The sequence below is a fragment of the Proteiniphilum sp. LBM24028 genome (assembly GCF_056629195.1).
Map to the genome: position 1 here is coordinate 3,633,305 of NZ_CM152817.1, position 230,686 is coordinate 3,863,990.

Consider the following 230,686-nt stretch of genomic DNA (forward strand, 5'->3'; position numbering starts at 1 on the left):
TTTTGGACTGATTCCAAACTGGGCATCTGTCGTCCAGTTCCCCTCTGCGATCTGATGGCGGACTGCGGAGATAAAAACATTGCCGTTGAACCGGTTGCCTACCCCTTCCAGCTTTATCATGGTACCCGGTTTCACAGCCGGAAGGCCCTGGAATTTTAGTCTTCCCCTTGTTTTTGCCATCTGGTTAAACAGAGCTTTGGAGTCTGCCCATAGTTGCAACGAGGCGTTGTTGGAGCTCCCGTTTTTCAATGCCAGGTTTTCTAAACCAATTACCTGCGCCAAGTCGCCGGGCGTAATATTTCCGTTCAGTGAAACACCCGGATCGTTGGCTTCGGCTTCCAGCAATTCCTGTCCGGAAGCATTCCATGCGTAGGTAGTCACCTTTGAATACTGATGCCGTGCATCTATTTCGGCGTCGAAGTCGAGCATGGTGGCACCGTAAGTCACCGTTTCCACGGGCTGCTGTCCTGTATCCGGTTTTTTCACTAGAATCTTTCCGTCGTCTACCACGCAGATCATACCGTTTGCCTGTGCCCGTGTTATACAGAAATCCCAGTCGGACACATTGTACTGTACCAGTTCTTTGTGTGTCACATTTATTGGCTCAATATCCTTCTCCAGTCCGTAATTACTGATAATTTCCTCCATCATTTCACTGTCGGAACTTTCATAAAAGTATCTGCTTTTTCTGCCTGCAGTGAGTTTTACAGCCTTGTCTTTACATGTTACGATCAAAAAAGACCTGTCTGACCGGATCTTCAGTTTGTGGCCCATCACGATTCCTTTAAAGATGGTCTCTTCATCGGAATGGTAACCTGCCTTGATTTCGATCTCTTTACCCGGCACAAACAGATCCTGGTTACTTATGACAAAGTCCCGTGACGCCGGGTCTCCGTCGCGTAAGAGGATGCTGGCGCAGGAGATCCGATTGATTTCCTTTTCCACATCCACACTGAGTACATGAAATGATCGCGGCAACGTTTCACCTGAAACCAGAACCTCGAAAGTGATCAGGTCGGCCGATTGCGATGTATGGATGACTCGTTCGGGCATAATCAGGATGTTTTTTCGATGGGTGGAAAATAGATTACCTGGCCCACGCTTAATTTTCGAAAGTTTGTAATGCGGTTCACTCTGGCTACCTCAAGGTAATATTTCGAGTCGCCATAGATGCGGAAGGTCATAAGTGGCAGTGTGTCACCTTCTTTCACCTCCCTGATGTGGGTGAGATCTGGAGAACTGTTATTTTCCTTTGCCACGCGGAGATTGTCTTCCACAAAACCTTTAAATTTGGTGCGCGCCGTGGCACGGAGTGGTGTTCCGTTGGGCTTGAACAGCTTGAAGGTAATCTCCATTTCCGACAGTGTTCCTTTGAAAAGCAGTGTACCCCATGAAATAATCAGGTAATTTGGTTTGTGTTTCTCACCGTTGTACTCGAAAATCACCCTTTTAAACTGTTCAATATCGTCAATAATCCCGTTGCCTTCATCGCGGAACACATTGTCATCGGCCGTTCCGGGTTTGCCATAGTCGACGATAACACCGGTACGGTCAAAAACAAATTCCAGTTCCAGGTTTGCGGGTGGTGCCTTGTTGAAGCGTGGTGCTGCTGCACTCGTCCCCGGTGCCTGATCCTCGTTTTGTTCAATTTTGTAGTTGAACTTGTATTGTTCAGGATTCAGTAACGTTTTAAATTCTCCATCGGCCACTTTCTCCGTGAACTTTTCGTCTTTATATGCTTTGATACGTAGTTTTATAAGTTCTCCGGTCATGTCATCTTTCCTCTTTTTTTGCAAGGATCTCCATCACCTGTTCTACACAGGCTGCAATGATCTGATCCTTCTCATTTTGTGTTGTCTCCCCTGCGACACCTGCGGCAGGAGTACTTTCATCCACATTGATACGAATGTGCAGTTCCTTTATCTCTATCGGCATGTTATTTCACATTGAAATAGTGATATGTCAGTTCTATGGTTTCTATGGCTATCTTACTCTCTTCTGCGTTGAAATCGGTCATGTTCCATTTCACAGGCCAGGCATGTACCACATTCCAGGTTGCCAGGGGCTGGTGCTCTTCGTTGAGCAGACTGATGGTCAGGTCGGCAGGACGGATATCGAAATTTTCCACCGCGTCCCTGCACCATTTTATCAACTCCGAATCTACGAGTAATCCCCGTTTTAGCACCAGGTTCGGGTATTTCGTCCGCACCGGGAGTTTGTGCTTAAACCTGTTTTCACCCCCTTCGGCAATCTCTTCCGTGTCCATGTCGACTGTCAGGCCTGAAACGGACTGGAATTGAAATTCACCCTTGATATGTGCAATTTCAACCTTAAAATGAAATCCCAGGGGAGGATAATAGTTGGCCATGTTTACTCATTTTGAATGCTGAGCCCTTCATGTACCAACTCCATTGATTCGATGGCCACTTCGTTTCCGTCAGCCTTCAAATCAGTAGATTGAACTTTGGTAGGCCAGGCATTTTTCACTTTCCAGGTGACCACCGGTTCATGCTCTTCATTGAGCAGGCTGATAGTGATGTCTCTTCGCTCTATCGTATTCAGCTGTACGGTGTTCCACCAGTTGAAATACTCATTGTCACTTTTAAATGTTCCACGTTTGAGGGTGATGTTGCTATATTTTTGCATACCGGGCATTTTCAGTTTTGAATATTCACGGCTTGCACCGTCGCGGTATTCCACCACTTCAGATTCTACATCCAGTCCTGAAACTTCGGTAAAACCTATTTTTGTACCGCCCCATTCTACCTGGAAATGGAACTTAACCAAAGGATACGTTGTTGCCATAATGTATTTGTTTTATTTTTTTAATCATCTGATTGTTTATGATTCCTGCATTTTGTGGGAGAATTTAAGGATGATAAATTCAGCCGGCCGGACAACGGCCATTCCTATTTCCACATGCATGTAGCCGTTCAGGATATCCTGGGCGGTCATTGTCTGTCCCAGCCCAACCCGCACATAAAATGCATGTTCCTGTTTGGCGCCGGCTAACGCGCCGGCTCTCCACTGCAGGACCAGGAAATTTTCGATCATTGCACGCACCTTGACCCAGGTATTGGCATCATTGGGTTCAAAAACAAACTGCGCCGTTGCTTTTTTTACTGACTCTTCCACCATATTGAAGAAACGACGGACCGGGATATATCTCCATTCATTGTCGTTACCTGCAAGGGTGCGGGCACCCCAGACCAGTGTCCCTTTTCCGGTAAAGGAGCGAATGGCATTCACCGATTTTCCGGCCTCCGTATCTATATTCATGCTTTCCTGATCTTCATGTGTTACGTGTACTGCCGGACCTTTTACGGCGGTAATACTCACATTGGCGGGAGCTTTCCATACCCCGCGGTTTTCATCCGTCATGGCATAAATACCCACGACAGCTCCGCTTGGCGGCAACACGACACCGTGGGCCCTGATGGCATCGACAATACCCCTGTAAACACCATCCACTTCGCGCAACGTCTCCGTGCGATTTACCCTCGAAGCAGCCAGCTCGTTGTAAAAATCGGCAATCAGTTTTTTCAGCTTATTGTTTAATGCAGTAAAATAAGGAGCAGCATTGACTGCTGTGGCAGTTGCCGTGAATATATTGTTCCGGCCGGTTGTGGGTGTCATGAATGTCAGCGGGCTGAAATCGACGTTAAAATCATCAGAGATCAGTGGACTATCCCATCCTGGCGAGGGTGCATCACTGTTTGCCGCCTGACTGAAATGGTTGTAATCATACAACATGGTCAGAAGACCGTGGAGATTGGTATTTTCAGCCACAAATTTTGCATGGATGCCGGCAGCCGAATTCTTATCGCTGACGTCGCTGTCCGTCAATGTGAGATGAAAGAAAGTTTTGAAGAAGGCATACATGCCGTTGGCAAAAGTAGCCAATGCAGCCCGGTTATTTATTGTTCCCGGTATAGGAGCTGTCAGAGCCGATCGTGCAGCAATATCGTTACTGATCTTTTCAATACTTCCTATCAGGCTGCTGTTAAAGAACGCTTTGATATCTGCAACGGCAGTACCCTCTTTTGTATAGGTGCCCCCGGTGACAGTCCCATAATCAACAATGAAGGGCAATGTGGTCCGGATCCATGGATAGTAGGCGGCACCGTATTTCAGGAAGTTCATTCCTGTATTGTTCCGGAAATCAGTCACGGGATCGTTCGTGGGCGTGATCTCCGTGTCGCCTGCCACTATGTCGAGCACGGCAAAACGATCCTGCAGTTTGTTACATTGGGCCAGCATGGCCGCATGTACTTCTCCGGCTTCGGCTGCCGATAAATGCACTACCTCGGGGATCACGAGGAGGGTAGGCAGATCTTCCTTCTCGAGCGAGGTCAGGCCATTGAGCAGTTCCTGTTTGTCTATGTCAGAGGCCACGGTATTGTGATTCCCTACAGAAACAATAAAACAGTCGCCTCCGCCATTGGCATAAAACATCCTCACCGAATCATAAAGCAGGTTCACGCCGTTCACCCTGGCTTTTTTTACCGTGTCGTCGGAATTAAGTTCAATTTCGACCGTTGTTGGTTGTGGGGCGCCACCGAAGAAAAACTCGTACTCGGGCAGCGAACCAATTCTGATTGGTTTGATGATTCCCTCCGTATGATAATCCACGCCTTCCACTACTGCCTTATCAGTGTAACCGACAAAGGCGGGGATGGCTGTCTCTACTTGCGCTACAGAAGGTGGAAACTTGGATATTTCCTCAATGTAGACACCGGGTGTTTTGTAAGCTGTTGCCATAATTTATTGAATTTTAATGTTACATATAGATTTCTGAAAATATTTTTGTGGTTGACGGTTCCGGTTTAATTAACGAAGCGTTCGGATTGGGTAATTCAGCTTTATTTAATTTCAATGAAATGAAACCGTACCTGGTAAGCGGATGTACTTTTTTTGTTATCAGGATTTTAGCATTTCCGTTCTCCCTGATTACATCATCTACCGGTTTTACGGATTGGGCTGTATTGAAAATGTATCGCCAGAAAGTACTGCGGTTCCTGAATGTAAGTTCAAATGTTTTTGAGGAAACGGTAATTTTCCCCTGTGCGTCGGTAATATGAAGGTTTATTTTATCGCCTTTCATGAAGATGCGGATGATACCAAAACAGTTGCTCTTACCCCTGGATCCCGTATTTTTTATTTCATTCTTTATTCCCTCCTCCGAAAGAATAAATTTTTCATCTACAGGATGATTCATGTCTGATTTATCCAGCATGGGGAAGCTATCCGGTTCCGTAGCAGGCTTTCGGTTCGATAAATAAAACAATTTCCCCGCCTCTTCAAGAGCAAGCTCGGTATAGTTATAAAAGAAAGGGTCTTTTATCAGAATAAGAAAGGTGAGAAATAAGTTATCGTCCAGCGAAATAAAAGGACTGTTGTTTCCTTCGGGCTTGATTTTCGACCATACTGCAAATCCCTTGTGGCTCATCTTCATGAGCAGGCCGTGACCATTTAACTTGGTTATGGTATCGTCAGAGGGAATAATATCAAATATCGACCTGAAATCATATGCCTTCAGCTGGCGTGACTGTTCCGCTTCGTTCATGGAGTCATATTTTACCACCCCTTTGTCAAGAAAGAAGTGATGGAGGATATTTATCCCGAACAGCTCCTTATATTGTATTGAAAAGGTCATAATGCTCAATAATAATTGTTCAGAGTACCTCCGATATGTGTAATGAATTCCGATTCTGAGAGTTTCTTGTCACGCTCGATCTGAATAAGCTGTACTTTATAAATTACAGAAGGCATCTGGCGTCCTCCCAAAGTGCCCCATATATTGTTTAGTTCTTCAAAAGAAGGTGAATAGATTTCAAGAATAAACCGAAAGTCGTCCAGAATTTCAAATGCCACATTATCTCTGTTATATACTGTATTTGAAGAGGTAAATACTTTTTTCCCCTGAAAGAACTCAATTACTTTTGAAATGCTGATGAGTGAAGTATCATAGTTTTTGAAGTTTGCGGCAATCAATAAATACAAATTGAGATGAACAGGTGGATTTCGGTATTCTGTCTTATTCTCGTTGACTTTTACATGTGGACTGTTCTTTAATGTTGACTCCTCCTCCAACCTCAGCAGTGTAATAATCAGTTTCTCGGTCAGGCTGGACTCGTCAACCTTCCCGCTTTCCCAAAGCGAGATATTTTGAAGTTCTGTTGTCCTGCTCAGGCCAATATCCTTGAAATAGCTGTCGAGCTGTTCTTTTATTATGTGCATTGATTCGTACAGCATAGGCGCATTTTTATGGACGAAGATAAAAATTGCATGTAAAAAGTGTTAGGATTATTCTTGCATCTATTTGTTCAAATATTGCATTAACATTTTTCCGATTTGTACTATTCTTGCATTTCGATATCCTATTTCATTGACTAAAAGCGAATAAAAAAATAAAAAGATTACACAAAATATTTATCTTTGCGTACTATGAAAATGACAGATTTCCGGATTATCCTTGCCTCAAACTCACCACGACGCAGAGAATTGCTTTCGGGTATCGATGTGAAATATGAGGTGCGCACGTTGCCCGATATAGATGAATCCTTTCCCGCATCACTGCCTCATGAGGAGGTAGCCGAGTTTCTTGCTTGTAAAAAAGCGGAGGCCTATCTGCCTGCACTCAAAGAGGATGAACTGCTGATTACGGCAGACACTATTGTTGTATTGGATGGGATGATTCTAGGTAAGCCACATAATAAGCCTGAAGCTATAGATATGTTGCGTAACCTTGCCGGAAAGCGGCATCGGGTAATTACCGGTGTTTGTCTGACCACATCGCACAGGCAACAGCGGTTTTCTGACGTCGCTTACGTCACCTTCAGCACGTTGAGCAATGAAGAGATCAGCTATTACGTATCCCGCTACGATCCCATGGATAAGGCTGGTGCCTATGGCGTGCAGGAATGGATAGGCTACGTGGCGGTGGAGAAGATAGAGGGTTCTTACTTTAACGTGATGGGACTGCCTATTCAAAAGGTTTATCAAGCGTTGAAACAGTTTTGAGATCAGAATAAATCATTTATCTTTGCGTCTTCGCTACTCATGTTTAAAATTTGAACAATTAAAATCCCGTTTATCATATGCTTACAGTAGAGAAAATAGGTGGCACCTCAATGTCCCAGTTTCAGGAAGTCTTAAATAATATCATCATCGGAGATCGAAAAGGCGACGAGTTGTATAACCGCATCTTTGTGGTTTCGGCCTATAACAATGTGACCAACTGGCTACTGGAGCATAAGAAAACGGGTGAGCCGGGGATATACAATAAGTTTCTTAATGGAGAGGATTACAGCAGTGCGCTGGATTCCTTCTGTCAACGGCTGCTACTGATCAATGACGGCTTTGCTGATTACGGCCTGGATCTGAAAGAGGCACGAGACTTTATCCGGTTCCGGGTAGATCAGGCCAAGACGGTACTTTATAGTCTCGGCAAAGTCCTGGCTTCGGGTTACGTGAACCGCACCGACATCCATCTCGCTGCACGTGAGATACTGGCTTCCATCGGCGAGGCGCACTCGGGCTGGAATTCAACCAATATATTGAATAACAATGGAGTGAATGCCCGTTTTGTAGATCTGTGCGGATTTAATGACAACGAGCCGCTTACCATTGATGAACGGATCCACAAGGAATTTGAAGGAATCGATTACAGTAAGGTGCTCTGTATTGCCACCGGTTATACCAAGGGTACGGAAGGAATTATGCGGGCCTTTGACCGGGGATATAGCGAGGTTACCTTCAGCAAGATTGCGGTGGAAGTGAAAGCCGCGGAGGCAGTCATTCACAAGGAATATCACCTGTCGAGTGCCGACCCGAAAATCGTGGGAGTGGAGAACAGTGTTCCCGTGGGACATACCAATTATATCATTGCCGATCAGTTGGCCGATATCGGCATGGAGGCGATACACCCCAAGGCTGCCAAACCCTTGGAGCTTGCCGGTATCGATATTCGTATCAAAAATACGTTCGAACCTGCACATCCCGGAACCCTGATATCACGTGATTATATCTCACCGGAAGCGCGTGTGGAGATTGTCTCCGGATCACGGAAGGTGATTGCCATTGAGGTGCATGACCCCATGATGGTGGGTGAAGTGGGCTTCGACGGGCGCATTATGCAGTATTTCGTGAAGTATGGTGTGAGCTATATTCTTAAATCCACCAACGCTAACTCCATCACCATGGTGGTCTGGGATAACGAGAAAAGTAACGAGTTGATCAAGGTGCTGAACGAAGTGTTTTATCAGGTGACCGCCGAGCCAATGGCCATTGTCTGTGTCATGGGTACGAACATTGCGCTCCCCGGGTTTCTCTATAAGGCGGCACAGGCGCTTTTTGAGAAAAACATCAACATTGCAAGCTTTGCCCAATCGCTGATGCAGGTAAACATGCAGTTTGTAATTAAGCGTGAGAACTATGAAGATGCGGTCATCGCGCTGAATGAGAAGCTTTGCCGGATAAGCTGATGCCTTATCGGCTGCTTGATGTTTGAGTCTCAATCCTCCTCTTCCTCATATTCCTGATAAAGGAAATCATTATAGGGAAAACGGGTGATGTGAATCTCTTTTACCCTGTCGTAAAGAAGTTGTTTCAGGGTATCTATATTTTCTTTCTCTCTGGCAGAAATGAAAATGGTCTCTTTGTTGTTCAAATTGTTCAGCCAGGTCTGCCTGAGCTCCTCCAGCGTGTAATTTTCCCGCCTTCTGGGGGTGAGGTCATCCGTATCTTTTACTACATGTGTAAAGGCATCAATTTTATTAAAAACAATGATAACCGGCTTCTCTGTGTTGTCGATTTCATAAAGGGTTTTTTCCACCACCTCTATCTGTTCCCTGAATGCAGGATGGGAGATATCCACCACATGCAGGAGGATGTCCGCTTCGCGTACCTCGTCGAGGGTCGATTTGAAGGATTCAATAAGGTGCGTGGGCAGCTTTCTGATGAAACCCACTGTATCGGTCAGCAGGAACGGGAGGTTTTGAATGGTCATTTTGCGTACCGTGGTGTCGAGGGTCGCGAACAGTTTGTTTTCCGCAAATACGTCGCTTTTGCTGAGGAGGGTCATCAGGGTAGATTTACCTACGTTGGTGTATCCCACCAAGGCCACACGCACCAGCTTTCCGCGGTTCTTGCGTTGTACGGTTTTCTGTTTGTCGATATCTTTTAACTCCTGCTTCAGGCGGGAAATCTTATCGAGTATGATTCTGCGGTCTGTCTCCAGCTGCGTTTCGCCCGGCCCTCGCATGATGGTTCCACCGCCACCGCGTTGCCGCTCAAGGTGTGTCCACATCCGAGTGAGCCTGGGAAGCAGGTACTGGTATTGCGCCAGCTCCACCTGTGCCTTGGCATGGGCTGTTTGTGCACGCATGGCGAAAATATCGAGAATCAGGCTGGTGCGGTCCATGATTCTTATATTGAGTTCCTTTTCAATGTTGCGCAGTTGTTTTGCCGACAGCTCATCATCGAAAATAACCACACCGGCTTCGTTTTCCTCCTCCTTTACATAAGCCTCAATCTCTTCCAGCTTTCCCTTACCCACAAAGGTGACCGGGTTGGGTATGTCGAGGCGCTGTATAAAACGTTTTCCGGGTACAAGACCCGCAGTCTCGGCCAGAAATGCCAGTTCGTCGAGGTACTCGTTTACCTTTTCCTCGTTCTGGTCAGGGGTTATTAAACCGACCAGAACGGCGGTTTCATTTTTTATTTCGTTGGTAATAAAATCTTTCATTTTTCTGAAATTTAGAGACAAGATACAACATGCAATGGATAGGATTCAGAGGTCTTAGAGCCAGAAACCGAATCCGGCCATAAAAACAATCTGGGAATAATCTTTGATGAACTGGTATTTCAACTCGAAATTTGCCCGTATCCGGTAGCTTATGTCGTGTTGATAACCGAGGCCAAGGTTGATACCCGGACGATGTTTTACCCACTCCTCCCCGGCCGGTTCACCTGTTTCCCCTACGCTATACTTCCAGTTGGAATAATGAATCCCTGCTAACGGATAAAGCGAGGCAGTCACTGATACCGGGATCACATAGTGAGCATCTGCTTCAGCCATCCACATACCTGTGTCCCTGAATTTGGGGAAGTAAGTGAAAGAGGGTACAAACCGCACATTGTTCGTATGGTAATAATGCAGATGCATTCCCACCCCCGGACGGTTGATTTCAGCCCCATATCCGGCATGAATGCCCATGCCGAAGGTTCCTTCAAACTGTGCGGACACTTTTGAAAGTGATATCATTCCGAAGACTACACACACAAGAAACATTTTTTTCATAAGTGATCGCATTTTAAACAAATTCAGATTATCATTCCGCTACCCAGGCAGAGATGGCTCTCCTTGTCGTATACGACACCGAACTGACCGGCAGCAATACCCTGTATGGGTTCATAAGAGCGAATGCGATACATGTCCCCGATTCTGGATATTTTACCTTTGGTGAATTCGGGCGTATGACGGATCTTGAAAGTGATCTCCTTTTCATCGTCAAATTCACCCCAGAGGTCCTTTGTTATGAAATCGAATCCCTGCAGGTCGATGACTTCGCCATATTGATGTTTTGTATCGTATCCCCTGGAAACGTAAACAATGTTACGGTTCACATCCTTTTTGATCACAAACCAGGGACCACCGCTCAGACCCAGTCCCTTGCGCTGGCCAATGGTATGAAACCAGAATCCCTGATGTTTCCCCAGTATATTTCCTGTCTCCAGTTCAACGATCAATCCTTCCTTCTTTCCAAGATAGCGTTCAATAAAATCGTTGTAATTTACCTTGCCCAGGAAGCATATTCCCTGGCTGTCTTTGCGCTGTGCTGACGGCAGTTTCTCCCGGGATGCGATGGAGCGTACTTCCGATTTTAGCAGGTTCCCAATGGGGAACATCAACTTTGAGGCCTGCAAATAACTGATCTGTCCCAGAAAGTAGGTCTGATCCTTCACCTTGTCTTTTGCAGTGGAAAGCCAGGTAAGACCGTCCAGGGCGGTGGTGGTGGCATAATGCCCCGTGGCAATTTTATCGAACTCGTGACCCCACTTCTGTTCAAAGACGCCAAATTTAATCAGTTTGTTGCACATCATATCGGGATTGGGAGTCAATCCACGTTTCACCGACTCAATGGTATATTTTACCACGCTGTTCCAATACTCTTCATGTAGGGAGACAACCTCGAAGCGACAGCCATATTTTTTGGCAATATAAGTCACGATCTCGATATCTTCCTCCGAAGGACAGTCGATGTAGCCATCCTTGTCCTCCATACCTATCTTGATATAGTAAATTACCGGATCATGACCCATCTCTTTTAGCTGGTGTACCACTACCGAGCTGTCCACTCCCCCGGAAACCAATGCTGCGATCTCCATTTTTCCGTTGATTTTAAGACGCAAAGTTACAAATAAGATTTGAAAATGTCCGTGCCTGAACTGCAATGGCTAAAATTGATTATTTATGAATTAAATTCCGGAAATCAGAAAAAATAATGTTACCTTTACAACTTCGGAGTGGTGTATGGATAAGCCACTACCGGGATTCCGCACGCTCTTCCCGTATCCCGGAGAGTTGTTGCCTATCCCGAAGCTGATTCGGGATCTTAGAGAGAAAAGAAAAAAAACGATATAAATGACTTACAGATGGAATTATTCAACCCTATCAACCGACCAAAAAATTATCAAAGATGAATTAGCGAAAGAATTAAACTTACATCCCGTCCTTGTTGAGCTGCTCGTGAACAAAGGTATGGAGACAGCCGAGGAAGCGACACGGTTTCTCTATCCCAGACTTGAAGATTTGCATGATCCTTTTCTCTTACCCGACATGGATAAGGCCATTCGACGGATTGAGAAGGCGCTGGGCAATAAAGAACGAATCCTTGTTTACGGGGATTACGATGTGGATGGTACTACAGCGGTAGCGTTGGTGTATAAATTCTTTCGGGGGATTACCAATAATATTGATTATTATATTCCTGACCGGTATGATGAAGGGTATGGCATTTCGTTTCAGGGAATCGATTATGCTGTGAATACGGGCGTGAAGCTCATAGTCTCTCTCGATTGTGGCATCAAAGCGGTAAGTAAGGTCGCTTATGCCAAAGATAAAGGCATTGATTTCATCATTTGTGACCATCATATGCCAGATGACAGGCTGCCCGATGCTGTGGCAGTTGTAGATGCAAAAAGAACCGATTCGGTATACCCTTACGAGGAACTTTCCGGTTGCGGTGTTGGCTTCAAGCTGGTGCAGGCTTTCTCCCTGCGTAATGATTATCCCTTTTCTGACATTGAGCCGCTTCTCGATCTGGTGGCGGTAAGTATTGCTTCCGATATCGTTCCCCTCACTGGGGAAAACCGTATCATGACCTATTACGGCTTGAAGCAGCTTAATTCAAATCCCAGCTTCGGCTTACGGGGTATTATTGAGATTTGCGGACTACACAGAAAGCAGATTACAGTCAACGACATTGTCTTTAAGATTGGACCCCGCATCAATGCCTCGGGCAGGATGATGAATGGAAAAGAGGCTGTAGACCTTATGTTGGCAAATGACATGACAACAGCACGGGAGAAAAGCAAGAATATAGACAAGTACAACGAAGATCGCCGCGAGCTGGATAAAAAAATCACCGAGGAAGCGGTTGAATATATCGATAACCATGTAGACATAAAACATCAGAAGAGTATAGTTCTCTATGATAAAACATGGCATAAAGGTATTGTGGGTATTGTGGCCTCGCGTCTTACGGAAAAGTATTACCGTCCGGCAGTAGTACTCACCAAATCAAATAGTATGATCTCGGGTTCGGCGAGGTCGGTGCCCGGTTTTGATGTGTATAAGGCCATTGAGTCGTGCCGCGACATTCTGGAGAATTTTGGTGGCCATACTTATGCCGCGGGATTGACATTGCGCGAGGAGCACCTCAATGAGTTTGTCGACCGTTTTAATACGATCTCTTTCGACGGTATAGAGCCGGGAATGATGCTCCCTCAGATTACTGTCGATGCAGAGATTACACTTTCGCAAATCACGCCTTCTTTCATCGAAGGGCTTGCATTGTTTAATCCCTTTGGCCCCGAAAATGAGAATCCTGTTTTTCTGACCAAAGATGTCTATGATACTGGTGGCAGCAAGCTTGTGGGCAAGGGATTCCGGCATATCAAGCTTGAGATGACAGACCGGACCACGGATGAACCTATGCCCGGCATAGCCTTTAGTCAGCACGATTTCTATCAGCGGATCAAGTCGGGTCTGCCGGTAGACATCTGTTATACCATTGAGGAGAATACTCACGGTAGCAAATCGTTTACCCAGTTGATGGTCAAGGATATAAGGGGGTAGCCAAAACACTTGCCTATGCAAACGGAGTTGTTTCACCAGATACTGCACGACTATTGGGGTTATTCCTCTTTCCGGCCGTTGCAGGAACAAATCATCCAATCGGTCTGGGAAGGAAGGGACACCTTGGGCCTGATGCCAACGGGTGGGGGCAAGTCGCTCACTTTCCAGGTTCCGGTTATGGGTATGAAGGGGATTTGCCTGGTGGTGACACCGCTTATTTCGCTGATGAAAGATCAGGTGGACAATCTTCGGGAGAAGGGAATAAAAGCAGCAGCAGTCTACTCCGGCATGTCGCGCGAAGAGATCATCACCACACTTGAGAATTGTATCTTCGGTGACTATAAGTTTTTGTACGTCTCTCCTGAGCGCCTCTCCTCCGATATATTTATCAGCAAGTTGCAGGCCATGGAGGTGTGTCTGCTTGTGGTAGACGAATCCCACTGCATTTCTCAATGGGGTTATGATTTTCGTCCCTCCTATCTGAAGATTTCCGGAATACGTCGCCTTCTGGAAGGTGTTCCCCTGCTTGCACTTACCGCCACAGCCACACGGGAGGTTGTGGATGATATCCAGGAAAAGCTGCTCTTCAAAGAGAAAAATGTTTTCCGTAAAAGCTTTGCAAGACATAATCTTTCTTATGTGGTTCGAAAAGCCGACAACAAGCTGGGTGAGCTTATTCATATCCTTCAAACCGTGCCGGGTACCTCCATTGTTTATGTACGTAACAGAAAACAAACCAGGGAGATTGCCATCTCACTCAAAAAGGCAGGGATTACAGCCGACTTTTTTCACGCAGGCCTGTCTCACGAGGAGAAGATTTATAAGCAGAATGCCTGGAAGCTCAACGATTGTCGTGTGATTGTGGCGACCAATGCCTTTGGGATGGGTATCGATAAGCCCGATGTACGGACAGTCATTCATATGGATCTGCCCAATTCGCCTGAAGAGTATTTCCAGGAAGCCGGACGTGCCGGACGTGACGGTGAACGTTCCTACACGATCATTCTCTATACTGCTTCCGACAGTGGAAAACTGAAGAAAAGGATCACTGATTCCTTCCCGGATCGGGACTTTATCCTGCGTGTATATGAGGCACTGGGGAATTACTACCAGGTGGCTGTAGGATCGGGATATAATGATGTCTACGATTTCAGTCTCCACGAGTTTTGTGTTCCTTTCAAGCTTCCTTTCCTTCAAACACACCATGCATTGAAGATACTGGAGCTGGCAGGGTACATTGAATATACAGAGGAGATTGACCTGCGGTCCAGAATAAGGTTCCTGATTTACCGCGATGAAATGTATTCCCTCCGTCTCGATAAGGATGCAGATGAGCTGCTACATACTATTTTAAGAAATTATACCGGTGTTTTCTCCGATGATGTTTACATTGACGAGTCAATGCTCGCCACGAGGACGGGAAGGAGTAGGAAAGAGGTCACGGAGACGCTTGTTGCACTGTCCCGCATGCATTATATTCGTTATATCCCGCAAAAGAAAACACCTTTTATCGTGTTTACCACTTCACGCGAGGAAACACAATTTGTCTCCATCTCCCGTGCAGTATATGAGGAACGAAAAAAACGCTTTGAAAAACGGATTTATTCCATGATCGGTTACGTGGAGGAGGAAGCGGTGTGCCGCAGCAGGATGTTGCTGATTTATTTTGGTGAGAAGAACCCGGAAGACTGTGGCATATGTGATGTCTGTCTGAAGAAGAATGAGACAGGCTTGTCGAATTATGAATTTAAGCGGATCAGGGAGCAGGCCGAAGCGTTATTATCCGATGGACAGGTACGCAGAATAAACGACCTTGTAGATTCGATCAAAAATGAAAATGCCGAAAAAGTGATCCGTGTTATTCGTTTCCTGATTGATACGGAAGAGTTGATTCTGGAAGATGATCGGGTGTCGGCAAAAAAAAGCTATTAAGCTGAAGTATGCCTAATAGCGGAGTGAAAATACTTTATTTGGTGACCCCGACAGGATTCAAACCTGTAACCTTCTGATCCGTAGTCAGATGCTCTATTCAGTTAAGCTACGGGGCCTCTTTTTACGGGTGCAAAGATACGATATTTTTGTAAATTCACAATAACTAGCCCAAGATTTTCTTTCGAATAAGGCGTGTAAATTTTCATTTTCCCCAAAAGAAAATCACTTCAAATTCTTTGTTAATAAACTGAATTATTGTAACTTTGCAGTCCGATTATTAGTTTTTATCAATTAAAAGTTTGATTTATAGCTTTTTATTTGCCTTTATGTCCCTTAGCAAGACAAAAAAGAGGAAGCCAGTAAATCTTCTTTGCAATTATTTACTAATTAAACAACAACAAAAGTGGATACACTAAGTTATAAAACCATTTCTGTAAATAAAGAAACGGCTAAAAAAGAGTGGGTTGAGATTGATGCCACGGGTCAGCCCCTGGGACGCCTCTGTTCAAAAGTAGCCAAACTGCTGAGAGGGAAGTATAAGGCGAGCTTTACCCCGCATGTGGACTGTGGCGATAATGTGATCATCCTGAATGCCGATAAGGTGAAACTCTCGGGCAACAAGTGGACCGATCGTATTTATTATCGTTATTCGGGTTATCCCGGAGGTCAGCGTGAGTTCACACCTGCCGAACTGATGCGCAAGGGACCGGACAGGCTTTTCAGAAAAGTTGTGAAGGGTATGTTGCCCAAGAACAAACTGGGAGATGCCATCCTGACCAACATGTTTGTCTATGCCGGAACAGAACATCCGCACCAGGCACAGAAACCCAAAAAACTTGATATTAATACGCTAAAATAATAAAGATGGAAGCAGTAAATGCAATAGGAAGACGCAAAGCAGCTGTAGCCCGTGTATTTGTTACCGAAGGAACAGGCAGGATCGTCATCAACAAACGCGAACTGGAAAACTATTTCCCTTCTTCTATTCTTCAGTTCATTGTAAAACAGCCGTTGAACAAGCTCAATGTATCGGATAAGTATGATATCCGTATCAACCTCGACGGTGGCGGTTACAAGGGACAATCGGAGGCAGCCAGACTGGGCATAGCACGTGCTTTGGTGAAGATTAATCCCGAAGACAAGGCGGCGCTGAGAGCCGAAGGTTTCATGACCCGTGACCCACGTGTGGTGGAACGTAAGAAACCGGGACAACCCAAAGCAAGAAAGAGATTCCAATTCTCTAAACGTTAATTTATTGGATCGATCATCCGGCACAAGCGGTGTATTTATTGACGCAAAGGTTGCCGGATAAACAGATAAAGCGGCTTGCCGGCCGCTCCGTTTAGTATCTAAATCGTAAGGACATTATCGGAAAACCGGTTGACGTATAATCACATAATTTACCTTACGGTTCGGTTCAGAAAAAGAAAGTAAACGAATTAATCAACAAACAAAACATGGCAAAATTAGAATTTGACCAACTTCTTGAAACCGGAGCTCACTTCGGGCACTTAAAGAGAAAATGGAATCCTGCGATGGCTCCCTATATTTTCATGGAGCGCAACGGTATTCACATTATTGATTTGTATAAAACCATCGCCAAGACGGAAGAGGCTGCGGCAGCACTCAAGCAAATAGCCAAAGCAGGGAAAAAGATCCTTTTCGTGGCTACCAAGAAACAGGCGAAGCCTGTAATCGAAGAAAAATCACAGAGTATCAATATGCCCTACGTGATTGAACGCTGGCCGGGCGGTATGCTCACCAACTTCCCCACAATCCGCAAGGCGGTGAAAAAGATGGGTAACATTGATAAGATGATCAAGGACGGTACCTTTGATACCTTGTCGAAACGCGAAAAACTGCAGATTACCCGTCAGCGCGCAAAGCTGGAAAAAACATTGGGCTCCATACAGGATCTTACCCGCCTTCCATCGGCGATCTTTGTTGTGGACGTGATGAAGGAACAGATTGCCGTGAAAGAAGCCGAAAAACTGGGTATCCCTGTTTTTGGTATAGTTGACACCAACTCAGATCCTTCTAATATTGATTTCGTGATTCCTGCCAATGACGATGCAGCAAAGGCCGTGGACATGATCCTCGGATACATCTGCGAAGCGATCAAAGAGGGCCTTGATGAACGGAAAGTAGAAAAGGCCGATGCAGCTGCTGCGGAAGAGCAGGATGAAGATGCACCACAGCGCAGGGAACGCAAGTCGAAATCGGCAAGAAAAGAGCGTGTAAAGAAAGAAGACACGGAAGCTATGAAAGCTGCTGTTGTGAGCAAATACACGAAGGATGAAGAGGTTGACGAATAAGTAAAAACATTAACAGAGAAAAAGATAATATGGCAGTTACAATGGCAGAAATCCAGCATTTGCGCAAAATGACCGGTGCGGGAATGATGGATTGCAAGAATGCACTTAACGAAGCGAACGGTGATTTCGACAAGGCTATGGAGATTATCCGTAAAAAGGGACAGGCAGTAGCAGCTAAACGGGAGGACCGTGAAGCGTCGGAGGGATGTGTGTTGGCTGCAACAGCGGGAGATTTCGCAGCGGTGGTTGCATTGCAGTGCGAAACAGACTTCGTGGCAAAGAATGAAGAATTTATCGCACTCACCCAGCAGATTCTCGATGCCGCCATCTCGCACAAACCCGGAACACTTGAACAATTACTCGCTTTGGAGTTACCCAACGGCACTGTTTCGCAGTTGATCACAGACAAGATTGGTGCTACGGGAGAAAAAATGCAGTTGGGCTTTTACGAACATCTCACGGCACCTTACGTTACATCGTACATTCATATGGGAAACAAACTGGCTACCATTGCCGGTTTCAATAAGGCAAACGTGGATGAGCATGTGGCAAAGGACGTAGCCATGCAGGTGGCAGCAATGAATCCTATTGCCGTGACACCTGAAAGTATTCCCGCCGATGTGAAAGAGAAAGAGCTGGAAATAGCACGCGAAAAAGCCCGTGAGGCCGGTAAACCTGAAAACCTGCTCGACAGAATTGCCGAAGGTGCCTTGCAGAAGTTCTATAAGGAATCTACGCTGCTTCAACAAGAGTACGTGAAGGATCCGAAAAAAACGATTGAACAGTTTTTGAAAGAAAACGATAAGGAACTTACGGTAACCTCCTTTAAGAGGGTATCGTTGAATGTGTAATTGATCCGTTTATGACTTAGGAACGCTCCCGGGTAAGCCTGTGGGGCGTTTTTATTTCGAGGCCCCTCCTTCTTCTATTGCCCATGTGAGTACATAATCGGGATGGACCTCGTAATGCAGTCTGAATGACCGTCTCTTATTGGTTTTGGTTTCCCTGGCCCTGATCAGCCCCTCTTTACAGGGAGTAAACGGATATATATGAAGGTGTTGTTTAAAATCGATTCCCTGCTCATTGATTAGTTTGAACAGTGTTTCCTTGGCTGACCAGTGAAGTAGCTGGTGCACAATTTTTTGTGCCGGATCGATATATTCATCCTCTGAGATAAATTTTCCGGCAATCTTGACAACCCGCTCGGAACGTGTCTCTACATCTATACCCACAGCGGAGGTCTCATGCAGAAGAATGGCTGCATACTCTTTTGTATGAGAAATGCTTATTTTGATCTTTCCCTCGGACAGATAAGGGCTTCCATCTTTCCGGTTCAGAATGATCTGCTCGCTTCCCAAAAGATCCAGCAACATCACACGGGTAGAAAGCCATTCCACGGAGCGCCTTTCTGAACGAACATCCTTCAGGTATGTGTCGGCCTCGGAGCGCAAATGCTTCGGAAAGAGCTGCAGCAACTCTTCCCGTGTTTCCACCATCTTCCAGATACCCAGAAGTCCTCCATCTCCGGTATGTTCTTTTCTGATCAGCATGAGAGAGATTAATCTTTTGGAGGGATGTATCGCACTTTAGTAATCCTTTTTTTGCTCATCTCCTCCGCCTGAAAAACGTGCCTTTTGTAAGTGAAACTCTCCTTTCGTTTCGGAAAGTCACCTTTTAACTCCAGAAGCAGGCCGGCGAGAGTGTCAATCTCATCCTGCATCGGTTCGAAATCCTTTTCGGGCAGGCCGGTGATTTTGATAAATTCGTCCAGCGGGGTTTTTCCCTCGAAGATGTAGGAGCCATCTGCAGCCATTGTATAAAAAGGGAGTTCTTCGTCATACTCGTCGCTTATGTCGCCTACAATTTCTTCAAGAATATCTTCCATTGTTACCAGGCCCGATGTTCCTCCGTATTCATCCACAACGATGGCCATATGGTTCTTATCGGCACGGAACTCTTCCAGCAGATCATCTATTCGTTTTGTGCCGGGGACAAAATAGGCTGGACGTATCAGCGTCTGCCATTTAAAACTCTCTGTTTTACCCAGATGAGGAAGTAAGTCTTTCACATATAAAATTCCCTTGATGTTGTCGGGATTCTCCTCATAGACAGGAATCCTTGAAAAGCCGGCTTCGACGATGAACTTAATTACCTCGGTAAACGATGTATGTGAATCAACGGCCACCATGTCGCTCCTCGATATAAATATGTCATCTACAATCTTGTCTTTAAAACGAATAATTCCTTCCAGCATCTCCTTCTCCTGTCCGTGTGCAATCTCATTTGAGGTGATTTCGAGTGCCTTGGAAAGATCGTCTACCGAAATTTCGTGCTTGCGTTGTGATATGGAACGGTTAAAGCTGGTCATACTATGAACGAGCAAAGATGAGAAAGGGCTTGTAATTCCATGAATAATCGTAATCAGCGGTGCATTGCACATGGCAAACCTTAAAGGATTATAGGAGGCAGCAAGTTTTGGAAGTATGTCTACAAACAATAAAATGATGCTTACGGGGATAATAATTTCCAGCAATAACGAGTCTGCCGGATTTCCGGAAAACCATGGGAGCCTGTTCAGCAGGTAAAGGATAAGAACAGCAATGGTTACATTCAGGAAATTGTAGGCTATGATCAACGATGCCGAAAGTTTTTCAGGTTTATTAAGCAAGCGGGAAATATAAACTCTGGCAGGTTTCTCCGAAGAGTGCATCTGCTCAGTGAAATTTTTATCAACTGAAAAGAAAGCGATTTCAGATCCTGAGATAATAGCGTTGATAATTACAAGCAGTAGGGTTAGTGCGGTTAAAAGATAATCGGAAGCCACCGGTGAAAAACCGGGAATCAAAAAAGCCAGTAGCGGTAAAGGGTCAGGATCCAAGTGTCAGCTTATTAGTGAAACAAAGAGAGAGAATGTTTTAACGCTTCACTCACAATGAAATGGTAAAACATTCCCTCACAAAAATACAATCTTTTATTTAAAATGGCAAATCATCTACTTCCGAAATCTCATTCGGTTCACCCGGTATTTCCGCAGTGCTTGAAAAATCATGTCTGTTTCCGCCATTTTCGCCTTCCAGGCCACCCTGTTTACGACTCAATAACTCAATATTGTCCGCAACTACTTCCGTGACGTACCTCTTTACGCCGTTCTGATCATCGTATGAACGCGAACGAATTTTACCTTCCACATAGAGCAATGTTCCCTTTTTCACAAATTTCTCAGCAATTTGTGCCAGTCCCCTCCAACAAACAATGTTGTGCCACTCCGTTCTCTCAGGTACCTGTGTGCCGCCCGAGGTGGTGTAACCTCTTTCACTGGTTGCAAGCGAGAAATTCGCTTTCGCAACATCATTGTCGAAATACTTCATTTCCGGGTCTTTTCCTACATTCCCGATCAGAATAACTTTGTTCACTGACATAACTTAAGAATTTTTTGGGTTAAGAATAGTTTTACGCCATGAAAACAAAATTAAGTATTATTTTGATATTGACAAACTAAAATCATCAAATTATTTCCAAATACTTATCTGTGAGCCTGGATACCGGATAGTCGGCCAGATCATCTTTGTTGATGCGGATGAGCTCCTGTGGCGGATTAAAAGCGGATCCTTCTGCAATCTCTATCCTGTAAAATGTGGAGTGAATACTCTGATGGGTAAGTTGATGTTTAATTGTGAGGCGATGTTCGGCATATAGTTTCATATTTTCCGGAAAGAGCCGTAGGAAATCATCCTTTTGGGAAAGCTGAAAAAAATCTACCGCTTCCGGTGTCTCTATCAACGGGAACTCATACAGGCTTTTCCAGATATCGTCACCATTTCTTTTCTGAATAAAGGTTTTGTTCCCCTGAAGGATGTGGAAATAATAAAAGTAACGCTTTCTTACGGTCGGCTTACGACGGATAACCGGATATTCGGACACTCTTTTTTCTTCATAGGCTCGGCAATTTTCCTGTAGGGGACAATCGGCGCATTTTGGCTGTACCGGTGTGCAGACCAGAGAACCAAAATCCATAATTGCCTGATTATAATTCCCCGAATGTCGGGGAGGTAAGAGGTGATGGGCAATTTCAGAAATAATTCTTTTTCCTTCGGCAGTGTCAATAGGCGTTTCCACTGTAAATAAACGGGCAATTACTCTGTTCACATTGCCGTCGACCACCGCGTAAGGAGCCTGAAAGGCTATGGATGAAATGGCTGCAGCCGTGTATTTACCTACTCCTTTCAGCGAAAGGATATTGGAATAATCAGAAGGGAATATGCCGTTATATCGACTCATAATCTGTCGCGCTGCCGCGTGCAGATTCCTGGCACGCGTGTAGTAGCCAAGACCCTGCCAAAGCTTGAGAACCTCCTCCTCTTCGGCACTGGCCAATGACTGTACATCGGGGAAACGATCAATGAAGCGCAGATAATAATCCCATCCCTGTACGATTCGCGTCTGCTGCAGAATTACTTCAGACAACCAGATATGATAAGGATTGGTGGTCCTCCGCCAGGGTAAATCGCGTTTGTTTACATTATACCAATTCAGTAACCGCGTAGTGATGTCCGATTGATTCCTTGTTTGTTCCATTCCTTTATTTGACTTGCAAAACTAATCAAAAAAAGTATTTTTGAAGAAAATAATGGAAAAACAGAAAATTTACCCGTAATTATTTTTTGGGGTAAAAAAAAAGCTATATATTTGCAATCCAAAATTTTACTAATTAACACACGCGATTATTATTAATATTTAAAATATAAATAAAATGACTAAGGCAGACATTGTAAATGAGATTGCAAAGAACACTGGTGTGGATAAAGCGTCAGTATTGGCAACAGTAGAATCTTTTATGGACGTTGTGAAAGATTCATTGGCAAATAACGAAAACGTATATTTAAGAGGTTTCGGTAGCTTCATCGTGAAAAAAAGAGCACAGAAAACTGCCCGCAACATCTCCAAAAACACCACTATCATCATTCCCGAACATAATATACCTGCTTTTAAGCCGGCCAAGACCTTTGTTGCTCAGGTAAAAGAAACGAAATAATTTAATTGATAAGGAGATACTAAAATGCCAAGCGGAAAAAAAAGAAAAAGGCATAAAATGTCTGTTCACAAACGTAAAAAAAGACTGAGAAAAAACAGGCACAAAAAGAAGAAGTAAGCCCGTAGCACTTTTTTTACAAACCATATACAGGAACAAACTTAAAAAAAACCTTTCGGGAGTTAAGTTTGTTCTTTGTGTATAAAACAGGGAATGGTTCTGGCGTGAACCTCCTTTCTGTTGTGAGACAGAAGCCCGGATTTATTATTTAAACATTAAAAAAAGAACAATTGTGACAAGCGAACTTGTGGTAGATGTTCAATCCAAAGAAATAACCATAGCAGTCCTCGAAGACAAAAAACTGGTAGAACTGCAGCAGGAGAGCCAAGATGGCTCATTTGCGGTTGGTAACATCTACATGGGCAAAGTTAAAAAACTGATGCCCGCCCTCAACGCTGCATTTGTGAACGTGGGACACAAAAAGGACGCTTTTCTTCACTATTTGGATTTAGGGGTTGAATTTAACTCGATTCTGCATTTTCAGAAACTTGTTGAAGACAAGAAAAAGATTCCGCAGCTTCAGAAGATGAAGCTGCAACCCGATATCGACAAGGAGGGTTCTATTTCGGATATCTTAAAAGTTGGTCAGGAGATTTTGGTGCAAATAGCCAAAGAGCCTATATCGACTAAAGGTCCGAGACTGACAGCCGAAATTTCATTTGCCGGACGGTTTATGGTGTTGATTCCATTCATTGATCGGGTGTCGGTATCGCAAAAAATCAAATCGCGCGAAGAGCGCGCCCGGCTCAGGCAGCTCATCCAAAGTATTAAACCAAAGAATTTTGGTGTCATTATACGCACCAATGCTGAAGGTAAAAGGGTGGCTGACCTCGATGCAGAATTAAAAGTACTGGTCAGAAGATGGGAAGATAATATCGGAAAGATACAGAAAACCAAAGCTCCCTCACTCATTTTCGAGGAGACGGGACGTACGGTAGCTCTCTTACGCGATATCTTTAATCCTTCTTTCGAACAGATACACGTCAATGACAAAGACGTGTCGAAGCAAATTGCCGAATATGTGAGCATTATTGCGCCGGATAGGAAAAATATTGTAAGGGATTATACCGGTACATTGCCTATCTTAGATAATTTCGGCATTACAAAACAGGTAAAATCGCTCTTTGGAAAAACTGTTACATTCAAGAATGGTGCTTATCTCATCATTGAACATACCGAGGCGTTGCATGTAATTGATGTGAACAGCGGGAACCGCAACAAATCGAAACTGGGTCAGGAAGAGAGTGCCTATGAGGTGAATGTGGCTGCTGCCGAGGAAATTGCACGTCAGCTTCGTTTGCGCGATATGGGTGGTATCATTGTCATTGACTTCATAGATATGGGCAAGGCGGAGCATCGGAACAAGCTCCTCTCCAGAATGCAGGAGTTGATGGCACACGACAGAGCCAAGCATAACATTTTGCCATTGAGTAAGTTTGGAATCATGCAGATTACGCGTCAGCGTGTCCGCCCCGAAATGGAAGTTACCACAAGCGAGGTTTGCCCCACCTGCTTTGGTAAAGGAAAAATTAAATCGTCGATACTTTTTACAGACACACTCGAAGGAAAGATCGATTATTTAGCAAACAGACTTAAAGTGAAGAAATTCCGTCTGCACATACATCCTTATGTTGCGGCGTACGTTCAGAAAGGTTGGTTTTCGTTGAAGTATAAATGGAAGAAGAAGTACAACGTGGGAATGCAAATTATACCGGATCAGAAACTCGGGTTCCTGCAGTACATTTTTTATGATCATGAGGGAAACGAAATAGACCTGAAAGAAGAAATTGAAATGAAATAAATTCCACCTGGCGTGGAAGAATGAAAGTAAAGAACCGGTGTTCCGAAGGAGTGCCGGTTTTTTTATTTAAAGCGGATCCACATCATAATAGAGCATTGCATGTTTAAAATCGGGATCAAGGCGAAGATTCATTTCTGCTTTTTTCAACGTATCCCGTATCTGCTGTGTGGAAAGTCCGTTTTCCAACTTCAGCAGAATTTCCCGGATATAAAAGAGCTGGATACGTCCCACAACGGGTTTGTTGGGACCCAGCACACGTTCGTGGAGCGATTTTCTTAACAGCTCTGCAAGATGCGAAGCGGCTTTGTCTGCTTTGCCTGGATCCTTGTGTTTGCAAACAACACGGATTAGTCTGTAGAACGGTGGATAGTGAAATAACTTTCGTTCAGTAAGCTGGGCATGAAAAAAGCCCGCATAGTTGTTTCCGGTTACGAAGGAGTAAATCGGGTTCCCAGGATCAGCACTCTGAATGACCACTGTTCCTGCTGTCTGTTTTCTTCCTGCCCTCCCCGCGGCCTGCGTCATTAGTTGAAAACCATGTTCGTGGGCACGAAAATCGGGATGGTTTAACAATGAGTCTGCCGAGATAATGCCCACCACCTTCACATGTTCAAAGTCGAGCCCTTTCGAAAGCATCTGCGTTCCCACCAATATTTGAATCTTTCGCTGTTGAAAATCATGAATGATCTGTCCGAAACGATCTTTTCCACGGGTGGAATCCTGATCCATCCTGGCCACCTTGCTATCCGGGAATAGCCGTAAAACTTCCTCCTCCAGTTGTTCTGTACCCTGTCCTATCGGCTCCAGGCTCATCTGCTGGCATGATGGACATTTTTCCGGCACACGATATGTGCTGTTGCAATAATGGCATACCAGTCTGTTTACCTTTTTATGATAGGTAAGCGATACATCACAGCGTTTGCATTTGGGTGTCCATTCGCACTGGCTGCAGGCAATTATGGGTGCATATCCACGCCGGTTCCGGAAGAGTATAACCTGCTTGTTTTCCTTCAAGGACTGCTCAATCAATTCTATAAGCACGGGGGAAAGCAGTGATTTCATCTTTTTTCTGCGACGTAACTCCCGTGTATTTTCAATTTGTATATCCGGCATTGTTACACCGTTAAATCGTTCTGTCAGCGTAACCAGCCCATATTTACCTGTCAGTGCATTATAATAGGATTCTATCGAGGGTGTAGCTGAGCCGAGCACAGTTTTGGCTCCAAAGAAATGAGCAAGCATCACTGCTGTGTCGCGCGCATGATAACGGGGTGAGGGATCTTGTTGTTTATAGCTACTTTCATGTTCCTCATCCACGATCACAAGTCCGAGTCGCTGAAAAGGAAGAAAGAGTGATGAACGTACACCAACAATAACCTCATAAGGTTGGGCCGACAACATCTTTTGCCATATTTCTGCACGCTCGTTGTGATTGATACGGGAGTGGTAAATACCTAACCGGTTGCCGAAGACAGCCTGAAGCCGTTTTGTAAGTTGTGTGGTGAGAGCTATTTCCGGCAACAAAAAGAGTACTTGTTTTCCCTCCGCCAGCAATTGGGCAATGAGATGTACGTAAATCTCCGTTTTTCCCCCCGAAGTAACACCATGCAGCAGACAGGTCGATTTTTGCAAGAAGCAATTATTTATACCAATATATGCATCTTGTTGATGTCCGCTCAACGGGTACGGTTCACGGACAGGCATTTTATCACTATCGAGGCGACTTGTTTCTATACATATGTCGGTAAGAATCTTTTTTTTCAGCAACCCGCTCAGCGTTGACGCTGAAAAATTGCTGAAACCGCAAAGTTCTTTTTTACTGATACGTTCCGTTTTGTTTGCAGTAAGAAAATGTTTTATCTCCTCCAAAAGAGCCTGCTGCTTTTTTGCTCTCCTCAACAGATTATCAGAATATTCCTTCTCTTTCTCCGGATTTATCTGTATAAAAGTCTCTGTTCTTGGAGTATATGTTTGCAACAGGTCACGTGGTTTCATTGAGGAGGGCAAAGCCGCCTTATATACGTCCCCAAGGGGGGATAAGTAATAAAAAGAGATCCACTCCCACAACCTCAATTGTTGTTCGTTCACCACAGGATGGGAATCGATAAGAGAATGGATCTCCTTTATATCCAGATTATCGGGTGGTTCCCGGTGTATTTTCAGGACAATGGCAGTGTAATGTTTCCGGCTTCCGAAAGGGACAATTACCCTATATCCGATACCGATCTCCGGCTGCAATGCTGCCGGTATGGCGTAAGTATACAAATCGGAAAAAGGAAGCGGAAGAATTACATCGGCATACATGCATTAAAAATAGATTGTTCCGGTGAGATTCCAGGTTTCCGACTTTCCATTAAGCGGGTCTCTCCAGTCTGGTTGGTCAACCGAATAATTATCCGTAAGCTGTACCCTGTAGTTGACACCCACCTGAATAAACCGGAGTACTTCAAAGCCTACGCCCACGTTGACACCCGCCTGAAAATCCCTGGCTTTGACATCGGCACTTATGTCCGGAATACTAATCTCATCTCCGGAAATCAGATATCCGGCATAAGGACCAGCGGCAGCATATAGCCTGAGGGGGAGCGCGCCTACCCCGAATTTTAATTTGGCATTTACCGGGAGGGTCAGATAGCGGTTAGATACATCTTTCTCTCCTTCGCCTCCGGTAAGTCGGGAAACCGTCATGCGGTTGTCGTTATACAATAGTGAGGCTTCGATGCCTAAGTCGGCCACGCCAAGAGGTAATAACATGGCTTCAATGGATGGTCCAATGCTGTATGAAGTCATATTCTCCACCTTGAGTGCATCGCTGCTAAAACTTGGATTGTTCAAACCCACATCTGCCTTTATACCGAACCTGATCTGGGAAAAGGCCGGTACACTGAACATGGTCAGCAATAACAGGACCACGCCATTTCTGATAATTGTCTTAGTTTTCATACGATTGCTTTTTTTGTATCGCAAATCTCTCTTTGCGATACAAGATAAACAAAACAGAGCAGAAATAAGTTGTCAAATGAATATTAAAATCCATATAAGAAAAGCGTCCCTGCTCTTTGCAAAGAGAGGTAACGCTTTCTCAGTACATATTTGTGATATCTCAGTCCTTGAACTTTGCTTTCAAAAATTCCCGGTTCAGGCGTGCGATATTGCTGATGGAAATGTTTTTTGGACATTCTACCTCGCAGGCACCGGTATTTGTACAGTTTCCAAAGCCTAGTTCATCCATCTTGGCGACCATCGATTTGGCACGTCGGGCAGCTTCCACACGTCCCTGTGGCAATAAGGCGAACTGGCTCACCTTGGCCGACACGAAAAGCATAGCCGACCCGTTCTTGCAGGCTGCCACACAGGCACCGCAACCGATACACGCTGCTGCGTCCATCGCCATCTCGGCGTCATCGCGCGGAATGGGTATGGCATTTGCGTCGGGTACGCCGCCGGTATTGACCGAGATATATCCGCCCGCCTGTATTATCTTGTCGAAAGCCGACCTGTCGACCATCAGATCCTTGATGATCGGAAATCCGGCAGAACGCCACGGCTCCACGGTAATGGTATCACCCTCGTTGAAGCGGCGCATATGCAGCTGACAGGTGGTGATGCCGGTATCGGGACCATGGGGGTGTCCGTTGATGTAGAGGCTGCACATGCCGCAGATGCCTTCACGACAGTCGTGATCGAACACCACAGGCTCTTTTCCTTCGTTGATAAGTTTTTCATTGAGGATATCGAGCATTTCCAGAAAAGAACTTCCTTGAGAGATGTTTTCCAAAGGGTAAGTCTCAAAATATCCCTTATCTTTGGGTCCGTTCTGACGCCAGACTTTTACTTTTATATTGATATCTTTATCCATGATTGGTTGTTTTTTGAGTCGTTTAAAAAACCTTACGATTTGTAATTTCTCTGCTGACGTACAATAAATTCGTAATCAAGTGGTTCTTTGTACATTACAGGAGGATTCTGCTCACCCTGATATTCCCAGCAGGAGACGTATGAAAACTGGTCGTCGTGGCGTAAGGCTTCCCCTTCGGGTGTCTGGTGTTCGAGGCGGAAATGGCCACCGCAGGATTCCTCGCGGTCGAGTGCATCGTGGGCCATCAGTTCCCCTATTTCAATGAAGTCGGCAAGCCGCAGAGCTTTCTCGAGTTCCACATTGAGCGTTTCTTTATTTCCAGGAATGCGGAGGTTGGTCCAGAAATCCTCTTTGACCTGTTTCAGCTTTTCAATCGCCTTTTTCAATCCTTCTGCATCACGTCCCATACCAACAAAATCCCACATTACATGACCCAGTTCCTTGTGAATATGATCTACGGAGTGTTTTCCGTTGATGCCCATCAGTCGGTCGAGACGGTCGTTAATCTCTTTCTCAGCCTGATCAAATTCGGGCCTGTCGGTTTTAAAGCGAGGTACATTAATCTGGTCGGCCAGGTAATTTTGTATGGTGTATGGCAATACGAAGTATCCGTCTGCCAGTCCCTGCATGAGTGCCGATGCGCCCAGGCGGTTTGCTCCGTGATCGGAGAAATTGGCTTCGCCAATGGCAAACAGGCCGGGGATGGTGGTCATCAACTCATAGTCGACCCAGATACCGCCCATGGTGTAGTGAATGGCGGGATAAATCATCATGGGTGTTTCGTAAGGATTGTCGTCCACGATCTTTTCATACATCTGGAAAAGGTTTCCGTATCGAGCTTCCACCACACTCCTGCCCAGACGCTGAATGGCCTCGGCAAAGTCGAGATATACTGCAAGACCGGTTGTACCCACGCCATAACCGGAGTCGCAGCGCTCTTTAGCTGCACGTGAAGCCACATCACGAGGAACGAGGTTCCCGAAGGCCGGGTAGCGGCGCTCCAGATAGTAATCGCGATCTTCCTCTTTCAAGTCGGTGGGCTTCAGCTTCCCTTCCCGAATGGCCTGTGCATCTTCAAGCTTTTTGGGAACCCAGATACGACCGTCGTTACGCAACGACTCAGACATAAGGGTGAGCTTCGACTGAAACTCACCGTGTACCGGAATGCAGGTGGGGTGAATCTGTGCCATGCAGGGATTGGCAAAATAGGCACCCTTCTTGTAGCACTGCCATGCTGCAGAACCGTTGGAGGTCATGGCGTTGGTCGACAGGAAAAAGGTATTTCCGTATCCTCCCGTACCTATCACCACGGCATGTGCGCTAAAACGCTCCAGTTTGCCTGTAACCAGGTTTCGCGCAATGATACCTCTGGCACGACCTTCGATGATGACCAGATCTACCATTTCGTATCGGGTGTAGAGCTTTACCTGTTTCTTATGAATGGCACGGCTCAACGCGGAGTAAGCACCAAGCAGCAACTGCTGTCCCGTCTGTCCGCGGGCATAGAAGGTGCGTGATACCTGGGCACCGCCAAAGGAGCGGTTGTCAAGCAGGCCGCCGTACTCACGGGCAAAGGGAACTCCCTGTGCCACACACTGGTCGATGATGCTGTTCGAAACCTCTGCCAGGCGGTACACGTTGGCTTCGCGGGCGCGATAATCACCTCCCTTGATGGTATCATAGAAAAGACGATAGACCGAGTCGCCGTCGTTTGGATAGTTTTTGGCCGCATTGATACCCCCCTGTGCGGCGATGGAGTGTGCACGACGCGGTGAGTCCTGGATACAAAAGTTCAGCACATTAAATCCCATTTCTCCCAGCGATGCGGCTGCGGATGCGCCGGCCAGTCCCGTACCGACTACGATGATGTCGAGGCGGCGCTTATTTGCGGGGTTGACCAGTTTCTGGTGATTCTTATAATTCGCCCATTTTTCAGCCAAAGGGCCCTGTGGTATTTTTGAATTAATCTTGTTCATAATATTATAATTCTTGCGTTATCCTAATAAATTGGAAAATCCGAAGTGCATGGCCAACGCCACAATGATGAATCCCAGACAGATGGCCGTGGAAATAACATTTCCCAGTATTTTCAGACGTTTCATCCAGATCGTATTATTCCATCCCACTGTGTGGAGTGCACTCCAGAATCCGTGTGTCAGATGAAACCACAGGGCTACGAAAGAGGCAATGTAAACAATCACAACCCAGACTTGTGAAAATATCTCCTCAACCAGTATTGCACTGTCATGGCGGGCACCATCGATCATGAAGAGTTCCTTGAACTGCATCTGGTACCAAAACTGGTAGAGGTGCAAGATAAGGAAGATAAAAATGAAAAGTCCCAATACAAACATATTCTGTGAAGACCAGGTTGTTGGGGTTTTGCTGGATGAGGCATACCTGTCCTTGCCGCGTGCTTTTCTGTTTTGCAGCGTGAGCACAATGGCATACAGGATATGAGCTACAAAGCCCAATGCGATTACGCCCGTTCCCGCGATAGCCCACCAGTTGGCTCCCAGTACCTCATTGGCAAGGAAATCGTAGGTTTCGAAACTGAATACAAGTACCAGATTCATGGATACATGAAACAACAGGAACAGGATCAGGAAGAGACCGGAAATACTTTGTACGAACTTCCGTCCGATAGATGATTTGATTAACCAACTCATAAAGTTCTTTTTTAAATTATTTTGAAGATTTTATTTTGATGATTCTATTTTTAGAAAGCCTGCCTGAGCGTATTCGGATTTTTGCTTTCAGACAACAAAAATAGTATTTTTCAGCATCATATAAAAGAACTATTTACGGAAAAATTTCTTTAATTGGCTTTTTTAGAATCAGTATTGATTTCTGGCAGCTTCGCCACCAAAAAGGATTCTCATTTTGCTGATAATTTATTATCTTTGCGAATCCTTTTTCAGGAAGCTCAATACATTTCAACAGAGATTATGGACATTGTTTTAAGTGGTATTCGTTCAACCGGTAAGCTACATTTAGGGAACTATTATGGTGCATTGCGTAACTTTATACGGATGCAGGAAGAAAACAGGTGTTTCTTTTTTATTGCCGATATTCATTCACTCACAACGCATCCCGACCCGAAACATTTACACGAGAATGTAAAAAATGTACTGGTTGATTATCTGGCTGCAGGTATCGACCCGGAGAAATCGGTGATTTATGTCCAAAGCGACCTGCATGAGACCGCAGAGCTCTATCTTTATTTGAATATGCATGCCTATATGGGCGAACTTGCCAAGACAACCTCCTTCAAGGAAAAAGCCCGCAAGCAGCCTGAAAATGTCAATGCCGGCCTGCTGACATACCCTACACTAATGGCGGCAGATATACTCATTCACAATGCTGATAAGGTACCCGTAGGAAAGGACCAGGAACAGCATCTGGAAATGACGCGCAAGTTTGCACGCCGCTTTAATAACTTCTATGGGGTGGAGTACTTTAAAGAACCTGTGGCTTACAATTTTGGTGAGGAACTGGTTAAAATTCCAGGTCTGGATGGCAGTGGAAAAATGGGTAAATCGGAAGGAAATGCTATTTATCTGAGTGACAGTCCGAAAGATATAGAGAAAAAAGTAAAAAAGGCGCTTACCGACGCCGGACCTACCGCTCCTAATTCTCCCAAGCCCGATTATATTGAGAATCTCTTCACCCTTCTTCGTACTGTTTCAGCTCCTGATGTAGTGCAGCATTTCAATGATCAGTGGAACAGCTGCGAAATACGTTATGGCGATCTCAAGAAGCAATTGGCCGAGGATATCATAAAAGTTACATTGCCTATCCGTGAACGGGTGCTCGAAATTGAAAAAGACGATGCTTATTTGCGGAAGGTGACGTCCGACGGAGTTGAAAGAGCCCGCGAAAATGCTCGGAAAACAATTACTGACGTAAGGGAAATAGTAGGTTTCAGGAAGTTTTAATCATGTGATGCACCCTGTACCTTAGCAAATCACTCCACGCTAAGAAAAAGTAATTTGTCGGGCAGACAAATTTCGGTGTTATTATACACTGTGGTCTAAGCGCAGTCGTATTATGTCGTATTTATTCTCTTAGGTTAGGAGGTAGAAATGGATGAAAAATTAACACAATTCCGCAAACTAATTAAAGAGCAGTCCTGGAATATTCTCCAGGAGAAACTGCTGTCACTGGACAATCCTTCGATTGCTTTCCTCATTGAACATAGCAGAGAGTTCGACTCTGCCGTCCTTTTCAGGTTTTTACCGCGTGAAAAGGCTAAAGACGTGTTTCAGGAGCTCTCGTCCATAAAGCAGGGAGAGATTATTTCTGATTTAGCCAATAATGCGAAAAAAGTGGCAGATCTGATGAATGATATGGATCCTGATGACCGGACTGCTTTTTTTGAGGAACTTCCCGGTCAGGTAGCTCAGCGCTTCATGCAGATGCTGAGTCCTGAGAATAGGAGTATTGCTATACAACTTCTTGGCTACCCGGAGGATAGTATTGGTCGCCTCATGACTCCAAAGTACGTGGCAGTCAAATCCTTCTTCACAGTTGAAGAGACTTTGCAGCATGTCCGCAAGTTTGGAAGAGATGCGGAGACGTTAGATGTAATATACGTGGTGGATTATGAATGGAAGCTTATTGATGATATTCTTATCCGTGATGTATTGATCTCCGGCTCTGATGTGCGGATTGAAAATCTGATCGGTGAGAAATGTTTATCATTAAGTGCCTATGATGATCAGGAAAAGGCGATCAGGATTTTTAAAGATTATAACAGAACCGCTCTTCCCGTGATCGATACGGGCGGAACCCTGTTGGGTATTGTAACTATTGACGATATCTTTGATGTTGCCGAAGAGGAAGAAACAGAAGATTTTCATAAGTTTGGTGCCGTTGAAGACGCGAAAATCAACCCACTTCATGCTTCGGTGTCTTTCCTGTACAAGAAGCGCATTGTATGGCTTATGGCCCTTGTTTTCGTAAATATTTTTTCGGGAGCAGCTATTTCACGCTTTGAACATCTTATTGAGTCTGTTGTGGCGCTGGTTTTCTTTCTGCCGTTGTTAATTGACAGTGCGGGAAATGCCGGATCCCAATCAGCTACACTCATAATCAGGGCTCTTGCCGTAGGTGACGTGCAGCGAAGAGATTGGGTGAGGTTATTGGGTAAGGAATTTGTCGTTGCCTTGGTTCTCGGGGTAAGTATGGCGGCCGGTGTATCGCTGGTGGCAAGCTGGCGCTCTCCTGATATCGTTCCGGTTGTTGCCCTTACCATGGTCTTGGCTGTAGTTGTGGGAAGTATGGTCGGAATGCTTCTTCCTTTTGTGTTTACTCGCTTTAAGCTGGACCCTGCTACAGCGAGTGCTCCCTTGATTACATCGATTGCCGATATATCAGGCGTGCTTATCTATTTTTCTATAGCTAAATGGTATTTGGGTCTCTGAATTGTTGTTTTTATCCCGCAATTGTTCAGGAAAATCTATTAACACCCGTATGGTCAGGCAATAAATACGTCTGTTTTGCGTATTCGTCATTTTATTCGTATATGTAAAGCCGCCGGAGGAAGCATTTTTTCGTTGCTACTAAGATGTTTACTGCAATTTTTAGAGAAAATACTGCGTTATTGAAGTAAGGTGACCGGTTGAATCATTTTTATCGATCATCAATGGTAAACTTTTATTGGTAGTGTTTGTTTACCTTAGCTGGATATTTACTTGCTATGGCATTATCCGGACAAGTTTAGTTTTTTGTCTGTTTTGATAAATAACCAATGGCCGGCAATGTTTTTTCAAGCTAGCTTGAAAATATGGTTGTTCAATCATTATTTTATCTTTAAGCAAGATTTACTTCAATTTGATATTTCGATTTTACAACAATAATTCACACAAAACAAGATAAAGAAAGCCGTTATCTTATGCTTACATTTAAAACTATTGAATTAAAAGACAGAGAAACAATTAATTCGTATCTCGAAAAACAAAATTACAGGGCCTCGGACCTCTGTTTCACCAACTTATTTGCCTGGGGGAAAAAGTTTGATACGCAGTTTGCTGTGAAAGATGGCTGGCTGTTTATTCGCTTTAAAGACAATAACGGCCGTAATTCTTACCTGAAGCCTATCGGTGCCGGCGATGTGAAAGAAAGTATCGCGAGCATCATGGACGATCATAGCCAGTTTGACACCCTTTTTCAGATCAGAGGGCTCACACAGGAGATGATTGAGGAGATTGAGGAGTCAATGCCCGGTGTGTTCGAATATAAGCTTAACAGGAGTGTGTCGGATTATATCTACACAACAGAAAAGCTGATCCATCTCAAAGGGAAGAAGCTGCAGAGCAAAAGGAATCACATCAATCGTTTTAAAAGAGAGAACGAGTGGAAATATAAATCGTTGACCGGCAATCCCCAATTGGTAAGTGAATGCAAAAGCATGCTCGACAAGTGGATGCAGTTAAATAGCGAAGAGAAAGACCCTTCTCTTGTCTTTGATGATTACGCGACTACGCAGATGCTCGAAAATTTTGAATACCTGAATTTACGAGGAGGACTTATCTGTGTGAACAACGAAATAGCCGCTTTTACCATTGGCGAGCCTCTTACGCGGGATACGGTAGTGGTTCATGTGGAGAAAGCATTTACAACCATTCATGGGGCATACAATATGATCAATCAGCAATTTGTTGAAAATGAAGCATCCGGATTTGTTTATGTGAATCGGGAAGAAGATATGGGAATAGACAATTTGCGTCAGGCCAAGCTCTCTTATCAGCCAGATATTATCTTGGAGAAATATAACGCGAGAGTTAAAAGCTGAGCTTGCTTTGACGACTGAGTTTTTACAACGTAAATTTGATTGCACATGATTCAATTTGCCGACGATACAACTAGACAGCTGGTATGGGACATGTGGAAGACTGTTTTCGGCGATCCGGATGACTATATGGAAATTTACTTTCGTCATAAATACCGGAACGATCAGACTCTCCTGTATATGGAAGGAAATAAAGCAGTCGCTTCCCTGCAGATGCTGCCCTATCAGTTCACTTTCTGCGGCACGGAGATCCCCGTGATCTACCTTTCGGGGGTGTGTACCCTGCCCGAATACAGAGGAAAAGGGTATAGCAGGCAATTGCTGATGAAAAGTTTTGACATCGCTGCCAGTAGGGACATACCGCTTATTCTGCTTGTACCACAAGAAGAATGGTTGTTGAAATTCTACGATAAACAAGGTTTTATACAGACATTTGATCCAGGGACAGAGGCGTTGCCTTCCCTGAATGATTTGCTGCAAAGGCATTCGGAAAATCTGTATACTGCATACAGGGAGTTTGACTCTTTATTCCGGTATAAAGACATGACTGTGCAAAAGTCGTTTGATGACTTTCGTGCCATGGTTGAAGAGGCAGCACTTTTCGGATTTCCGCCCAAAAAAAACCTGATGGGTATGGCACGCGTGATAGATTTACAGAGGCTGCTCTCGCTATTCGCCGATCAGTACCCGCAAACATCATTTTCAGTATCCGTTCAAGATGAACTGCTTAAGATCAATAGCTCTTCTTTTACTATAAACAGAGGAAAGGTAGAGAGAAACGGCCCACCCGCTGAAACTCTCTTTCATTTCAATATCCGAAAATTGACGCAATTGCTTTTCGGATACTACACTTCCGGAAGTGAAGAACCGCTTCGCACTGTTTTCCCTGAAAAAGGCCCTTCTATGGGGTTTATGCTGGAGTGATTTTTATTTATTTTTCAAAAAGGTGAAATTATAGTTGTATCTTTGCGGGTCAATGAAAATTTTATGAATAATCATCCGTCTGACACACAAGATATTCATGAGAAAGCTCTTGTATTTCGCCTTGTTAATAACGATGAAGAGGCTTTCAGTGAATTATATGCCAGCTACAAGGACCGGTTGATCTATTTTGCGATGAGATTTGTTAAATCAAGGGAATTTGCTGAAGATATTTTCCAGGATGTGTTTTCGGTTATTTGGCAATCCCGTCACTTTATTAATCCGGAGTATTCTTTTTCATCTTATGTTTATACCATGGTAAAAAACAGGGTATTGAACATGTTGAGAGGAATAGAAAGCGAGAAGAGAGTAATGCAGGCAATTCTTTCGCAAGCTATCGACTACAATGACGACACAAGCCGGAACGTTCTGTATAATGAATTAAATGAAATTATTGAAAAAGCCATAAACCGTCTTACGCCACGACAAAAAGAGATATTCCGGATGAGTAGAGAAGAGCATATGTCGCACCGTGAGATAGCCCAGAAATTGAACCTTTCCAACTATACCGTGCAGGAACATATTACGCAGGCTCTAAAATCAATAAGAAGCTTTTTGGCGAAATATCCCGGAAGCATGGCCGATCTGTTATTGATCCTGATTTGTTTAAAAATCTAAAATTAAGTTAACTCCACCCCTGTCTCACTCGCCTCAAGTGTAATATCATATACGAGAATACATTTTAAGCATTCTTTTGGTTCATGAAAGAAAAAAAAGATAAAACCGGGGCGATCCCTCGTTTTTTGAATGGAACTTATACCGTAAACGAGGCTTACGTCTTTTTGGAGGAGAGTAATGATCCCGTCAATAAAGATATTATTGAAGAGGCTGCATTTAGCGTCTGGAGGGAATCGCAGTTCCTCGAAAAAACCGAAGAATCGCTGAAAAAGGAATACAGAGAAGAAGCATACGCGCTTTTAAAAAAAATTGGAAAAAAGAAAAGAAAGTCCCTAAAGCCTTTGCTTGCAGCTGCAGGAAGCATTGCAGCCGCAATAGCAGTCATCTTTTCCCTGTTTCGCTTATATGAGGATGTTTCCCGCCAGGATATTTATTATGAATGCATTGAAACTACTTATGGGGAAAGGAAAGATATTACTTTACCGGATGGGTCAATGGTTATCCTCAATTCTTGTTCCCGGTTGCGTTATCCTACAAAATTCACACAGCAGACTCGTGAAGTGAGGCTTCAGGGAGAGGCTTTTTTCGATGTTGCCAAGGATCCCGACCGGCAGTTTGTGGTAAGTGCCGGGCAGTTTTGTGTGAAAGTCTTGGGTACGGCATTCAATATCAAGTCATACGATATGGATGAAATTACGTCCGTTAAGGTTGATAGAGGTAAGGTTCAGATTGAAATGCCGGAGGCAACCATGAGACTCTCTGCACAGGAACGGGTTGAGGTGAATTCCCTTAGGGGTACGATAAAAAAACATCAGGATCTATACGAGACCGCAGGCTGGAGAAAAGGGTGCCTCTATTTTGACGCTACTCCTATTCAGGACGTAGCCAGAGAGCTGGAGAGAGAGTACAACTGCTCTATTGTCTTCCAGGAGGGGCAGGAGTTTGACAACCTTATTTCAGGAGAGCACGACAATCAGAGTCTTGAGTCCGTTTTGCAGTCACTTGAGTATATTTCAGGAATAAAATACAAGAAAAACAACCGTCATATACTTTTATATAAATAACTTACCAAAAAACAGATGCCTATGAATAAAACCTCAACTGCTTAATTATTTCTTATTTTATTAAAAAAGAGCAACCCTGTTCAGGGCTGCTCGGGATGATACTACAAAACAACCCTACTGTTTGCATCTTACGGTTGTTTGTGGTAAATCAGTTTAACAATCTCACTAAAATCATTAAACTTTACAAAGTTATGAATAATCTGACAGCTGTGAACAAAAATATTAAAAACATTATTCTGTTTTTTTCTTTTCTCTGTCTGAACCTTTTGTTGGTAACTCCTTCCTACGGTCAGAACGTTAAGGAAAAAAACATCACATTTTATGTTAAAAACGGGCAGTTGGTTGATGTCCTCAACAAAATCAGCCGGCAAACAAGTTTTAAATTTTTCTATGACCAGAGCACCTTACGCAAAGTTCCGCCTGTGACTATTGATGTAAAGGATGCCGGTATACAGGAGTTGCTGGATGTTATTACCGAACAAACAAAACTCTACTTTTACCGGACAGATAATACAATATCCATAAGCAGAACCCCACCGGTAATACAAAAGGCAATTACAGGCAATCAGAGTCAACAGGAGAAAGTAGTTACGGGAAAAATCACCGATGAAGCCGGTGATCCGGTTATTGGTGCCAACATTATTGAAAAAGATGTCGTAAGTAACGGAACAGTTACTGATATAGACGGCAATTTTTCGTTGAAGGTAAAATCAAATGCAACGATAACCATTTCTTACATAGGTTATGTGGAACAGGAGATACGAGTGGGGGGCAGAAGTTTTTTCAGTATTGTACTGAAAGAAGATACCAGAACCCTGGATGAGCTCGTAGTTGTCGGGTATGGGACACAGAAAAAACTCAATCTTACAGGTGCCGTCGCATCTGTTTCGGGCGATGTGCTGAGTGATAGGCCTATAGGCAATATTGCGCAGGGGTTGCAAGGGGTGATTCCCAATCTTAATATCACCTTTGCCAGCGGACAGCCATCGGCAGGTGCCGGGATCAATATCAGGGGCAACACATCATTAAACGGCGGGTCGGCCCTTGTGTTGATCGATGGCGTAGAGGGCGACCTCTCCCTGATTAACCCGCAGGACGTAGAGAATGTTTCCGTTTTGAAAGATGCCTCGTCAGCTGCTATCTATGGTGCCCGTGCCGCATTTGGTGTGATGCTGGTAACCACTAAGCAGGGACGTGAAAACCAGAAAATAAAGATCAATTATAATAATAACCTGGCATGGAGCACTCCGGCACGTTTGCCTGAGATGCCGAGAGCCGATGTATGGGCGAGAGCATGGAATGATGCATACGACAGTGAGTCGCCGGGCGACTATTATTTCAACGACCGTTTCCTGGCGGCACTGGATGCACACATTGCCGATCCTGAAAACAATCCCGCCATTCTTGTTGATACCGAAGGCATTCAAAGCCCTAACCATACACCCAACAACCCCGGGTGGGCCTATGTGGGTAATACGGATTGGATTCATGAGTTTTATAAGGATGCCGCATTTATGCAGCAGCATAATCTGAGCATTGCGGGTGGGTCGGACAAATCAAGCTATTACCTTTCGGGCGGTTTTAAAGATCAGGGAGGGATCTTTCGTTATGGGAATGATGACTATAAACGTTACAACCTCTCTTTTACCTTCGATACAAAGATGACCGACTGGCTTGACCTCGGTTTTTCAACCAAATACAATTATACGAATAATGACGAGCCGTATAAGGCCGGCTCATCTGCCGAGACCTGGTATTATGAAGTATATAGGATGTTTCCTACACTGTCGGTCTTTTTGCCCAATGGCGATTTTGCAGGAATGTCGCTGAGCCGCGGTAACTTCAATGTGATCGGTCATATGGCTGAGGCAGGACGTAGTATTAGTACCGGGAATGACATGTGGTATACCGGACGTTTCGACCTGCATCCATTCAAAGGCCTCTCTATTAAAGGAAACTATACCTTGAATAAATATTTCGGAAGAAGCAAAATACATCGTAAGACGGTTTACCAGACCATGCCCGAAGGGGTGGCTCCGGTTGAGAGCCAGACACCTAATTTTGTGTCTAACGGTAATACCGAAAATAATTATCAGACATTCAACGTGTGGGCAGAATATAACTGGGATATAGACAAACTTCACAATTTCAAGGCGATGGGTGGATATAATCAGGAAGGAAAAGATTACAAGGGATTGTCATTCAGAATGTCAGACCTATTCGATAATGAAACTCCTATTTCCGATCTGGCCATAAACTATGTCAGCAATAACGAAACCGATACGCGATGGAGGGTACAGGGTCTATTCTATCGGTTAAATTACGATTTCAAATCAAAATACCTTCTGGAATTGAACGGTCGTTATGACGGATCTTCAAAATTTCCTTCCGGCAAGCGCCATGTGTTCGTACCTTCTGCATCTGCCGGCTGGAGAATATCGGAAGAGAGTTTTTTCACTCCCCTACGCGGTGTGATAGATAACCTGAAACTCAGGGCATCTGTAGGGGTTCTGGGTAACCAGGCTATCAGTTCCTACTTCTCTTACATAGCATCTCTTACTGGTGGAGCCATGAGTAATTATATGATGAATGGCGAACCTCTCACCTATCTGTCGGCTCCCTCGTTGCCAAACAATGTTACATGGGAGAAAGTAATCAGCAGTGATGTCGGAATAGATCTGGCCTTGTTTGATAATCGCCTCTCCGGATCCTTCGATTATTATATCCGGGATACGAAAGATATGATACGCTCTGTGACACTTCCAGCTGTATTGGGTACCGGTGGAGGGCAGGAAAATCTTGCCGATATGCGAACCAAAGGATGGGAACTTGAAGTTTCCTGGAGGGATAAGATCAGCAATGTCCTGGGTAGCCCCTTGACCTATTCTTTATCGGCAGGTCTTTCTGATTATCAGGCTAAAATTACCAAATTTGATAACCCTACCGGTTCTTTGTCAATGTATTACAAGGGTTGGAAAATGGGAGACTATTGGGGATATGTTACTGATGGGTTTATAAGGGATGAGCATGAGGCTGCCCGCATGAATTATATACAAAGTTATATTTACCATACATGGAAGCCTGGAGATATCCGTTATAAGGATGTTAACAACGACGGAGTGATCAATATCGGTAAAAACACGTTGGATGATTCGGGTGATCTGGTGATTATTGGAAACAATACACCCAGATACCGCTATAATGCACAGCTGGATATCAATTGGAAAGGAATTGGCCTGTGGGTGATGTTCGACGGAGTAGGAAAACGTGATGTGTGGACCAGCAGCGACCAGTTCTGGGGATTCCCGCGCGGTATCTACAACGGAAATATTTTCCAGTACCATATCGATAATACCTGGAGCCCGGAAAATCCGGATGCATACTATCCAAGAAAGTCGTTAAACAACAGGAATATACAGCGACAATCGAAATATTTATTGAATGCAGCCTATTTAAGATTGAAAGGCCTGACCTTCAGTTATAATCTTCCGAAGAAATACGTATCCAGTTTATTTATAGAGCAATTGAGAATTTATGTGAGCGGAAATAATTTGTGGGAAAAAACACATATGCCTCCGTTTATGACTCCCGATATAACGGAGAGCCTGAGCGATGGAGGGTCCAATTCAGGAAAAGAGTATGCTTTTATGCGAAATTTTTCTCTTGGAGCAAACATTACATTTTGACGATAACATAATTTAAGACACAAAAGTGATGAAAAAATATATATATTTATTGACCTATATAACAATGATAAGCTGCAACTACCTGGATGTGGAACCTGGGGACACTATTACCGATACCCGGTTCTGGGCTACGGCCAACGGGGTTGCACTGGAACAGTATTGTCATACCTATTATCCAAGCCTGGTAATCGGACATGGGAACCCCAATTCGTGGGACGGCAGCCCCCTGATTACCGCCGATCTGCAATCCGATAACCTCTTAAGTGGAGGTGCGAATCAGATTGCATTCGGTAAAAATGTGAAAAACCATACCGATGGGGCATGGAGTTGGGGCGTTATACGCGGATGTAATGCATTTCTGGAGAATTACATGCGTAGCCCGGCATCGGCGAATGATAAAAGACATTATGCGGGAGAGATCTATTTCTTCAAAGCTTGGGATTACTTCAATAAAATGAAACGTTTTGGCGATCTGCCCTGGTATGACAAGGTGCTGGATAAAAACGATCCGGACCTTTACAAGAAAAGGGATTCACGCGTGCTCATAACAGACTCCATACTGATGTGCCTGGACAGGGCAATAGAGTACCTGCCCAAGCAGACCGATGTGTGCAAGGTGAGTAAAAATGCTGCTTTATTACTGAAAGCAAGAGTCTGTCTGTATGAAGGGACCTGGAGGCGTTACCGCGATATGGAGGGCGATGAAGAACTGTTAAAGAAGGCATACGATACCGCGGGTGAATTGATGAAGACCGAATATGGACATAATCTATATACTGGTAACGGCACGGAGATGAGCTATTTCAACCTCTTTATACAGGATCATTATCAGGGAAATCCTGAAATCATATTATCTCGTGAGTATGATCCCGCAATAAATATGGGACATCAGATCTCCAGGCAATATCCGATGAGTAATTACGGTATGAGTAGGGATTGTTTTGAAGAATATTTGTGTTCCAGAACAGGGAAACCGATATCTGTCTGCGGATGTCACAATCCCCACATGGGATATCTGTCGGAGATGATGGATCGTGATAGACGTCTCGTACAGACTATCTGCGTGCCTGATCCGAACAGTCCTCATGCACAGTATCTGTACAGGAAGGACGGAGGTCTTATGAAAGGAGGAGCTCCCAATATCTTCAATCTTTTTGACGGAACCAATGAACGGCCGTTTTACGGAACATCCGTTACAGGATATTGTATTAGCAAGTTCTATAAAGCTTCGGAATGGGAAGGTACCGAGGCTTTCAAAGGAACCACCGATGCACCGGTAATGCGTTATGCCGAGGTGTTGCTCATAAGAGCCGAAGCAGGGGCTGAACTGGGACTGGACCCGGAACTGGATAAAACGATCAATGCCTTGAGGCGGCGTGTAGGGTTCTCCTTCGACCTGACTGCCAACCCTGTTGAGGATCCTGACCTGGCCAGTAAATATCCCGATATAAAAGGAGCCGACAAAAATCTTATTCGCGAGATCAGGCGGGAACGTCGTATCGAACTGTTTGCCGAGGGCTATCGATGGGATGACCTTTGTCGCTGGAGAGCAGGAGTGAACCTGTTGAACCGTGAGCGGAGAGGAGCGATTATGGATTCCAAATTCTATTCAGCAAAAGAGATCAATATGATCAGGGAGAAAATAGGATTCGATGAGGATGGATTTATTACGCCTTATGCCATAAGGGTTACATATAAACCCTCTTTCACGGAAAAAAACTATCTGTTCAATATTCCCATTGAAGAGACTTCACTTAATCCTAATCTGTTACCCGATAATCCGGGATGGTAAAACAATAAAAAATTGAAACATGATACGAATAAATGATTTAAAATCGAATAAAAAATATATTACCCTCTGGTACGTTGTATGTATGCTGTTTCTCAGCTGCTCTTCTTCATCTGATGAGGTGATGGTGTCCGGCTTGCACAAAGGGGCGAAAACCCCGTTGATGCAATCGGTTGCCGATTATATGGATAAGATCCAGGTGGTGGAAAAAGATTCGTCCTATCAGCTTACGGAGGGATTAACAATTACAGAGGTGAATTTCAGGTACTTGACCCGGCCTACCCGGATGTTTGTTGCCGAGATCGATTTAGATAAAAATCTTTCGGTTGTGACCTGTACGCCTAACAATGAAAATATTCAAGATCAGCCTCAGGTCATGCCGGAACAAATGATTTGGGCAGAAAAAGCGGGGAAAGACATATGCGTAGGTGTGAACGGCGATTTTGCCGGTAAATATACCGACAAAAATAAATTTTTCACCATGAATATTTTTGTGAAGGACGGGCAGATACTGAAAGAGACCTATTATCCCGGGTATGAAGGCTTGTTTGTCGTTTTGAAGAATGGTGAAAGCAAAATAATTCACCCCAAGGACTTTGAGGGGATAAAAGACGATGTGCTGGAGGCCATGGGCGGATACCATTCGTTGGTAAGAGACGGAGAGGAAAATAAAGAGATGCCTGTGGATGATATTACCATGCAGTTTGGGCCCCGTACTTTTGTCGGGTTATCGAAAGATAACAAAAAATGTTTTCTGTTTGTGATAGACGGGCGTCAGGAAGGTTATTCTTCCGGGATGCGGCTGGAAGATGTCGCCACTTTATGTAAAGGCGCCGGATGCTACAATGCAATCAACCTGGATGGCGGAGGATCCAGTACTTTTGTCATCAAAGATAGAACAGGCAGTTTTAATGTATTGAACAAACCGTCCGACGGTCAATTGCGGCCGGTTATCAACGGATTAGTAGTTATAAAAAAATGAATAAATCATGAAAATATATAATTCCATATATCGAACTCTATGGGGAGTAATTGCATTTGCCTGTGTGTTGACGGCTTGTGACGATTCGTACGAAGTCCGCAGGGTAGAACCTAAAATAGATGTGCAGGAGTCCGTAACAAGCAGTCCGCAGACAATGCGTATGGTTGTGCCGTTAACCTCTTCATATCCTTGGTTTGCCGAGGCTTCCGGCGACTGGATTAATCTGACTAGATACAGAGGACAAGCATTGAAAGCCGATTCCATTGTCTTTTCGTGCGAGGAGAACCAAAGTATGGACGATCGTGAAGGCTGGATTGAAGTAAGGCTGATGGATCAGCTCAGTCAAAGAATAAAGGTAGTGCAAAAAGGGCGGGGGTCTCTTATCACGCTGCCTCAGAGCCTGGTCTATTTTAACCGGCAGGGCGGAGAGGTGATCATCGAAGTGGTCACTCATCAGGAATGGCAGCCGGAAGCGGCATCCAGGGACGGATTTACCTTTACCAAGGTTGATAACGGACATTTAAAGATTACTGCTTCTCCAAACGCTTCAGGGAAGGATCAAACAACAGAAATAAAGTTGTTTGACAAAGACAGGACAACTGATGCCACCTTGTCGATTATTCAAAAACCGGTTGATAAAATCTTGTTTATCCCTCTGGAAAAGGAGAAAAAAGATATTGTTATCAAGAAGGAGAGTTTTGCGATTGACATTCCGGTGACGTTGAATGTGGATTACGAGTGTGTTTCTTCCGGTTCGTGGATTGAGATAAAAGCTGATCAACAGCTGCAAGGCCATAACGTACAAAATGTAGTGGTTTCGGTAGATATTGCGAACAATCAGACAGGAGTGGAACGGGATGGATTTGTGGTGATAAAGAACAAAGGCAGCGTTGTTGAGGCATCCGACACCCTTTTCATCGCCCAGAGAGGAAAAAATCAGATAATTTACGTTAAGCCCGGCGGTAACAGCGACGGGACATCCTGGGAACAAGCCTTCGGCTCAATACACGATGCTATGGGGGCAGCTTCCAATAACGGAGATATGGAAATCTGGGTTGCCAGTGGGAATTATCAGTTTTCTTCTACGCTTACATGGAAAGCAGTGAATGTATACGGGGGCTTTTCGGGAACGGAGACAAAACTTAAAGAGCGGAACCTGAAAAATAAACCCGTATTCAAAGGGGGCAATTTTAATTTCATGAATGCCTGGAATAACAATGGCGATATCTGCTGGATGGACGGCATTGTTTTTGCCGATTGCGACAATTATGCCAACACAGGGGTGGGGTGTTTTGAAATCTACAAGAATCACGGATTCCGTAATTGTGAATTTCGCGACATCCGTCACGGTAAGGCTATCGGCTATTTCGAAGCATGCAAGATGATGAATTGCCTGTTCTATAACCTTCATTCTCAGAATTATTTAATAAGGGCAAACAATTCTCAATTATACAATGTTACCATTGCAAATAGCTTATCCGACGGATGGAATTCCAATTATTTCCATGGAGGCACCAAATTGTATAACACGCTTATCTGGAATATTAAAATAACGGGAGGATCTCGTACGCGAGCAGTAGTATGTGGAGGAGATATTCCGGCTGTTAATTGTGCCATCATGAACGGTCTAACAGAAAAAGGACTCGTTTGCAGCAGTTGTATTGAACTGTCAGCTGATAATAGTGCACCCGGTGGTCCTCATTTTACCAATCCTACGGACAATACACCGGACTTTTCACTCGCGGCCGGCTCGATATGTATTGATGCAGGTGACTCCGGATATCCGGGTATATCCGTCGATATTGTGGGAAACACCCGTATCATTGGTTCATCCGTTGATATAGGAGCCTATGAGTATATGGTAAAATAGTTTGAATGGATAGACAGTAAATCGAAAATCTGAAATAGCAGGGAAAAACCTCTCTGCTATTTCTTTAAAATTGAAAAAATGAACAGAAAATTAATTTCCTGCCATTTTATTTTCATGTTGATTGGCATCGTTATCATGAGTTGCGGATGCAGCTGCAGCAAAGAGGCCGTTATAACGAATAAACCGGAAAAAAAATTTACATTACCGGAAAAAGCTATTGTGGTCACCAATCAGGCGAATGCCTCTATTGTGATAGCAGATATGGTTACGCAGAAGATTGTATGGGAGTGGAACCCACTGTCGGGAAAGATACCGCAGGAAAGGAGATCATGGTTTAGCAACCCCAGCGAGGTGAAGCCGGTATATGATAACAGCTGTATATTGATGACGGCATCAGGCGGCGCGGTGGCACTGATCCGCATAGCCGACAAGAAAGTTTTGTTCTACGGACATGCCGGCGTTAATCCGCACTCGGCGGAACTGCTTCCCGACGGGAATATTGTTACCGCCTCTTCCACCGACGGGATTCTGGCTACATTCCGTACCGATACCCTGAAAGGATACGGCGAGATGGTCGCCAAATATGAGCTTCCGGCCGCTCACAATCTGTTTTGGGATAAGAAACGGGGCAAGCTTTATTCGGCGACACATGTGATGAATATTTACGATTACAACGGACAGAAAGACAAACCGCTTCTCAAGAATCAAATGAAGGTCGAAGTAGCTTCGAGCGATGAACCTCTTCGCTCTTCACACGATCTGTTTCCCGTAAACGGTGAGGAAGATATGTTGTGGCTTACGACCAACGAAAGGGTTTGGAAATATGATCAGAAAAGCAATAGAATCCAATCGGCATATCGTTTTCCGGCGGTAAAAAGTATTTCCGATTCCCGTTTCGGAACAATCATGCTGTGTCCCGACGAAGAGTGGTGGGCAGATCATTTGGTGGACGAAAACGGAAATGTTGTATTTAGGGCTTATGGGTTTAAAATTTATAAAGCTCGTTGGATCGTTAAATAAATATATGTGCAGAAGGGATAGTTATTGCCGATTTAACATGATAGCCGGCTAAAATATACCATCTTTAACACTTTGAAATGATTTTAAAACTAATTTTTATGATTCGATTTTACCCTCTTGTATTCTTACTTTTGATAGTGGGTTGTTCGCAACCTGCCCAAACTTTTAAAACATGTCAGACCTATGACGAAGCTGATCTTCCCGTGACAATCAGCTCTAACTGGGAAGCACTGGCTAAAGGTTTGCAGGTGTCTGTAGGAAGCATCGATACACGCTACCTGAAACATGAAATACCGGAAATAACCCCACATAAACAATGGCAAGGCGTTGCATGGAGGGGAGAACGTGTCTCGGCTCAGATGATTGTTTGGAGTAAGGATAGCGTTTCCCGGGTTGAATGCCTGTTTAGCGATTTTAAAACATCCGACGGGAAAATTATTTCTGCAGATGCCGCAAACATTAATTTTGTACGCTATGTAATTACAGATGAGTTTGCAGAAGGGTGCGGGCACCGAAAGCCTGAAGATTTCGCTTCATCGCTCAGTGCCGATGTTCTTGATAACGTATCCTGTTTCAACCTATCTCCCAACACAACACGCCCCGTATGGATAACGATAGATGTTCCCGCTGATGCGGAGCCCGGTATTTACATATCTACGCTACAGGTTTTTGCCGGAGGAAAAAAGAGAGATAAAATCTCATTCCAGCTTGAAGTGCTTCCTCAGATCCTGCCCCCAGGAACAGAATGGGCTTTCCATTTGGACCTGTGGCAGAATCCCTATGCGGTGGCCCGTGTTGCAGGCGTGGAGCCTTGGTCGCGAGGACACTGGGATGCTCTTCGGCCTGTAATGAAGATGCTGGCCGATGCAGGTCAGAAAGTTATTACCGCTACGTTGAACAAACGACCATGGAACGGACAAACCGAGGATGCGTTCGACAGCATGATTGGCTGGACAAAAAAACCGGACGGCTCATGGGCGTTCGATTATACCTTTTTCGACAATTGGGTTCAATTCATGATGGACTTGGGTATAAAAAAGCAAATCAATTGCTATACCATGGTCCCGTGGGGAAATACATTCTACTACTTCGATGAAAGTGAAGGGAAAGAGGTGAAGATTACTGCTGCACCGGGAACGAAAGAGTACGCAGGTTTGTGGAAACCTTTTTTGGCAGACTTTGTGAAACACCTCGATCAAAAAGGGTGGCGCGAAATTACCCGTATTGCCATGGACGAGCGCAATCCTGTAGAAATGAAAGCGATGCTGAAGTTGCTGGAAGAAGTAGCACCCGGAATGGGGGTGGCATTGGCCGACAACCACAAAAGCTACAAAGAATATCCCGACCAGCTGACCGATTTGTGTGTAGCACACGGAGCGGAGGTTGATCCGGAAGACCGTATATACCGGGCAGAGAAGGGTTATGTCACTACCTGGTATGTCTGTTGTTCAGATGTATTTCCAAATGTGTTCACCTTCTCCGATCCCGCAGAAGGAGCTTTTATTGGCTGGTACACCATGGCTGCCGGTTTCGATGGATTCCTGCGTTGGGCATATAACAGCTGGGTAAAAGAGCCGCTTATCGACTCGCGTTTTCGCACCTGGCCCGCCGGAGATACTTATGTAGTTTATCCCTATGGACGCAGCTCCATTCGTTTTGAACGGCTTCGTGAAGGTATTCAGGATGCCGAGAAAATTCGCATTCTGCGGGAAAACCTGCAGAACGAGCCTGGGAAGTTAAAACAACTGGAAGAAATATTAAGACGTTTTAATATCATAGAAAGGCCGGAAGATCTGAACAACCTGATGAGGGATGGCAAGGAGCTTCTGGAAAATTTATCACGGTGATAGACATAATATACAGTTGAGCCACTCTCATCCAGAGGGTGGCTCAACTGTATATTGGGCTACAACCACTTTTTCTTTTTGAAAAAGTAGAGAATGAACAGCGACGAGAGCACCATGAAGAGGATGGCTGCCGGATAACCCCACTTTTTGTCCAGCTCAGGCATGATGGTGAAGTTCATTCCGTAAATACTCGCAATAAGGGTGGGGGGCATGAAGATGACCGAGACGATGGTGAAGATTTTGATGATCTTGTTCTGCTCGATATTAACATAACCCAGGAAAGTGTCTTGCAGATAATCAAGCCTGTCAAAACTGAACTTGATATGCTCCACTAGTGAATTGATGTCTTTGATGATGATGGAAAGCTTGGGTTGCAGTTCCGTGGGAATAAATTCACTACGTAACATACTCGATACCACGCGCTGTTTGTCGATGATGTTTTCGCGTAGCATCATGGTTTTCTCCTGCAGGTTCTTGATCTCCGACAATAGTTCCTCATCGGCTTCCTGCAGGGTGAGGGTATTACTTAACTGGGTAATTTTCTGCGTCATGTTTTCAATCATGTCCGCATCAAACTCTACTCGTGTTTCCAACAGTGCCACAAGTACATGTGCCCCCGTAGGATAGTTTTTAGGATTGGCTGATATTTTTTTTACCGTCTCATGAAACGATATCAGCTCTTCGCCACGGACTGTGACCAATATGTTGTTTTTCAGGATAAACGATACCGGATCGGTCTCGAAATTCGATAAAAGGAAGTTCGAGTTAACCACAAGGGTGTCGTTGGTCTCGATATAGCGTGAAGACATCTCAATCTCAATCATCTCCTCTTCTTCCTGTATATATATCTTCAGGAAGTCCTCCAGTTCGTTTTCCACCTCTTCGTCCACGTCGTTGAGGTCGATCCATAGAAAATTCTGTATGGGGTTAGATTTCAGGAAATCGAGGCTGCGGCTTAATCTGACGATACCGTCTTTATGATAAAATAATTTAATTTCCGCCATGATCTCTTTTTTTTGAATCGTGAATAATCAGTCATTTTTTTCTTTCGGGGGAGTCTGTCTGACCAGCGGTTCCAGCAAGTTGGTAAGCTGTTCGAACTGCTTTATTGACAGTTGCTCAGGTCTTTTCGTGAGCATAGGGTCGTCGGGCATGGGGCTCTCATCCGATAGCAGTGATTTGATGGAGTTGCGCAGCATCTTTCGTCGCTGATTGAAGCTCGTCTTGACTACGGTTTTGAATAATTTTTCATCGCAGCCAAGCTGCTTTCGCTTGTTACGCGTAAGCCGCACCACCGCCGATTTGACTTTGGGCGGAGGGATAAACGCCTGTTCATTCACCGTAAACAAGTACTCCACTTCATACCATGCCTGTAGCAATACAGTCAGTATTCCGTAGGATTTACTGCCGGGTGAGGCAACCATGCGTTCCGCAACCTCCTTTTGGATCATTCCCGAGCAACAGGGGATTTGTTCCCTGTAATCGATTACTTTAAAAAAAATCTGTGAGGAAATATTGTAAGGATAATTACCAATTACACAGAATTCGCCGCCGTAGTATGCGGAGAGATCCATCCGGAGAAAATCCTTTTGAAGAATTCTCTCCTGCAGTGCGGGAAAATGTGTCTGCAGGTAGGCCACAGACTCGTGATCTATTTCTACCACGGTAAGATCCCTCTCTCTCTTCAGCAGGAATTGCGTGAGCATACCGGTACCCGGCCCCACCTCCAGAACAGGAAGTAAGGGGAAATCGTCGAGCGTAGCCGCGATGCGGTCTGCAATCACCTCATCCCTGAGAAAATGCTGCCCGAGGTTTTTTTTTGCTCTTACCGGAATCATTGCAATATGGCGTTTATTCCTTATCTTTACGGCCACAAAGGTAACATTTTATTATATATATTAATTCAAACATCATCTAAAAACAAGTTGCCATTATTGATTTATAAGTGTTTGAACGGCTTTGTGTAATAGAGGTGATTCAGATTGTACAAAAATAAACAGCTGTGTGGTGAAAATAAATACAGAATCCGTGAAGAGTGTACTGAAGACAGTACTTTCATTGCTGCTGGGATTGTTGATTATATGGGCGATGTACCGTAATACCGATATGGGTGAGTTGTGGGTGATTGTACAATCTGCCAACTTTGGCATTATCGCCGCATCCCTGATTTTCGGTCTTCTAGGTAACGCACTCAGAGGATTGCGATGGGAGCTTTTTGTGAAATCGCTCGGTTATCATCCCCCCCGCGCGAGCATTGTATTTGCCACACTGGGTAATTATGCTGTCAACTTTGTGCTTCCGCGTGCCGGTGATATCTGGCGATGCGGGGTGGTCAGCAAATATGATAAAATACCTTTTGGAAAAACATTAGAAACCTTTCTTGTTGATAAGGTTGTTGATGTGTTGGCGGGATTACTTGTAGTCTTTGTAAGTGTAGCTCTTTACATCGACTTTTTTATATCCTATTTTCAAAATAATCCCAAGTTGGCAGAGAAGATGTCTGGAATTTTTTCTTCCATTTGGATCTATGTTTCCTTTGGTACATTGCTGCTGGGAGTGGTGTTATTACTGACTGTTTTCAGGGAGAGACCCTTTATGCTGAAAATTAAAAATCTTCTTTATACGGTGAAGTATGACCTGAAACTGATATGGAAGATGAAGGATAAGTGGCATATAATTATTTACACAATTCTGGTTTGGTTCTTTTTTTATTTGTATTTTTACATTTGCTTTTTCGCATTCGACTTTACCAAAGATCTTGGGCCTCTGGCAGGACTGATTGTATTTGCGATGACCAACATTGGTATTTCCGTGCCTGTACAGGGTGGGATTGGCCCATGGCATTTTGTGGTCATCTCTTCGCTACTGATACTGGGGGTAGCTGAAAATCAGGCGCTTGCTTTTGCCGGGGCAGTATTTACCATTCAGTCGGCCTGGCAAATACTTTACGGACTTTTCGGTGTAATTGCCATGCCTTATGTCAAAAGAGGGAATAGGGTAACAGATACGAATAAATCATTTAATTAGAATAATATGGCTACAGCAGAAATACTTGGTTTAAAACCCGAAAGTGTGTGGAGACATTTTTTTTCCCTCACTCAAATTCCCCGTCCCACAGCACAGATGGATCAGGTGACCCGTTTCGTGTTAGATTTTGGCAAATCACTTAATCTGGAAACAAGACAGGATAAAGCGGGCAATGTGCTGATCAGAAAACCAGCTACGAAAGGATATGAATCAGCCAGGACAGTAATATTGCAGTCTCATCTCGATATGGTTCCGCAAAAAAATGCTGAGGTGGAACATGATTTTGCGAAAGATCCTATTGAAACATTTGTCGATGGGGAGTGGGTAAAGGCGCATGCTACCACACTTGGGGCAGATAATGGCATTGGATGTGCCATGATGATGGCTGTCCTTGAAGACACTTCGCTACAACACGCCACCATTGAAGCTCTTTTTACCGTGGATGAAGAAGTGGGTATGGATGGAGCCAACGGACTTGAAGGGAGCATGCTCGGAGGCTCGCTGATGCTGAATCTGGATACTGAGGAAGAAGGAGAATTATGTATTGGTTGTGCGGGGGGGAGAGATGTGAATATTTCCTTCCGCTTTCAGGCCGACAGGAATATAGACCACGGTGATATTGCTTTTAAAATCAGCCTGAAGGGATTAAAAGGCGGTCATTCCGGGGTGCAGATTCACTTGGGGCGTGCCAATGCAAACAAGCTGATGAATCGCTTTCTGAAAGATGTGGTAAGAAACTATGAAGCCCGTATTGCAGGCATTCAGGGAGGAACGCTCCGGAATGCAATTCCACGTGAATCGTTTGTCGTGCTTACCATCCCCGAGCAGCTTGCCGATGATTTGATCGATCTCGTAGCGGAGTATGAAGCACTGTTCCGTGAAGATTTTGCCGGTATCGAAGATGGTATTTCCTTTAAGGCGGAACGAACCGATATTCCGGAAACAATCCTTCCCGAAGAAATTCAGGACGATCTGATTAATGCCGTGGAAGGGTGTCCCAACGGCGTGATTAGTTATCTTGCCGATTTTCCGGGGGTAGTGGAAAGTTCTCTGAACCTTGCCATGATACAAACATCCGAAGAGAGTATTGAAGTGAAGCTACTTGTACGCAGTTCCTCGGAGAGTCGCAAAGAATGGGTCTGCTCTTCGGTAGAAAGTCTTTTTCTGCTGGCCGGTGCAAGGGTGGAATTCGATGGGGATTACCCCGGCTGGCAACCCAACGCCGGTTCCGAACTGTTGCATCTGATGGAGAGAATTTATCTGGAGAAATATGATCAGCGCCCCAGGGTGATGGTTATCCATGCCGGTCTGGAGTGCGGTATTATCCAGTCGAACGTGTCTCAGAAACTCGATATTGTCTCTTTTGGACCCACTATTACCGGTGCACACTCACCCGATGAGGCTGTAAAGATTGACAGCGTGGGAAAATCCTATGAATATCTTCTGACTATTCTGGAGAAACTGAACTGATGCCTATGGACAATACACTGATCGTTTTCGCGTCGGATCACGGAACTGTAGATAAATGTGCCCGTGAATTGTTCAGGCTGATAGACGGTAAAGTGGACATCTGCAATCTGAGCGAGCGGGAAATGGTACCTGACCTCACCAAATATGATTCCGTCATAGTGGGCGGTTCTATTCATTCCGGGAAAATACAGGAGGAGATATCCCGGTTTTGTGAGAGACATCTGGATGAGCTTGCAGTCAAAAGGCTCGGGCTTTTTATTAACTGCCTCCTTACAGGTGAGATGGCACGTAAGCAACTCGAAGATGCCTTTCCGGAGAAATTAAGACTTCGCGCCATTGTCCTTGATTGTTTTGGAGGTGAAGCTAATGAGTTGAAAATGACTGTTTGGGAGCGAATTGTGACTACGCAGATGATCGAGAAAGATGATCTGATGGTAGAGCTCTCAAAAGAGAAAATTCAGCGCTTTGCCAGATTAATGTCTGAAGCAGACAATATTCCCCAATAAGAGGAAAAAATGAATCGAAAAATAAAAAAACAGTTTCTTCTTCCGGCTGCATTGTTAATATACCTCGGTATCATGGCTTATGTCAGTTACCCCCGCTATAAGGAATCCGGCAACTGGAGTGAATATTTTACTGTGACAGGTATCAGTGTCCTGCTGGTGGTGCTGTTGTTTTTTTTACTCAGGAGAAAGCAACAGATAAGAGATAGGTTTGCCAGGAAGGACTAGACCTGAGGGAATAACATCTTTTTTATGCGAAGCTTATTCATACTTATCTTATTTTTCTTCTCAATACATTCTTTCGGGCATTCATCTTTACAATCGCTCAATTACAGGTTCCGTGTCTATCTGAAAGACAAGGGGATCACAACATATACTCTTGACCAGCCTGAACGGTTTCTTTCTCTTAAGGCAATAGAAAGGAGAAAGGACCAGAATGTAGCAGTCGACGAAACCGACCTTCCTATTTCGCGGGATTATTTCAAGTTATTAGAGAAGGCCGGAGGGAAGGTGGTCTCCCACAGCAAGTGGTTCCGTACTATAACAGTGCAGGTTGCTGACAGCCTGTTGATAAATGGGGTGCTGTCTCTTCCTTTTGTGGATACGGTAAAATACGTATGGCGGGGAAACGAATGGAGAAGCAGCTCCCAGCTGCGCCCCCGGCTGGAGAAAAGTGATAATTTGCAAACAGTCCTTTCGACTCATCCCTTCGGACTTACGCTTGATCAGTTTGCCATGCATAACGCCGATAAGCTTCTGGTTGCCGGATTTCAGGGCAAGGGTATTGACGTGGGTGTAATCGACGCCGGATTTACCAATTTCGATGTGATTCCCTGGTTCGAAACGGTGGACCTGCAGGGATTTATGAATTTCGTGCCTGAGGGCGACCTGTTTGCGACGAGTGATCATGGTACCAAGGTGTTGTCGACCATGGCCGTAAACCAGCCGGGACTGATGATGGGATCGGCACCCGAAGCTGCATACTGGTTGTTGCGTTCCGAAGATGTACGTAGTGAATTTCCGGTGGAGGAAGATTACTGGGTGCGGGCCATTGAATATGCCGACAGCCTGGGACTGGATCTTATCAATACTTCGCTGGGTTACAACCGGTTCGACGACAATCATCTCAACTATAATTTTTCTGATCTTAACGGTGAGGTATCCTTTATGTCGCGTGCAGCAGACATGGCTTTTAATAAGGGGATGTTGATTGTAGTCAGCGCAGGAAATGAAGGAAATAAGCCCTGGCGGAAAACCACCCCCCCAGGTGATGCCAAAAATGTGCTGGCTATTGGTGCGGTGGGAACAGACAGCCTCATAGCCTCATTCAGTTCGCGCGGACTGATGGAGGACGGTCGTATTAAGCCGGATCTGGTTTCAGTAGGAAAAGGCACTGTTACCATTGGGCAGGAGGGGCTGATTGGATACACAAACGGAACGTCACTTTCATCCCCTTTTCTGGCAGGGCTGATGGCTTCGCTCTGGTCGGTGAACCCCAAATTGCATCGGGAAGAGCTAATTGACATTATCAAAAGATCATCAGACAGGTATTCGATGCCCGATTCTATATATGGAAACGGAATTCCCGATTTTCAAAAGGCTTATGGCGAGGTCCTCGCCATGCTGCATGTGGAACAGGGTCCCGTTGCAGAGCAATTTTTCTCTGTCTCCAGGCCTTCAAAAAACCATTTCCTAATCACTTTAAATCAACCCGATTTCTCCTTCGATACGTACGAAATGCGGTTGCTCGACGAGTCAGGTCAGTTGATCTCTATCCACACTTTTGAAAAAGAAATACTGCAAATCTCTGTTCCCCACTCATCCAGAGAAACCGGCAAATTTATCCATCTTCTTTTTAAATCTCCCTACCAGCAAAAAGTATTGCGTTTTTTGCTGTGATTCTCTTCTTCTTTAAAAACCTTTTACTGATCATGAAATCTACGCGGAATCCTCTTCGCTGCCATTTTACCCGCCTGAAAGGTTGAAATATCGTTGAAGTTTTGTTATTTTTGTTTACAATTACAGGGGACCATGTCTGAAAAATCGTTATCATTGACCGAACTCAATTACCGGGTGCGCGATGCCATTCGCGATCATCTGCCTGAGACATACTGGTTGCGGGCCGAGACCAGTGACGTGCGTCCCAACAGAAACGGACATTGTTATCTTGAGTTTATCGAGAAAGATCCCGCCGGGCAGTCCATTGTTGCGAAAGCCAGAGGTGTGATCTGGTCGGGTGTCTTTCAGATGCTCTCTGCCTATTTTGAGAAGGAGACCGGGCAGCCGTTCACATCGGGGCTCAATGTACTTGTACGGGTATCGGTTGACTTTCATGAGCTGTATGGTTACTCCCTCACTGTGGCCGATATTGATCCTTCGTTCACCCTCGGTGGGATAGCCCGCCAGCGGCAGCTTGTACTGAAGCAACTGGAGGAGGAAGGTGTACTCACCCTCAATAAGGAACTCACGCTGCCCGAACCGTCAAACCGCATTGCCGTAATCTCTTCGCCTACTGCTGCGGGATATGAGGACTTTCGCGATCAGTTGCTGAAGAATAAGCCCGGTCTGGTTTTTTACACCAGACTGTTTCCGGCAGTCATGCAGGGCGAGCGGAGCGAAGCATCGATCATTGCAGCGCTTGAGAAGATCTTCCATTACAGGGATCTGTTCGATGCTGTGGCAATCATTCGTGGAGGAGGGGCCACATCCGATCTGAGTTGCTTTGATTCTTATGGCGTAGCAGTCCATGTGGCCCAGTTTCCTCTGCCGGTGGTGAGTGGAATTGGACATGAACGCGATATCACCGTGCTCGACATGGTGGCGCACACCCGTGCCAAGACCCCTACTGCCGTAGCTGAGTTTTTCATAAATGATACCTGGAAAACCTTCTCTGATCTCATCGCTTTACAGGATAGAGTAGTGTCGGCGAGTGAGACTATCGCAATGAAAGAAGAAAATCTTTTGTTTTCATTGTCCAAAGAGGTGATACATCAATCGATGCGTTTACTACAAAAGGAGACGGCAGGGATGCAGCAGATTATGGAAACAATGCGGCATGCTTTGAAACGGCATCTGTTGCAGCAATACCATTTAATGGAAAACAGAGAGCAGTTTGTACGGATGATCTCTCCCGGAAATGTGCTCCGGCGGGGATATACACTTACTCTGAAGGATGGAAAAATTATCACCTCGCTACAGGATCTGGGTGTAGATGATATCATTGAGACCCGCTTCAGGGATGGCACCTCATTTTCCAGGGTTACTGGCTTACACTCGTCAGATAATCCGCCTGAGAAAAAACAAGCCTGAATTTTAGCTTATCAAATGAAATGAATGAAAGATGGAAAAATTAACTTATAATTCGGCAAAAAAAGAGTTGGAAGCCATTGTATTGGCCATTGAGTCAGGAGAAATGGATGTGGATCTCCTTACCGACAAGGTGAAGCGTGCTTCGCAACTCATCGCTTTTTGTAAAGAGAAGCTGACCAGGACGGAGAAAGAACTTCAGAAAATTCTGGACGACATCGTATGAGCTCCGCAAGAAAAGAAAGTACGATCATTGTGGCAGGCGGTAAAGGACTGCGTGCCGGTGGTGATCTGCCGAAACAGTTTCGGCTGATAGGCGAAATGCCCATGCTAATGCATACAATACTGGCTTTTCACCGTTACAATCCGCAAATGAAAATCGTGTTGGTGTTACCGGATGGATTCCAGTCGCTATGGAACGAATTATGCAGGCTTCATGATTTCAATGTATCACATAAGGTGGTTATGGGCGGTGAGACCCGGTTTCACTCCGTAAAAAACGGGCTGGTGGAGATCGCAGAGGAGGAGATTGTGGGTGTGCATGATGCGGCCCGCCCTTTTGTTGGTACTGATCTGATTGCACGGTGTTTTAATACTTCAGAACGGCATGATTGCGGAGTGATTCCGGTGGTGGAAGAAGTAAACAGTGTACGTCTGCTCACAGAGAACGGCAGTCGGATAATTGACAGGCAGCTGTTGAGGGTGATTCAAACCCCACAGGTATTTCCGGCAAGACAATTAAAGAAGGCTTATGAAGCTGTTTTCGATCCTGTCTTTACCGACGATGCTTCCGTAGTGGAAAAGAGCGGAATGCACATTCTTATGATCAAGGGGGAGGAGAGTAACATTAAGATTACCACCCCCTTTGATTGGATCATAGCCGAGACGTTGTGGCAAAATTATATCAAAACGACAAAATGATGGCCATTGTTCCCATTAATCTAATCAAAAAGTTCGTTTTTAGCAAAATAATTCTTCCAAATTGTCATAATATAATAGATTTTTATTACTTTTGCAATAATTATAAAGTGAGTATTTCATGGAGAAAATTGACAAACTGGACAGACAGATTCTGGAGATTATTTCACAAAATGCCCGTATTCCATTCAGGGACGTGGCAGAACAGTGTGGGGTTTCACGTGCCGCTATTCATCAACGTGTACAGCGGATGATCGAAAATGATGTGATCACCGGTTCCGGCTACCATGTGAACCCGAAAGTACTGGGTTATGCATCAAGCGCTTATATTGGTGTGAAACTTGAGAAAGGCTCCATGTATAAAAATGTAATTCCTGAGTTCGATAAAATTCCGGAAGTTACGGAGTGTCATTTCACCACCGGCCCTTATACGTTGTTGATCAAACTTTTTGCGCGTGACAACGAGCATCTGATGGACCTGCTCAATAATCGTATTCAGGAGATACCCGGGGTGGTAGCTACTGAGACTATGATTTCGTTAAGTCAGAGTGTAAAGCGTGAAATACCAATTGTGAAGGATAGTACTGTTAAATAAAAAAAGGCTGGGTACCAGCCTTTTTTGTCGGGATGAGGTGACTCGAACACCCGACCTCCACGTCCCGAACGTGGCGCGCTAGCCAACTGTGCTACATCCCGATCAAATTTGTGGCTGCAAAGATAATAAATTTTCCCTACAATTCGAAAAGCACACTTTTTTTTCTGTCTTTAAAAAGAACAAGTATTGGTGCTTACATGTAAAGCAGATACTCCGGATATCCTGCACTGTTTGTCAGATCTGCTCAAACCGGGCAGTGAAAAAACGCAATTGTCCCGGTTCATATACAAGTTGTCCGGGTTTGATGGCTATTTGCGAAAGTATGTTTTCGGCACCCCGTCCCTGGTGGGTTGGTACAACATACTTAAAGCCATAATACTCCCTTATGGTTTCCTCGAGATGCTGAAAATTCCTGCTTCCGGCATATGCCTCGTCTCCCTGCATGATGGCTACCCATTGTTTGTCGCTCATGGCATTGGTCCCGCTGTCTGTCAACAGGTCAATGTAAACATCTTCCGAGGGAATAAGAAAAGTGTTGTAACCGGCTTCTTTTATTACTTTTTCACGCTCCTCACGCGAAATCATCTTTACCGTTTCAACCGCCTTGATGCGGAATGGTTCGGCAGTGTACTCCATAAGATTCATAAATCGCTTTTTAGTGTGGAAGATTATATTTTAAATATATAACAAAAGGTGAATAAACAGCCTGTTTAATCCTTGATTTGGAGATGGAGGTTGACATATTGAGCTTGTTTTATTTCTTTCTGGTAGTTTTATGAAGAGATGACTTTTTGTTGCAGGGTTGTGTATGCCTGAAATGAGCCCTCATTTCGGGATGAAGCTGTCTGTAACGATCGAAAAGCGTCATTTTTTCAAAATAAAAAATAGTGAGGTGTGGATACTTAATAAAAAAATATTTACATTTGCAGGATATTTCTGCGGCAATAGCTCAGTCGGTAGAGCATTAGCTTCCCAAGCTGAGGGTCGCGAGTTCGAGTCTCGTTTGCCGCTCCAAAGAAGCCCTTCAGGGTTTCAGGAGAGCATTCAAAGAACGCTTTCATCAATACTTAAACGTCCTAAAATTAGTGTTTTAGGACGTTTTTTAGTGTACCGTGCATGGAAATTATCTTGTCCTTAACCGGAACACCTGTGAATTGAAAAGTGTTGATTGTTCAAAATGAATATTCCATGAGTGCGTGACTTTTTCTACTTTATGTCAAAATGTTATCTATATATCGTCATGATATGCAATATTTTTTGTTCTTTTGTAAGAGAAAAGCTTCAAAATAACAGTTGAAATGATCCGCGATTTAAATGAACTGACAGAGCGTGCCAGGAGAGGACTGAAGTGTATCGTGGCGGTTGCTGCGGCGGAAGACCGGCATGTGCTGGAAGCACTGCAGAGCGCTGTCCGGCAGAAGATTGTGCATCCTCTACTGGTGGGCAGTAAATCTGAGATTGAAAATATTGCGCAGTCCATCGGTTTTGATCTGGAAGGGATTGAGATTGTGGATCATGATGGCGATGGGGCAGCCTCCGCGCGGATCGCTGTCTCCAAGATACGTCGGAGGGAGGCCGATATCCTGATGAAGGGTCGCGTGGCGACGGGAGATCTGTTGAAGGCGATACTCGACCGGGAGGAAGGGTTGCGTACGGAGCATCTGTTGAGTCATGTGGCATTCTTTCAGTCACCCTACTATCATAAAGTGCTATGTGTAACCGATGCGGCCATGAACATCGCTCCTGTTCTGGAAGAAAAAGTCCAGATCATCCACAATGCGGTGAATGCATGTCATCGCCTGGGTATTGAAAGGCCCAAAGTGGCCGTGGCCGCAGCTGTGGAGAAAGTAAACCCGAAAATGGAGTCTACCGTGCATGCTGCCCGGCTGAAGGAGCTGAATCAGGAAGGGCAAATAAAAGGATGTATCGTGGAGGGACCTTTTGCGGTTGACATTGCCGTAAATAGGGAGGCTGCGCGGAACAAAGGTATTGTGAGCGAAGTGGCCGGCGACTGCGACATCATCCTGGCACCCGATATCGAGGCAGGAAACATGTTCTATAAAGCACTCAATTTCCTGGGAGGAGCGGTAGTCGCTGCGGTGCTGATGGGTGCAACCGTACCCGTTGTGCTTACCTCCCGCTCGGACGATGAACGGAGTAAACTTTATTCCATCGCCCTGGCAGTCTGTCTCAGATAGCATATGCTAATATTTCTTCGCCGGAAGATATTTATAGTAATCAAAGAATAAAAATATATGGGAACAGATACACGCATTCTGGTCATTAATCCTGGCTCCACATCGACGAAAATCGCCATTTATCAGCAGGAGAAGGTAATCTTCCTGAAAACTATCAAGCATGTACCCGAAGTGCTACACAAGTTTGAGAAGATTACTGATCAGTATGAATACCGGAAAAACATTATCTATGAGGAAATGAAAAGTGCCGACGTCCCTCTGGAGACCATCGACGCGGTGATTGGCCGGGGCGGACTGGTGAAGCCCATCAAATCGGGTGTTTACCGGGTAAATGAAGCGATGCGGAAAGATCTTCTGGAATGCAAGCGGGGTGAACACGCCAGCAACCTGGGAGCATTGATCGCACACGACATTGCAAAGATGCTCCCCTCTGCCGAAGCCTTTATTGCCGATCCGGTGGTGGTGGATGAATTACAGCCGCTGGCAAGATATTCCGGACATCCGCTCTTTGAGAGAAGATCCATCTTTCATGCCTTGAATCAAAAGGCAATCGCCCGCTCTCACGCCAAATCCATCATGAAAAAATACGAGGATCTCAATCTTATTGTGGTACACCTGGGTGGTGGAATCACTGTGGGCGCTCATCAAAAAGGAAAGGTAATTGATGTAAATCAGGGTCTGGATGGCGATGGACCCTTTTCTCCGGAGCGTTCCGGGTCACTGCCTGTGGGGCAGTTGTTGAAAGTCGCTTTTAGTGGCCTCTACAGCTACGAGAAGATGTCGGAGATGATTGTCGGCAAAGGAGGAATGATGGCTTATCTGGGTACCAGCGATGCTTATGTGGCTGAACGGGAGGCGAAGGAAGGCGATGAGAAATATCTGCGGGTGATGGAGGCAATGGCTTATCAGGTAGCAAAGGAGATAGGAGCGATGGCAACCGTGCTCAAAGGTATGGTAGATGGTATTCTGATTACCGGTGGCATAGCCAACAGTAAGTGGTTTTGCAACATGGTCATCGAAAGAGTCTATCGCATTGCACCGGTTTACGTGTATCCCGGCCAGGACGAAATGGGTGCCCTGGCCGAGAATGCACTTCTCGCTCTCAATGGTGAGATCGAGATCAAAGAATATAAATAGATGTACTTTTTTAATCCCTGGCACGATCTTGCATTGTCGAACTTCGCGGCCAGCTACACCCCCCCCGCTTCAGCCGTGAAAATGGCGGACGATATGGCTCTGTTGCCTGTATGGTATGGCAATGGAGAGGCGGTAATTGCGGAGGGGGAGGCGAACCGGTCGTTTTTGGATGCCTTGAAGAGTGTGCTTCCCGTTACAGCTGAAATGATTTCCTCTCAGGAGATTGTTTTGCGTCGGAAGGAGAGAATCATTCCCTGGGGATGGAGTCCGATGCTGAGGAGAAAAATGGCCTCCCTGGGTGCCGGTGAACATCAGTTGCCTTCAATGGAGGAACTCGAACGGCTAAAGGAGTATACGAATCGTAAAAACGCGGTGCGCTTGTTGCGGGAACTGAAAAAGGAAGAAAAAAGCTTTTGTGGGGAATCATACTATTTTATCCGGCTTGAAGAACTTCTTGAATTTTTACAATCGGTGCCGGGTGATAAAATATTGAAGATGCCGGTATCCGGTAGTGGTAAAGGATTAATATGGATACTGGGTAATATTACCGACAAGCAGACCGACTGGTGCCGAAGGGTAATCCGTGAGCAGGGAGGTGTTGTTGCAGAACCAGTATTGCGCAAAGTGCAAGACTTTGCCATGGAGTTTTATGTGCAGGAGGGAAAGACACAATTTGCAGGTTACTCACTGTTCCATTCCGCCGCTTCGGGTGCTTATGCCGGAAATGAGCTGCTTTCCGACAGTAAGATAGTGGAAAGACTGTCGGGATATATTAGGACAGACTTGCTACATGGATTGCGCGAATCACTCAAACAAAAACTCAGCCTTTTTTTCCCTTTTTATACCGGTTACGCAGGTGTGGACATGATGGCGTGTGAAACGGAAGAGGGGTACATGATTCAACCTTGTGTGGAGATCAACCTACGGATGAATATGGGTGTGGTGGCACGAATATTCCACGAAAGATACATGGAACGCGGTGCAGAGGGCAAATTTAAGGTGAATTATTTTAAAAATCAGGGCGATGCCCAGTCATTTCACAAAAAAATGCAGCGCGAGTCTCCACTTAAAGTAGCATACGGAAAAATACTTTCCGGCTACCAGCCGTTGACCCCCGTTACATCGGATACCCGTTACATGGCCTATGTCCAAATCTGCTGATCCGGAATAATTATCCCATTCACCGGAGACTTCTTACTTCTGTTCAGAAAGTTTCTCGATCAACTCTGTCGTTGCTGTCTCGGAATAAATACCATAGGCATTTACCAGTAGCCCTTTCATATTATTTTGTGATGAGGAAATAGCATAGAGGATGCTTTCGTTGTCGAGATCCGACATCTCCTGAAATCGGTAAATCTCGTCGATCTGAAACTCATCAGGATGAAGCCGGATCATACTTTCAGCACATACGATGCAGTCACTCTCTATGTTAAAGTTCGTGGTATATCCTCTTTTAGCCAGATCGTTGATCGCTTCAGACAATGTTGTATAGGTTCTCATACTTCCTGTTTTAATTGTATCCTTACAACTATTAAACAGCAGGCACCCTGTCTGGTTCATTTATTTTTTTCATCTCTTCGGCGAAATATCTATAGAAGAGCGGAATGGTTCGGATGCCATTGAAGAACTGTTCCAGAGGGAAATTCTCATTTGGTGAATGAATGGCATCTGATCCCAGTCCGAATCCCATCAACACAGACTTGATTCCCAGTACTTCCTCGAAGGTGGCAATGATTGGAATACTGCCACCTGAGCGTACGGGCACGGGCTCCTTACCATATACCTCTTTATAGGCTTTTTCGGCCGCTCTGTAGGCGGGAAAATCGATGGGGCACACATAGGAGGGGCCGCCATGGAGGTATTCCACCTTCACTTTTACCGATTTTGGGGCAATGGATTCAAAATACCTTACAAAGAGTTTCTCTATTTTTTTGTGATCTTGGTTTGGAACCAGTCGAGTACTGATCTTTGCATAAGCTTTCGAAGGAAGCACCGTTTTGGCTCCCTCACCGGTATAGCCGCCCCAGATGCCACACACGTCGAAAGAGGGTCTGATGCCTGTCCGTTCATTGGTTGTATAGCCTTTTTCTCCCGATACCTCCTCAATGTGAAGTGATTGTTTGTATGCTTCCAGAGAGAAGGGTGCTCGGGCCATCAACTCCCGCTCCTTTTTGGATACCTCCACCACGTCGTCGTAGAAACCGGGTATCAGGATCTTTCCATCCTCGCCCATCGTTTGTGCGATCATCTTCGAAAGCATATTAATGGGATTGGCTACCGCCCCGCCGAACAAACCGGAGTGTAGGTCGACATTCGGCCCTGTCACCTCCACCTGCCAGTATGCCAGACCACGCAGTCCGGTAGTGATGGAAGGCACGTCTGGTGCGATCATCGAGGTGTCCGATACCAGGATAATGTCAGCTTTCAGCATCTCTTTGTACTTCTTACAGAACTCAGGCAGGCTGGGAGAGCCTATTTCCTCTTCTCCCTCTATCAGAAATTTTACGTTACATTTCAACTGCCCCGATTGAACAAGGTACTCAAATGCTTTGGCATGCATGAACGATTGCCCTTTGTCGTCATCCGCACCCCGGGCCCATATTCTTCCATCTTTCACTACAGGCTCAAAGGGGTCTGTATTCCAGAGTTCAAAGGGATCTGCCGGCATCACATCCATGTGGGCGTATACCATCACGGTGGGTGCTTCGGGATTGACAATTTTCTCACCATAGATTACCGGGTTTCCAGCAGTTTCCAACAACTCAGCCTTGTCAGCGCCGGCTGCCAGCAGAATCTCTTTCCACTTCTCTGCGGCACGGTACATATCCGGTTTGTGTACAGGGAGCGATGAGACGGATGGGATACGGATCAGTTCGAAAAGTTCCTCCAGGAAACGTTTTTTGTGGGTCTCTATATAATTGTTTATTTCGTTCATATTGATATTCTTGTAATTTACAATTAGGACAAACTTACAAAAAAATAACTTAAAAATTGAATTCAGAATCCTCAGTCTACTCCTTTTACATTCATTGTAAGGGTATAAACCGAGGTACGGGCAGTGATGAACAGCGTCTTTTTCTCTTTACCCCCGAAACAGATGTTCGACGGGCTCTCGGGTAGCTCAATCTCATGGATTAACTCACCTTTGGGAGAGTAGACCCACACTTTCCCCATGGTCAGGTAGATGTTTCCCCGTTCGTCTATCGTCATGCCATCTGATCCTTTCGGGGCAAAAAAAGTTTTGTTTGTAAGTGATCCATCGGCCTCAATATCATATTTCCAGATTTTCCGGTCATTGATATCTGCCACATACAATACTTTTCCATCGGGAGTGCCTATCAGCCCGTTTGGTTGGACATAGTCATCTACTACGCGTGTAATCTCTTTTTTTGGAGAAAGATAGTATACACCCCTTTTATCCTGCAGTTCGGTATGCCCCTCCTCCCAGTAGTTCCTGTGATAATAGGGATCAGTAAAATAAATTCCTCCATTGGGAGCAATCCATAGGTCGTTGGGACCATTCAGATGGTTGCCTTCATATTTCTCAAATAGTGTATGTGCTTTCTTATCCTTATCAAAATACACTATCCGGTTGTTTAAGTCGGCACAGGCAAAAAGCTTATCTTTGTGATCAAAATACATTCCATTGGATCTGCCTGTCCCTTCCAGCCAGAGAGAAATACCTTCATTTTCATCCCACCGGTAAATACGGTCGTTGGGCTGGTCGGTAAAATAAACAATCCCCTTTGAGTCTACTGCGGGTCCTTCGGTGAAGGAAAAACCGGAACCTGCTTTCTCTATCTCGGCATTTTCAGCGATGATGCTTTTCTGTTTCTCTGAAACATTTTGTTCCGCGATACCTACTTCAATAATATTCTTTGCTTCCGGTCCGGAAACAGTCTGGATGGTACTCCCGGATTTTCCTGACAACGTAAGAAACGTAAAAAAAAATGATATGAATAGTAGCTGTTTCATCATGATGTTTTATCTGTTTGTAATGAATAAATATACTGAATTTATCAGATAACCGGTCTCTTGTATCCCTTTCTGTAGGGCCTTGCCTGAAGTTGTTCCGCTTCCGGGTTATTAATAATATGATTACCATTACTATCCCAGTTCAGTTTGCTTCCAGTTTCATAAGCTATCATTGCCAGTTGTACCGACGCAGTGGATTGATAACCGTCTTCCGGAGAACAACTTATAAGGGTCCTGTTTCCTGTTTTTACAGCTTTAATAAACTCTGCCACATGCTTTTCCTGCATATCGGGTGTGGGCCTTTCAATAATCTCCTGCTTTTTGTCGCGTCCTGCAGGTATCAACACAAGCCTGGTATCTGAAGAAAAGAGAGTCCCTTTTTCTCCATAGAATATTACTCCGTTATTGAATTGAGGATCCAGGTCTCCCGTTCCCCAGAGGCGATGCTGCCAGATAACAGGGATATCATCGAACAACAGTTTCGCAATAAGCGTGTCGGGAGTTGTAACTCTTTCTTTCAGTAAAAAGATTCCTCCTGATGCTTCAATCATATCAGGCATGGCAAAATCCATTGTCTTTCTAATTATATCGATATTATGGATTCCCCAGTCCACCAGATGTCCATTTCCATACTCCTTCTCCAATCTCCATGCCCGATGGCCTATGGAAGGCCGATACGGGAGTTTGGGCGCCGGCCCGCACCATGCATCCCAATCGAGTGAAGCGGGAGGGGCCTGGACCTTTGTATCCACTTTGCCAGGGTTAAAATGTATCTGGGCCGCAACTTGAAGCACATTGCCAATCTTACCCCCATCAATTATTTCCCTGGCCTTTCTGAAAGCCTGATTTTGTCTTCTCTGAAATCCTATCTGTACAATGTTTCCAGCCTTTTGTGCAGCTCTGACCATGGCTTTTCCTTCGTCCAGGTCATAGGCAAGTGGTTTTTCACAGTATATGGGCAACCCTTTTTCACATGCTGCTATAAACTGAAGCGCATGCCAGTGGGGGGGCGTGGCAATCATGACTGCATCGAGATTTGCAAAACCGATCAATTCCCTGTAATCCTGAAATCCTTTTGGGTAGCTGCCTTGTAAGGATTTCAATTCATTTATACTTTCGGAAAGATGTGCTGAATCAACATCCGCCACGGCGGCTATCTCCACACCTCCGGCCTGAAGTGCCGCCTTCGCAATGACCATACCATACCATCCACAGCCAATAAGACCAATTTTTAATATGCTATCCTTGGCCCGGACTGGAGCAGCTAACCCTTTTGCATTTAACTTTGATACGCTGATACCCGATACTGCAGCAACTGTAGCAATAGATGTGTTTTTGATAAATTTTCTTCTGTTCATACAAGATATTGTCAAATTTTAATTAGAATTTCAGATATTTGATATTTTGATTTCCAGATTTTGCTTCATAATAATACACCATAATGTTTTAACGTATTTAAATATTGAATTGTTTTGATTATTGATAATTCAAGTGATATGTTTTGTTTTTTTTAATGAACACACTATATTTGAGCCCATATTGGAACACATGAAAATTGAAAATATAATAATTAGTATAATATAAAAGATGAAAAAGTTACTTTTTTTTATCATTACCTTTTTTATTTTTGGATTGATTGCCTGTAACAAAGAGAAGAAAGTTATGAATAGTGCTGAGTTTATTTCCGAAACATATACCAGGAGCGTGATCTCACAATTAAAAGATTCACTCGGCGAGGATAATGCCTTCCGCATTGAGCGCGGAGTAAAGCAGGTGGCTTCTCTCTGGCAGGAACAGGACGGTACGGAAGATGATTTTGTACGGTTCTGCACCACCTCATTCGTGGCCGACACGGCAGAACTTTCCTCTCTCTATGCCACACTGGAGCGCAGTTTCGAGATGATCAACGGTTATTATCACAAGATGGATGCGGAGCTGAAAGCACCGTTGCAGCTTGTGGGTCCGGATATCACGCCGGTAGATATGCTGTTTGGCAGTTACAATGCCTCCGCACATCTCACCGATGATCTGTATGACAACAAGATAGCATTTCTTACGATACTCAACTTCCCCTTTTACTCACTTGAGGAGAAGACCGATCGAGGTGGACAGTGGAACCGTAAGGAGTGGGCTTATGCCCGGATGGGAGACCGTTTCATCTCGCGTGTGCCGGCGGCGATACAGCAGGATATCTCGCGTACGGTGACCAAAGCTGATGCTTATATTTCCGATTACAACATCTTTATGGGTACACTACGCAACGGACAGGGTGAACAACTATTTCCTGACGGCATGAAGTTGATCTCCCACTGGGGCCTGCGCGATGAACTGAAGTCGAACTACGCTGATCGGGAGCGGGGTCTGGAGAAGCAGAGAATGATCTATAAAGTAATGCAGCGCATCGTGGATCAGTCCATACCTCTTGAGGTAATCAACCGGGACAGCCATACCTGGGATCCGGAAAATAACGTGCTGATGGAGGGGGGTAAAACAGTCAATGCCACACCGGAGGAGACACAGCGCTACGAGGTGTTCCTGAAGAATTTTCAGGCGATGCGTATGCTCGATGCATACTCTCCCCATTATCCCACACAACTCATCCGCGCATTCGATGGTACCATGGAGGTGACACAGAAAGAGGTGGAGGAGCTTTTCAAGGAGTTACTCTCCTCCTCGCAGGTAAAGAAGGTGGCTGCCTTTATCTCCTCCCGGCTGGGACGTGAACTGGAGCCGTTTGATATCTGGTACAACGGTTTTCGTGCCGGTGGAGGAATACCCGAAGAGGAGCTGACTGCCATCACCTCCAAAAAATATCCTGATGCACAGACGTTGGAGCATGATCTTTCCAACATCCTGATAAAGCTGGGATGGAACCCGGAGAAGGCAAAGGAGATTACTGCCCTGATCACGGTCGATAATTCCCGTGGGGCCGGCCACGCCTGGGGGGCAGAGATGCGCAACGACGTGGCACGACTGCGTACCCGCATTGGCGAAGGAGGCCTGGATTACAAAGGCTATAATATTGCAGTACACGAGTTTGGTCATAATGTGGAGCAGACCATCACCATGAACGATGTTGATTATTATATGCTGAACGGCGTGCCCAACACAGCCTTCACCGAGGCGGTGGCATTTCTATTCCAGAAGCGGGATCTGGAGCTGTTGGGGCTGAAAAACCCCAATCCCGAAGATGCGTATTATCTGGCACTGGACAACTTTTGGTCGAGCTACGAGATCATGGGAGTCTCCCTGGTCGACATCCAGGTGTGGGAGTGGCTCTATGCCAATCCGGACGCTACACCGGCTCAGCTGAAGGAGACAGTGATCCGTATTGCGAAAGAGATTTGGAACAGCTACTATGCCGATGTGCTGGGTGGCCCGGATGAGATGCTACTGGGTATCTATTCGCATATGATCGATTATCCGCTTTACCTGCCCAACTACCCCATGGGCCACCTGATTGCTTTCCAGATTGAACAGCAGGTGAGAGGCAAAAATATGGCGGAGGAAATTGACCGGCTGTTTACACAAGGACGTATCATTCCTCAACTCTGGATGAAAGGGGGGGTGGGATCACCCATCTCAGTAGACCCACTGCTAAGCGCTACCAACGAAGCATTGGAGGCATTGGCCAAATAACTAATTTTACAGATTCTTTTCCATAGTTGAGAGAAATATTGTAATTTTGCATGCTGATCAGGAAAGATGCCGGAGTGGTCGATCGGGGCGGTCTCGAAAACCGTTGTACTCTCACGGGTACCAAGGGTTCGAATCCCTTTCTTTCCGCTGAAATTGTAGCTTAAATCTGATAAAAACAGATTAATTATTTTTTAATAGAGGTTAATCTTTTAAATTATTTATTTATCTTTGTAGATATTTTTGAAATGCGATTCTATACTGGAACGGGTATAAGGGTAACCTGAGGATTGGATATCAGATTTATATTAAACAAATTCCTGTTCCGTTAATATATTCTGTTATATACTGAATTAACATAATTGGTTTTGGTTTATTCAATTTTATTTGGGTTAAATTAATATTCTCAATCAGAAAAATTATATCTGTTCTAATCTGAAGAATAATGAATCGCACAATCAAAATTGCTGTTTTAATAGAAAGCGATTTTTACGAAAATGAAATTTTCTATTATAAGTACCGTTTTGCAGAAGAAAAATATGAACTGCATCTTTTGAGTAGGCTCTGGGGACAAGAGAGGCTCACCTTCTATGGACACGAATACAGGGTGCCTATGGAATGTAATGAGAGCTTCGAGGACATGAGCGAGGAGGAGCTCTTGAGTTACGATGCGATCATCATTCCCTCCGGCATGGTTGCCGACCGGTTGCGTTATACCGAAGATATTCACAAGCTACCCCCAGCTGTAGAATTTATCAAACGTGCTTTTGAAAAAAAGGAAATCATCAAAGGGATCATCTGCCATGGTTTGTGGTTGATGGCCCCTGCCACTGAGCTTGTTAAGGGAAGAAGACTTGTTTGCCATAACAACCTGCTGGGTGATGCAAAGGCTTACGGCGCTGTCTATGTGGATGAGAATGTGGTGGTCGACGATGATCTGATTACTGCCCGTTCAGGCGACTGCGCCCATTTGTTTGCGAAAGCAATCATAGAGAAGATTAACCGGGAATAATTATGCTACCATGAAAAATTTTAAACCAACGGGCTGTCTTGTTTTCCTTTCTCTTCTTTTATTTCTCAACTGCACCCACACACGACAAACTGAAGAAGCATCCCTTTTTGAAGTACCCGAAATGACCGGGATTCCTCCCGGCACATTTACCATGGGACAGATACTGGGTGACTTTCGGCTTGGTTTTCCCATGCATGCCGTTATCATCCCGAATGGTTTTAAATTGGGTACCTATGAAGTAAGCAACGCGCAATTTTGCCAAATGTTAAACTATGCATTGCTTCAGGGGGAACTGAGCGGTGACTACAAACAGAATGTCAACGTGAAAAACAGTCACGGCGATTCGCAGGTATTGCTGAATCTGGAAGCCGACTACAAAGGGAATCTGAATCCCATCCGGTTTGAAAAATCCCGCTTTGTGGTATCTGCTGAAGAAGCAAACCTGCCGGTTGTATATGTAACCTGGTACGGCGCGGCGTTCTACTGTAACATGCTTAGCCGCAGTGAAGAACTCGAAGAGACATACGATCTGAACAGCTGGAACAGCAATTTTGGGAAGGGGTACCGTCTTCCCACCGAGGCTGAATGGGAATATGCAGCCCGATACCCGGACGGGCGTACCTTTCCCTGGGGTGACGATTTTGAAAATATGGACCGGTATGCCAATTTTGGATTAAACCGGGAAAAGCTTATAGATATTGCCGCCTTTGAAGAAGGAAAAAGCTACCTGGGGCTGTACAACCTGATTGGCAATGCCGAGGAGTGGGTCAATGATTTTTATGCTACATATCCCACCGATACCCTTACCAGCCCCACTGGCCCTCAGGAGGGTGTCTATAAACAAAAAAGGGGTGGCAGCTGGTACAGGCACGACAACAATATGCCATTCAGTGCCTACCGTTACAATACCAATTATCAGTATACCTGTTACTTCGACATAGGTTTTCGTATTTGCCTGAATATGCAATCAATTGAAAAATAGTTCAATAAAATATAAACAAACAATTTAATCCATGGAACCATTTCGTTACGTGAAGGATGTGGAAAAGAAAGAGCTGTTTAAAGGCGTGTGGGGTCAGTACCTGGGCAGTGGTCAAAATATGAATGTGATGCACTGGAATTTTGCAGACAATGTCATACTGCCTGAACATTCTCACGAATCGGAACAGTTTGGTTATGTGATAAAAGGGGCATTCAAAGCTACCATAGCCGGTGTTACCCGGTTGCTTGAGGCGGGCGACTACTATTTTATCCCGCCCAACGCAACCCACTCATTTACATCGGTAGGCGACACTGAAGCCATTGATGTTTTCAGTCCCGTGAAACCCATTTGACATCTTCTCAAAATCAATTTAAAATTCAATATGATGAAAAAAAATGTATTGGTACTGGCCAGCAACTATGCTTTCTGGGCCGAAGAGCTTCAGGCTCCCTGGGATGCACTGAAAAACGCAGGGCACAATGTAACCCTTGCTACCTATTTAGGTAAGAAACCCCTGCCCATTGCGATGAGCATGGATCCCGATTTCGTGGACGGATATCAAAACATCAAGGTGAATACCCCAGAGACAGTTGCCCGTACGCAGGAACTGCTGAGTAATGGCGAGCTGGATAATCCGAAGAAAATAAGCGAGGTAAACATGGCGGATTATGATGCCTTGGTAATGACCGGCGGACCGGGTACCCCACTTGATATTTGCAACAACCCGGCGGTACATCGCATGATTCTGCATTGCGTAAAGAACAACAAACTGGTCGGTGCCATCTGTTACTCGGTGGGAGCTTTGGCTTTTACCCGTGATCCTGAAAACAATTATAAGAGCGTGATCTATGGAAAGAAAGTGACAGCACATCCCCGTAAATGGGACTTTGTGGATTTTGATTTAACCTACGACCTGGTGGGCGCTACTCCCAACAACAAGGGGACCGACCTGATGACACCCGGTTTCCTGATCCCGTTGCAGGATATCGTGGAGGATGCGGTGGGCCCTGACGGCAAGGTGCTTGCCGACGACATGGCTACACCGGAGAATCCCTGTGTAGCAGTGGACTGGCCCTTTGTAACCGGGCTCTCCGTGGAGTCGTCGGCCGAATATGGGAGACAGTTGGTGAAAGCACTTGAAAAAAATTAAAATAGTTTGTATGAATGTTGGAGATCTTATTGTAGATTATCTCGAGACAATTGGTGTGGACACGGTCTTTGGAGGCTCCGGCCAGTCAGACTCTGCCTTCTTGTTCGCACTGAGCAGAACAGAAAAAATTAAAACCGTCATCCCGCGTCATGAACAGGCTGCCTCATTCATGGCCTGCGGTTATGCCATGTACTCCGACAAGCTTGGAGTATGTTTTTGTACAGCCGGCCCGGGAGCAGTGAATCTGCTCTCGGGAATGGCTGTTGCCTATTCCGATTCACTCCCCCTGCTATCCCTGCCGGCATATACCCCCCGTGAGATGCGCGGTAAAGGTGATCTGGGCGATACGTCGGGATTGAATCGTACTCCCGATGGACAGGCGCTCTTCTCGGCTGTTACCAAGAAATCGTTTATCCTGGAGGATCCTTCTCAGGCCTGCGACATGCTCGAAGAAGCGATAAACCTTGCTTTCGAAGGTCGCCCCGGTCCGGTAAATGTCCATATAGACTATAGCATTTACGAAGAGGAGGTGCCCAACTACCGGCCCCTTAATTTTCTTGTCAGACCGGTTTTGGCCGCACAGGAAGATCTTGATAAAGCTGCCGGCGTGTTGACAGAAGCGATCAACAACGGAAAAAAGGTGATGGCCCTTGTCGGGTATGGCACCATCAGAAGTCATGCCGAAGGAGACCTGCTACAGCTGTTGGAATCATTCCAAATACCTTTCTGCACCACGATGGATGCCAAGGGAGCCCTACCCGAAACGCACCCGCTCTGTCTGGGTACTTTCGGCACATCGGGTGATCCCGATGCGAAAGAGTTTTTCAAGAAAGCCGATGTCGTGCTCGCCATCGGAAACTCGTTTGCCAAATGGAATACATGGCGCTTTAAGGATGTGCTGTTTGACAACAAGAAACTGATTCACATCAATATCGATTCCAATGAAATTGGCAAGGTCTACAGAGCTGATTATCCTGTTTTATCGGACGCAAAACCGGCAATTGTTGGCTTGCATGCGAAAATGACCACTATGGGAGCCGGAAAACTGCCTCCTGAAACAGGGAGTGATCAATTCCGCAACGTGAAGCTGGAGCAGCGCAGTGACAAGATTCATCCCGCGATGCTTGTACGGGAAATATCGCGGTTGTCACCCGAAAAAAGCATCATCCTCGGAGATGCCGGCGGACATATGCTCTGGTTGCATGCTTACCTCACCCTTGACAAGGGCAGGAACTATCAGAATCCTGGTAGCTTCGGACCGATGGCTGCCAACGTGAATGCTTCAATCGGGGTGAAGTATGCCAATCCCGACAGGCCAGTGATTGTGGCTTGTGGTGATGGTGATTACCAGATGGCTGGATTTGAACTGATGACCGCCGTACAGGAGAATGTGCCGGTGATCTGGATTATTTTCAATAATTCGGAATTCAACATCATCAAATACTTCCAGCTGAGATCGAAAGATAAAGAGGTGTTCAACCACTTCATGAATCCCGATTATGTGAAATACGCGGAAGCTTGCGGAGCACAAGGATTCAGGGTCACGGAGATCGATCAGTTTGAAGCTGCTTTCACCAATGCCCTGAGCCTTGGTAAACCGGCGCTGATCGATGTCATTGTTGATCCGGATATTTATCCTCCCTTTGCCGCTTTCGACGATTAAAAAACAAAAAACGGTGAGCAATGAACAGAGCGAATCTTTCATTTTGGTTAAATCAAATTACAGGTACCCTCACTTTCATGATCGGTGTTGTAGCCTGTTATTTTGGTGCCCTCCAGCAAATGCCATGGCTTGGAATGGCTGTGGTGCTGCTGATTATATTGATCGACCTGCTTCAGGACAAGAAACGCATCAGGAATAAAATAAAACTGGTGGTTGTTGTTGCGCTTGCCGCTGCTGTAATGGAAACCTTGCTGATCGTGAGCTCAGTCTATTCCGTGACTCCCTCTTCGCGGCTGCTCGGCTTGCAGTCTGTCCTGCCAGTATGGATACTGGCCCTATGGGTCAATTTCAGTGTCCGGATCATTTCCTACCTCGTCTTTACCCGGGGAAAACATTTCGTCAACGCACTGCTGGGGATCGTCTTTGCGGTATTGATATTCAGATCGGCCGAGCGCTTCGGGCTTGTGGCTCTCACATATGGAGTTTATAGCCTGGCCATTATTGCGGTAGCCTGGGGTGTTTTTGTTCCGTTCATTTATATGTATGCAAACAGATTATTTCCGGATCCAAGAAAAAAATAACAATCTACATGGATATTAATTTTACTTTTTCCGACACCATCGCCGGTTATGTGACAGATTTCAATCTGAGCGAACGCACCTTTTCTCTGAAAACTTCCGACAGCCGCATTTTTAAGGCATATATTTCCGGCAATTGCTATGCTCGGTATTCACGCAACCTGAATGAGGAATACAATGATGCCACGGCCGACATGCTGAAACTACTGGCCCTGCCACGCCAGATGGTGTTTGCTTATGGAACATTTTATCCCCGGGAGAATAGTAGCCAGCCTTTTTTTCAGGTACAATGGATGATCTTCCCCGGAAAAGGGCCCGGTATATACAGGCACGAGGAACCCGACTGGTGGATCAACCAGATCGATTCCATCGCATCAAGCTACATGAAATGGCAGTTCGATTTTCCCGATCGACCCGTCAATTATGAAAACTATCGCACCATGCTCCATCTGGGCGGATCAAAAAAAGGGGATTACCTGCAGGAGACCGATACCATCTCGCGGTTGATCTACGGATTTGCGTCGGCCTATCTTCTTACCGGTAAAGATGAATATCTCGAGGCAGCCGAGAAGGGAAGTGATTACCTGCGCGACCACATGCGCTTTTATGATGCCGATGAAGACATTGTATATTGGTATCACGGGATCAAGGTGGAAGGAGAGAAAGAGACCAAACTGCTGACTTCCGAGTTCGGCGATGATTACGACTCCATTCCCATGTATGAGCAGATCTACGCCTTGGCGGGTCCCACGCAGACCATGCGGATCACAGGTGATCCCAAAATCAAATGGGATATTGACAAAACGTTGGATCTGTTCGAACGCTTTTTCAAGGACGAGGAAAATATGGGTTACTTCTCCCACATCGATCCCATTATGCTGGATCCAAGAACGGAGAGTCTGGCACACAACCGGGCCCGCAAGAACTGGAACTCAGTGGGAGACCATGCCCCGGCTTACCTTATTAATCTCTATCTGGCTACCGGAGAAGAGAAGTATGCCGACTTCCTTGAATATACCTTCGACACCATCACCCGGTTCTTTCCCGATTATGAAAGCAGCCCTTTCGTGCAGGAGAAATTTCACGAGGACTGGAGCCTTGATCAGACATGGGGCTGGCAACAAAACAGGGCTGTGGTGGGACACAACCTGAAGATCGCATGGAACCTGATGCGGATGCAATCCCTGAAACCCAAAAAGGAGTACCTCGATTTTGCCAGGAAAATTGCGGAGCTGATGCCCGAAGTGGGTTGCGACAGACAAAGAGGAGGCTGGTATGATGTGGTGGAAAGGGTGACCAAACCCAACGGAACACATCATGAGTTTGTCTGGCACGACCGGAAAGCATGGTGGCAGCAGGAGCAGGCCATCCTGGCATATCTTATCATGTTTGGAGTCCTCAAAGACGATGAATATAACAAAAACGGACGGGAGGCGGCGGCATTCTACAATGCGTTCTTCCTCGACAGTGATGATGGTGGTGTTTACTTTAACACGCTTGCAAACGGCCTGCCATACCTACTCGGTAATGAACGATTTAAAGGAAGTCACTCCATGAGTGGCTATCACAGCATGGAACTCTGTTTCCTGTCGGCAACCTACATCAACCTGCTCATCACCAAGCAGCCCCTGATACTTCATTTCAAACCGTTGCCAAACGGTTTTAAAGACAATATTCTTCGCGTATCTCCCGATATCTTACCGGCAGACAGCATCTATATAGAGAACTGCTTTGTGGATGGAGAACCCTACCATAACTTCAATGCAGATGAGCTCACCGTCACATTGCCACAAACCGACAAGCAGGTGAGAGTGAAAGTGAAAATAGCGCCAAAGAGCTGGCTCGATTAGTTATAACAGAACAGATGAAAGTAACAACCCAAACGAAAAACAACATTGTCTATATCACAATACAGGGAAGTATAGACAGCAATACAGCCGGCGAATTGCAGTCGCGTATCATGGAAGAACTGACATCCTGCAATCGGGTAATTATGGATTTAACCGCAGTTGTTTTCCTCTCCAGTGCCGGTTTGCGGGTACTGTTGATGCTCTACAGACAACTAAATGCCAATGGTGGCAAGGTATTGCTGGTGAATGTTTCAGAGGAAATCTGCGACATCATGTCGATGACCGGATTCATTAATTTCTTCGAACTATATGCCAGCATCGAAGAGGCTGAAAAACAATTCGTACAGACATGAGTACACTTGATAACAGGATCGACTTTTACCCTACAAACGAATACCGGGGTATAAAATATCGTCGGGGACGTGTACTCCCTTTTGGGGCGACCCTGGTACCCAACGGAGTAAACTTCTCCGTTTTTTCCAGCGCGTCTACATCCTGTACGCTGGTTCTGTTTAATAAAAACGAAGAGGAGCCCTATGCAGAGATACCAATACCCGACGAATTCAGGGTAGGAAATGTATATGCCATCATTGTTTTCGGCCTCGATTATGAAAATATCGAATATGGCTACAGGATGGATGGGCCATACGATCCGCAGAACGGGTACCGCTTCGACAAGCAGATTGTTTTGTCGGATCCCTATGCCAAAGCAATAGGAGGTAGAGACAAATGGCGCGATGATTCCAACCTGAAGCGGAATTATCCTTTCCGGTCACGGCTGGTGTTCGATGATTTCGATTGGGAGGAGGATAATCCGCTGGAAACGCCCATGGAGGATCTGATCATTTACGAGATCCACGTGAGAGGTTTTACATCTCACCCCTCATCGGGTGTCAGACACAGGGGCACCTTTGCTGCCATCAGGGAGAAAATACCCTATTTGCGCGATCTGGGTATCAACTGCGTGGAGTTGATGCCGATCTACGAGTTTGATGAATTCGAGCATAGCCGTGAAAATACCAATACAGGCGACCTGCTGGTAAACTATTGGGGATATAGTACCCTCAATTTTTTTGCTCCCAAGTCAGGTTATGCCGCTACAGGCAAGTACGGGATGGCGGTTGATGAACTGAAGACACTGATTAAGGAGCTTCATAGAAACGGCATTGAGGTGTTCCTTGATGTGGTGTTTAATCATACGGCGGAGGGTGATCACCGTGGACCGACCATCTCTTTCAGGGGCATCGACAACAAAACTTATTACATGCTCACCCCCGACGGTTATTATTTCAACTTCTCCGGCACGGGTAACACCCTTAACTGTAACCACCCCGTAGTACGCAACATGGTGCTCGACTGCCTGCGCTACTGGGCCTCGGAATACCATGTCGACGGATTCCGTTTCGATCTGGCCTCCATCCTCGGCCGCGCCCAGGATGGCAGTCCACTTAATAATCCTCCCCTGCTGGAATCGCTTGCACACGATCCCATCCTGGCAAAATGCAAACTGATAGCCGAGGCATGGGATGCCGGCGGACTCTACCAGGTTGGTGCCTTCCCGGCCTATGGTCGCTGGGCGGAATGGAACGGGAAATATAGGGATACCGTCAGGAAATTTCTCAAGGGTGACCACAATACAGTGGGTCAACTGTCGCAATGCATGCAGGGTTCGCCCGAGATGTACCTGCATCGGGGTACCACGGCAGGGATTAATTTTATCACCTGTCATGATGGCTTTACACTGTATGACCTGTTTGCCTATAATGAGAAACATAACGATGCAAATGGTGAAAATAACCAGGATGGATGCAACGACAACTTCAGCTGGAATTGCGGATGTGAAGGTGAAACGGATGATCCGGGGATAAACATCCTGAGGCATCGTCAGATTAAGAATGCGATGACCATCCTGATGCTCAGTCAGGGGGTGCCCATGATCCTGATGGGTGATGAGATGGGCAGGACACAAAAGGGAAATAATAATACCTACTGTCACGACAGTGAGTTTAACTGGCTGGACTGGAGTTTTACTAAAAAAAATTTCGATCTGTTGTCCTTTGCCCGGCACATCATTCACTTTCGCCGACAGCACCCGATATTAAGGAATAAAGAACATTACAGCAACAGAGATTACAAGGAAAGCGGCTACGCCGATATTACATTTCACGGCACCAAGGCATGGCATGCCGACTGGTCGGAATCAAATACCGTCTTTGCTTTCATGCTCGACGGGTATCATGCCAAAAACGGCTTCGTGAAGGACGATACCATCTACGTAGCGGCCAACATGCACTGGGATGCATTGGAATTCGAGCTGCCGCAGTTATCGGAAAACAGGAAATGGTATCTTTCCGTCAATACATCCATGGCGTCGCCTGAGACATTTTATCCGCTACAGTGTGAGCCCGTGCTGGAGAATCAATCCGGCTTCATTGTCGGAGGACGCTCGGTCATAGTTTTAATAGGTAAATAATTCATTTAATTTGGAGGAACAGATATGGGTTTCACAGTAAAAAAAGAGATTTTTGAAAAGTATATAGCATTCACACTCTGCGGATCTTTGGATTCATCTACCGCTCCACAGTTTAACGAGGAGGTGAGGCAGGTAATTCTGCAAAATCCGCAGACCCTGGTTCTCTACGTAGATGAGCTCAATTTTATGTCGTCTGCCGGATTGAGAGTACTGATTTTTGCCAAACAGAAATTGGGTACGGCAGCTTCTTTGATTTTGGTCAGGCCCCAGGAGCAACTGCTCGAAACATTGCGAATGACAGGGTTGATATTCAGTGTAAGTATTGTGGACCAATATCCTGAATAGCATGAAAGCAGAATCTCAATCACGGGTTTTTGAAGCTGTGCCCGGCTCACTCGAACCGATACGCGATTTTATAACAACATTTGCCACAGCCCATGATATTGACAAGAAGAAAATTTTCAAACTCTGTCTGGCGGTAGACGAAATCGCGACCAACATTATAAATTACGGCTACCGTTTAGCCGGTATCGATGAGGGTACAATTCATGTTTGCGTGTCCTACCGTAACAGGCAACTGACGGTGATTCTCGAAGACCACGCCATTCCCTTTGATCCGATAGAGAAGGGCATGCCCACACCGGAGGAGTTGATGAAACCGGTAGAGGAAAGGCCCATAGGGGGACTGGGTATCTTCCTGGCTCGGAAAAGTGTGGATCACTTTGACTATGAATACAAGGAAGGAAAGAACCACAATATATTTGTAGTTGATATCGATTAATACCTACGCCTTACATTAAGCCATGTTTAGAAAACTGCCTTTCAGAAAAAAAATATTGCTGTTGCTCTTTTCATCGATAGCCGGATGTGTCATCTTCACCACTTCGGTGACTGTCTTTTTCACCGAGAAATCTACCCAGGGCGTAATTGACGATATGCTGTTTTCTGTGGCCTACGGAGCACATAACCTTGTGGGAGATGCGTACCACGACCGCATAGAAGATGAACTCTCAATCACTCCCGAAGAGTTCGAACTCAAAAGAAGGGCCCTGCATGAGTTTGCCAAAAAGGTGGAAGTGAAAGAGGTATACTCTTATATTATTTATAATGATGGGTTACGCTGGACCTCGGGAAGTCTGAGCACCGACACTTTTTTTACCACTTACCAGGGAGACAGGGAGAAGATGAGAAGCATCTACTTTACTCCGATAGAGGAGGAGAGGGTTGTCTTCAACAGCTATGAAGATGCATACGGCCCGGTCAGATCAGTTTTTGTGCCGTTCACCACTGCCGCTGGCAAGCGTTATGTAGTGGGAGCCGATTATGACTACCAGGTGGTGGAGAATCAACTGACCGGTATTGCTCTTGGCTTTATCCTTTTTGGCCTGCTCATCCTGATCGTTTCATTTATTATTGTCTTTGTTCTGACCAATAAGATGTCGGCGCCCATCAAGAAGCTCGTGGAGTTTTCGAAAGAGATGGTCGATAATGACTACAAGCTGACAGAGTACAATCAAAATTATCTGAAGGAGTTCTCCCTAAAATATAAAGATGAAATTGGAATTCTCTCCGGCTCGTTTCTCTACCTGCAGAATTCCATCAAACATTATGTACAGGACCTGCAGAGGACCACAGCGGCTAAGGAAAGCCTCGAGAGCCAGTTACGGATAGCGAATGCCATTCAGATGGGTATGCTCCCCAGGGAAGTTGGCGGATTCTGCGATCACAATGAGTTTTCTATCTGTGGTTTTATGAAACCGGCACGGGAAGTGGGTGGTGACCTCTATAATTTTTTTATGATCGACGATGAACATCTCGGCTTCACCATTGGTGATGTGTCAGATAAGGGAATACCGGCTGCTCTCTTCATGTCGATGACCAATACCCTCGTTAAGTCGATCGCCCTCACCGGAATCACTCCCGCCGATGTACTTTACCGGGTGAACAACGAGCTCTGTAAGGGAAATGATCAAAACATGTTTGTCACCCTCTTCTTTGCAAAGCTGAATATCAATACAGGACAGGTGGAATATGCCAATGCCGGGCACAATCCGTTTATTCTGTTGGGTGAATATGAAAAAGCATACCAGAAACTATATTCCGGGATTGTTCTGGCAGCTTTTGAGGATGTCAGCTTCAAAAATGAAGAGGTTACCCTGTTACCGGGAGAAACCATGCTGATGTATACCGACGGAGTGACCGAAGCGATGAACAGTCAGAAACATCTGTTTGGAGAGGAGCGGTTGCTGCAGATTTTTAATTCGGATGCTCCCACTTCTGTCTCCATCATGATTCAATCGGTGATCCAGGGTCTGGAGACCTACGTAGAGGGTTTTGAACAATCGGACGATATTACGGTTCTGGCGTTGCGCTATCATTGATGCAACCTTTATTCAACTCCAAGCAGAATCAGGCTGCTGAACAGGTCGTAGGCCGATTGGAGGAAACGATGCCTGTTTTGTTGCATCTTCATCTTCTCGTTGAGCAGGTCACTTTGCTGAATGTAGCCTTTTTCGAACTGAAAAAGTACTGCTGCTTCATTTTGTTGGCTCATCTCCCAGTTTTCCCGGTTCAGACGGTAACTTTCTTTTCTGACTTGTAGCAGAGACAGTTCATTGAGCCGCTCTTTTTCCCGGTTGTTGCGGATATCGCGCAGGTTTTCCTGCTCCATCAACTGTTGCAAGCGCAGTCGCGACACCTCTTTGGATGTACTGAACGATTGGGTAACGGGTACCCTGAGTGAAATGCCGATATAGCTGCTACCTCTCCAGAGATTGTTGTTGAACAACGTAAACTCGTGGTTGTAGTAGTTGGTGCCGTAATATCCATTCAAAGTAACAGTGGGGGCATACTTCCAGGAGGCCGACTTCAGACGGAGCGATGCAAGATCCACTACCTCCTGCTGCCGCAGCACCTCCCGGGGCGTGAGACCATAGGCAGGTAATGCTTTCATCTCCAGAGTCCCCAGCAGCGCTGGGATATCCTCTGCCAGTGAAATCGAGGCCACATTCGCGGCCGTCACATCCATCCCCATGAGGTAGATCAATTCTGCCTTCCGGTCGCCCGCGATCTTTGCCGCCTCCAGATAAGCAGCAACAGACTCGTTGTATACCCTGTGTGTGTCATTCTTCCCGGAAAGGCTGATCTTCTCTTTCAAATAAAGCTGTCTGGCGTTACGGAGCAATTCTGCATAGTAGGTTGTATCTCCCCTGAGCAGTTTTTTTTGTTCTTCCGCGATCACACACTCCGCGTAAGCAAGAGCTACCCGCTCTTTTAAATCCTCTTCCGATATTTCCGTATCATATTTCTGAATCCTTTGCTGGTGTTTTTTTTCTGCTACCTGGTTGGTTTTTTCCGGATTGAAGAGATCGAAACGGAGATTTACCCCTGCCGATGAGTTATATTTCGTGTTAAACTTCAGATACATCAGCTCCCCCTCCTTTGCAGAGGAATCGAAGACATGGGCCGGCACGGGAGTGGCGGGGATCACCAGGTTTCGTCGCATCTCTCCGGAAAGATAGATGTCGGGAATATGTTGGAGACGACTCTCTTCCACCTCAATAGATGCTGCTTCGTTTTTCATCTTCTCCACGTTGAGGGCGGGTGAGTGCGCCAGTGCCCGTTGAATGGCACCCTCCAATGTCAGAGACTCCTGTGCTGAAACTGTAACAGAAAATAAAAGCGCATATAGTATTATTGTTCTTCTCATTGAATTGGTTTGTTTTCAATATGTAAATTTTTTTATTGTTGCTGGTTGCACCTCATATCCCTGTGTGATTTATCCGGGATATTCTTTTTTGATTCCCGGTCTTACTTCTATCTGAAAACCGAGGAGGGTTCCACTTTTTTCAACTTCCGGATGGAAAAATAGGAACTTCCCACGGAAATAATCAGGGTTGTGAGGAATAAAAAGCTCAACAATGCCGGGGTTAGGCTGATGATCAGGCCCCCTTTTGCCATTCCTATTTTAGAGATGATAAGCAGGATCAGCGATACCAGATAACCAATCAGGGCATAAATGACCGATTGGGCAACAACCAGTCGGGTGATATAGTTGCCCGATGCCCCGATTGCTTTCAGGGTACCGTAATCTTTGATGCGATCGTAGGTGACCGAGTACATGGTGAGCCCGATGATAAAGAAGCCGCTGATGATACCGAAGAGCACCAGTGTGGCAAAACTCATCCCCATATTGTTGTCGGTCATGACGTTGATAATGGTAGCTGTCCTTATCTTGTCTGCGGGCCACGCCTTCAGGTCGGGTGCGATCTGGTTGATCCGGGAGACGACCGACTCGATCATGCCGGCATCGGAGACGGTGACAATCACCCCGCTTACCTGGGTGGGCGACATTCCGGTGTAGTAACGGGCCTTGTCGGTAGTAGTATAGATCAGTGGGGAGCTGAATCCCTTGGCATCTTTTGTCATTACCCCTACTGTGGCCGACTTGCCATTGATTTCGAAGCGGGTACCCGGCTTCACCTCATAACGCAACGCCTTGTTGTCATAAAAATCGGTGGAGACGACCTCCGGAGCTGCCAGACTACCGATGGATCCGGAATAGACCAGATCGGCATAAGGACCCGCGGCCAGGACGGGGTAGTCGCTGCCGATAATCATGGCCGGAGCATCCTTGCCATTGGGAAATCTGACAGAGACATTGGTGATTACGAAGCCATGCGTGCCGGTCACCCCATCGATGCTACGCAGCTGGTTTTCCCAGCGCACATCAAGCGGAGAAAGCTGGTTCACGTTTTCAGTCTGCTTTTTTACCACGAAAACCTGTGCATACTGGGGGTTGGCATTCCCCACAATCCCTCCGATGATGTTGGCAAGGTAGAAGAACATACCCAGCTCGATCCCGATCAGGTAAATGCTGATGACGATCGCCACAAGGATGCCCATGCTCTTGGACTTTTCAAAACGGACAAATTTAAAGGCGGTAGAGAGCATAAGCGGTCAGTTTAGTTGTACACTGCATTCCACTTTCGATTCGATAAATAGCGGTTGTTTCACCTCGTTGAGGGAAACCTCGATTTCGCGGATGCGGCGATCTTCGAGGTCGGTTCCGCTATCGGAAAATAGCGATTTCCTTTTCAAGTCGGGTGAAATGTGTACGATCTCACCTGTAGCAGCTACTTCGTCATTGCCATGAAGATTTATTCTACAGGGTTGTCCCAACCGAAGCTTATGGGCAAACAGCTCATCGATCTCCACCATCACCACCAGGGGCTTGTCAGGAGAGATCCGTCCATATTGCTGATATTGATTCACGGCTTCACCCACACGGGGAGCAAGATCCAGTAGTATACCATCGCTGGGGGCACGGAATACTTTTTTCTGAAGATCGTCCACCCTGGAAGCACGCTGAATTTTTAGTTCATTCAGTTGCGATTGCTGTAGCCTGTAGTCGTTCTCCAGCCTTTTTATTTGCTCGGTTCCCCGATCGAACTCATTCTGCAGCGTGCGTACATTTTCCCCGGTAGTGGCGCCCACAACCAGTAGTTCCTTGGCATCTTTAAGCAGGCGCTCTTGTTCTGTGTATAAGATCCGCTGCTGCTCCAGCATGATCCTTGCCGATTCCATCGTTAGCTCCTGCGATTTTAACCGGGAATCAACCTCTCTGACCGCCAGCTCCTCGTCGCTGCTGCAGAGTGAAAGAATCGGCTCACCCTCCTCGATGTGTTCCCCCGCTTTCCGGTGCATCTCCTTCACTATGCCCGATGCCGGGGCGGCCAGTTCAATCACGCCACCTTGTGGCACTACCTTGCCGATGCCGACAATCTGCTGTGGAGTAAGTCCGGTTTGTGACGGGGTGGTTTTTTCCTGTTTGTTGTCACATGCTGCCAGTAGCAGTGTGGCTGTAAGGAGAACAATTTGTCGCTTCATTTTATAGTAAATTTATTGTCAACGTAAAAAACGATTCTTACAGGGTTTTATTCTGATTTGGCAGGTTTTTCAAAAACCATCCTCCATGGCTGTTTCGCTGATTCTTCCCTCCGAGACGTAGATGGTTCTGTCGGCATACTTCTTCAACCTCACATCGTGGGTAACCACAATTACAGCCCGGTCATCCAGCGAGAGCCGGCTCAGCATATCCATCACCATTCTGGCACTTTTGTGATCGAGGGAGGCAGTCGGTTCGTCGCACAGGATCAGTTGCGGGTTTGTTACCAGGGAGCGGGCAATGGCTATTCTCTGCTGCTGCCCCCCGCTGAGGTTTCTGGGAAGGTTGTATATGCGATCCTCCATGCCGAATTTACGGATCAGCTCCATTGCCCTTCTTTTCGCCTCTTTTCGCTTCACACCCTGCAGCAGGAGGGGTTCCATCACATTCTCCAATGCGTTCAACGGCGCCAGCAGGTTGAAACCCTGAAAGACAAAGCCGATGTGCTGCAGGCGGAGATGGGCCAGTTCTTTTTCGGAGAGGTCGTTCACACAGGTATCTCCCACCCATACCTTTCCTGTGGAAGGGTAGATCACGGAGCCAAGGAGCGACAGGAGGGTGGTTTTCCCCGAACCGGAAGGACCTACAAGTAAGGTGATTTCACCGGTTCTGAACTCGGTAGTTGTGGGCTGTAGAGCCACAATGGTAGATTCTCCGGTCTTATACTCCTTTCCCGCCTCTATTAGTCGTGCTGCAATTTTCATGTGATCAGTTTGAAATAACAAAAGAAAGCATTAAATCTCAAATTAGCAAACTGATCTAAAAGAAACAGACAGATGAATAGTATCAATGAGACAGGCATCCTGTCTCTTTCTTCCCTCGACAACTTCGTCTATAGTTTTGTAGCTCTTAATATCTCTCTCTTCCCGGGAGGTCCGGGAAGCCTTTCTACCTGAAATCCGGCTGTCTGAAGCATCCTCCTCACCATCCCCTTGGCACAGTAGGTAGTGAGGATGGCATCCCGGCTGGATAAGTTGTAGAGGTGATTAAAAATGTCCTGCGTCCACATTTCCGGCTGTTTATCAGGTGCAAAAGCGTCGTAATAGATCAGATCGAATCCTCTTTCCGGAATAAAAGTGGCAGGCCTGCTGAAATCGGTTTGTTGCTTTAGCAGTGTGAAGCCGGGGGTTAAAGTTATTGCTTGTTCCCAGGGCGATGTATGGAGCCGGAGGAATAACGCCCGAAGATCCCCGGCTTTAACATCTATGAAGTTATGAGCGGGATAATTGAGTTTCTGTGCGGCTTCACAGGTAATGGGGTAACGCTCGATACTCTGGTAACATATATTTACATTTGCTTTTTCCGTTTCCAGCAAAGTGAGGAAAGCGTTGAGCCCTGTACCGAATCCGACTTCCAGCAGGTTAATTTCCCTCCTGGCTTGTAAAGGGTGTTCCGGGAAAAGCAGTTGTTGCTTCTTCCCCGTCTCAGGCTGCTCCGACGTTTCCCCCAGCGCGGAAGATCGTAATGAAAGCCTGTGAAGCAGCCCCTCCCGGATAAAGACATGCATCGACTCCTGCATGGCGCCATGCGTGGAGTGATAATGCTCATTCATCTCTGGCATATACAGCGTATGTGATCCATCTTCTGTGATCTGGATGATGGGTGGAAGAGACTGTTTGTTTGAAAGCATAGAAATAAATTGTATGAAGTTTTGTGATAGCGTGCCTATGTTACGGAACAAGATGGATGAAACTGATTGCAATCTGCGGCAACAAAAATAAACAAACTTTGTTTATGATTTTCGGCAAAGAGCGAAATTAGCTACATTTGCTGATCAAACTTATCCGATGAAAAAATATTTTTTTTATATTTTATTTCCCATACTGCTTCTCGCATGTCAGGAAGCGAACAAAAAAGAGGTCGCCGGACAAAAGGCGGTACTTACCGTCACCATTGAACCGCAACGTTTTTTTCTTGAACAGATTGTGGGTAACGCCTTTGCTATCAATACGCTCGTGCCTCCCGGAGCCAGTCCTGAAACCTACGAGCCGGCCCCGTCGGTGATGGTGGAGATGGGGAATAGTCGGCTCTATTTCATGGTGGGCAACCTCGGATTTGAGCAGGTATGGAGTGAACGGTTGTCGATTAACAATCCACATATGACCATTGTGAATTGTTCGGAAGGTATTGACAGGTTGGGAGATGAAGACCACACAGGTCAAGCACACGATCATGTTCATGGCGACGTTGATCCCCACGTTTGGTCATCGCCCGGAGCCGTAAAAATAATGGCCGGCAATATGCTGGAGGCGGTAGTGAAAGTTGATCCTGAAAACGAAGAGCGCTATCGTTCAAATTTTGCCAGGTTCACCCTGAAAATTAACGAAACCGATAGTCTCATACAAGAAAAACTTAGCCATGCCATCTCCCGTTCTTTTATCATTTATCATCCGGCACTCGCCTATTTCGCAGATGAATATAACTTGCACCAGCACAGTGTGGAGTTTCAGGGAAAAAACCCGTCCCCGGCGCAGATGAAAGCACTGGTTGACCTGGCCCGTAAAGAGCAGATTCGTACTTTGTTTATCCAAAAGGGATTCGATAAAAAAAATATGGAAGTCATTGCTCGGGAGACCGGGGCAGAAGTGTTTGAGATTGATCCGTTGAATTACGAATGGGATAAGGAGTTACTGCGTATGGCCGACATACTTTCGCGTGATGCAAATGAATAAGCTGATTGATATAAATAACCTGACTGTTGGTTACGAAAACAAGCCGAATGTGTTGAAAGATGTATCCCTGACCATCTGCAACGATGATTTTCTCGGTATCATCGGACCGAACGGCGGTGGGAAGACTACACTCCTGAAAGCGATTCTGGGATTGATAAAACCACAGTCGGGGTCAGTTACTTTTTATGACCACGGGCAAAAAACACCCTTCCTCAACATAGGTTATCTGCCCCAGATCAATCAGATCGATAAAAAATTTCCCATTTCCGTTTCGGAAGTAATCCTGTCGGGGCTCAAGCCCTCAGGGCATTTTTTCAGGAGATACGCCTCGAAAGATAAGCAGAAGGTGAAAGGCGTGGCTGAGCGTCTGGGCGTGGAGCAGCTTTTGTCGCGTTCCATCGGTGAGCTCTCGGGTGGCCAGCTTCAGCGGGTGTTGCTGGGGAGAGCCATTATTGACAGCCCGAAACTTATTATTCTGGATGAGCCGAGCACCTATGTGGATAAACTTTTTGAAACCAATTTCTACAAACTGCTAGGCGACATCAACAAGGATATCGCCATCATGCTGGTATCCCACGATGTGGGAACCATTATCTCACTGGTGAAAAATATAGCCTGTGTGAATCAGGGCTTGCACTATCATTCGGGTTCCAATATTTCGCAGGAATGGCTGAACAATGCCTACGAATCGTGCCCCATTGAGATATTGGGGCACGGTGCGCTTCCACACCGGGTACTGCTACAACATGATCACCCGGACACGGAACCGCATTCACACGATGAAATGCGGTGAGAGACGGCTTATTGGCTGATCAGATACTCTGCGATTTGTACGGCATTGAGCGCGGCACCCTTGCGGATTTGGTCCGAAACGGTCCAGAAGGTCAGCCCGTTCTCGTTGGTCAGGTCCTTGCGGATGCGTCCCACGTAGACAGGATCTTTACCGGTGAGATCCAATGGCATGGGGTACTCCTTATTGGCCGGGTTGTCGATCACTACCACCCCTTTGGCATTGCTGAAAGCGGCACGGGCCTCTTCCAGCGACAGTGGACGCTCCGTCTCGATCCAGATGGCCTCGGAATGGGCACGCATAACCGGGACACGCACGCAGGTGGCACTTACCTCAATATTGGAGTGCATGATCTTGCGTGTTTCGTTGTACATCTTCATCTCCTCCTTCGTGTATCCGTTGTCGGTGAATACATCAACCTGCGGAATCAGGTTGTATGCCAGCTGATAGGCAAATTTTGAAACGGTAGGTTTTTCGCCGTTTATCAGTTGGGTGTGTTGATCTTCTAGTTCCTGCATAGCTGCAGCACCGGCACCCGAGGCGGCCTGGTATGTAGCTACATGTACTTTTTTTATGTGGGTGATATCTTCAATTGCCTTCAGTGCTACCACTAGCTGTGCGGTGGTGCAGTTGGGGTTGGCGATGATGCCGCGCGGTGTGAGGAGCGCATCTTCGGCGTTCACCTCCGGCACCACGAGTGGTACATCTTCCTCCATACGGAAAGCGCTGGAGTTATCGATCATGATGGCACCATATTTGGTAATGGTTCCGGCATATTCCAGCGAAGTACCGCCACCGGCAGATACAAACGCTATGTTGATATCCTTGAAGTCGTCGTTGTGCTGCAACTCCTTCACGGCAATTTCTTTCCCCTTAAAGTTATAGACAGTTCCGGCACTCCTTGAAGAGCCAAACAAATGCAATTCATCCAGGGGGAAATTTCTTTCTTCCAGTACGCGGAGTAATTCCTGACCCACAGCTCCGCTGGTACCTACAATAGCGATGTTCATACGATTAATTTTTTATATTGATAACCATTTATTCATGAAATAAAGATCACAAAGATATAAAAAAGGGAATGGAAGTAGCAAACTGAAAATGTTAAACTTAACTGATGGCTATTTTTTTTGTTATCTTCCCGATTTTAAGGATATAAAATCCCTTCGACAGGGAGAGTAAATATTCATTGGTTCCTGCTTTCACGCGACGGCTGTATACTTTCACACCCATGATGTTATAAATCTCCAGTATGTCGTCCTTGGGCAGATTCTCAATGGTGAGCCGGTTCTCCGACAGCTTTATGTTTACCTTTTCCGGTGTCTCCATTATACTCCTCCGGGGATTCTCCTGCGACAGGAGTGAAAATCCCATTCCCCCCGACAGGAGGGCCGTCAAAAGGATGACATAGAAATGTTTCATAGAATCTGGATCACCTCACAAAGATACTGTTTTTCCCTCAACGGCAAGTTCTGTATGGGGAAAAACGGCTAGGGCCTCTTTCAGGAGCGAGCCTATTTCACTGTATCGCGATGAATAATGACCGATTATTAACTTTTTCACTCCGGCTGCCACGGCTATTTCGGCAGCCTGACGGGCAGTGGAGTGGAATGTTTCTTCAGCGCGCACCAGTTCACTCTCGGCAAATGTGGCCTCGTGATAAAGCAGATCCACATTTTTAATATGGGGAATGATCTCGGGCGCATAAGCCGTGTCGGAGCAATATGCGTAACTCCGGGCAGGATTGCCGGGGCAGGTGAGGTGCTCGTTGAGTATGAGGGTTCCTTCGGGAGTGAGATAGTCGGCTCCGTTTTTAATCTCCTGTATCCGCCTCACAGGGATATGATAAAAGTCGATCATCTCCCGTATGATGTGGCGTGGTGACTCTTTCTTCTCAAAGAGAAACCCGTTCGCGTCAATGCGGTGCTTCAGCGGGAAGGAACTTACTTTTATTGTTTTGTTTTCATAAAGCAGCTCCCCGGCATTGGGATTCAACGGGAAGATATTTATCTTGAAAGACATATGTTTACCCAAGTAGGTCAGAAGCGGGTTTAGCAGAAAATCGATCTCCTTGTGGGCATAGATATTCAGATCGGTTGTTCTTCCCAGCAGGCTGAGTGTGGAAAGCAGGCCGGGCAAACCGAAGATATGATCTCCGTGCAGATGAGAGATAAAAACACTATGGAGTTTGCTCATGCGGGCCTTATACTTCCGCATTTGCAACTGTGTACCCTCACCGCAATCGATCATGAACAGCTTCTCGTCCATGTCGATCAGTTGCGAGGGAGGGTGGTGCAGTGTGGTAGGCATGGCCGATCCGCAACCCAGTATGGTTATCTCGAATTTAGTCATGTCAGCGTATGCCAATCAGCTTATGAATTTGAAGACTCAATGCCCATTGAGGATTATCTTTGATCAGAGAGATACAATAATCTACATTCTCCTGTATGATGCGTTTATTATCGAAAATGGGGCTAAGCAGGTAGCGTGCTGTCTCCGGGAGGATGGAGATATCGGGTAGAGGATCGCCCTTTTGGATCGGAAACCGCAATTCATCTACATGGGGAATAAGCTCCCTGACTTTTTCAAAATCCTGTTTTGGGCTACAGGTGATGTAGTCAATACCGGCAGGGATCTTCCGTGTGCCATTGGTCTCAATGGCCTGCAGGTATCCCGCATCCTTGAAGAATGCTACGATGGCATCTGTCAACTGCAGTGCCGGTTCGCCTCCTGTCCATATGATCCATTTGCAGCCGTACTGGTTGATTTCATCGAGTACTTCGCCGGGAGTCATCTTCACACCCCTTTCGAAGTCTGTATCACAAAAGCTGCATGCAAGGTTGCACTTGGCCAGCCTGATAAAGATGGATGCCTGGCCGGTACGTCCCCCCTCACCCTGGAGCGAGTAGAATATCTCATTCACATTCAGGTTCATATATTGCTGATGTTTTGGGCGTTTCGCTTACTTCCACGGCATACAACTCCGGCAACTGCGGCTTGAACCGGTCATATATCATTTTGGCAATGTTCTCGGCCGAGGAGTTGAGTGGTGCGAGAATATCATTCAGGTTGCGGTGATCGAGTGTGCCATCTATATAGCTCTTCACCATACGCAATTCGTTGTAATCACGTACGAAGCCCTGCGGATTCAGTTCTTTGGCTCGCAGGTGGACTGTGACCACGTAATTGTGTCCGTGCAGCCGGCTGCACGGATGATCGTCGGGCAGTCCGAATAGCGAATGGGCTGCCGAAAATGAAAACTCTTTGCTTATTTTGTACATCTTTCTGATTGGTTGATTTGCCGGTTGGCGAATCGTAATTCATTTTCACATTAATTCTTACCCACCTTCGTATGGGTTACTCCAGTCTCAGAGAGGCCCTCAGCGGATAGTGATCTGAAAATTTCTTCTTATCGGTCTTTGCACTGAAGGCCTTGATATTTTTGCTGTGCATAATATAATCGATCCGAAACAAAAAAAGATCTTCGTGATAGGTAATTCCCGGACCAAAGGCCGTGGAAACATAGGCATCCTTCAATCCTCTTTTCATCTGGTGGTAGGCGTACGATATGGGTGTGTCATTAAAGTCCCCGCAGATGATTGTTCCTTTCGTCTCCTGATTATCAATGTACTTCTTCACTTTCTCCGTCTGCTGCGCACGCATGCGGTAAGCACCTCCCAGCCGGGTGCGGATATTGGTTGTTATCGTCTCCAGTTTTACCGAATCGGAATTCTGAATAAAATCGCTGTACAACTTTTTGTCTTCCGCCTTAATACTGTTCGATTCCAGATGCACGTTGGCAACCGTATACCTGTTTCCTTTTATGTTGATCGTATAAACTGCCGCTCCATTATAGGAGGATTCAAATACCACTTCATGCGTCTTCTCGATCGGATATTTCGAGAAGCAGGCGAGACCGAAGATATGGTATTTTCCCGAAGATTCCAAGCCGGTGACCGAACGATAAGGATATTTATTAAGAATACGGTTTACGTCACGCTGTGAAAAGATAGACTGGCCGGTTTTACTTACCAGGTATTCCTGCAGGCAGACAATATCTGCATTGGTACGGGCTATATAATCGAGAATGGGATGTTCAGCTGAATTTTTGTTTCTTTCCTCCGGAAATCCCTGCACATTGTAAGTCAGGATCTCTAAGGTCTCCGTGGGAGCTTCTTCCGGAAAAAGATGCATCGGGAAAAAGGTTGTAACCGGTTTATGACATAGCAGAATAGCAGCCAGTGAGATGAGTGCCAGTTTCCATTTCGAGAAGATGATCCAGAAAACCAGGTAGCATACATTAAGCAGGAAAATCAATCCGAAGCCCAGGCCTATGTATGAGAAGAGGTTTGTTTTCAGCGGCGAGACGTTCCATGAAAGGAAAGCCGAAAAAAGAAGGATAATAGCTACTATGTTGGTAGCAAAAACGGACCATTTGACGATATCCCTGAATCTTATTTTTTTATTTTTTGCTCGCATCAAAAAGCTTCTTTTTTTCGTCTGCGGAGAGACTGCTGTATCCTGATTGTTTCAGTTTGTCGAGGATGGCATCAATCTCTTCCTGTTCGCTGTGTCTGCGTTTGTTGTAATCCCAGTCGGTTTCATGGCGGACATGTTCAACCCTTAGTTTTGTTTTCTTTTGGCGGGGTTTGAATAACCCTGCAGACCAATCGATACATTTGCTCATCCAATGCGTGATGTCCCTGCCTTTTTTATACTGTGTGGCGAACAGGAATCCCAGAAGCGCTCCCCCGATATGTGCCACATGTCCACCCGGGTTGGTAGTATTGCCGAGAGATAGAAAATCAAGTACGAACGCAAAAATGGCGATGTACACAATTTTTACCGGGCCCACGAAAAGAAGGTGCAGCTGTACGTCGGGACGATAAAAAGCTGCTCCCATCACAATTGCCATGACAGACGCCGAGGCGCCGATCATCCATCCCCGCCCCATGTCCATATAGTAGGGAATAGTATTGAAGGCGGCTACATAAAGCAACGCCCCTGCCAGTCCCCCCAGCAGGTAAAGGCTGCCCAATGAGCGTCCGGAGAAGTACTGTAGGAAAATCTGTCCGAACCAATAGAGCCAAAGCATGTTAAACAGGAGATGCAGGAATCCCTCATGTACGAACATATAGGTAAAGGGTGTCCAGAGACTGCCAAGAAGTAACGGAATATGGGAGGGTACTCCCAGAAAGGCAATCAGGTCAAGGTTGTTAATATTAAACAGGGTGAATATTACACCGATAACCTTCAGAACAATAAAAACGGCCGTGTTAATAAAGATGAGCCTGGTCATCATACTGCCCGTTTTATATTTTTGGTTGAGCATGTCAATAATATCTGCCATCTTTTCTGTCCTTGTTTCTCCAATATAAAATCATAAATATCCCGAAGAGCATTCCTCCCAGATGGGCAAAATGAGCCACATTATCACCTGACCTGTTGGCTACCCCAAAAACCAGTTCCAGCAGGCCATATCCTATTACGAACCACTTGGCTTTGATGGGGAAGGGAAAGGGAATGATAAATAGTTCTGCGTTAGGGAAAAGCATTCCGAATGCCAGTAGGATGCCGAATACAGCACCAGAGGCTCCAACCGTGACACTGTCAATCATTGAAAACATCTCCTGTGGTATCACTGCCTGTGCACGGATAAATATTACCAGCAGCTGAATAAGTCCTGCACCAATTCCGGTGATCAGGTAGTAGGAAAGAAAACGCTTTGGCCCCCATATTTGTTCCAGTGTACGCCCGAACATAAAAACGGCAAACATATTAAAGAAAACATGGGAAAAGGAATAGGGATCATGCAGGAACATATAAGTAACCAGCTGATAAATGCGAAAATCGGGCGAGGAGGGAAAGTGAAGGCCAAAAAGTTGCGACAGGTCAATACCGGCTCTGCTCAAAAATACATACTGCGACAACCAGATTATTCCGTTGATGATGATGATATTTTTGGTGACAAGCGGCAAAAGACCGGCAAAGCTGTTTCTATAATTGTTCATTCTTATAATCTGATGTTGAGGCGCAAAAATACGTATTATTTTGCAGCTGGTGTGGTTTTTTGACCCATAAAGTGCTTTTTTTTTAGAAAATCAAATACTTTTTATCTTTTTTCTTGATTGTTTTCGATTTATCACTTATATTTGACGGCAAAATAAGGCTCAGCCTTGACTTAATGTATGTTTAATTTCTTTATTTACGTTTTCTTATGAATAAATCAGAACTAATTAGTGCTATTGCTGAACAATCAGGCCTTAGCAAAGTGGATGCAAAGAAAGCATTGGATGCTACACTTGAAACAATCTCTGCAGAAGTGAAAGCCGGTGGTAAAGTTGTGTTGGTTGGATTTGGCACATTTTCTGTATCAGAAAGAAGTGCAAGAAAAGGTATCAACCCGCGTACAAAGAAGCCCATCAACATTCCTGCAAAGAAAACGGCCAAGTTTAAAGCTGGTTCAGAACTTTCAAATCTTTAAGGACGTAGTCGTGGAATAAAAGAGGAACAAATTTTCAGGTTTGTTCCTTTTTTATTTCTAAAAAATCTGTACCTTTGTGCCTCTTAAAAATGACTCCGTAGCTCAGTTGGTAGAGCAATTGACTCTTAATCAATGGGTCGAGGGTTCGAGCCCCTCCGGGGTCACTTCATAATCAAGCACTTACCGAATAAAACGGTAGGTGCTTTTTCATTGGGTCATACATAGGTCATACAAATTGATAATAATATCAAGATATATCGCAATACAAACCATACTGTAAGGAGTATTCAATTCTAAAACGATGCAGTTTATCCTAGATCTTGAAAACCAATATATCTCCATTTGGTAACAAATAGTTGTATAACTACCTGTACCAACAGTTACCAATCTGTTACCAACACTTTCGGCAATCGGTTTGCTTCATAATCTCCTTAGAACGACAAGACAATCAATACGATAACATTACACAACAAATCACCCAATTGAATATCTTTCCAACTATCCACCCTCTAAACCCAATTATGTCCTAAAATTTCTGTTACCTATCCAACTCATTTATTCAATACTCAAACTCCAGGCCCCTCTCTCATCCCCTACAAAATCAGCATGATACTCTCTTTTGTCTTTTTTATTGTTACTTTTGTACCATTGTCGGCTAACCCGTTCAATCTTATAAGCTATTACTTTCAATGAAATCTAATTAGGGACACCGGCAATAATCGGGTATTAGAGGTGCCCAATTGTTCTCTTGATAAACCATTCGGCACTACCAGGAGCCTTGAAAAGGATGTAAGTTTTACAGCGTTTTCAAGTCATGAATGATTCTTTCAATTAGTTTTGATAAGAATGTCAGGTATTTTGTTGCGCATGAGATCTCTGATGAAGATCCATTGCTGTTGGCGTTTAATTCAATCAGTGCAACCATGAGAGCGAAAGAAAAGCTTGAATTCAACAGAAGAGAATTCGATTATTTCGATCAAGTCAAAAAATCTATCTACAATCTCTATCCCCTGAGAACCGATAAACGAAAAACAAAAGACTATTTCAGCAAGTATCTGTATGCCGATGCCAGATACCGGAGGAAGATCAAAACCAACAACGGTACCCACGAAACCGTAAGTTTCCATGAGAACAAGGATGAAGTCGATCACTTGATTGCCTACAGGGTCCGGAAGGAGATACAAAACGCGATATGTGACGATAAAACTTTTCTTTATGCCTACAACATTATCGAGCGAGATCACAATCCTTACGACGAAGATCAAAAAGGCAAAACCGTAAAGCTGAAACCTGAGACATTAGCCTCATCTGAAGAGATTGAAGGTGAGTGCGCCCGCTACAAAGAGGATTTTCCAAAGAACAACCTGGGTGATTATCTGCTCGATGAGAGAAATTTTGAATTTTACAACGAACGATTCTGTGATTTCATAGTGGATGAGGAGTGGTGGCTTTTTGTTTTCAACAAATCCTATGAGATCTTCGATCGATTACGCGTCCTGGCTTATGATCCCTTTAAAGCACATTACCTGGCAAACAACATCTATTTTGGGGACATGCTAATGGAAGAAACCATCCTCGACCTCCTGCTCATGCTGATAAACAATTACAACTATGATCTGACGCCGGTACAGAAGAAGAAACTCAAAATGCTTGCAATAAGCATAGAACAATATCGTAATGAGCATTTTCTTGTGATTGAAAATAAGTATCTCGAAATCATTCCCTCTCTCAACCTCAATGAGGTAAAATGGATGAAAGCAACCAAGCTGTTCAATCATCATCTCATCACACATTGGGTGACCCATCCCGATTTCACTCATGATCAGCAATTACAGATCCTCAAGTTGATTGAGGATAAATACCTCATCGAAAAGCAGCGTCACCCCGATATATTTTGTTACGATTTAACCGGATGTTTCACTCAGCTGCGACAGCGCTTGATGTGCGATGATGACAACAGCGACAATTCCGATGCACAAGCTGCATCCAACCCACCAAAAAAACATCTAACCATGAAACAAACCATCACGGAACAGAGCACGATAATAGATGATTTTAAAATCTATATCGCCAAACTCACCGAGATAATCAGGCAAAAGGATGAAGAACTGCGGTTGCTAGCAGTCAAATACGATGCCGAGATCGAGAACATGAAGATACTCCTCAACGATCATCCAGAGAGCTACAACCGCAAAGGGCTGACTCTTGCTCAGCTGATTCTCGTCTTCTATTATATGCTGAATGAGCTGGGCGTCAACTTCAACAATACATTCAAAGTGCAATGGGCCCGTTTCATGGTGAAAGTCACAGGCAAGCATATTCAAAATATCAAAACGGAACTCAATATCGACTTCGAAAGCACAAAAACCAAAAAGAACCTCAAGATTGTGGGCGATCTTTTCCGGGAATTGCTCCCAAAAATCACAGCAAAAATAGAAAATGATAGTATATAACATTATTTAACGCAATTGGTAGTGACACTATTACACTACTTTTCCCACTACCTCCCAATTTTTGCCTTTTATATTTGCACCACTGTCTCACCGCCGAGGCAGTGGTGCTCTTTTCTATTGGCACGGATGATCACCTATATGCTTTTTAACAACCATGGAAGAAAAGACGATTACCTTCAACGACATCCCCGAGGCGATGAACTACCTCATCGTGAAGATGAACGACCTGGAAGAGCTGATCAGAACTTCGGCCGACACACAACCCGACCCGAATGCCTGGTTCAACATCGAAGAGCTTTGCGAATACCTGCCCGACCGCCCGGCTAGACAAACGGTCTACGGTTGGGTATTCCAGAAGAAGATCCCCTATCACAAGAAAGGGAAAAAGCTGCAGTTTTTGAAATGTGAGATCGATGAGTGGCTGCATACCGATGAACTGCAACAGGAAGTTATCCCGAATCCCGTTATGCACCTCAATAACAAAAGAAGAAGATCATGAACCAGGTAAAACATTACGCTATCCTTTACGAGTGGGCCGACTGGGTGGATTCACAGGATGTGATGCAGAAATTTCACATCTCCGTCCGTACTTTACAGAACTGGCGTACCAATCGGCTGCTGCCTTACTCCCGCATCCGCGGGAAAATCTACTATCGGAAGTCTGACATCCTCGTCATCCTCCAGAAAAATTACAATGGCACACGGAAATCTTTGTTGCCGGAGTTCAATGATTGATGGATTCAATTTCGATGAATCAACTATAGCTGTATCATGAAACCGAATAGTCTCTCTTCCGATGCAACGCATCCGGAAGATCTCCTGGATATTGACATCGAACAATTCAGGGGCAATAATTTCATAACGCTGTTGGAGGCTGATCTGAACGACAACCTCCAACAGCTTAAAGCAACACTACCTGCCGGACTTCTCGAGGTCAAGACCGCGAACAGCTGGATCGAACAGGCATCCAAACGACCCATCCCCAGGATGTTGTTCAGCGAGTTCTGGTATGAGCAGGAGCTCTGCATCCTCTTTGCCGATACCAACGTGGGCAAGACTATCCTGGCGGTACAAATCGCCGACAGCATCTCCCGCGGACAATCCATCCCGGGATTCAAACTGGAAACCATGGCGCAAAAAGTGATTTACTGCGACTTCGAATTGAATGACAAACAGTTCCAGGGTAGGTACTCCCACAATTATGGAGAACCTTATGTTTTCAGCGACAACTTCCTCCGTGTGGAGATCAACCCCGATGCTGTCTTTCCCGAGGATGCTTCTTTCGAGCTTTCCCTCAGCAACGCGATAGAAAGTGTGATTATCGAAACCGGTGCCAAGATCTTAATCATCGATAACATCACCTACCTCCGCCACGAGAACGAGCGGGCTAAGGATGCGCTACCGCTAATGAAACACCTGAAAATGTTGAAGAATAAGTACCACCTCTCTCTGCTGGTCCTGGCACACACGCCAAAGCGTGATCTCACAAAGCCACTTACCCGGAACGATCTGCAGGGGAGCAAGGTGTTGATGAATTTCTGCGACAGCAGCTTCGCGATAGGAGAGAGCTCTTCCGACAGCTCTTTTCGTTATATCAAGATGATCAAGGTCCGCTCCACCGAGCACATCTACGACAGCTACAACATTATCGTCTGCCAGATCACCAAACCGGACAATTTCCTACACTTCAACTTCCTGCATCTCGACAGTGAGTACAAGCATCTCAAAACGGTGACGGAACGAGACAGGGAGATACTGGAAGAGGAGGTCCGCAGATGCATCGATGAGCAACCCTCCATCTCCGCTTACGCAATTGCCAAGCGACTCTGCCCGGAGGAGAAAAAATTCAACAGCTTCAAGATCAAAATACTTCGCATCTACAAGAAGATCATCCAGGATATCAAGCTCGATGATTATGTAGATTCCCGCCAGCTGGATCTTTTCAAACCCGAAGATTATAACCGGTTAAATGGGTATGAAGATATCCAGACCTGTACCAACCCGGAAAAGTTACTCCCAACCTGACTCTGTTAGTTCCAAACACATCTCGAAGCAATGAAGAATAAACCTCCACCTCCAGCCTCTGGCTCTTTTCGTTCCGAAAACAACTTGAAGAAACGAAAACAAAACCTCCACCCCCAGTCTCTGACTTTGATCCTGCCGAACCCCAAGGTTCAGAATGGTAACAAAGTTGGTAACACTGGTAACATCGGTAACCCTCCTATATATATGTTCCTTTGTTACCAATTTCCATAACTATTAGAATATCAATAACAAAGGTGTAAATACATTGGTAACACCCTGTTACCAATCACTAAATTCACTCGCGATTATGTACAAACCTCCCTATCTCCAGAAGTATGCCGGCAAATCCACCCGATTCACCTGTCCCGGTTGCAAGACGCCCTACAGTTTCACCCGCTACCTTGATGGTGAAACCCACCAACCCATCCACCCAACAGTCGGTCGCTGCAACCGCGAAATCAAATGCGGTTACCATTATACACCCCGGCAATATTTCTCAGATCTCAAACGCCAGGATCCCCACTTCTCAATTACACAACAACATAGATATCCTCATCAGGATCTCCATTCACCAATCTCACATAACCATGGCTATGCTCATTTGAATTCACATGCCTCATCTCAACCAGCACCACCGCAATCCAGTTCAGATACCACATCACCCTCAAATTTATCTCAACATCAGAAACCGGTACCCAAGGTCTCCAATCATCTTACCAGATATCAGAAAGATCAATCAACCGGTCCCCATCTCTTACACACTTACCCCGAACCCAGTGAACTATTTCCTGTACCTCAACCCATCCAACCAGTGAAACCTCCCGACTATATTCCTCACAAATACCTGAAACGCTCCCTCTCCCTCGACTCCAACTTTGTCCGGTTCCTCCGTAAACATTTCTCCGATCTGCAGATTGCCGAGGCAGCAAACAACTACCTACTGGGCGCCACGATAAAGAAGGAAGTAATATTCTGGCAAATTGATATCCATGGAAAAATACGGACCGGTAAGATCATGCAGTACAACCCGCAAACCGGCCGGCGCATCAAAACCGGATATGGTGGCATCAACTGGGTCCACCACAAGCTGAAGAAATCCAACCCCTCATTCTCCGACTTTAACCTCTCTCAGTGCAACTTTGGTGAGCACCTCCTCCGTCTCTACCCCGATAAACCGGTAGCGATCGTTGAGGCAGAGAAAACTGCTGTGATCGCAAGCATGATCTACCACAACTACAACTGGCTTGCAGCCGGAAACCTCAACGGTCTCAATATTGAAAAATCAAGAATACTCCACTACAAAACAGTCATCCTCTATCCCGACGCCGGTTGTTACGAGAAATGGAACATGAAGAAAGAAGAGATTCGCAATGAGATCTTCTGTCAAATCGACATCTCCAATCTGGTGGAAACCCATGCAACCCCCCAACAATCCCACGACGGTTACGACATTGCCGACTACATCCTCAAGCAACTAGAAGAATCAAAACAAATAAAAATATCAGCAGAAGATCCCCACCGGTACCACAATAAATCTCAACACCCAGGGACACCCAATCCTACACCTCATCTTCAAACCAGAAACAATCCAGCTCCCCAACAAACCGCATCATTCAGCCCCACACTCCGCCAAATGATTGATCTCAACCCCTCACTACTAACCCTTATCCATGAATTCTAATTGGTAGAATGCAATTGAACGAAATACCTACTGCCAATTAAGTGATCAAGTAGTGACAATAAAAGTGACCAAGTAACCATATCTGCAACCATACCGGTAATATGTCTGATAATTAGCTGAATTTTATTGATATTTCTCTATTATGACACAAATTGTCAAATGAAATCTCTACTATTGTATAGTTTTCGCACGAGGTTTGTTAATAAGACATTTAAATCAAATTTAAATAAGTAATTACACTTTGCTTCTTTCATTCCGAAAATTAACAGCAAAGGAAATTGATAACTTTCATATCATTGAAATATAACAGTCTAAGGTGATGAGAGAATCTTATTATTTCTTATCTTTGTTTTTGAATCGATGTGTCTGCTTTTGTATTCAACTTCTAATAATATTGAACTTTGTTGTTAATCTCTTAATGTTGAGTTTGAAAGAAAAGAGATACATATTAAATCTAATCAATTGATTATTAAATTCTCAATACATGATATTAGATAACGAAAACGATAACTTAAAAGTACATGAGTGGATATCCTCGTATACTGAAAAAGGAAAACTTAACATTGTCACGGGTTACTTCACAATTGGTGCATTAGCTTGGCTTTCTAAAGAAATCAATGATAAGATCTCTGAATTTAGATTAATTCTTGGTGATATCGTTAACGTTGATTCAATTGACAACAGGCCACTCGATCTGTTAAATGAGAACATAACAGTTGAAGCTGCATTAAGACTCAATAGCTTATCACAGGAAGCTGTCAATTTCTTGAAGCAAGACAAGGTTGTTGCTAAAACACTGGAGCCTAATTTTTGCCATGCAAAAAGTTACTTGTTTGATCCTGAGAATTTAGATGACAGGAATAAGTATTTTATCTCAGGAAGTTCAAATTTAACTGAGGCAGGGATTGGACTAAAATTTACAAGTAATGTAGAGTTGAATATTGCAGAAACAGGTAACAACAATCAATATAAAGAGTTAGTTGATTGGTTTGAAAATTTGTGGATACGCCCGCAAGCACATAAAGACAAAACATTGATTTCTCCCGATGGAACAAAAACCAAAATTGACTTTAAGCAATATTTAATCAGCGAAATTGAACGTATTTTTATCAAATACACCCCAAGAGAACTATACTACAAAATTCTATTTGAACTGTTTGGCAATCAGTTAAGTGATATTGAGGATGACCCGAATTTCAACCGACAGATTGGCCGATTAGAAAATTCAGTGGTATTTAATTCATTATATGATTTTCAGAAAAATGGAGTTCTGAGTTTAATTCGAATGCTTCAAAAGTATAACGGAGCCATTCTAGCTGATGCTGTTGGTCTAGGCAAAACTTGGAGTGCACTTGCAGTGATGAAGTTTTTTCAGCTTCAAGGCCGCGAAGTTCTATTGTTATGTCCAAAGAAACTTGAGCACAATTGGAGGAGATATTTAAAACACCAGGATTCTCGATTTGAAAAGGATCAGTTCGAATATTTTATAAGATTTCATACCGATATGAATGAAGATAGAATGGAGAAATATACTGATCGAGCTGATAAGTTTTTTGTTAACAGCAAACCAAAACTGATCGTAATTGATGAAAGTCATAACCTTAGAAATGACAAATCGAATAGATACAAATTTTTGCTTGAAGAGATCCTGAAATATAATGAAGATATAAAAGTACTGCTTCTCTCCGCTACACCAATCAATAATTCACTTATTGATATTCGTAATCAATTTAAACTAATAACACAAGGTGATTTAGCCGGATATGATGAGAGTTTAGGTATAAGAAATCTTGAGTATACGTTCCGTTCTGCTCAAAAATCATTCAATGAATGGAAAGAACACGATAATCCTAGAATAGGGGATTTGATCAATATGCTTCCTTCAAATTTCTTTACGCTAACTGATTCATTAATTTTGGCAAGAACACGAAAAATGATTGAAGGAAAACAAATTGGACTAACATTTCCTGAAAAGGATAAACCAATCAATCGATTTGTGACTCCTAGTCAATTAGGCAATTTTGAATCATTCGAAGAGCTATTCGAGCACTTTCCTCCAATGCTTTCAGGATACCAACCATCCTATTATCTCGAGGATGAGAGAGAAAAAAATGTACTCCTGGATGAAAAACAAAGAGAGCGATTTTTAGTGAAGATGATGTACATATTGATGGTCAAACGTCTGGAATCATCATGGTATTCATTTTATTCAACTGTAGTAAAAATTAGGGATCATCATCAGAATGCATTGGATATAATCAGAGCTTACCAAGAGGGTAACTGTAATGGAAAACTTGATGATGATAATGATAGCTTGATTGATGATGATGATTTACAGGCTGAATATGAGGAACTAGCTCTTGGCTCGAAAAGGAAAATTGATCTCTCAGAAATTGATGCTGCGGGCACTCTTGAGAACTATAAAAAAGATTTAAAGAAGGATTTGGATTCACTTAATAACCTTGTCTTTAATCTTCAAAAATTCAAAGACAAGATTGAAAGTGAAGTGCTGCGATCTGGATCATTAAGTTCTTCAGATGATAAGCTGCAAGTGTTGATGTCAGAAATTAATACTAAAAGAGCAAAAGGGGCTAACTCCGGTAATTCCAAAGTCTTAATTTTTACGGTGTATCGAGATACAGCTGAATACTTATTCCATCAACTTAAAAGTAGAGGTTTTAATAGGTTGGCTATGGTCTCGGGTACTGGGTCGCTTACGGACGATTCTGATGAAGAAACAAAAAATTTCGAACCCATATTGGAACGCTTTGCCCCCTATACAAAGCTATTCATGGAAATGGATTGGGATTTTCATTCCACTAAGAATGATTTGGAAAAGTACCAGGATTGGATTCATTGGATTGAACAAAATCACCCTAAAACTTTTGCAAAAATTCATAATCCCATTGACATACTTATTGCAACAGATGTTTTAAGTGAAGGTCAAAATCTTCAGGATGCCGATATGGTTATCAACTACGATATTCATTGGAATCCGGTGAGAATTGTGCAACGGTTTGGTAGAATTGACAGGATAGGTAGTCCAAATAAAACGATATTTGGTGTTAACTTTTGGCCTTCCAACAATATTAATACTTATCTGAACCTGCAGGGAAGGATTGAACATCGTATGGCTGCAATGAAATTGGCAGGTGCTGAGGTTATTGATAAACTCACTGATAGTTTCAGTGATATGGTTAAAGATGAATCGTTAGACCAACGTATGAACAACCGTATGTTGGAAAAAATGCAGGTTACTTTTGAAGATTTAGAGGGTGAAGATACTTTTGGTCTTGAAGATCTTTCATTAGAAACATATCGACAGGATTTATTGGAAGAAATCAGTAAGAATAAGGATAAGTACATTCATATGCCTAATGGGGTATACACTGGCTTTAACGCCGATAAATTGATTTGTCCGGAAAATGGTCTTATTGCTCTTCTGGGGTATCCAGCTAGAACTGCTGCAACAATCAAATTAGAATATAAATCTTACGACCTGATTTACATTAATATGAAGGGTAAACTGGTTCATTTGAATCAAAAAGATGTACTTGATGCACTTACTTTTCATAAAGATAGAGATCGTTATGTTCCAAACGCTATAGACAAGGGTGATGAATCAGCCATCAATGAGTTAGCTTACGCAATTAAAACATGGCTACAAAATCAGGCTGTTGATGAACAGGTTATCGAAGATGGGAAAACAAAGAAAACGATGGGAAAAGAAATCAGAAATCTTCTTTCAAAATTGCGAAAAGGTGATAGAGATGCGTTGTCTCGAATAAAACAAAATATTAAAGCGGATGAAAAGTTTCAACCCGAAAATTTCGATTTAATTACCTGGTTCTTAGTTGCTATATAAATATGAAACTTCAAAAATTCAACCAAGTCGATTTCCTGCCTGCTTTAAGGGCATTTTTTAATGATCTTAATGTGCCAATTAACTATGTGGCAGATGAGCCGACCACTGTAAAGGAACTACTAAAAGATACATATAAGGAGAACGAAAGTTTTCTTCTTGCTGACGATGTATATTTCGTGGGAATGGTAGACGATGCAGCTTTTTCCGGTTCAAGTTCTATAGAAACAAAAATGATTAAATCCGATTATGATGGGATTTTAATTTTTGGAATAACACTCAAGAATCGGACCAATGGTTTTTTACCAACACGTTCACAGTTAGCAGAAATTACCAGAGCTTTTAATCGTGAGTTTTACTACACACCGGTCGTTGTGGTATTTAAGTATGGAGAATATCTTGCTTTTGCAAATGCAGAAAGACTGAAGTTCAAACAAGAATGGAGAGAAGGTGAAAAGGCCGGAAAGGTGAGTTTATTGCGTGACATTTACATTGAATCACCTCATTCGGGTCACGAAAGAATCTTAAACGAGTTAGAAATACCTACTACAGGTAAAAACAAAGTAGACTCATTTACAAAACTCTATGCTTACTGGCAGCAGGTATTTAGCGTAAATGTTCTCAATAAGAAGTTTTATCAGGAATTATCCAATTGGTATTTTTGGGCAATACAACATGTTACATTTCCTGGGGAGCCGAAGTTTGAAGATGCTCATCGTAAGAAAGTAAATATTGAAGATCTTATTCAAGAACATCGAGCAACAAATGTGATACGAATGTTGACCCGTTTGCTGTTTGTATGGTTCATCAAAGAGAAAAAGCTTGTTCCTGAAGAGCTTTTTGATCTTGAAGCCCTGCAAGGAGATATTTTGAATGATATTTCTCCTTATAACGAAGTAGGTTTATTCGTGGAGAGGAATCGCGAGAGCATCTATTATAAGGCAATCCTGCAGAATCTGTTCTTTGCTACTCTTAATTGTCCTATAGAGCCCGATAGTCTCGATAAGAGAGTCAGAGGGTTCAGGGGTGAAGGGTATGGTACACATAGGGGAATCGATTACCTTATGCGTTATAAACAATATTTTAAGAACCCCGATGTATTCTTAGAAAAAATGAATGCTGTGGTGCCATTTCTAAATGGAGGTCTTTTTGAATGTTTGGATGACAAATTCAATAACACCTATATTGATGGTTTCTCAGACAATATGACCAAAGGTGAACAGCTCATTGTGCCAGATTACTTGTTTTTCGGATTAGAAGAGGAAGCTGACATTAGTGATGTTATTGGAATCAAAGATAAAAAGCACAGAAATGCTGCTGTTAAAGGGCTTATCAACATTCTTAAATCCTACAAGTTTACCATAACAGAAAATACCCCTATTGAAGAAGATGTGGCACTCGATCCGGAATTGCTTGGTAAGGTTTTTGAAAACCTGTTGGCTAGCTATAACCCTGAAACAAAAAAAACTGCCAGAAAGCAAACAGGTTCATTCTATACTCCAAGAGAGATTGTTAATTATATGGTTGATGAGAGTCTTATTGCCTTTCTGAAGAATGCAATTAATGATTGGGGGCCATTGGATGATGAAACCTTGGATAAAGAGCTACATACTTTGACCTCATATGATAGTGTTGTGCCATTTGCTGATAACCATGAACTACATAAAGAGATTATTTCGGTTCTTAGTTCTTGTACCATATTAGACCCTGCTTGTGGTTCCGGTGCTTTCCCAATGGGAGCTTTGCAAAAAATGGTTCATATACTGCACAAGCTGGATCCAGAAAACAAGATTTGGAAAGATATTCAATTAGACAAAGCGGAAAAAGAGTCAAAAGCCGCTTTTGAAATTGAAGATAAACTAGCCCGGGAAGAACGGCTGTTGGAAATTAATGAAGCTTTCGATCAAAGCATCAATGATCCGGATTATGCCCGCAAACTATTTTTAATTGAGAATTGCATTTTTGGGGTTGATATACAACCAATAGCCACACAAATCTCCAAATTGCGTTTTTTTATTTCGTTGGTTGTAGAGCAAAAAGTAAATCCGGATAAGAAAAACTTTGGAATTCGTCCGTTGCCAAACTTGGAAACTAAATTTGTTGCTGCAAATACATTGTTTGGAATAAAAAAGGATGGTGGCCTGTTTGAGACAGATGAGGTTAAACAATTGGAAAGTGACTTGAAAATTGTCAGACACAAAATTTTCAGCTTAAAATCCAAAGAACGAAAGATTGCTTGGAGGGAAAAAGACAAACAACTACGTGATAAACTTTCTGATGTATTGTTCGATCAAGGTCTTCCATTAGATGCTGCAGAGAAGTTGTCAAAATGGGATCCCTATGACCAGAATACATCATCTGATTTTTTTGATCCGGAATGGATGTTTGGCATTAAAGAGGGTTTTGATATTGTGATTGGTAATCCACCTTATGGTGTATCAGTAAATGGGAATTATAGAAAAGAGATATTGAAATTCTTAAATAAAGTTCCGGATTTTGAAATATATTATTTTTTTATAGAAATAGCGCATAAAATTGTTTCAGATAAAGGAACTCTATGTTATATTGTTCCAAATACATATCTTTTTAATGTTTTTGCTGAGAATTATCGTAATGACTTAGTATGTAATTGGAATATAAAGTTGCTAATCGATTTCACTTCCTATTCATTATTTGATACAGCTACAGTTAGGAATTCGGTATTTGTTTTTGATAAAGGTCTCACCACAGATAAAATTAGATATATTCCCACCAATAATAAGGAATTATCTTTATCTGATTTTCTTTTACAGAATTTAGAGTTACTTGATGTAAAATTGCTTAATGAGTTTTCGCAAAATTGGGCATTAGCATTTAAACTTCCTCAAAATAAAATTGATGCAATAGCAACTATTAAAAATCTATCAAAAAACTTGAAATATTTTTTTCCGGAAATATCTCAAGGACTAATTGCATATGATAAGTATCAAGGACAAAGTCAAGACATAATTGACTCAAGAGCTTATCATTTTACTACATATAAAGAAGGACTTAAGAAATGGTTGTGGGGAGAAGATATTCGAAAGTATATAGTATCTTGGAATGGAAAAGAATATTTGGATTATACTGATGGAATTGCAAATCCTCGTCAACCTAAATTTTTTAACAGGAAAAGAATGTTAGTTCGAGAAATTACAAATCCATCAATCTTTGCTGCAATAAGCAACGAAGAATTATACAATGATCCCTCAATATTAATTGTACTTGATTCTGAATATTGTCTCGAAGCGGCAGCTATAATTTTAAACTCCTGCATTGGAACATTTTTTCATTTCAATGCTTCTCCTAAAGCCACAAAAGGGGATTTTCCGAAAATTCTTATTAAAGACATTAAGGAGTTCCCTTTACCAAAAGCATTTAAAGATTTAGATAAATATTTTTGGTCAAACATGTACGAGATACTCAGTTATTCAATAGATAATCAGATCATTAATAGTTTTGGAAAAATAATTGATGGTATAAGTCTAAATCTTTATTTTTCAGAGCATATGGGAGATAAAGGAATTGATGTATTGCAATTTGTTGAAGATGATATAAATGAAGTTTTACAAAGGAAGAGTTTTGCGAAACTAACAGAAGAAGAGAAAGATAGAACAATTGAAACCCTTAATATCAAATGGAGTAGTCCAGATAATGAAGTTGTAAAACGCATTGGGCAATTTAAGGAGAAAAGCCCGGATATTCTGAAAGTAATCATGGAAGGATAATGAGATGTCTAATGCGATAATACATTAAAAAGATGATGTTGAATTTTATTTGTTATGATGTTGTTACATTAAATCAAGCTAAATGACTGATAAAATTGAATTTAAGGGCTATTGGTTTTTTCCAGATAAACCAGAAATTAGAATAGCGGGAGTGCTTACTTATATTCCACATGAAAGCATTGTTCTTGAGTTGATAGGAGGATTCATTGATGATTTTGATAAGATTATTTCAGGTATAAATGAAGCAAAAATCATTCATGGTTTAACATCTGATACAAAGAAAATTACACTGGTTAACTGCTTTCCTTCAACAAGCATAAATTCTAGCTCCTCTTTCCCTATTACGAAATACAAATGCTACTACTTGATTATAGGTAAACATCTGGATAGTCATAATGATCCGTCTTTTTATAAAGCAAGTGTTTTGTTTCCACAACTAACCTACTGGTGTTTACCTCATGCAATAAATAGAAAAGATGAAATAGTTGAGGATGGAATTAATTCAATCAATATTTCATTTAAACATTATAACAATTCAGACGAAAATATTATTTCTGAGTCTCAGATAGATAAAAACACCCAATTTGTATTAAAAAAGTGTGTTGATTATAATAGTTCAAATTTCCTTTTAACCCCACATATTGAACAATATACCTGTCTTGAGATACTTAAACAAAAAGATTCTACTATTGCTGATTTTCTCTCAAATATTTATCTGTATGAACAATTTCTATCAATGGCAACATTAGAAGTTGTTGAATGTTCAAAAGTAATCTTATTTGATAGAGATTTATTCCATGAATCAAATGGATTAAAAAGATATGAAAAAGTTGAATTGATTTACATACAACGTGATAACGAAGAAAAGTACACACCAACAAAAAGACATAATTATTTATTTCTATTTGATACGATTAAAAATCAGTATGATGGAATAATTAAGAAATGGTTTGCTGAAAAGGAGGGAATTGCTCCAATACGTACTCATCTCATCGAAAGTATTAAACCAATAAGAATATTTTCAAGTATTGATTTCCTCATTGTCATACAAGCATTAGAAGGTTTCTGTTGGAGGTTTAGAAAAGATGAGTTAGAAAAAATTGCGAAAGATAAACCCAAAAAAAAACAAGCATCATTGGGTGATATGATTTGTCTATTGAAATCAGAATTCTCTACCATTTCCAAGATTAAGAAAGATGACATTGTTATTCAACAAGTAGTTGATTCACGGCACTATTATTCCCATTTTATGGAGAGATCTAAAAAGGAAAATGCTCTTGATGGGTCTGAGTTGTATTTATTGACCCGAAAACTAAGAAAACTACTGATATGTTGTTTATTACATTTTATTGGTTTTGACTATTATCAAATTAATGAGATATTTGATAAGTGCTACAATAATCTCATAGAGTAGTATTTTTTGATAATAAGTTGATGGTGAGTCAGGTAAGCAATTATTGATTTATTTCTATTTAATTTACCGTAATTTCCAATATTAAGGTTCAATTTAACTTGCTCAATATTGTAGAATATTTATCCCTCATACATTAATTAATAAATTGTCCAGTAATTATGCATAAAAACTGGACAAATCTATTATCTTTGCCACAGATAATATTGTATGAAAATAACAGATTATATATCATATACGATTGACAGGTTTCCAAAAGGATTTGTGTTCACCTATGCCGATTTTCCTGCAGAGGTGAATCAAAAGGAGGCCATCATCAAAGCATTGAACCGTATGGTGGCTGCCGGTAAGATTGCCAAGCTTTCTAAGGGCAGGTATTTCAAGCCGGAAACCACACCTTTCGGGACTTTGCAGCCCGACCGGTCACAGGTGGTCAAAGATCTGCTTGAAGAGAATGGGAAAATGGTTGGCTACCTCACCGGTTACAGCATTTACAACAGCCTGGGATTAACCACGCAGCTCAGCAATGTCATCCAGATTGGTAAGAATGTGGTCCGTCCCGCTTTCAAACGAGGCCAATATACCATTTCTTTCATCAAGCAAAAAAACATCATCACCAAAGAGAACATTCCATTGCTGCAGATCCTGGATGCGATCCGCTACATCCAAAAGATACCCGATACCACGATCAGAAAATCGGGCAAACGGCTTTCGGTTATTCTCAAGAATCTTTCCGATGCTGAAAAATCTACACTGGTCCGACTGGCTTTGAAGTACCCGCCTTCTGCCAGGGCATTACTGGGTACGCTTCTCGACACTATTCAGGCCAATGCTTTTTCCCAGCCGCTTTACGATTCCTTGAATCCTTTTACCAAGTACAAGCTGCCGGGTCTTAAAATTGAATTCCCGGAAGCCGATAAATGGAATTTCTCATGAATCTGCATCACGACTCACAACTCTTTTCTCAAACCCTGAGAGCGGCATCTCAGCATCTGGAGATCAACCTCGGGTTTGTGGAGAAGGATTATTGGATTACTTTGCTCCTGCGAAGATTGTCTGGCAGCAAGTACAGCGATGAGGCGGTTTTCAAAGGTGGAACATCTCTCTCCAAAGGATACCGGCTCATTGACCGCTTCTCGGAAGATGTCGACCTGGCAATTGTCAACACAACCCATAAGACCGGCAATGAAATCAAAACGATCATTCGTCATCTCGAAAAGGAGATAACAGGAGAGCTTACAGAATTTCAGGAGGAGGGAATCACAAGCAAAGGGTCCCGCTACAGGAAATCGCTTTTCAGATACCCATCCATTCAGAAGAACGACCCCAACAACCGGCTGATTGTCGAGATCAATTCATTCGCGAACCCGATCCCCTTCCAGAAACGGATCATTCAAAGCATGCTGTTCGACTTTCTGGACCAAACGAATAATCAATTGTTCATTGATGAACATCTGCTTCATCCCTTCGAGATCAATATCCTGAACAAGGAACAAACGCTCTTGGAGAAGTTGGTATCGCTCATTCGCTTTTCGTTGGACCGGGACCCCGTCCCATCTCTTTCATCCAAGATCAGGCATTTCTACGATTTGTATTTTCTGGCCAAGGATGATGATTGTATGCAGTGCATTCAGTCAGAAACATTTAAACAGCAATTTCTCACTCTTTTGGAACACGACAAGATGATGTTCGATGAACCAACGGGATGGACCAGCAGGTCCATAGCTGAATCACCCTTGATTCTCAATTTTGATTCCCTATGGAGCAAGTTAAAGGATCAATACCAGTCTGAATTATCCGCCCTGGCTTATCGTCCCATTCCCGATGAAAAGGATGTAGCTCAAACATTCATCCGACTATCCCAGCGAATTGTGTGATTTTAATTACTTTTGGGAATGTATATTTACTATTATTTCAACGATAATTGATATTTGCGATCATTTCTATTCTTTCGTATCACTTAAAAATATAATCATATGTGTTTCACCATTTCTGTCGAAAATAAAACAAAGGAGGCTATCCGAAAATACATAGATTCCAATAAGGGTGTACAGTGTGAAATAAACTTTGAAGACGATTATTTCCTTGTATCAGGCTTTGCTCACCCCAAATTACCTATTATCAAGCAGAGTAAAATCGAGCTTTCTGAGTGGGGGTTGATACCTTCTTTTGTGTTTAACGAAGAGATGGCCAGCGATATCAGGGAAAAAACGCTGAATGCCAGATCTGACACAATTCACGAGAAACCTTCTTATAAGTCATCCATAAAAAAACAACGTGCCATATTGGTAGTGGATGGATTTTTTGAGTGGCAGCATGTTGGTAACGCCAAAATTCCATATTATATTTTTCCAAAAGACAATACGGCTTTCTACCTCGGATGCATTTACAATCAATGGACAAACAAGCTTACCGGAGAAATAGTTGATACCTTTTCCATCATAACAACGGATGCCAACCCGATGATGGAGGTGATCCACAATTCCAAAAAAAGAATGCCACTGATCCTTTCAAAATCGGATACAAAAGAATGGATCAATCCCGAGACAGATATTGATAGAATAAATAACCTGATGAAGCCATTTCCTGAATCAGAAATGGATGCTTACCAGATTTCCAAGACTGCAGGAAATTCCAGAGTCGATCGTAATTACCCGGGTATCAAAGATCGGGTTGATAATCCGAATTTATTCTGAAGTGACTGTAATGTAAATTGATTTTTACTTGGATAAAAACACAAAAGATCCAATGTAATTGTCAAATCAACTAGTTAATCCCCCCGGCAAAAACAACCTTTACATATCAAAATCCTTCAGGACAATTATTCATCTATTGTAATATCAAATTCCGCTGATCAAATTATTCGGTCACAAAGGCAAATGGGGGAGGCATGGGCTGTAAATTCCATATTCGTACAAACAAACATCGCCAAACTTTCAAACAGATAGACCTCTCAATCCCCCATTTACCCCTGTTCCTCTTACCCGCAAAGGCTGTTTTTGCCTTACCGACAGTCGGATCCATCTACCCACTTCTGTTCCTCTCAACATCCCCCGACGGTCCGTCTTCGCATCTTAATCCCAATCATGCTCCGGTCCATTCCCCACCGATATCCCTGGTTCCAACATCATCCCAATCATGTACCGGTCTCCCCGGCTATCAATCAGTAGTGGTGTCCATCACCATCTCGTTTCTCATACCTTACCTCAAAGTCCAACCGGAACAGGTTATATTGTGTTCGTCATTCGCTCACTTAGTTCACAAAACATGTGAGCAAGGGCAAGCAAGTGGCTTAAAAAAAATCTCCACCTTTTGGAGATTCGCCTACGGCTCATCTTTCCCAAAAGGTAGTATTTTTTCGCCACCCTTGCACACACCGCAGCCACACTTCACTCTTCCGCTCCTGCACACTCGCTTCGCTTCGTTTGGTGCTCATCGTGGCGTGGCTGCTTGTTTTGTTGCACATCGCTCGCTCAATCCTCACCCGTGGCTACTCTTGCCCCCTTTAATCCCCAATAAGGTATTCGCTTCGCTCATACATTATTTGAAAGGGGGCAACCGCCACTGATTGTTTTGCTCGCCTGCGGGTCGCTCAGGCTAATCGGGGTGTCACACTTTTTGTAAATCTACCGTCCCGCCACATCACCGGTCTCCCTTTCTAAACAAGTCGCTTTGCCATATTCATTCCGCTCGCTCCCTCTCCGCCCGACCCTCATGCTTCGGGTCGGACCGGCTCCTGCGTTCGCTCCATTCACATCGCAACGCTCTCTCGGTTCTGCACCTCCGCGTTACTGCCCTGCTCGCTGCGGCTCTCTTCCTGTCGGCAGCCGACCCTCATGCTTCGGGTCAGGCTGCCTCTGCCGTTCGCTCCGCTCGCACCGCATCGCTTCCAGCGATTACCACCGCCGCTATTGCCGTGTGTGTTTCGTTCTCTCCATCGATTACCGACCCTCATACTTCGGGTCGGATAATCGCCTGCGCTCACTGCACGCACACCGCATCGCTCTGTCAGCACTCATTCCGCTGGCCGGGTGGCTGGTCACTCATCCTTCGTTTCGAACAACCACCCGGCCTGCTCCATTCGCTCACCTTACCCTTTCTGTGTTCATTTTCGCTCACTCAGTCGTTATGCTCGCTCATGCTTCGCTCGTCAACTCCTTCGTTCACTTCATTCACACAGCTCAGCTTTTTAATGGCAAATGCTTTGTTACGTTCGTCAGGTGTTAATATGCTGTAGCCAAATCATCAAACCTTTCCCCTGTCACCTTCCTCACTCACTCAGCAATTGCCGTTTCCCGTTGCCATAAAACAAAAAGTGCGCCACCCCTGCTGGGCAGTAGGCGTCAGGCGCCCTCATGCTTCGGGCTCCCTCCTTCCACCACCCTCGCTCCTCTCGCTGCGGCTCGCGCCTCGTCACTCCGCAAGGAAAAAACACGTCGCTGCGCTCCGCAGTTTTTCCTTTGCTCCGTTCCAGCTCAGGGCTGCATAACCTGTTCACGGCGTTTCAACCACCTTTCTCAAATGATTATACGAAATTTTAGATTCATTCTCATTTAACACAAAACTTCACCATTCTTCATCTTCGTCAATCCCGCTAGCAGCTCTGCAAATTTGGGCTGAAATAACATTGAAAAATGTTTCAATTTCAATTATTGACTTCTCTAGTTTTGGTTTTCCATTTTTATTAAATAGAGCATTTGTAACCTCATCTCCCAATCCCCAATTTGAACCCTGCATAACCAATCGATATGGCTTTCCATCAAATTCAGAAGTACATTCAAACGTAGGTGCGTCTATTTTGATCATATTATCTCTAAAACTAATTACCATTACAAACTTCATGTCGTATTTTAGTAATTTAGCTTTAATCTGTTCGGGATGAAAGGCATTAATGGTTATCACCTCATTGTCAACTTTACTAACTACATCTTTCGCCGAAACATATGATTTAGTAACAAAGGAAAGAACATTATTGAATAATTTTTCTTTGCTCATTTCATCAAAAGAACATACGGTGTAGGCTTTTGAATTTTCTTCGGCATTGATAAGTCCGTCGATTGTTAGTTTAAATTGAGCATTAACAATACTACTAACAATAATCATCGATAAAATCAATAAAATCTTTTTCATGATATTTTTTTTAAGTAATTAAATTTCACAAATATAGGGTTTCATTCTGTTATTAAATAACAATTATTATTATTTATCGGTACAATATGCTATAAAAATGTTCTAAAAGACTGCGGTAGTTCAATCCATTGTGTCAAAACATAGGTATTCAATTAAATATAAAGACGCGATTATTCGCAAAGTAGATACTCTGATAAGCTTAACCATGAATTACATTCTTTCTAAGTACTCTTTATTGAACCAATAATATTTCAACCTAAACAATATACTTTTTTAATGAAATTCTTTCTTCCCATCCAGTGTAAATAACTTACATTTGTTCCATGCAAATGGAACTGAACACCCAGAAAATTGAACTCATTCATCCTGAAAGCTCTGAGCAGAAATATCCCTATATCGGAGATATCCAGGCTGGGTTTCCCTCGCCGGCCGAAGATTTCTTTCACGATTACATCAGCCTGGACGAGCTGCTGATCGATCAAAAGGAGACCACATTCTTTGCCCGGGTGACTGGCAGTTCCATGAGCAACGATTTCAGCGAGGGGGATCTGTTGATCATCGATAAAAGTTTGGAGTGGGAGGAAAACAAAATCGCACTCTGCTTTATCAATGGTGAATTCACGCTGAAACGTATTAAAATGAAAGATGGAAAATGTTTCCTCGTTCCTTCAAACCAGGATTTTCCCCTCATCGAGGTCAACTATGAACAGGGGGTGACCATCTGGGGCATTGTCAAATATTCAATTCGCAAACATTGATGTACGCACTGATCGACTGCAATAACTTTTACGCCTCCTGCGAGAGGGTTTTCAACCCCTCGCTGAATGGCAAACCAATCGTTGTTCTTTCGAACAACGACGGTTGTGTGATTGCCCGGTCCAATGAAGCCAAAAGTCTGGGCATCCCGATGGGTGCTCCGGCGTTTGAATATGAGTCTGTTTTTCGCAGGAATAATGTAAAAGTGTTTTCTGCTAACTTTCCGCTTTATGGTGACATGAGCCACCGGGTGATGAGCTTGCTTTCCAATTTCAGCCCTCAACAGGAGATCTATTCCATCGATGAGTGTTTTCTGAATCTCGAAGATATCAACGTTGATCTGCAAAAATATGGCCTGCAGATGAAGTCTCGTGTCGAAAAGGGTACCGGCATCCCGATCAGTATCGGCATCGCACCGACAAAAGCTTTATCAAAACTTGCCAACCGCATCGCGAAGAAGTTTCCAAAAGAGACCGGTGGCAGCTACGTGATCGATACCGATGAGAAAAGGATCAAAGCCCTCAAATGGTTGAAGGTGGAGGATATCTGGGGTGTGGGTAGAAGGAATGCGAAAAAACTATATGCTATTGGTGCCAATAAAGCCCTGGATTTTGTTCAATTACCTGAATCCTGGGTGCTGAAAAATATGACGATCGTCGGATTAAATCTTCAAAAAGATTTGAAGGGAATCCCGACTATCGAGATGCTTCCCGTGGAGAAGAAAAAGAGCATCGCAACAACCCGCACCTTCGAGACTGATCTCCGCACCTTCGATGAGGTGCGGGAGCGCATTATTACTTTCACGGCCATGGGGGCCGAGAAGTTGAGGGAGCAGAGATCACTTTGCAAAAGGATCGTCGTTTTTCTTGAAACAAACCGATTTAAAGAACACGAAACGCAATATTACCCATCGATACTGATAAAACTGCCTTTTCCGACCAACTCAACGCTGGAGCTGGTGAAGTTTGCCAACATCGGATTGAAACAGATCTACAAGAATAACGTCTATTTCAAGCGGGGTGGGATCATGTTGACGGATTTTGTCGATGCCAATGAATTCCAGCCATCACTCTTTTTCAATTCAGATCCAAGACATAAAAAACTGATGAAGGCCATTGACGGGTTGAACCAGAAATATAACAAAGATGTGGTTCGTCTCGCCACACAAGACACACGCAAACACAAAATGCGCCAGGAGCACCTCTCCAAACATTTCACTACCGACATAAATGAAATCTTGACTGTCGGGATATAAATTCTAAATTGTATAGCTCCTGTCTCAAAATAAATAATTATAATTGTAGTTCAAAACATACACTATTAGAACCATGAAATCCATACACTCGAAATCATTATTCCTGCTTTTATTTTCTCTGATCCTTACTGGTTGTAAGACCTATTTTATTCCTGTTGAAAGTTTTACTGAACAGATGAAAGACATCGATTCCGTCGAGTTGAAAACTGTCTACACCAAAGGACCCATGGGAGATGTTGTGAGTTATGAAACATACCCTATTGATTACATAAAATGTGTCGACAAAAATAATAATCCTTTCTTGTTGAAGAATAGTCCATCTATTGAGATCCGTTTCACGGATAAGAATAATAAACGGACATATTTTTACTTTGATCAGATTTACGTTCAGGATGCCATTGTATTTGGAGATGGTTCAAGATTTATCAATTATCAAAAACAGATTCCGCTAAAAGAGATCCAGAAGATCGAAGTGCAAGACGGCCGTAAGAAATTCAAATACGTCGATAAAATCGATTAAACCACATTGTTGCCTCTACTCTGATTAATTCGCTTCTCATTCCTCGATAAATGAAAACCCCGCAAAGATACGGTGGCTTTCGCTGTAATCTTGCAAGGTCAAGCCTTCCGGGTTTCCGATGAAATCTCCAATTCCGCATCCGCGGAAATCGTATTTCACCGGAAAACCTTGCCGATTACAAAGCCACCCTTTGCTGATCGCTAAGTTTTCAACTTATTCCTTCCCTTTATTTATCCCAATTACTAAACGAAATCCCTAACTATATTTCGGCAATAGTTTCATCATACTGCCAACATATAGTTTTGCTAAGACCTGAAATATTTGTAACACACACTTTATGCTGGATCCTCAGCGTCGGACAAAATAGTACCGTCGCGTCGCACCAAATCGTACTGTGTGATTGTTCCTAACAATGCAAAAACATTAGATTTTATTAGTGCATCGTTAGAGTATTGTTAGATTTTCACTGAAAGCCAGCAAGGCAACACATTGCAAAACAATGCATAATAACGTATCCTTCACTAAGTTAACTGTTCATCCATTATTCATCGTAATTTTATTCCCGGAGTGCTTCGGATAGAATACCAGGTTTGGTGACATATTACAATCAATCGGTACCACCTCATATCGATACTGAATCCGAATATAAACCGTACCAAGCCCGTACCAAGTCCGAATCAACTTCGAAAAACTGGATGTTTAACATTTTAAATTCAATCTATCATGGGTACTATTAAAAAAGGTGTGTTAGGTGGATTCTCCGGCAAGGTGGGAACTGTTGTCGGTGCGTCCTGGAAAGGCATCGACTACATTCGAAGCCTTCCCGCAAGTGTGAAGAATCCTCGTACCGAGGGTCAGGTGACCCAACGGACGAAATTCTCTGTGGCCCTGGATTTCCTCCGGCCAATCGTTGCTTATCTCAACGTGGGTTTCAAACCCTATACCAGCAAGCAGTCGGCTTACAACGCCGCCATGTCCTACAATGTCAGCAACGCTGTAACGGGCACGTTCCCCGACTTCGAGTTGGATTATCCCAATGCGCTTGTCTCCAAAGGCAGTCTTCTTGGTGCTGAGGATGCTTCTGCAACCGCTGCTTCAGGTAGCATCTCTTTTGCCTGGACCGACAACAGTGGGGTAAGTAACGCCCTGGGTGCCGACATGGCAATGCCGTTGGCATTCAACATCTCGAAAGGTCAGGCTGTCTTCAAGACAAACGGAGCTGAGCGTTCCACCGAGGCTGACGTGCTGACGATACCGGCAAACTGGACCGGTGACGACGTTGAGGTTTACCTGGGCTTTGTCTCCAAAGATGGTTCACTGGTAGCTACCAGTGCTTACCTCGGACAAAAGACGATTGCATAGGAAGTCAGATGATTTTCCATCATTAACCGCTCCGCAATGGAGCGGTTTTTTACCGATTTCAGTGAATTTCATTATCCCGATGCTTGTACTGCTTGACATATCATCTAATTGGCTCTACACCCTGGGCTCTTTTGCCGGTGGCGGTGCCCTCGGGGGACTGATCTCTTCCATCATTAACCGCAGGGAAAACAGACGGATCAAGCAAAGTGAAGCTTCACAGTCCGAAGCATCGGCCAAGCGGGAGGATGCCCTGGCCGCAACCGAGATGATGGGGCTCCTGGAACGCACTGTCGCCCACATGGAGAAGATGAACTCTTACAACAAGTCCAACTCAGAGGAATTGCTGAGGATGCTGAAAGAGAAAGAGGGCATCAACGAGAAATTGAAAAAGGATATCGCGTTGCTCCAGTTGCAGATCATGGAAGATCACAGACGGATTACCGGTCTCGAAAAAACGGTGGAGCGTGAGATCCGATGGCGTAAGGATGGGGATGATCACTACTGCATGGTGGAAGATTGTGAGAACCGGGTACCACCTCGTGGTACTTTCAAACGAGTTGAGGAATAACCATAAACATAAATACAAAGAATACTCAAAATGAACCTATACCCACTTCAATTTTTCTTCTGCATCAACGAATCAAAACTCAATCCCTCAACATCATGAACCGGCAACTATTCTTTCAGGAAATTAACCGATCGCTCTTCCGCGGGAAATTGAACAACCGCCAACGAGAAGGGATCCTCTACAAGCTGGCAGCTTTTGACAAGTTTGATGTGACCGACGACCGGTGGAGAGCTTATATGCTGGCCACATCCTATCACGAGACCGCTCATACCATGCAACCAATAGAAGAGTGGGGGAAAGGCAGGGGTAAATCCTACGGAAGAAAAATGAAACAGTGTGGCCAGATTTATACCTGGCCGGATCAGATCTATTATGGCCGCGGCGATGTCCAGCTCACCTGGTTTGAGAATTACGAACGAATGGGTGATCTGATGGGCCTACCGCTCCTGGAACAACCCGAGCTCGCGCTCGATCCCGAGATCTCCGCCCAGATCCTGGTGGAGGGAATGATCCTGGGCAAATCCAACCGGGGCGACTTCACCGGCTACTCGCTTGAGAACTTTTTCAACCCCCAACGCGACGATCCCTTCGGTGCCCGTCGTATAGTCAACGGCCTCGACAGCGCCCACACCATCGCGGGGTACCATTACAAGTTCCTGGAAGCAATCCGTAAAGCATTATGAAGAAAGAAATGAAAATACTGTCTGCATCCCAGCCAGCAGCTTCCAATATAGCTGAATTCCATACACCTGTATCCCATTCTGGTACACCCCAAATTGGTACAATCCAAAATACTGTATCACATCGAACAGCAGCAACTCAAAACACTGCACGACTTGGATCTACTGCTGCACCACTCCGAACTGTACCACTGATCTTGTTTCTCTTAACAGCACTCCTCTTCCTGGTAGGGTGCAAAACCAAACATACCATCTCTGAAAATACAACCATCAAAGTCGACAGCACCGCTCTCTGGAACCTCAACGACAGCCTCTACAAGAAAGAAACGTTGATCACAAACATGCAAAGCGATTTACAGCGCCTCAGAGATGAAAACCTCCGCCTGCTAAATGAGACCTCAACGCACCAGATATCTTATGACACATCCGCTCCCGTGAATCCACAGACCGGTAAACCACCCATCACAAGTGAAGTGATAACCATTTCCAAAAGCACACTTGAACAAACCAAAAAAGAGTATGAAACCCTGCTTCAAACCGTTAACATCGAAAACGAATTCCTCACCCGACAAAACCGCAATCTTCAGCTCACTGTTGAAAAACTGATAAATGAAAACAAACAACTCTCAGAAAAAACTAACTCCACCGGCCTTAACCTCAAACTCTTCCTTTTCGGTCTATTCTTTGGTGTGATCCTCTCTGTTTTGATTTATCTCAATCTCAAAATAAATATCTAACATTTGGGGGAATGAAAATTTGTCGCTTGCAGGCGATCTCCTGTAAAGTTTCATAAAAGTTGAAGCAGGCTACAACCCTTGAGTAACCGACTGTCTCGGTAATTTTTTATCCCAATTGTTAAGTTCTATGGTTTTTTTGTCTGTGTGTAATAAGTTTGTCAACGGTGTCTTTTATGTTGTCAGGTAATTTTCCTTCAAAGTATTCAAAAATTAGTGGGTCGCCTTGTAAATAATGACTAACAAGATTAATCCACTCGTCTATTGTTATTTGTCCATTTACCTTAAATAATTTTCGTGAAAGTGTTTTTAATTGTAAACTGTTCTTGTCGTTATAGTTAAAATCGTTGTCGCGCCTTTGATAATACTCTTCTTCTGTGTAAAAATGAATAGCACCGTCAAAATGTCTGAATGCTCCTGCGTTGTTGTCAAATTCAGCGTGTAAATATTTTACTGGATAGTATTCGTTCCCGTTTTTAATTATTCTGTTTTTGTTCACTTTAAATTCTTCGACTTGAAAAACCTTAATTCCATTTTTAGATGACCATTTGATGTCAAGTGAGTATGTGTCACCAAAAAAGAATTCAATGTCAAACGGTTCAAGTCCAAGTGGTGGACGAAGTTTAACTATTCCTTCTTCAATGTCTGAAATTTTGTTTTTGAATTTCGCACCATACCAAGTGTCAGCTTCTTTATACATAAGATTGTCAACGTTGATTCTTACTCTGTCGCTGTCAATCGCAATGTATTTTTTAATGTTGTCCTTATTGTATCCCCAAAAAATGTCAATAAAGCGCGGTGCAAAATTGTTGTTTTGATAATGTCCTCGCCTGAAATAAGGATGCGCCATTACCATATATTTGTCAGAATAATAATAGCCCGAAGCAAAACGTTCTTTTTTAAACTCTGTTTCTAAAATGCTTACTTCTACTAATTCTTCTTTGTCGGTTGAAATTTTGTCATTTAAAAGATGAACAATATTTTGATAATTTGCAACAATTCCGATGGTCTGAACAAAATCAAAGTTGTGTTTGGTCAACTTAATTTGTTTACTTTCGCAGTAGTCAATGAATGATTGAATAAGGGCTGAGTTTTTGGTTAATTCCTCCATTCGTTCTTCAATTTGTTGCTGTTGATAACGTTTTAATATGTCGTTTTCGTTTTCCATTTCTTAGCGTATGTTCGTGTTTAGTAGCATAGCGTTTTGGCGCTTGGCGCAGTGGCGGATTTCGGAGCACAAAACTGTCAATACACCACAAAAGTTGATGCGAGGTAGAATGTTCAATTAACCACGCCACCCGCCATTGAGCCAAACGCCTGTTATGTGCAGATATTCCTTTAGTCGTTACCATAGTCAAAGTCTGGAAAGTCGCTTACAAGGTCATCAAAACCGTAACCTCTGCTTTTTAGTTCCTCAATCGGGTCATATTCAATTCCATAATAGTCAACAGGGTCAACATCACTTTCTATTGCAAACTGTCCACCGAAATTAGCAACTGAAAGCTCTCCGTTTCCTGATATTTTTATGCCACAACAGAAGCACTTTAGCTCTACTGGAAGTATGTTGTTACTTACAGTAATAACATCAACATTTACTTTTGGCTCGGACTGTGAGATAAACTTTCCAATTAGTAAAGCATCATTATTACAACTAGGACATTTTACCTTTTTACTATTTCCATATAATCTTTCACTAAGAACGAATTCACTTATAAGTTTTGGAGAACTTGCTATTTTTAATTCTTGGTCTTTCTTGTCTAAATCGTTAAATACATCTCTATACTTTTTTATTTTTTCATTGACTTTTGCAATTAACTCTTCTTTAAATTCCGCTATCATTTCCTCTGCAATTTCTGCCTCTTTCTTACCAATAAAGTCTTCAAGTGTCTTGCCTTGAAATTGAAGAAGTATTTTAATTGCTTTGTAAAATTTAGTTAACCAAGAATTTGTAGGGTAGTCTTCAAATATTGGAGTTCCTGTATGGAGTTCTTCATTTCGCATATTAATAAAGGACTGACAAAATTTTTCGTCACTTGGAGTGAAGTCAGGAACAATGATTTGTAATCTTAAAAAAATTGTTTTTGCACCAATTGTTTTGGGAGGTTCTTTACTTGAACCGTAACCGAAAGCGTGTAAAATATTGTGACCCTCTCTCGGGTCGGAAATTAGTGCTGGGTGGATTTTAGACAAGGTGGCTCTTCCAATTAGTTCAAGTCCTAAACTCGCCCAAAATGGGAATAGAGAACTATTGCGGTCTGCAAGAAAAGCTCTTTCCATATATACTTGTCCTTTTGCGAACAATGAGTCATAAGACCAATCTGAATTTATCATACTATGTTTATTCGTTGTAAAATTCTTTTGTTGTTTTCTTCCATCTTTATTTTTGGTCTAAAATGTAAGTCTCTGTGATTATTAATAACAACGACCTTGTTTTTATACCATTGAATTTCTGTTTTGTCCATTTTGGCAAGAATATCAATCATTTTGTCCTCTGCAGGATTTGCCATTTTCATTACTTCCTTGTCGTACCTTAAAATACCATCTTTTAAAATCGGAGAATAAAAGCCGACATCTTTACTTTTTACAAACCAAATGGTCTTTTGAATAAAGTCAATTTCTCCATCAGAGAGTTTTGACTTGTCGAAATGGACTATGACAGTGGGTGTTGGATTTTCAATACTTCCTATGTATCGTAGTAAAATGTATTTTGGAGGAATTTTCAAATAAGCACAGTCTGTATGAATTGGAAATTCCTCAAGTCCGTATCTTTTAGATAGTGAATCTTTTTCTACTTGGTTAGATTCAACTGCCGTTAAAGTGTCAATAAAACTACCACTTTGTCTTGATTTTATTGGTGTTCCAAAAGTCAAAGCAAGTTCAACAAAGTCTTCTTCGTCTTTGATTTCTGTTTCATATATGTTGGTTGTGGTCGTCATTTATATTTGCACATAACGGTTTGGCGGTATGAAACGTTGGGGATTTCGGAGCTACTTCACTATCAAGGTGCACCGAACCTTGATGCGAGAACCGAGGCTCGAATAACCACTTAGCCCCAATGTTTTATAACCGCGTGTGTGCGCCCTGCATGAGCAGAGCGCACCTGCTGCAAGCAACAGTAAAATTTCAAAATTACAAATAATTTTGGTTAAACAATGCTCTAAGCAGGTGTATTTTTCCAGGGGGTGCAAGTCCCTTATGCACGGGGTCGTGCCCGAAGCATTAGCAAGTCGCAAGCTGGTTGTTGGTGACGACAGCAGTGAAGGAAGCGAGACTGCAAAATCCGGTACTGACGAACAGAAACGGTATATGAGGCATAATTGTCTTGGGTAAGCAACCACATCATTGTAACGCCCAAAAGGTAGTTTGTGGACAGATATGTAGATACCGCAGGGATTGGAGGAAGGAAAAAGCTCTTACCGGGGGAGATCTCTAAGCAGTAAAATGTAATGAGAAGTCAGCCGAGGTCATAGTAATTACGGAAAACGAGCCGGCAAGTGATAGAAATCCAGAGAGTCGGAGGTCTCACGAACGTAATGAAGGACTGAACGTTAAGAAGTTTTTAATGCGACATGGATTTTCAGCAATGAAATAGCCTGTAGCAAGCGAAACAGGGCAAGAGAAGATGATTAAATGAGCAAACAAAAACGAAATGGAATTGATCGAGCAAGTGATTAACCGTCACAACATGATGCGTGCATTGCAACAGGTCAGGCAGAACAAAGGTTCGGCAGGAGTTGACCGGATGCCTGTAAGCGAACTATACGACCACCTGACAAAGAACAGGGAAAGTATAGGGCAATCATTGTTAAATGGCACTTACTTGCCACAACCCATTTTGGGGGTAGAGATACCCAAGGGAAATGGGAAGACACGTCTTTTAGGTGTGCCTACCGTGGTTGACCGAATGCTTCAACAAGCCGTAGGGCAAGTTTTAGCCAACCGGTTCGAAATGGAATTTGAGGATTACAGTTATGGATTTCGCCCGAATAAGAATGCCCTGCAAGCGGTACTCAAAGCATTGGAGTATATAAACAATGGTTATCAGGATATAGTAGACATTGACCTGAAGAGCTTCTTTGACGAAGTAGACCACTGCATTTTGCTGCAATTGTTGTATCGCAAGGTAAAATGCCCGCTTACGCTGCGTCTTATCCGCAAATGGCTGCGAGCGCCGATTTTAATCAACGGGAAGTTAGTCAAACGCCGAAAAGGAGTACCACAGGGCAGTCCGCTGAGCCCGATTCTCTCCAATATCATGTTAGATGAATTGGATAAAGAATTAGACAGACGTGGATTAAAGTCTGTCCGCTATGCTGACGACTTTAGCATTTATTGCAAAAGCCAATGGCATGCCCGCAAAACAGGCAACGAGATCTTTCTCTTTCTAAAGAGTAAACTACACCTGCCTATTAATCGGGAGAAAAGTGGAATCCGTCGCCCCGTAAACTTTTCGCTATTAGGATATGGTTTTGTGCCCACTTACAAAAAGGGGGAAAAAGGCAAATACCAGCTGGTGGTAAGCGGCAAAGGATGGAAAAACCTGAAACTAAAACTCAAAGCCATCACCCGAAAAACCACACCCGCCAGTTTCGATGAGCGTATCCACAAACTGAAAGAAGTACAGCGAGGCTGGCTTCAATACTACCGCATGGCAAGTATCCAGGAAAAACTCAAAGATGTGGATGGGTGGGTGCGTAACCGGCTACGTTGCTGTATCTGGAAACAATGGAAGAAATCCGAACGAAGACGGAAAAACCTGATACGTTTGGGCGTTGACCTTGAACACGCATACAGCCACAGCCGTAGCCGAATGGGTACATGGGCGGTCGCGTGTAGCCCTATTTTGAAAACCACCATCACGGTGGAACGTCTGCAACAACGCGGTTACGAACCTATGTTTACTTATTATCAGAAAATTGCTCCATTTCTTAACGAACCGCTGTATACGTGAACCGTACGTACAGTGGTGTGAGAGGCTCTCCCCGTCAGCCAAGGCTGGCGGGGCAGTCTACTCGATTGTGGTTAGTTTTTCTTATCTTAATAGTCCAATCATGCTTCCAAGTCCAATTCCAAAGTATGTTCTATCCTTATTTATTTGCAACATGGGTGAAATTGAAAATCCAAAATACCTTGTAATAGGAAATTCTATTTTAGGGTTGACAATCAGACTAACAGCTTTATGCTCCACATTATCATAGGAGTAATTCTTGGTCACAGATACAGTATTATTATTAATCTTTTTCCAGTTTTCAGGTTCTGTATAAATGGTATACCCCACTCCAAAGGAAAGGTTTGCTCTGATGGTCCCATTTTGATTTATTTTATAAATTCTTCCAATACTTGCTCCAAAATTTTCAAATACGTCAACAGGGCTATTTAGTCCCCAAACTAATATTCCAGTTACACCAGTGGTGAAATCTTCCGGTTGTGATTTGGGCTTTCTGAAATTTCCAGAGTATCCTACTTTGAAAGAGTATTTTTCTTTCAATACATAATTCAAATTCAAGTCCATTCCAACATAATTACCTAAGTTCAATTCACCTGTTGCATATACAGCATTGTTTTCGGCAAATTGAGCATTTGCAAAGTTGAATGAGATAAAACTCATTGCTAATAAGAAAATTTTCTGTTTCATTTCAATCTTTTATTACTTGTTATTTGCTATGTTTTTAATGAATGATGCTGAATATTCAAAAAGGTTTTGTCAAGTATGATTTATTTTAAAATTAACCACAACGCGTTTTTTACGCAATAAATATACTAATTTCGTAAATATCAGATATAAAACATTCGTATATCCTTTCAAATGGAAGGTATTTACAAAAGATTCATTTAATTCAAATGCAGAGGTGGAAACATAAGTTTCTCATCAGTACTAAGCTTATAGATGCAAAACTAACAAATATTTAGACAAATAACGAAAAAAATCAATAATATCTCTCTAAAGTTTAGAATATGATAGTCTACAATCTGAAGAATACTAAATCACTCAGACTGAATTAATCGCTGTATATCTTTTCTCTGGGTTCAACAACTGTATATTTATCTCTCTCCGCTTCTTGGCTGTCAGCTTCACATAGCCGGCAGTGACATCTTTCCTGGTACTATGGCCGACCATCTTTCTAACCACGATTGGGTTCACAAGTAATTCACTTGTGAGGTGGGTGATGTAGCTGTTCCTGGTATAGGAGGTCGATAATTCCGGATCCAGTCCTAGATCATTCGCTATCTGTTTGAGTGATGTGTTGATCGGTTCTAAATTAAGCCCCATCGCGTTGATGATTTTCCGCTCATTATTATCAGTGGGTTCAATGCCATTCAGAAAGGGAAAGATATATCCATCTTGATCATTGTTTCCTTGCCGGTTGATGATTTCAATCATCGGAGGAAGGATTGGCACGTAAATAAAAGTTGGTTTCGCTGTTTTTCTCAGCGTCTTTTCCCGGTGAAGAACGAGTATAATATTTATCGCATCTATGTTCTTATACCTCAACGGAAGAGGTTTCCGAGATTCAGCATGTCTGATGCTAATCACAATTCCTTGTTAGGTGTGATTTTAAGTTATACTGTTATTTTATTCTCTAATAACATATATTGCTCGTCCTTGTGCGAGTATCTTATCACTCGAATCGCCACCAATATAGATTCCGTTGGAGTAATAGCCTGTTGTCCCTCCTGATTTGCTTCCTGTATTGGTTAAAAGCACCCCATTAGCTCCAATCTTGGCTGCTTTTGACTTTATCTCTTTCATTGCTTCATTCATTGCTGCTTGTCTGGAAAAAACAATACCACTGGAAACTTCAATAAGTCCAATACTTTCGTATTCCGCTGGGGGATCGAGATAAATTTTTACCTCATCTGAGCTAATCGGTGATTTTTTCGTCCCGGTAACGATTGTAGAGCCAGTAGCACATCCCAACAGGGATCCAAATAAAAAAAACACAGATATAATTTTAAACACTTGCCCGAAATGATTCTTGTTTGATAAATAAATTTTCTTCATGATGGGATTTTTTATTTTGTGTGGTAAATATCGCTATTTTACTTTACCTCAATGATTACATATTTTGATGCTAATTAGTCTATGCCAAGCTTTTTGTGCATTTCTTGCATTTCTTTTCCAAATTCAATAGAATCTAATACCGCTTTTCGCTTTTCTTCGGGCAAACATTGAATACAGGTTGGATACTTAATGCTTTTATAATATTCTTTACATTTGGGACATTATTCCATGTTGTTTATATCAAAATTATATGCACATTTTTTACACGCAGTAATTGTATCCTCAAAGGAAAGGTATTTAATGTTGTCTTCTAGGTAGAGCAAAAATGCATCCTTCTTTATTATTTCATCATTTTTCTCTTTTACCTTATCTGTATTGTTCTCAATCGATTAATAATTCATTATTTTTCTTTAGAATATCTGCATTTTGGGTAATTTGAACAACCATAAAATTTTCCGTACTTACCTTTTCTCAATATTAAATTGCCTCCGCAACTTGGACAAATCAATTGCTTTTCTTTCTGATTCCTTTCAGATATACCAGTCTTAATCTGTTTTACTAGTTCTTTTTTTGCTTTTCTCTTATCTTTTCTGTCTTGAATATTAATTTTGTTTATCTTATTAGATATGACTTCAATCTCTCTAATCGATAAACATGGTATCCCTTTTTGCCCAATAATAGTTTTATATAGCCGTTTGCTATAAATTACGGGGACTATGGAATTTACGTTTTTGAGTATTGCAGTACCAGCAAAAACAACAATGGAGAAATACTTTATTTTACCGTAATCCGATAGAACATTTTTAATTGCATATATATGACCCCAATTTTGTTTAATCGGATTTCTAAATTTTGTTTTATTGCCATATATTGATTGTGTCCATTTTTCTGAATTCTCATGTCCATAAATCCAACCTGTGTAGTTCTTAGTCTCAATTACATAGATACCATATATAGAGATGACAATGTGATCTATCTGACAGTAACCTCTATTTGTTTTGATCAAAATATCATTTAGACTATAATATTCATCCTTTGGAAGCTTATTCAATTGTCTTCTAACCTTTGCCTCGCCTTTTTTACCTTTTAATATCGGTAGATACAATTTGTAAACAAAAGGTAAGATGACAATAATTAAAAACGCTAACAATAACAATATTTCATCGAAATTATGCAAGGTATTTTTTTATTATAATTATTGAGAGAACTTTATTTTGTTCATCTATCCAATAGCCCAGCTAAACAACGGTTTATTGCTTTTCTTATATCGTCAGCTTCTGTTTCTCCTTGTCCTTCAGCAGTACAAGAACTCATAAGTGTATGTGTTTTAGCGGAAATGAATTGGATCGTAACTTCAATTGTATAGCCACCAAGACCACCGGCGATATTTCTTTTACCGCTTTCTCCATAATTAACGATTAGGGTTTGGTCAATTAATTCTGGTTTTATCTCAGGCAATGCTATGAACCCTTCTTTGGTCAATATCCCGATTATAACATCACTTGGATTGACACTTTTGCTTGATGAATAATACTGTCCTCCGTAAGAAGACCCCGAACTTGAAGTCAAACTATTTGTTGATGCCACATATATGTATTTATAGTTCCCAATAAACTCGTTTTTTACAATTATAGGTGGTTTTAGAATAGCGCAGCTGTTAAAACCAGCGCAAATTATCAATAAAGAAAATAATTTCATTTTTTTCATAGCATTACTTATTTAGTTGACTTATAAGTTCAATCAGTCTTCCCTATTATACATTATTAATACATTTTTAGTAAAAACAAATATAGTAACTATTTTGATTGAACGTAGAATTGAATAAAAAATTAATTTATTAATTTCTATATTGTACAAATTCATTATATAACAGAGATTTTGTCTGAAAATGAGAAAATTACAATCTATAAAATACTAAATCACCCTCCCTGAGTTAATCGTAGCATACCTCTTCTCCGGATTCAGCAGCTTCATATTGATCTCTCTCCGCTTCTTGGCTGTCAGCTTCACATAGCCGGCAGTGACATCCTTCCTTGTACTATGGCCGACCATCTTTCTAACCACGATGGGGTTCACAAGTAATTCACTGGTGAGATGAGTGATGTAACTGTTCCGGGTATAGGAGGTCGATAGGTCCGGATCCAGTCCCAGCTCATTCGCTATCTGTTTGAGTGAAGTGTTGATGAGATCTAAACTGAGCCTCATCGCGTTGATAATTTTTCGCTCATTGTTATCAGTGGGTTCTATGCCATTCAGAAAGGGGAAGATATATCCATCCTGATCCTTGTTCCCTTGCCGGTTGATAATTTCAATCATAGGAGGAAGGATAGGTACATAGATAAATGTTGGTTTCGCTGTTTTTCTCAGTGTCTTTTTTCGTTGAAAGACGATTTCATTGTTTGATACATCGATGTTCTCATAACGCAACCGGCAGAGGTCTCCGAAATTCAATCCGTTGCAGTAGAACATGAATACGAATATGTCACGCGCGGTGGCCAGCGTAACATTTTCTGTCTGGTAATCTTCAATCTTCCATATCTGCTCGATCGATAACGCGATCTCTCTTCTGCCTCCTTCCGGAATGGCATATTTTCCCCTCGACACGCCAAAGGGGTACTTCTCAGCTTCGATATATGGTCTATCGCCTCTGTTATTGTTAATGATTGCTCTCAATGTCCTCATGTAGATTCCCATCGTGGCAGGAGAGATCTCAGTCTCGAACCAAAACTTCTCGCACTCTTCCAGGAACCCGGTGGTGATTTCCTCAAAATTGATCGTATGTTCAATATCCAGGACATCTTTCCCGATGGTAACATGTCGCTTCTCTCTACAGAGTGCGATGAATGCATTTTTATCAGCACGATTTTTGAGTTGCTTGAAATGCTTGAACCGCATCAATGCTTTTATGGTAGCTTTGTATACCCCTGCACTGCCCAGCCTAAATTCACTTTCCAGGTAATCGATCTTATTTTTAAAAGCTTGATTCACGGTGATCTCTTGTGTGTCAATGTTCAGAAATCTTGAATTGAAGGCTGTAAGGGTGAATTGATTTTTTGATGCCAGATCATCGATAATCGGCTTGATTGTAGAGTGAAAGTATTTATCTAACAAGGCCTTTGTCTCAGTGTGTTTTCTCAAATTACGATTTAAGAAAGCATCCCATTCCTGATCATCGTACTTTAACCCGGTAAAATAGTAAGATTGTTTACGCAGAAAAGTAACGCGCCAATAGATTGGTTGCTCATTTTTGTTCCTGCCGTTCTTTATTTTCCGAACCAGTGAAATTTTCACCCCCCTAAATGTATAGTTTATCAAAGCATTACAAAATTAATTGGGTCATACATAGGTCATACAAATGTAGAAAAACATCGAAAAATAACCAAATATATAGATAAAATTAACATTGGTGAAAATCATAAATAGCAGAAAAACAGATAAATAATATATATTGGTAAGAATCGATATATTATGTTTGCGGCCTCTTAATCAATGGGTCGAGGGTTCGAGCCCCTCCGGGGTCACTACAATGCCAAGCACTTGCCGATCAAAATCGGTAGGTGCTTTTTTCGATTTAATGGGTTACTCATTTCACTTGTCTCCGTTTTTTAGTTTTTTACTAAATGGCTTTACATGCGAAAAGACCTTGTTAGATTCGCCTGCGGCTCTCAATCTATCAATATGAAGCTGCCGTCTTTTGCGGGAAGAACCGCTTAAATCTTATTTCAACAGATTCAGTCCATCTTTTGCCGACTGGTCAGCCGGGGAGATGATCAGCACGATATTGAAGAGCCGTTTTGCTTCATTCTTCTTGCCAAGAAAATATTTTGTCCAACCGCACATCAGGGTGGAATAGTAATCGAAGGGATACATGCGTTGTATCTTGTCGAAATAAATCTCTGCCTGCAGGAAATCTTTCCTGTAATAGTAGATATTTCCCAGTGCGTAGTTCACTTTCGAGTTCATCTTGTCGAGGGTGAGGATTTGCTTGTACACCTTTTCCAACTCATCACTGTTTTTCTGTGCTTCCAGTGGATAACAGAGACCCAGCAAGGCTTCCACAGCCTGTGGCTCCAGTTTTACAGCCTGTTGATAAAACTTCTTACTTGTTTCGTAGTCTTTTGAGAGATAATAGAGCCATCCCAGACGTAGCGACTTGTGGTAGTCGTAACCGTTCACGCCGTTCAGTTCACCTATCGCCTTTTCATAGTCGCCCGACGATTCATAACGATAGCTGGCGGCAAATATCTGCGATGGATCTACCTGGGCATTGACACCCACTGAGAGTAGCAGCAGGAGAATAAATATCCCCGTTTTTTTATTTAAAAGTTCCATGACAATGCGATGTTTACAAGGTGATTATTGTATTTGTATGTGGTATAATTGATTTCTGAAAAGGCATATCCCTCTTTTTGCTGCCATTGATACCCCGCGTTCATCGTTATTTTCCTGAGATACCAGGAGAGGGAGAGACCCGCCAGTGCCTTGATAGGATCGTAGGTATCATATACCTGAAACGAACGTTCGGTAATATAATTCAAATGGTTCCCGAGGCTGGCATTTGCATCCAGCCATATTGGTCCCGACAGTTTCATCCCGAAATGCTGAGATAGTATGTATTGTTTCCTGAACCATCCATTGGGGGTGTAAACAAGGGCAGCAGTACTAATCCCATAGAAGTTGAGGTTTCCCAGCGGATAGTATGTAAGCGAGCCTTTTGCCTGATATTGATCTGTTTCCCCGAAGTTGGAATAAGCCACGGCAATTTCCGGGAGCGCATAGGTAAACCGTTTGTTGAGAAAGGCAAGCAGCGAATAGGCTGAAATTCTCTTTCCGCTTGAAGTGTTGTAGGAGAACGGTGCTCCATAGCCTCTTGCAGCACCTTGACCTGTTGCCATGATGGAGATGTTGCCGGGTTTCCCTATGTTGTAATATCCTCCGGCAACCCCCCAGGTTATATTGGAGGGAGAGAAGAACTCCAAGGCTGCGACCAGCTGATGTTGTGAAAGATTGTCTTCCATTATCACCGTTGTACCGGCGGATCGCTGAAAGCGGGTATTATACAGCTGGTATCCCAGCTTGAATTTTGTCCGTTCTGATAGTTTGAACCCGACACCCAGGGTGGAGAAAATCATATTCTGGTATTGGTTGAGCGAGTCAAACCCTACGATAGTATGTGTGCCTGGCCTATTGTCGTTGGTCATATAACCACCGGAAAGAGATATCTTATCCATCACCGATGGGGTATACCCGACAATGGCCTGTGTATGAGGAGCCATTGTCTTGGCGAGGATGGCTGCATTTTCTTTCTGTCCGCTCAGCAGATAGGCATAGTATAGACTCTCCTTCAGAGCAGGATCGTCCGGCGTTTCTGAAAGCGTTTTCTTGTAAAACGTCGCTGCCTTTGCATAGTTCTTCAGCGCATAATAGGCAATAGCCGTACGGTAGTCGAGATAGTAGAAACTGATACCCTCTCGACGAGCTTTACGGCTTGTTCCGATCAGACTCCGGTAATCCCCGTCCAGGTACTGGCGGTAGGTGAGACTGTCGGTCTGCGTCATACGCAGATTATTAATCCTGGTCAGACTATCCATCTGCTCAGGGCGCAGGCTATCCTGAGCACGCAGGGAAGAGATTACCAGGATAATAGTAAGAAGTGTCATTCCCAGTCGATACATAATATCCGTTTTTGTGCGTTAATCTCTATTTTTTTTCTGGTGATGCTCACCGTTACCTCTTTTCTTTGATGTAAGAAATGGAGGAACGATGTTTTCGTCGTAATGCGGTAACCAATTTTCTCCGGATAATGAATATTGTCTGCTTCAGAGAGTACCGACTCGTACCGTATGCGGGTAAACAGAATGAAGGGAGAGAGAAAATCCTGGATCCATTTCGTTCCCACAGGATGTTCTTTCGTAAGCGGTACCCAGTCCTTTATTGTAATTCCTTTTTCATTGGACAGCAGCAGTTTGAAGCAGCTTCGATAAAAAAAGTAGAGGGGAGACGATTTCTTTCCTTCGAAATCGGTGAAATAGAATAGTGTTCCGTCATTCTCGAAGTAGGCTGTCGACCCGGTTTTATCGCAGCGAATGTAAGTTTTGTTATAGGCATCTGTCGCAATTCTCCACAACCATGCTTCATTCTCCTGTTTCACGCGGAGCAATCTGCCCGGCTTGGCCTGCATGGCTTCACTGGCCAGTGATGAAAGAGGTACATTATAGATGATGCTCCCCTCTTTGGGCGTTTCCCCGATACGGAGAACCGGTTTGTTGTCATGTTCTTCAAAAAAATAGCCGAAGGGGTAGGGGTGGGTCATCGCACCTATTTCCGGTGTCAACTGTACCTGGAAATGTAGATGCGGCGCGGGGGAGCGTCCCGAGTTACCGCAGGCGGCCACTACTGTCCCCTTTTTTACATAATCACCGATGCGTACCCTGAAGCTATCCTTCCTGAGATGACTCATCTGTGTATAAAGACCATTCAGATGGTTAATGACAATGCTGTTTCCCCAGTTTTTCTCCGTGTCCACATTGTTGATGGTATTTTCATCGGTGATGTTACTAATCATGTAGACATAGCCGTCGGCGGGGGCCAGCACCGGCTTGTTATAACAATAAAACTCCTCCTTTTGGGCGCATTGTCCGAAGCAGCTCTTTCCCTCTTCGTCGGTAATTACAAAATCGAGGGCTTTGCCCCATTCCCCCAGATGGGTGATGCCCCCGTCATACCCCTGACTCACCGTCCACTTATCGAGAAACGGGAGTTGAAATTTGAAGAGCATGCCCTGACCGAAGCGCTGCATGTAATTGACGTTTTTGTATACTGTCTTCTCGGGATTGTAGTACTGAATGAAGGGAAAGATAAAAAAACGGTTATTGCTCCGTTGTTTAAGAATATACAGTACGAGCATCGACAGCAGGCTGAAGGAGAGGGTATAGGAGGAGATGCCGATACCTGCTATCAGGTTCTCGATACCCGTGTAGAACAGGAAGAGGACAGGAGTGAGCCCTATCACGAGTAGATAGCTGTAGCTGTTGGGGACAATGAAAAAACTGCCGATGGCCATTCCCCAGAAGATGTAGTTGACCCCGGCAAGATCCTGTGTCAGTTCACGGATATCAACACCCATCAGCTTACTGGTCACAAACGCAAAGAAAAAGCCCAGAAAGGCGACTGTCGATTTAATTCTTGAATGGTAAAGCAACGCGATCACCAGTATTGCTCCCACCAGGATACTGTCTGTAAAGAAGATGGAAGCCATTGTCTTCAGATAGTAGTAGAGCATTTGTGGCAGCTGCAGATGATCGAAGACGTGTACGGCATCATACCAGGGTACTTGCATCTGTTCTGCCAGCAACACCGTAAACCGCTCGAACGGCAGAATGGGTATGATATAGGTGAATGTATTAAAGGAGAGATCGACCAGTGCGAGCGTGAACACAAACGGGAGGGTGAGTATGGGTATCTGATGTTTCGCGAACATGGTTTCGAACCATATGGTCAGCATGAAGCCGAGGATAACAGCCAAGATAAAAAGAATACCAAAGGGAAGATTGAAATGAAACTTGTATACCATGCTGATGCCGATAAAGATGGCGTTAAAACCATACAGTCCGGAATTTATTTTCGCTTTGGAGAAGCCAAGCAGATGGGCCAGAAGGTTTGTCATTGCCACGGCGGCAAGGCCTCCTGTACCGAGCCGGAAGTCAAGCATGCTCAGGAGCAACAGCAAAATGCCATATGCATTGTGCTGAGAAAAAAATATCTGGGCATAGCTGTGGACGATGCCGTTCAGGTGTAATTGTCCGTTGGATTGAATCTGCCACCCCATATCTTCTTTACTGCTTATATTCCCTGTCTTAAAGGTTGAAATTTTGCAGATGATCAGGCAAACGCTCCTGTTCCACGATGCTTTCCATTGTTTCGTTCTCGCGTATCAGATTCACCTTCCCGGTCGTATCGATCATCACCACGTTGGGACGTAGTGTAATGAACTGCATCCATTGTGTCATGTTGTATGCACCCACCTCATGGATTACTACCCTGTCACCTCTCTTCAGCAGTGGCAGGCTTACACTCTCGCGGATACAGTCGATATTCATGCACAGCGGTCCGTAAAGAGCCATATCTTCGGCATGCTGTGTGAACTCCTGTGCCGGAGATATACGGTGATTATACCAGAAAGAGGTGAAGAGGATGTTCACACCGGTGTCCAGTATGGTGGCTCGTCGTCCGTCGGAGAGGCGTTTGGTTGCCAGAACCGAGCCCAGCAGATATCCGGCTTCATCGATCAGCGCGCGTCCTGTTTCAAGGATCAGCAGCGGCAGTTCATCGGGACTGAAACCGAAATGCATGATCGTGTTCACGATGGCCTCTGCATAGTCGTCGAAGGTGGGGATGATGTCAACTCCCTGAAGATAAGAGCCCTTGAGCGTATTTGAAGAGCAAAATCCGCCTCCCATATCGATGTATTTCACCTTTACGCCGGTCTTGTTTGCCGTAACCTGCGCCAGCTCGCACAATTTCTGCGTGGCAACGGCATAGGCACCGGGAGTAAGCATGTAGGTGCCGATATGACAGTGAAGGCCTTCCAGGTCGAGGTTCTTTTGGGTAGCGATTTTCATGATGGCATTCCAGGCCTCGCCCGATTCATAATTAAAACCAAAGCGATCCCATTGCGGATAAACGCCCGTATCCATCGTGACGCGGATGGCTACACGTGCTCTTTTTTCTGTTTCTTCCAGAATCTCTATCAGCGTGTATAGCTCGTCGAAGTGATCAATATGAATCAGTGAACGATTGTCGACCGCCCTCATTAAATCATCAGCAGACTTGTCGGGGCCATTGAAGATGATCAGGTTGCCGGGTACGCCGTTTCCCAGTGCTTTCCGGTACTCAAATCCTGAAACCACCTCTGCCCAGCTCCCTTCCTGATGAAAGACACGACAGACAGCATCCAGGTAGTTGGTCTTGTAACTCCAGGCAAACTGTACTTTCGGATAACGCATGGTGAAGGCTTTCAACGCCCGGCGATAGGTCTGACGGATCTTTTTCTCACTGATGACAAACAGGGGTGAACCATATTGATCCATCAGGTCACTGATCGCCACTCCCTCAATCTGTTTCACTGGCCTCTGCTCTGTTCTGCTGCCGAACTTATTCAGTAAACCCGTGTTCAGCTTCTGAATCACCGGTCGTTCATAGTCTGGTTTCATCTTTGTATCTTTTATTTCTGCTACAGGTTAAGTCCTTGCTTATATTACGGTGTGTTGTTGAACGATCTCGTCGCCGGTATGTCACGAGCGGTTATTTCTCACCGGCAGTTGAGATTTTCTCGAATTCAGAGATATCTACAATCATATCATAGGAGTAACGGATAAACATTTTTCCACTCCTATACTGTGTAAACGGTTTTACTTCTTCACCCAGTGCCATCTTCACCAGTGCTTCGGCATGATTCTGTCCGCAGCCGTTTGCCAGGTAAACCCACGCCGGAAAACGGGGATTCATCTCAATGAGATAATACTCTTCTTTCCGGGTCTTGATAAACTCCAGTTCACAACCACCCCGCCACTGACTTTTTTCAATGATATTGCGTGAGATCTCCATCAGCTTGTCGTCCTCCAGCGAGATCCCCGACCAGGCTTTACCCTTGTCGGTGATATAGAGTTTCCTCATCGGTACGGCTCCAATACAGGTGCCTTTCCCGTTGCCCAACGCAGTGACGTTTACCTCTGTGCCGTTGACAAACTCCTGGACAATGACCGGATATCCCCATTTGGCGACGATCTTGTAAAAATAGGAAGATGCCTGTTCAAGGGAAGAGACGATGTAGGCATCGTAGTAGCGGCCCTTGATCACCATGGGATAGTCTATCTCCTCCTCCAGCTTTTTCAGTTCCTGAACCTGGGAGATCATGTGACTGGCAGGCACCCGTACCCCGTATTTCTCGCCGAATTTGTTCAGTTCCGCTTTCTGGCGCTCCTCAAACGCGTCGTGTGAGGGAAGGAAGGTGGCCATGTTGAGCTCCTCCTGCATCCATTGGCTTATTTTGATGAAATTGTGCAGTTCCGCATCGAAATTGGGTATGATCACATCCGGTTTTTCTGCCTCGTGAATATATTGCAGCCGCTCCTTCAGTACCGTGGTGCCGGCAGTGGGTAGCGGTAACTGGTATACCTTGTCTACCAGTTCCTGCATATAGATTCCCGGCTCCAGCGTTTCGTACGAGAGGCCGATGATCCGGACATCAAACTCCCGGCTCTCCTTCAACGCCCGGATCACAGGAATCCCCGGCCCGGGGCTGTCGATGTTGTTCAGTCCGGTAACGCCTACGGTAATTTTACGCCTCTTCATATGCGGTGAGCTGGTAACTCTTAAGCATTGACAGGAAGTCGTTAAGATCTATCTCCGCGGTATTTCTGTCGAGTTCAAATTCTTCCTGAAACGCTTTTAGTATCGTTTCTTCGTTTTCCTCCGCCTTTAGCTTCCGAAGGACAAATAGGCCGGTCTCGTTCACGCTGAAACTGTCGCCCGTGAGCGGGTTGAAGATGAATCCTGTTTCGCTGATGGCTATGTTTTTCCGAATATACACTGGTTTCTATATTAAGAAGTTAGTCGTTACTTCTGCAATGGTTGAATATGTTGAATTGATGCGGTAAATTTATAAAATAATCGGGAGATCACTCCCGATTATGCCATTTTTTATTCCCGTTTTTTCACTCTCTCCGGTCACAGATACCATTGTTATTGGCATCTATAAAATTTGCCTGTCCTCCTTTTCCGTTTCTAAGACCGGCACCTTTTCCCGGACCACGTCCCTGGCCGGGCGTTCCGTTCTCATAATTGTCGCAAACGCCGTTCTTATTGGCATCCACAAAATTCCTGCCACCTCTGCCGCGACCGTTTCTCATGCCGCAGCACATTCCTTTTCCTCTGCCACTGCCGTCAAGGAGGCGTTGCTTCCCGTTGGCATTCGGGTTGCCGGGCGTTCCGTTCTCAAAATTGTCGCAAATACCGTTGTTGTCCTTATCCACAAAAGCGGGTCCTTGCTGAGTGGTGGTAGTCTTCTCCTTTTTTTCCGGCTCCTGGGCTGCGACCAGACCGACAGAGAGTAACACTGCCAATGCTGAAATAAAAATTTTTGTTCTCATTTTTTTCTGAATTTAATTGGTTTATTGTCTTGATATTATTTTACTTTTTCATTCACTTCTGCCGCCTCTACCATACCTGTGTCTGTGTCTTTGACCTGTGGCGATACTGTCGTTCCACTGATAAGCTCTGCCCCGGTTTACGGTACCGTCACGGAAGAGCGGGAGGAAAGCCTGTTGCAGCTGTTCGCACTGTATGGAGTCGCACACTGTTCTCAGCTGAAGATAGAAAGTGTTGGTTATTTTTTTTAGCTCGGCATGGTGACTTCCCACCTGTTGTGAAAGGTCGTTCAGCCGGTTTGTGTCAGGTGTGGGACTGTTCAGCTCCGCAAACATCACGTTCTTCAGGGAATCCATCCCGAAGATCAAATCGTTCGCTCTATATTGAAAGGAGCGATGTGCCTCCCTGAAAACATTCATTTGCGCATCATCGAAACCGAGTGTCTGCCTGAAGTATCTGCCGTTGAGCGGATTCTGCCGGTTCTCGTCGAGCACGGTGGTGACATTGTCACTGTTACTCTCACGGTTCCGGAGGAGTATGGTGCCGATGGTTGTCAGATTAAGCGTCACCAGTAGTGCGATGACCCACCAGAGTATTTTAATCGTTTTATTCATCCTCTCCGAGATTATAATATCCTAAATTTTCAATCTGTCTGTCGTTGATATTCAATATCCTCTCTTTTGTCCCGCTCTTTACATCACTGCTCCCGATAGAAACTCCCAGAAAGGCGACTGCGGCCATGCCGGCTGCAAGTGCAAGGGTCTGCCAGAGCGTGTTTTTTTTTCTCTCCACTTTTTCCAATCCTTCAATTTTCGCCATGACCCTGGTGGATAGGTATGGATTGGGAATCGTCTCCTTTTCACGCCGGATAAACTCGTCAATATGTTGTTCCGTTTTCATTACGACCGATTGTCTTTGTTTGTTTTCGACTGCTTAATTTATTCATGATTCACATGCGTGACTGAATAAACTTGCCCGTTTTATTTTTTATTCACTCCTAAAATAATTAGACAATCACTCTGCCGTTTTCCTACGGGATACTCAGTTTTTTTTTCAGATTCTCCTTCGCTCTTTGCAGTAGCTGCTCTATCGCTCCCTCCGAACGGTTCATCACCGCTGCAATTTTTTTCTGTGGCAGCTCCTCATAACGGCTAAGAATAAAGGCTGTCCGCTGTTTTTCCGGAAGGGAGTCTATCGCCTCTCCGATGCGTTTATTTCGTTCCGCATATTCCAGTTCTTCCAGCGGAGTCTTTTCTTCGCTACGGAGTGAGAAGATGGTTTCCAGGGATTGCAGCAGTCTGTTTTTTCTGTTGCTACGGAGAGCGTTGAGGCTCGCGTTGACGGTAATCCTGTAGAGCCACGTAGAGAATTCTGCGTTGTGCTGAAAGGTGGAAAGCGATTGGTATATCCTGATAAAGACATCCTGGGTGACCTCTTCCGCGTCTTCTTTCGTGTGGACAAAACCCATGACGGTGCGGAATACCTGTTGCTGGTACTTCTCCATCAGGCTTTTAAAGGCAGCATGGTTGCCAGAAATAATATCATTTATTAGTTGTTCGTCCGACATTCAGCGCTGTTTGCAATTCATTGGTATGTTAGACAACAAAAAAACTTCTTTCCTACGGCTAAGGTATAAATAAAATTGTTACCAGTAGATTGGTGATCACAGAATGCAGCTCTATCTCCGGTATAAAAATAACGTCCACAAAACAAAAATCTTATTATCAATATTTTTTCTTTTACAAATCAGCTGCGTTTTTTGATGACAATAAAACGTTAATCGAAAAAGTTGCCGGAATTAATTCTTTAAATTTGTACTTTATTGATATTCATAAAAAATACTATGACTACAAGAAGAGAATTTATCAAAAACGTGGCAATTGGCACTGCAGCAGTATCTGTGGGTGGTGTCTTGCCTGGATTTAGTGCAAAGAGCTATCAAAACATCGTCGGTTCCAACGAAAAGATAAAGATGGGTGCCATAGGTGTAAACTCACGAGGAAATGCCCTGGCAGGAGGATTTGCCCGGGAGAGAGGATGTGAGATTGCTTATGTTTGTGATGTGGATAAACGGGCCATGGAAAAATGTATTGCCAATGTGAAAAAAATTGCAGGCAATACCCCACAGGGAGAGAAGGATTTAAGAAAATTGCTTGAACGCAAGGATCTTGATGCTGTAATCATAGCAACGCCTGAACACTGGCACGCCCCGGCTGCTTTGATGGCGATGAAGGCCGGAAAAAACGTCTACCTGGAGAAACCCACAAGTCATAATCCTGCTGAAGATGAGATCCTTTTACAAGCGGTTAAAAAGTATAACGTGGTGACGGCAACAGGCATGCAGCGAAGATCCTGGCCCAATGTAATAAAAGCCGTTCAGGAAGTGAAGGAAGGTATCATCGGAAAGGTCTATTTCGGAAAAGCATGGTATGTAAACAACAGGCCTTCGATCGGTACCGGAAACGTTACAGCCGTGCCCGATTGGCTCGACTGGGAACTGTGGCAGGGCCCGGCACCAAGGGTAACCAGCTACAAGGACAACTATCTCCACTATAACTGGCATTGGTTCTACAATTGGGGTACCGGTGAAGCAGGAAACAATGGTGTGCATTTTCTTGATATTCTCCGTTGGGGAATGGACTTGACCTATCCTACCCATGTTGATTCTTCAGGAGGCAGATACCTTTATAGTGATGACTGGGAATTTCCAGATACACAGATCGTGAACCTCGAATTTGGAGGCAACAAGCTGATCACATGGGAAGGCCGGAGTTGCAACGGTCGAAATATTGAAGACTCTTCGGTAGGCTGCGCATTCTACGGCGAATCCGGCACCCTGGTGATCGGAGGAGGAAATGCTTACAAGGTGTATGATCTGAAGAACAAGCTTGTAAAAGAGGTAACCAGTGAAATGAGTTTTAAGGCCGGGGATACTACAAATCCCACCCAGCAATTAGACTCGTTCCATTTTTCCAACTTTTTGGACGGCATCAGAAAAGGGTCTACGCTTAATGCCGATATTAACGTAGGATGTATCAGCACAACCCTGGCACATTTAGGGAATATAGCCCAACGCACAAGAACTACATTCGAGACAAATCCCATCAACGCCCACATTATCAATAACCGTGCAGCCAGCAAACTGTGGAGCCGGAAATATCAAAAAGGTTGGGAAATGAAATTATAACCCGTTTTGTGAAAATTCTCTCTCGTAAGTCGCCAGAATCGTGGAACCTATGTGTACATGGATGCTGGATAATGCGGAGTGTTTTCATTTTATGACCTTTTTAGTTTATCATTAATGGATTGGATTGCATTTAAAATAATCATTTCAGAATCCTCAGTCACAGGGCTCGATAATATTTCATACCCCCCTTCACGATAAGCCTTTTTTGTGCCGATATAAAACGGACCGTAATCTCCATAAGCAGCCATTGCCACAAATTTATCAGGAGCCATTGCTTTTGCGGCCAATTGATATTCCACGAATAATTCCCCAGGCATAAAGAATATTTGCGCTTTATTAACAGTAAGGCAGCCAATGTCAATGGCTTTCCCTTCCATTCTGCGTTTGTACCATCCTAATCGCCCCATATTGTTTGCCAGGTAAGTGCCGTCACTTGCCTTCATTTTTTGTTCGATTTCGGCTGTAGCAGGGTTTGCCGGTAATAGAAGAGGCTCCGTTGTCCACTTGACATTCTCTGCGGAAATACGATATTTTTTTGTGTTACCCCAGGCGCGTTCCATTCCGTCAGCCATTCTTTGAGCCAATGCAAGACGATTTTCATGGCTACCGTCGTTGTATTTACCTGCGGCAATATTTCCTCCCGCACCGTTAAAGTGGATATGTAATGCATCAGGAACGGCCAACTGACGCATGTATCGGGCAATTCCGGGGAAATCGGGGTTTGCAATTCCTGTACGGTAATAGCTTTGTGGATGGGTGGCATAAAAACTCAAAACGGCCAACGGTTTATCCCTGTTCCAGAAACTAATTAGTGAGACATCCGGATCGATCAGCCCTTCAGGTTTACCTCTCAGCAGAGGGTCTTTACAAGAAGAACCCCGCATTGTCCTTATTTTACCATCCACCCTGTCTATTCTCCGGTTTGAGGCAACCTCATAAACCGGAGCCTTACCCAGACCTATGTAGCTGACAGGCTGCAAATCTTTGACGGTATTGCTGATTGTATTCTGGATATTTCTTATGAGTACCCTTGCAAAGGAACCGTCAAAGCACCCTGTGGGAATATTTTTTTCTTTTAATAATCTCTCTGCCGTAAAATCACAGATAGGCGCATCATGTTGGTGAACGGTATGCACTGCTACCCGTTCCGGCGTTGTTCCGGCCGCAATGGCCAAAGATTGTTTAAATACCTCTTGTGATTCGTTAGAGATTCCTATCCAGTCAATGGCACATAGCACTATTGGCGTTCCCACTCCTATTAATACAACTCCTTTTGCCCGCAGGCCTACATCAGATGAATTGCTCATCCGATCATATGTCAGCAGACTGCCGATGGGCGGTGTTGCATCTACGTCAAATACGCCGATCATCAACTCTCTGGATAATTTTTCAGGTTTCATGTCTATATGCAAGGACGCATTTTCCTCCACAGTTTGGATGGTATTTGCAGTGGCTGCAATAGCCGTTCCCGCAGTGATGATTGATAAAAACGATCTTCGAGATATATTTTTTGATTTCATCTCATTGTCTGTATTTTAAACTGAAATACTTCAAATTGATTGACAATCTATAAAGATATTCATTTCTTACTGATAAATCTATTTGAGAGATTTTTGTTAGCTGATTATCAAAGATGATTGTGCAAGAAAAATTCACACAATACAGAAAAGCCAAAATAGAAAGAATTTAGGTTTATTTGAGTTTTGCAACGTTGTTGTGGATTTTATCCACCGCGTTGATAATATCGTCCATGTCGGATTTTGATCCGAGCATCAGTCCTCCATGCCAGATCCAGAGGGCTGAGTTAAAAGTCTCAATCAATTCAGGACAGTGATTTTTTTGTTTATATTTTTCAAAATCCAGCTCGTCTGCCGTGTAAAATTTTTTATAAATGTCTGATTTAAACACTTCATGGAGCATCGGTTGAGCGTAGAGCGGATCGTTCGGATAACCGGTGCCCACAGGAACCCCTTCTGCATTGAGCGCCTCAATGAATCGTTTACGGGGAAGCCCTCCGAACTTGTCCTGATTATAAACCATCGCATAAATGTAATAGGATGCGGCGGTTGCCCCTTTGTGTAATTTGACCGGTGTGATACCAGGGTATGCGGAGAGCTTTTCATTCAAGTATGCCCCATTCTCGTTTCTTATTTTATGTTGCTCTTCGAGTTTTTCCATCTGGCATAATCCTATAACCGCTTGATACTCGGCCATGCGTATCTTGTTTGCCAAAATGAGCGCTGAAATGGAACTGATCTGTCCGGACACAGAACCTGACGCGTAACCGAAATTGTGGTACGAGTATAGCCGGTCATAATATTCGGTATCGTCAGTCAGAATCCCGCCACCTTCACCAATGGGCAGGTTTTTCGATGCCTGGAAGCTGAAGCAACCGGCATTGCCGAAAGTTCCGACTTTCTTTCCGCCAATTTCCGCGAGGTGAGCCTGGCAAGCGTCTTCCACGACGAAGAGGTTATGTTCCTTAGCAATCTTCATAATGGTGGGCATATCAGAAGGATATCCGCAGATGTGGACTGGCAGGATACCCTTGGTGCGCGGAGTGATCTTCTTCTTGATTTGTTCGGTATTTATTTGAAAGGTCTCCGGATCAATATCCGCCCATACCGGCATGGCGCCTTTGTAAAGGATCCCAAAAATTGAAGCACTGAACGTGTAAGGGGAACAAATTACTTCGTCACCGGGACCAATATTAGATTGCATCCAGGCGGCACTCAACGCATTGGTACCGTTGACCGTAGAGAGGCAGTGCTTCGAACCGTGCATTTCTGCCCATTTTTTTTCAAATTCTGTCACATTCCGGCTGCGTGACCAGACTCGGTTGCCCATCACTTCGCTCATTTTTGGGTTGAACTTTTCAGCATCCCATTGCGGCCAGTTTTGCCATTTTTTATTACCCCGAACGGGAGTACCGCCGAGAAGTGCGAGTGAGCCTGCCGTATCCCGTGAATTTCCAAAAACGGGTGTAAAATCCGAAGTTGTTACCCCTGCTGTAGCGGCTGCTACCGTACCTGCCGATACGGTTGTTAAGAATGATCTTCTGGTTATTTTTTTTGTTTTCATTGTCTTTTTGCTTATTTATTAGAAATTATTGTTGTTTACTGAAAATCCACAATCATTTTTTAAATCTGAACCTATCTTACATCATATGTCAGGATTTCGGAAATTGCCATGACCTCAGACAGTCAGATTTAAAGTCTTTATCCACTTCAAGCATATCGAACTTTCTTATTTGCTCATCATAAAATAAAGTGGTTCCAACCATGCGTATTCAACATTTAGCGATTTCAACAAAAGTATCGAGAAATCAAAAATAATTATCGGATGATATTGATTCATAATTGATGGCAAAGCGAAAGTCCAATATCTGAGATGAAAATAGAGAACAAACGTTAATTGATATCGCTAATTTGCGAATTTTCAACCTCAAAAAACGTTACAGCCTGTTTTTTGTACCTTGACAGATAAAGTATGACCCATAGAAGATCATCATAACCCTCAGAAGAAGATAAGCTCAACGGATAGAAAGACACAAAATACTTTGATACGTTGGATAAAGCAGAATGGAAATAATTACAACGTTTTCAGAGGAAGCCTTTTCGCAAAATTAAACATTTTTCTTTCTAATTTCAACTTCATTTGTATGATGAATGGAGTTAGATGGGAGGGTATAATCCATAGTAAGCGTAAAAAAACAATTTTAGTTCTGAATAAATTGATACTCAAAGACGACGAATTATAGTTAATGCACAGATAATTGTCTATGAATTGAAGAATATAAAACTCTAATAAACTAGCGTATGAAGTTTGTTTCCTTTCGTCTTAAGTTCCCTGCTTTTATAGTCATATTGTTGTTTTGTGGTAATTTGTACTCTCAGGGTACTTTCACTGTGGAAAAACAAAAAGCCTTTGAAACTGTATTCGGGGATGCCGTTGTACTTGACTCCGTGATAGTGGAAAAGGTGAAAAATGATACGTTGGGGAAACGTCACTATTTGGATACCGATAACGATGGAAAACCGGACGAGGTGTGGTTCATCGATACAGATCCACGCCATAACGATCGCCACCGCCCTATCCTGGTAAGGGTAATAGACGAGAATAATAACCTGGAATACAGCAAGGAGCCAGATAAGCATGGAGATCTTTGGGTGGCCGATTGGAATGCGGATGGCCTGGTTGATGCGGTGATCGGCTACGAGGATACTGATGAAGATGGAGATGTTGACCATATGGGAATGTACTTTGTTGATCAAAGAAATGGGCTCCGGGCATGGTGGCTCATAGATGACGGGGATGATAACCTCCTTGGTTACGATGTCGATTATATTTATTATCAGATTCCCTGCCAAAGCCATACGCACTTTGGCGGGAATGAGAGCTTGATCTCCATGTATTTTGATCGGGAGAAAAAACAATGGGTGCCATTTTGGGAAAACCCTTTCCTTTTTTATGATTCTGATAACGATGGTGTTACGGAAGAAGTAGTCCGGATTGAAGGTGAGGGTGATATCATGCGATTCCTTAGATGGAGTTTTAACGTGAATCCCATCAAGGGAGAATTTCGAAATTTTGATGTTGGGATAACAGCTTGTGCTCCAGGTTGGAATGAGAAAAGTGGAAGAGAGAGTGCATTCACGTTACGTCTCGGTGAAGATCAAACTGAGTCTTTTAAATTAAGAGGGTTTCCAACCGGACAAGTGGTGAAAAGATCAGCGGCCAGGGAAAATTTGAAATCCATTCAATGGGCACGCGTACTGATGACTTGGGATGAAAACGACCTGAACACTGCGTGGGACAGGCCTGGAGATAAGATAGAGAGATGGGAGGGAATTATATCGGTAGGAGTAAAAGAGCCGGGATATCACATGCCTCAAGTAGGAGGCCCCGATTGCGGACCTTTTAATAAACGCTACGAATTGGTGTTACATCCTGCCGGAGCTAACGAGTTTTACTTTAATCCAGCGGATCACAGGATTCATATCAAGAACAGCAATAGAATGTGGATCAACGTAGATTATAACGGTGATCTGCAAACAGATATGGTTTACACGTGGAAAGACATCGATAACGATGGCGTGATGGATCGAGTGGAAATTGACCTGGATGGAGACAGGCAGACGGATGATTGGTATGATTTAGATATCACGGGGATCTGGGACGTTGGCTGGAATTTTAATGATCTTAATAATGCACGTGCTCCCGTATTGCGGGAGGAACCTGAAAGGAAGTATTATTTGATCCAATCCTTGTTTTCGGTCATGAAAAATAGCACTATAGCGTATGAAAAGGATTCAGTCTGGGTATTTATTGAAAACAAATTCCAAGGACAAGGGTATTCGAACGAGTTAGCCATACGCTTGTTAACGAGCGACGAGTCAATTTTGTATTACTTGACCCTGGTGCAAGACCGAGCCATCTTCAATCTCAAGAAGGACGGGGAAGAAAACACCAATTTCTGGAAACGGTTTAACGTGGCACGAGGTAAGGGTGATACCCTCGAAATGGCACGATTGGTAAACGAATTCTTTAACACGGATAATCCTCCCGAGGATTATGATAAATGGATTCAACGGCTCCGAAAAGAAGAAGACAGACCCATGGTCGCCTGGAGTAATGATTGGCTTCCTCCAAACTGGGGATGGGAGTCAGAACAAGCTGCATTCCGGTTTTATGACGGCCATTTTGACTTGTTCGGGAAAAGAATGGATACCTTGATTTATCCCAATATAAAGGAGGGTAAGAGCTACCATCTCGATCAGAATAAATGGGGCATGGATATCCTGCATGTGGGGGCGTCCAGCGGTATCGGCGGTTTGACGCTCTATGTAAACGGGCAAGCTTTCCCCATAAGAAGCACTGCCAAGGAAGGGAACAATATGGATTTTTCCGGTAAAATAATAGAAGAAAGCCACGAGAAAGTATTGCTGGAGTTTGCCATTGAGAACGTGGGTGACCCATCGAACCCCCATACCGTGAAGATACGGCCCGCGGCAATGGCCGGCAGATCCGATTCTCCTATTGAAGTAGTCGTGGAAGGAGGCGATTACAACGATAAGATAGAACTGGGTATCGGGTTGACGAGATTACCCGAGGAAGATTTCTTCTTTGATAAAGACGCCGGGGTCATGGGATCATGGGGTTTTCAGGAGCCTGAAATTGGATGGATAGGAATGGGAATACTATTTCCGGTAAATAAATTTATCAAAATGGTGTCCCTGCCCAACGAGCATCAAGTGATTATTAATTGTGAGTTAAATAACCCCGTTCATTATTCTATCGCAGGGACATGGCTCAGGGGGCATCAGTTTCCATGCTGCCCTGTTGCTGACGACTGGGCAGAGACTTTGAAGAGCTATCCAAAGCCCGACAAATCAAAAGAAGAACCGTTATGACCGTTATGAAACATTTTATCTTATTTGTGCTATGTGGCATTATTTCATTATTGAAACTCATGGCGGTACCCGATGAAGACGGTATCGTGATTGAAAATGATGAAATTCGGTTAGTCCTCACACAGGATGCGAGAGCACACAGCTTGATTCATAAACCTTCCGGAGAAGAGTGCCTGATTGTAGGATCGAATGCTCCCGTTTTCGCCTTGACAGAATATCGGCCTTATGACCCTGAGAACATGTTGACATATGTGGCTAAGTCAACTACTTATCCTGCAAGTAAGGTCGTGCGAAAGGGAGACACCTTATTTGTTGATTTTGACAGGATAGCATATACAGCCATTATCACACTGAATATTACCCCCTACTATATCGGTTTTAATCTAATTCAACTTGATTATTCCCTCGAAGAAATATCCCAGTGGAAAAGGGTAACCGAAATTGATGAATTTACTATCCTTCAATTGCCTGTAAAAAAAAGAGATACTTTTGGGGAGTGGTTAAACGTCGTGTGGGACGAGACTATTGCAGTTAATGTAATAGGCACCAGTCTGTATACAAAAATTGACAGCGAGGATAGAGGCGATCATTTTTTGTTGACGGCCGGAATGGAGAACGAAGTGAAATTGTTGGACGTGGGAGCGGCGTTGATAACTACAAGTAAAAATAAGCTCTTGGATTATTTGGCAGTATTTGAAAAGGACTATGGTCTTCCCCGGGGAGTTGAAAGCAGGCGATCCGAAGCCTATGGCTATTCTTATTATGAGATGCGAGGTTTGACAATCAATAATATTGATCAACACATCGAGTACGCTAAAAAAGGTGGTTTTAAAATGATCGTTATCTATTGGAGTGATTTCGCGAGTTCGTTGGGGCATTTCCCTTGGAGAAAAGAGTACCCAAACGGCATGGCCGATTTGAAGGAAATCTCCGGTAAAATAAGAGCAGCAAAAATGATTCCTGGTTTCCACATTCATTATAATAAAGCAACTTGGAATGACCCGTACTTGCTTCCCGTGCCCGACCCGAGATTAAACTTGTCGAGAATATTTACGCTGGCTCGATCTATTGATGAAAATGCCACTGAAATTGAAGTCGAGGAAAATCCGCGTAACAGCGCGATGGAGAACGGGCGAAGAATTTTAAAAATCAATCGCGAGCTCATCGAATACGAAAGCTATACAACTACCCGTCCTTACAAGTTCACAGGATGTAAAAGGGGACGATTGAAGACGGAACCTCAAAGAGCCGATGGGGGTATCAAGTTTGGACTCTTAGACGTGGATACTTCTCCTCGCTATGTGAGATTCGACCAACGTACAACCATTCAAGATGAAGTTACCGAACGTTTGGGGAATATAATAGACGAAGCGGGGTTCGAGTTTCTCTACTTTGATGGCGGCGAAGACGTGCATCCACCGTATTGGTACTATGGAGCCAAAGCCCAATTAGATATATATAACGCACCCATTACAAAGCCTCTGCTCTCGGAGGGAGCACTAAAGACACACTTTAGTTGGCACATTCTTACCCGGGCAAATGCGTACGACACGTTTAAGCCCGAGGTATTCAGGGACGGGGTGAGAAAATACATGATGAATGGTGCCCAATACATGGCAGAGAACTTCACTTCAGTTAACTTCGGTTGGAATATATACCAGGCTCCCACGCCCTCCTCTGATGGTTACCAGCCGGACATGTATGAGTTTGTATGCAGCAGGGGCGCAGCATGGGATTCTCCCATCTCGTTAGTTGTGACTTCTCCTGATGAACTGATCAATCATCCCCGGACAGAAGACAATCTGGCAGTCATTAAAAAATGGGAAGAAGCAAGAATGGCGAACCTTTTCACGGATGAACAAAAAGAGATGCTAAAAGATCCGTATCAGGAACATATTTTATTGAAAATTGATGGTAACCACGAGTTGCTACCCTACAAAAAAGTTCCTGATTTCGCCAGTGGCGACCCCGACGTTAGTGCTTTCCTGTTTATCAGGGACAGCAAAACATGGGTGGTTTATTGGCATAAAAATGGTGCTGGTCAACTTGAAATACCTATCTCCGGCAAGGCCATGAAAGTATATAATCGCGAGATGACGGCAGAGGATGATCATACGAGATCAGGCTCTGTGCAAATATTACCAATCGACAACAGGAGATATTTAGCGTTTGATCTACCCGAAAGGGAAGTGATTGAAATATTGAGGCGAAGCAAAGTTATTGATAGGGCAGATTAACGGGTACTTACGAATGATCTTTCATGAGACACTGCATTATGTATCTAAATACCCCATCCGGAACGGTAATCGTGTTTGATCCACTGTTCGCACATATTGAGTGCATTCCATTTCGCCCATTTTTGAGATTGCCGTTCCACACTTCTGGTAACAATATCACTAGAGAAAGGAGTTAATTCAGCGGTGGTGAGTTCTTCGTTTGGAGAAATATTGGTTACTTTCATCTTTTCGCTGTCCCACAGAAGTGTTTTCCGTAGTGATTGTAATCTTATCGCCAGATTCCCCATCACAACTATCTCGTTGAAAGGACCTGCAAAGTTGAAATCAGAGGATGCTTTTCCTCCATTTTTGCAGCAATCAATAAAATGTATTTCATGTCTGCCACCTCCTAATGGACTATCAGGGATCCTGTTCAAATTCACTTTGGTTTCAGGAATAAAAATGGAACCGTTTTTATATGCCTTCCAATTTTTACCATAATCCTCCGCGATGAGTGTGGCTTCAGAACCCATAAGCATAAATCCTCCACCGGGATTCATGGGGGCATCTTCAGGAAGATCATAGGGACGAGATGGCATCAATCCTCCGTCATACCAAGTCAATTCTACTTCGGGGAGTTCACAGTAAGGTAAGTTATCTCTGGCAGGAAATTTATAACTAACTTTTGCCGATACAGGAGCACTTTGTGTGTTAACTAGGGATGATGCTGCTTGGAATGCGACAGGCTGCCCCAGTTTTAAAGCGTAATAAGGCACATCTAACAGATGACATCCCATATCGCCTAGAGCACCAGTACCAAAGTCCCACCATCCTCTCCAAATCCATGGATGGTATTCAGGATTGTAATCGCGCATAGGCGCAGGACCAATGAATAAGTCCCAGTCTAAATCCGGGACGGGAACCTTTATGAGCGGTCTTGGCATTCCTTGTCTCCAGATTGGCCTGTTTGTCCATACATGTACCTCTCGGACAGCACCCAAACAACCACTCTGTACTACTTCTGTCACCTCGTACACCGTATCAGAAGAGTGGCCCTCGTTCCCCATTTGGGTTGTTACTCCTGTTTTTTTTGCCAGCCGCGTGAGAAACCTTGATTCCCAAACAGAATGTGTCAGAGGTTTTTGAAGATAGACATGTTTCCCAGATTCCATTGCCGCAGCAGCAGTCACAGCATGCGTATGATCAGGCGTGGCAATTACGACAGCATCAATATCTTTTTGCTTATCAAGCATTATTCTAAAATCTCTATATCGGGAAGCATTTGGATAAGATTCGAAGACATTCTTGGCGTAACTATCATCACAATCACATAGAGCAACAATATTTTTGACCAACCATATTCCTCAGGTTTTCTTTTCCTTTACCCCCAATACCAATTCCTGCTATATTAAGTTTATCACTTGGAGCGACGTGGCCTAATCCTGATATGGCATAACTTGGCAAAATCGTCAACGATACGCCTGTCATAACTGTATTTTTTAAAAACCCTCTTCGTTTCATCTATAACTAATTTTCAGATCAACTTTCACTATACGCATCAAGATTTCGGAAATTCCCAAGGTTTCCGATAAGCCGGTTTCAGGTATTTATCCGCTTCAGGGGTATTGAACGTTCTTGCTTGTTCATCATAGATCAAAGCGGTGCCACCCATGCGGGCTCCAATATTTCCTAAATGAGCGTATTTGGCGCAAAGGCTGCCATTCTCTATGGTGCAGGCAGTATTTCGATTACGGGTTTTGACACATTCCAGAAAATTATCAACATGATTCTGAAGATCCTGATTGTCGGACTTAATCTCTATAGCCGGTATTTTCTCTCCTTCGGGATATATTGCCCAGCTAAGGCGATCGGCTACTAACGTTCCGTTGGTGCCGCGAAACAGCACGCCGTAATTTTTACCGTATGGGCCTGTTTCTACTCCCCCGTTATTTTCCCAAGTCATCATAAAATCCTTGAATTGGTATGTAATATTCATTGTGTCGAAGGTTTCATGGGCTCCTTCCGGATGCAGAAACTTCCCTCCGGAAGCAAAGGTTTTCAAAGGCAAGGTTTTAACATCCATTCCCCACAATCCCATATCCAGTAAATGAACACCCCAGTCGGTCATCAGCCCACCCCCGTAGTCCCAAAACATCCGCCAACGAAAACGGCGTTCGTTGAAAGGTAACGCTGGTGCCGGCCCTAACCACATATCATAATCAAGGGTTTCAGGGGCAGGTGAATCAGGAACAGGAGGTGCCATGGCACCATAATTGAAATTAGCCCACGCGTGTACTCTGCCGATACGGCCCAGTTTTCCCGATCTCACATAATCGATTGTCTCAATCCAGAGTTTGTCGCTGCGTTGCTGTTGTCCTACTTGGATGATCACATCATTGTGTTTATGGGCTACATCGACCATTGCTTCGCATTCGGCAATACTATTGGCAATCGGCTTCTCGATATAAATATCTTTCCCGGCTTTGCAAGCATCGGCAAATTGGAGGCAATGCCAATGGTCCGGTGTCCCAATAATTACGACATCGATATCCTTTCTGTCGAGTACTCTGCGATAATCGGTGTAAAGATCCGGTTTTTTCCCATAAGATGCTGCAATATTTGCCGACCGTTGCGCCAAAACATCCTGTTTGACATCGCACAATGCGACACAACGCACTTCTTTATGCGAAAAAAATTTCAATAAATCACTCCAACCTCTTCTGCAACCTATCAGTGCCACATTGATGGTATCATTAGCCGATACCCGGCCGATGGATGCTTTCGCGAATCCTGGAACTGCCATTCCTGCAGCTAATACGGACGATGATTTGATAAAGTCTCTTCTGTTAATAGTCATTTTTTCGTCATTTTTTTAAGTGATACTACTTCTATGATGAACACGTTGGTCAATCTTTTATTTTACAGCATCCTAACCACGGGAGATATCCGTTTATAATGCTCTAATCCAAATATTTCTAAAACTCACCTCAGAAGTTGTTTTGTCGCGATGCGCCTGTAAAATAATCGGCCCGTCGCCATGTACGCCCTTTCCGCGAAGGATGCTATGGTTTTGAATTAACACGCCATTATGAAGAACGGTAACAGTGGGATAAGTCTGGTAATCCCCGTCTTCGGTAAACGTCGGGGCGACATAGATAATATCATACACATTCCATTCTCCAGGAGGGTTCATGGCATTCACCAAAGGTGGAAACTGTTTGTAAATACTTCCTGCCTGTCCGTCGATATAGGTGGTGTGATGATAACTGTCCAGTATCTGGATTTCATATTTTCCTTGCAGAAAAATACCACTATTACCCCGATGCTGGCTATGGGTGCCATCTTGAACGTCTGTGGGAATTCTCCACTCGATATGCAACTGAAAGTCCCGAAACGTCTTTTTCGTGCGGATATTCCCGAGCTTCTTGTCAACAGTCATGACTCCGTCGGTGACAGGCCATCTGGCCTCTCCTCCGTTGACACTTTCCCATTGCGATAGATCTTTCCCATCAAATAAGATTTCGGCATCTGATGGGGCCTGTGTTTGCTCATCGCTAACGACTCTTCCTGGGGTCACTTCTTTCGGCTGGGGCTCCCATATCTCTTCGGGAACCACTGTCGTTTTTTTATCCGATTGGGGAGCTGCTTCTTGCGCGTGAACAATTGCCGATGTCAACAGAAGTACTGTCAAAGCAAAAATTTTTATAGAACAATCTTGATTCATAATTAATAGGATGTATATTTTGTTAAATAAGAAAGGGATGAAATTTTGTCTATGATTGATTTTTTTTCATTGAGTCAGGATATGAAAGAAGTTGGCAAAAATCAGTCATCAATCAATAAACTATTATTAATGACAGCCAATGTTGATCTGTAACTCTTTTTCAATACTTCTTTCACATTCATCGTATCCCAATACGTGCGATTAAAGAGTTCTATTGAGAGTGCCCCCCTGAAACCCGTTTGGAATAAAAGAGAGAGCACTTTATTGAACGGGCAAACTCCCTCTCCGGGGAACAGGCGGTCTGAATCTTTTAATGTTTCGCGGGGGATAGAACCCGGATAATCATTGATATGGAATATCGGCATGGATTTGCCGTTTATTTGCCATAAGGAATCAAATGAGTTGCCTCCCCTGTAGAGATGATAAAAATCCAGCAACATGGCTGCTTTGGGATGAACTGAGCCGATCGTGATGGCCGCGATATCTGAAAGTTGGTTGAGCGCACCGGATCCCCAAAGTTCGATAAGGGGTGTTACCCCGGTTTTGTCCCCTTCTTCCAAAATAGTGTGGTAGCGGCTGAAATAGTCAGAAAACTTTTCCCTTTCGATTCCTGAAACACCCTGTATAGGAGCAGCAATACAGTATCCACCCAAGCGTGCGGTCAATTCCATATCCTGGCGTATCTTCCGGATACCTTCGGTTCGAAGCGCGGGATCGTCCGCAATCCAGGTAGAAAAAGCAATCATATTCTCCAGTACCAATCCATGTTGTTTGATTTGTCGGTTCAATGCTTCCGGTGTTCCCCCTTGTTTGATATATGATTCTACATCGCTTACCCATAATTCAATTCCGTCGAAACCAGCTTCAGCGCATACCTCTATTTGCTGTTCAACCGGAAGCTTATACCCGCGAATGGTAGAAGTATTCAGGCTGATCCGGAAAGGACTTTTCACTTTATGCGCCTCTCTGTCCGTCTGATTTTTTGGAGAGGCGTAAGATGAAAATCCGCTCAATCCGGCAGCAATTGCTGTCCCCGAAACCTGTAACATTTCACGTCGTGTCATTGGTCCTCCTCTTCCCCTTTCCCTTCTCGGATCACATCCGGACGGGTGTACTCTGATTACTTTTCAAGGTAATTCTATTTTGATCAAGTCTTCTACCTCTTTCCCGTTATGCATAAAACGGGCTAAGGTATATACGTTTCCGGCATCGTCCAGAGCGATAGAATTTACATAGGTAGGGATAGCCTCATCTTCATAAAATACCGGGCCAAGATCCCTGTATTCTTTTTTCGGGATGTCGTACGTCACGAGATGGAGGTTTTCCAACCCTTTTGCCGCACCCATGTTAATTTTATCAAGTCCCGTAACTCTTTTCCCATCTTGGTAAATAGGAGCCCCTGTTAAATAATGGATTACCCCATTTTTGTCAATCATGAATCCAAGATATCCATAGCTGAATTGGTCAAACATCCCACTTTTTTTTGAAGGTTCCGAAGTAATACGATCAATTATCTCAATTTTCTTTTCTTTCGGGTCAAATGTAAACAGGTAACCGGAATTACCATGCACTCCATAGGCTTTGTTTTCCGGTTCATACCAATATATCTTTCTCCAGTTATAACCCATGCTTCCCGCATCGTTGGGGGCATATGAGCCAAAGTAATCGATCCGCAAATCCACGCCTTCGAGTTTTTCCGGAGCCGCCAAAGAAGGGTTGTAATGGTATATATCTCCGTCCCCCGTGGAATAATACACATTTCCATCACGGGGATCCACAAACATGGAACGGCAGATTACCCTGAAATTGTCTGTGCCCAATTGTGTCTCTCCGGCTTTTGATACTGGTCCTAAATTCCGGAGTGTGCCGGTTTTCAAGTCATGGTGGATGAACAATCCTTTTGGCCATGTCAATCCGTATAACTGATCCCGTTCTTGGTCCATCACCATGGTAATAATACCTTCACCCTCGGGGGCAATGGAGAGGCTCTTCAGTTCTTTTGTGTTTAAATCATAAGATACGAAATGTCCCCCGGGATACAATTGGTAACCTTCCGGGGCTACAGTAGGTACATTTTCCGCTCCGTCGATCATTTGATAGTACCCCAGGTGAGTGGCAAAATACAATTTATTGTCTTTCTCATAGAATTCCACATGGCTTTTACCCTGGGCGATATATTTTTGTTGTTTTTCACCTAACGCATCCGATAAATCAAGTAAAAATTCTGTTTTGTCTGAGACTGGATCGTAGCGATAAAATTGCCCGCCAACGTCATGCCTTGTGGATGACAATACATAGTAAATCTTACCGTCGCTTGCTTTGGATATCGCATTGTAGGTATCATGTGCGTCATCAAATCCCGAAAAGTATCTTTTTGCAACCAGATGATCTTGACTGACAGATTGATTTACCATCTTCTTGTCGGTAGTGTTGGTTTGACTGTTGTTGCATCCCACAAAAAGGGGGAGTAACAGCGCAATAGGAACAAAAATAATTTTTCTCATATCTTTATTATTAGTTCACTTTTATATATTTTTGAGTATATGTTATTCTGCTAATTCAATTTTAACCAAATCATCAACTTCCAATCCTTTATGGATAAATCTGGCTACCGTATAGACGTTATTGTTATTCCCTAACGCAATTGAATTCACATACGTGGGGAAGCTTCCGTCTTCATAAAAAACGGGACCGTGATCTTCATATTTTCTCTCCGGAATGTTGTATGTCACAAGGTGTAAATGTTCCAATCCTTTGGGTTTGCCCATGTTTACCTTATCCAAGCCAACTACTCTTTTTCCATCTTCATATATTGGTGCGCCGGTAAGATAATGGATAACCCCATCCTTGATCTTAAAACCCAAATAGCCATAACTGAATTGATCAAACATCCCGCTTTTCTTTGAAGGTTCGGAAGTGATGCGATCGACAATTTCAATTTTCCGGTTCTGAGGATCGAAAGAGAAGAGGTAGCCTGAATTCCCATGTACTCCATAGGCTTTGTTCTCCGGCCCATACCATTGTATTTTTCTCCAGTTATACCCCATGCTTCCCGCATCCTTGGGATCATACGTCCCAAAATAATCGAGGCGGAGGTTGACGTCTTCTAACTTTTCTATCACCGACGAGGATGGGTCATAATAATAAATATCTCCTTCAGAGGTTGAGTAATATACATATCCGGTCGTAGGATCCACCAATAAAGAGCGGCACAACACCCTGTAATCTTCCCCTCTTTTTCCTCTTTCCCCTAACCCGCTGATCAATCCTGCGTTTTTCAGCTTATCATCTTTAATATCATAGTCATAAAAATACCCGGAGGGCCAGGTTATACCATAAAGACGCATTCTCTGCTTGTCCATCGTCATCGCCAGGACTCCTTCATCCGGGACCAACGCCAAGTCTTTTATCTCTTTTGTTTTTAAATCATAAGAGAGGAAATGCCCGCCCGGATATAATTTATACCCTTCCGGAGCATTCACGGGAAGCTGTTGTGCTCCGTCAATCATTTCATAATATCCCACATGGGAGGCAAAGTATAATTTCCCGTCAGCCTCATAAAACTCGGTGTGGCTTTTGCCCTGTGAGATATAATTTTGTGTAGTCTCTCCTAAAACATCCGATAAATCAGCAATGAATTCAGTTTGGTCAGTAGTGGGATTGTATTTGTGCAGCTGTGCCGCCACATCGTGTTTTTGGGAACACAGCACATAATAGATATTACCGTCACTTGCTTCTGAAATGGCATTATATGTTTCATGCGCGTCTTCAAATCCTGAAAAATACCTTTTTGCAATATTTTGTTTGATCATTTTATCCTTTTTTTTGTTTATAAATGGGCTGATTATTTTTTCAATAAGTTCTTATATCCGTCGATGATGATAGGTTCAATCTGTGTGGACCATTTTGCAGGGAAACCGTACACACGCTGCGAAGTATCGCCTTCATACCTCCCCTCTTCAATAACCTTGGCAGAAGGGATATAAGAGACGATATCGTTGGTGTAAGCCATCACAAAAATATCCTGTCCGTATAATTCTTTGAATTGAGTCGCATAAGAGATCAACACTTCCCCCCCCATGATAAAAAGGGATTGATTTCCTATTTTCCAATACTGTATGGGGTAGGGATATGATTTGATAAATGCCCCTTTCATTTGATATTCATCGATCATCCCTTTCGCCCATCGCGCCTGATAGTCAGTGCCCTTTGCTATTTCCTGCATTTCTGGTATCGATAACGGGGTGTCGAACGGAAGATCGATCTCATTGTATTTATTTATCAACACACTTTTCTGAAGATCCATTTTGTCAGATAGTACGGCTTCTACAGAGGCTGCCAGTTGCTTTCCGTATTGTATCGCCAGGGGAAGGGTTCTTCTGGGTAGCGGATTTTGATCAGCACCCGCTCCCTGAAAAAACATCGCTACCGCTCCCGGATACGTTTTCTCCAATTCTATTTGGGCAAACCCCGGATAATCACCCGAAAATTCGTTGGTAGATAATGTGGTAGGGTGACATGCATAGCCAAAAATAACAGCAATTAGGTTTTTATCCAATCCTTCCACTTTCATGACGGGGACAGCGTAGTCGTTGGGGCCATTCAGGCTGGTGACAGAGGTCAGCTGACTTTCCCTGTTATTACGCCGGTTGACTTGGAAACGGGCAGTTCCGTTTTTTGTGTAAATCCTTGCCGGTTTTAAATTACGGATGGATTCCCCGGCTAGTTGAAAAAGCATCTTTCCCAATTGGCTGGTATATTGATCCACTTTCCACCAGTCCCAGTCTTCCATCGGGTAAATATATTTCAAGGCCCTCGAAACAACCGGCCCTGAATGGGAATGAGAGCAGCTTAGCGCGATCTGTGATTTATCCAATCCATACTCTCGTCCGATTCTTTCTCTCAAATCGTCTGAAAAATCCTTAGGGATACCTAATAGATCCATCGTGATCAATAGCGACCGGTTTCCTTTTGCATCTTCCAACATAAGGGCCTTTGCCCACAGATCATGGAGCTTCCCTTCTGACGGAGAAGTCCTGCTCGAATAGCCGGCCATCCAAACCGATGTGGAAGGGGTGATATTTTTACGGGCAACGCCGACCTTCCATATGTCACTGCCGTTAGAAATTTCTTGTTTTGTTTGTCCGAAAGAGAAGAGTGTTCCCCCAAGGAATAAGATAATGAAGACAAGAAAATTATCTGATTTCATCTTTAGTTGTGTGTCTTGTTATTTCTTGAATTTTTTGACAATCTTATCCGCGTTATCATGGATCTTTTCAATTGCATTGGCAATATTATCCATTGATGATTTATTTCCCAACAACAAATTCTGAGTCAGCCATATGGCTTCTTCGTTGCATATGCGATCATTCATCGGACATTGATTTTTATCCAAAAAGCTCCGGTAATCCAGATCTTTTTTATCATATACCTTTTGGTACAATTTAGATTCGAAAGCCGATTGAATGAAGGGTTGCGTATGCAAAGGCGTATATCCCGAGGAGCAGGGGATTCCTTCAGCCCTTAATGACTCAAGGAATAAACTCCGGGGCATTCCCTTGAATTTATCCTTATTGAATAATAATGGATATAGATGATAGACGGCTTTTGTCGTTTCCGGATACAATGTGGCGGGAGAAATGCCGGCTATGCTTTTCACTTTTTCCGATAAATATTTTGCATTCTCCCATCTGGTATTTGTTTCTTTTTCCAGATTTTGCATCTGTACCAGTCCGATGGCAGCCTGATACTCCGTAAATCTTATTTTTGATCCCACCCTTATTCCTCCTCCGCTTACACTGCCCACCTGGGTCCCATAGGGGAGACCCAGATTATGATAGGAAAAACACTGATCCATAAATGAGTCGTCATCACTGGTAATTGCCCCTCCTTCGCCGATCGGCATATTCTTTGAGGTTTGAAAACTGAAACATCCCGCATGTCCGATGGATCCGACTCTCTTGCCGTTCACTTCCGCCAGGTGAGCCTGGCAGGCATCTTCAATTACGATCAGGTTGTGTTTTTTCGCGATAGTCATTATCCGGGTCATATCCGCGGGAATTCCCAGGATATGCACCGGCATGATGGCTTTTGTCCTTGAAGTTATTTTCGCCTCAATTTTTGCGGGGTCTATCTGGAAAGTCTTGGGGTCAATATCCACGAAAACAGGCAAAGCCCCGTTCATCAAGACAGCCTGTATCGTAGCTATAAATGTATAAGGTGGGACAATAACCTCATCACCAGGGCCTATGTCGAATTGGGCTACAGAGGCAATCAACGCATTGGTTCCGTTTACAACCGAAAGGCATCTTTTCGTCCCGATCAGCTCCGCCCATTTTTTCTCAAATTCGGCAGTAACTTTAGCCCTCGACCATACCCTGCTGCGCAAAACTTCCAATACATTGTCATCATAAGCCGGTGATTTCCAAACTGGCCAGTCGGGCCATAAGTCATGATGCGATTTTGCTCCACCCAATATTGCCGGTAACTTTTTATCCGTGTTTGTTTGTCCCCAGGCATAAAGATCATTAAATCCTGATACAGCCAGTATGCTGGCTCCTCCAATCGTTTTTGTTATAAATTTACGTCTGTTCATAAGTTCAAAATAATTTATATTTTACCGGTTTGTATTTTTTGGAAGTGTCGTTATTATTAAATTAGAGCCTTCTTCCAATATTGATTCCAATCTGAAATGTAATTTTAGGTTCCAAGTCGTATTTCATACGTATCCTGGTACATCATTCAATCCGCTGAATATGAAAAACAGTATGAGTTATTTAGCACAATATGCAAGATACCCACAAAGTAACAAAGATATGTAATTGTCATTACCTCCTATAATAATTTGCGAAATGTAATCCTCAAAAGACGTCATAACTTGCGCTATGATTTATTCCTTTTGAATCACACCGTATATTGCGGATGGGAATGGTTTTCATGGATACAACTAATCGATAGTGTCACACCAAATTGTTTTATTGAATAAGTCAATATATTTTTTCTCATTCCTTTTTCCGTGAACAACCACTTCAGAAGAAAGGCTGGGCGATTTCTCTTGCTTACGATCATACCTTTGCAATATGTATATTTCTCTTTATATGGTTTATGCAATGGGATATCGTAGAAGAATATCGTGTCGGCATTGAACACGTAGTGGGTTCTTGTCCTGCTATTACCGTCAGATAATTGTCAATATCTAACGAATCTTTGGAAACACCCAAATCCGTGGCTATCTCAAATAGTATGTTATTTCTGGATAGATTTTCATTAGTCACAGCCCTTTGGGTATTTACGGTATTTGTAGATATTACCTTATTTATTGCTTGGACCGCTTTACTCACTCTCACGTCTATATCGGACATATATACCGGATGAATGGGATGAAAAATTATGCATTCTTTGTCTTTAGATTGAACTATGGGTGAATAAACATAAGCCGCCGAAGGTGCGGATGGCATTATTCTCAATATTTCAGAATTTTTTTGATCTACAAAATTGGAGGGAATTTTACTGATTACATTAAATCTTTCAAACATTAATTCAGCATATGCAGGAAATGTATGGTAATGCCGATAACTATCCTGAGCAACTGTTTTCCCACTCAGGAGAAATAATGTTATCCAGAAATAAACTTTAAAAATGTCATTCTTCATGAAAAACATTAACTCCATGATTTATTCATTAAGTTTCCTTTTTTATCCTAAAATTCATCAAATAACTTCAAATATTTGATTTCGTTCATTTTGTTAGCGAAACTATCCTTGATTAATTGCCGGAGAAAGATCGGAAAACTGGAGCGTCTTTCCCTCCATAGGGTTATGAATCCATAAAGTCCACAACTCATTATCCTTAACACAACGAAATGTAACAGTGAAACCATCCGCACTATTCAGTGGTATTCCTACTCCTCTGAAATTTTCAATCAGTATTGAAGTTTTGTCATGCATCTTCTCGGCTAATTCACTACTAATCTGAATTTTTAAGGGCTCAGGACGATAAGGTGTATATAGTTCATCACTTTTTTTGAGATGGGCTGCTTGTTTGTTGTGTTCCTTTATCCGGTCCTTTGTTTCACGAGAAACTACAGTAGTTAACCAGAAAGAGGTATAGATTGGCGACAACTTGTCCATTAACACAAATTTCAACTTTCTATAGTACGCGTCAAGCAGATTTTGCAAACGTATCACTTCCAGGTCATAAGAATGATCCTGTCGGTTTTTAATAATGTGGTAGCTTCGTTACTTCCCTCGGGAGAATCCTCGAATACAAACTCAACAAAGGAGTTTTTAGTCCCAAAAAACAATCTGTCAATTTCTGATTTATGCTCCAGATTATACATGTTTCCCTCTTCCGCCACTCCCGGGTGAAGCACGTTATATTCAACCGTTTTTAAATATCGTCCTCCATTCGAATGATTTACAGGCTGGGCTATAATTAAATTGGTTGTAAGAGAAAACATGATTGATAAAACAATAGTCTTCATTTTTTCAAATTTAAACGTCTAAATATTTTTCAAAATAATAATGCTTCAAGTTGTATTAATAATAATGAAATACGCCGTCGTAAAAAATAAAGTAATCAATACCTTGATAATTATTTTTAAGGGAAATATCTGAGTTGCCTAGGCTATAACCTTACATATTCTTCATTTTACTAATAAGTATTATCCAATTTATAATTAATCTGATATTGATAATTGGTGTCATAATATTGCTCCGGAGGATTTTGTTGCTCCAGAATGACAAATCCTTTTAACTCTCCCTTGTCATTTATTATTTGTTGTACCGCATGTGGATGGAGATTCCTGTTATATGTTGGGAAGGCATCTCCGGCCAAAAGGGCCATGTAGTTATTCCACACCATTGCACGTGAATTGTTGGTGGCCCACAGATGGTACAACACTCCTTTGTGTGGACTTGGCCCATCCGGATCTTCAAAACTGGCCAAGGGCTGATGCCAAAAAAGGACAGTCTTGTCGTCAGAGAACGCGTAGTCTTGTAAATTCATATTATGTGTATACCATGAATCTCTAAGGATATTTTCTGGTGAACCTTGCTTAATACTCATGACGGAAACACCTTTTCCGTAATACTGAATCCGGGGTATTTCTGCTAAGGTTTTAAAGACTCCCCAATCGGCATTACTGCCAAATCCAACTCCGTGAGTGACGTCAAAGCTGGATGAACTAAAACTCATTTTAGCGAGCCCTCCGGCATTTTGTACCGGATTGGCAATCCAGATAACATGCTTACCCTTATTATAAATCATTTCCAGTACACCGGTTTTTTCATTATACAAATATACCCCTTCTGAACTCTTAGAATGTCCTGAAGGTGCTACCCATCCTGTTGGAGAATATATGCTAACAGGCCCCGTTTTACCGTCTACCGTACAAGTATAAGTATGAAGATACGTCTTCCCTTTTCTAAGACTTGTGCTCCAATACCAATACACTTCCTTAAATGTTCCGGTTTTTTCACAAAACTCTATATTAGAAAGTTGTGCCCACGTAGAATCAGTTAATGTCAGGTGGGCATACACCACGGTATAATTCTTTTTCCCCCCAGGTAACGGAAAAGAGCTTGTTTCCTGGGCTACATTCTGAAAAAGATTAACTTGAACTTCTTCCATTGATTTAGTCAATTTTACGGTAAGAAGCCCCGCACGTATTGTGGAAGATTGGTTCGGCGTTGCATGGACAATAGAATTTTCAAATGAAAAACCTTCTCCGTCAATCTCAACCGTATACGGAGTATCTTCCTCTGTTCTGCTCACCAACACATTGTCAACAGTGATTGAAGTTATTTTTTTAGCATCAACTTTGAAAGCTATTTCTCCCCCACTGGGCGGAAATGCACAATAAGAAGGAGATACGGTTAACATATAACTTTCAAATTTTTCTTCTTTTTCAAGTATATTCTCGCTGCAAGCAATAGAAAAAGCGATAAGACAGAAAAGGAACAAATATTTACAATACATAAGCAATGAATGTTTAGAAAAATAATCCCTGATAAGTTTTCTTAAGCAATAATAGGATACAAAATAAACCGACAATTTACAAACTATCTGATTGAATAACTAAGGCCGGTATCCAACAATTTGTTTAAACAGACTCCATGGCGTTTTATTCTGGTAGTTGTTTAATCCGTCGGTTGTCACATGTAAAGTGGCGTCTTTAATAAGCGTCTCATCAAAAGATCTTCCTCCGACATTTGGCGGGGTAGCTCCTTTCAGAAAATAATCAACTAAGCCCGGAGTGTTCGAAAATGCCTGATTACCAATAGTTAGCAAAGAGGAAGGAAGCGTGATAGAACCCAAATTAATTGCATTAACAAACGAGCGGTATTGAATATCTAGGACACCTTCCGGAATATCAAGCGCAGTGATTGGAACCCAAGCAAAAGAGTACTGTCCAAGCCGGGTTGTTCCAATCGGGATTTCATAGCCTGTGGGATCCTTTGCGCGTGGGAATCGCCATAAGGTCTTCCCGGGATCTCCATTTGATTCTTCAGCTGTATGCTTAAACAAAACACCATCGATTACAAAGAAAGTTGTATTTCTAGGGCTAACCTTAAATTCCTCCAGGTTTTCGGCAGTTGAGAAAGCCAAGTCAGATATTACAGTAACATTGTCAGGTATAGTGAGAGAGGTAACTCCCGCAGTATTAAATGAATTCGGAGCGATTTCAGTTATATCCTCGAAAACGGGATCAGCCGATAAGTCAATACTCTTTTCCTGACCAGTCCATTTCATTAATACCTTACCTTCCAGAACGTAAGAGCTAGTTAAAAAACTCGGGCCACCTCCTTGTGTAAGATAAATTGTATCTACAACCGAAGGTGAATTATTCAACGATATGCTTATCATACCCTTTCTCAATTGGTTTTGATTGGGAGTAGCCGTGATGATGTTTCCTTTGACAGAAAACCCCTCTCCGGAGAGTGTAATAGCGTAGGGAGTATTCTCTTGTCGCGATCGTACAATTTCGCCATTAACCAGTACGGTAGTGGTTTTGATTGCCTTTACTGAAAAAAAATCAACTCCGCCCTTACTTGGAAAAACAATGAATTCTGGTGTAATTGTTAATTCAAAGTTGACCTTTGTCTCTCCTTCAGTTGCTTGGATATCTGGAATATCTTCTTTACAGCCTATAAAACTCATATACAAAACTTGTAGCAGTAATACTTTTACAAGCAGATGGTTCCTGATTGTCATATTATTTATCCTTACTTTTTTATCAAATATAAAATTACTCCGAAAAGTCCGTGCCAGTCATTTCATAAAATTTTTCCATTTAAAATCCAAATAAAATTGGACAATTCATTTTAATTAACTTTTAAATTTTATCTTTGTGTCAGGGTGTTAAGAGGAAACAGGCTCTGCCGGGGAGCAACCTGTCAGCAATAAGCACCCTGACGGTACGCAGTAATGCTACTGGGGGAGGAGTTTCTACCTCCCTTTTTTTGTATTACTGATACTGTCCATATGGCTAAGAAAACCCGATCCTACATCCTACGGTAAACAATCTTTCCACAGCAGACTGTCCGGCCTTGTGGGCGGGAGCTGCAAATTCCTGTATCAGTTTACGATAGGCGGGGGTCACATACTAATTTAAGCAGACTTCAAAGCTGCAACATCATGATAGTGTTTCCCCCGTGGAAAAATTGCTTACACTGTAGGATTGTATGTTAATTGACAACACAAGGCACATATTCCTGTCCATGTTTGAGTACGAAAAATATCCTGTTCACCAGTTTACGGGCAATCTTGACGATGGCCTTCTGAGCGTTCATCCGTTTACGGTACCCTTGGTAAGCCATCGTCATTGCCGGGTCTTTCCTTATGGCTATCCAGGCAGCCTCGATTATATAACAGCGCAACATGGCGTGCTTGCGAACCGTGATGTTACCGTTTGCCTGACTTTCCCCGCTGGAATGACACATCGGTATCAGACCGATGTAGGAGGCCAGCGCATCGGCATTGCAAAACCGCCCGATATCGTCTATCTCGACCGCCAACGACATGGCGGTGGTTATCCCTATTCCCGGGACCGAAGTCAGCAGACGTATTGGCTCCTTGAGTGCATCACTGCGGGATAACGCACGCAGCAGGCGTGTTTGCCCCAGGAGTATGCCCCGCAGGCGTACAAACTGCTCAATATGTATCCCCAGTGCTTCCTTTCCATATTCGGTAGAAAGGAGTACTTCGCGTAGCCATGCCAGAAACCGCTTTGACCAGTTACCCACCGGATAACGTGTGAATTCCTCCGGGATATCTATCCCGTGGAAGCGTAAAAATGACTTTATCCGGTTCTTCTCCCTCGTGGTGTCTTTTACGATCCTGTTTCTCAACCTTATCAAAGAACGCATTTCCAGGGTGGCTATATCCGGCACATAAATACCTTTTAATGTCCCCGACCGTAACTCCCTGGCCAGTTTCCCGCAATCAACCGCGTCGGTCTTGCGCAATTTCTCCTTACTCATGGTCGGCACATCCGCCGGATTGACTACGATATTGTTGATCCCCAATGTTACTAACTTCTCATGTATCCAGAACCCGCTGAATCCCGCTTCATAAACCGAATGATAATCCGCTCCCGGATAATGGGTTGTCAAAAACTTGTGCAGCGATTCCGGACTTGGAGATTGACTGAACCTCTTCAGAACCGAATGTTCCGACAATATCGATACCGACCAACTCTTCAAATGGACATCAATTCCTATATAAATATTTTGTCCTTTGAAATCTAATTTGTTACTTTGCCTTGTATTCATAAGCTATATTGTTTAAGTTAAGATTGTTATCTCTCAAAAACAAAGTTAACTAAAATGATATAGCTTTTTTACTGGACTACCTATCCGTCTTTTCCAAGTTTAAACATAGGAACTAATTTACTTTCGGTTAGTTTACTTCGCATAATTGTCAGTACCTTCTTATTCGCCTCTATCAGCTGTTTTACTGTACCGGCTTTATGCCAATCCAAGATCCGATCTTGGTGGTAAAATGGTTCTATAAATGTCTGATTCTCCAGTAACGCCACAAAATTACCAAATTGGGGGTCTTGCTCCGATAACAAGACGAACCTTGCCTTTAACAGGTCATACTCCTTGATTTGCTCGTTTATCGTTTGTATATATCTGGCAGGGTTAAAGTTGGAAACACTTGTTTCTTTCAATATCTCCTGCACAAAGGCACCTGCTCCCCTGTCCGATACGGACCATTTCTGACCCAACAAACCTGCGATGGTGGGTGCCAGGTCAAGATGATCAAAATAGGTCAATGTCCTTCCTTTGGCGATTCCGTTACCGACAAACAATAGCGGAGTCTTCCAACTGTCTTCGTCCAATAAGGGATGCCATCCAATATTGCTTTGTCCGTGATCTGAAGTCACAATCAGAATTGTCTCTTCCCACATTCCTGCGTCTTTGAGAAATGAAACAAAACGTTCTAACTGCTTATCGGCATTTCCTATAGCCTCCGCATAAGAAGAATTTGCAGCGAAGATATTTCTGTAATAAGGTTTGTCTGCCGTGCTTTGGGAGATGTCGTATCCTCTTTGCCCTGGTCTCTGGAGGTGTACGCGCATAAACACGGGATCCTGGGTTTTCAATATGTTTATGGCACAGTCAACCACTTCCGCATCGGTGAATGTATCATCCATTACGAGCGTAGAAAAACCTCTTCCCACAGACTTGTAGGCTGTTGTATTGACAACAAAGGCGGTCTGCCGTTGAGGTGAAAAATATTCCTGCAACATTTTATTTTCTGGAGACAAAAAGAGCGTTCCTTCATGTAAAACCGGATTTGGAAATGAACAGCTGTTAAACTTGCTATAATCCCCAACCGTAGGATGGTGCGGAATAATTACATAGGATTGTTGGATATAGGTTCCTTGTGGGATAAGGCTGTTAAAAGTCGGCATACCTAACTTTTGAGGAGCTTCCCAGTGAAGTCCGTCGATCCCGAACAAAATCACTCTTTTAGGTTGTGCCTGCGTCACTAAATGAAATATTAAGCAGTTAATTATCACATAAATTATTTTCTTCTTCATTTTGACTGGGATATTAAGGTTGTATCATTATTCTCGCTCGCTCAATCGCCTCAGAATGTCTTTCAAAACAGGGAGCCAATGTGGGTCTCCAGGTTGTTTGCATAAAACCCTTGAGCCTGTCGGGACTGATTATCTTCGAGCAGTACTCGACTGTTTTCTCAAAATTGACACTATTTGAATGGTTGCTCCCAGTTGGAATTTGATCATAGCCATGGGCTTCTAATTGGTCGTACAATCTAACATATTTTTCATGCAGAGGATTGTCAAAATTCTCAAATTGAGATGCATAATACCAATTACTTTGCAGAACAGATTTCGGCATTTTTTCAAAAAAAAGGTTCGGATGATCCCACGCGTAATCAGACCAAATCCATGACCTTGCATTCTGTTTTTCTACCAAATCCACCAAGTAATAAAAATCATGCCACCACAGTTCACCTTGGCGAACAACAACGTTCTGATGATTCCTTTGGTGCCCTGCGGTCTCTTCGTCCATACCTAAATGAAAAAAACGGGGAGAATCAAACAGGCCGCACACTTCTTCAATTAAGTTTTTGCATGTGGTATAATATTTCTCCGAAGAAATCATCCTTTGATAGGGACCTAACCAAGCTTTATGACCAGTCGAGAAATTCAGTTTGGGAATAGGTTCCAACCCCATCTCTCGGATCTTTTTCAACTCTCTTTTTAATTCTGAGGGAGACCAAGCGTATTCCACGGCGATCTCCGGATGGCTATCGTACTTCACTCCGTCTCCGAGGTCAATAATCAACATATTCATTCCGGCACCAGCCATTTTGACTAAGAGCTGATCCCAAACATTTTTGTCAAAAGTGAGGTTAGGGTGATATTTATGAGCCCAAAGATATGCTTCCTGACAATTATCTCCGGTAAAAACAGTATCCTGGTAGGGTAAGGGAGCATGATCTTCCCACATATTATAGCTCAAGTGGAGGAGATTGGCCCATATCAACTCATTATTATTGTTGTTTTTTGTCTCCTTTTTGGAAAAAATCTGCCCAGGTATTGCTGTTGCCACTCCGGCAACGGCTACCTGTTTAATGAATTCTCTACGATTTGTCATTTTATTCAAATTGTTTTAAAACCGATTATTGAACTCTTTGTCGATTAATTGATAGATACTAGTTCTTACCTCTTGAGGAAAGTCATGACCTGCATTGGGATAAAACACCTTTAGGTTTTTTTTTACTCCGAGTAATTCATACGCGATGGAAGCTTTCCGGATACCTATTCTCACCCCCTCCACGTCAAAATTCTTATCATGTAAAGGCGAATTTGAAATAAAAAGACGAGGTGCTATCGATTCGATTATTTCATGAAAATTGAAAGGGATTTTGTTTTGATTCAACTGGTATTTTGTTCTGAAAAGGGGCATATATTTGTCTTGTGCCCAAGGTCCTAATCTTCCTCCGAATCTTTCTGAAGATAGACCGATATCATAGTATTCAAATTGTGTCCACCCACAACTGGATACAACCACTTTTAAGCGGGAGTCAAAAGCGGCAACGAATAGGGCATTATGCCCTCCTAAAGAATGCCCGATGACACCTATCCGACCGGTATCGACCTGATCAAGGTCTTGCAATAAGTCCACACAACGGATATGATTCACTATCCCCTTCATTGTTCCCGATTCATAACGGTCGTGCTCGAAATCGTAATTTTTCAGATCGCCAAAACCTGGATAGTCGGGTGCAATGACGACATACCCTCTTTCGGCCAACTCTTTTGCAATCGCCCTATTTGGTAAATTCCCCTGTCCATCTACTATTCCCTTACCCAAATCTCCCGTCGAATGCAATACAAGCATCGCTGGATACCTTTCCGGACTTTTGCATGCGGGCAAGTATAGATAAGCGGGAAGATCTTCATTTTCAGCAACGGTAAAACTGATGGTATAACGGGTATAATCCTTTGTTTGCGTGCTGTCTTTATACTGAATATTCATTGGAGGCAGGTTCACGAGGCATGGTAATGGCCCCATCACCGCTTGCAGGCTATCCAGTACAGAATCATTATTTTTTCCGGGAAGGAGATGTACTCCTGTCAACAATAAAATAAACCCCGATATGAGTATCTTTTTACACATAAACATCTGTCAACTTATATTACTTACACAATAAAATTGCCTGTCATCTTCCGCCAATCTCCCCTGTTGGTATCGGGGACTTTCACAGGTTTTTCGGCATAAATAGTCTTCTATAATTCTTTAATTCTTATATTTCGAAACTTAATGATATCTCCATGTCCTAAGAAAGCGATATGCCCTTTTTTATACAATAGTTTTGATGTGTCTTTATCAGCGGAGGCATTTTTTATCAATTCATCGATATCAACTTTCAAAATAAGGGTACCATTTAAAAGTACGTGCAGATGGTTTTTATTCATCATAACCTCTTGATAATTCCACTCCCCGGCAGGTTTCAGGTGCCCTCTTTTTGCCGGTGCCCAATGGTAAAGAGAGCCATGGAATTGGTAAGGTTCCAAATCTTTATATTTGGGGTCATAGTCATCCAATATCTGTAATTCTACGCCATCAAATCCCCGAGGAGTATGCACAATTTTGTGCCTTACCCCAAGTCCGTTATTCGCTCCGGGTGTAAGCATGAATTCAAAACGAAAAATAAAATTATCGTACTCTTCTTTGGTATACAAATTCCCTCCAGAACGAATTTTAGGTTGCATTACAATACATCCGTTTTCGACAACGTATTGGTTTGTGTTGTCTATCCATTGATCCATGGAGGTTCCATCGAAAAGAATTTTGAAACCTTGCCTTCGCTCCTTTGGCGATAGTCGAAAAACGTTTTTTTTGGCAGGACTTTCCCGTGTAGTCAAATCTTTCTGAGAATGGCAGGATGTGCAGAGCGAGAGAATAAGAGAAAAAGTGAAAATAAAAAAAATCTGTTTCATTTTATTATTTGTAATTTTTTGGCATTCCATTGAATTGCCTGATTTGTGAGATAGCTTTCATAACTTAACAAGACGGGTGCGGATGAGCGAACGGCAAAAAGAGCATCACCGGCTATCGGGGTATTATTTTTTATTCCATTAATAAAACTAAAATGATGGTCATAATGTCCTCCTTTATATCCTTTTTCAGCACGAAAAACATACTCCCGGGGAGATGCTTTCTCAGGAATATTCATTCCCTGTCTTAATTGATCCAATACCTCAATATCTTTTAAATGTAAGTCGTAGGTCGTCTTTAACGTGACTTTATCCCATCCTACATCCAATGACCCTTTTGAGCCAATAATTTTAAAATCCGTACTGCCCCATTTGTTGGAAATCCCGTCTATATAGTTCGCTCCTAATTGTACCGTAAACTCACCTAGGTTGTTTCTGTCGGGATAATCAAAATATCCCAGCATGATATCCGGCGTGTCACGTAATCCATTGGTATAGTACCGTATTCCGCCAGTTGTGTATATTTTTTCCGGTCCTATTGCATCCATTATATAATGAATGCTGGCCAATACATGTACAAATAAATCTCCTGCAATACCTGTCCCGTAATCACGCCAGCTACGCCAAGAAAAAAAACGTTGGGGATCAAAAGGCCGTTTGGGTGCGTTCCCTAGAAATCGTTCCCACCAGATGGTTTTCTCCGACGTATCGTGGGGAGGGATAAAGGGTTGTAAAACACGTGGAGGAGCCGTGAATTGTCCATCAATAAAATTCACCCGTCCAATTACCCCAGCTCCTATCAATAGACGAGCGGCCCTATTTCCCAACGAAGACATTCCTTGAGAACCAACCTGAAATAATGTTCCATTTTCTCTCTGGGCCTTGATCAAGGCCTCTCCTTCTTCCAGCTTGTGAATAACCGGTTTCTCACAATACACATGCTTGCCCGCATTCATCGCCTCAATGGCTATAGGTTGATGCCAATGGTCAGGGGTGGCTATGATGACCGCATCTACATCTTTCCGGGAAAGAACTTCTTTATACTCCTTGGTAATAAAAATGTCATTTCCCCATTGTTTTTGAGCATCTTGCAATCGTCGGTCGTAAAGGTCGCAAACTCCTGTTAGTTTCACACCTCCAACAGATAAGGCGGTACGAACATCAGAAGTTCCCATTTTCCCTTTGCCGATTAAAGCGATATTTATGAAAGAATTTGGCGATAAATTACTTCTGATTTGTCTTGCAGGATTACTTTTTGAGAATAGTAATGCAGGGATGCTATTTATCATTAAAGCACCACTTGCTAGTTTTTTTAAAAATATTCGTCTGTTTGGCATGTCGAAATTCTCTATCTAAGTAAATGTTCATTATTTATAAAAAAGGACAGGTCTTAATTATCTCAAATACATTTAATGTATCCATACTTATTTGTCAATTTTGCATAGATCCAACTTTAGCATCTGTAATCCGGCTGATTAATTCTCTTTTAACACACATCTTATTTGGTATTGATAATTACCGTCGTACATTGCCTCCGGAGGGTTTTGCTGCTCAACCATTACAAAACCAACTAATTCATTGCCGTCATTGATAACCTGTTGTACCGCATATGGATGCAGATTCCTATTATAGGAGGGAAAGGCACTTCCCGCCAAAACTCCGTTAAAATGATTTAAAATCATAGCCCTGCTGTTATCATAAGATGAATAGTGATAAACGATACCTGTCTCATCAATTCCAGGGATGCTTGATTCTAATTGCTGGTAACGAAGTGACTTCGCATCTTCCGAGAAATGATACTCCTTCAAGTTTACTCTGGTTAAAAACCAGTTTCTAAAATCATCAGGTTTGCCCCGGGCAAGCACTGAATAACCTTTATAGCTAATTCTGGGGATTTCATTTAATTTTTTGTACACATTCCAATCTGCGTTGCTTCCATAGCCTCTGCCATGCGTAATGTCATAAGTACTGTTTTTAAATTCAATTTGCGCAAGTCCCCCATATTCATCAAGGCTTTCCACAACCCAGTTAATACGCCTATTATCTGAATAGGTTATTTCTAAATCACCTGTTTGTGCGTCATAAAAGTATCTTCCTTCTTTGAGTCCTGATTGTCCTTGTGGATTTATCCATCCGGTAGGTGTAAATAAGTAAATCGTCCCGTTGGCTCCTCCCACTGTCCCGTTATAGGTATGGAAGGCTGTTTTTCCTTTTCTCAAATTGGTATCCCAATACCAGGATTCTTCATGAAAGGTGCCTGTGACAGGATTAAATTCAATGTTGGATAATTGTGCCCAAATTCTACCGGAAATAGCAAATCGCCCAAAAACCACTGTATAGTTTTTTTTATTTCCCGGTAAAGGTACTACAGGGTCAATTTTTTTATCCTGAGTCAGATTCACTTTAACATTGTAATCTGATTCTGTGATTTTTACCAATAGCACTCCCGTCCTTGCATTATACGTATTGTTTGCCGAAGCAGTAACGGTGTTTGTGTTTTTATCAATTGAAAAACCTTCACCCGAAACAGTCACATCATAAGGTATATCTTCAGAAACGCGGTCGGTTATATCTCCATCAACCGTTACAGTTGTAATTTTTTTTGAGATGACATCAAAAGTGAATTCTCCCCCAGAGCTATTAAAATTGTAAGTTTGAGGAGATACCTCAATGGAGTAACTAATCAGCACATTCACAATTGGTTCGTCACTACATGAAACGAAAAATATGATGGGGATAAATATCAAGATAAACCTATTCATAAAATCTCTTTGTCTTAAAAATGTTATTTCTTTCGTCTATAATTAGACGAAAGAAATAACAAAAACTGCCTGATGGCTCATTATTCACTGATATCGCTATTCTTCTACTATTTCCTTGAACTGGCTCCATACTGTATGGGCGAGATAATTTTCGCGTGCGCCTATTGGCACATACAGAGTGGCATTGGCTATGTTGCTGGTCGCAAAGGCCGTACCACCTATTGGAGGAGGGGTGTTGCTTTTGACATGAAAATCGGTAAACGCGCTTGCTCCAGTAAACGCCTGATTTCCAATGCTTCGAATGGTGGACGGGAGTGTTATCGATTTTAAACTTGAACAAAGATAGAAGCACCGATAATCCACATATTCAACTCCTTCCGGAAACTCAATTGAAATTAAGCGATTGTACTCAAAAGCATATTGACCAATTCGTGTGGTTCCTTCGGGTACAATGTAATCTGTTCCATCACGCCCTCTCGGAAATTTCCATAATGTTTTTGCAGTGCCTGCACGTCTGAATAAAACACCTCCGATTGTCTCAAAAAAATCATTATCTTCGCTTACCTTAAATTCAATTAATGAGTTTGCAGTCATGAAAGCCCTGTCTCCTATCGTAGTTACATTCTTGGAAATAGTTAAGACTTCTACATCCGTTCCATTAAAAGCATTATTGGGAATAGTGGTAACATGCTCGAATTCAGGATCTGAAGATAAGTCAATTACTGTTTCACGACCTTTCCACAATGTCAAACTTGTGCCATCAATAGTATATGAATTTGGAGAATATCCCACGTCTTGCTTGATCTCAATCGTTTTGGATAAAGGATCGTCGTTCAAGGTCACTGTCACTGTACCAGTCAGAGGTTCTCCTTTAATATTTCGTACCGCTGTAATGGAATTGCCGATAATGGTAAAATCAGAGTTATCAACTGATACAGTATAAGCAGCGTCACTTTCAGAAACATCAACCACTTCTCCTCTCACAGTAGTTGTGATTATTCTAGTTGCTGTTATAGTTAAAGTTGCAGTCCCTCCAGTAGCTGGAAACGCATAAGTTTCAGGAGACACTTCCAATGTATAGGTTGTTGATATATTTCCAATTCCAATCTGGGTCAGTATAATCTTTTCTTGTATGTCAGTGCCTTCTATGGTCACCGTTGCTGTTCCTGTGCGGAGTAAAATCTCATTACTATTTTCAGCCACAATTTTATTATCCTGGATCTTGAATCCATCTCCTTCGACCGCAACGGTATATAAAGCATCTTCTTCTTCCAGATTCACTTTTCCATCCAAAATGGTTTGGGTTTTCTTTGTAGCTTTGATATTAAGCTCAATTTCACCTCCCTCTGATGGAAAAGTATGGGAAGCAGGTGTCGCTTCGAGGACGTAACTTTCACCTATTAAGGTTGGTATATCATCCTTGCAACTCCATATTACAAAGAGACCCAAAAGTACAAGAATATTTACTAATTTTTTCATAATCAAAAATTTAGCATCCATTGATGATTTCTTTAATAATTTCAATAAACAATACTTTTACTCTTCTTCATGATGTTTTTTGTAAACACGCAATTCATTATTCTTCAGTTTCCGGGCTCATTGCATAACCCGGATTTTGTATCAAGTTAGGGTTCGTGTAAAGTTGATGCTGAGGGATTGGCATTCTATACATTCTGGTATGGAAATAACGTGTTTCAATTGTTCTGATCTCATAGCGAACGCTTCCGTTGGCTTGCCAAACAGGAACCTGTGCCTGGATGTTTGTCAATGTGTTTGGATCGATCTTCCACCTCCGAATATCCCAGAATCGATGTTCCTCGAAAGAGAACTCAACCCGTCTTTCGTGCCTTATTTTTTCCCTCATCACCTCTTTTGATAGACCGGGATCAATAGGAGGCATCCCTCCTTCTAATCCCATGTATTCAGCCCTATCCGGGTATTGTGCCCGTGTCCTGACTTGATTAACAGCCCACAAAGCTGTTCTGCCATTTCCCAAACCATCTACTTCCGGCCCAAAAGCCTCGTTCATGGCTTCCGCATAATTTAATAAAATCTCAGCATACCGGATATACGGATAGTTTTGATGTGTTCCACCACCAGCAGGGCTACGTGCGTCCCAGTTAATATTGAGATCCAAATCTGCAAATTTTATACTATAAACATGTGAATAGTAGGGGCTTATTTCTGAAGGATTATGGGCCGGAGTTACGGCTCCGGGTTCTGCCTCCCCAAACTGTGCGACTTTACCCAGAAAACGATATCCATTAAACATGCAATCTCTGTAGAAACGGGGGTCCCTGTGCTTGTATGGATCGTTGGGGTTATACCCTGACTCCGGGTCATCGATAGCGTATGCTTTACCGTTATTGATAATTTCATATTCTTTTATCATGTTATAAGTAACCTGGTTACAGCCGCTTTTCCCATATGCCCCGGCAGGATATAGTTTATTTGGGACGCTGATTGAAGTCATATAAGCACAGGGTTGATTAACATGAATGAAAATTAACTCGGGATTCATCCTTGTAATAAATAAATCCGAAATATTGTCATGTAAGCTATAATGATTCAGATCCATTACAACTTTTGCCGCTCTGGCCGCAGTTTCCCATTTTCCGACATCATATTTGCCTCTGAAGGGAGAGTCTTCTGGTTTGTTGGGATTATTCCACAAGGGACTTGCGGCATATAATAAAATCCTCGACTTGAGGGCGAGCGCGGCTCCTTTGGTCACCCTGCCATAATCATAGGCGGGATGTTCTAAAGGCAATACATTGGCAGCGTCATCGCATAATTTGAGTATAAAGTCCACGGTTTCGTCGAACGTGCTTCTCGGGGTAGTCATTTCATCGGTTATGTCAAATACCCCTTCCACAATAGGCAGCCCACCGAATTGTTTGAGAAGTTCAGAATAATGAAACGCTTTGAGAAATATTGCCTCACCCTTTCGTATCGCACGTACAGAAGCATCGAAGTTAAATTCGGGATCATCGGGAACATCATCGATATGCGATAAGAATAAATCACTGGAACGAATGGCTTCCCATGATTGTGCCCAATCGGCATGTGAGAATGTGTTTGTGCTGGGATTCCAACCTCCTGAATTAAATGTGTGCAACGCCCCGGTAGTCGTTAAATTTGTAGTTCCATTGTCTGTGGCTATTTCCAGCAAAGCATCGCTCCCGCGCCATCTCATCCCCTTGTTCCCTGTCTGGGGAATCACGGGCAGTAGTTGTCCGTAAATGTCGTTCAGAAAGAGCATGCTGTTTTCAGCGTTTTTAAAGACCTCTTCTTCCGTGAGGCTTGATGTTGATTCAGGATCCAGCAAGTCTCCCACATCTGTGCAAGAAATGAAAACAGAGAAGACGAAAGATAATAATAAGAATATATATTTCATAATAATCAGTTTTAGAATGTGATATTAAGACCCAACGCGTAAAATTTTGTCTGAGGATAATAATTGCCCCGGGTTCCCGACGAGTATTCTGGATCCAAGTATTTTATACGATCAAACGTTAATAAGTTAGATCCGTTGATAAAAACTTTCAAATCGGATACACCCCATTTTTGAGTAATATTTTTGGGTACGATATACCCTATTTCCGCGGTTTTTAATCTTAAATACTCACTATTAAGCAATTGGAACGACGAAATCGCTTTTGTCTGGGTTGATGCTCCCAATATGAGTGATGGGTACTTCGCAGTAGCACGGGTATCCAAACCTCTCTCGGGATCATAAACCCAACGGTCCATGTGAAATGGGAGAACGTTTGGGGCAAACTCATATCTTAACTCCGAACTATAGCGTGAACTTACATTAGAGGCACCCTGCCAGAAAGTGTCGAGATAGAAATTCATATACGAAAATGAGAGATTAAATCCATAAATGATTTCCGGAATAGTCGGGTGGCCAATCGCGGCCACATCCCGATCATCGATCACCCCGTCTTCATTCAAATCTTTAAACATCAAATCCCCTGCATAAATTGTTCCTGATGGTTTAGGGACATCGGGGTTTTCCAAATCAACGTAATCATAAAATTTCCCCGTCCAAACGTAACCAAATTCTTGACCGATAGGGTGATCCTTTTGCATCTGGTATGCGTATTCTCTCTGAGCTTCTGCTATGTAATCCACATTACTCCGCGCGAACGTGTAATTGCCTCCAATGGTAAAACCAAAGTCCCTGATTTTCTCAGTATAAGAGAGAGACAACTCTATCCCTTTGTTTGTCACCCTTCCGATATTTTGGGCGGGCAATTTGGAGGAAACAAGTCCCGTATGCGTTGGCACATCAGCTCTGCGGACTAAAATGTTACTTCTTTTCTCTTGAAATACATCGCCAACAAAATTCACTTTATTGTTAAACAAAAACAGGTCGACACCAACATTCGTTTTTTTAGCTATTTCCCATGTTACATTTTCGTTGCCTAAAGCTCCTTCCTCAATTCCACTCTGTGCGATTGGGGTTTCCCCGAAATTGTAGACCTCGTGCCAATAATCGGTCCAACCCGCATTACTAACCTTGTTGAATTCGTACTTGTACAGATACCTGTAGCCTCCAATTTTATCATTACCGGCCGTACCATAAGAACCTCTTAACTTCAAAAAACTTATAAACGCCAGATTATTTTTAACCCAATTTTCCTCTGATATCACCCAACCCAAAGAGAATGCTGGCAATAACGCATAACGGTTCCCTTTTGAAAATTGGTCCGAGCCGTTATATCCCACATTAAATTCAGCGAGGTACTTTGATTTGTAGCCATAGGTTAACCTTCCCGATACCCCCCTGTATGAAACAGGAAGTACGGCATCAGATTCACTCTGAGATTGGATGTAAGTGCCCATGGCGGTGAGTTGGTGGGCTTCAGTTATCTTTTTTTCATAATTCAATGCAGCTTCAAAGCTTGTCCTTCTCGTGTATGGCAAGTTACTCATTGCATTGGTCTTGAATGCTTCTGCCCTTCGCAATGTATATTTATCTGTCTCCGGGTTATAAGAATATAAAGCAGGAATCCTTTCAGGGTTAATCACTTTTCTAACTCCTGAAGCCGCTACTGCACCATACATCCCCCTGAATGAGAGTCCCGGTGTGATAAAATCCAGTTTCTGATTTAATGTGGCATTGGCCTCCAGCGTATTGGTAGATCGATGTCGATATCCTCCCTCTTTTAACGTTGCCATCTTATTCCAATCATCATTCAATCCAAATGCCCATGTTCCGTTTGGATTTTTTATAGGGGAAGCATTGCCAAGCGTTGCTAAAATTGCCCACCAAAACGATCCGTAGTAGCGTTGCCCGGTAGATTCACCATAATTTACATCAATTTTATCTTCTAATCTACCATTCAAATTCACGCCCAATAGTGTGGATTTCGTGATGTTAAAATCAAAATTTGTTCTCAAGTTATATTTGTCATACCTTGTTTCCAGTCCTGGACCAGCTTTGAATGGCCCACCCGCGTGATTGTATTCTCCTGAAATGTAGTATTTAACCGTTTCAGTTCCACCTCTCACGTTCACGTTGTGTTGCTGTTCGTAGAAATGATTTTTTACCATCTCTCCATACCAATCCACGTCTGGATAATTAAGTGGATCATCTCCTGTACGCCAGTGTTCAATAGCTTGTTCCGTATAAAATGGCGTTTCGTTCCCCATATTTCTCCACGCTTCATTATAAAGGACTGCATAGTCATACGCGCCTAATGGCCTGGGAAAAGGAAGAGGCTGGTGCATTCTGAACTGCGAGTTGATGGTGATTTTTGGTCTTCCCAAAGCGCCTCTTTTCGTGGTGATCAGGATAACACCATTCGCGCCCCTGACCCCGTATACTGCCGTAGCAGAAGCGTCTTTTAAGACACTGAATTGATCCACGTCTTCAGGATTTATCCTTCCGAAATCAGACTCCATTCCGTCCACAAGCACCAAAGGTGCCGCATTATTGGGCGTTGCCCTACCCCGGATAAAAATACTGGAATTATCCATTTCCTGGGTTGTGTACCGGTTATCCCCACCACCCAAATTACCATCTCCCAGTCTGGCCAATACGCCGGGCACCCTGCCAGCTATTGCGCTCGTTAAGTTCGTGGGAGCAGCCATGGTTATCTCGTCCTGCCCAATATTTGATATTGCTCCTACCACGCTGGCCTTTTTTTGTTGCCCATATCCAACGACGACCACTTCCTCCAGTACTTCAATATCTTCTTCGAGTATAATGTTAATGACTCGTCGATTTCCTACGACCACTTCCTGCGTCACAAAACCAATGGAGCTAAATGTCAACACTGTTCCTGTCGGAACAGTAATGCGATATTCTCCATCGATATTACTTACTGTTCCCTGTCCTGCTACCCCTTTGATCAAAATATTTACACCAGGAAGCGGGTCATTGTCAATAGCGGATACCACACGTCCTTCAATTGCAATATTTTGGCCAATAAGATGTACTGAAAAAATCAAATTTAATAATATTATGATACTATATTTTTTCATTTTATATTAAATTAAATGGTTACCACCCAGTATTTTGAATTAAATTTTGATTCCTGCTGATTTCCGTTTGAGGAAAAGGATAGAGATACATCTTCGGATCGAATACCCTGTTCTCAACAACAGCTTTACTATAAGAAAAAGTGCCGTCCGTATTTTTGGTTATCGATATTCCATGGACGGGGCTGTTGAGTATTTCAACTGCTATTTTCCATCTTCGGAGATCCAGATGCCGATGTTCTTCAAAGGCAAGTTCAATTTTTCTTTCATGCCGGATGGCATCTCTCATCTTCACTTTATCTCCCGCAGGCACAGTTTGTGATAAATCGATATTCCCCGTAATTCCCGCTCTTACCCTGATCATTTTAATAGCATCACGTGCAGTTAGGCTGAATCCCTTCGGATCGGTGTCAGGTCCATAGGCCTCATTCATCGCTTCCGCGTAGTTTAACAAGACTTCTCCAAAACGGAATAGCGGAAAACAATGGAAAGCCGTACCGGTAGGGGCATTCCACCTTGCGTTCACGCTTAAAAATTTTCGAAGATAAAAACCTGTTCTTGTTGCGTTCGTTCCCTCAAGATCATTTCCGCCGGAGAATGTTTCAATCGTCATATTGTTCATCCATGTTGCCCCATTGTATAAAATACTTTTATAAAAACGTGGCTCCCGGTTTAAAAAAGGATTTGCCGCATGTATCGGATTGTCCCAATCGAAGCGTGTCCCATTAATCATCTCATAAGAGTCCACGAGTTCCAGGGTTGGATTCGTTCCTCCCAATCCTCCGGTGATACTAACCGGTCCGTTCAAGCGCTCTAACGTATTTGTGGCTCCCTCCATGCGTGAAAATATGATCTCACGGTTGTTATTCAATGTATTAAAGAAAGTGCCATAATCGTTGAATAAAGAATAGACTGCGCTCCCGTTCGAAGCGAGGTTTATAATACTGGCAGCAGCTTCTGCCGCATCTTCCCATTTTGAGATGTTGTATGTTCCCCGCTCTAATCCGTCGCTGGGATTTGAAGCATCATTAAATAGAGGGCTTGCTGCGTACAACAATAATCTCGACTTTAGTGCCAATGCCGCACCTTTTGTTGCCCTGCCTAACTGGTTGGCAGCGTACGAGGTGGGAAGAAGTCCACTTGCTTCATCGCACAGGGATGCAATATATTCTACACATTGATCGTACGTGTTTCTGGGAAAACTCAGCTCTTCACCTGCGTTCAACATTCTATCTACGATAGGATATCCTCCAAATCGCTTCAAAAGTTCAAAATTATACAAAGCCCTTAAAAACAGAACTTGACCATATAGGATGTCTCTTCCGTAAGGACCCATAATGAAATCTTGGATATTTGGCCTTATGAGTTCTTCATAGATAAATGTTTTTCTAATAGCATCGTAAGATGAAGAGAACGAGTTGTCGTGCAGCGTAGTTGGACCCCAACTTCCGGTACCCCATCTTTCTGCTTCAGATCCTACGGAGGCATGCACTGCCTCATCAATTGAAGCTGCTACCATCGAATTGGATCCCAGTCGGTTATGGCCTGTGGGAATATCGGCGTAAATATTATTCACAAAACCATTGATTTTGACCGAGTCTCCTAATAAAATTTCGATGGGGGTAAAGTCCACTGGCCGGGAGTTAATGGTGTCTTCAGCACAAGAATAGAACATCCCAAGTATTGTGGAGAGTATTAAACAAATAACTATATTCCTCATAATTGTTTAACTTTTATAATTAAAAACTAATATTAAATCCCACACTGAATGTGCGGCGTAAAGGATAATTCATTGCGCCATCAGGTCCATCCGGATCTTTTGTATTAACATTATCCCACGTGTATAAGTAATTTCCATTGACAAAAAGCCGCAGTTTAGACATTCCAATTTTACTGGATAATGACTTGGGGAGAGTATATCCTAATTCAACGTATTTAAGCCTGAAAAAAGAATTATCTTGCACCCAATATGAACTTGCAACGTAGTTGTTGTTATTGTTTAAGGTTAATCGGGGATAGCTGGCAGATTGGTTCTTTCCAGGAGTCCATCTATTCAGATGATGTTCGAGGACATTTCCTGTTGTGCTATAAAAGTCCCAGTAAGTCCAGCCGGAATTATACGTGGTGCTGCCTTGTGTTCCTTCAAAGAAAACATTCAGGTCGATTTTCTTAAACTCTGCTCCCAGGCTTATGCCATAATACACCTCCGGCATTTTATATTTACCAATAAATGCGATGTCATTTTCATCGATAACGCCATCTTCATTCAAATCTTTATACTTTAGATCTCCCGGCTTTTGCACTCCCAAAAGGGATTGATCGGGAAGCGAGCTAATGTCATCCTGCTCCGTGAAATAGCGATCAAAAACATACCCGAATCTGGAGCCATATGGATTTCCTGTTCTATACATCCATGGATACGCTCTTATCGCCTCATCCTGGTAAACAATTTCATTGACAGATTTAGAATAGTTGAAATTGACGTGATAGTTGAAATCATTGATTTTATCGTTCCACCCAGCCGACAATTCATACCCTTTATTTTTAAACTTACCCTCTGGAACATACACGGTTGCTCCATACATACCTGTAATTGCATTTTGAATCATGATATCGTTGTTATTTTCTGAAAAGAGGTCAAAACCGAGGTTCAACCTGTTATTCCATACACTCAGATCAATTCCGGCATTTAAGATTCTGTTTTTCTCCCACGTGATGGTAGGATTCTCCACTTTGGTTTCTGTGTATCCTGCTTGAGTCGCGGGATTCACTCCAAACGAATAACCCGATCCGCCCGAATATGCCGATAAATAACCAAAATATACTCCTGGCATGTTTGCGGTGATACCATAAGAACCCCGAAATTTCAGGAAATTCACAAAGGAGTTGTTCTTCAGGAAGTTTTCATTTGATACAATCCATCCTGCAGAAAGGGCTGGCAGAAAAGCATATCTGCTGCCTTTGGCAAACTGCTCACTCCCTTGATATGAAAAAGCAAAATCCACTAAGTATCTATCTTTAAAATTGTAGGAGACTTTTCCTTTGGGCCCTTGAAAATTCGCATACAAATCAGAAGAGAGCAGATTATCACTTTGAAACCTCTCGTACATGATAAAAGCGTCCAGGTCATGATCTCCGAAACGATTTGAATAAAGGAGGGAGAGGTAATGCTGATAGTTTCTGAAGTTATAGTCGTAAGCTCCCGAATTACCGGTTTGGGTATCCGTTCCAATTTGATCATAGGTTTTCCCATCCGTTCTCAATTGATATACTGCAAAGTTCTTGGTTCTATAGGTGCGGTAATCATTATAATTATTAAATCCAACCAGTGCTTTTATTTTAAAACCTTTTACAAGGTCTTTTAGATTATAAACCACGTCTGCGAAAGTTGACAATGAAAAATTGTCTTCCATGGTATATCCCTTATGATTTAACATCCCGTAAGGGTTATTCCGATAGTCATTTGTCCCGGCTATAGATCCGTCTTCATTTACAATCGGGTGCGCATTAAACGGGGTTGAATACATGTAGGTAAGCATGCTTTGCGCAAAAAGTCCATTGTTTAAACCAGTGATAGGTGCATTCATTTTATTTTTTTTCGCCCGTATGTCAATATTTACGGATAAATTGTTACCGACCTTGGTTTCCACATTCCCATGCACATTGAATGTCTTTACACTGGAATTCGTATTATAGGTATTTAAATCATCTTCCACATTAAACAGTCCATTGGCGTAATAATAGTTGACCGCCACATAGAATTTGCTATTGTTATTTCCCCCACTAATCCCAATATTGTTTCTTGTTTGGATCGTGAGATCCCTTAGAAACTCTTTACCCCAGTTTACATTGGGATATACATACAAATTGGTTCCATTCTGATAATTGTCCAGCGCTGCCTGGTCGTATCTTAACGTGGCGTCTGGATTATCATTCCGTAATGCCTCGTTATACAAGAGTGCATAATTATACGCGTCAAGGAATTTTGGCTTTCGTCCAAACTGGGAAAATGAAGTCTCGCTATTAAAATTTACTTTCACCCTGCCCGCTTGGGCTTTCTTCGTGTTGATCAAAATTACACCATTTGCTGATTTCAGGCCGTAAAGGACAGTTGCCGCGGCATCCTTCAGCACACTGACACTTTCAATGTCATATGGATCAAGCATTCTTATGTCGTCGGGTCTCCCATCAATCAATATTGTAGTGTTATTGTTTCTAAATGAATGATGCCCTCGCACTACCTGGTCTGATTCCTCGAAACCAGGAAGCCCGGTCACATTTGTCTGAAACATTCCGGTTACTCTTCCCGGCAAAGCATTCAGAATATTTGATATGGGAATATTCTGAATGACGTCCCCCGATATGTAAGACACTGAACCTGTAAGAAATTTTGATTGTTTCGTATCATACAGCAATCGTATCGTATCTTCGCCTTGAAAAAGACTGTTGCGGTTCATTTGCCCGAAACCTTTATTTGTTAAAATTGCATTAAAAATAAAAAGACAGACAATAAAAAGGACTTTTTGCTTATTATTCATCATAAATTAAATATTAAGAAATTAGATACTTGTTTTTTTAATTATTTTACGATAATTAGCGGTATTATTATATATATATATATTTATTAGTAGGTGTTTATCTGAAATTAGTCGTCTTAGAGCATCAATTTTTCCTGTTTTAATTATTTTTTTACGATTACTAAAGATTAATTCTCCTTTATCGCTTTATTCAACATGCAAATAAAGTTGAAATTAGAAAGAAAAATGTTTAATTTTGCGAAATGGTTTCCTCTAAAAACGTTGAAAATACTTCCGTCTTTGGTGAAAGTTGATTATTTCAACTTATACTTATTGTTGATGATCCCACGAAAAAACGGATTTAATCACAAACTCATCCCCGATACCTATATTAGATATCCAGGCCTCATCTCCAACAGACATTGCATCTACGGCTGTACGATGATTAGTTGACAAGGTTCCCCCATATACACCCTCGAGTGTGCTTACCTCCCGGAAGTCGCTATCCAGGAGGGTTGCTCCCGCGTAATCTTTCGTAAAAGTTAAACTGGTATTACTCTTCAATTGGTCTTCCACGATATCATCTATTCTTAAATGGCCTGTCAGCAGATCATCGCTGGTGCGAATTTTTAAGCTGCCATTTATCAGTTCTACATTCTCTATTGGATGTGCCGTTGTCCTGTATGAATTAGTGAAAAAAGCAATACGGCCGAAGAGGTCATTGATGGGAGATTCAATTGTCTTATTCAATTCGACCTGAAACGTGTTGTTTTTAGCATCCACGCTAATTACTTTACCTCGAATCTCCTCGGATTTAAATTGTTGTCCATTAGAGCGAAAATATGATCCCTCACTAAAGAATAACCGGATTAGCTTATTATTTTTAAATGTTGCCACTACATCTGTTGCATCGGTGTGTATATCATATTTTAGTAAAAACTTTTGTGAACCTGTCGGGTCATGGATAACTACATCTGTCAACAGATCCCTGTTGACTTCAACAACATGCCCTTTACCACGATCCAACTGGATTAATTGAGCAGATTTGAACAGGCTATCCTCTCCCTTATGTGGTGCGATAAGGCTGATAAAGGTGCTTTCAAGTGGAATATCATTGTTTGATTTTCTGCGGGCAATCAAATATTTCAACAAATGTTCCTTTCCCCTGGGCTTATCGTAAGCATCTGCTAAAAACACATCCTGATCCGTATCAGGTAATAACAACAATCGTAATCGCGCGTTTTTATCACGGGAATGACGATATTCCACCATCCCATTACCGCTTTTAAGCTTTTGAACGTTAAACAAATGCTGATATCCGGATCCTTGATAGGCAGCGTAACCCGTTTTATGTCCATCATTCTGCAATTTAACATCATCATATATCTTTCCAATTTCAACAGTTGGTCCAGCAAAGGTGCCGGGCAAAATATCACTCCAGCTGCCATTCCGTGAAATCACCTCACCCGGAGGGCCGTGCAATGAATAATTGTGACAGTAACCACCATGGACATGAAAAAAATCGATAAAATAACTCTGTTCATTGTCTGTATCCACCATAGTTATATTACGTCTGTAAATTTGAGCATCTTCGTATGCGGGTGAAGAAGCATTGATGACTCTCGCAAAAGATCCGTCCGCAAAATTATATAGTGCCCCGGGTAGATTCCGTTGTTGACGTTTTTCGTCTATGACGACCGTATTGTGGGAAATCGTGTTTCGTGACCAAGTGTAAATTCCCGGCACGAATACATTCATGGCATCCGGATATCCTAAATCGGGCATCATTTTTTGGCCATTGGCGAAAATTTCGATGTTCAGAAAATCCCAATGAAAATGAGAGACGTGCATTCCGTAGGTAAGAGAAACAGCTGTTTGATCGGATGGATTATTCAATATGCCTAACCCATAGCCGGCAAAAATTCTGGAGGGAGCAGGTGCAACTACTTTTCCACCGGGCAATTTGGGAATCGAGACCAATGGCTTGCGAAATAGGGACGCAAATGAACTAAAGCTTTGTTCTTTAGATCGATTGATCCATTGGAGGTATTTGTCTTCCCCGTAATGATTATATGCGATGTGATAAATATCAGGATTTTTCCCGATAACGCCTCCTAAAACTGAACCACCGTCTCCCAAATCGGGCGTGTATAATTCGGTTGCCACCATTTTTAGAGGGGTGTCAATGAGCCTTTTTAGACGACTCTCAGAGAAAAGGTCAATATTCATTTTTGACAATTTTTCGGCAATTTTCGTCAAATGACTAATCCAGATGGTATTGTATTGAGGAGACTCATACGGCATCCCATCCCTCATCACCTGATTATATAGGGCATATCGCAAGCCGGTTGTAGCTATGCTTGAAGAAGGTTCATTGAGAAGCTGGTGCATTGCTTCATCCGTGCCTGCATGTTGCCGGGACAAGTGCAGGGTGACAAAAGCATTTTGATGCATGCCGAAATTTCCTAAAATCTTTTGTTCTTCAATCGCTTCCAACCCCTCTTCTAAAAGATTGGCTTCTATAAACGCCCGGATATCTTCTCCTGACTTTCCCAATCGTTGCTGTAACATCAATTCCCGGTCTATTTGATCCCAGACCATATCGTATGCTTCCGCGAGATTTATAATCGTATTCGTTTCCCATATGCGGTTCAATATTTTCCCAGGATAACGCTTGCCTTGTTGTCGCATCATCAAGCCATAGCGAGACTGATTTTCATAATCCATTGATGGATAAGCCGATGCAACTCGATATAACATGTTAATAGCTTTCGAGGCATATTGTTGATCTCCCGTGAGGATGTATGCTTGACTGAGCACAGATATACCCGGTAAAATTTGACGATTCCATAGCCATTGATTAGCGTGGGCTACAAACCAATATCTTTCACCTGAAGGTGAGACCCATCCCCATCCATCATCTACATATTCGGTGTCCCATTCTACCTTGTCTTTGAACCCGCTTGAATAATAGGTGACAAAATTATTGGAGGGATATGTCTCTCCACCAACCGGGCATTTTACTTGTAAAGGATGTTTCGGATCGATGATCCAGGGGTAGGCTCCCCTGATTTGAAATATTGAATCCCCATGTACGGGGCAACCTGTTGTGCTTAAGTCAAACGCCCGGGGAACCGCAGCACTCGTTATCAACCGGGATAACTCCTCATCAGTGAAATCCAGCCAGTAATCAGCTCTTTTAAGAATTCGGTCCCGAACAGCTCTTGCCGAAGAATATTGGGCGATATTGTTGATTGCAATATCAACAAGACTGTCGGGATAGATCATTTTTTTGTCTTTCAGCGGGTACAAAATCGCTCTCTCAGGTACCTGCTGAAAAGTAGGAATGATTAAACCATCGTCTGATTGAGCAAAAAAGTTTATCTGGCAGTTTGTAATAATAGCTATAAAGAGCACATACTTCATAATTTGTCCACTATATTGTTTTTTATTAATACGCTGAATCTGTGATCCCGGCATGCGGGATAGCGAGGTAATTATTTGAAATGCATCTTTGATTCTGTTTACCAAAATAATAAAAGAGCTTTTCTCTTTTTCTGTAAATAATTCAGGCTAATACGCAATCATGTGCTTTAGGGATAAAAAATTATCGTTAATCGTTGCGTTAGCTGAAATATCCCAGATAGAGGTTTTCATTTCTCTTAAAGAGAGAATAGAGAGAATCCAACTTTGTGTCCAACCAGTTTCAATACACCATGCTCCCCAACCATGATCAGCATTGGAGCCCCAGTGCTCGAATCTATTATAATCAAAAGCCCGCATCCATCCCCCGTGTACTTCGGGATGTTTCTCGGATTTAACCTGAATTCTTATTAGAAAGTCAGACAGTTTTTCTTCCATTTCCTTGATTGTAGGATCATCAGTTGCATAGGAGGCTTCATGTAAGCCAAGTAAGGCGAAGTTTACAGTATATAGGAGATCTGTAACAGGATCACCATTTTGAGCGATTAAAGAAGCCTCATTCGTCCCGTAAGCTTCGTTCGTCAATGGAGGTGGATATCTTCCCATCTTAATATCTCCAATCTCTTCCCTGATGGCACCACTTTCATCTTGCAATTTCATTATATCGGAAATAACCGTGTTTAAATAATCTCTATTTTTGGGGTTGTCGCTGATTCTTATTAACCAAGATAATGGCAAGATCATTCTGGCCTTTTCTTGTGATAATCCGTTAGTCCAGGTTAGACCATTAGGATAGTTGTCCATGGTTATATCTATCCCTTTTTGTGCTCTATCTAAAAAAAGTTCTTCTCCTGTTTTATGGTATGCCCACAAATAACAAGCCCACAGATAGCTTTCAAAATGCGGTCTTAAATTAATTATATCCCTATCAAAATAATATCTCCAATCATTTTGCTCTTTAAAATTATTAAAACTAAGCAAATTACCCCTAAATCCATTTTTGCCGGTAGTCCGCAACGACCCAAGCAGTGATTTCATAATTAAATCATCCCATTTGTCGGTATCCAAAATCGAAGAAGTAGTTATGGCCGCCAGGAGGAAGCGAGCATTATCATCTCCATAATTAATACCTCGCCAGTATTCATTGTTTATCCCCCATGGAATTAATCCATATGCTGCACTGATAGGATTACTATACTCTCCTTTTAATGCGATTGAATTAAACAGATAGTAATCAAGTAGATTTTCTGCGATTTCGAGATACTCACTATTATTAAATAATTTACCCGCAGTAGCATAAGCCATCGCAGTCTCACTTACACAGTCTCCTCTTTCGAAAGTACCAATTGGTTGTGAGCCGTCGTGATCAATTTCGGAAAAAATACATTCAAAGACACCCAAAGTTCCATCTCCGAATGTCATTTCCGAATCCCATTTAATTTGTTTAATTTCATTTTTTCTTAAAAACTCTAATGTGTCAGTATAATGAGGGGGAATTAGCATTTTGGCATTTTTAAACCACTCAATTCCCAACTTAATACTTTTCTGTTGTGCATCAGCCGGTAGAGGTTCAGTTTTTGAATAGGTTGTTGTAATTGAAGGTTCAAAAATTAAAGAAGATATTCTTGTGTCTGGCAGTAAATATCTCAAAATTTGTTCCCACAATTTACACCAAGCATCATTTGGCGAATATCTTCCAGTAATAAAATTACTTAAATTTGTAAGAGAGATTAGCATGGGGCTGTCCGGCATTTCAAATAAAAGGGGAGATACTTTTTCCGGCAAACCATATATTGCAGAATCAAAGCCAGCCACTTTGGCTGCTACTAAATGAACGTTATTTAAATCTTTATCAACCTCTATATAAGATAATCCATTAAGTTGAAGAATGGTCAAACTATCCAATTCATCGAAAAAATTAGAATTCACAACTACTCTTTGCTTTTTTATTTCTTCTGATTTAATAAAATGAATATTCGGAACACAAGATGGATATTCAATATATGCTCTTATATTTCTTTCTATCAGCAACCGATAAAAGTCTTCATTGAGTGGTGTTTTTTCTTCCGGATAATTTTCTGATAAAATGAGTACAGCACTATTCTCTGGCACTACACTATTGACTTCCGAAAGGTCTTTTAAATGGATGACTTTGAAAGATCGTTGTTCTTCTAAGCTTCTGATTAGGTTATTTATGTTTGAGCTGTAAACATAGAGAACAGGCTTTTTGAAATTCTCACAGCTAAATAAAAGCAAAGAAAAAAATAAGATATTCATGAGATGTTTCATAATCATAAAATATTAAATTGAGTTTTTTGATTCTATTTTTTACGTCTATGATTCAACCAAGAAGATGAATTAAAAGGATGTTATTGACGGGGATCAATTGGATTACACGGGGTAATAAAACTTTTCTTAATACTCTCATAATCGTTTTATTTATAGTTTCCAAGGTTTTCGATACTCGTAGGATAAGTATTTGTTGGCAATATTAGAATTTGTAAATCTTTCATTTATGGCATCCCATTCAAGCCTTTCACGTGTCATCATCGCAATGGTTCCTAAATGAGCTAATGAGGTGGAACGATGACCGATTTCCAATGTAGCCCAAGGTTGTTCGCGTGATTTCACACAATCCAAAAAGTTGCGTATAAGACTAAACGCACTATTTTTATAACTTCCATCTATCAAAAGTGTATCGTCTTTGGACAGGGAATAATCTTCCGGTTCGATCATGGGCTTCCATGTCTGAAACTGTCCGGCACGGGCAGGGGTGATCTTATAGTCATTTTCATCGGTATGCAATGTTCCCTTTGTACCCCTTAATTCGAGGAACCCATGAGGGATAAAACTGCCGGTGCTTGCCTCCAGGATGCTTAATGTAACCAGTACGCCTGATTTGAATTCGTAGGTGACATGCATCGTGTCGGGAATCGTGCGGTCATCGTCTACCACGTATTTTCCACCGTGTGCACTGACGGCGACGGGAGCTTCTTCATTTAGCAACCAGCGGAGCAGGTCTAAATAGTGTACCCCGTTATTCGATATCTGGTTGGCGTAGTCTTCCCACCAACGGAACATGTAAGGGGCAATATTATATTGATAGGGTCTGTATGCCCTGGGTCCCAGCCACATGTCCCAGTCAAAGTTGGCGGGAGGAGTCTCAGGTTGCAATTTCCCGATCCCATTAGGATACATGTTGCTCACGTGGCATGCCGTGCCAAAGGTTATTTTACCAATTTTCCCGGCAGGTATCTCTTTCGCTAATTTTTGAAAGGTAGGCGCGCCCCGCCTGTTCAATCCAACGGTCACTATTTGCCTGCTGCTATTGCCTACTTCAACCATTCTCCGGCCTTCAGCGATTGTTTTCGATAGGGGTTTTTCAACAAAGACATCTTTTCCGGCGTTGATGGCATCAATTGTCTGTAAAGCGTGCCAATGATCCGGGGTGGCGATGCATACCGCGTCGATGCTTTGGTCTTCCAGCATGAGGCGATAGTCCTTGAATTGTTTGACATCCTTAGGGAATTTCTCTCCCATTTTGGGGATGCGGTTTCCCATATCTTTTTTATACCGATCCAGAACGGTTGAATAGTCGCGCGTTACATACGGTTCATATACATCACAAAGTGCTGCCACTTCACAATCAGGCTGCTCCATAAATAGCTGCAGGAGCTGTGTTCCCCGGTTGCCGACTCCAATGAAGCCGACGCGCACTTTGTCGTTTGCGTCGATAACTCTTTTTTTTGTGTCCATAATTGGTGCGGCCACTGATTTATGTGCCACTCCGGAAATCGATAAACCGGCAGCAGCCAGGGTCGATTTTTTGAGAAAATCCCTTCGCGTTGTTTTTTCTTTCATGATTTATTTTTTTACGTGATAACTTATTGAATAAACATTGCCTCGTAATGAGGTATGGGATCGAAGATACCTCCTCCATTGTTGAAAAATTCAGCGTTTGTATGGTAAAATCCTTCTCTTACATTAACCCACGAGGCCTCGTGCTTGGGGTAGTATTGCCGCATCTGGTCCCAGTTTACATAATTTTGATGCCCATTGCTCTCAACCAAGCCGAGATTTTCTAATCCGGGAAACGAATTTAATCGGGCTGCAATATTTTTATTCCATTCCACCAATACGGGATTGACTGTTAAATCAGCGCAGAAACAGGGAATATTCCTATCCGTAGCAGCCTTTGCTATTTTCAGTGTCATGCTCAGTGTTTTAGCTATGGGTTTGAGTGCTACTGCTCGGTATCCCATTTGGATCCGCTCAATCGTGTCTTGGTCTGTATGCGCGCTCTCATCTGCTGCCAGTCGTACCGGAATATCCGATACGTCGATCTTCAATTCTTCCGGGAAAGGCTCTTCGATTACTACGATTTGATCAAATGCCCCAATCCCTTCGGCATAATCTAAAAACTGATTGAAAAGCTCCTTTGTTTCGTACCTGCCGTTGGCATCAAAATAGTACGGGAGCTTTCCATTACGTGTATAGGGTGTTTGAATATCTTTCAAGACCGAATGAATCTCTTGTAGCCGTTGCTTGTCTTTTTCAAGCATCTCCTGCTGGGTGCCGGATTGGCCGATCTTTATTTTCATAAAGAAGTATCCCATTTCTACTTCTTTTCTTAGTTCTTCGAGGCTTATATTATAGGATATCAGGGGGATGGCTGCCAGTTTGTCATGTCTTTCCGAGAAAGTGGACTTGAACTCTTGGGGGATCAACTCATCGAAATTAGTAATCCCATTTTCTTTCGCATGGAGCAGCCAAATGGCGTTATCTACAGATACCAAGGCATTTAACGCGAACGTTTTTCTTAGTTTCGGGTTGGCAGTAATAATTTTCCCATATTCATAAATCTCCTCATACAGCGGATCGATTACATCCATCGGGGATGTAAACGAGACATTCTTGAGTAACTGAAGTGCACGTTCGGTTAAGGCATACATGTAGGCATTTCCACCTGCCTCGGAACTGGAGGAAAAAACGTTTTCATCGGACCATAGCACGCTTTGTGTTCCCAGTCCAATAGCGTGATAACCATTATCGCTCTGAAGGTAGCTGATTGTTTGCCAGAGTTCCGACAGGTAACCGCCTTTGAAGCCGAAGGGGCTAAGAAGTGGCTCTCGTTCGAATTGAAGATTCACGTCAGTAATCTTAATGCTTCCTTCTAAAGAACGAAGCGGAAAGCGTGAAGGACGAGTTTCCAGCTGTTTATTATTGCTTGGTACGCAACCTGAATTTAACAGTGAAATGCCACCCAGAGCTCTAATACTATTTAAAATGAATTGTCTTCGTAATACCATTTCTTTAATTGATGGGCTTATTGGGAATCGATAGTGTTATAAACCGTAAATTTCTCATGTTGCGTGTAACTATAGTGGATATTTTATTTCAGGAACCATTCGAAAAAGGAATATATTATTTCATTCGATTCGGCATCGGGGCTATGTTGAGGTCTGTTGCTCATGGCCACCTTGTTTTCGTAACCCAAAAACTTATTCACGGCAATGGTGTGATTCAACGGAATCCACCGCTCGATGGGATCAGATGAACCACCGGATACTAGGAACGGGCGGGGTGCCATCAAGGCATGCAATTCGTGCAGGTCATATCCTTCTTTCCGTAATTTTGGATATAATCCTCTCGCATTCACGCCGGTTTTATTCCATGTGTTTTCCCAAGGTGGCGGATAATATCCAAGATACCACGGTTCCCAGTAGTTGACTCCCGAACCCTTGGTTTCGTCGAAGACGATACCGGGGTCAATCCAAGCGGCAGCGGCAAATTTATCATACAGGCAGGATGCAAACATGGCCCATTTTCCGCCATAAGAATGTCCCACGATCCCAACCCGCTCCAGATCCACATCCTTCACTTTTGTCAGCGCTTCCAATGCGTTTGCCGCAGCGTAAGCTAAGGCAGATAATGGCTGCAAGCTAGGGCTTTCCCTGTTTGGGTAATAGATGGAGTAGGTTTTGTTTGCCGTGGTTTTAGAAGTGCCGAGCGACAATGTGACGAAACCTCTTTTTGCCAGTTGATAGGCGAAATCCCGGTAAGGTTTGCCTCCAATTCCCGCGGCAGTCTCCGGTTCATAAAAAACGGAGATTACAGCAGGTTTTTTCCCTTTTTTATTCGGTATAAGCAGGTAACCTTCTGTCTTTTCGTTGGGAGTCCAATTAAAACGTACTTTATAACGGGTAGAAGTTTCGATCTCTTCTTTACCGATGATTTCAAATTCTTGCCGATCCATGAGAGGTGGCCATTCTCCCATCATTTCCATCCATCTGCCACGAATCTCTTCCCTGCGCTTTTGCCAATCTTGCTTAGTTTTAACTGAATCGCCGTTGTAAAACAAGAACGGCGAACGATAGTCACCGTATTTTTCGGCGTACTCTTCGGGTGGAGAATAGTAGGGGCTTATCGTGCTCCAAGCCTTAACCTTCCCGGTGTAATACCGGTAAAACGACTGACCCGCTGCCTGCCCAATAAATAAATGGCAAAGCAGAAGAATGATCCACGTTTTCAGTGATATTTTTTTTATTCGTATCAGGCTCATTTTTATAGGCGGTTTATAGATAAATAATAGGCGTTAAAAGATTACCCATATCCGTTAACATGCAAAGAAAAGCAAAAGGGAAGTTAAGAAAAGTGGTATTCCCGCATTTCTCTTCTCAATAAACGAAAATATTCAGTCACGCAATGTCCGGGCAATTGAAATTTGCAATAACCCCCTGAGATGGTTATTAGATACTATTGCCCGATCAGGATGCATATCAGATGGATAAAAAAGAAAAGGGCATAATTGTAGTAAGAAAGAATTATTATCTTTGTAATAGTTGAGAATAATAAAAAATATGAATATGAAACAGTTAAGAAGAACTACTCTCGGTCCGGATATAATGGGAGGCAAACCTTGTATTAAGGTTTACATGTGACCGTAGACACGATCATCGGATTGTTGGCGTCAGGTTATTCTTATAAGGAAATCCTCAAAATGTATCCTTATTTGGAGGAAGAGGATATAAAAGAAGCTTTGGCATACGCATCCTGGCGTTCCGAAGAATTAGAAGCACCACTTATCGCAGTATGAAAATACTCATCGACATGAATCATTTGAGAATTCTTCCGTTATGATTTCTTTATCAACCTAATTATTCCGTAAGAAATAAACCGGAAAAGGGCAACGATCAAATAGAGAACCAGTGTGATGGCAATGACATACCCTATTTGTGTAAACATCTCATACCAAGGTGTTTTGAAAACTATGATTGCAATGATGTTGGTCAAAAATGCCGCGAAAAAACAGGCGGAGAGGAGATAGATTTCTTTTTTTAACCGTTTTGATGTGATAACGATATCTTTCATGAGAAGTGCGTTAAGAGAATTTCATGTAAGGGATTTTATACGCTTCCGGGAAGGTGATTTGCTTTTGTTCGACAATCGCTTGGTTGCCCAGGTGACACAGCATGGTCGCCACGTATGCCTCTTCCACAATATTTTTTCCTTTTTCTCCGGTAATGCATGCCTGGCAGAAAGCGGATAAAATCTCGTCGGAACCGTCCTTTAGGGCACCTATCATGGATTGTCCGAGGTTCACGTTGAAGTCTCCCGCTAAAATATTGTGCGCCACGTAACTTTCTTTCGTTTCCGGACGCCAGCTTGATCCAGCGGCTGGCACAGAAGCGTATAATTTGTTGCCTATCTGTCCGATCAGCTGCTCTATACCCGATTTCCTTCCACCGACTTCATTTTCCAGATAATACACGCCGGAAGCGAGGTTCATCGTGCCTTTATTGCCCAATATCTGGTCCTCCATGCCATTGAATTTATTGGAGATAAGCGATTCGTAATTAATTTTGACTCCATTAGAATAGTGGTAAACCAAGTTTACACTATCATATACTTCACGACCATCTTTCCAGAAAACAATGTCGCCTGTTCCTACAACGGATTCGGGAATCATCTGCATGGCCCAACAACATACCTCCAACTGATGTGATGCCAGCTCCGTCATTAGCCCGGCTGAGTAATCCCAATACAACCGCCAGTTGATCTGCCGTTCTAGTTCTGGTGAGGGAATGGGACGCCGCCAGTCATGATTCCTGAACCAATGACAGCGCTCTCCCACAATGTCACCGATTAATCCGGAATGGATCATCTGCATCCCTTTTATGTATTTCTCGTCGAACATGCGTTGCATGCAGAAATAAAGCACTTTATCCGTTTTTTGATAGGCGTCGTAAATGGCTTTGCACTCCTCCATATTCAGTGCCATTGCCTTTTCGCAATAGACATGTTTTCCCGCACTCAGCGCATCCAAAGTCATGGGTGCATGAAGGTAAAGCGGGGTAGATATAACAACCCCGTCAATTTCGGCTGACTCTAGCATCTTCCGGTAATCGGAGTATGTTTTAGCACTGGGACAAAGATCGGAAGCTTCTTTCAGGTTTGGAGGGTAAATGTCGCACAATGCCACGATTTCGGCATGTTGTAATGGCAAAACGGCATGCATGTTATATATCCCCCTGGACCCGGTTCCGATAAATCCTATCCGGGCTTTCTCTTTCTTTATCTCTTTGGCTTTATCGGGTGTGAACGACTGCAGCCAAGGAGTGCTTGCCAGAAGTGCGGCACCGCCGGAAATGTATCCCAGATCTTTGATGAATTGTCGCAGGCTGGTGTCTACTTGTTTAGATTTTCTTTTTGACATGATATTTATAAAATATATTCCATTGTTTGTTGTGTTGTGAAATTTTCAGAGAGCTGTTTTTTTTCCCTGTCTGTAGCTATCATGAGTACGGTACTTAGTATTTCGGCGTCCAAAGGATTTTCAGACATGACAGAGACCGCTTTGTGTTCTTTTACCGGCTTCCTCGAGTCAGGTCGTACAATATGCCCGGTATAGGAAGGCGTATTACCTGAGACTGATAGAGCCATATCCTGTAAGGTAATCTCATCCAAAACGACAGCCCTGTTATATGGGTTTTCAAAACTAACCTTCCATGCGTCTCCATAAGGATGATGCCCAATCCCCATGATGGAACTATTGCCGAAATCGATAAAACAGTGCTGTACTTCTGACCGCGCAATCAGGTCGCGGATTTTTACCAACGCATATCCTTTGGCATAGCCCCCGAAATCGAGTGTGATATCCTCTTGGGAGAAGGAAACAGAGTGGTCATTCTCGTCCAAAACTACTTTTGAAAAATCATCCAACGTGATATCAAATAATTTCAATGTCCGTCTGTAGTACTGACGGCAATTTTGCAGGACAAACCACATTTCCGGGCTTACCTGCACAGGGGCAAGAGCGGCTTCACGATTAATCTTTGACGTTTCGCTGACCTCATCAAAACGGTTGAAAAGTTGGTCGAGTCGTCGGAGTTCAAACGCAATTTCACCCCATATTTCCCGGGACTTCAATCTGATCTGGTCAATGATCAGTATATCGAAGCGTGTCCCCATGATGTTTTTCAACGCACCATGGAACATTTTCGATTCTTCATAATATATGCCGTCCATTTCAATCGTCCTCTCGTGCACCCTCTACCGCTTTTGTCGTGATGTGGTACTTTGCTAAGGTATTGGTTTTTTCCCATTCGGGCATGTCACGATGTACTAAAAAACCAAAAAAACTTTCGGCAACGTATTTGAAATGCGATTCGTGCCCTTCCCTGTTTTCCATCGGGATGTTGATAAGATACTCCCCTTTGGTGGATGTAGGAGAAACAGACACAAAGGGATAGGTTGTTTGGATTTTTTCGATCGCTTCCCGGAGGTTATCGGAAAATTCGTTTTCATCCAATCCCTCGGGCTTTTGAGCGTAGAGCTGTTTTACAAAAACCTGTTCCTTGTTCTGCACCGTTTTCAGAATTGCTTTCGAGCCTTTCATGACGGACATGAAAGTGTCGCCGCTCCCGGCGGGAGCTTCCCAATTCCAGGTCACCTTCAATTCCACGTTGTGGTTTTTCACATCGAAGTGCACGGTTCCATTGGCATAAACTTTCAGCGTTGAATCATCAAGATATTTTTGGAGATAATCGGGGAATGATGATTCTCCTGTCGATTGGGTGAACTGCGGCAACGTGATGTCGGTTGGCCAATGGGTGGATGAGATATTCCCAATATCTTGTCTGTAGTTAATCGATTGATCGGGGAAGCATTTCCAGAATAACAAATCGATCAGGTGCGTGGTCACGTCGGCAATCCCTTCCCCCTGCTGCTCCACATCGTAGTACCATGCCGGACGGATCAACGGTGAGCCGGACACTTCTTTGTAGAAATGATGCACGCTCTCCATATATACGGCAGGATCTTTAGGCGTGCCTGGTTGCAATTTCCCAAAGAAATCAATGTCATTGATCAATTCCTTCTCAACGATGTTGAGCAGATCGTACCGCTCGGTCATCATGTCATATAACAACACGTGCTGCGTGTCGGCGTTGGCGTATGCTTCTTCCAACAGAAGGAAGTCCTCCCGGTTGATCGCCATCGGTTTATCCGACAGGACATTGAATCCGGCATCTACCGCCGTGAGGATATGTTCTGTTTTATCCCGGTTGTTCCCCGCGAGGATTACCACGTTCCCTCTCTTGTCGGAAACCATTTTGTCGAGAAAATCCTCACCGGTATAAACCGTTTCCTCCCAGCGCGTGGGATAGGTATCCCGCTGGTTGAATGACCCGACGGCCGAGAGGTATTGTTGTAACCCTGCATCGCGCACAGGGGCATACACGAACACCGAATCGTTCACTTGCTCCATCCTGCTTTTTTGCAACAGATTGGCGTGAAAATGGCCGGGAGCGACGACGATGAGTTTTATCTCTCCCTCTTTTCCCGTAAATGAAGTTTGCATTCCGTCTTCTTGGTTGCTTTTTTGTGTACAAGAAAATAAACCCAGTCCCAATCCGATGATCAACCAACTCCTCTTCATTTTCTGCTATTTTAATTTGCGGATCAGTTTTTGCGCCTCTTTCTCACCTTTTTTATAGGCTGTCTCCATAGGGATGATTCTGCCTCCTTTGCTTTTGCTGATATCGGCCGCTTCTATAAAGGTAAATATCTCCAGTGTCTCTTTTTCCGTTACAGGTGGAATACGAGTCTTGAAGAAATTGAGTATTTCTTTTAACAGTGGTTCATAACCTGCATATGCCCCCGTGGAGACAACTCCTTGGTCCGTGACAGCAGTTCCTCCATAAGGTGCTTTTCCTGTACGCGCTCCTCTCACAGTTCCAATTCTTCCATCATTCCAGAGCCCGACTACCATGTCTGTACCTTCAGAAGACATGCGGTTTACTGACACACACCCTATTCCCATTACGGTAAACAGCGTCTCAATGCCGTGTATTCCATACCACGCCATCCCGGCATGTGATGGTTCGAGATGTGCAGGAGAATAACTATCAGCACCCAATACTTTTCCTAATTCGCCATTACGTAATTTTTGACTCTGCTCCACATACCGTAAAGCGGATGATGAGAAGACAGGAACATTGTATCGTTTGGCCAATTGGAAAATAGCAATGGCTTGCGCCAGATTAGCACCTATCGGTTTATCGATAAAAACGATCTTTCCCGCTTTGAATGCCTCATAGGCTTGTTCCAAGTGGAGGTTCCCGTCGTTTGTCTCCAACATGACACAATCCACCTTGTCAAGAAGTTCGGCGATGGAAGGGACGATCTCCACTCCAAGCTCTTTCACCTGCTCTATATAACCGGGGATCCGCTTGTAACTTGACTCGATGGCTCTTGATCCGTAGGGATAGGCTGCAACAATTTTAAAATCCTTAAATTCTTCTTTCTTATCCTCTCCATTCAGGAACTTGGTGAAAGCTATTGCGTGAGAGGTATCCAGACCTATGATGCCAATTTTTATCTGTGCCTGGACCGTAAACAGGATACCCGACAAAATGGCGGAACATAAAATTTTGAGTTTCATAACAGATTTTTTTGAATGAATTGTTGAGGTTGCATATGTAGTTTATTAATTCAGCAATGATGCGCTGTCATTATCCAAATAGAGAATAGCACCTTCTTTTGTTCTCAGGATAGTGGCCGGGCATTTCTCGCTGATTTCTTCGTTTAATGTGCGATAAACCGCTTCTGCCTTATTTTTGGCCGGTACCATGCAGAACATGTAATTGGCTTTCAGAAGTGCCGGTATTGTCACGGTGAGTGCATGTGTCGGCACCAGACTCAGTGTGTCGAACAGCTTTTCATTTACTTGCTGCTGGCGACAGGCTGTTTCCAGCTCGACCACTTTTACCAACTTGGGATCATTAAAGTCGGCCACAGGTGGGTCGTTGAAGGCAATATGACCGTTTTCTCCGATTCCCAGGCAGACAATATCGACCCGGTATTGCGTTAGGAGTTCCGAATATCTTTTGCTTTCTGCCAACGGGTCTTCCGCTCTCCCGTTGATATAATGCACACTTTTGAAAGGTACTTTGCCAAAAATCCGATCTCTCAGGAAATTACCGAATCCCTGTGGAGCTTCCTTCTCCAGGCCGATGTATTCATCCATGTGAAATGCGTTGATCCTGTCCCATTGAATCCGTTCATCTGCAATCAGTTCTTGCATGAAATCACTCTGCGATGGTGCCGCTGCGAAAATCATGTTGATTTCTTTTTTGTTCTCAAGTAGCTTTTGAATGGTGGCCGACACATTTGCAGCCGCTTCCCTACCCATCTCTTCTCTTCCGGAGAAGATCCTCACTTCCAGCATTCCTTTTGTGAATGTGATTACCTGATCGTTAGTCTTCGTATATGACATTTCCTTCTAAGATTGTATGTGAAACATTAATATTCTCATCAAATAGTACCAAATCTGCATCTTTTCCTTCCCGGATAGATCCTTTCTGCCGATCTATCTGCATGATACGGGCCGGAGTAAGGGTCATCATTCTGACAGCTTCCACCAGGGGCACTTCTGCTATACCAACCATGGTACGTACCAGTCGGTCCGTGGTGGCGACACTGCCAGCAAAGGCAGTACGATCCGGCAGCTTGGCAACACCATCTTCAATGATGACCTTTTGACCTTTATCGAGACTGCCCAGAATAGATTCACCGTCGGGCATGCCGGCTCCCCGCATGGAATCGGTACAAAGTGCCGTCCTGTCGGGACCCTTGAACTTGTAGACAAACTGCAGCAGCGATTTGGGCAGATGTACTCCATCGGCAATGATCTCCACATTCATCCCGTCAATCAGATAGGCTGCCTCCACTACACCCGCATAGCGGAAGGCGTTTCTTCGTGTGATGGTGGACATGCCGGAGTAGAGATGGGTGGCAAGTGTGAAGCCGGCATCGTAAGCATCCAGCACCTCTTCATAAATGGCATCGGAATGTGCCACGGCGGTAAGAATGTTACGTTCCCTGAGCACTTTCGCGAACTCAAGTGCTCCCGGCAACTCGGGCGCCAGGCTCCAGCGCACGATATCGTCGGAAGCTTCCAAAATAGCGTTGTACTCTTCCGGTTCCGGATTTCTCAGATATTTGGGATCCTGGGCTCCCCGCTGATTATAGGCGAAGTAGGGCCCTTCAAGATGTAACCCCAGGAATTTTGCTCCTTTTGTATTTCTCTTTACGGCTTCCTTATAGATGGCAAAGGTCTGGAAAAGCTCCCCGGTAGTACTGGTGAGGGTAGTGGGAAGCAATGCCGTGGTACCGAACCTGGCGTGTGTTTCCGCAGCACCCAGGTAAGCCTCTACCGTGCCGTCCATAAAGTCGTGTCCGCCACCACCATGGGTGTGGATATCGATGAACCCGGGTGCCACATACCTGTTGTCTGCATCAATCACCACATCATTACCGGCAAGTATGAACTCATTCTTGTTGACAATACCGGCAATTTTGCCATTTTCCACCACTACTGTCAAGTGCTCCATTATTTTGTCCGGAAAAATCACTTTTCCGTTTTGAATGATTAATCGATTCTTCATGCGTTCTTAAATATTATCCGTATCAGGAACAGATCACATATGCAACCTGTTGCAAATACGATTGTTGTAAATATTATCAAGGGACTGCTCTCCTCCAGGATTTAATCCTATAACCCCAGGCGGCATACCATACAATGTATGCAAAGCAGGGGATAAGCACAGCATATGCAAATTTCATCGCCTCAAATGAGGAGAGTGATCCATTCATCTCGACAAATGAGTTGTAGACGATTGGCATGATGGCACTCCCGCAGAGGGCCATCACAAGAAAAGCAGATCCCAGATTGGTGTATTTTCCCAGGCCGTTGATTGCCAATGGCCAGATCCCGGCATAGAGCAGGGCATTGGGAAGTCCCATCATGACGAGATACCAAAGCGAGATATCAGTTGTCATACCAAAGATCTGAACGGTGCCGGAAGTAGTGATAATCAAAATAGAAAGGATCAGGTTTATTGAAGAGCAGACTAGCAGGGCATTTCTCTGTTTGACATATTTTGGGATCAATGCAATACCCAGAAAATAGCCGAAGAAGGTCAGCAACATCGTATAGGAGGGAATGTTCTGTGCCGGGCCTGCAAGACTCTCTCCCATCGTTCCGGCGTACTGAATGCTGGTTCCCAGCGCGATCATCTGCGTACCAATGTGAAAGAACATCGCCAACACCCCCAACAGAAGCGCAGGATACTGCAGGATGTGCTTCTGAGAACTCTCGTCCTCCACGGGGCGCTTGTTTACCACAGAAGGATCCAGTTCCGGGAGAGGTGAGTAACGGACGATTATGCCAAAAATAAACAGCGCGACTGCCAATATGAGGTAAGGGGTCATCACACCCTTTATCAGTGTATCCAAAACAACTTCAAGTGACTCACCGGTATAAACTCCAGCCTCTATTTCCTTCATGAGTACCCTGTCGGATTCCCTGATAACCACCGCAGCAAAGATCAGGTTGGCAATCACGCCAGCCAGCTTGTTGCCGGTACCCACCATACTCATTCTTTTTGCTGCACTCTCAATGGGTCCCACAATGGTTACGTAAGGGTTTGCGGCAGACTGCAAAATGGCCAATCCAACACCCAACAAAAACAGGCCCAGGAGAAATATCTGATAGATACGCCAGTAGGCTGCCGGTACGAAAAGCAATGCCCCCAGGGCCATACACCATAATCCGAACATCATTCCTTTTTTGTAGCCTGTCCTGTTGAGCAGAAAGGAGGACGGAATGGCCATGATCAGATAGGCGATATAAAAGGCGAAGGTGACCAGGTAGGACTGAAAATTGGAAAGTTGCAGTGTTAACTGGAAATAGGGTATCAAAATGGTGTTCACCCAGGATACCAGGCCGAAAATAAAAAATAAACAGGCCAGGATGATCATGGATTGGATCGTGGTACGTTTATCCTGGATGTGATTGACCGGGGATGTATTGTTCATCTTTTTTAGAATTATTACACATACATGAAGTTGTTGCTCCATTCATTTGTTTATACAAAATTATAGTTTAAGGAATGGAAATATGCTTTAAAAACGTAATTCTAATTTCAAAAAACGTTTTTATTGACGCTGTCCATCGTGTTTTTTGCGATATTCAACCGGTGTATAGCCCTTTATTTTTTTAAAAATACGGGAAATGTTTTTGCAATCATTAAATCCTGACTCCAAAGCCAAATCAAAGAGCGTTCTGTCGGTAGTTAACAGCAGATGAGCGAAATAGTCGATTCGGCAGCTTAATATAAACTGATAGATGGATGTCCCCATTTCTTCCTTGAACTTCACTTCCAGATTGCGTCGTGATAACGGAACCATTTCCGAGAATGCTTCAATATTGATATCCGAGGTGAAGTTGTCCTCGATGTAGTTCACGACTTTTGAGATGTGCTCATTGGCGATATCAAATTTTTCGGTCGATTTTCTCAGTTCGAATCTTGTAGGCTCAATGACGATGTTAAAGGGCTCTTTCCTCTCTCCCTTCATTAGCCTGTCTATCAGCCTCCCGGCTTCATAGCCGCCTCTGTCCACATCCGTGACGATGGAGGAGATGGGTGGATCTGACAGGTTACAGATCAGCTCGTCGTTGTCAACCCCCAACAATGAGATCTCTTCAGGTATTTTGATGTTGTTGATTTTGCATATCTGTGATATCCTTAAAGCAAAATCATCGTCGCAGGCGAACAGACCCACTGGCTTGGGTAACGACAAGAGCCACTCATCGAGCTGTATATGGCTGGTTCCCCATTCTTCTCCATCAAGATTATCACTTTCAAAATAATGGTAATTTCCACCCGTTTTTTCTATCTGGGTCCTGAACCCTTCCGCCCTTTCACGTGACCAGACAACATTCTTATTGCCATAAAAGGCAAAATTACGATAGCGTCGTTTGATGAAAAACTTCGCAGCCATTTGTCCTGTACCAAAATAATCACCGGTCAGGTTGGAGAAATAGGGGCTCCGCTCCCTGTAATTTTGAAGCACGATCGGTATGTTTAACGTGGCCAATATGTTTGTCCCTTCATGGTCCCAACGTGCAATAATGGCATCTGCTTTCCATTCTCTTGCCCATTCCACAATACCTTCTTTACCATATAGCGTTTTATAGTAAGCAGGTAGCCGGTAAAAGATCCAGGGGCCATGTTCTTTGGAATATTGGATCAGGCCCCGCAATAGTCGTCGGCTGAATTCGCTGGAATAATCAATCAGTATCAGTATTTTCTTCATCGGTATCTGTTTTCATTTAACGAAAAACATTGTTATTAGTCCTCAAATATAGATGTTTTCTTTTTAAGAACCCAAAAAGCCTTGTAAATTTAAAAGATTGGGTTGGCGGGGAGAGTGGGATATCGACAGATTTTTCTTTCCGTGCAAATAAACGTCAAAAAAGAGACTCTCTGTTATGAAAGCCCCTTTTCGATTATTTTATATCCGGGTAACAGGGAATTTGTCGTTTACGCCGGTTTCTGCATCGTTTTTATTTTGACGAAATAGAGACCAAACGAACGGTAGAGGAAATGGGTCCATTTGCCGAAGGGGACGATGATCAGCGCCCACTGTGCCAACAGGGTCAGATGGATCAGATGAATCCAGATGTTGGCTTCGAGGATCTGCAGGTCTATAAAGAGCCTCACCAGAAAGGCGGTCAGTCCCATCAGCAGCAGCCAGATCACAAACAGCCAGTCGGAGGGCTGTGAAAACGTGTTCAGTGCCTTGTTCCGCTTTATCCTGCCCGAGACGAAATGGCCGGTGATGACGAAGATGAGGAAGCTCTCCACATAACCGAGCACGATGATAAAAAGGCTCCCGGTACCGAACCAGTTGAGGAAGACAGTGGTGAAGAGAAGCGACAGGTAGGCGAACACCAGCACCAGGTGTTCCAGCCAGCGGAAGTTGTCCTTCCCGTCGCAATCTCTGGCCCTTTTCTGGGTGAACATCTGCACAAACAACTCGGACAGGGTTGTGAGATATCTCTTTACGGGTGCTTTCACCCCGTTCTTCACAATGGTGTAATACCACATCCGAAACAGGTTGGGGATAAAGATCACCAGGAAGACGGTGGCGATTGCCAGCATCTCGAAGCGGTGTCCCGTATGGAGTAATGCCTCTGCATCGAAGTGGACGGTGCGGGCAAAGAGGAATACACCGGCAGCCACCAGTAGCAGCGCCGTGACGGTGAGGGTCAGTGAGCGGTAGAGCAGTCCCGAGAGACCGATCCAGTCATATTGCGCCGTGAGCCATCGCCGCAGCGACATCATCAACTCGCCGGGATTGGCCTTGCGCGGACACTCTCTGGAACATTCGCCGCAATAGTAACACTCCCACGGTTTCAGCGATGACCTGATCTCATCTTCCAGGCCCAGCGTGGTGTAGCGTATCATCTCACGGGGAAATGAACTGTCGCTGGTAGATAATGAGCAGGTTGCCGTACAGTTTCCGCAGTTGAAACAGGCGTTGAAGTCGCCTATGCCGTATTTTGTTAATTCTGTTGCAAATTCAGGATTTACTTTTGTCATATTATTTTATTTTGTAATAATAATACTCTTCCTTGTCGTTTGTTCCGGCAGGCGATACCACTCCATATTTATTCATGGTCATCAGATGCCAGGTAACCATTTCGGGAGCCATGTTCAGTGTATCCACCATTTCGGGGATCGTTTTCTTCTCCGTGTCGAGTGTGTCGAGGATATCTTTCCATATCTGTGGATATTCTTTCATATGGGCTGCCACGAAGTCTTCTTTTCCCTCATTCACGGCGGATACATCTTCTTCCCTGATCTCCACCTCGGCAGCAAAGCCGTCAATCATCGCTTCTATCTCATGATCGGTGTACTTGGCCACTTCAATCGCATTCACCGGACAAACCGGGGCACAGATACCGCAACCCGTGCAAACACTCCTGTTCACGCCGGCAATATGTTTCCCGGCTTTAGTAATGGTCTCCCTGATTGCCGTGTAATCACACACTTCGGCACATTTGCCACACCAGGTGCAGACATCGGCATCGATGCGGGCCACCACGGGGTCGCCCATCACGGTACCGCTTTTCAGCAATGCCGTGATCTTGGAGGCGCCTGCCAGTGATGACTGCACCGCTTCGCTCACGTTTTTCGGGCCCTGGCAGGTCCCACCGATATACACGCCCTTGATCACCGTCTCCACCGGTTTTAGCTTTGGGTGTATCTCGTTGAAGAACTTATCGTTTCCGATCGGTATTTTAAACAGTTCGGAGATATGCGGCGCGTCGGCCCGGGCCACCATGCCGGTGACGAGAACGACCAGGTCGGGCGTGATTTCCAACTCTTTCTTGTTCGTGAGATAATCTTTCACCTTCAGCGTGATCGCATTGCCGTTCATTTCCACCGTCGGCAATTCCTTTTCTTCGTATTTGAAAAACAAGTCACCCTGTTTCGATGCCCGGTCGTACAGAATCTCCTGTTTGCCGTAGGTACGTATATCGCGATAGAGATGGTAATTTTGGATCTTTCCGTATTTCTCTTTCAGCTGCAATGCCGTATAGATGGTAGAGGTACAGCACTGGCGGGAGCAGTATTTGTTCTCGCCTTTTTTCTGGCGGCTACCCACGCAGTAGATAAATGCCACGCTTCTGATCTCTTTTCCTTTGTAAACCAGCTTTTCAGGCGATAATTCCATCAACCGGTTCAACTGGGGAAGCGTGATCACGTTCGGGATATTCTGGTAGCCGAACTCACCTTCCTTGGGTTCGTAATGGTCAAACCCGGTGGTGACAAGTACCGACCCTGCCAGCAGGGCAATGGTTTCTTCCTGTTCGTTCGGATTGATGACCGCCCTGTGCTTTTCCAGGAATTCGGGGTGATCCCTGAGGGCTTCCATATCCACAACCGGTACATCGGGCAATGCTTCGGGATAATTCTTATAGATTGCTTTTCTCGTGGTGAGGCCTTCATTGAAGGCATCTCTTACCGTTACCTGGCAATCATCCATCGTTCTTTTTACGGTTTGTTTATCGACCTTGCCATTGATATAGCGGGGTTTCACCTTTACTTCGATATTGAAGCTGCCAAGGCTGCCCGTCACTTTCGAGACGGTAGCTCCGGTAAAAACGGTGATGTTTTTGTATGACTTCATCTCGTCGTACAATCTTTTCACAATCTCCCTGCCGCTTTGTCCCGTCATGAAGAGTTTTTCCTGCTGCGCGATGTGGCCGCCCAGAAAGAAATCCTTCTCCACCAGATACACTTCATTTCCGGAGCGTGCCAGGTCGATGGCTGCTTTCATGCCCGAAATGCCGGCACCGATCACCATGACCGCTTTCTTCACTTCAATCTCGATGCTGTCCAGCGCTTCGGAATATGCGACACGGTTGATGCCCGCACGGATCAGTCCGGCGGCTTTCACCGTTGCTTCCCGCGGACGGTCGCTGTGTGGCCATGAACATTGTTCGCGGATATTGACCTGCACATAGTTGTTCGGGTTCAGCCCGGCCCGTGCGGCCACAGCCCTGAACGTGTGCAGGTGCAGCTTGGGTGAGCAGGATGCCACCACAATCGCATCCAGGTTGTATTGCTGAATATCCTCCACCATCGCTTTCTGGTTGGAATCGGCACAGGCGAACATGACATCCTTTGAAACGACGACACCATCTTCCTTGTGGAACATCATACTCAGTTCTTCCACATCCACATAATCGGAAATATTTCCACCGCAATGGCATATATATACACCTATTCTTTGTCTCATAGTCGTTCCTCCTTACTGTTGTAAAATAGATTTCCCCTTTGTTGTCTGCTGCATGATTGTAAAGCGACCTTTGTTGTCATCCAGAAGTACTTCTTTCCGGCTCAGGTACCCGGCCACCTCCGATGCGGCACAACCGGCAGACAGGATTGAATCGGGGATATCTTTTGGTCCCGAAGCGGCACCAGCCACAAACACGCCCTCGATACTGGTCAGGGCGGGGTTCACCAGTTCATCCGTCTGCTTGACGAAGTTGAAATCATCCAGCTCCAGCATTTCACCCTTGAACATATGCGGCACATCCTTATTCGGCACGACACCCACGGAAAGGACGACCAGATCGTGTCGGGCTTCTTTCACGACTCCCTTGGTCACATCTTCATACCGCACAATCAAATCGCCTTTACCGTCTTCCGTTTCACGGATTCTGGCCACTTTTCCCTTTGTGAAAGTGGTGCCCATCCCTTTTGTTTGCTGGAAGAACTCCTCATAACCCTTGCCGAAGGCACGAATGTCCATATAGTAAATGGTGATATCCGCCATCGGCAGTGCACCCATCAGTAACTGAGCCTGCTTGATGGAATACATGCAGCAGATCTGCGAACAGATGGGGTTGTTGCTGCAGTCAGATCCGCATCCACCGTTTTCAATGGCCGAATCGCGCGATCCCGTGCAGAGGATATAGGCAATATTGTCGGGAACTTTTCCGTCACCCGGCCGGAGGATATTGTTAAACGGACGGGTAGGGGCAATCAACCGGTCCATCTGCATGGCATCGATCACGTTGGCATATTTCGTATAACCGTAATTGGGTTTGGCTGATGGCGGGAACAGTTTATAGCCTGTGGTGACGATCACCGATCTTGCCTTGATCTCCTGTTTTTTCGTTTTTTGTGAAAAATCGATCGCGTTGGCAGGACAGACATTTACGCACTGGTGGCACTCGCGGCAGTTGCTACAGTCCAGGCAGCGTTGCGTGCTCGCCTTCAGCTCTTCCTCGGTAAATGTCTTTTCCACTTCCTCCCAGCTGCGCGCCCGTTCAGCCAGGGGTATCACTGCATTCTTCACCTGCGGCCGCTTCTCACCTTTAAATCTGTTCAGGACGATATGCTTGTCTATGGCGGGAAGCTTGTCTCCCTCTTCAAAATCGTGTATCTGTAAACCGCGTAGCCATTTGTCCATGTAGAAAGCTGCTTTCTTTCCTTGCCCGGCAGCTTCAATCAGCGTGGTGGACCCTGTGACGGTATCCCCCCCGGCAAAAATATAATCCACCGAAGTCTGCAGCGTCGTGGCATCGGTGCGGATGGTGCCGTTTTTGTTCAGATCTACCTGTCCGACAAATGCGGCGGTATCGGTACGCAGCCCGACGGCTTCAATCACATAATCCACCTCTTCCGTGTATTCCGATCCTGCGATGGGCTCTGCACGGCGGCGGCCGCTGGCATCCTTCTCCCCCAGCTGCATCTTCGTCAGCCGGATCCGGGTGATTTGCCCGTTTTCACCGATATATTCCACCGGATTGCGCAATACGCTGATCACTGCGCCTTCTTCTTCTGCCTCTTCTATTTCAGGAGCAAAGCAGGGCATCTCCTCACGGCTGCGGCGATAGACCACTATGACTTTTTCAGCACCCAGGCGCAACGAAGTGCGTGCGGCATCGATTGCCGTATTGCCGCCACCGATCACCATCACCTTTTTGCCCGTCAAGTCTTCACGCCTGCCTATATTGGCTTCACGAAGGAAGGTCAAGCAATCCACCACACCCTTCAAATCAGACCCCTCCGTTCCCGATGAACTTGCCTTATGCGTGCCGATACCCACAAACACGGCATCAAAACCTTGTTCCTTCAGTGATTTCAGGTCGGTTATTTTTTTGTTTACCTCTATGTTTACACCCAATACGGTGATATTTTGTAAATCCCTGTCCACTATGTCCTTTGGTGCACGGTATGAAGGTAAAGCCAAACGCAACATGCCTCCGGCCGCCGGTGCCGCTTCAAAGATTGTCACGGTGTGACCCTTTAGTGCCAGGTGATAGGCAGCCGTTATTCCGGCAGGACCGGAACCGATCACGGCTACTTTCTTTCCTGTTTTTTCCTTTATTTCCACCGAAGGAGCCTGCGGATATTTGTCATAATACCAGTCGGAGAAATACCGTTTTATCTTCCGGATATCCACCGGCTGTTCCACCAAGCCGCGTGTACAGGCATTCTGACAAGGGTGGTAACAGGCACGTCCCAGACTGCCGGGAAACGGTATGTCCTCCAGATGAAGCTTCATCGCTTCCTCATACTGGCCGTTGCGGGCCAGCGTGATGTATCCGTATGCCTTGACACCACCAGGGCATGCATTGATACAGGGTGCCGAATGATCCTGCCGGTCAATGGTGGCTATGCGCGGGTTTGCCAGGCTGAAGGGAATATAGGCCACTTTACGTCCCGCAAGGTTTGCATTGTATTCATCGCTGCGCACTTCGGGACATACCACCTCGCACTCCTGACATCCCGTGCAGTTTTCCTGAATAACATAACGGGGCTTGCTGGTCACGTTGACATCGAAGTCGCCATCTGCATTTTTACTGATTCCGTCGATCTCGCTGTTCAGCATCAGCGTGATATTGGGGTGGCGTGCCGTTTCCGACATCTTGGGCGTGGTGATACACGCTGCACAGTCGAGCGTCGGGAACACCTTGCTCAGTTGAATCATCTTACCCCCGATGGAAAGCCCTTTTTCCACCAGCAGTACCCTATGATTCATGTCTGCCAGACTCAATGCTGCCTCCTGGCCTGCAATGCCACCTCCAATGATCAGCGTATCGAAATTGTTGTTTTTTCGTTTATCCATAATTTATTATCCTGCCTTTCGATTACAATCAACATTGAGTTTATTCTTCCAGTCCTGCCAGAATTTTACTGAAATTTTCCATATGACTGACAAACGGCTCCGCACAGACGGAACACAATGCTGCCATACGGATGCGTTTGGGATTGATATTTTTTTCGGCCATCAGCTTCTGTGACGCAATGATGATGTCGTTGGTACGTTCGGGACAACTCGCACTATAGGAGCATTCGTGTCCGTCGGCTGCAATAAAGACACCGTCAAATCCTTTTTCAAAGGCACGAAGGATCCAGCGTGGCTTGATCCCGGACGAACAGGGCATGTTGATGACATATACGGAGGGGGAATAATGTATTTTTCTCAATCCTGCCTGGTCGATTCCCGGATCGGAAATTTTATCGGTAGAGAAAACCAGAATTTTGGGAGGTCTATTGTCGTACGGCATAGCGGTTACGTGTTAAACCTTATTTCGGACCCTGCTGCCGGTACCTGTAAAGAGTATCGTAAGCAGGGAGTGAAAGATGGTAATATGAAAAATTAATCCTTAATGAGAAACAAACGGCTGAAGCTGTCTTCATCGTAAAAGCCAAGATACTCATGTCCTACTTTTTCACACCAGCGCGGAATGTCGTTTTTGGTGCCTTCGTCGGCCGAGAGGATTTCCATAATTTCGCCCGACTCAATTTCGCCGATCGCTTTTTTTGCTGCCAAAAGCGGGCCAGGACAAGCTGTGCCACGTGCATCTACCGTTAAATTGGATTTCAATGCTTTTAATTCATCTGTTGTCATAGTTGTAAATGTTTGATAGTTATTATTGTTTGTAATCCTTAAATAAACCACTGCATGCTGCTTTCACCTGCATCGGCTACGAAAGTGGTAGCGCCCGCGTAACGAAGATGGGGATAATCGATCATTTCCTCTTTTTTGAATCCCATCATGTTCATCGACATTTCACACACCGTGATTTCTATACCAAGTTCGGCAGCCTGATGGAACATTTCGTCCAGTGACAACACGTTTTGTTTCTTCATGAGCTTTTTGATCATCACAGGCCCCATGCCGCACATGTTCATATTGGAGAGCTTCAGCCTGTTGCGCCCTTTGGGTAGCATGATGCCAAACATCTTCGGGATGAAATCTTTTCCTTTTGCCTTCTTTTCGGGGTCACGCAGTGCCGAAAGTGCCCAGAACGAAAAGAAGAGTTTCACCTGCGAGTCCATCGCTGCTGCTGCAAGAGAGATGATCATTGCTGCCAGTATCTTGTCCATATCGCCCGATACGATGGCGATAGAGAGCTGATCCTTCCGTGATTTTTCCAGACGGGTGATTTTTGCCTTGAGCTGTTCCAGCTCATTGCGAAGTGATTCCAGGGAAATGGTACTTGTATTTTCCATATTTTTTTGTATAATTTTGTAAATGAATAGTATGCAAATTAAAGAATTATTTCTCTAATAATTTTTTTTCTCCGGGTGCAGAATATTACCTTCTTTTGTGATAAATGTCACATATTTCTCTATTTTTGTCAAACAAAACAAGGAGTATGAAACGAGCATGATAATTGTAATCATCCAGGTTATACTTTTACTGCACTCGGCAAAGTAAATAAACTTACTCTGCTCCCGTTTAACGAGGAAGTCTAATGAAATTGAAAATTAATAATTTTGTCATATGGAAAATGAATGTGCCGACTGTGCCTGCGTGTTGCGATCATCGGTCAACATGAAGGATTGCCAGCTCGAGATGTTGAGTGGTAACCATGCAGTGGTAAAATTCAAAAAAGGTGATTCGATTATCAAACAAGGTGTTTTTTCCACGAATGTCATCTTCCTTCGTAAGGGAATGGCAAAGATTCACCTATCCGGACCTTCCCGCGAGCAGATTGTAAAGTTGGTCAAGGCTCCTACCTATCTGGGGCTGCCCACTACTTTTGGTGATAAGATTAATCAGTATAGTGTGACGGCAGTACTCGACTCCGAAGTTTGTTTTATTGACTTGGTGGTGTTCAAGCGTTTGTTGGGAGAGAACAGAGAGTTCAGCAGTTATATTTTGATGGAGTTGTGCAAAAGCGAGCTGGAGGCTTACCGGCGCTGTGCAAGCCGCACTCAGAAGCAGATGCGGGGAAACCTTGCCGACGTGCTGCTCGAATTTTCGGAGAATCTTTTTCAGTCGGATCAGTTTACTCTCCCGCTGTCTCAATCGGATATAGGGAACTGGGTGGATGCCGGCCGGGAGAGTATCAACCGTGCACTTTCTGAATTTATCCAGGATGGTATCATACAGATGCAGGGCAGACAGGTAAAGATTATTGATAAAAAAATGTTGAAGCTGATAAGCCAGAACGGTTGACAGGGCAGGCCGCGATTTATCCCAACCGCTCAATCTTTTCCAGTTCTGCCCGGTCGACAATGCTGATTCCTTTTCCTTCAAGAATAATAATCCCGTCTCGCTCAAACTCCTTCAACAGTTTTATGGCGCTCTCCGTGGCTACCGAGGCGAAGTTGGCTAGGTCCTGACGTGACAGGTGGACAAAGACGTCCTGTCCCGGAAAATCATCGCCGCTAAGATAGAGCAGTGCGGAGGCGAGCTTCCCGCGCATCTGTTTATAGGTTATGTTTCCGATCACGGTGAGCAGCTGCCTTTCATTCCGGTAGTTACGGGAGGTAATGCGCATGGCGAATTCCGCGTTGCGCAGCAGCAACGTCCGCATCTTCTCCTTATCGATCATACATACCTGTGTGTCGGTGAGTGCCACGGCCGAGGTAGCGTGCAGGGCCTCTCCAAAGAGGGCGGAAAAAGCCAGAAAATCGCCTGCTTTAGCCAGTTGCAGATTAAGTTGTTTATCCCTGCCTGTCTGCAGGTATACCTTGACCAGTCCGTCCATTACCAGCAGTACATGTGTGGAGAAAGCACCCTGCTTAAAGAGGTTTTCTCCGGTCAGGTAAGTCAGCTCTGTCTTGCCGGAGCTGATCAGCTCCAGTTCTTCCGGCTTCAGATCACGGAAACAGGCCACCATTTTTTCACAATTATCCATTTCCTTATTCATCCATTGTCCTTCTCTTTGCCTTTGTCGACAAAGATACCATCTTTTTCGGGAAACTGATTTACATCAGCCTGACAACTGATATATCTCATTCCTATCCATGGAATATGTCAGCCCTTTTTTTCATGATCAATGCGGTTATGTTCTACCTTTGTAACCAGTAATAAATTTTAAACAACAAAAAAAATGAAGTACTTAAGAACCAATATTCGGGAAATTGAAACGGCTGCCGAATTGCAGAAGATTATCAACGAGAACGAGAATGTGATGGTATGTTGCGGGCGCATGGGACCTATGTGCATTCCGGTGTATGAAATTATGGAAGAGCTGGAGGAGGAGTATGATAATGTGAAATTTTATTCCATGGCATTCGACAGCCCCGAGTCGGATATGATCCGGACTGCACCCGAATGCCGCGGGTTTATGGGATTACCATTTACCATGTACTACAAGGATGGAAAGGTGGCCAAGGCGACAACCAGTATTCAGACAATGGCGCAGGTAAAGGAAAATCTGGATCAGTATCTCTCTTGATGAAATGGAAAAGATATATGATGTAATTATCCTGGGTGCCGGTGCTGCCGGTCTCTCCGCGGGTATTTACACATCCCGCGGAAAGCTGGACACCCTGATCCTGAGTGAGGGAGTGACCGGCGGACAGATGGTACTGACCCACGAGATTGCCAACTATCCCGGAGTGGAGATGATTAAAGGCTATGAACTGGCCGATATCATGAAGCGGCAGGCAAAAAGTTTTGGTTGTACACTCAGGGCCAACGTCAAAATTGTGGATTATCGCTTGACCGAAAAGATCAAGGAGGTGGAACTGGAAGACGGAAGGATATTTCGTGCCAGGACGGTTATTCTTGCTCCCGGCGGGAAACCCCGTTCTCTTAATATACCAGGAGAGAAGGAGTTTGAAGGGAGAGGCATCTCCTACTGTGCTACCTGCGATGCCGACTTCTTCCGTGATAAAAAACTGATTGTTGTAGGTGGTGGAAATTCAGCACTGGAAGAGGCGGTGACTCTTACCCATTTTGCGTCACATGTTACTATTGTGCATCAGTTCGATCATTTTCAGGCGTTTGCACATGCTGTGGAAGAGGCCAGTTTCAATCCGAAAATCAGTTTTATAATGGGGTCTGAATTGCGGGCATATGAAGGAAACGGTACCCTGCAAAAGGTGCAGATAGAACATCTGAAAACGGGTGAGCGGACTCATCTGGCAACCGACGGGGTTTTTGTCTTTATCGGGTATATGCCCAATACTGCACCCTTCAAGGGACTGGTGGGGATGAATGAAAGGGGCGAAATCCTGGTGGATGAAACGATGAAAACTGATCTGCCCGGCGTTTTTGCAGCGGGCGACTGTGTGGCGAAGCGATACCGGCAGGTGACCACTGCCGTGAGCGACGGTACCATCGCTGCCCTCAGTGCAGCCGAATATATCCGGACGGAACAGCGCTGAGAATATACGGATATTTGTATAAAAAATACAAAAAAAAGAGGACACCTCGGTCGAGAAGTCCTCTTTTGTATTGGTTAACGTGATATCAGCATTAAGGTAAAAAAGATTGTTTTAGGTTATCGTTACAAAGATAAGCGGCTTTTTTGAATGGGCAAAATAAAAAAACATATTATAAAACATAGTTTTAAAATATAATTTTGGAGCATATCCTTGTTTTGAATGTGTGTAAAAATAAGTTTAGAGCTAAAAAAAGGATAAAATCATCGATTCCATCCTTTTTTATCTTTCAATAACGTTTGGCGATTTTCAAACAAACTTCCGTTGTCTGTGCTCATCCGTTATTTTTCGAGAAAATTATTTTCTGATACCCAGTTCCTTGATAATGGCGCGATAGCGTTCAATATCAATCTCAATCAGGTAATCGAGCAAACGACGACGTTTACCCACTAAAATTCTCAATGCTCTTTCTGTGTTATAATCTTTTTTGTTTGACTTCAGGTGTTGAGTCAAATGCGAAATACGGTATGAAAACAATGCTATCTGGGCTTCAGGTGAGCCAGTATCAGTGTTAGACTTCCCGTGCTTTGCAAAGATTTCCTTCTTTTTGGCAGAATCTAAATACATACGTTGTAAAATATTACGTTTTTAAAAACTTTAGGGCTGCAAAGATAGGCTTAATTTTTTTAATTACAAATGCTTTCCTCTTTTATTTTCTTCTTCGCAATTTGTCGCTCAGTCTTTTAATCGCATCATTGATTTGCTGGTCCGGTTCAATTACATTGTATTCACCCCAGAAGCCTGGATCGAGGAAGGATTCCACTTTTTCTGCGATCACATCGGTTGACCGGATCCGTTCATCGCGTGGAAATTTTATCACGTTGTCGTTATACCGGTCGGTGACGGCGATCTCCGATCCGATAATATAGTTGGTGGCAAACAGTCCAAAAAACCGATTGGTCCATCTGACCCGGAATGATACTTCGGTAGCGCTGTAACTGAAAAACCATTTTCCATTGTTTTCCATGTAGTTTACCACATACTGGGCATTATTGACCTCCACCCGCATTTTGGAAGGCTTGCGCCTGATAAAGATGTTTGCAGCATCTTTTCTGTCTTCCACATTCATATTAAATTCCATACGGGCAAAAGCGAGCGTGGCGGCATCCAGATAGATGGTACCCCTAAAGAGAATGTCTTTTAATCCGGAGTGTGGCTGGAAAGAAATGATGTAATGTGGCTTGTTGTTAATGTTAATCAGGCCGTTGACATGGAAGTTGTACTCTGCAGCATCCGTGCCGAAGACAATTTCCGGGTTCTTGGCAATATCAAGCATCAGGGCATCGCTGATACCTCCCTGAAATTTTAGCAACACCGTGTCGCGCGGTGAAATATCGGTGGCTTTGCGGCCGATGTAGATCCGGGCCTGGTCGTTGCTGTAAGAGCGGTATGATGCTTTGTAAACGTCCAATACAGCTTCTACAAGAGAAATATAGTTTGATCCTTTTTTTATCGATTCACGATAAAAAGCGACCATCATGTTCGGGTCCGCAGCGTAGTTCTCCGGAATCCGCTGTAATGCTTCCCTTACGAGATTTGTCCCGTCCCCCGAAACAATCAGGACTTCGCTAAGTTCTATGGGAGAGGGTGCCAGCATGATGTGGTCATTGGGATTGCCGATCAGGGTAACTACTGGTATCTCCTTGTTCTCGTATCCCAGGTAATGGATAATCAGTTGCATGTTCCTGGTTGAAGCAGGGACCCGTATGGAGAAGTATCCGTCCTGGTTGGTAACGCTCGACACATTTGCTTTTTGTACGGTGATGCTTGCATTGGGCAGTGGTTCTTTTGTATCACTCCCCAACACCCTGCCGCGAAGCATGAAAGTGGAGTCAGCCTGTTGCCCCGTGTTTGTGGCATGGAGGACCTGCAGTACAGAAAGAATGAAGATAAGGAATAGAGTAAGTAAGTGTTTCATCTGATAAAATGATGTTAAACAGTCTCTTTGCTTGGATGTACAAAGAAAAGCAAATGTCGGGTATTTGCAAATAAAACCCAGCTTTTTAACAATGTTTACTCCTGAATATTGTGCGGCTGGAAAAATGGTGCGTTCCTTCGAAAAACCCTGAATAATTGTGTACATTTGCAATGGAAAAATCAAAACAGAGAGAAGATGACCCGCAGATATGATTTTCTGGTGATTGGTTCCGGCATTGCCGGAATGAGCTATGCCCTGAAAGTGGCAAAATATGGGAAGGTAGCCATTATCGCGAAAAACCAGCTGGAAGATGCCAATACTTATTACGCGCAGGGAGGAATTGCATCGGTCACAAACCCGTGGGATAATTTTGAAAAGCACATTGCCGATACGCTCGATGCAGGCGGCGGATTATGTGACTTGCAAGTCGTGGAAAAAGTGGTGAAGGAGGCACCCGCCCAGATCAGTGAGTTGATAAGCTGGGGAGTGGACTTCGACAAGGATGAAAAAGGCAATTTCGATCTTCATCGTGAAGGAGGTCATTCCGAGTTCCGGATCCTGCATCACAAGGACAGTACCGGCGCCGAGATCCAGGTCAGCCTGATTAACACCATTCGCAATCATCCGAATATAGAGGTGTTCGACCATCATTTTGCCATTGAGATCCTCACGCAGCACCATCTGGGACAGGTGGTCACCCGCCATACTCCCGGCATTGAATGTTATGGTGCCTATATCCTCGATCAGGTGACCAATGATATTGATACTTTTCTTTCACGTGTGACCATGATGGCAACAGGAGGTATCGGATCGGTGTATCAGACTACAACCAACCCGTTGGTCGCCACGGGTGACGGCATTGCCATGGTGGCACGTGCAAAGGGAGAAATCAGGGGGATGGAGTTTGTTCAGTTTCATCCCACGGCACTTTATCATCCGGGGGCAAGACCATCGTTCCTCATCACCGAGGCGATGCGGGGCTATGGCGGCGTACTGAAAACATGTGACGGGAAAGAGTTTATGCACAAATATGATGCACGCGGATCACTGGCCCCGCGTGATATTGTAGCCCGTGCTATCGACACGGAAATGAAAGAAAGGGGAGAAGATCATGTTTATCTGGATGTGACACACAAAAAACCAGACGAGACCAGGACTCACTTTCCGGGCATCTACGAGAAATGTCTCTCTTACGGAATAGACATTACCCGGGAGATGATACCCGTGGCTCCCGCCGCTCACTATCTGTGCGGAGGTATCAGAGTGAATCTCGATGGAGAAACAAGCATCGGGCGACTATATGCCAACGGGGAGTGTGCCTGCACGGGATTACACGGAGCAAACCGGCTGGCATCCAACTCGCTCATCGAGGCTGTGGTATTTGCCGATGCAGCGGCGCAACACTCGCTGCCTCTTTTCAGGCAATATACATTCAGAGAAGATATTCCTGCCTGGAATGCAGAAGGTACCACCTCTCCCGAGGAGATGGTGCTGATTACGCAAAGTTACAAGGAGGTAGGGCAATTGATGTCGGCCTACGTAGGCATTGTGCGCTCCGACCTGCGTCTGCAGCGCGCCCTGGATCGGCTAAACATCCTTTTCCGGGAGACCGAGGATTTCTTCCATCGCTCCGTAGTGTCGCGCGACATCTGCGAATTGCGTAACATCATCAAAGTAGGTTACATGGTCATCAAGCAGGCTATGGCCCGCAAAGAAAGCAGAGGGCTTCACTACACGGTGGATTATCCTTTGAAAGATCCCAATTCGGTATTGTGATTCAGCAGTTAGTGGTCAGTGATTCAGCGATCGGTACCGGAGAATGAAGATTGAATCCTTAAAAAACAAGAGTGTTAAATTCAGAGTGAAGAAAACGATTAACATAGCGGGGGAACTGCTCGATTTGTCGCTGCCTCAGGTGATGGGCATCATCAACATCACGCCCGACTCTTTTTTTGCAGCCAGCAGGAAGCAGGCTGATAACGGAATAATCGAACGTTGCCGGCAAATCATTGATGAAGGGGGTAGTATAATAGATGTCGGGGCGCAGTCAACCACTCCCTTCTCCACCTTCCTCACGGAGAAGGAGGAGACAGCCAGATTAATGCCTGCCCTGAGACTCATTCGCAGCGAATTTCCTCATGCAATCCTGTCGGTCGACACCTTCTACGCTGATATAGCCAAACAAGCCGTGGAGGAATTTGGTGTAAATATCATCAATGACATCTCAGGCGGACAGATCGATGACCGCATGTTTTCCGTTGTGGCTCAGTTGCAGGTACCCTATGTGCTGATGCACATGAGAGGGGTGCCGCAGACCATGCAACAGTCGACCGATTACGATGACCTGATCCAGGATATCCTTTATTATTTCTCGGAACGCAAGGCCAGATTGAATCTCCTTGGTGTGAATGATGTTATCATTGATCCCGGTTTTGGTTTCAGCAAAACGTTATCTCAGAACTATGAATTGATGGCTTATCTGAAATATTTTCATATCTTTGAGGAGCCGATACTGGTAGGAATCTCGCGGAAATCGATGATTTACAAGTTGCTGGATTCCACACCGGAAGAGAGTCTCAACGGTACTTCCATCCTCAATACGGTGGCTTTGCTTTCCGGCGCGGCCATTTTGCGGGTACATGATGTGAAAGAGGCAGTGGAGTGCGTAAAGATTGTGGGTAAGATAACCGAATTCGATCAATAACCGGCGTATACAGGTATGTTTGCACATTTCGGGATAAAGGACTTTATTGATGTATTGCTGGTAGCACTTCTGCTGTACTACCTGTTCAGGCTGGTCAAGATATCGGGCCTGCGCCCCCTTTTCATCGGAATAATGGTATTCATGGTGATCTGGGTACTGGTGTCGCGGGTTTTCAACATGGTGTTGCTCGGTTCCATCCTCGATCAGCTGGTGAGTGTAGGTCTGTTTTTACTGGTCATACTCTTTCAGGACGAAATAAGGCGCTTTCTGATGTCGCTCGGTTCAAAAAAGGGATGGAATTTCATTACAAAACTTTTTTTCCCCGGAGAGAAGCAGAAGAAGGATAATTCACACCTTACAGCCATCGTGCTGGCTTGCATGAATATGTCTAAAACCAATACCGGGGCGCTTATTGCCATACAGGGTGATATTCACCTGGGTCTTTATGAGCAGACCGGTGAAATTGTAAACGCCGATATTTCCTCTCGCCTTATCGAAAATATTTTCTTTAAAAACAGTCCCTTGCACGATGGTGCGATGATTATCGTAGGACAAAAAGTGAAAGCCGCCGGATGTATCCTGCCCATCTCCCAGAATCCCAATATCCCCACCCACCTGGGATTGAGGCACCGCGCCGGACTGGGCATATCACAGGAAACCGATGCCAGGGTGATCATTGTCTCCGAAGAACGGGGACGTATCTCCTTTGCCTCACAGGGCAGACTGAAGATGAATATCTCTCCCGAGGACCTTCAGCGATTGCTGATGGAGGAATAGCACAGCCTGTTAAAAGCCTGCCTGTATGCGGATATGATGGCTGGTATGTGAAATAACGATGTAAGCAGCATGATTTTAGAAGAATTATCCATCATCAACTATAAGAATCTGGTGCAGGCAGAACTGCAGCTTTCCCCCAAAATAAACTGCTTCATAGGCAACAACGGCATGGGGAAGACTAATCTGCTCGATGCAGTCTATTATCTCTCTTTTTGTAAAAGTTATACCAATCCCATAGACTCGCAGATCATACACCACGATGCCGATGTGTGTATGCTACAGGGTAAATTCCTGTCGGAAGAGAGTACCCGTGAAGAGATTTACAGCGCTATCCGGCGGCGGCAGAAGAAACAGTTTAAACGCAACAAGAAGGAGTATGAACGTCTTTCCGATCATATCGGATTGATTCCCCTCGTGATGATCTCACCGGCCGACAATGAGCTGATAACCGGGGGCAGCGAAATACGACGCAAGTTTCTGGATATGGCCATCTCCCAGTTCGACAAGGAGTATCTGCGTGCGCTGGTAAGGTATACCAAAGCCTTGCTTCAGCGGAATGTGCTACTGAAAAATGAAGAAGAAGCTATTGATACAACCTTGCTGGAACTTTGGGAAGACCAGATGATTGAAGAGGGGAGCCTCATCCATCGGAAGCGCAAAGCATTTATCGATGAATTCATACCCATCTTCAATGATTTTTATGCACGTATCAGTCAATCCGGGGAGCAGGTCTCCTTCGATTATATTTCCCAGCTCAATGAAGCTGATTTTGGGGAGATGCTCGGCAGAAACAGACAACGCGACATGGCAATGGGACATACTACCACTGGAATTCATCGCGATGAACTGGAAATGCTGCTCGGCGGCTATCCCATTAAAAAAGTGGGATCACAGGGACAGAACAAGACCTACTTTGTATCACTGAAGCTGGCACAATTTCATTTTTTGCTGCAAACAGGGCATACTACTCCGATATTGCTGCTGGATGATATTTTCGACCGGCTCGATATGCATCGTGTGGAGGAGATTGTGAAGCTTGTCTCCGGTCATGGCTTCGGACAGATTTTTATCTCCGATACCAACAGGGAATCACTCGACAGAATTCTGGAACGTGCCGATAATAACGCGCATATCTACTCGGTGATAGACGGAGAGATAAATCGGATAAATGAATAAAAAGAAATGTTGAAAAAGAACGCACAACCTTTGTCCCGGGCACTTTCTGATTTTTTCGATGAAAATAGTACGTTAAAGGTCAGGCTGGCCGAACATCGTGCCGTCAGAGGATGGCATGAGGTGCTGGGGGAGGGTGTCTCGAAATATACAGGGGAGGTTTATTTCCGTCGTAATATCCTCTATGTACATCTTACATCGGCCGTTCTTCGCGCGGAACTGACAATGAACAAGGAGGGGCTGATCAGGAAGATGAATGATTACGCTGAAATTCCCATCGTAAGGGATATTGTATTCCGCTAGAAGAATGCCGATACACCCAGGTAGATGCCACTGGGGTGGGGAGAATAATCGTGCTGGATAAGATCGTAATTGAGTGTGATATGGGAGCGGCCCAGGCGAACCCCTGCGCCTACGATCAATGAGGGGACAAGGCCGCTATGCGAGGTTGTTTCTTTTGTAGACTCCCTTGTGAAAGCAGACCAGATATAGTTTGTTTCGGGTTGTACAAAAACAGTGATGAAAGAAAGTGGATAAAAATAGCCAAACAGGTTTGCTCCCAGTAAATTATCTCTGACAGTATATTCCGATGTTCTTGCTTTCGAGTAGTAGTATTTAATGCCGGCACCCGCCATGAAATAGCGGTTGAACTGATATCCCGCCTGCGGACCAAAGCCTAGTCTTGTATAGTTTCGGCTCACGGACAAGCCGAGATTTGCGCCAATACGAATTTTACTCCTGTCAAATATGGCAGTACGACCCTTCTCTGTGTCTCCGCGCCTTATGCCGGTGGATGTCTCTTTTCCCGTAAAACTACGTGATTGTCCGGAACGATGAATATTTCGCTCATCGTCCGGAGCCACGGGTATGGTATCATATGTGATTACCTGTGCATCGACAAATAAGGGAAGCAACCAAAGCAGGAAGATGTAGAAGATGCGCACAAAAGTTTATTCTGCGGGTGTTCCATTTTCGGGGGTTGGCTGTGCTGGAACCTGCGAAGGTACGGGCAAGCCGGGAGTCACATCGGGAGCGGTGGCAGGGTTGAGTGGTGCAGGTTGTTGCACTTCCACCTGCGATTGCGGTGCATTGCTGTGCGAAGCAGTGTATTTGGCAGTCAGGATGCTCAGTACCATTACGATACCTGCAAGAGTCCAGGTGAATTTTTCCAGAAAGTCGGTTGTTTTCCGTACACCCATGATCTGGTTCGATGATGAAAATCCGCTTGCCAGTCCGCCGCCTTTCGATTTTTGTACCAGTACGGCAAGGATCATCAGAATGGAAGCCAGCAGAATAAGGATTGTAATAAAGAGATACATATATTGTTCGTTTTAATTCTTACAGAAAAAATTCCGTTTTCACTTAACAAAATGTTGATTCATAATCAAAAATTCCAGAAAACGAATTTGGTCGGCAAAGTAAATACTTTTTTTTGGAAAATTCAAACTTAAACGTTTAATAATTGTAAGCGCCTGTTCATATTTTTTTTGTTTGATATAGATTTTTGCCAATGTTTCAGTCAGAAATTCACCGGCATCCTCTTCAGAAGTGGTTTTTTGATTATCTGTCCTCACTTCCGGTTGATATGGAGTGAACAGTGGCTCGGTCGCAGCTTTTTCAATAAAGGCATCAATGATGTCGTGGTGTTGAAGTTTCCGGTCTTCTGACGGACCTGCAGTCCTCTCTCCCTCCATCGGCTCCAGATAGGAGAAATAGTCGATCGATACAATATTCAGAGCTTCATTGTCAAGTGTTGTCGTCTCACTCATATCACTCCCGCCAAGTGAGGTGAGGAAGGAATCAAGCAACTCTTCGGTTCTGTCTTTCGCACTATTATGAATTGCATCTGGCTGGGTAAGTTGCTTGCGATAGCTTTTCCCGTAAATCAGATAGAACAGCTTTCTCCTGTCGGCACACATCACAGCTGTTGTGCCGAGCTCTTTTACGTAACGATCGCTATCTGTCATATCCAGATATTTGGTGTACAACAATCGGGAGGTCTGGAAAAAGGGGTAAGTTTCCACCACTGTTTTAAGTGTCTCTTCAGTGGCAGTTATCAGTGTGTCGGGTTCTTCGATGAATTTGTAAAGCTTGTCCTTGTCCATTGAGTTACCAGTTTGCCATGGTGGCATTAAATATCTGATCTACAATTTCGTCGATCAGCTCATTGATCAGCCGATCCTGTACCGTATCGAAAACAGTGTTGCTGGAGAATGTACGGTTGGCGGAGATTGTTTCCTGCGTCTCGGGCACATCGATCTTATTGTTTCGAAAACGCATCCTTACCGTCATCGTCAGACGGGTTTCTGAAGCAAATGCATCTTCCTGCACAGCCAGAGGTGTAAGTTCATAACCTACAATTTCACCCTCAATCTCCATGTCGGCGTTCTGATTCACAAGCTGTAAACGCGTGTTGCGGGTAAACATGTCTTTCATCTCTTCATTAAAACGCTGTTCCAGGGGAGGGTATACCAGGGGAGCCTGATTGATAAAGTGTCCGATGGAGAGAGTCTTGGTAAGGTCATAATCTATGGAAGCCGTCCTGAAAGAATAAGACAGTCTACATGAACTTACGATGCCGATCATCGAGAAGAGAATCACAATGTGGACGAAATAATGCCTGTGTATGTGGATTTTCATACTTGTTCCCTTTTGTCGCTGATAATCAACATTCAAGACTATATTCCTTAATCTTGCGGTAAAGAGTCCGCTCGGAAATACCTAAATCGGCGGCAGCCAGTTTACGCTTGCCGTTATGCCGTTCAAGCGCCCTGAGGATCATCTCTTTTTCCACTTCGCTGATTGACAGTGCGCTTTCTTCGTATTCGGTTGCTTCCTGAATATCATTCTTCCCCGTCTCATCAAGCTGTATGCTCTTGGGAATTGCTTCGTACTTTACGGGGACCGATACGCGGGGTTGCTCTTCATGAATGACAGATGCGGTACGAATACTGTTTGAGGATGGTCCAAAATCAGCTGCCGACTGACCGGAACTTTCCATCATGCTTTTCACTACCTGCTTCAGGTCGGTGATATCTTTTTTCATGTCGAAAAGAACCTGGTACAATATCTCCCGTTCGTTGGCAAACGACTTTCGTTCGGTATCATGAAGCTGCGACAAGGGGACTGGAAGCATGCCAACCTCGTTGTGGGGCAGGTATTTCTGCAGGATATCGGCATCAATCACACGTTCCTGTTCAATGATGGATATCTGTTCGGTGATGTTCTTCAGCTGGCGTATATTTCCGGGCCAACGGTAGTTCTTTAACATCTCCCTTGCCTCGTCGGTAAGGGTGATGGAGGGCATCATGTATTTTTCGGCGCAGTCACCGGCAAATTTCCTGAAAAGAAGGGGGATATCCTCTTTCCTGTCCCGCAAGGGCGGTATGCGGATAGGAACAGAATTAAGCCGGTAGTACAAGTCCTCACGAAACTTTCCCTGTTCCACGGCTCTCACCATATCCATGTTGGTAGCTGCCACTACCCTTACATCACTCTTTTCAACCTTTGAAGATCCTACCTTGATGAATTCTCCGCTTTCGAGTACCCGCAGCAGACGTGCCTGTGTGGACAGGGGTAGTTCACCTGCCTCGTCGAGGAAGAGTGTGCCGCCGTCGGCCACTTCGAAATAACCTTTCCTGGTGCCGGTAGCACCCGTGAAAGAGCCTTTCTCGTGCCCGAAGAGCTCAGAGTCAATGGTTCCCTCGGGAATAGAGCCGCAGTTGATGGCAAAGTAGGGACCATGTTTTCTCTTGCTGTGAAGATGTATGATCTGCGGAAAATTTTCTTTCCCAACGCCACTTTCTCCTGTAATAAGTACCGACAGGTCGGTAGGAGCGACCTGCAGTGCCACATCGATGGCGCGATCCAGCTCGGGAGTGTTGCCAATGATGCCGAAACGTTGCTTGACTTGTTGCAGAGAGTACTTGACCATACTGTGTTGTTTGAGAATTCAAAGATAAACAATTATTTCAAAGCGTATGTCCTTGCTTTCAGGAATTCTCCCAACCGTGCAGTCTCATCCCCGAACTGATCAATCTCTTCCGGCATTACCGGATCTCCAAAAGTGATGATCATCTCTTTGCCTTTTTTGTTGTATAGTTCGTGACAGAGTCTGAGGTTACGGAACTTCCAGCCAAATACCTTCGACAGATAAAAGGAGCGACTGTTCTGGCCGGAGATATGCATGGGGATGACCGGTATTTTCATTTTCTGGATAATCTTTAATACTGCCGGCTGCCACTCTCTGTCTTCAATCTGAAATTTTCCTTTTCTGAAATAAAGGTTGGAAACAGCTCCCGACGGGAAAAACCCCATCGGATAGCCCTCCCGTAGATGAGCAATACTTTCTCTGATACCGGCGAAGGTGAACCGGTTTTTCTCTTCATTTTTCATTGGATTTACGGTAATGAAATTTTCTGCCATCGTATCCACAAAGGAGAGAATAATGTTGACCATCATCTTGTAATGATCTACCCGGCTGCCCACCGTCTCTATGGCAGCTATGCCGTCGATGTGGCCGTACGCATGATTGGAGACGGTGATAAACGGTTTGTCCTTGAAGTTCTGCAGTACCTGCTCATTCCGAATAGTGCGCTTTATCCCCAGTTTATCCAGAACATCCTTACAGAATGCCGGACCTGTAAGATGTTTTGAACGATTGTAAATCTCATTGGGGACGTGCAACGCCGATATTTTGATACCGAAGTCAATCAGCATGTCGCCGTATTTGCCCCGCAAAACAGGATGCAGGCCGCGCAAATCATCGCGACTGATCAATGTATCTTTCATTCATTCTTGGCTTTATCTTATTATTTAACGCAATTGCCACGTCAAAAAAAATGATGTGGCAATTGTGTGATAAAAAGGCTGTTTGATGCGACTTTAGGCAAGATCCCTGATCATATCGATGATTTGTTTGCCAATTTCTTCCGCTTCTTCCTGAGAGTGTGCTTCCGAATAGACCCGGATGATTGGTTCGGTATTCGATTTTCGCAGATGTACCCACTTGTCCGGGAAATCGATTTTTACACCGTCGATATGGGTTACCTGCTGGTCTCTGAATCTTTCTTTCATCTTTTCCAGTATTGCATCTGTGTTGATGTCTGGTGTGAGCTCCACCTTTTGTTTGGCCATAAAATAGGCAGGCAGGGTTGCCTTCAGTGCCGAAGGTGTTTTTCCCGATTTTGCCAGGCAGGTAAGAAACAATGCAATGCCCACGAGCGCGTCGCGACCATAATGGGAGTCGGGATAAATGACACCGCCATTTCCCTCGCCACCGATCACGGCTTTCACTTCCTTCATTTTTGTCACGACATTCACCTCGCCCACTGCTGCGGCATAATAATTACCGCCTCTGGCAGTTGTAACATCTCGCAGGGCACGGCTTGAGCTGAGGTTGGATACAGTGTTGCCCGGCGTATGCTGTAACACATAGTCGGACACAGCTACCAGGGTATATTCTTCGCCAAAGGGTTCACCATCTTCACAATAGATGGCCAGCCGGTCCACATCGGGATCTACGGCGAAACCCACACTTGCCTTGGAACTGCGGGTGAGTGAAGAGAGCTCTGTAAGGTGTTGCGGCAAGGGCTCCGGATTGTGGGAGAAGTTACCATGGGGGGCACAGTGCAATTTAAAGATCTCCTTTACTCCCAGGGCGTACAATAATTCAGGAATGGCAAAGCCGCCTACTGAATTCACACTGTCGACGGCTACCCTGAAATTGGCCGCCTTGATCGCCTCTTTGTCCACCAAAGGGAGGGACAAAATGCCTTGTATATGCTCGTGGAGATATTGCTTTTGTGTAATCTGACCCAGTTCATTCACAGTGGAAAACGAAAAATCTTCCGCTTCGGCAATATTGAGGATTTCTTTTCCCTCTTCTGCGTTGAGGAATTCACCCTGGTGATTAAGCAGCTTCAGAGCATTCCACTGTTTGGGATTGTGGCTTGCGGTGATGATGATGCCGCCTGCAGCCTTTTCTTTGGGAACAGCAATTTCTGTGGTGGGTGTCGTTGCCAGTCCGATGTCGGTTACGTCGCAACCCATCCCTGTCAGCGTACCGGTGATGATCCGGTGTACCATTTCTCCGGAAATGCGGGCATCGCGCCCCACCACAATCCTTGGTCGGTCTTCTCCGGTTGATTTTCGGATAAAGGCTGCATACGCAGCTGTAAATTTTACAATATCCAGTGGCGTAAGGTTTTCACCCGCTTTTCCACCAATGGTTCCTCTGATACCTGATATGGATTTGATCAATGTCATATGGGTACTTTTATATTGAAAAGTGATTTTTTAATAATATCATTAGCTGGTGATTTTACAGAGAGATGCAAAGAGAGGCCGTTAAAATGATCAGTATTGATTTTCAAACCGGTACTGTACCATGTCATAGTAGGTTGGCTCATACTTCGACTGATCATAGGAAGATCCCATATTAAAGGGAACAATCATTTTTACTTTGCCGAGGTGTCCCACGTAGCTGAGGGGAACGATCCATCCGGGCATACTGTAATTGCCTTTCGTGGATGAGGTTACCGGTCCTATGAATACGATCTCTTCCGGATAAAGACTCTTTAGATTGGAGTATCGGGTAGTGTCGCCTGTGTTGAAATAGTTCAAACCGCTGAAACGAACATATACCTCCTCCTTCCATTGCAGCTTCTGGCTCTTGTTGCCATAGTCGATCACATGAAAATAAACTCCAGTAGCAGGATCTTTATAAAATTCGTTCTCTTCGAAGGTACTATCCGATGGAAAGTCCTTGAGAATGGTGAGATGATTGGAGTCTATAAACAGGTCGATGGCTTTTTCTTCTGCCTTCAGATAATCGGCATAGGTCATGGTGTCCTTGCAGGATACAACGAAAAATAATAATCCACCAAGGAAAATTACAATGAGATATAAATGCTTCATATGAATCTGTCGTTTAAATAAAACAACTCACTTTATTGAATTACAAAAGTACACAATCTGCTTTAAATAAACCAACCGTAACATTGAAATAAAAGTTAGTTTTTAAAAAATGATCATAGTTGGCTGATGGCTTGTTTCAGCTTGCCCTCATAGGCTTTTAACCCGTCGGCATAGATGCGCAGCGCTTCCTCGAAGGTTCCGTAATGCTCTCCTCC

204 protein-coding genes, 5 tRNA genes and 1 pseudogene (2 of these 210 cut by a window edge) are annotated in these 230,686 nt (G+C 43.8%); 86 read left to right on the forward strand and 124 right to left on the reverse strand.

All coding sequences use genetic code 11. The features are described from left to right. The 8 genes in view from vgrG to AC1HCU_RS14505 are tightly spaced (at most 36 nt apart) and all read right to left on the reverse strand, a layout consistent with a single transcriptional unit that may run on beyond the window. A protein-coding gene (gene vgrG, locus AC1HCU_RS14470) for a type VI secretion system tip protein VgrG (protein ID WP_321721972.1) crosses the window boundary here: on the reverse strand, positions 1-1,053 show its 5' portion. It extends 687 nt beyond the left edge of the window; 1,053 of the gene's 1,740 nt are visible here — the first part of the coding sequence; the start codon lies at positions 1,051-1,053; the stop codon falls past the left edge of the window. A 2-nt stretch (positions 1,054-1,055) separates the two neighbouring features. Next, positions 1,056-1,772, reverse strand: a complete 717-nt coding sequence (locus AC1HCU_RS14475) for a CIS tube protein (RefSeq protein ID WP_480367065.1) — start codon at positions 1,770-1,772, stop codon at positions 1,056-1,058. Position 1,773: 1 nt separating this feature from the next. After that, positions 1,774-1,935, reverse strand: coding sequence for a DUF5908 family protein (locus AC1HCU_RS14480; protein WP_480367067.1), 162 nt, complete (start codon positions 1,933-1,935; stop codon positions 1,774-1,776). A 1-nt stretch (position 1,936) separates the two neighbouring features. Further along, positions 1,937-2,368 (reverse strand): phage tail protein, encoded by a 432-nt coding sequence (locus tag AC1HCU_RS14485; RefSeq protein WP_480367069.1) that lies wholly within the window; start codon positions 2,366-2,368, stop codon positions 1,937-1,939. Positions 2,369-2,370: 2 nt separating this feature from the next. After that, a complete protein-coding gene (locus AC1HCU_RS14490; protein ID WP_480367071.1) occupies positions 2,371-2,805 on the reverse strand; it encodes a phage tail protein in 435 nt (144 codons plus the stop codon). A gap of 36 nt (positions 2,806-2,841) precedes the next feature. Then, entirely contained in the window at positions 2,842-4,761 is a 1,920-nt protein-coding gene (locus tag AC1HCU_RS14495) for a phage tail sheath C-terminal domain-containing protein (protein ID WP_321721971.1), read from the reverse strand. Positions 4,762-4,780: 19 nt separating this feature from the next. Beyond that, positions 4,781-5,656 carry a hypothetical protein gene (locus AC1HCU_RS14500; protein ID WP_480367073.1) on the reverse strand — a complete coding sequence of 292 codons (876 nt, stop codon included), beginning with the start codon at positions 5,654-5,656 and terminating at the stop codon, positions 4,781-4,783. 5 nt (positions 5,657-5,661) lie between these two features. Continuing rightward, positions 5,662-6,255 carry a Pvc16 family protein gene (locus AC1HCU_RS14505; protein WP_321721970.1) on the reverse strand — a complete coding sequence of 198 codons (594 nt, stop codon included), beginning with the start codon at positions 6,253-6,255 and terminating at the stop codon, positions 5,662-5,664. Positions 6,256-6,447: 192 nt separating this feature from the next. Between AC1HCU_RS14505 and AC1HCU_RS14510 the strand changes: the two genes are divergently transcribed. Beyond that, positions 6,448-7,023, forward strand: coding sequence for a Maf-like protein (locus AC1HCU_RS14510; protein ID WP_480367076.1), 576 nt, complete (start codon positions 6,448-6,450; stop codon positions 7,021-7,023). A 77-nt stretch (positions 7,024-7,100) separates the two neighbouring features. Next, the gene (locus AC1HCU_RS14515) at positions 7,101-8,486 is read left to right on the forward strand and encodes an aspartate kinase (protein WP_480367078.1); all 1,386 of its coding nucleotides are present in this window, start codon (positions 7,101-7,103) and stop codon (positions 8,484-8,486) included. Between the two features lie 29 nt (positions 8,487-8,515). Here AC1HCU_RS14515 and hflX read toward each other — a convergent pair whose 3' ends face one another. Genes hflX through mnmA form a run of 3 tightly spaced genes read right to left on the reverse strand, consistent with a single transcriptional unit; the run spans position 8,516 to position 11,391 of the window. Continuing rightward, complete coding sequence (hflX, locus tag AC1HCU_RS14520) at positions 8,516-9,748, reverse strand: GTPase HflX (protein ID WP_480367080.1); 1,233 nt, start codon at positions 9,746-9,748, stop codon at positions 8,516-8,518. A 54-nt stretch (positions 9,749-9,802) separates the two neighbouring features. After that, positions 9,803-10,303, reverse strand: coding sequence for an outer membrane beta-barrel protein (locus AC1HCU_RS14525; protein ID WP_480367082.1), 501 nt, complete (start codon positions 10,301-10,303; stop codon positions 9,803-9,805). A gap of 23 nt (positions 10,304-10,326) precedes the next feature. Next, a complete protein-coding gene (gene mnmA, locus AC1HCU_RS14530; protein ID WP_480367084.1) occupies positions 10,327-11,391 on the reverse strand; it encodes a tRNA 2-thiouridine(34) synthase MnmA in 1,065 nt (354 codons plus the stop codon). A 256-nt stretch (positions 11,392-11,647) separates the two neighbouring features. Between mnmA and recJ the strand changes: the two genes are divergently transcribed. Together recJ and AC1HCU_RS14540 are read left to right on the forward strand one after the other, a co-directional pair. Further along, a complete protein-coding gene (gene recJ / locus AC1HCU_RS14535) occupies positions 11,648-13,363 on the forward strand; it encodes a single-stranded-DNA-specific exonuclease RecJ (RefSeq protein WP_480367085.1) in 1,716 nt (571 codons plus the stop codon). 15 nt (positions 13,364-13,378) lie between these two features. Continuing rightward, complete coding sequence (locus AC1HCU_RS14540) at positions 13,379-15,295, forward strand: RecQ family ATP-dependent DNA helicase (protein ID WP_480367088.1); 1,917 nt, start codon at positions 13,379-13,381, stop codon at positions 15,293-15,295. Positions 15,296-15,334: 39 nt separating this feature from the next. On the opposite strand, the gene AC1HCU_RS14545 is transcribed toward AC1HCU_RS14540, so the two are convergent. After that, positions 15,335-15,411 (reverse strand) — tRNA-Arg (locus AC1HCU_RS14545). Between the two features lie 287 nt (positions 15,412-15,698). Between AC1HCU_RS14545 and rplM the strand changes: the two genes are divergently transcribed. The 4 genes from rplM to tsf all read left to right on the forward strand — a co-directional run bounded on the left by rplM (position 15,699) and on the right by tsf (position 18,461). After that, positions 15,699-16,154 (forward strand): 50S ribosomal protein L13, encoded by a 456-nt coding sequence (gene rplM / locus AC1HCU_RS14550; protein WP_480367091.1) that lies wholly within the window; start codon positions 15,699-15,701, stop codon positions 16,152-16,154. 5 nt (positions 16,155-16,159) lie between these two features. Then, positions 16,160-16,546: a 30S ribosomal protein S9 gene (rpsI, locus tag AC1HCU_RS14555; protein ID WP_480367093.1), complete on the forward strand. Its 387-nt coding sequence runs from the start codon at positions 16,160-16,162 to the stop codon at positions 16,544-16,546. A gap of 206 nt (positions 16,547-16,752) precedes the next feature. Further along, entirely contained in the window at positions 16,753-17,610 is an 858-nt protein-coding gene (gene rpsB / locus AC1HCU_RS14560; protein ID WP_480367095.1) for a 30S ribosomal protein S2, read from the forward strand. 29 nt (positions 17,611-17,639) lie between these two features. Further along, positions 17,640-18,461 (forward strand): translation elongation factor Ts, encoded by an 822-nt coding sequence (gene tsf / locus AC1HCU_RS14565; protein WP_480367097.1) that lies wholly within the window; start codon positions 17,640-17,642, stop codon positions 18,459-18,461. 51 nt (positions 18,462-18,512) lie between these two features. On the opposite strand, the gene AC1HCU_RS14570 is transcribed toward tsf, so the two are convergent. The 4 genes from AC1HCU_RS14570 to mutY all read right to left on the reverse strand — a co-directional run bounded on the left by AC1HCU_RS14570 (position 18,513) and on the right by mutY (position 22,185). Then, positions 18,513-19,160, reverse strand: a complete 648-nt coding sequence (locus AC1HCU_RS14570) for a 4'-phosphopantetheinyl transferase family protein (RefSeq protein WP_480367100.1) — start codon at positions 19,158-19,160, stop codon at positions 18,513-18,515. Positions 19,161-19,168: 8 nt separating this feature from the next. After that, on the reverse strand, positions 19,169-20,488 hold the full coding sequence (gene gldE / locus AC1HCU_RS14575; protein WP_480367103.1) for a gliding motility-associated protein GldE: 1,320 nt from the start codon (positions 20,486-20,488) through the stop codon (positions 19,169-19,171). A gap of 97 nt (positions 20,489-20,585) precedes the next feature. Beyond that, positions 20,586-21,029, reverse strand: a complete 444-nt coding sequence (locus AC1HCU_RS14580; protein WP_480367106.1) for a single-stranded DNA-binding protein — start codon at positions 21,027-21,029, stop codon at positions 20,586-20,588. Between the two features lie 85 nt (positions 21,030-21,114). Next, positions 21,115-22,185: an A/G-specific adenine glycosylase gene (gene mutY / locus AC1HCU_RS14585; protein WP_480367109.1), complete on the reverse strand. Its 1,071-nt coding sequence runs from the start codon at positions 22,183-22,185 to the stop codon at positions 21,115-21,117. A gap of 175 nt (positions 22,186-22,360) precedes the next feature. On the opposite strand from mutY, the gene AC1HCU_RS14590 reads away from it, so the two are divergent. Together AC1HCU_RS14590 and AC1HCU_RS14595 are read left to right on the forward strand one after the other, a co-directional pair. Next, positions 22,361-22,642 (forward strand): HU family DNA-binding protein, encoded by a 282-nt coding sequence (locus AC1HCU_RS14590; protein ID WP_480367113.1) that lies wholly within the window; start codon positions 22,361-22,363, stop codon positions 22,640-22,642. Positions 22,643-22,931: 289 nt separating this feature from the next. After that, complete coding sequence (locus AC1HCU_RS14595; protein WP_480367116.1) at positions 22,932-24,500, forward strand: Rne/Rng family ribonuclease; 1,569 nt, start codon at positions 22,932-22,934, stop codon at positions 24,498-24,500. Between the two features lie 66 nt (positions 24,501-24,566). Here the strand turns inward: AC1HCU_RS14595 and priA are convergent, their stop codons facing one another. The 5 genes from priA to AC1HCU_RS14620 all read right to left on the reverse strand — a co-directional run bounded on the left by priA (position 24,567) and on the right by AC1HCU_RS14620 (position 31,028). Next, a complete protein-coding gene (gene priA, locus AC1HCU_RS14600; RefSeq protein ID WP_480367119.1) occupies positions 24,567-26,804 on the reverse strand; it encodes a replication restart helicase PriA in 2,238 nt (745 codons plus the stop codon). A gap of 3 nt (positions 26,805-26,807) precedes the next feature. Continuing rightward, on the reverse strand, positions 26,808-27,443 hold the full coding sequence (locus tag AC1HCU_RS14605; protein ID WP_480367122.1) for a porin family protein: 636 nt from the start codon (positions 27,441-27,443) through the stop codon (positions 26,808-26,810). Positions 27,444-27,603: 160 nt separating this feature from the next. Further along, complete coding sequence (locus tag AC1HCU_RS14610; protein ID WP_480367125.1) at positions 27,604-28,359, reverse strand: succinate dehydrogenase/fumarate reductase iron-sulfur subunit; 756 nt, start codon at positions 28,357-28,359, stop codon at positions 27,604-27,606. A 32-nt stretch (positions 28,360-28,391) separates the two neighbouring features. Continuing rightward, entirely contained in the window at positions 28,392-30,335 is a 1,944-nt protein-coding gene (locus AC1HCU_RS14615) for a fumarate reductase/succinate dehydrogenase flavoprotein subunit (RefSeq protein WP_480367127.1), read from the reverse strand. Positions 30,336-30,353: 18 nt separating this feature from the next. After that, positions 30,354-31,028 (reverse strand): succinate dehydrogenase/fumarate reductase cytochrome b subunit, encoded by a 675-nt coding sequence (locus tag AC1HCU_RS14620; RefSeq protein WP_480367129.1) that lies wholly within the window; start codon positions 31,026-31,028, stop codon positions 30,354-30,356. A gap of 279 nt (positions 31,029-31,307) precedes the next feature. On the opposite strand from AC1HCU_RS14620, the gene trpS reads away from it, so the two are divergent. The 12 genes from trpS (at position 31,308) to AC1HCU_RS14680 (ending at position 49,009) form a co-directional block, all read left to right on the forward strand. After that, positions 31,308-32,297, forward strand: a complete 990-nt coding sequence (trpS, locus tag AC1HCU_RS14625; RefSeq protein ID WP_480367132.1) for a tryptophan--tRNA ligase — start codon at positions 31,308-31,310, stop codon at positions 32,295-32,297. Positions 32,298-32,444: 147 nt separating this feature from the next. Next, the gene (mgtE, locus tag AC1HCU_RS14630; protein WP_480367134.1) at positions 32,445-33,785 is read left to right on the forward strand and encodes a magnesium transporter; all 1,341 of its coding nucleotides are present in this window, start codon (positions 32,445-32,447) and stop codon (positions 33,783-33,785) included. 470 nt (positions 33,786-34,255) lie between these two features. Beyond that, positions 34,256-35,155: a DUF2156 domain-containing protein gene (locus tag AC1HCU_RS14635; RefSeq protein WP_480367136.1), complete on the forward strand. Its 900-nt coding sequence runs from the start codon at positions 34,256-34,258 to the stop codon at positions 35,153-35,155. 45 nt (positions 35,156-35,200) lie between these two features. Beyond that, the gene (locus AC1HCU_RS14640) at positions 35,201-36,076 is read left to right on the forward strand and encodes a GNAT family N-acetyltransferase (protein ID WP_480367139.1); all 876 of its coding nucleotides are present in this window, start codon (positions 35,201-35,203) and stop codon (positions 36,074-36,076) included. A gap of 63 nt (positions 36,077-36,139) precedes the next feature. After that, positions 36,140-36,751 carry an RNA polymerase sigma-70 factor gene (locus tag AC1HCU_RS14645; RefSeq protein ID WP_286880511.1) on the forward strand — a complete coding sequence of 204 codons (612 nt, stop codon included), beginning with the start codon at positions 36,140-36,142 and terminating at the stop codon, positions 36,749-36,751. Between the two features lie 83 nt (positions 36,752-36,834). Further along, positions 36,835-37,815, forward strand: a complete 981-nt coding sequence (locus AC1HCU_RS14650; RefSeq protein WP_480367141.1) for a FecR family protein — start codon at positions 36,835-36,837, stop codon at positions 37,813-37,815. Positions 37,816-38,006: 191 nt separating this feature from the next. Then, entirely contained in the window at positions 38,007-41,501 is a 3,495-nt protein-coding gene (locus tag AC1HCU_RS14655) for a TonB-dependent receptor (RefSeq protein WP_480367144.1), read from the forward strand. A 28-nt stretch (positions 41,502-41,529) separates the two neighbouring features. Beyond that, complete coding sequence (locus tag AC1HCU_RS14660; RefSeq protein WP_480367146.1) at positions 41,530-43,293, forward strand: RagB/SusD family nutrient uptake outer membrane protein; 1,764 nt, start codon at positions 41,530-41,532, stop codon at positions 43,291-43,293. Positions 43,294-43,312: 19 nt separating this feature from the next. Next, entirely contained in the window at positions 43,313-44,272 is a 960-nt protein-coding gene (locus AC1HCU_RS14665; RefSeq protein ID WP_480367148.1) for a phosphodiester glycosidase family protein, read from the forward strand. A gap of 7 nt (positions 44,273-44,279) precedes the next feature. Then, the gene (locus tag AC1HCU_RS14670) at positions 44,280-46,142 is read left to right on the forward strand and encodes a BACON domain-containing protein (protein ID WP_480367151.1); all 1,863 of its coding nucleotides are present in this window, start codon (positions 44,280-44,282) and stop codon (positions 46,140-46,142) included. Positions 46,143-46,220: 78 nt separating this feature from the next. Then, positions 46,221-47,162: a DUF6528 family protein gene (locus AC1HCU_RS14675; RefSeq protein WP_480367153.1), complete on the forward strand. Its 942-nt coding sequence runs from the start codon at positions 46,221-46,223 to the stop codon at positions 47,160-47,162. Positions 47,163-47,260: 98 nt separating this feature from the next. Further along, on the forward strand, positions 47,261-49,009 hold the full coding sequence (locus AC1HCU_RS14680; RefSeq protein ID WP_480367156.1) for a DUF4091 domain-containing protein: 1,749 nt from the start codon (positions 47,261-47,263) through the stop codon (positions 49,007-49,009). Positions 49,010-49,068: 59 nt separating this feature from the next. Here the strand turns inward: AC1HCU_RS14680 and corA are convergent, their stop codons facing one another. Then, positions 49,069-50,013: a magnesium/cobalt transporter CorA gene (corA, locus tag AC1HCU_RS14685; protein WP_480367158.1), complete on the reverse strand. Its 945-nt coding sequence runs from the start codon at positions 50,011-50,013 to the stop codon at positions 49,069-49,071. 27 nt (positions 50,014-50,040) lie between these two features. Continuing rightward, the gene (gene rsmA, locus AC1HCU_RS14690) at positions 50,041-50,847 is read right to left on the reverse strand and encodes a 16S rRNA (adenine(1518)-N(6)/adenine(1519)-N(6))-dimethyltransferase RsmA (RefSeq protein ID WP_480371248.1); all 807 of its coding nucleotides are present in this window, start codon (positions 50,845-50,847) and stop codon (positions 50,041-50,043) included. 169 nt (positions 50,848-51,016) lie between these two features. Between rsmA and AC1HCU_RS14695 the strand changes: the two genes are divergently transcribed. The 9 genes from AC1HCU_RS14695 (at position 51,017) to AC1HCU_RS14735 (ending at position 58,828) form a co-directional block, all read left to right on the forward strand. Then, positions 51,017-52,036, forward strand: coding sequence for a lysylphosphatidylglycerol synthase transmembrane domain-containing protein (locus tag AC1HCU_RS14695; protein ID WP_480367161.1), 1,020 nt, complete (start codon positions 51,017-51,019; stop codon positions 52,034-52,036). A gap of 6 nt (positions 52,037-52,042) precedes the next feature. After that, complete coding sequence (locus AC1HCU_RS14700; protein WP_480367164.1) at positions 52,043-53,506, forward strand: aminoacyl-histidine dipeptidase; 1,464 nt, start codon at positions 52,043-52,045, stop codon at positions 53,504-53,506. A gap of 5 nt (positions 53,507-53,511) precedes the next feature. After that, entirely contained in the window at positions 53,512-54,012 is a 501-nt protein-coding gene (locus AC1HCU_RS14705; protein WP_480367166.1) for a flavodoxin domain-containing protein, read from the forward strand. Between the two features lie 9 nt (positions 54,013-54,021). Continuing rightward, entirely contained in the window at positions 54,022-54,237 is a 216-nt protein-coding gene (locus tag AC1HCU_RS14710; protein WP_480367168.1) for a hypothetical protein, read from the forward strand. Positions 54,238-54,261: 24 nt separating this feature from the next. Then, complete coding sequence (locus tag AC1HCU_RS14715; protein WP_480367170.1) at positions 54,262-55,908, forward strand: S8 family serine peptidase; 1,647 nt, start codon at positions 54,262-54,264, stop codon at positions 55,906-55,908. 132 nt (positions 55,909-56,040) lie between these two features. Continuing rightward, entirely contained in the window at positions 56,041-57,318 is a 1,278-nt protein-coding gene (gene xseA / locus AC1HCU_RS14720) for an exodeoxyribonuclease VII large subunit (protein WP_480367173.1), read from the forward strand. 31 nt (positions 57,319-57,349) lie between these two features. Beyond that, the gene (gene xseB, locus AC1HCU_RS14725) at positions 57,350-57,541 is read left to right on the forward strand and encodes an exodeoxyribonuclease VII small subunit (protein WP_480367176.1); all 192 of its coding nucleotides are present in this window, start codon (positions 57,350-57,352) and stop codon (positions 57,539-57,541) included. After that, positions 57,538-58,236: a 2-C-methyl-D-erythritol 4-phosphate cytidylyltransferase gene (locus AC1HCU_RS14730; protein ID WP_480367179.1), complete on the forward strand. Its 699-nt coding sequence runs from the start codon at positions 57,538-57,540 to the stop codon at positions 58,234-58,236. Before xseB ends, AC1HCU_RS14730 begins: the two co-directional genes overlap by 4 nt. 118 nt (positions 58,237-58,354) lie before the next feature. Continuing rightward, complete coding sequence (locus tag AC1HCU_RS14735; protein ID WP_480367181.1) at positions 58,355-58,828, forward strand: Lrp/AsnC family transcriptional regulator; 474 nt, start codon at positions 58,355-58,357, stop codon at positions 58,826-58,828. 27 nt (positions 58,829-58,855) lie between these two features. On the opposite strand, the gene AC1HCU_RS14740 is transcribed toward AC1HCU_RS14735, so the two are convergent. Together AC1HCU_RS14740 and AC1HCU_RS14745 are read right to left on the reverse strand one after the other, a co-directional pair. Further along, positions 58,856-58,929 (reverse strand) — tRNA-Pro (locus AC1HCU_RS14740). 133 nt (positions 58,930-59,062) lie between these two features. After that, positions 59,063-59,473, reverse strand: coding sequence for a beta-eliminating lyase-related protein (locus tag AC1HCU_RS14745; protein ID WP_480367184.1), 411 nt, complete (start codon positions 59,471-59,473; stop codon positions 59,063-59,065). Positions 59,474-59,766: 293 nt separating this feature from the next. On the opposite strand from AC1HCU_RS14745, the gene AC1HCU_RS14750 reads away from it, so the two are divergent. The 4 genes from AC1HCU_RS14750 (at position 59,767) to AC1HCU_RS14765 (ending at position 63,324) form a co-directional block, all read left to right on the forward strand. Next, a tRNA-Gly gene (locus tag AC1HCU_RS14750) sits at positions 59,767-59,842 on the forward strand. Positions 59,843-60,126: 284 nt separating this feature from the next. Then, positions 60,127-61,026 (forward strand): bifunctional enoyl-CoA hydratase/phosphate acetyltransferase, encoded by a 900-nt coding sequence (locus AC1HCU_RS14755; protein ID WP_480367186.1) that lies wholly within the window; start codon positions 60,127-60,129, stop codon positions 61,024-61,026. A 57-nt stretch (positions 61,027-61,083) separates the two neighbouring features. Further along, positions 61,084-62,163: a butyrate kinase gene (buk, locus tag AC1HCU_RS14760; RefSeq protein ID WP_480367189.1), complete on the forward strand. Its 1,080-nt coding sequence runs from the start codon at positions 61,084-61,086 to the stop codon at positions 62,161-62,163. Further along, a complete protein-coding gene (locus tag AC1HCU_RS14765) occupies positions 62,164-63,324 on the forward strand; it encodes a hypothetical protein (protein WP_480367191.1) in 1,161 nt (386 codons plus the stop codon). Positions 63,325-63,357: 33 nt separating this feature from the next. On the opposite strand, the gene AC1HCU_RS14770 is transcribed toward AC1HCU_RS14765, so the two are convergent. The 4 genes from AC1HCU_RS14770 to AC1HCU_RS14785 all read right to left on the reverse strand — a co-directional run bounded on the left by AC1HCU_RS14770 (position 63,358) and on the right by AC1HCU_RS14785 (position 67,496). After that, positions 63,358-63,663, reverse strand: coding sequence for a hypothetical protein (locus AC1HCU_RS14770; protein ID WP_480367194.1), 306 nt, complete (start codon positions 63,661-63,663; stop codon positions 63,358-63,360). Between the two features lie 31 nt (positions 63,664-63,694). After that, a complete protein-coding gene (locus AC1HCU_RS14775; protein WP_480367196.1) occupies positions 63,695-65,098 on the reverse strand; it encodes a dipeptidase in 1,404 nt (467 codons plus the stop codon). Between the two features lie 71 nt (positions 65,099-65,169). Further along, entirely contained in the window at positions 65,170-66,141 is a 972-nt protein-coding gene (locus tag AC1HCU_RS14780) for an SMP-30/gluconolactonase/LRE family protein (RefSeq protein WP_480367198.1), read from the reverse strand. A 41-nt stretch (positions 66,142-66,182) separates the two neighbouring features. Next, positions 66,183-67,496: a Gfo/Idh/MocA family protein gene (locus tag AC1HCU_RS14785; RefSeq protein WP_480367201.1), complete on the reverse strand. Its 1,314-nt coding sequence runs from the start codon at positions 67,494-67,496 to the stop codon at positions 66,183-66,185. Between the two features lie 229 nt (positions 67,497-67,725). Between AC1HCU_RS14785 and AC1HCU_RS14790 the strand changes: the two genes are divergently transcribed. The 14 genes from AC1HCU_RS14790 (at position 67,726) to AC1HCU_RS14855 (ending at position 81,863) form a co-directional block, all read left to right on the forward strand. After that, positions 67,726-69,777, forward strand: coding sequence for a gluzincin family metallopeptidase (locus AC1HCU_RS14790; RefSeq protein WP_480367204.1), 2,052 nt, complete (start codon positions 67,726-67,728; stop codon positions 69,775-69,777). 60 nt (positions 69,778-69,837) lie between these two features. Continuing rightward, a tRNA-Ser gene (locus AC1HCU_RS14795) sits at positions 69,838-69,924 on the forward strand. A gap of 295 nt (positions 69,925-70,219) precedes the next feature. After that, complete coding sequence (locus AC1HCU_RS14800; protein ID WP_480367207.1) at positions 70,220-70,786, forward strand: DJ-1/PfpI family protein; 567 nt, start codon at positions 70,220-70,222, stop codon at positions 70,784-70,786. Between the two features lie 10 nt (positions 70,787-70,796). Then, a complete protein-coding gene (locus AC1HCU_RS14805; protein ID WP_480367209.1) occupies positions 70,797-71,768 on the forward strand; it encodes a formylglycine-generating enzyme family protein in 972 nt (323 codons plus the stop codon). Positions 71,769-71,799: 31 nt separating this feature from the next. Then, on the forward strand, positions 71,800-72,120 hold the full coding sequence (locus AC1HCU_RS14810; RefSeq protein ID WP_480367211.1) for a cupin domain-containing protein: 321 nt from the start codon (positions 71,800-71,802) through the stop codon (positions 72,118-72,120). Positions 72,121-72,150: 30 nt separating this feature from the next. Next, complete coding sequence (locus tag AC1HCU_RS14815) at positions 72,151-72,918, forward strand: type 1 glutamine amidotransferase domain-containing protein (protein ID WP_480367213.1); 768 nt, start codon at positions 72,151-72,153, stop codon at positions 72,916-72,918. A 10-nt stretch (positions 72,919-72,928) separates the two neighbouring features. Next, entirely contained in the window at positions 72,929-74,581 is a 1,653-nt protein-coding gene (locus AC1HCU_RS14820; protein ID WP_480367216.1) for a thiamine pyrophosphate-binding protein, read from the forward strand. 20 nt (positions 74,582-74,601) lie between these two features. Beyond that, positions 74,602-75,162, forward strand: coding sequence for a DUF2878 family protein (locus AC1HCU_RS14825; RefSeq protein ID WP_480367219.1), 561 nt, complete (start codon positions 74,602-74,604; stop codon positions 75,160-75,162). A gap of 8 nt (positions 75,163-75,170) precedes the next feature. Continuing rightward, on the forward strand, positions 75,171-77,009 hold the full coding sequence (locus AC1HCU_RS14830; protein ID WP_480367222.1) for an AGE family epimerase/isomerase: 1,839 nt from the start codon (positions 75,171-75,173) through the stop codon (positions 77,007-77,009). A gap of 14 nt (positions 77,010-77,023) precedes the next feature. Next, a complete protein-coding gene (locus AC1HCU_RS14835; protein ID WP_480367224.1) occupies positions 77,024-77,362 on the forward strand; it encodes an STAS domain-containing protein in 339 nt (112 codons plus the stop codon). Continuing rightward, positions 77,359-79,482, forward strand: coding sequence for a glycogen debranching protein GlgX (glgX, locus tag AC1HCU_RS14840; RefSeq protein WP_480367227.1), 2,124 nt, complete (start codon positions 77,359-77,361; stop codon positions 79,480-79,482). Before AC1HCU_RS14835 ends, glgX begins: the two co-directional genes overlap by 4 nt. A gap of 24 nt (positions 79,483-79,506) precedes the next feature. Further along, a complete protein-coding gene (locus AC1HCU_RS14845) occupies positions 79,507-79,827 on the forward strand; it encodes an STAS domain-containing protein (RefSeq protein ID WP_480367229.1) in 321 nt (106 codons plus the stop codon). A gap of 1 nt (position 79,828) precedes the next feature. Then, positions 79,829-80,263: an ATP-binding protein gene (locus AC1HCU_RS14850; RefSeq protein ID WP_480367232.1), complete on the forward strand. Its 435-nt coding sequence runs from the start codon at positions 79,829-79,831 to the stop codon at positions 80,261-80,263. Between the two features lie 22 nt (positions 80,264-80,285). Beyond that, complete coding sequence (locus AC1HCU_RS14855) at positions 80,286-81,863, forward strand: PP2C family protein-serine/threonine phosphatase (RefSeq protein ID WP_480367235.1); 1,578 nt, start codon at positions 80,286-80,288, stop codon at positions 81,861-81,863. 8 nt (positions 81,864-81,871) lie between these two features. On the opposite strand, the gene AC1HCU_RS14860 is transcribed toward AC1HCU_RS14855, so the two are convergent. From AC1HCU_RS14860 to mnmC2, 5 genes are all read right to left on the reverse strand, one after another. After that, positions 81,872-83,191, reverse strand: coding sequence for a TolC family protein (locus AC1HCU_RS14860; protein WP_480367238.1), 1,320 nt, complete (start codon positions 83,189-83,191; stop codon positions 81,872-81,874). A gap of 107 nt (positions 83,192-83,298) precedes the next feature. Then, entirely contained in the window at positions 83,299-84,435 is a 1,137-nt protein-coding gene (locus tag AC1HCU_RS14865) for an ABC transporter permease (RefSeq protein ID WP_480367239.1), read from the reverse strand. Positions 84,436-84,441: 6 nt separating this feature from the next. Then, positions 84,442-85,371 carry an HlyD family secretion protein gene (locus AC1HCU_RS14870; protein WP_480367241.1) on the reverse strand — a complete coding sequence of 310 codons (930 nt, stop codon included), beginning with the start codon at positions 85,369-85,371 and terminating at the stop codon, positions 84,442-84,444. Positions 85,372-85,440: 69 nt separating this feature from the next. Then, positions 85,441-86,133, reverse strand: a complete 693-nt coding sequence (locus AC1HCU_RS14875) for an ABC transporter ATP-binding protein (protein WP_480367244.1) — start codon at positions 86,131-86,133, stop codon at positions 85,441-85,443. Positions 86,134-86,261: 128 nt separating this feature from the next. Continuing rightward, positions 86,262-87,059, reverse strand: a complete 798-nt coding sequence (mnmC2, locus tag AC1HCU_RS14880) for a tRNA (5-methylaminomethyl-2-thiouridine)(34)-methyltransferase MnmC2 (protein ID WP_480367246.1) — start codon at positions 87,057-87,059, stop codon at positions 86,262-86,264. Between the two features lie 157 nt (positions 87,060-87,216). Between mnmC2 and AC1HCU_RS14885 the strand changes: the two genes are divergently transcribed. Continuing rightward, positions 87,217-88,101, forward strand: coding sequence for a metal ABC transporter solute-binding protein, Zn/Mn family (locus AC1HCU_RS14885; RefSeq protein WP_480367248.1), 885 nt, complete (start codon positions 87,217-87,219; stop codon positions 88,099-88,101). Further along, on the forward strand, positions 88,094-88,894 hold the full coding sequence (locus tag AC1HCU_RS14890; RefSeq protein WP_480371250.1) for a metal ABC transporter ATP-binding protein: 801 nt from the start codon (positions 88,094-88,096) through the stop codon (positions 88,892-88,894). The genes AC1HCU_RS14885 and AC1HCU_RS14890 overlap by 8 nt, the downstream gene beginning before the upstream one ends. A gap of 8 nt (positions 88,895-88,902) precedes the next feature. On the opposite strand, the gene AC1HCU_RS14895 is transcribed toward AC1HCU_RS14890, so the two are convergent. From AC1HCU_RS14895 to AC1HCU_RS14930, 8 genes are all read right to left on the reverse strand, one after another. Next, on the reverse strand, positions 88,903-89,901 hold the full coding sequence (locus AC1HCU_RS14895) for an aspartate-semialdehyde dehydrogenase (RefSeq protein WP_480367251.1): 999 nt from the start codon (positions 89,899-89,901) through the stop codon (positions 88,903-88,905). Positions 89,902-89,998: 97 nt separating this feature from the next. Beyond that, entirely contained in the window at positions 89,999-90,310 is a 312-nt protein-coding gene (locus AC1HCU_RS14900; protein WP_480367253.1) for a T9SS type A sorting domain-containing protein, read from the reverse strand. Positions 90,311-90,325: 15 nt separating this feature from the next. Then, a complete protein-coding gene (locus AC1HCU_RS14905; protein ID WP_480367254.1) occupies positions 90,326-91,240 on the reverse strand; it encodes a ribonuclease Z in 915 nt (304 codons plus the stop codon). A gap of 1 nt (position 91,241) precedes the next feature. Beyond that, positions 91,242-91,823 carry a 7-carboxy-7-deazaguanine synthase QueE gene (locus AC1HCU_RS14910; RefSeq protein ID WP_480367257.1) on the reverse strand — a complete coding sequence of 194 codons (582 nt, stop codon included), beginning with the start codon at positions 91,821-91,823 and terminating at the stop codon, positions 91,242-91,244. After that, positions 91,804-92,169, reverse strand: a complete 366-nt coding sequence (locus AC1HCU_RS14915) for a 6-pyruvoyl trahydropterin synthase family protein (RefSeq protein WP_480367260.1) — start codon at positions 92,167-92,169, stop codon at positions 91,804-91,806. Before AC1HCU_RS14915 ends, AC1HCU_RS14910 begins: the two co-directional genes overlap by 20 nt. A 76-nt stretch (positions 92,170-92,245) precedes the next feature. Then, positions 92,246-93,367 carry an endonuclease/exonuclease/phosphatase family protein gene (locus AC1HCU_RS14920; RefSeq protein ID WP_480371253.1) on the reverse strand — a complete coding sequence of 374 codons (1,122 nt, stop codon included), beginning with the start codon at positions 93,365-93,367 and terminating at the stop codon, positions 92,246-92,248. Further along, positions 93,351-94,238: a rhomboid family intramembrane serine protease gene (locus AC1HCU_RS14925; protein WP_480367263.1), complete on the reverse strand. Its 888-nt coding sequence runs from the start codon at positions 94,236-94,238 to the stop codon at positions 93,351-93,353. The genes AC1HCU_RS14920 and AC1HCU_RS14925 overlap by 17 nt, the downstream gene beginning before the upstream one ends. Beyond that, a complete protein-coding gene (locus AC1HCU_RS14930; protein WP_480367265.1) occupies positions 94,222-94,899 on the reverse strand; it encodes a rhomboid family intramembrane serine protease in 678 nt (225 codons plus the stop codon). The genes AC1HCU_RS14925 and AC1HCU_RS14930 overlap by 17 nt, the downstream gene beginning before the upstream one ends. 206 nt (positions 94,900-95,105) lie before the next feature. On the opposite strand from AC1HCU_RS14930, the gene AC1HCU_RS14935 reads away from it, so the two are divergent. The 7 genes and pseudogenes from AC1HCU_RS14935 to AC1HCU_RS14965 form a co-directional block, all read left to right on the forward strand. After that, positions 95,106-95,372, forward strand: a complete 267-nt coding sequence (locus AC1HCU_RS14935) for an HU family DNA-binding protein (RefSeq protein WP_480367268.1) — start codon at positions 95,106-95,108, stop codon at positions 95,370-95,372. Positions 95,373-95,463: 91 nt separating this feature from the next. Next, a tRNA-Lys gene (locus AC1HCU_RS14940) sits at positions 95,464-95,536 on the forward strand. A gap of 654 nt (positions 95,537-96,190) precedes the next feature. Continuing rightward, complete coding sequence (locus AC1HCU_RS14945; RefSeq protein ID WP_480367272.1) at positions 96,191-97,825, forward strand: hypothetical protein; 1,635 nt, start codon at positions 96,191-96,193, stop codon at positions 97,823-97,825. Between the two features lie 154 nt (positions 97,826-97,979). After that, positions 97,980-98,324: a helix-turn-helix domain-containing protein gene (locus AC1HCU_RS14950; RefSeq protein WP_480367275.1), complete on the forward strand. Its 345-nt coding sequence runs from the start codon at positions 97,980-97,982 to the stop codon at positions 98,322-98,324. Next, positions 98,321-98,560, forward strand: coding sequence for a helix-turn-helix domain-containing protein (locus tag AC1HCU_RS14955; RefSeq protein ID WP_480367277.1), 240 nt, complete (start codon positions 98,321-98,323; stop codon positions 98,558-98,560). The genes AC1HCU_RS14950 and AC1HCU_RS14955 overlap by 4 nt, the downstream gene beginning before the upstream one ends. 36 nt (positions 98,561-98,596) lie before the next feature. Continuing rightward, the gene (locus AC1HCU_RS14960; protein ID WP_480367280.1) at positions 98,597-99,850 is read left to right on the forward strand and encodes an AAA family ATPase; all 1,254 of its coding nucleotides are present in this window, start codon (positions 98,597-98,599) and stop codon (positions 99,848-99,850) included. Positions 99,851-100,157: 307 nt separating this feature from the next. Next, positions 100,158-100,292, forward strand: a pseudogene (locus tag AC1HCU_RS14965) (DUF6371 domain-containing protein); the annotation flags it as partial. An 88-nt stretch (positions 100,293-100,380) separates the two neighbouring features. On the opposite strand, the gene AC1HCU_RS14970 reads toward AC1HCU_RS14965, so the two are convergent. After that, positions 100,381-100,509, reverse strand: a complete 129-nt coding sequence (locus AC1HCU_RS14970; protein WP_480371287.1) for a hypothetical protein — start codon at positions 100,507-100,509, stop codon at positions 100,381-100,383. A 152-nt stretch (positions 100,510-100,661) separates the two neighbouring features. On the opposite strand from AC1HCU_RS14970, the gene AC1HCU_RS14975 reads away from it, so the two are divergent. The 7 genes from AC1HCU_RS14975 to AC1HCU_RS15005 all read left to right on the forward strand — a co-directional run bounded on the left by AC1HCU_RS14975 (position 100,662) and on the right by AC1HCU_RS15005 (position 113,246). Further along, complete coding sequence (locus tag AC1HCU_RS14975) at positions 100,662-101,531, forward strand: DUF6371 domain-containing protein (protein WP_480371256.1); 870 nt, start codon at positions 100,662-100,664, stop codon at positions 101,529-101,531. A gap of 484 nt (positions 101,532-102,015) precedes the next feature. Next, positions 102,016-105,396, forward strand: coding sequence for a helicase-related protein (locus tag AC1HCU_RS14980; protein ID WP_480367282.1), 3,381 nt, complete (start codon positions 102,016-102,018; stop codon positions 105,394-105,396). Positions 105,397-105,398: 2 nt separating this feature from the next. Further along, positions 105,399-109,139: an Eco57I restriction-modification methylase domain-containing protein gene (locus AC1HCU_RS14985; RefSeq protein WP_480367285.1), complete on the forward strand. Its 3,741-nt coding sequence runs from the start codon at positions 105,399-105,401 to the stop codon at positions 109,137-109,139. Between the two features lie 82 nt (positions 109,140-109,221). Then, on the forward strand, positions 109,222-110,553 hold the full coding sequence (locus tag AC1HCU_RS14990) for an ApeA N-terminal domain 1-containing protein (RefSeq protein ID WP_480367288.1): 1,332 nt from the start codon (positions 109,222-109,224) through the stop codon (positions 110,551-110,553). Positions 110,554-110,760: 207 nt separating this feature from the next. Beyond that, entirely contained in the window at positions 110,761-111,486 is a 726-nt protein-coding gene (locus tag AC1HCU_RS14995) for a DUF6088 family protein (RefSeq protein WP_480367291.1), read from the forward strand. After that, entirely contained in the window at positions 111,483-112,427 is a 945-nt protein-coding gene (locus tag AC1HCU_RS15000) for a nucleotidyl transferase AbiEii/AbiGii toxin family protein (RefSeq protein ID WP_480367294.1), read from the forward strand. Before AC1HCU_RS14995 ends, AC1HCU_RS15000 begins: the two co-directional genes overlap by 4 nt. A 99-nt stretch (positions 112,428-112,526) precedes the next feature. Next, positions 112,527-113,246 carry an SOS response-associated peptidase gene (locus AC1HCU_RS15005; protein WP_480367297.1) on the forward strand — a complete coding sequence of 240 codons (720 nt, stop codon included), beginning with the start codon at positions 112,527-112,529 and terminating at the stop codon, positions 113,244-113,246. A 1,574-nt stretch (positions 113,247-114,820) separates the two neighbouring features. On the opposite strand, the gene AC1HCU_RS15010 is transcribed toward AC1HCU_RS15005, so the two are convergent. Both AC1HCU_RS15010 and AC1HCU_RS15015 read right to left on the reverse strand, forming a co-directional pair. Next, complete coding sequence (locus tag AC1HCU_RS15010) at positions 114,821-115,048, reverse strand: hypothetical protein (protein WP_480367300.1); 228 nt, start codon at positions 115,046-115,048, stop codon at positions 114,821-114,823. A gap of 68 nt (positions 115,049-115,116) precedes the next feature. Continuing rightward, positions 115,117-115,680, reverse strand: coding sequence for a hypothetical protein (locus tag AC1HCU_RS15015; protein WP_480367302.1), 564 nt, complete (start codon positions 115,678-115,680; stop codon positions 115,117-115,119). 323 nt (positions 115,681-116,003) lie between these two features. Here AC1HCU_RS15015 and AC1HCU_RS15020 point away from each other — a divergent pair, with 323 nt between their 5' ends. The 7 genes from AC1HCU_RS15020 (at position 116,004) to AC1HCU_RS15050 (ending at position 121,558) form a co-directional block, all read left to right on the forward strand. Then, the gene (locus AC1HCU_RS15020) at positions 116,004-116,438 is read left to right on the forward strand and encodes a LexA family protein (protein WP_480367305.1); all 435 of its coding nucleotides are present in this window, start codon (positions 116,004-116,006) and stop codon (positions 116,436-116,438) included. Continuing rightward, positions 116,438-117,691: a Y-family DNA polymerase gene (locus AC1HCU_RS15025; protein WP_480367307.1), complete on the forward strand. Its 1,254-nt coding sequence runs from the start codon at positions 116,438-116,440 to the stop codon at positions 117,689-117,691. The genes AC1HCU_RS15020 and AC1HCU_RS15025 overlap by 1 nt, the downstream gene beginning before the upstream one ends. A 175-nt stretch (positions 117,692-117,866) precedes the next feature. Continuing rightward, positions 117,867-118,211, forward strand: a complete 345-nt coding sequence (locus AC1HCU_RS15030) for a hypothetical protein (RefSeq protein WP_480367309.1) — start codon at positions 117,867-117,869, stop codon at positions 118,209-118,211. Between the two features lie 723 nt (positions 118,212-118,934). Next, the gene (locus AC1HCU_RS15035) at positions 118,935-119,573 is read left to right on the forward strand and encodes a DUF6266 family protein (protein ID WP_480367311.1); all 639 of its coding nucleotides are present in this window, start codon (positions 118,935-118,937) and stop codon (positions 119,571-119,573) included. A gap of 79 nt (positions 119,574-119,652) precedes the next feature. Continuing rightward, positions 119,653-120,141 carry a hypothetical protein gene (locus tag AC1HCU_RS15040; protein WP_480367313.1) on the forward strand — a complete coding sequence of 163 codons (489 nt, stop codon included), beginning with the start codon at positions 119,653-119,655 and terminating at the stop codon, positions 120,139-120,141. A gap of 95 nt (positions 120,142-120,236) precedes the next feature. Further along, positions 120,237-120,824, forward strand: a complete 588-nt coding sequence (locus AC1HCU_RS15045; RefSeq protein ID WP_480367316.1) for a glycoside hydrolase family 19 protein — start codon at positions 120,237-120,239, stop codon at positions 120,822-120,824. After that, a complete protein-coding gene (locus AC1HCU_RS15050; protein ID WP_480367319.1) occupies positions 120,821-121,558 on the forward strand; it encodes a hypothetical protein in 738 nt (245 codons plus the stop codon). The genes AC1HCU_RS15045 and AC1HCU_RS15050 overlap by 4 nt, the downstream gene beginning before the upstream one ends. A gap of 118 nt (positions 121,559-121,676) precedes the next feature. On the opposite strand, the gene AC1HCU_RS15055 is transcribed toward AC1HCU_RS15050, so the two are convergent. The 3 genes from AC1HCU_RS15055 to AC1HCU_RS15065 form a co-directional block, all read right to left on the reverse strand. Then, on the reverse strand, positions 121,677-122,723 hold the full coding sequence (locus AC1HCU_RS15055; protein ID WP_480367321.1) for a hypothetical protein: 1,047 nt from the start codon (positions 122,721-122,723) through the stop codon (positions 121,677-121,679). Positions 122,724-122,893: 170 nt separating this feature from the next. Continuing rightward, the gene (locus AC1HCU_RS15060; protein WP_480367324.1) at positions 122,894-123,832 is read right to left on the reverse strand and encodes a hypothetical protein; all 939 of its coding nucleotides are present in this window, start codon (positions 123,830-123,832) and stop codon (positions 122,894-122,896) included. A 50-nt stretch (positions 123,833-123,882) separates the two neighbouring features. Continuing rightward, positions 123,883-124,491, reverse strand: a complete 609-nt coding sequence (locus AC1HCU_RS15065; RefSeq protein ID WP_480367326.1) for a hypothetical protein — start codon at positions 124,489-124,491, stop codon at positions 123,883-123,885. Positions 124,492-125,204: 713 nt separating this feature from the next. On the opposite strand from AC1HCU_RS15065, the gene ltrA reads away from it, so the two are divergent. Then, positions 125,205-126,506, forward strand: coding sequence for a group II intron reverse transcriptase/maturase (gene ltrA, locus AC1HCU_RS15070; RefSeq protein WP_238868661.1), 1,302 nt, complete (start codon positions 125,205-125,207; stop codon positions 126,504-126,506). Between the two features lie 81 nt (positions 126,507-126,587). On the opposite strand, the gene AC1HCU_RS15075 is transcribed toward ltrA, so the two are convergent. The 16 genes from AC1HCU_RS15075 to AC1HCU_RS15150 all read right to left on the reverse strand — a co-directional run bounded on the left by AC1HCU_RS15075 (position 126,588) and on the right by AC1HCU_RS15150 (position 141,273). After that, entirely contained in the window at positions 126,588-127,190 is a 603-nt protein-coding gene (locus AC1HCU_RS15075; RefSeq protein ID WP_165004337.1) for a hypothetical protein, read from the reverse strand. Positions 127,191-127,544: 354 nt separating this feature from the next. After that, on the reverse strand, positions 127,545-127,937 hold the full coding sequence (locus AC1HCU_RS15080; protein WP_480367330.1) for a site-specific integrase: 393 nt from the start codon (positions 127,935-127,937) through the stop codon (positions 127,545-127,547). 192 nt (positions 127,938-128,129) lie between these two features. Beyond that, positions 128,130-128,558, reverse strand: a complete 429-nt coding sequence (locus tag AC1HCU_RS15085) for a hypothetical protein (protein ID WP_480367333.1) — start codon at positions 128,556-128,558, stop codon at positions 128,130-128,132. Positions 128,559-128,958: 400 nt separating this feature from the next. After that, positions 128,959-129,735, reverse strand: a complete 777-nt coding sequence (locus AC1HCU_RS15090; protein ID WP_238868664.1) for an NERD domain-containing protein — start codon at positions 129,733-129,735, stop codon at positions 128,959-128,961. Between the two features lie 41 nt (positions 129,736-129,776). Further along, entirely contained in the window at positions 129,777-130,265 is a 489-nt protein-coding gene (locus AC1HCU_RS15095) for a hypothetical protein (protein WP_238868665.1), read from the reverse strand. 207 nt (positions 130,266-130,472) lie between these two features. Next, positions 130,473-131,849 (reverse strand): tyrosine-type recombinase/integrase, encoded by a 1,377-nt coding sequence (locus AC1HCU_RS15100; protein ID WP_480367336.1) that lies wholly within the window; start codon positions 131,847-131,849, stop codon positions 130,473-130,475. A 426-nt stretch (positions 131,850-132,275) separates the two neighbouring features. After that, positions 132,276-132,890, reverse strand: a complete 615-nt coding sequence (locus AC1HCU_RS15105) for a tetratricopeptide repeat protein (protein WP_480367338.1) — start codon at positions 132,888-132,890, stop codon at positions 132,276-132,278. Then, a complete protein-coding gene (locus tag AC1HCU_RS15110; protein WP_480367341.1) occupies positions 132,878-134,233 on the reverse strand; it encodes a tetratricopeptide repeat protein in 1,356 nt (451 codons plus the stop codon). Before AC1HCU_RS15110 ends, AC1HCU_RS15105 begins: the two co-directional genes overlap by 13 nt. Then, positions 134,215-136,386, reverse strand: a complete 2,172-nt coding sequence (locus AC1HCU_RS15115) for an urea transporter (protein ID WP_480367344.1) — start codon at positions 136,384-136,386, stop codon at positions 134,215-134,217. The genes AC1HCU_RS15110 and AC1HCU_RS15115 overlap by 19 nt, the downstream gene beginning before the upstream one ends. 28 nt (positions 136,387-136,414) lie before the next feature. Beyond that, positions 136,415-137,770, reverse strand: a complete 1,356-nt coding sequence (locus AC1HCU_RS15120; protein WP_480367346.1) for a hypothetical protein — start codon at positions 137,768-137,770, stop codon at positions 136,415-136,417. A 91-nt stretch (positions 137,771-137,861) separates the two neighbouring features. Then, entirely contained in the window at positions 137,862-138,911 is a 1,050-nt protein-coding gene (locus AC1HCU_RS15125; RefSeq protein ID WP_480367348.1) for an ATP-grasp domain-containing protein, read from the reverse strand. Beyond that, positions 138,898-139,149 carry a PqqD family protein gene (locus AC1HCU_RS15130; RefSeq protein WP_480367351.1) on the reverse strand — a complete coding sequence of 84 codons (252 nt, stop codon included), beginning with the start codon at positions 139,147-139,149 and terminating at the stop codon, positions 138,898-138,900. The genes AC1HCU_RS15125 and AC1HCU_RS15130 overlap by 14 nt, the downstream gene beginning before the upstream one ends. 124 nt (positions 139,150-139,273) lie before the next feature. After that, positions 139,274-139,708, reverse strand: a complete 435-nt coding sequence (locus tag AC1HCU_RS15135) for a hypothetical protein (protein ID WP_480367354.1) — start codon at positions 139,706-139,708, stop codon at positions 139,274-139,276. Between the two features lie 48 nt (positions 139,709-139,756). Then, positions 139,757-140,320, reverse strand: a complete 564-nt coding sequence (locus AC1HCU_RS15140; protein ID WP_480367357.1) for a hypothetical protein — start codon at positions 140,318-140,320, stop codon at positions 139,757-139,759. Continuing rightward, positions 140,313-140,606, reverse strand: a complete 294-nt coding sequence (locus tag AC1HCU_RS15145) for a hypothetical protein (protein WP_480367359.1) — start codon at positions 140,604-140,606, stop codon at positions 140,313-140,315. Before AC1HCU_RS15145 ends, AC1HCU_RS15140 begins: the two co-directional genes overlap by 8 nt. 130 nt (positions 140,607-140,736) lie before the next feature. Continuing rightward, a complete protein-coding gene (locus tag AC1HCU_RS15150) occupies positions 140,737-141,273 on the reverse strand; it encodes an RNA polymerase sigma factor (RefSeq protein ID WP_480367362.1) in 537 nt (178 codons plus the stop codon). Between the two features lie 276 nt (positions 141,274-141,549). On the opposite strand from AC1HCU_RS15150, the gene AC1HCU_RS15155 reads away from it, so the two are divergent. Beyond that, positions 141,550-142,893 carry a Gfo/Idh/MocA family oxidoreductase gene (locus AC1HCU_RS15155; protein ID WP_480367364.1) on the forward strand — a complete coding sequence of 448 codons (1,344 nt, stop codon included), beginning with the start codon at positions 141,550-141,552 and terminating at the stop codon, positions 142,891-142,893. A gap of 89 nt (positions 142,894-142,982) precedes the next feature. Here the strand turns inward: AC1HCU_RS15155 and AC1HCU_RS15160 are convergent, their stop codons facing one another. Then, positions 142,983-144,413: a hypothetical protein gene (locus tag AC1HCU_RS15160; RefSeq protein ID WP_480367367.1), complete on the reverse strand. Its 1,431-nt coding sequence runs from the start codon at positions 144,411-144,413 to the stop codon at positions 142,983-142,985. Between the two features lie 172 nt (positions 144,414-144,585). Beyond that, positions 144,586-145,974: a DegT/DnrJ/EryC1/StrS family aminotransferase gene (locus tag AC1HCU_RS15165; RefSeq protein ID WP_480367369.1), complete on the reverse strand. Its 1,389-nt coding sequence runs from the start codon at positions 145,972-145,974 to the stop codon at positions 144,586-144,588. 737 nt (positions 145,975-146,711) lie between these two features. Here AC1HCU_RS15165 and AC1HCU_RS15170 point away from each other — a divergent pair. Together AC1HCU_RS15170 and AC1HCU_RS15175 are read left to right on the forward strand one after the other, a co-directional pair. Beyond that, the gene (locus tag AC1HCU_RS15170; protein ID WP_480367372.1) at positions 146,712-149,306 is read left to right on the forward strand and encodes a DUF4861 family protein; all 2,595 of its coding nucleotides are present in this window, start codon (positions 146,712-146,714) and stop codon (positions 149,304-149,306) included. Next, entirely contained in the window at positions 149,303-151,543 is a 2,241-nt protein-coding gene (locus AC1HCU_RS15175) for a hypothetical protein (RefSeq protein WP_480367374.1), read from the forward strand. Before AC1HCU_RS15170 ends, AC1HCU_RS15175 begins: the two co-directional genes overlap by 4 nt. 44 nt (positions 151,544-151,587) lie before the next feature. On the opposite strand, the gene AC1HCU_RS15180 is transcribed toward AC1HCU_RS15175, so the two are convergent. The 20 genes from AC1HCU_RS15180 to AC1HCU_RS15275 form a co-directional block, all read right to left on the reverse strand. Continuing rightward, complete coding sequence (locus AC1HCU_RS15180; RefSeq protein WP_480367377.1) at positions 151,588-152,877, reverse strand: Gfo/Idh/MocA family protein; 1,290 nt, start codon at positions 152,875-152,877, stop codon at positions 151,588-151,590. Next, complete coding sequence (locus AC1HCU_RS15185) at positions 152,849-153,043, reverse strand: hypothetical protein (RefSeq protein WP_480367379.1); 195 nt, start codon at positions 153,041-153,043, stop codon at positions 152,849-152,851. Before AC1HCU_RS15185 ends, AC1HCU_RS15180 begins: the two co-directional genes overlap by 29 nt. Before the next feature lie 37 nt (positions 153,044-153,080). After that, entirely contained in the window at positions 153,081-154,379 is a 1,299-nt protein-coding gene (locus AC1HCU_RS15190; RefSeq protein WP_480367381.1) for a Gfo/Idh/MocA family oxidoreductase, read from the reverse strand. A gap of 93 nt (positions 154,380-154,472) precedes the next feature. Beyond that, positions 154,473-155,246: a 3-keto-disaccharide hydrolase gene (locus AC1HCU_RS15195; RefSeq protein ID WP_480367383.1), complete on the reverse strand. Its 774-nt coding sequence runs from the start codon at positions 155,244-155,246 to the stop codon at positions 154,473-154,475. Positions 155,247-155,347: 101 nt separating this feature from the next. After that, positions 155,348-156,310 carry a sugar phosphate isomerase/epimerase family protein gene (locus AC1HCU_RS15200; protein ID WP_480367386.1) on the reverse strand — a complete coding sequence of 321 codons (963 nt, stop codon included), beginning with the start codon at positions 156,308-156,310 and terminating at the stop codon, positions 155,348-155,350. 63 nt (positions 156,311-156,373) lie between these two features. Next, entirely contained in the window at positions 156,374-157,750 is a 1,377-nt protein-coding gene (locus AC1HCU_RS15205; RefSeq protein WP_480367389.1) for a hypothetical protein, read from the reverse strand. A gap of 42 nt (positions 157,751-157,792) precedes the next feature. Further along, positions 157,793-159,058, reverse strand: a complete 1,266-nt coding sequence (locus AC1HCU_RS15210; RefSeq protein WP_480367391.1) for a hypothetical protein — start codon at positions 159,056-159,058, stop codon at positions 157,793-157,795. Positions 159,059-159,090: 32 nt separating this feature from the next. Further along, the gene (locus tag AC1HCU_RS15215; RefSeq protein ID WP_480367393.1) at positions 159,091-160,455 is read right to left on the reverse strand and encodes a neutral/alkaline non-lysosomal ceramidase N-terminal domain-containing protein; all 1,365 of its coding nucleotides are present in this window, start codon (positions 160,453-160,455) and stop codon (positions 159,091-159,093) included. Between the two features lie 18 nt (positions 160,456-160,473). Then, a complete protein-coding gene (locus tag AC1HCU_RS15220) occupies positions 160,474-161,841 on the reverse strand; it encodes a DegT/DnrJ/EryC1/StrS family aminotransferase (protein WP_480367395.1) in 1,368 nt (455 codons plus the stop codon). A 469-nt stretch (positions 161,842-162,310) separates the two neighbouring features. Continuing rightward, positions 162,311-162,916 carry a hypothetical protein gene (locus AC1HCU_RS15225; protein ID WP_480367398.1) on the reverse strand — a complete coding sequence of 202 codons (606 nt, stop codon included), beginning with the start codon at positions 162,914-162,916 and terminating at the stop codon, positions 162,311-162,313. Between the two features lie 84 nt (positions 162,917-163,000). Continuing rightward, positions 163,001-163,375 (reverse strand): hypothetical protein, encoded by a 375-nt coding sequence (locus AC1HCU_RS15230; RefSeq protein ID WP_480367401.1) that lies wholly within the window; start codon positions 163,373-163,375, stop codon positions 163,001-163,003. Positions 163,376-163,428: 53 nt separating this feature from the next. Next, positions 163,429-163,728, reverse strand: coding sequence for a hypothetical protein (locus AC1HCU_RS15235; RefSeq protein WP_480367403.1), 300 nt, complete (start codon positions 163,726-163,728; stop codon positions 163,429-163,431). 170 nt (positions 163,729-163,898) lie between these two features. Then, complete coding sequence (locus AC1HCU_RS15240) at positions 163,899-165,224, reverse strand: hypothetical protein (protein WP_480367406.1); 1,326 nt, start codon at positions 165,222-165,224, stop codon at positions 163,899-163,901. Between the two features lie 99 nt (positions 165,225-165,323). Next, positions 165,324-166,460 carry a leucine-rich repeat domain-containing protein gene (locus AC1HCU_RS15245; protein WP_480367408.1) on the reverse strand — a complete coding sequence of 379 codons (1,137 nt, stop codon included), beginning with the start codon at positions 166,458-166,460 and terminating at the stop codon, positions 165,324-165,326. Positions 166,461-166,933: 473 nt separating this feature from the next. After that, positions 166,934-168,019, reverse strand: a complete 1,086-nt coding sequence (locus AC1HCU_RS15250) for an IS110 family RNA-guided transposase (RefSeq protein WP_480365983.1) — start codon at positions 168,017-168,019, stop codon at positions 166,934-166,936. 80 nt (positions 168,020-168,099) lie between these two features. Next, on the reverse strand, positions 168,100-169,296 hold the full coding sequence (locus AC1HCU_RS15255; RefSeq protein WP_480367411.1) for an alkaline phosphatase family protein: 1,197 nt from the start codon (positions 169,294-169,296) through the stop codon (positions 168,100-168,102). Positions 169,297-169,309: 13 nt separating this feature from the next. After that, complete coding sequence (locus AC1HCU_RS15260) at positions 169,310-170,389, reverse strand: twin-arginine translocation signal domain-containing protein (protein WP_480367413.1); 1,080 nt, start codon at positions 170,387-170,389, stop codon at positions 169,310-169,312. Between the two features lie 6 nt (positions 170,390-170,395). After that, positions 170,396-171,406: an alpha/beta hydrolase gene (locus tag AC1HCU_RS15265; RefSeq protein ID WP_480367414.1), complete on the reverse strand. Its 1,011-nt coding sequence runs from the start codon at positions 171,404-171,406 to the stop codon at positions 170,396-170,398. A gap of 110 nt (positions 171,407-171,516) precedes the next feature. Next, positions 171,517-172,230: a 3-keto-disaccharide hydrolase gene (locus tag AC1HCU_RS15270; protein WP_480367417.1), complete on the reverse strand. Its 714-nt coding sequence runs from the start codon at positions 172,228-172,230 to the stop codon at positions 171,517-171,519. Then, entirely contained in the window at positions 172,227-173,402 is a 1,176-nt protein-coding gene (locus AC1HCU_RS15275) for a Gfo/Idh/MocA family protein (protein ID WP_480367420.1), read from the reverse strand. Before AC1HCU_RS15275 ends, AC1HCU_RS15270 begins: the two co-directional genes overlap by 4 nt. Before the next feature lie 28 nt (positions 173,403-173,430). Between AC1HCU_RS15275 and AC1HCU_RS15280 the strand changes: the two genes are divergently transcribed. Further along, positions 173,431-173,583 carry a hypothetical protein gene (locus AC1HCU_RS15280; RefSeq protein WP_480367423.1) on the forward strand — a complete coding sequence of 51 codons (153 nt, stop codon included), beginning with the start codon at positions 173,431-173,433 and terminating at the stop codon, positions 173,581-173,583. A 119-nt stretch (positions 173,584-173,702) separates the two neighbouring features. Here AC1HCU_RS15280 and AC1HCU_RS15285 read toward each other — a convergent pair whose 3' ends face one another. From AC1HCU_RS15285 to AC1HCU_RS15335, 11 genes are all read right to left on the reverse strand, one after another. Then, on the reverse strand, positions 173,703-174,989 hold the full coding sequence (locus AC1HCU_RS15285; protein ID WP_480367425.1) for a BACON domain-containing protein: 1,287 nt from the start codon (positions 174,987-174,989) through the stop codon (positions 173,703-173,705). Positions 174,990-175,085: 96 nt separating this feature from the next. Next, a complete protein-coding gene (locus tag AC1HCU_RS15290; RefSeq protein ID WP_480367428.1) occupies positions 175,086-176,489 on the reverse strand; it encodes a leucine-rich repeat protein in 1,404 nt (467 codons plus the stop codon). Positions 176,490-176,565: 76 nt separating this feature from the next. Beyond that, positions 176,566-178,386 (reverse strand): RagB/SusD family nutrient uptake outer membrane protein, encoded by a 1,821-nt coding sequence (locus tag AC1HCU_RS15295; RefSeq protein ID WP_480367431.1) that lies wholly within the window; start codon positions 178,384-178,386, stop codon positions 176,566-176,568. An 11-nt stretch (positions 178,387-178,397) separates the two neighbouring features. After that, positions 178,398-181,451, reverse strand: a complete 3,054-nt coding sequence (locus tag AC1HCU_RS15300; RefSeq protein ID WP_480367433.1) for a SusC/RagA family TonB-linked outer membrane protein — start codon at positions 181,449-181,451, stop codon at positions 178,398-178,400. 52 nt (positions 181,452-181,503) lie between these two features. Then, positions 181,504-183,057, reverse strand: a complete 1,554-nt coding sequence (locus AC1HCU_RS15305; RefSeq protein ID WP_480367435.1) for a RagB/SusD family nutrient uptake outer membrane protein — start codon at positions 183,055-183,057, stop codon at positions 181,504-181,506. A gap of 163 nt (positions 183,058-183,220) precedes the next feature. Further along, complete coding sequence (locus AC1HCU_RS15310; protein ID WP_480367438.1) at positions 183,221-185,938, reverse strand: SusC/RagA family TonB-linked outer membrane protein; 2,718 nt, start codon at positions 185,936-185,938, stop codon at positions 183,221-183,223. A gap of 390 nt (positions 185,939-186,328) precedes the next feature. Next, entirely contained in the window at positions 186,329-189,529 is a 3,201-nt protein-coding gene (locus AC1HCU_RS15315) for a heparinase II/III domain-containing protein (RefSeq protein WP_480367440.1), read from the reverse strand. A gap of 42 nt (positions 189,530-189,571) precedes the next feature. Next, positions 189,572-191,710 (reverse strand): hypothetical protein, encoded by a 2,139-nt coding sequence (locus AC1HCU_RS15320; protein WP_480367442.1) that lies wholly within the window; start codon positions 191,708-191,710, stop codon positions 189,572-189,574. Positions 191,711-191,860: 150 nt separating this feature from the next. Further along, positions 191,861-193,282: a Gfo/Idh/MocA family protein gene (locus AC1HCU_RS15325; RefSeq protein ID WP_480367444.1), complete on the reverse strand. Its 1,422-nt coding sequence runs from the start codon at positions 193,280-193,282 to the stop codon at positions 191,861-191,863. A gap of 23 nt (positions 193,283-193,305) precedes the next feature. Further along, positions 193,306-194,571 carry an enolase C-terminal domain-like protein gene (locus tag AC1HCU_RS15330; protein WP_480367447.1) on the reverse strand — a complete coding sequence of 422 codons (1,266 nt, stop codon included), beginning with the start codon at positions 194,569-194,571 and terminating at the stop codon, positions 193,306-193,308. 242 nt (positions 194,572-194,813) lie between these two features. Further along, positions 194,814-195,974, reverse strand: coding sequence for an alpha/beta fold hydrolase (locus AC1HCU_RS15335; RefSeq protein ID WP_480371259.1), 1,161 nt, complete (start codon positions 195,972-195,974; stop codon positions 194,814-194,816). Positions 195,975-196,358: 384 nt separating this feature from the next. On the opposite strand from AC1HCU_RS15335, the gene AC1HCU_RS15340 reads away from it, so the two are divergent. After that, positions 196,359-196,517 carry a DUF433 domain-containing protein gene (locus AC1HCU_RS15340; protein WP_480367449.1) on the forward strand — a complete coding sequence of 53 codons (159 nt, stop codon included), beginning with the start codon at positions 196,359-196,361 and terminating at the stop codon, positions 196,515-196,517. Between the two features lie 38 nt (positions 196,518-196,555). On the opposite strand, the gene AC1HCU_RS15345 is transcribed toward AC1HCU_RS15340, so the two are convergent. From AC1HCU_RS15345 to AC1HCU_RS15415, 15 genes are all read right to left on the reverse strand, one after another. Further along, on the reverse strand, positions 196,556-196,792 hold the full coding sequence (locus AC1HCU_RS15345; RefSeq protein ID WP_480367451.1) for a hypothetical protein: 237 nt from the start codon (positions 196,790-196,792) through the stop codon (positions 196,556-196,558). Between the two features lie 10 nt (positions 196,793-196,802). Beyond that, positions 196,803-198,137 carry a Gfo/Idh/MocA family protein gene (locus AC1HCU_RS15350; RefSeq protein WP_480367453.1) on the reverse strand — a complete coding sequence of 445 codons (1,335 nt, stop codon included), beginning with the start codon at positions 198,135-198,137 and terminating at the stop codon, positions 196,803-196,805. A 5-nt stretch (positions 198,138-198,142) separates the two neighbouring features. Continuing rightward, a complete protein-coding gene (locus tag AC1HCU_RS15355; protein WP_480371262.1) occupies positions 198,143-198,919 on the reverse strand; it encodes an FAD:protein FMN transferase in 777 nt (258 codons plus the stop codon). Between the two features lie 31 nt (positions 198,920-198,950). Continuing rightward, a complete protein-coding gene (locus tag AC1HCU_RS15360) occupies positions 198,951-200,360 on the reverse strand; it encodes a putative oxidoreductase C-terminal domain-containing protein (protein WP_480367455.1) in 1,410 nt (469 codons plus the stop codon). 6 nt (positions 200,361-200,366) lie between these two features. Continuing rightward, positions 200,367-201,365, reverse strand: coding sequence for a Gfo/Idh/MocA family protein (locus AC1HCU_RS15365; RefSeq protein ID WP_480367457.1), 999 nt, complete (start codon positions 201,363-201,365; stop codon positions 200,367-200,369). A gap of 45 nt (positions 201,366-201,410) precedes the next feature. Next, on the reverse strand, positions 201,411-202,199 hold the full coding sequence (locus AC1HCU_RS15370; protein WP_480367459.1) for a glucosamine-6-phosphate deaminase: 789 nt from the start codon (positions 202,197-202,199) through the stop codon (positions 201,411-201,413). Continuing rightward, on the reverse strand, positions 202,180-203,370 hold the full coding sequence (nagA, locus tag AC1HCU_RS15375) for an N-acetylglucosamine-6-phosphate deacetylase (protein WP_480367461.1): 1,191 nt from the start codon (positions 203,368-203,370) through the stop codon (positions 202,180-202,182). Before nagA ends, AC1HCU_RS15370 begins: the two co-directional genes overlap by 20 nt. A 76-nt stretch (positions 203,371-203,446) precedes the next feature. Further along, positions 203,447-204,802, reverse strand: a complete 1,356-nt coding sequence (locus AC1HCU_RS15380; RefSeq protein WP_480367463.1) for an MFS transporter — start codon at positions 204,800-204,802, stop codon at positions 203,447-203,449. Positions 204,803-204,922: 120 nt separating this feature from the next. Continuing rightward, positions 204,923-206,083, reverse strand: coding sequence for a XylR family transcriptional regulator (locus AC1HCU_RS15385; RefSeq protein ID WP_480367465.1), 1,161 nt, complete (start codon positions 206,081-206,083; stop codon positions 204,923-204,925). Positions 206,084-206,310: 227 nt separating this feature from the next. Continuing rightward, the gene (locus AC1HCU_RS15390; RefSeq protein WP_480367468.1) at positions 206,311-207,372 is read right to left on the reverse strand and encodes a 4Fe-4S dicluster domain-containing protein; all 1,062 of its coding nucleotides are present in this window, start codon (positions 207,370-207,372) and stop codon (positions 206,311-206,313) included. 1 nt (position 207,373) lies between these two features. Next, complete coding sequence (locus AC1HCU_RS15395) at positions 207,374-209,578, reverse strand: CoB--CoM heterodisulfide reductase iron-sulfur subunit A family protein (RefSeq protein ID WP_480367470.1); 2,205 nt, start codon at positions 209,576-209,578, stop codon at positions 207,374-207,376. 12 nt (positions 209,579-209,590) lie between these two features. Next, positions 209,591-212,419 carry an FAD-dependent oxidoreductase gene (locus tag AC1HCU_RS15400; protein ID WP_480367473.1) on the reverse strand — a complete coding sequence of 943 codons (2,829 nt, stop codon included), beginning with the start codon at positions 212,417-212,419 and terminating at the stop codon, positions 209,591-209,593. A gap of 40 nt (positions 212,420-212,459) precedes the next feature. After that, the gene (locus AC1HCU_RS15405; RefSeq protein WP_480367476.1) at positions 212,460-212,861 is read right to left on the reverse strand and encodes a hydrogenase iron-sulfur subunit; all 402 of its coding nucleotides are present in this window, start codon (positions 212,859-212,861) and stop codon (positions 212,460-212,462) included. A 92-nt stretch (positions 212,862-212,953) separates the two neighbouring features. Further along, on the reverse strand, positions 212,954-213,205 hold the full coding sequence (locus AC1HCU_RS15410) for a sulfurtransferase TusA family protein (RefSeq protein ID WP_480367478.1): 252 nt from the start codon (positions 213,203-213,205) through the stop codon (positions 212,954-212,956). A 38-nt stretch (positions 213,206-213,243) separates the two neighbouring features. Beyond that, the gene (locus AC1HCU_RS15415; RefSeq protein ID WP_480367481.1) at positions 213,244-213,810 is read right to left on the reverse strand and encodes a DsrE/DsrF/DrsH-like family protein; all 567 of its coding nucleotides are present in this window, start codon (positions 213,808-213,810) and stop codon (positions 213,244-213,246) included. 274 nt (positions 213,811-214,084) lie between these two features. On the opposite strand from AC1HCU_RS15415, the gene AC1HCU_RS15420 reads away from it, so the two are divergent. Continuing rightward, a complete protein-coding gene (locus AC1HCU_RS15420) occupies positions 214,085-214,762 on the forward strand; it encodes a Crp/Fnr family transcriptional regulator (RefSeq protein WP_480367483.1) in 678 nt (225 codons plus the stop codon). A 16-nt stretch (positions 214,763-214,778) separates the two neighbouring features. On the opposite strand, the gene AC1HCU_RS15425 is transcribed toward AC1HCU_RS15420, so the two are convergent. Beyond that, positions 214,779-215,459 (reverse strand): Crp/Fnr family transcriptional regulator, encoded by a 681-nt coding sequence (locus tag AC1HCU_RS15425; RefSeq protein WP_480367485.1) that lies wholly within the window; start codon positions 215,457-215,459, stop codon positions 214,779-214,781. 183 nt (positions 215,460-215,642) lie between these two features. On the opposite strand from AC1HCU_RS15425, the gene AC1HCU_RS15430 reads away from it, so the two are divergent. Both AC1HCU_RS15430 and AC1HCU_RS15435 read left to right on the forward strand, forming a co-directional pair. Next, on the forward strand, positions 215,643-215,990 hold the full coding sequence (locus tag AC1HCU_RS15430; protein WP_480367488.1) for a thioredoxin: 348 nt from the start codon (positions 215,643-215,645) through the stop codon (positions 215,988-215,990). Between the two features lie 4 nt (positions 215,991-215,994). After that, the gene (locus tag AC1HCU_RS15435) at positions 215,995-216,924 is read left to right on the forward strand and encodes an NAD(P)/FAD-dependent oxidoreductase (RefSeq protein WP_480367490.1); all 930 of its coding nucleotides are present in this window, start codon (positions 215,995-215,997) and stop codon (positions 216,922-216,924) included. Positions 216,925-217,278: 354 nt separating this feature from the next. Here AC1HCU_RS15435 and rpsO read toward each other — a convergent pair whose 3' ends face one another. Further along, positions 217,279-217,548 carry a 30S ribosomal protein S15 gene (gene rpsO / locus AC1HCU_RS15440; RefSeq protein WP_480367492.1) on the reverse strand — a complete coding sequence of 90 codons (270 nt, stop codon included), beginning with the start codon at positions 217,546-217,548 and terminating at the stop codon, positions 217,279-217,281. An 82-nt stretch (positions 217,549-217,630) separates the two neighbouring features. Further along, positions 217,631-218,899 (reverse strand): carboxypeptidase-like regulatory domain-containing protein, encoded by a 1,269-nt coding sequence (locus AC1HCU_RS15445; RefSeq protein WP_480367495.1) that lies wholly within the window; start codon positions 218,897-218,899, stop codon positions 217,631-217,633. 195 nt (positions 218,900-219,094) lie between these two features. Between AC1HCU_RS15445 and nadB the strand changes: the two genes are divergently transcribed. The 5 genes from nadB (at position 219,095) to AC1HCU_RS15470 (ending at position 223,856) form a co-directional block, all read left to right on the forward strand. After that, the gene (gene nadB, locus AC1HCU_RS15450; RefSeq protein ID WP_480367498.1) at positions 219,095-220,675 is read left to right on the forward strand and encodes an L-aspartate oxidase; all 1,581 of its coding nucleotides are present in this window, start codon (positions 219,095-219,097) and stop codon (positions 220,673-220,675) included. Between the two features lie 43 nt (positions 220,676-220,718). Then, positions 220,719-221,603 carry a dihydropteroate synthase gene (gene folP, locus AC1HCU_RS15455; RefSeq protein ID WP_480367500.1) on the forward strand — a complete coding sequence of 295 codons (885 nt, stop codon included), beginning with the start codon at positions 220,719-220,721 and terminating at the stop codon, positions 221,601-221,603. A gap of 15 nt (positions 221,604-221,618) precedes the next feature. Then, positions 221,619-222,380 carry a diadenylate cyclase CdaA gene (gene cdaA, locus AC1HCU_RS15460; RefSeq protein ID WP_480367502.1) on the forward strand — a complete coding sequence of 254 codons (762 nt, stop codon included), beginning with the start codon at positions 221,619-221,621 and terminating at the stop codon, positions 222,378-222,380. A 69-nt stretch (positions 222,381-222,449) separates the two neighbouring features. Next, positions 222,450-223,556: a DNA replication/repair protein RecF gene (recF, locus tag AC1HCU_RS15465; RefSeq protein WP_480367505.1), complete on the forward strand. Its 1,107-nt coding sequence runs from the start codon at positions 222,450-222,452 to the stop codon at positions 223,554-223,556. A 6-nt stretch (positions 223,557-223,562) separates the two neighbouring features. Continuing rightward, positions 223,563-223,856 carry a DciA family protein gene (locus AC1HCU_RS15470; protein WP_480367507.1) on the forward strand — a complete coding sequence of 98 codons (294 nt, stop codon included), beginning with the start codon at positions 223,563-223,565 and terminating at the stop codon, positions 223,854-223,856. Here the strand turns inward: AC1HCU_RS15470 and AC1HCU_RS15475 are convergent. The 9 genes from AC1HCU_RS15475 to AC1HCU_RS15515 all read right to left on the reverse strand — a co-directional run. After that, on the reverse strand, positions 223,853-224,497 hold the full coding sequence (locus AC1HCU_RS15475) for a hypothetical protein (protein WP_321722001.1): 645 nt from the start codon (positions 224,495-224,497) through the stop codon (positions 223,853-223,855). The two genes, AC1HCU_RS15470 and AC1HCU_RS15475, sit on opposite strands and share 4 nt — an antisense overlap. Positions 224,498-224,503: 6 nt before the next feature. Further along, positions 224,504-224,872: a preprotein translocase subunit SecG gene (secG, locus tag AC1HCU_RS15480; protein ID WP_480367509.1), complete on the reverse strand. Its 369-nt coding sequence runs from the start codon at positions 224,870-224,872 to the stop codon at positions 224,504-224,506. A 39-nt stretch (positions 224,873-224,911) separates the two neighbouring features. Next, positions 224,912-225,658, reverse strand: coding sequence for a tetratricopeptide repeat protein (locus tag AC1HCU_RS15485; RefSeq protein WP_480367512.1), 747 nt, complete (start codon positions 225,656-225,658; stop codon positions 224,912-224,914). Positions 225,659-225,662: 4 nt separating this feature from the next. Next, complete coding sequence (gene lptE, locus AC1HCU_RS15490; protein ID WP_480367514.1) at positions 225,663-226,193, reverse strand: LPS assembly lipoprotein LptE; 531 nt, start codon at positions 226,191-226,193, stop codon at positions 225,663-225,665. A gap of 25 nt (positions 226,194-226,218) precedes the next feature. After that, on the reverse strand, positions 226,219-227,487 hold the full coding sequence (locus tag AC1HCU_RS15495) for a sigma-54 interaction domain-containing protein (protein ID WP_480367516.1): 1,269 nt from the start codon (positions 227,485-227,487) through the stop codon (positions 226,219-226,221). Between the two features lie 32 nt (positions 227,488-227,519). Continuing rightward, complete coding sequence (locus tag AC1HCU_RS15500) at positions 227,520-228,344, reverse strand: 1-acyl-sn-glycerol-3-phosphate acyltransferase (protein ID WP_480367519.1); 825 nt, start codon at positions 228,342-228,344, stop codon at positions 227,520-227,522. Positions 228,345-228,437: 93 nt separating this feature from the next. Next, positions 228,438-229,820: a phosphoglucosamine mutase gene (gene glmM / locus AC1HCU_RS15505; RefSeq protein WP_480367522.1), complete on the reverse strand. Its 1,383-nt coding sequence runs from the start codon at positions 229,818-229,820 to the stop codon at positions 228,438-228,440. A 90-nt stretch (positions 229,821-229,910) separates the two neighbouring features. Beyond that, positions 229,911-230,471 carry a BamK family beta-barrel-assembly machinery protein gene (gene bamK, locus AC1HCU_RS15510; RefSeq protein WP_480367525.1) on the reverse strand — a complete coding sequence of 187 codons (561 nt, stop codon included), beginning with the start codon at positions 230,469-230,471 and terminating at the stop codon, positions 229,911-229,913. A 113-nt stretch (positions 230,472-230,584) separates the two neighbouring features. Next, positions 230,585-230,686: the 3' end of a DHH family phosphoesterase gene (locus AC1HCU_RS15515; RefSeq protein WP_480367527.1), read on the reverse strand. Its footprint extends 957 nt past the window's final position; 102 of the gene's 1,059 nt are visible here — the last part of the coding sequence; its start codon lies off the right edge, out of view; the stop codon is at positions 230,585-230,587.

What these genes read in the sequence shown, in the direction of transcription:
- AC1HCU_RS14475 (WP_480367065.1), bottom strand. Translation starts at nt 1,772, where the DNA reads ATGACCGGAGAACTTATAAAACTACGTATCAAAGCATATAAAGACGAA.
- AC1HCU_RS14480 (WP_480367067.1), bottom strand. Translation starts at nt 1,935, where the DNA reads ATGCCGATAGAGATAAAGGAACTGCACATTCGTATCAATGTGGATGAA.
- AC1HCU_RS14485 (WP_480367069.1), bottom strand. Translation starts at nt 2,368, where the DNA reads ATGGCCAACTATTATCCTCCCCTGGGATTTCATTTTAAGGTTGAAATT.
- AC1HCU_RS14490 (WP_480367071.1), bottom strand. Translation starts at nt 2,805, where the DNA reads ATGGCAACAACGTATCCTTTGGTTAAGTTCCATTTCCAGGTAGAATGG.
- AC1HCU_RS14495 (WP_321721971.1), bottom strand. Translation starts at nt 4,761, where the DNA reads ATGGCAACAGCTTACAAAACACCCGGTGTCTACATTGAGGAAATATCC.
- AC1HCU_RS14500 (WP_480367073.1), bottom strand. Translation starts at nt 5,656, where the DNA reads ATGACCTTTTCAATACAATATAAGGAGCTGTTCGGGATAAATATCCTC.
- AC1HCU_RS14505 (WP_321721970.1), bottom strand. Translation starts at nt 6,255, where the DNA reads ATGCTGTACGAATCAATGCACATAATAAAAGAACAGCTCGACAGCTAT.
- AC1HCU_RS14510 (WP_480367076.1), top strand. Translation starts at nt 6,448, where the DNA reads ATGAAAATGACAGATTTCCGGATTATCCTTGCCTCAAACTCACCACGA.
- AC1HCU_RS14515 (WP_480367078.1), top strand. Translation starts at nt 7,101, where the DNA reads ATGCTTACAGTAGAGAAAATAGGTGGCACCTCAATGTCCCAGTTTCAG.
- hflX (WP_480367080.1), bottom strand. Translation starts at nt 9,748, where the DNA reads ATGAAAGATTTTATTACCAACGAAATAAAAAATGAAACCGCCGTTCTG.
- AC1HCU_RS14525 (WP_480367082.1), bottom strand. Translation starts at nt 10,303, where the DNA reads ATGAAAAAAATGTTTCTTGTGTGTGTAGTCTTCGGAATGATATCACTT.
- mnmA (WP_480367084.1), bottom strand. Translation starts at nt 11,391, where the DNA reads ATGGAGATCGCAGCATTGGTTTCCGGGGGAGTGGACAGCTCGGTAGTG.
- recJ (WP_480367085.1), top strand. Translation starts at nt 11,648, where the DNA reads ATGACTTACAGATGGAATTATTCAACCCTATCAACCGACCAAAAAATT.
- AC1HCU_RS14540 (WP_480367088.1), top strand. Translation starts at nt 13,379, where the DNA reads ATGCAAACGGAGTTGTTTCACCAGATACTGCACGACTATTGGGGTTAT.
- rpsI (WP_480367093.1), top strand. Translation starts at nt 16,160, where the DNA reads ATGGAAGCAGTAAATGCAATAGGAAGACGCAAAGCAGCTGTAGCCCGT.
- rpsB (WP_480367095.1), top strand. Translation starts at nt 16,753, where the DNA reads ATGGCAAAATTAGAATTTGACCAACTTCTTGAAACCGGAGCTCACTTC.
- tsf (WP_480367097.1), top strand. Translation starts at nt 17,640, where the DNA reads ATGGCAGTTACAATGGCAGAAATCCAGCATTTGCGCAAAATGACCGGT.
- AC1HCU_RS14570 (WP_480367100.1), bottom strand. Translation starts at nt 19,160, where the DNA reads ATGCTGATCAGAAAAGAACATACCGGAGATGGAGGACTTCTGGGTATC.
- AC1HCU_RS14580 (WP_480367106.1), bottom strand. Translation starts at nt 21,029, where the DNA reads ATGTCAGTGAACAAAGTTATTCTGATCGGGAATGTAGGAAAAGACCCG.
- mutY (WP_480367109.1), bottom strand. Translation starts at nt 22,185, where the DNA reads ATGGAACAAACAAGGAATCAATCGGACATCACTACGCGGTTACTGAAT.
- AC1HCU_RS14590 (WP_480367113.1), top strand. Translation starts at nt 22,361, where the DNA reads ATGACTAAGGCAGACATTGTAAATGAGATTGCAAAGAACACTGGTGTG.
- priA (WP_480367119.1), bottom strand. Translation starts at nt 26,804, where the DNA reads ATGTATGCCGATGTAATTCTTCCGCTTCCTTTTTCCGATTTGTATACT.
- AC1HCU_RS14605 (WP_480367122.1), bottom strand. Translation starts at nt 27,443, where the DNA reads ATGAAAACTAAGACAATTATCAGAAATGGCGTGGTCCTGTTATTGCTG.
- AC1HCU_RS14610 (WP_480367125.1), bottom strand. Translation starts at nt 28,359, where the DNA reads ATGGATAAAGATATCAATATAAAAGTAAAAGTCTGGCGTCAGAACGGA.
- AC1HCU_RS14615 (WP_480367127.1), bottom strand. Translation starts at nt 30,335, where the DNA reads ATGAACAAGATTAATTCAAAAATACCACAGGGCCCTTTGGCTGAAAAA.
- AC1HCU_RS14620 (WP_480367129.1), bottom strand. Translation starts at nt 31,028, where the DNA reads ATGAGTTGGTTAATCAAATCATCTATCGGACGGAAGTTCGTACAAAGT.
- trpS (WP_480367132.1), top strand. Translation starts at nt 31,308, where the DNA reads ATGGACATTGTTTTAAGTGGTATTCGTTCAACCGGTAAGCTACATTTA.
- mgtE (WP_480367134.1), top strand. Translation starts at nt 32,445, where the DNA reads ATGGATGAAAAATTAACACAATTCCGCAAACTAATTAAAGAGCAGTCC.
- AC1HCU_RS14635 (WP_480367136.1), top strand. Translation starts at nt 34,256, where the DNA reads ATGCTTACATTTAAAACTATTGAATTAAAAGACAGAGAAACAATTAAT.
- AC1HCU_RS14640 (WP_480367139.1), top strand. Translation starts at nt 35,201, where the DNA reads ATGATTCAATTTGCCGACGATACAACTAGACAGCTGGTATGGGACATG.
- AC1HCU_RS14645 (WP_286880511.1), top strand. Translation starts at nt 36,140, where the DNA reads ATGAATAATCATCCGTCTGACACACAAGATATTCATGAGAAAGCTCTT.
- AC1HCU_RS14650 (WP_480367141.1), top strand. Translation starts at nt 36,835, where the DNA reads ATGAAAGAAAAAAAAGATAAAACCGGGGCGATCCCTCGTTTTTTGAAT.
- AC1HCU_RS14655 (WP_480367144.1), top strand. Translation starts at nt 38,007, where the DNA reads ATGAATAATCTGACAGCTGTGAACAAAAATATTAAAAACATTATTCTG.
- AC1HCU_RS14660 (WP_480367146.1), top strand. Translation starts at nt 41,530, where the DNA reads ATGAAAAAATATATATATTTATTGACCTATATAACAATGATAAGCTGC.
- AC1HCU_RS14665 (WP_480367148.1), top strand. Translation starts at nt 43,313, where the DNA reads ATGATACGAATAAATGATTTAAAATCGAATAAAAAATATATTACCCTC.
- AC1HCU_RS14670 (WP_480367151.1), top strand. Translation starts at nt 44,280, where the DNA reads ATGAAAATATATAATTCCATATATCGAACTCTATGGGGAGTAATTGCA.
- AC1HCU_RS14675 (WP_480367153.1), top strand. Translation starts at nt 46,221, where the DNA reads ATGAACAGAAAATTAATTTCCTGCCATTTTATTTTCATGTTGATTGGC.
- AC1HCU_RS14680 (WP_480367156.1), top strand. Translation starts at nt 47,261, where the DNA reads ATGATTCGATTTTACCCTCTTGTATTCTTACTTTTGATAGTGGGTTGT.
- corA (WP_480367158.1), bottom strand. Translation starts at nt 50,013, where the DNA reads ATGGCGGAAATTAAATTATTTTATCATAAAGACGGTATCGTCAGATTA.
- rsmA (WP_480371248.1), bottom strand. Translation starts at nt 50,847, where the DNA reads ATGATTCCGGTAAGAGCAAAAAAAAACCTCGGGCAGCATTTTCTCAGG.
- AC1HCU_RS14700 (WP_480367164.1), top strand. Translation starts at nt 52,043, where the DNA reads ATGGCTACAGCAGAAATACTTGGTTTAAAACCCGAAAGTGTGTGGAGA.
- AC1HCU_RS14705 (WP_480367166.1), top strand. Translation starts at nt 53,512, where the DNA reads ATGGACAATACACTGATCGTTTTCGCGTCGGATCACGGAACTGTAGAT.
- AC1HCU_RS14710 (WP_480367168.1), top strand. Translation starts at nt 54,022, where the DNA reads ATGAATCGAAAAATAAAAAAACAGTTTCTTCTTCCGGCTGCATTGTTA.
- AC1HCU_RS14715 (WP_480367170.1), top strand. Translation starts at nt 54,262, where the DNA reads ATGCGAAGCTTATTCATACTTATCTTATTTTTCTTCTCAATACATTCT.
- xseA (WP_480367173.1), top strand. Translation starts at nt 56,041, where the DNA reads ATGTCTGAAAAATCGTTATCATTGACCGAACTCAATTACCGGGTGCGC.
- xseB (WP_480367176.1), top strand. Translation starts at nt 57,350, where the DNA reads ATGGAAAAATTAACTTATAATTCGGCAAAAAAAGAGTTGGAAGCCATT.
- AC1HCU_RS14730 (WP_480367179.1), top strand. Translation starts at nt 57,538, where the DNA reads ATGAGCTCCGCAAGAAAAGAAAGTACGATCATTGTGGCAGGCGGTAAA.
- AC1HCU_RS14735 (WP_480367181.1), top strand. Translation starts at nt 58,355, where the DNA reads ATGGAGAAAATTGACAAACTGGACAGACAGATTCTGGAGATTATTTCA.
- AC1HCU_RS14745 (WP_480367184.1), bottom strand. Translation starts at nt 59,473, where the DNA reads ATGAATCTTATGGAGTACACTGCCGAACCATTCCGCATCAAGGCGGTT.
- AC1HCU_RS14755 (WP_480367186.1), top strand. Translation starts at nt 60,127, where the DNA reads ATGATCCGCGATTTAAATGAACTGACAGAGCGTGCCAGGAGAGGACTG.
- buk (WP_480367189.1), top strand. Translation starts at nt 61,084, where the DNA reads ATGGGAACAGATACACGCATTCTGGTCATTAATCCTGGCTCCACATCG.
- AC1HCU_RS14765 (WP_480367191.1), top strand. Translation starts at nt 62,164, where the DNA reads ATGTACTTTTTTAATCCCTGGCACGATCTTGCATTGTCGAACTTCGCG.
- AC1HCU_RS14770 (WP_480367194.1), bottom strand. Translation starts at nt 63,663, where the DNA reads ATGAGAACCTATACAACATTGTCTGAAGCGATCAACGATCTGGCTAAA.
- AC1HCU_RS14775 (WP_480367196.1), bottom strand. Translation starts at nt 65,098, where the DNA reads ATGAACGAAATAAACAATTATATAGAGACCCACAAAAAACGTTTCCTG.
- AC1HCU_RS14780 (WP_480367198.1), bottom strand. Translation starts at nt 66,141, where the DNA reads ATGATGAAACAGCTACTATTCATATCATTTTTTTTTACGTTTCTTACG.
- AC1HCU_RS14785 (WP_480367201.1), bottom strand. Translation starts at nt 67,496, where the DNA reads ATGAACAGAAGAAAATTTATCAAAAACACATCTATTGCTACAGTTGCT.
- AC1HCU_RS14790 (WP_480367204.1), top strand. Translation starts at nt 67,726, where the DNA reads ATGAAAAAGTTACTTTTTTTTATCATTACCTTTTTTATTTTTGGATTG.
- AC1HCU_RS14800 (WP_480367207.1), top strand. Translation starts at nt 70,220, where the DNA reads ATGAATCGCACAATCAAAATTGCTGTTTTAATAGAAAGCGATTTTTAC.
- AC1HCU_RS14805 (WP_480367209.1), top strand. Translation starts at nt 70,797, where the DNA reads ATGAAAAATTTTAAACCAACGGGCTGTCTTGTTTTCCTTTCTCTTCTT.
- AC1HCU_RS14810 (WP_480367211.1), top strand. Translation starts at nt 71,800, where the DNA reads ATGGAACCATTTCGTTACGTGAAGGATGTGGAAAAGAAAGAGCTGTTT.
- AC1HCU_RS14815 (WP_480367213.1), top strand. Translation starts at nt 72,151, where the DNA reads ATGATGAAAAAAAATGTATTGGTACTGGCCAGCAACTATGCTTTCTGG.
- AC1HCU_RS14820 (WP_480367216.1), top strand. Translation starts at nt 72,929, where the DNA reads ATGAATGTTGGAGATCTTATTGTAGATTATCTCGAGACAATTGGTGTG.
- AC1HCU_RS14825 (WP_480367219.1), top strand. Translation starts at nt 74,602, where the DNA reads ATGAACAGAGCGAATCTTTCATTTTGGTTAAATCAAATTACAGGTACC.
- AC1HCU_RS14830 (WP_480367222.1), top strand. Translation starts at nt 75,171, where the DNA reads ATGGATATTAATTTTACTTTTTCCGACACCATCGCCGGTTATGTGACA.
- AC1HCU_RS14835 (WP_480367224.1), top strand. Translation starts at nt 77,024, where the DNA reads ATGAAAGTAACAACCCAAACGAAAAACAACATTGTCTATATCACAATA.
- glgX (WP_480367227.1), top strand. Translation starts at nt 77,359, where the DNA reads ATGAGTACACTTGATAACAGGATCGACTTTTACCCTACAAACGAATAC.
- AC1HCU_RS14845 (WP_480367229.1), top strand. Translation starts at nt 79,507, where the DNA reads ATGGGTTTCACAGTAAAAAAAGAGATTTTTGAAAAGTATATAGCATTC.
- AC1HCU_RS14850 (WP_480367232.1), top strand. Translation starts at nt 79,829, where the DNA reads ATGAAAGCAGAATCTCAATCACGGGTTTTTGAAGCTGTGCCCGGCTCA.
- AC1HCU_RS14855 (WP_480367235.1), top strand. Translation starts at nt 80,286, where the DNA reads ATGTTTAGAAAACTGCCTTTCAGAAAAAAAATATTGCTGTTGCTCTTT.
- AC1HCU_RS14860 (WP_480367238.1), bottom strand. Translation starts at nt 83,191, where the DNA reads ATGAGAAGAACAATAATACTATATGCGCTTTTATTTTCTGTTACAGTT.
- AC1HCU_RS14865 (WP_480367239.1), bottom strand. Translation starts at nt 84,435, where the DNA reads ATGCTCTCTACCGCCTTTAAATTTGTCCGTTTTGAAAAGTCCAAGAGC.
- AC1HCU_RS14870 (WP_480367241.1), bottom strand. Translation starts at nt 85,371, where the DNA reads ATGAAGCGACAAATTGTTCTCCTTACAGCCACACTGCTACTGGCAGCA.
- AC1HCU_RS14875 (WP_480367244.1), bottom strand. Translation starts at nt 86,133, where the DNA reads ATGAAAATTGCAGCACGACTAATAGAGGCGGGAAAGGAGTATAAGACC.
- mnmC2 (WP_480367246.1), bottom strand. Translation starts at nt 87,059, where the DNA reads ATGCTTTCAAACAAACAGTCTCTTCCACCCATCATCCAGATCACAGAA.
- AC1HCU_RS14885 (WP_480367248.1), top strand. Translation starts at nt 87,217, where the DNA reads ATGAAAAAATATTTTTTTTATATTTTATTTCCCATACTGCTTCTCGCA.
- AC1HCU_RS14890 (WP_480371250.1), top strand. Translation starts at nt 88,094, where the DNA reads ATGAATAAGCTGATTGATATAAATAACCTGACTGTTGGTTACGAAAAC.
- AC1HCU_RS14895 (WP_480367251.1), bottom strand. Translation starts at nt 89,901, where the DNA reads ATGAACATCGCTATTGTAGGTACCAGCGGAGCTGTGGGTCAGGAATTA.
- AC1HCU_RS14900 (WP_480367253.1), bottom strand. Translation starts at nt 90,310, where the DNA reads ATGAAACATTTCTATGTCATCCTTTTGACGGCCCTCCTGTCGGGGGGA.
- AC1HCU_RS14905 (WP_480367254.1), bottom strand. Translation starts at nt 91,240, where the DNA reads ATGACTAAATTCGAGATAACCATACTGGGTTGCGGATCGGCCATGCCT.
- AC1HCU_RS14910 (WP_480367257.1), bottom strand. Translation starts at nt 91,823, where the DNA reads ATGAACCTGAATGTGAATGAGATATTCTACTCGCTCCAGGGTGAGGGG.
- AC1HCU_RS14915 (WP_480367260.1), bottom strand. Translation starts at nt 92,169, where the DNA reads ATGTACAAAATAAGCAAAGAGTTTTCATTTTCGGCAGCCCATTCGCTA.
- AC1HCU_RS14920 (WP_480371253.1), bottom strand. Translation starts at nt 93,367, where the DNA reads ATGCGAGCAAAAAATAAAAAAATAAGATTCAGGGATATCGTCAAATGG.
- AC1HCU_RS14925 (WP_480367263.1), bottom strand. Translation starts at nt 94,238, where the DNA reads ATGGCAGATATTATTGACATGCTCAACCAAAAATATAAAACGGGCAGT.
- AC1HCU_RS14930 (WP_480367265.1), bottom strand. Translation starts at nt 94,899, where the DNA reads ATGAACAATTATAGAAACAGCTTTGCCGGTCTTTTGCCGCTTGTCACC.
- AC1HCU_RS14935 (WP_480367268.1), top strand. Translation starts at nt 95,106, where the DNA reads ATGAATAAATCAGAACTAATTAGTGCTATTGCTGAACAATCAGGCCTT.
- AC1HCU_RS14945 (WP_480367272.1), top strand. Translation starts at nt 96,191, where the DNA reads ATGATTCTTTCAATTAGTTTTGATAAGAATGTCAGGTATTTTGTTGCG.
- AC1HCU_RS14950 (WP_480367275.1), top strand. Translation starts at nt 97,980, where the DNA reads ATGGAAGAAAAGACGATTACCTTCAACGACATCCCCGAGGCGATGAAC.
- AC1HCU_RS14955 (WP_480367277.1), top strand. Translation starts at nt 98,321, where the DNA reads ATGAACCAGGTAAAACATTACGCTATCCTTTACGAGTGGGCCGACTGG.
- AC1HCU_RS14960 (WP_480367280.1), top strand. Translation starts at nt 98,597, where the DNA reads ATGAAACCGAATAGTCTCTCTTCCGATGCAACGCATCCGGAAGATCTC.
- AC1HCU_RS14970 (WP_480371287.1), bottom strand. Translation starts at nt 100,509, where the DNA reads ATGTGGTATCTGAACTGGATTGCGGTGGTGCTGGTTGAGATGAGGCAT.
- AC1HCU_RS14980 (WP_480367282.1), top strand. Translation starts at nt 102,016, where the DNA reads ATGATATTAGATAACGAAAACGATAACTTAAAAGTACATGAGTGGATA.
- AC1HCU_RS14985 (WP_480367285.1), top strand. Translation starts at nt 105,399, where the DNA reads ATGAAACTTCAAAAATTCAACCAAGTCGATTTCCTGCCTGCTTTAAGG.
- AC1HCU_RS14990 (WP_480367288.1), top strand. Translation starts at nt 109,222, where the DNA reads ATGACTGATAAAATTGAATTTAAGGGCTATTGGTTTTTTCCAGATAAA.
- AC1HCU_RS14995 (WP_480367291.1), top strand. Translation starts at nt 110,761, where the DNA reads ATGAAAATAACAGATTATATATCATATACGATTGACAGGTTTCCAAAA.
- AC1HCU_RS15000 (WP_480367294.1), top strand. Translation starts at nt 111,483, where the DNA reads ATGAATCTGCATCACGACTCACAACTCTTTTCTCAAACCCTGAGAGCG.
- AC1HCU_RS15005 (WP_480367297.1), top strand. Translation starts at nt 112,527, where the DNA reads ATGTGTTTCACCATTTCTGTCGAAAATAAAACAAAGGAGGCTATCCGA.
- AC1HCU_RS15015 (WP_480367302.1), bottom strand. Translation starts at nt 115,680, where the DNA reads ATGAAAAAGATTTTATTGATTTTATCGATGATTATTGTTAGTAGTATT.
- AC1HCU_RS15020 (WP_480367305.1), top strand. Translation starts at nt 116,004, where the DNA reads ATGCAAATGGAACTGAACACCCAGAAAATTGAACTCATTCATCCTGAA.
- AC1HCU_RS15025 (WP_480367307.1), top strand. Translation starts at nt 116,438, where the DNA reads ATGTACGCACTGATCGACTGCAATAACTTTTACGCCTCCTGCGAGAGG.
- AC1HCU_RS15030 (WP_480367309.1), top strand. Translation starts at nt 117,867, where the DNA reads ATGAAAGACATCGATTCCGTCGAGTTGAAAACTGTCTACACCAAAGGA.
- AC1HCU_RS15035 (WP_480367311.1), top strand. Translation starts at nt 118,935, where the DNA reads ATGGGTACTATTAAAAAAGGTGTGTTAGGTGGATTCTCCGGCAAGGTG.
- AC1HCU_RS15040 (WP_480367313.1), top strand. Translation starts at nt 119,653, where the DNA reads ATGCTTGTACTGCTTGACATATCATCTAATTGGCTCTACACCCTGGGC.
- AC1HCU_RS15045 (WP_480367316.1), top strand. Translation starts at nt 120,237, where the DNA reads ATGAACCGGCAACTATTCTTTCAGGAAATTAACCGATCGCTCTTCCGC.
- AC1HCU_RS15050 (WP_480367319.1), top strand. Translation starts at nt 120,821, where the DNA reads ATGAAGAAAGAAATGAAAATACTGTCTGCATCCCAGCCAGCAGCTTCC.
- AC1HCU_RS15055 (WP_480367321.1), bottom strand. Translation starts at nt 122,723, where the DNA reads ATGGAAAACGAAAACGACATATTAAAACGTTATCAACAGCAACAAATT.
- AC1HCU_RS15060 (WP_480367324.1), bottom strand. Translation starts at nt 123,832, where the DNA reads ATGGAAAGAGCTTTTCTTGCAGACCGCAATAGTTCTCTATTCCCATTT.
- AC1HCU_RS15065 (WP_480367326.1), bottom strand. Translation starts at nt 124,491, where the DNA reads ATGACGACCACAACCAACATATATGAAACAGAAATCAAAGACGAAGAA.
- ltrA (WP_238868661.1), top strand. Translation starts at nt 125,205, where the DNA reads ATGGAATTGATCGAGCAAGTGATTAACCGTCACAACATGATGCGTGCA.
- AC1HCU_RS15075 (WP_165004337.1), bottom strand. Translation starts at nt 127,190, where the DNA reads ATGAAACAGAAAATTTTCTTATTAGCAATGAGTTTTATCTCATTCAAC.
- AC1HCU_RS15080 (WP_480367330.1), bottom strand. Translation starts at nt 127,937, where the DNA reads ATGATTGAAATCATCAACCGGCAAGGAAACAATGATCAAGATGGATAT.
- AC1HCU_RS15085 (WP_480367333.1), bottom strand. Translation starts at nt 128,558, where the DNA reads ATGAAGAAAATTTATTTATCAAACAAGAATCATTTCGGGCAAGTGTTT.
- AC1HCU_RS15095 (WP_238868665.1), bottom strand. Translation starts at nt 130,265, where the DNA reads ATGAAAAAAATGAAATTATTTTCTTTATTGATAATTTGCGCTGGTTTT.
- AC1HCU_RS15105 (WP_480367338.1), bottom strand. Translation starts at nt 132,890, where the DNA reads ATGGAACTTTTAAATAAAAAAACGGGGATATTTATTCTCCTGCTGCTA.
- AC1HCU_RS15110 (WP_480367341.1), bottom strand. Translation starts at nt 134,233, where the DNA reads ATGTATCGACTGGGAATGACACTTCTTACTATTATCCTGGTAATCTCT.
- AC1HCU_RS15115 (WP_480367344.1), bottom strand. Translation starts at nt 136,386, where the DNA reads ATGGGGTGGCAGATTCAATCCAACGGACAATTACACCTGAACGGCATC.
- AC1HCU_RS15120 (WP_480367346.1), bottom strand. Translation starts at nt 137,770, where the DNA reads ATGAAACCAGACTATGAACGACCGGTGATTCAGAAGCTGAACACGGGT.
- AC1HCU_RS15125 (WP_480367348.1), bottom strand. Translation starts at nt 138,911, where the DNA reads ATGAAGAGGCGTAAAATTACCGTAGGCGTTACCGGACTGAACAACATC.
- AC1HCU_RS15135 (WP_480367354.1), bottom strand. Translation starts at nt 139,708, where the DNA reads ATGAGAACAAAAATTTTTATTTCAGCATTGGCAGTGTTACTCTCTGTC.
- AC1HCU_RS15140 (WP_480367357.1), bottom strand. Translation starts at nt 140,320, where the DNA reads ATGAATAAAACGATTAAAATACTCTGGTGGGTCATCGCACTACTGGTG.
- AC1HCU_RS15145 (WP_480367359.1), bottom strand. Translation starts at nt 140,606, where the DNA reads ATGAAAACGGAACAACATATTGACGAGTTTATCCGGCGTGAAAAGGAG.
- AC1HCU_RS15150 (WP_480367362.1), bottom strand. Translation starts at nt 141,273, where the DNA reads ATGTCGGACGAACAACTAATAAATGATATTATTTCTGGCAACCATGCT.
- AC1HCU_RS15155 (WP_480367364.1), top strand. Translation starts at nt 141,550, where the DNA reads ATGACTACAAGAAGAGAATTTATCAAAAACGTGGCAATTGGCACTGCA.
- AC1HCU_RS15160 (WP_480367367.1), bottom strand. Translation starts at nt 144,413, where the DNA reads ATGAAATCAAAAAATATATCTCGAAGATCGTTTTTATCAATCATCACT.
- AC1HCU_RS15165 (WP_480367369.1), bottom strand. Translation starts at nt 145,974, where the DNA reads ATGAAAACAAAAAAAATAACCAGAAGATCATTCTTAACAACCGTATCG.
- AC1HCU_RS15170 (WP_480367372.1), top strand. Translation starts at nt 146,712, where the DNA reads ATGAAGTTTGTTTCCTTTCGTCTTAAGTTCCCTGCTTTTATAGTCATA.
- AC1HCU_RS15175 (WP_480367374.1), top strand. Translation starts at nt 149,303, where the DNA reads ATGACCGTTATGAAACATTTTATCTTATTTGTGCTATGTGGCATTATT.
- AC1HCU_RS15185 (WP_480367379.1), bottom strand. Translation starts at nt 153,043, where the DNA reads ATGAAACGAAGAGGGTTTTTAAAAAATACAGTTATGACAGGCGTATCG.
- AC1HCU_RS15190 (WP_480367381.1), bottom strand. Translation starts at nt 154,379, where the DNA reads ATGACTATTAACAGAAGAGACTTTATCAAATCATCGTCCGTATTAGCT.
- AC1HCU_RS15195 (WP_480367383.1), bottom strand. Translation starts at nt 155,246, where the DNA reads ATGAATCAAGATTGTTCTATAAAAATTTTTGCTTTGACAGTACTTCTG.
- AC1HCU_RS15200 (WP_480367386.1), bottom strand. Translation starts at nt 156,310, where the DNA reads ATGACACGACGTGAAATGTTACAGGTTTCGGGGACAGCAATTGCTGCC.
- AC1HCU_RS15205 (WP_480367389.1), bottom strand. Translation starts at nt 157,750, where the DNA reads ATGAGAAAAATTATTTTTGTTCCTATTGCGCTGTTACTCCCCCTTTTT.
- AC1HCU_RS15210 (WP_480367391.1), bottom strand. Translation starts at nt 159,058, where the DNA reads ATGATCAAACAAAATATTGCAAAAAGGTATTTTTCAGGATTTGAAGAC.
- AC1HCU_RS15215 (WP_480367393.1), bottom strand. Translation starts at nt 160,455, where the DNA reads ATGAAATCAGATAATTTTCTTGTCTTCATTATCTTATTCCTTGGGGGA.
- AC1HCU_RS15220 (WP_480367395.1), bottom strand. Translation starts at nt 161,841, where the DNA reads ATGAACAGACGTAAATTTATAACAAAAACGATTGGAGGAGCCAGCATA.
- AC1HCU_RS15225 (WP_480367398.1), bottom strand. Translation starts at nt 162,916, where the DNA reads ATGGAGTTAATGTTTTTCATGAAGAATGACATTTTTAAAGTTTATTTC.
- AC1HCU_RS15230 (WP_480367401.1), bottom strand. Translation starts at nt 163,375, where the DNA reads ATGGACAAGTTGTCGCCAATCTATACCTCTTTCTGGTTAACTACTGTA.
- AC1HCU_RS15235 (WP_480367403.1), bottom strand. Translation starts at nt 163,728, where the DNA reads ATGAAGACTATTGTTTTATCAATCATGTTTTCTCTTACAACCAATTTA.
- AC1HCU_RS15240 (WP_480367406.1), bottom strand. Translation starts at nt 165,224, where the DNA reads ATGTATTGTAAATATTTGTTCCTTTTCTGTCTTATCGCTTTTTCTATT.
- AC1HCU_RS15245 (WP_480367408.1), bottom strand. Translation starts at nt 166,460, where the DNA reads ATGACAATCAGGAACCATCTGCTTGTAAAAGTATTACTGCTACAAGTT.
- AC1HCU_RS15250 (WP_480365983.1), bottom strand. Translation starts at nt 168,019, where the DNA reads ATGAATACAAGGCAAAGTAACAAATTAGATTTCAAAGGACAAAATATT.
- AC1HCU_RS15255 (WP_480367411.1), bottom strand. Translation starts at nt 169,296, where the DNA reads ATGAAGAAGAAAATAATTTATGTGATAATTAACTGCTTAATATTTCAT.
- AC1HCU_RS15265 (WP_480367414.1), bottom strand. Translation starts at nt 171,406, where the DNA reads ATGTGTAAAAAGATACTCATATCGGGGTTTATTTTATTGTTGACAGGA.
- AC1HCU_RS15270 (WP_480367417.1), bottom strand. Translation starts at nt 172,230, where the DNA reads ATGAAACAGATTTTTTTTATTTTCACTTTTTCTCTTATTCTCTCGCTC.
- AC1HCU_RS15275 (WP_480367420.1), bottom strand. Translation starts at nt 173,402, where the DNA reads ATGGGAACTTCTGATGTTCGTACCGCCTTATCTGTTGGAGGTGTGAAA.
- AC1HCU_RS15280 (WP_480367423.1), top strand. Translation starts at nt 173,431, where the DNA reads ATGAAAGAATTTGGCGATAAATTACTTCTGATTTGTCTTGCAGGATTA.
- AC1HCU_RS15285 (WP_480367425.1), bottom strand. Translation starts at nt 174,989, where the DNA reads ATGAATAGGTTTATCTTGATATTTATCCCCATCATATTTTTCGTTTCA.
- AC1HCU_RS15290 (WP_480367428.1), bottom strand. Translation starts at nt 176,489, where the DNA reads ATGGATGCTAAATTTTTGATTATGAAAAAATTAGTAAATATTCTTGTA.
- AC1HCU_RS15295 (WP_480367431.1), bottom strand. Translation starts at nt 178,386, where the DNA reads ATGAAATATATATTCTTATTATTATCTTTCGTCTTCTCTGTTTTCATT.
- AC1HCU_RS15310 (WP_480367438.1), bottom strand. Translation starts at nt 185,938, where the DNA reads ATGAACCGCAACAGTCTTTTTCAAGGCGAAGATACGATACGATTGCTG.
- AC1HCU_RS15320 (WP_480367442.1), bottom strand. Translation starts at nt 191,710, where the DNA reads ATGAAACATCTCATGAATATCTTATTTTTTTCTTTGCTTTTATTTAGC.
- AC1HCU_RS15325 (WP_480367444.1), bottom strand. Translation starts at nt 193,282, where the DNA reads ATGAAAGAAAAAACAACGCGAAGGGATTTTCTCAAAAAATCGACCCTG.
- AC1HCU_RS15345 (WP_480367451.1), bottom strand. Translation starts at nt 196,792, where the DNA reads ATGAAAGATATCGTTATCACATCAAAACGGTTAAAAAAAGAAATCTAT.
- AC1HCU_RS15350 (WP_480367453.1), bottom strand. Translation starts at nt 198,137, where the DNA reads ATGTCAAAAAGAAAATCTAAACAAGTAGACACCAGCCTGCGACAATTC.
- AC1HCU_RS15355 (WP_480371262.1), bottom strand. Translation starts at nt 198,919, where the DNA reads ATGTTCCATGGTGCGTTGAAAAACATCATGGGGACACGCTTCGATATA.
- AC1HCU_RS15360 (WP_480367455.1), bottom strand. Translation starts at nt 200,360, where the DNA reads ATGAAGAGGAGTTGGTTGATCATCGGATTGGGACTGGGTTTATTTTCT.
- AC1HCU_RS15365 (WP_480367457.1), bottom strand. Translation starts at nt 201,365, where the DNA reads ATGAAACTCAAAATTTTATGTTCCGCCATTTTGTCGGGTATCCTGTTT.
- AC1HCU_RS15370 (WP_480367459.1), bottom strand. Translation starts at nt 202,199, where the DNA reads ATGTCATATACGAAGACTAACGATCAGGTAATCACATTCACAAAAGGA.
- nagA (WP_480367461.1), bottom strand. Translation starts at nt 203,370, where the DNA reads ATGAAGAATCGATTAATCATTCAAAACGGAAAAGTGATTTTTCCGGAC.
- AC1HCU_RS15380 (WP_480367463.1), bottom strand. Translation starts at nt 204,802, where the DNA reads ATGAACAATACATCCCCGGTCAATCACATCCAGGATAAACGTACCACG.
- AC1HCU_RS15385 (WP_480367465.1), bottom strand. Translation starts at nt 206,083, where the DNA reads ATGAAGAAAATACTGATACTGATTGATTATTCCAGCGAATTCAGCCGA.
- AC1HCU_RS15390 (WP_480367468.1), bottom strand. Translation starts at nt 207,372, where the DNA reads ATGACAAAAGTAAATCCTGAATTTGCAACAGAATTAACAAAATACGGC.
- AC1HCU_RS15395 (WP_480367470.1), bottom strand. Translation starts at nt 209,578, where the DNA reads ATGAGACAAAGAATAGGTGTATATATATGCCATTGCGGTGGAAATATT.
- AC1HCU_RS15400 (WP_480367473.1), bottom strand. Translation starts at nt 212,419, where the DNA reads ATGGATAAACGAAAAAACAACAATTTCGATACGCTGATCATTGGAGGT.
- AC1HCU_RS15405 (WP_480367476.1), bottom strand. Translation starts at nt 212,861, where the DNA reads ATGCCGTACGACAATAGACCTCCCAAAATTCTGGTTTTCTCTACCGAT.
- AC1HCU_RS15410 (WP_480367478.1), bottom strand. Translation starts at nt 213,205, where the DNA reads ATGACAACAGATGAATTAAAAGCATTGAAATCCAATTTAACGGTAGAT.
- AC1HCU_RS15415 (WP_480367481.1), bottom strand. Translation starts at nt 213,810, where the DNA reads ATGGAAAATACAAGTACCATTTCCCTGGAATCACTTCGCAATGAGCTG.
- AC1HCU_RS15420 (WP_480367483.1), top strand. Translation starts at nt 214,085, where the DNA reads ATGGAAAATGAATGTGCCGACTGTGCCTGCGTGTTGCGATCATCGGTC.
- AC1HCU_RS15425 (WP_480367485.1), bottom strand. Translation starts at nt 215,459, where the DNA reads ATGAATAAGGAAATGGATAATTGTGAAAAAATGGTGGCCTGTTTCCGT.
- AC1HCU_RS15430 (WP_480367488.1), top strand. Translation starts at nt 215,643, where the DNA reads ATGAAGTACTTAAGAACCAATATTCGGGAAATTGAAACGGCTGCCGAA.
- AC1HCU_RS15435 (WP_480367490.1), top strand. Translation starts at nt 215,995, where the DNA reads ATGGAAAAGATATATGATGTAATTATCCTGGGTGCCGGTGCTGCCGGT.
- rpsO (WP_480367492.1), bottom strand. Translation starts at nt 217,548, where the DNA reads ATGTATTTAGATTCTGCCAAAAAGAAGGAAATCTTTGCAAAGCACGGG.
- AC1HCU_RS15445 (WP_480367495.1), bottom strand. Translation starts at nt 218,899, where the DNA reads ATGAAACACTTACTTACTCTATTCCTTATCTTCATTCTTTCTGTACTG.
- nadB (WP_480367498.1), top strand. Translation starts at nt 219,095, where the DNA reads ATGACCCGCAGATATGATTTTCTGGTGATTGGTTCCGGCATTGCCGGA.
- folP (WP_480367500.1), top strand. Translation starts at nt 220,719, where the DNA reads ATGAAGATTGAATCCTTAAAAAACAAGAGTGTTAAATTCAGAGTGAAG.
- cdaA (WP_480367502.1), top strand. Translation starts at nt 221,619, where the DNA reads ATGTTTGCACATTTCGGGATAAAGGACTTTATTGATGTATTGCTGGTA.
- recF (WP_480367505.1), top strand. Translation starts at nt 222,450, where the DNA reads ATGATTTTAGAAGAATTATCCATCATCAACTATAAGAATCTGGTGCAG.
- AC1HCU_RS15470 (WP_480367507.1), top strand. Translation starts at nt 223,563, where the DNA reads ATGTTGAAAAAGAACGCACAACCTTTGTCCCGGGCACTTTCTGATTTT.
- secG (WP_480367509.1), bottom strand. Translation starts at nt 224,872, where the DNA reads ATGTATCTCTTTATTACAATCCTTATTCTGCTGGCTTCCATTCTGATG.
- AC1HCU_RS15485 (WP_480367512.1), bottom strand. Translation starts at nt 225,658, where the DNA reads ATGGACAAGGACAAGCTTTACAAATTCATCGAAGAACCCGACACACTG.
- lptE (WP_480367514.1), bottom strand. Translation starts at nt 226,193, where the DNA reads ATGAAAATCCACATACACAGGCATTATTTCGTCCACATTGTGATTCTC.
- AC1HCU_RS15495 (WP_480367516.1), bottom strand. Translation starts at nt 227,487, where the DNA reads ATGGTCAAGTACTCTCTGCAACAAGTCAAGCAACGTTTCGGCATCATT.
- AC1HCU_RS15500 (WP_480367519.1), bottom strand. Translation starts at nt 228,344, where the DNA reads ATGAAAGATACATTGATCAGTCGCGATGATTTGCGCGGCCTGCATCCT.
- glmM (WP_480367522.1), bottom strand. Translation starts at nt 229,820, where the DNA reads ATGACATTGATCAAATCCATATCAGGTATCAGAGGAACCATTGGTGGA.
- bamK (WP_480367525.1), bottom strand. Translation starts at nt 230,471, where the DNA reads ATGAAGCATTTATATCTCATTGTAATTTTCCTTGGTGGATTATTATTT.